This is a genomic window from Heyndrickxia shackletonii (assembly GCF_001420715.1).
In the GTDB taxonomy this organism is placed as follows: Bacteria; Bacillota; Bacilli; order Bacillales; family Bacillaceae_C; genus Margalitia; species Margalitia shackletonii.
Genome location: NZ_LJJC01000006.1, coordinates 251,890 through 482,575, shown reverse-complemented (window position 1 = coordinate 482,575; position 230,686 = coordinate 251,890). Strand labels below are relative to the sequence as shown.

The window sequence follows — 230,686 nt, the reverse complement described above, 5'->3', positions numbered from 1 at the left end:
TTTCCGAGGAGCTTTTTTTGTCTTTTTATTGAAAAGCTCTTCTTCAGTAATCACTGCAAGCCTCTGCATCGCAAGCTCAAATCCGGTGTTAAGGTTTCCTTGAATAACTTGAACATGGCCCGGTAATAGCTTGTTAGAATCTTCTACTACTGCCGCTTCGATCTCATAATCCTCTAACACACTATGTAACTTTGAAATGCGTCCTTCATCTGTTGCTAGAAAGACGACGGTAAAGTTCCCCTTCCTCCAGCGCTCCATTTCAGTCTTTAACACATGCATTTGACCATGAAAGTTTTGCATTTGCTTACAAGTTATATTCACAATGTTTTGCGGATTTGTATTCGGAATATGTCGTAAAAACAAGGATAAGTATAGTCTTGGCAAGTTTGCTTGAATTAATAGCTTTGTTAAATTGTGGGATACTTCCAATCCGTGCACAATTTGACCTTCCTCTAAAAGGGAAGTAAACCATTCCGCCTCCTCATTCTCTAAGCGGTCATTCATTTCCTGAATACGACTATATTCATCTAGTATGACAAGTCCTTTTCCATCTAAATAATCTAGTAAACTTGCAGGTTTCATGTATGCTAATGAGAGAAATTTAAAGAATTGTTCAGGTTTTTGTGCATTTTTTAAGGTTTCAATTGCATATCCAATATTTTGTGTTAAAAGCTCCTTTGAATTTGCACTTTTCACCTTTTTGAGAGTTTTAGAGAGCTCCTTTTCCAGTCGGTCTGCCATTATTACTAATGTATCCGAGTCAATAGGCGTTTCTGTTGCAGGTCCAATTAAAATATCATTCCTTTTCTCAATAGACCGCTGATCTTCTACAGAAAAAGTCCTTATCGAATCCACTTCGGTATCAAATAATTCAATACGAATTGGGTTTTGCTCTGTTAAAGGATAGATATCTAAAATACCCCCGCGTAAGCTAAAATCCCCCGGGGCACCAACCATATCATTCCTATCATATCCCATTGCAATAAGAGATTCTAAAATAGATTCAAGGTCTATATCCTTTCCAACTTCAAAAGCTAGCTGATACTTTTTCCAAAGGTCTACTGAAGGCAGAACTTTCCGCAATCCTGCCATAGGAACAATAATAATCCCCTTTTTCTTCGATACAAGAAAATTTAGAGTTTCGATGCGCTGGGCCATTAATTCTGGGCTTGCTATTCCTATTTCTGCAGCAATGAGTTCATTTGCGGCATATAAATATACGAGATCTTCATCGACTAATTGTGATAAATCATCATATAATTTCTGAGCTTGCAAAAGATTATATGTCACAATTACAATGGATTGATTCGACTTTTCAAAGATAGATGAAATAAAGACGGTCCTGGAGGATCCGGACAAACCCGCTACCAGTTGTTCCTTTAAATTCCCTTCAATACCAGTAATGACCGATTGAACTTCATCCTGTTGCAAAATAATTTGCTTTAATCCCTTCAATCAATAGCCCTCCTTTCTTAAATAACTATTATGGACTATATGAAACAATTACTTTTTTTATAAAGAATGTTTTGATATAAGTGCAGAAGCATCTTTTTACAAAACTCGATATTAATTTAGATTTACTATACTATTAAAAACAACATAGTTTATGCCAGGAACCCTATAAAAACAAGAAACAGAAAAATGCTTTGGATTCTCTTCCAAAGCGGACTAGTGAATCAAATAATCATATGCATGTAATTCAGGATTACTTGTAAGTGCTTCTTGGCAATCCTCACAAATCGATTTTATATGAATGTTACCATTTGATTCATAGGAAATCATGTCTTGGCGTTCCTCATTTGTTAATGTATTTAAACCAAGATGGTCTGCATGGATGGACAAATTATCTAAGATCCCCATGTTGGTTCCACAATGACGGCAAAAATAATGTATCGCCATTCTTTTGCCTCCTTATCATAGCTTTTTTAATAGTATGAACCGGTTGATAAGGAGTTATTCGTGCGAAATTAATTATTGCTGTTTTCTCATTAATTATTGCTTTACGTCATCTGTAATAAATCCTAATCAGGCTTGGCTTTGGGGCATCTTTTCTTATAAGTTTTAATTCCAACCAAAATAAAGTTGTAACTGCGTGCTTTCGTATACAAAAGCAACAGGTTAAAATCAGCTATTGGATTTTATACAAAGTTTAAGAAAAGAGCCTTAATTAAATTGATTCATTACTTCTATAAATGGTTTTTCCAGCCATTGTTCACATGCATCTGCTGATTTTTCAATAGCTATTTGAAGGGTCGGCCATTCCTCTTTTTTAAATTTACTTAACACATAATCCGGAACGGACATTCCATTTTCTGGACGACTTATTCCAATACGTATACGATTAAAGGTTTGAGTGCCAACATGTGCAATAGTAGACTTAATTCCGTTATGGCCTCCGGCACTTCCTTTTTGACGTAAGCGGATTTTTCCAGCAGGAAGATCAAGATCATCGTAGATAACCAATAAATCTTCAAGATCAATATCGTAATAATCCATTATCGGTCTAATACATTCTCCCGATAAGTTCATATAAGTTAACGGTTTTAATAGCATAAATTTTTGACCATTTTTATGGATGATGGTATACAGTCCATTAAATTTCGATTGATTTAAGGTGGCACCATACCGATTAGATAATTCATCAATTACCTCAAAGCCAATATTATGCTTTGTTTTATCAAATTGTGACCCGGGATTACCTAAGCCTACGATTAATTTCATTATTTACACCTCAAATTAAATATAACATAAAAAGGACCCTTGCCTTTTTACGTTTAGATTTCATATTTAATATTATACATGGGGATATTTTTTGGAACAAATTTGAAAAGCGAAAGCACCAGTAACACTGGCGTACATGATTTCGTAGTCTTTATCCGAGATAAAGGAAACCATGCTGACGTAGTTCAGGAGCTTGTAAAGTTGGCACTGTAATTAGACAGAGAAACAGGTTCGAAAAGTAAAAGGATTATCCCCACTTATGAAGATAATCCCTTTATGAATGCTATTCGCCTTCCGTTTCCGTTGTTTCTCTTCCTTCAAGGTTTTCCGGCATACCGGATTCCTGCTGTTCTCCAGTACTAATTTCCTCTTCTTGTCTTGGTGGCAAGATGGAGGCGATGGTTTCCTCATCTTCATGATTAATACTAAATGGATAATTACCTCTTATATCAGCAACGGTAATCGTTTCTCCAACTTGAAGGTTGGCCACATCCACTCTTATTGCATCAGGTATATCATTGGGCTTAGCGGTTACCGAAAGTTCGTGAACAGGTTGCTGCAGAACACCGCCATCCTTAACACCAGCACTTTCTCCCACTATTTCAATCCGGACATTTGCTTCTATTTCAGCAGATAAATCGACTGCCAGAAAATCAATATGAACAATGTTTTTCTTTAAGGAATCTTCCTGATACTCGTTTAAAATAACATTTTGCTTCTGTCCCTCGAGATTTAACGATATAACTCCATTTCTTCCTGCTTCTCTAATAGTCTTTGTAAATTCAGCCTCATTAACATAAATAGGTGTATTCTCTATCTTATAGCCATACACAACAGCAGGAATATTACCATTATTTCGAAGCTGCTGAAGCTCTGAATGTTGTTTATTATTTCTTTTTTTTGCTTCCAATACCGCGACCATCCTCTATTCCTCCTATTCTTATGTAAAGAAATCTCCTTATATAAATTCCCTAAATAAATGAAATCTAAACATAGAAATGCAAAAAGCACCTGCCCATCGACGTACTTCCCCTCAAGCTCGACGCAACATTTAGGAAATGCAGCAAGGCAGTTCACGAGCCGGTGAATTTGGCACTTTAACCCTTTAAAACAAGAAGAGAGCCCGCATTTTTTGCAGGCTCTCTAATATTATATTAATCAAATAATGTACTTACAGATTGATTTTCATGAACGCGAATAATCGCTTCACCAAGTAGAGGTGCAACCGATAATTCGACTACTTTATCAATCTTCTTTTCTTCTGGAAGGGTGATGGAATTTGTCACCACTAATTCTTTAATTTTTGAATTTTCAATTCTTTCTATAGCAGGTCCAGATAATACCGGATGTGTACAGCTTGCATACACTTCTTTGGCGCCATTTTCAATTAAAGCATTTGCTGCTAGTGTAATGGTTCCCGCTGTATCAATAATATCGTCGATTAAAATAGCAATTTTTCCTTCAATATTCCCTACGATATTCATTACTTCTGCAACATTTGGACGCGGACGTCGCTTATCAATTATAGCAATCGGTGCTTTTAAACGATCTGCCATTTTACGGGCACGTGTAACACCGCCGTGATCTGGAGAAACAATGACAATCTCATCGTTGAATTTTTTACTCTTGAAATAGTCAGCTAAAATCGGAACACCCATTAAATGATCAATTGGAATGTCGAAGAAGCCTTGAATTTGCGGAGCATGTAAATCTAAAGTAATTACCCTTGTAGCACCAGCTGTTTCAATTAAATTTGCAACTAATTTCGCCGTAATTGGTTCCCGTGCACGAGCTTTTCGATCCTGACGGGCATATCCGTAATAAGGCATTACAATATTAATCGTCTTAGCTGATGCACGTTTAAGAGCATCGATCATAATTAGAAGTTCCATCAATCTTTCGTTAACAGGTGAGCTAGTTGCCTGCACAACATATACATCACACCCGCGAATACTTTCTTCAATGTTAATTTGAATCTCACCATCACTAAAACGGGTTACGGAACATTTACCAAGTTCCACACCGACTACTTGTGCAATTTCTTCCGCCAACTGGACATTTGAGTTTAATGTAAAAATCTTAAGATTTGGGTCAAGATATTGGTTAGACATGATGGACCTCCAATTATTGATTGTGTTTTAGTTTGCTTACATAATTTTCTTTATTTACTTGTCTTGCACGCGCAATAGATAAGCTTTCAGCCGGAATATCATCTGTTATGGTGGAACCTGCTGCAATATAGGCATTTTTCCCAATTGTTACAGGTGCTACCAAGTTCGAATTACAGCCAACAAATACACCATCTTCAATTTTTGTCAAAAATTTATTTTTGCCGTCGTAATTTACAGTGATAGATCCACAGCCAATGTTTACATCGGCACCGACTTCAGCATTCCCAATATAGCTTAAATGAGAGGCTTTGCTTCCTTTACCGAATTTGGCCTTTTTAATCTCCACAAAATTACCTATTTTTACATTTTCCTCTATTAAAGATTCCGGACGAATATGTGCGAATGGACCAATGTTAACATGAGACCCAATTGAACTTTGTTGAGCCACTGATTGTTTAATATTTGAACCATTTCCAACTTCGCAATCCTTAATCTCTGAATTCGGTCCTATAATACAGTCCTCACCAATAACCGTTTTTCCGGAAAGAATACTCCCAGGCTGTATAATAGTATCCGCGCCAATTACCACATCCGATTCAATATATGTGTTATCAGGATCAATAATGGTAACACCATTACGCATATGAGTTTCATTGATTCTTCTTCTCATTATCCGCTCCGCACTGGCTAATGCAATACGATCATTTACTCCTAATGTTTCATCCATATCATCGGTTTGGTAAGCAGATACTATTTCACCTTGTGATTTTAAGATTTCAATCACGTCCGGTAAATAATATTCATTTTGAGCATTATCGTTTTTTACTTGTTTTAATGCTTCAAAAAGTTTTTGATTGTCAAAGCAAAATACGCCCGTATTTATTTCTTTCACTTTCCGCTCTTCATCGGATGCATCCTTATGCTCAACAATTTTCTCTACATATCCTGCATCATTTCTTATGATGCGTCCATAACCGTCTGGTTTTTCTGTATATGCTGTTAAAATGGTAGCCTTTGCATTTTGCTCCTCATGATGCTTTAATAAAGCCTCAATCGTTTCCGCTTTGATAAGCGGAGTATCTCCACAAACTACAACAGTTGTTCCATTTTCTTTAGATAAATCTTGTTCCGCTTGCATAACAGCATGGGCAGTACCCAATTGTTCTTCTTGAAGGGCATAAAGTGTTTTACCATCTAGCTTTGACTTTACCAAATCTGCTCCATGTCCAATAATGGTGACCATTTTATTAACATTTAGCTTTGATATTTGGTCAACAACATGTTCCACCATTGGTTTTCCGCAGACAGGGTGAAGTACCTTATAAAGCTTCGATTTCATTCTCGTCCCTTGTCCTGCCGCTAAAATAACAGCAAATCGATTTGTCATATTTGGTCCCCCAATAAACCTATTTATCCATAAAAAATATATCTTAAAAAGGAGCGTATTTCAAGGAATCTTCGTGAAGTACATATTATTGTTAAAAAATGAGGAAAGTGGAATCTCAAGATTTGATATTTGAGAATAGAGGCTAGACTTGAGGAAAGGATTGCCGATACCATAATTTTTTCTATTTAATTCTAACAAAAATATATAATAGGCAGAAAAAGAGCCTTACTATTTATTAAGTAGGCTCTAGTTGCTTTATTTCAATTTAAGAAGCACCTGCTTCTTCGAATTCAACTTCCTCTAACTCACCCAATCTATTGTACTCCGTTAATACAGCTTCTTGAATTTTACTGCGCGTATTGGAGTTAATTGGATGTGCAATATCACGAAATTCTCCATCTGGAGTACGTTTGCTTGGCATTGCTACAAACAAACCGTTATTTCCATCAATGACACGGATATCATGAACAACAAATTCATTGTCCAGAGTAATAGAGGCAATCGCTCTCATTCTTCCTTCCGTATTAACCCGGCGCAATCTAACGTCTGTTACTTCCATCCTGTTCACCACCTTTTTCCCTAGATAGAATCTAGTTAATGTATTCAACAGATTTTAGAAAACTCCTTCTTTAATTGTATAATTTTTTAAAAAATTTCATGAGTTCCAGTTTTGTAAAAAAACTAATAGCTTATTGTCCAACATACTAGGACAATATGGACAACAAACTTATAATTTATACGAAAGTTTTCCTTAAAAGTTTCAAAAAGATAGAAAAGCGTAAGCGCAGCAGCTCTTAGCTTACAGATATCGGAATCTCCGACGGAAGATTTAAGAAACACGGCGAGGTAGTTCATGAGTCAATGCCCGCTTATCGTTGGGTGAAAACGTAGAAATCCGTTCGGCGATAGACAAAGATCAAACTTGTGAAATAATTTATGTGATACAAACCTTTTAAATTGTTTATACCAAAAAAAAACAAACCGAATACGGTTTGTTTCAGATTGTAGACAAAAGGGGTTCGGAATGGTCACATTCCGAACCCCTTTTGATTTTGTTCTTACTTTTTTACCTTTTTGGGTGTATGCTGACCTCTCTCATCCTCATCTACTAGGCCATTTCCGGACCTTTCCATATCCAGTTGGCCATTTTCTTCAAATTCATGGCAGCGAAAGTAAGCATCGCCTGCATCGACAATTTTTTAAGTCCCCTTAACGTTGTCCAACGCATACCATGCTTTTCTTTTGCGTCTGCAAATACACGCTCAATCGTTTCTTTGCGTTTCGCATATATCGTTTTTACCTCTTTGTGATGACGAAGATGATCTGCTTCCTCAAGGTACTCTTGCCAAATATGACGAGTCACTACTTTTTGATGATCCTTACTCTCCGTACATTGCGATAAAAATGGACAATTAGCGCAAATATGCTTAGAAGATTTGTATTCACGATACCCTTCTTTTGTCGTGGTAGAGTAATTCAATATCTCCCCTGATGGGCATATGTAACAATCATAGTATTCATCATATACGTACTCGTGTTTTCGGAAGAAACCTTCTTTTGTACGTGGTCTTGTATAAGGTAAAGCAGGTGTCATTTCGTTTTCGATTAAGTATTTCGTGATGGCCGGTGTTTTATAAGCTGCATCTGCCGCAACGGCATCGGGCTTTCCTACAATATCCATTACTTGTTCTACTAATGGTTCTAGGATTACGCTATCGTGGGTATTTCCTGGTGTCACCATATTTCCTAAAACAAATCCTTTGCGGTCAGAAGCTGCATGAAAAGAATAGGCGAACTGTTTAGTCCGTTCGTCTTTCACATAGTAACCACTCTCAGGATCTGTGGTACTTTCTTTTATTTCTTTTGTATCTTCTTTTTCAAATTTATCTGGTGGAAATGGCTTTTTTCCATGATCTTCCCGGTCTTGATTGATTTCTTCTTGGAGCTGTTCTTGATAGGCACGTGTTTCTTTTCGGACCACCTTTTTTTCGAATTTACGTTTATTCGCACTCGCTTTTACATGAGTGGAGTCGATAAAAACATGTTCTGCACTTATCAAATTCTTTTCCGCTGCTGTTTTTAGAATTCGATAGAAAATCTGTTCAAACAAATCGGTATCTTTAAAACGACGCTCATAGTTTTTTCCAAAGGTAGAGAAATGAGGGACTCTATCATAGAAACCATAACCAAGAAACCAGCGATAGGCCATATTCGTTTTTAATTCTTCAATCGTTTGACGCATCGAACGAATGCCAAATGTATATTGAATAAAGGTAAGTTTAATCAAGATCACGGGATCAATACTTGGGCGTCCAACTGCGGAATATGTTTCTTCCACTAAATCATAAATGAAAGATAAATCAATCGCTGCCTCCATTTTTCGGACTAAATGATTTTCGGGAACCAACTGGTCTAAAGCGATCATTTCTACTTGATCACGTTGAATGGAATTATGTTTTGAAAGCATCTTCATCACCCCAAGTATTATTTCTATTTATATTTTAAAACAAAAAAGACTGTAGGCAAGCTCGATCTTCATCGAGTTTGTCTACAGTCTGAAACAAACCGAATACGGTTTGTTTTCCTGGAATTTATTTAACTAGTGCTACTACTTCGATCTCTATTAAAGCATCTTTCGGCAATCTAGCAACCTCTACACATGAACGCGCAGGCTTATGTTCGGAAAAATATTCTCCATATATTTCATTTATGGCCGCGAAATCATCCATATTTTTAATAAAAACGGTTGCTTTTACAACTGTTTCTAAAGAAGCTCCTGCTTCTTTTAATACTGCTTGAAGATTGCGAAATACTTGATGTGTTTGTTCTTTAATATCACTCGATATCATTACACCTTCAGTAGTTAACGGAATTTGTCCAGAGCTAAAAAATAGATTATTAACAACAATTCCTTGTGAATATGGACCTATAGCCGCTGGTGCTTCATTGGTAGCAATTACCTTCATTCTATTTCCCCCTCAAAAATAGTTTACTTTAAAGTTCCTGAAGTATTGTTTTCGTATACAGATACAATAAAGTATAAGAAAAGAACTTTAAGTAAAATAATTTCCCTCAACAACTTTAATTCTTTTCTCTTTCATGTCTACATCCATAAGCTTTACTAGAGAAACATAGTCGTCCACTAATCTTTCCTGTGCATCCTCGGATTCAACCAAAACAGCAATTCCTGCAACGAAAGCCTTGAACTCTTCTAAGAGATTCATCATCCCCGTAATCGTTCCTCCTGCTTTCATAAAATCATCTACGATTAATACTTTTGCACCTTCATTCAAGCTTCTCTTGGAAAGAACCATCGTTTGGATACGTTTTGTAGATCCTGAAACATAGTTAATGCTGACTGTAGACCCTTCCGTTACCTTACTATCCCCTCTGACAATAACGAACGGTACATTTAAGTGCTCTGAAATCGCATGGGCAATTGGAATTCCCTTTGTTGCTACCGTCATAATAACATCAATGTCGGTATCAGCAAAAGCGGAAGCTAGCAGTTTTCCTACTTTGTTCATAATTTGCGGCGTCCCTAACAAATCAGTCAAATACAGATAGCCTCCAGGAAGCAGGCGGTCAGCGCTGGCAATAAGTTCACAAAGCTCGCCAATAAATTCCTTTGCTTCTTTTGTACTCGCTTTTGAAATATATTTTACCCCGCCGGCAGCACCCGGTACAGTTTGAAGGGTCCCGATTCCTTGCTTTTCAAACGTTTCTTTGATAATGGCAAGATCTTCGCTTATAGAAGATTTGGCAGAGCCATATCTTTCCGAAAAGAATGTCAATGAAACAAGTTCCTTCGGCCGTTCTAATAAATAATGCGTCATATCGATTAGGCGCTCACTACGACGAAACTTCATATAACAAGCCTCCGTTAAAATCCGAATAATATAGGTTAAATATAGCACCAATATACGGAATTTGTCTATAACTGTTAATGATTAATTATTTAGGCTGCTTTCGTATAAATTATTATTTTTCATAAGCTGGGATTAAACCTAATCTAAACTTAGTTTAGGACAGCTTTACTTATTTCCCTTTTTTCATTGAAATTTGGAAATAAAAAAGATATTTAAATATAGAAAAGCGAAAAGAGCCATTATTAAGAAGGAAAACGCTCGCCTAACAACCTTACCGCAAACACTTGATCACAAAATCCACGTAGCCCATTATAAATTCTTTGAAGCCGTGAATCGTATTGTACAAGACCAAATACAGTTGGTCCGCTCCCGCTCATTAGCACAGTATCCGCTCCAAACCTCTCCATTTGTTCTTTGATTTGATATACCTCTGGATGGAGCTTCAAAGTTACGCTTTCTAGTACATTTCCAGTCTCCCTGCATACACCTTCATAATTCTTTTGCTGGATGGCATGAATCATTGCCGCTGTATTAGGATGTTTAACGCTGGATAGATCCAAATTATTATACACATCTGCTGTCGATACACCTATAGAAGGCTTGGCCAAAATGACCCAGCAATTTGGCGGTGCAGGCAATTCCAATATCTTTTCTCCACGGCCTTTTGCCAATGCGGTTCCTCCATACACACAAAAAGACACATCCGACCCAATCTCTGCACCTATTTCAGCAAGCTGATCTATCGATAATCCAAGATTCCAAAGCTGATTTAATCCTCTTAATGTTGCAGCAGCATCACTGCTTCCACCTGCAAGCCCCGCTGCAACAGGAATCATTTTATCAATAGCAATCGAAACGCCTTGTTTGATTTGAAATTTTTCCTTCAAAAGCTTTGCCGCCTGATAGGCTAAATTGCGCTGATCATCTGGTACGAAACGGCTTTGTGAAATAATAAATATCTCACTATCTGTTCTCTCTGAAAGTTCGATACGATCTGATAAATCAATGGTAGTCATTACCATTTCAACTTCATGATAACCATCTTCACGTTTTTTTAAGACATCTAATGATAAATTTATCTTGGCCGGAGCTTTTACTAAAAGCTTCACTATATACACCTACTTTAAATCCTGCTTAACAAACATTTTCCGATTTCAATTAAACAAAAGCTTATTTGTCCTATTTTAACATAAATAGATATGTACATGACAATCTCCACAAATACTGTATTTTATCATGATTAAACAAAAGTCGAAAGTATTATTTTTTTATTGTATAATCGTTATCCTTATTTGTGGACAAAATAGCGTTCTCTTAATCAATTTGGGGGATATGCATCGTTAATTTCAACAATTAAAGTAGTCAGCCAGACTGTATTTTTCTCACACAAAAAGACCGAGTTAAACTCGGTCAGACGGTATGTTCTAGTTATTCGCTTTGTGAGCTTCATTTGTATTCATTATATTTGATTCTTATTAGCTAGTTGTTGTTGTGCAATTTCAATGGCTTTTTTCACCATATTACCTGCATCCCTTGCCTTAATGCCGCCCCATCCTTCTTGTTGGACAACATCATAAAAGCCCAACTCCTTGGCCAACTCTTGCTTCATCTCATCAGACATAATGCCTCTTCTTCTGCCCATTACGATTTCCCCCTTTAACATACCGCATTATTAGTATATACTTGGGGGCCGCAAATATTTTGGATGAAATTTACAACATTATTATTTCAGAAAAAAGCCTTATTTATCATTTTTCTACTTTCCAATGAAGAATTAGTTTTCAAAGGAAGGAATAATGTTGAAATTTGTCTATTATTATATGCAGCTCTAATTAATTCCCATTAAAAAGACCTTATCTAGAAGAACGCTCAAAGACAAAATAAAAAGCAGTAAACATAATGTCTACTGCTAGCTATTTTATATTTCTTGATGTTTTTCAAAGAAGGTAAGTTGTACTGTTTCAGTAAGTACATCTGCATAGCTATAGGAAACACGCTCAAAAGCATTTTCCTCTTGATCTAATTCGATGACAAAAACTGATGGATAAGTTTCTGCCAAAACACCAGAACGTTCAATCGTTTTTCTTCGACCGCCATTAGCTTTTAACATTAATCGTTTACCCAGATTAGAATCAAGGGATTTTTTAATGTCAGTTAATGTTTTTGGCATTTTGCTCCACCTCACTATGTATTAGTGTAACACAGCTTCAAAAAAAGGTCAAACATAAATTATTTATTTTATCAATGAAACAAAGTCAATGTCAATATTTTTTCATCAACAAAATGATTGTTTTTTTTACATTTACTAGTATTTCCAACTTAAAGTTTATTATGTAAAAATAATAATTAATAAGAAAAGCGCAAGTACTTTAGCTCAATCCTGGGGACTTCAACACAAGATTTAGGAAACACAGTGAAGGACAGTTGGTGTTAAACATGGGGAGAAAATGTAGAGATTTGCTAGCAAATAATTGAATGATAATAAACCTATATTTACTTATTCCTTCAAAAAAAAACAAAAGCTCTAATAATTTCATTAGCGGCTTTTGTTTTAGTCTTCAATTGGTTTGTATGGCATCCCCGTCCGCAGTACTCCTTTTGTTTCTACTCCACCAATCCCCTTTTCACCTGTCAAGGTATTACGTAAAACATCCCATACATTAATTTGTTCCATGAATGGTGTATAACAAATTTTGGCTACGATATAAACCGGGTCTAGCGCATGAATATTTACTCTTAACGGAGAACTTGCAAAATTCGCACCGGCATAAATGAGTGATTCAAAGTGCGATTGGCATGCACCCGCAAAAATAACTAATTGATCCAAGTGGGGAACCTTTCTTCTAGCCTCACTTACTGTTTTAACAAAGTATTTAGAATGACGATAAGCATTAATATCCGATTTCTTCCCTTTTGCTTTAGAGTAGGCATCGTGCCCTGTAATAACAAGAATATCCGGACGGTATTGATCAATTAAATGAGATATTTGATTTGGCATTTCCTTCTCATTGCAATGTACACCGTAAACCGTTAGTCCTATCTTTTCATATAAATCTAAACATTTTTGCAAATAGGAGGGGTCTCCATCAATATGAAGAACACGTCCGGGAATTTGAAAGAAATTAAAATCGTGATTATAGCTATTTGTTACTCGGTATTCTTGCCTCTGTCTTAGTAACTCCATTTCCTGCTGAAATAATTTAAAGGATTGAGCTTCAAGGTTTCGATATTCCCGAGATATTTTTGAACGTTCATCCGAATTGATTGAAATTAAATCGTCCACGGGAGCATCTGCAATTAATCGAAAGTCTTCTCCATAAAGAATAGCCGTTTTCTTACCATTGATTTCTTTTATATCAATTACTTTAAAAAGAAGATCACATTCATAAGACAGACGCCCAACAATTGAATTTACCTGAACATTCACCATTTTCAACTCCACTGGTCAGATTACTCATTGATACTTCTTTTATAGGCTATGCGAAGATGAAAAAGGTGTGATAAGAAAAACGAAAGCGCCGCAAGTCTAGCGTAAGGATGAGTGAAATTCGAAGTGTAATTAGCTTTTCAAAATTTCACCTTCGTAGTCTTCGACGCAAGATTCAGGAAACACGGCGAAGACGTAGAAGTCCGCTAGCCTATAGGCGCAGGAGCTAGACAATAATTATACTTGTCAAATAGTTATTTATTTAAGTTAGGAAGGGTTCTCAGTAAAACATCGCTTAATGCAGCAAATTCCTGAATAGACAATGTTTCTCCTCGTCTGGAAGGATCAATGTTTGCCTTTTCAAGTGAGGATAAAATCAAGTCTTTATTTTCCTTTCCGTTTGGTAATGCACTTGTTAGGTTATTTAAAATGGTTTTTCTTCGCTGTGCAAAGGAAGCACGAGTAATTTGAAAGAAAAATGCTTCGTCTTCCACCTCTACAATTGGCTTATCTCGCTTCATTAAACGGATAACTGCCGAATCAACATTAGGCTGCGGGTTAAATACCGTCTTCGGAACAATCATAACGGTTTCTGCCTTTGTATAATACTGTATAGCAATCGATAATGAGCCATATTCTTTTGTTCCGGGATTTGCAGAGACACGGTCTGCCACTTCCTTCTGTAGCATGACAACGATTCCCTTAAGAGGCAGCTGCTCCGTCAATAATTTTAATAATATTGGAGTAGTAACATAATACGGAAGGTTTGCAACTACCATAATATCTTTGATTCCGCTGAATTCCTTTTCTATAACATCTTGTACATTTGCTTTTAAAATATCTTGATGAATAATTTGTATATTATCGTATGGTGATAAAGTGTCTTCTAAGATTGGCAAAAGGCGCTGATCAATTTCAAACGCAACCACCTTTTTACTTGTTCTTGCTAAATGCTCGGTTAACGCACCAATACCAGGGCCAATTTCAATAACGCCTGTTTCCTTTGTTAAATCTGCAAACTCAGTTATTTTTCTTAATATATTGGTGTCTACAAGAAAATTTTGTCCTAAGCTCTTTTTAAAAGAAAAACCATACTTATGTAGAATTTCTTTCGTTCTTAATGGAGTAGCAATATCCTTATGCATCCTCTTCCTCCTGCAATACTATTGTTAAAGCATCTGCAAACGCCTCTTTTGTGATTTGGAACATCATCAGCCGCTTATGCAGTTGCTTGCCGTTCGTATAACCAATTTTCAAAAGTTCACCCAAGCGTTCTCTTCTTCTTTTGGACTTTTGTCCTCCTATTAGCCCTGCAGTAAGCAAGTCCTCCTGGGTAATCCATTCCACCATTTCTGTTTCCATTGTATGAGCTTCCATCAGTGCTTCTCTTATTGCTTCCGGGCTTGCATATTCAACACCAATTCCCCTGCCTGAAGAAGGCTTTGCATCCTGTTTTTTCAGAAACGCATGCTTACAGTCAGGGATTTTACTTGCAATGGTTTTTCTGATTTTTTCTCCTGGAAAATCGGGATCCGTGAAAATAATAACGCCTCTTTTTTCTTGAGCCAATCGAATTTTTTCTATTGTTTCCTCAGAAATAGCAGAGCCATTTGTCTCAATCGTATCAGCATCAATCGCCCGTCTAATGGCCGTTGTATCATCACGGCCTTCTACCACAATAATTTCTTTAATCTTCATTTTTCCTCCAAAATAATGAAACATTTTTGAAACAATTTCGTCTAATTATATAAAAGCAGTTTCGTATAGATTGTTGCTTTTCGTAAGCGATCGTAAATCCTAATATTGTCTTAATTTCGGGACATCTTTTCTTAAAAAGACTATTCGTTCTTATCCTTAAGAATAATTAATCAGTTATCGTCTACAAAAGCAACAAAGTTTTAGCAAAGAGCCTTAATAAATATACTTTTCATATTATATAACATGTTTTCAATAAAAGAAAAAACAGAGGGCAATCCCTCTGTTTGCATTACTTCAGTATGCGAATTTTCACATAGCGTCTGCCCCATCGATAAGCATCGGATGTACTTGAAAAGTATACGTCAATCATGTTTCCTCTAATGGCACCGCCGGTATCACCAGCGATTGCATATCCATAACCTTCTACATAAACCTTTGAACCAAGTGGAATAACTCGCGGATCCACTGCTATCAGCTTAATACCTGGATTTGCATTTAGATTAATACCTGTTGCAGTGCGGCTGGAGCAGCCGTTGCAATTTGCCGTATATGCAGTAGAGTTTACATATAGCTCCCGTGCTGTATCCATGTTTCCTCTTGATACTTGATTCGTAAGGCTTTTGGAACCAACCGCAACAACTTTTGATTTACTATCTTTTAAGATATTTTTTCTAACAAGACTTCTGCTTACTTCTTTACCATTTTCTTTTATTACTTCGTACAATTTTTGAACAAGACCGTTTTGACCATGCTGGATAACCTTCTTTTCTCCCATTGATAGATTAGAATCCTTTTGGGTTACTACAGCGTATTCAAGTGGTTCTTCCACTACATCGGTGACCTTTTTAACTCGAATCACTTTTATTACATCATTTGGCTTTACTTTTTGATTTGTCTCGGGATTTGTGCGATCCAATTCTTCTAGTACAATACCCTGCTGCTTTAAAAAGTCACCGACAGTAGTCGAAGTAGACCATACCTTTTTCTTCTTTCCTCCGTTATTAAGAGTAACTGGGAAAGCCTTCTTTATGACAATATTCATATCTTTATAGATTTTAGTGTCTTTATTAGGTTCAACTTGATCATATTGATGAAGACCGAAATCCCCTTCCTTTACAAATTCCTGAATCGTACCGGCTGTGGTCCAGACCTCTTCTTTCTTCCCATCCACTGTCACCGTTACCTTTTTAGCAGGCATCCACTCAACCGTTAATTGATCCTTTACTTTGGTTTCAACAGGTAAAGATAGATAGTCATGATTGTGTAGGTTTATATTCATGTCTGCTAGTATTTCCCCTACTGTATCGGCATGTGTCTTAATTACCTTTCGTTTCCCATCAATCGTCATAGCCACTGTTTTTTTAGTTGTTTCGAAAGTAATAAAGCAAATGGCAGCTGCAAAGACTAGGAAACTAGCAATAAAAATAGTCCACCTTTTCTTACTCATAGTCCTGGATAACAGGTTTTTCATGTTATTCACTAGCATGAAAATAACTCGCCTCCTTCTCATTGGTGAGATTACATAGACTATTACGCCGCTGTTCGCCCTTCGATGTTTTACGTAAATTAGTTTCTATTATGCAAAACTATATTATTTTTTGAAAGGGAGACTTATCGACATGAATATCCTATGTAGGAGGAGAGACATGTAGAACCATTAAGAATTTTAAAATATCTGGACAAGCTCCCTTATCATTCGACACATTTTACTATCAATTTATGCCGAATAATCTTTTGGCATTTTGATAAGTTTGTGCAACCACTTCTTCGTAGGTTATCTCTTTTATTTCGGCAATTTGTTCTGCAACTAGCTTTACATAAGCGGGTTCATTTCTTTTTCCTCTGTATGGATGCGGGGCTAAATAAGGACAATCTGTTTCAATTAATAAATGGTTTAATGGAATTTCTTTTGCAACTTCCTTTGGTTTTTTTGCATTTTTAAATGTAACAGGTCCTCCTAGTGAAATAAAAAAGTTCATGTTTATGCATTCCTTAGCGGTATCAACGCTTCCACTAAAACAATGCATAATCCCCCCTACTTCACTTGCCTTCTCTTCTTTTAAAATTTCTACTATGTCTTGGGTAGCTTCACGATTATGTATAATGATTGGAAGGTTTACCTTTTTAGCTAAACGGATTTGTTTACGGAAAACTTCCTTCTGAATATCCTTTGGTGATTTGTCCCAGTGGTAATCTAATCCCATTTCACCTAATGCAACTACCTTTGGATGAGAAGATAATTCTTCAATCCATTGCAAATCATTTTCCGTCATATCAATTGCATCAACTGGATGCCAACCAATACTTGCGTATAAAAAATCATACTCTTCGATCAAGGCCATTGCCTTTGTTATGGTCGGCCGGTCAAAACCGACTACAACCATTTTTTCAACACCAGTATTTAAAGCATTTTGTATAACTTCCTTTAAGTCTTGATCATATTGTTCATCGTTCAGATGAACATGTGTATCAAATAACATCTTGATTCTCCTTATCCATCTATAGTTTAATATAAAAATCCTACACAAGCTTTGCATTCACTTAACATTTACTTTACACATAAAATAGGTCATAAATAGCTCAAAACTGGAAATTTACAGTATATATTTTACTCTATAATTCCTGCCTTATTTCGACATCATCAAAATAGCATTTTTCCTAAAAATGATAAAAGTAATAAAACAGTCAATATTTAAAAAGCAAAGCGCATATAAAAATAGCATAGAGAATCACGTCGAAAAATGTTCCACGTGAAACATTCTATGCTATTTTTCTTTTAATGATTGGAAAAAGTAACTAAAAGAATATTACAATTACTTTACAAGAGCTCCATTTGGAAGACTTTGGTCTACACTAGCCAGTGAAAGCACACCGTCTTTTTTACCTGCTAAAATCATTCCTTGTGAAAGCTCCCCTCTGAGTTTTACAGGTTTCAGGTTTGCAACACAGATCAATTTTCGGCCAATTAATTCCTCTGGTTTATAAAACTCAGCGATTCCAGATACAACCTGTCTCTTTTCATAACCTAAATCCAATTGTAGCTTCAGTAGTTTATCCGCCTTTTTCACCGGTTCCGCATGAAGCACCTGTGCTACACGAAGTTCAACTTTCATAAAATCATCAATTGTGATTTCTTGCTTTTGATCAACTATTTCTTCCTTTTTATCCGATGGTTCTTCTACTTTCGGAGCAGAGCTGCCCATCTTTTCTTTGATAAAGTTTACTTCCTCTTCCATTTCTAGTCTCGGAAATATAGGATCGCCTTTTTCCACTACTTTAGTCCCTTCTGGGATGTTTCCAAATGACTCAAGGCTTTCCCAAGTTTTCAAATCATTATTTAGAAGAGCTAGTTGTTCAAAAATCTTTTCTGGTGTTTTAGTTAAAAATGGTTGCAATAACACGGCAATTCTTCGCAGTGATTCCGCTAAGTGAACCATTACATTAGCGAGTTCCTCTCTTTTTGAATCGTCTTTAGCCAAGTTCCAAGGTGTTGTTTCATCAATATATTTATTAGAACGGCTAATCAGCTCCCAAATAGCCGATAAGGCAACAGAGAATTCCATCTTTTCCATTGCATCTTCATACTTTTTCACTGCCGCTTCATTTACTTGGATTAATTGTTGATCAAACTCACTAATAGAACCTTTATATGCTGGAATTTTACCATCAAAATACTTATTAATCATAGCAATGGTTCTATTTAATAAGTTCCCTAAATCATTTGCCAAGTCAAAATTGATTCTTTCCACAAATCCTTCCGGCGTAAAAACTCCGTCAGCTCCAAACGGTACCTCGCGCAATAAATAGTATCTGAGTGAATCTAATCCATAACGATCTATTAATGTTACAGGATCTACAACGTTTCCTTTTGATTTGGACATTTTCCCATCTTTCATTAATAACCAGCCGTGTGCAAAAACTTTTTTCGGAAGTGGAAGATCCAACGCCATTAACATGATTGGCCAATAAATAGTATGGAATCGAACAATTTCCTTTCCTACTAAATGTACATCCGCAGGCCAATACTTTTGGTATCTCGAGTCATCGTCTGTTCCATATCCTAAAGCTGTAATATAGTTGGAAAGTGCATCGATCCAAACATAAATAACATGTTTTGGATCTCCTGGAACCTTTACCCCCCAGTCAAAGGTCGTACGCGATACTGCTAAATCTTCAAGCCCAGGCTTAATAAAATTGTTAATCATTTCGTTCTTTCGTGATTCAGGCTGGATAAAGTCAGGGTTCTCTTCATAATATTGAAGAAGACGGTCGACATATTTCCCCATTTTAAAGAAATAAGACTCTTCTTTTACCCATTCTACTGGATGACCGCTATCCGGGCTCTTGCCCCCTACTACTTTTCCATTCTCTGTAATTGGATCTACAAGTTGGTGTTCTGTGTAGAAGGTTTCATCCGGAACGGAGTACCAGCCCTCGTATTGATCTAAGTAAATATCACCTTGATCTAAAAGTCTTTTAAAAATTTTTTCAACCACTTTTTTATGTCTTTCTTCTGTAGTACGAATAAAATCGTTATAAGAAATATCCAATTTATCCCAAAGAACACGTATCCCGCTTACAATATCGTCCACGTATTGTTGCGGTGTAACCTTTTTTTCTTCCGCCTTTCGTTGTATTTTCTGGCCATGTTCATCTGTTCCAGTTAAATACATAACATCAAAACCGCGCATTCTCTTATAACGCGCCATTGCATCACCTGCTACCGTGGTATAGGCATGTCCAATATGTAAATTTCCGCTTGGATAATAAATAGGTGTCGTAATGTAAAATGTTTTCGACCTTTCGCTCAACTTAAGTTCCCACCTTTTTATAAAGTAATATTCTTATACAAATACGATCAAATGCGTACGCCGATGGCGCTGTAGATAGACGTAAACTATTTTTAAAAGGTTTCCACAGGATTATCCTAATCGACAAAAAACTCTCACCCAAAGGACGAGAGCTCTTTAATGCCATTTTGGGGCAATTCTTAGATACCTTTTATATTTCATATACATCATAACCTCTTATATCATCAAAATATACATAAAAAGTATGCATCCTGCAACTTTTGACTGTCTTTTTTCTATTATTTCTTACTCTTTATTTTAATGAATTCAACAGATTTTGTCGAAAAATATTTGTGAATTAATTTTACATTTTTTTACGATTATGATACTTTTTATACAATTTCACATCATTATTATACAATCATTACCTTAATAATTACCTTTATATCAATGTTTTTACGAGTTTTTTAAATTCCTATTTTATACAAAATAATTATTGACGGATATGGGAATGCTTGGTATGATATAAACAGTTATAAAAAATATGTCGAAAATCGTCGACAAAATAACCGGAGAAAATGAGAGGAGAAACAAAATGAAATCTACTGGTATTGTACGTAAGGTTGATGAATTAGGTCGTGTAGTTATTCCTATTGAGCTTCGCCGTACACTTGGAATTGCAGAAAAAGATGCATTAGAAATTTACGTAGATGATGAAAAAATTATCCTTAAAAAATATAAACCTAGCATGACTTGCCATATTACTGGTGAAGTTTCTGATAATAATGTTCAATTAGCAGGCGGAAAATTAGTTCTTAGCCGTGAAGGTGCCGAATTATTATTACAAGAAATTCAAAACGCATTTCAATCTGCGAAGTAATAAGAGATCCGACAGGCATGAGCTTGACATAAAAAAGGATGACTGTATAAATAACAGTCATCCTTTTTCTTATTCAACATGATACTCTTGATAAACATCCCTTTTAGGGATTCCCCGATCCTTAGCTGTCTGTTTGATAGCATCCTTTGAACTTAATCTTTCTTGATTAATATAGGTATTTACATGTTCGATAACGGAAAGGGATTCCCACCATTTTTGTTCTTCATCTAACTCTTCACTTTCATTTCCTTGAACAATAATACAAAATTCACCGCGTATATCATTCTGCTCAGACCATTCCAATATTTCCTCTATTGTGCCTCGAATAAATTCCTCAAACTTCTTTGTTAATTCTCTGCACAACGTTATATTCCTGTTTCCTAATACACTATTCATTGCTATTAGCGTATCTTTCAAACGATGTGGAGCTTCATATAAAATAAAAGTGGATGTTTGTTTTTTTAAAATCTCCAATTCCTCGATTCTTTCTTTCTTCCCTCTAGGAAGGAACCCATAAAAATAAAAAGGCTGCGGTTTTAACCCGGAGGCAATTAATGCTGTTAATGCAGCATTGGCCCCTGGTAAAGGAACAACAGAAATCTGTTCCTCAATGGCCGCTACTACTAGCTCATAGCCTGGGTCTGAAATGGATGGCATTCCCGCATCACTAACAAGTGCCACCTTTTCTCCGTCTAACAACCGTGAAATTAATAGTTTAGAGCTTGTCTCTTTATTATGCTCGTGATAGCTAGTAATAGGAGTGGATATATCAAAGTAGTTACACAGCTTTTTTGTGTTTCTTGTGTCTTCTGCAGCAATAATAGATGCCTCTTTCAATATTCTAATCGCCCTAAATGTCATATCTTCTAAATTTCCAATCGGAGTTGGCACAAGGTATAATATTCCTTTATTTTCTTCATTCATAAAACTTTTTTGTTGCTGCATTTGATCGACCAGCCTTTTCAAAAATTGTTCTCTCTCGGTCTAGTGAGTTTTTTAAAAGTATGTTCAGGACGCATAGCTTCCTAATATGTAACAAACTCCTCATCATATAATAATCTAACCAGATTCCTAAATTTTATATACTTTGCACCTTTTCGTGTTGCTTATGCTCCTTCAAACTTCTAGTTAAATTAGTTATATAAACGCTATAAAATATGCTTATTCCGCTTTTCCATATAATATTTCTTCAATCTCATCTGTATATTGGTTATTATCTTTATACACAATCTGTGGTGGAAGGACTTTTAAATCTCGATTGCCGTCTTTTATTCCTTCAATTAGAATAGTATTCGCCTCTTTCCCTAATTTCGGATATACAAATTGAAGGCGCTTTGGCTCTAGTCGATATTTTTGCATCAAGGTTAATATATCCACCAATCTTCCTGGCCTATGGACAAAAGCTGCCTTCCCGCCTTGTTTTAATAATAAGCTGCTTGTTTTTACGACATCCTCTAGCGTACACATTATTTCATGTCTTGCAATCGCTAAATGTTCATTTTCATTAATAATCCCTTTAGGCGGAGTAACAAAATACGGAGGGTTACAGGTAACAACATCAAATTTACCTATTCCCAATTCCTTTGGCATATCCTTTAAATCGCCATTTATCATATGTATTTGATTTGTTAATTGGTTGTACTCTACACTTCTTACCGCCATACTATAAAGTCTTTCTTGAATTTCTACCCCTGTAATCATCCCTTTTGTGCGTGTACTTAATAATAGCGGGATTACGCCATTTCCCGTACACAAATCGATGATGTTTCCCTTTTGGATTGGAAGATAGGCAAATCTGGCTAATAGTACAGCATCTAGAGAGAAAGAAAATACAGATGGGCTCTGAATAATTCTTAAATTTTCTGCAAGTAAATAATCCAGTCTTTCATCGCCTATTAGCAAGCTAGTCAACCTCCGTTAAAAAGGAGGTTGTCCCAAAAGCAAATTGACCGCCACTTATGGAACAACCTCTATATACATTTTATTTCTTATTTAAAAACGACAGACAAAATAAACAATCTTCATCTTTTCGAGGACTTCCAAAATGAACATTACAAATGTGAAATCCTTCTTGATACAATCTCGCAAGATTATCGTAGCCTTCACCAATATCTATTTCTTTATCGGCTTTATCAGGGTAATCTTTTCTATCCCTACCGGAAAATGAAATACTCTCGTTGTTTATGGATTTTCCTCTGTTATCCAGCCGCCTTCGTAAATGTTCATTTTCTATTCTTAATGCATTATTTTCTTCTATCATCTTGGCTAAATACTTTTTTAATTCACCCAGCTGCTGATACAAATCACCAATTTGTATTTCCATGTTGCTGACTGAATCGAAGAATTCGTTTTTATCCATAAACTCCACCTCATTATTCCGTGGCTTGGATTGATATGGCATCTTCATTCAGGATTTCATCCATCGTAAATTCCAATATCCGTTCTTGCCCAGCTAATTCTATTTGTAAAACTCTCTCCAAAATATTTAATCCAATAACTTTACCCATTCCATTAGGTGTCTGTATCATTTCACCGATATCGGGTAAGCTTTCCTTCGCTGCTTCGTATTCATCATTTTCATATTTTAAGCAGCACATTAAACGTCCGCATAAGCCAGAAATCTTAGTAGGATTCAGCGATAAATTCTGATCCTTGGCCATTTTGATGGAAACTGGCTCGAAATCTCCCAAAAAGGTAGAGCAACAAAGCATTCGTCCACATGGGCCAATTCCGCCTAGCATCTTCGCTTCATCTCTCACACCAATTTGCCTTAATTCAATCCTGGTTCGGAAAATAGCTGCCAAATCTTTTACAAGCTCACGAAAATCGACACGGCCATCAGCGGTAAAATAAAAAATTACTTTATTTCGGTCAAAGGTATACTCCACATCCACTAGCTTCATATCAAGCTGATGCTCTGCAACCTTTTCACAACAAACCTCATATGCTTCCTTTGCTGCATCTTTATTTTCGCTAACTATCAATTGATCCTTTTCATTTGCAATTCGAATGACCTTTTTTAATGGCAAGACAACATCGTTTTCATCGACTGACTTACGATCTGTTACCACTTTACCAAATTCTATTCCCCGAACTGTTTCTACAATTACAGAGTCATTTTTTTGAATAAAGAGATCACCCGGATCAAAGTAATATATTTTTCCGGCCTTTTTAAATCTAACTCCTACAACATCAAACAAAGGTAGATCCCCCCTGCAATTTTAAAACAAGTTGTTCCATTAATAATTGAGGATTCATATTCGCGTTTAACTTACGTTTTGCCTCTAAAATGGAAGTCATTTTATCTGTTAAAGAACGAGTGGATAATTGTAATGCATCAGCCTCGAATGAACCACGATAATTTGGATATAGAAGATGTTTATCCTTACCTATCCGTAATGAAATAAGATCTTTATATACAAAAAGCAATAGATCCAGCCCGCGATCTATTTGACTTTTTTCTTTGAAATGAGAAAACCAGTCCTCTTGGAGTGCAACCATAGCAGAGGCTGCACTTTTCTTAAGGGCCTCATATAATTTTAACACTAATTTTCTAGCTTGTGCAAACCACTCATCATTATTTAACTCAAGAGCCTCTTGAATATTATTGGTAATACTAGCTAATATGAATGCATTAGAAGGAGAAACACCCATTTCTAATAATTTATTGACTAAGATATCAGTTGGGAATGTTCTAAATGTAATAACCTGACATCTTGAAATGATGGTAGGCAAAATTTGTTGAATTTGCTCCGTAATTAATATTGCAGTAGTACCTTCATTCGGCTCCTCCAGAAACTTTAGCAAACTATTAGCCGCATTTACCGTCATCTTATCCGCATGGACAATCGTATATAATTTCCTCTTAGACTCTACACCTGATTTGCTAAACTCTTGCTGTAAATTCTTAATTTGGTCCTTTTTAATAGACAGACCATCAGGTTCAACTAAATGAACATCAGGATGACTTCCGTTATTTATTCTCTTGCAATTAATACATTCTTCACAAGGTTTAAATTGATCTTGTAAATCCAGACAAAGCAATGTCTTTGCAATTAAAAAGCTTGCATCCTTTTTGCCTGTTCCACGCTCTCCCTCAAGCAGATATGCGTGCGCAATTCTATTTTTTTGGATACTATTTTTTAATATCTTTGCCGCAAGAGGTTGAACCTTTTCTAGTTCATCCCATGTTACTGCCAAACTGCATCACTCTCTTACGTATATAAATTAATTAATAATCCTTTTATTTCGCCAATTTTCCCTAATATATCAATGGATGGTCTTTCTTTTTTTATATAATCATTGGTAAGCTCTACAAGCTGCTTATCTACTGTTTCAATGATATTCAGCTTTCTGCCTTCTCCGAATTGATTCCAAGTATGTGATTGCTTTAAATTCATTCCAAAATCAACGGTTTCACGTATAAATCGCTTCACCAACGTTTTATATTTTGCTAAGTCCTTAAAAGTGCGGGATTTAGCAAGCTTTTCTCCAGCGCTTTCAATTTCAGATAATAATTTGTTTAGTTGGTCCATCTGAAGCTTTTCATCTTGTTTTTGAACAATAGCGGAAAACTTTGTTCCACTATTCGTGACTTGTTTCGAATCCTGACGGGATTTTTCAAGACCAACTCTTATATCTTGATTAATTTTCACTTTATTCTCCTCTTTAAAGGCCGTTTCGTTTTTTCGTTCTTTTTCAAAATAATGTATTGTTTAACTTTGAGGAATTTTTTCCTTCAAAAATAACATAGTGTAACTTTATGAGAGTTAAGAATTGTTACTGATTAAAAATGATGAAATTGCTCAACTGGAAGTACAAATACCGTTGCTCCTCCAACTTCTACTTCTACAGGATATGGAATATATGAATCTGCATTTCCACCCATTGGTGATACTGGTGCCATTAGCTGTTCACGTGACTTACAATTATCCTTGATTACTTGAAGGGCTTTCTCCACTCTGATGTCTTCTGTTCCAATCATAAATGTCGTGTTACCAGACTTTAAAAAACCACCTGTACTTGCAAGTTTTGTAACCCTAAAATTATGATCGACCATCGCATTCATTAATCGAGCACTATCCTGATCTTGTACAACCGCTAATATAAGTTTCATAATACTCCCCTCCTAAAATATTGTTTGATAGATTATCTATTCATTCCGCGTTAAAACTTTTTTCTATTATACCATTTATTATTATATATGTATTTGCGTTCATACCGTAATAATCCTCTTTATTCACAAAAAACCTTGAAGAAATAATTTCCTCCAAGGTCACTTTTGCAAAAATTCACTTCATTTCCATTGTGTAAATTTGCATTACTTTTTCCTTCACCATTTGATATACCTCATTTATTTCTTTACTTGCATCAATTTCATGAAATCTTTTTGGGAATCTTTCCTTCAATAATGTAAACCCTTCATGAACCCTTTTATGAAAATCAAGCTCCTCCAGGTCTAATCTATTTACTTCTCTCCCCTTATTATCTTGAATTCTTTTCAGACCAATTTCCACTGGTACATCAAAATAAATAGTGGCATCCGGCATTACATCCTCAATAGCAAATTGATTAATGGAAAACACTTCGTCAATCCCTATGCCTCTTGCAAAACCTTGATACGCAAGGGAGCTATCAATAAAACGATCACAAAGCACGATGGACCCCTTTTTTAAAGCGGGCAATACTCTTTCCACTAAATGCTGTCTTCTGGCAGCAGCATATAATAATGCTTCTGTGCGGGAATCCATTTCGGTATTATTTTTATTTAAAATAACTTCACGAATTTGTTCCGCAATCCTGATACCGCCTGGTTCCCTAGTCATGACAATATCTAGACCATTTTGCTGCAGTTCCTTTCCTAATTTTTGCAGAATGGTTGTTTTTCCAGCCCCCTCAGGCCCCTCAAATGTGATAAATAAACCTTTCATAAGATGTCCTCCGATATTCGACAGAATATAGCTTTTCTACAATTACCTATCTTTAAATACAGATATGTTTCCTTTATATAAAGGAGAAATATCACCTTGAAATTTAGCGTTCAATGCAAGTAACTGCTCTAGTCTTTCAATCTGCTCTTTTTTTATTTTTTCGCCAGGTAGTAGTAATGGTATTCCTGGCGGATAAGGAGTAACCATTTTTGCAGCAACACGATTAATTGCATTCTTTATTTCTACATACTCCACTTCATTATGTTCCATTTCTTCATATGTCATGGACAATGAGGTAAGCTCCCCCTTATTTTTATACAGCATTTTTTCCACTTGTATAGAGGGAGTCCATTTTTCAAGCGAAGTCTTTATTCTTTTCACAGTGTCACCATACGGGTATGTGAAACCTTGCTTGAGTAACGGAAGAACGAAAACAACATGGTATTGATCTGCTAATTCGGTAAAAATGGCTTGTTCCTCTAAAATTTCCTGCAGCTCAAACCCTGAATAACCTTCATAAGAAACAATCACCTTAAGTGGATCCTGCTCTTTTCTTGTTTTTACAGATAACCCGTCAATTAGTGACAACTGTGAAATAAATCGATTTCGATGTGACAGAGTGAATTCCAAATCCTCTTTTGTAAAGTTCGCTAAGTAATGACGAGCAATATCCAAGGAAACCATTATTGGATAAGATGGACTACTTGATTGAAGCATCCCCAGATAATATTTAATCCGTTCATTCGAAACACGTTCACTGTTTATATGTAAATAAGAACCCATCGTCATAGCCGGGAGCATTTTATGTGCGGAATGAATGACTATATCAGCTCCTAATGTGACCCCCGAATCTGGAAAGGGACTACCTATTAGAAAATGTGGTCCATGTGCTTCATCGACGATTACCAAACCATTGTTTTGATGTACAATTTCAATAATATCTTTTAAATTGTACGTAAAACCATAATAATTAGGATACGTCAGGATGCATCCTTTAAGATTAGGGTAGCGTTTAAAAGCATCCCTTACCAGTGACGGTTCTATTTCCATCGGTATACATAATTCATTATCCACTTTTGGGGAAAGAAATATTGGATTTACATTCGCCATAAAAAGTGCATTTAGAACAGACTTATGGCAATTTCGCTGGACAAGGACATAGTCCCCCTTTGTAAAAGATGCTAAAATGCTTGCCACGTTCCCTACGGTACTCCCATTTACAAGAAAATAACTGTTTCTTGACCCATACAATGAACTCAGTAATTTTTGTGCATCAAATATTGGTCCTTCTGGTGCATGTAAATCATCCAGACCTCTTAGCTCTGTTACATCATATTGAAGAAATTTTGCCCACTCAGGGTTTACTTCCTTATATACAAGTCCGTTTTTATGTCCTGGGACATGATAGGATATAGGATGTTTTTCTTTAAAATTATTTAAAGCCTCATATAAGGGAATTCTTTTTTGATTCACTTTTAATGATTACCTTTCCTTCTTTAGCTTATCTTATTGTACTATACGTATCCATAAAGGGGAAACCTTCATATGAAATGATTGAATGACGCTCAAAAAAATAAAAACCAAGCTCCGTTTATATGGCTTGGTTAGGAAATATTTTGTTTGTACGTAATCATTTTTAGTCGTTCAATATAATACTTGTATTTGGGATCATTTGTATCCGTTAAAACCATATCTTTTTCACAATCTTCACAAATAAAGGAAGTATATAGATGGATCCCTTTTTCTTTATTCTGTTCACAAACGATACACGTTTCCCCTGTCTTTCCTATTGCTGAAGAGCTCATGCCTCTCCACCTCCATACCATTCATTATTCCCAACAATTATTTTAATATACAATATTCTAAATATTAGTTCAGGGAATATGAGTACATTTACTATTGTATGTTTTTTAGGTATTCCTTGTGTATGTCTATAACATTATTCCTTTTTTGTTTTGTTAAAGTAAATACTCTCGTGATACATTAGCATAATCTCGCGAAAATGGCACTTAATCTCGTCAATTTAGCAGTTAATCGCGCAAATCGGGACTATAGAACTATTTTTACCATACAAAAAAGCCACAGACCAATATCTGTGACTTTCTCCGATTGCCTGGCAACGTCCTACTCTTGCAGGGGGAGAGCCCCCAACTACCATCGGCGCTGAGAAGCTTAACTTCCGTGTTCGGGATGGGAACGGGTGTGACCTTCTCGCCATAATTACCAGACCTTAGTTTTTTGCCAAAGGCAAAATAACTTTTTTTGTTGTGAGGTTTGTTCCCTCAAAACTAAATACTGTAGAAGAAGAAGTAAAGAGAATCGCTCTATTTTGGTTAAGTCCTCGATCGATTAGTATTCGTCAGCTCCATGTGTCGCCACACTTCCACCTCGAACCTATCAACCTGATCATCTTTCAGGGATCTTACTAGCTTGCGCTATGGGAAATCTCATCTTGAGGGGGGCTTCATGCTTAGATGCTTTCAGCACTTATCCCTTCCGCACATAGCTACCCAGCGATGCCTTTGGCAAGACAACTGGTACACCAGCGGTGCGTCCATCCCGGTCCTCTCGTACTAAGGACAGCTCCTCTCAAATTTCCTACGCCCACGACGGATAGGGACCGAACTGTCTCACGACGTTCTGAACCCAGCTCGCGTACCGCTTTAATGGGCGAACAGCCCAACCCTTGGGACCGACTACAGCCCCAGGATGCGATGAGCCGACATCGAGGTGCCAAACCTCCCCGTCGATGTGGACTCTTGGGGGAGATAAGCCTGTTATCCCCGGGGTAGCTTTTATCCGTTGAGCGATGGCCCTTCCATGCGGAACCACCGGATCACTAAGCCCGACTTTCGTCCCTGCTCGACTTGTAGGTCTCGCAGTCAAGCTCCCTTGTGCCTTTACACTCTACGAATGATTTCCAACCATTCTGAGGGAACCTTTGGGCGCCTCCGTTACTCTTTAGGAGGCGACCGCCCCAGTCAAACTGCCTGCCTGACACTGTCTCCCACCCCGATCAGGGGTGCGGGTTAGAATTTCAATACAGCCAGGGTAGTATCCCACCGACGCCTCCACCGAAGCTGGCGCTCCGGCTTCAAAGGCTCCTACCTATCCTGTACAAGCTGTACCAAAATTCAATATCAGGCTGCAGTAAAGCTCCACGGGGTCTTTCCGTCCTGTCGCGGGTAACCTGCATCTTCACAGGTACTATAATTTCACCGAGTCTCTCGTTGAGACAGTGCCCAGATCGTTACGCCTTTCGTGCGGGTCAGAACTTACCTGACAAGGAATTTCGCTACCTTAGGACCGTTATAGTTACGGCCGCCGTTTACTGGGGCTTCAATTCAGAGCTTCGCTTACGCTAACCCCTCCTCTTAACCTTCCAGCACCGGGCAGGCGTCAGCCCCTATACTTCGCCTTGCGGCTTCGCAGAGACCTGTGTTTTTGCTAAACAGTCGCCTGGGCCTATTCACTGCGGCTCTCTCGGGCTTGCACCCTACCAGAGCACCCCTTCTCCCGAAGTTACGGGGTCATTTTGCCGAGTTCCTTAACGAGAGTTCTCTCGCTCACCTTAGGATTCTCTCCTCGCCTACCTGTGTCGGTTTGCGGTACGGGCACCTTTCACCTCACTAGAGGATTTTCTTGGCAGTGTGGAATCAGGAACTTCGGTACTATATTTCCCTCGCTATCACAGCTCCGCCTTCACGGTTACGGGATTTGCCTCGTAACCAGCCTAACTGCTTAGACGCACATAACCAGCAGTGCGCTTACCCTATCCTCCTGCGTCCCCCCATCGTTCAAACGGTGAAGAGGTGGTACAGGAATATCAACCTGTTGTCCATCGCCTACGCCTTTCGGCCTCGGCTTAGGTCCCGACTAACCCTGAGCGGACGAGCCTTCCTCAGGAAACCTTAGGCATTCGGTGGAAGGGATTCTCACCCTTCTTTCGCTACTCATACCGGCATTCTCACTTCTAAGCGCTCCACTAGTCCTTCCGGTCTAGCTTCACCGCCCTTAGAACGCTCTCCTACCACGGACACCTGTCAGGTGTCCATCCACAGCTTCGGTGATACGTTTAGCCCCGGTACATTTTCGGCGCAGAGTCACTCGACCAGTGAGCTATTACGCACTCTTTAAATGGTGGCTGCTTCTAAGCCAACATCCTGGTTGTCTAAGCAACTCCACATCCTTTTCCACTTAACGTATACTTTGGGACCTTAGCTGGTGGTCTGGGCTGTTTCCCTTTTGACTACGGATCTTATCACTCGCAGTCTGACTCCCAAGCATAAGTATTTGGCATTCGGAGTTTGTCTGAATTCGGTAACCCGATGAGGGCCCCTAGTCCAAACAGTGCTCTACCTCCAATACTCTTCATCTTGAGGCTAGCCCTAAAGCTATTTCGGAGAGAACCAGCTATCTCCAAGTTCGATTGGAATTTCTCCGCTACCCACACCTCATCCCCGCACTTTTCAACGTGCGTGGGTTCGGGCCTCCAGTAAGTGTTACCTTACCTTCACCCTGGACATGGGTAGATCACCTGGTTTCGGGTCTACGACCTCATACTTATTCGCCCTATTCAGACTCGCTTTCGCTGCGGCTCCGCTTCATCAGCTTAACCTTGCATGAAATCGTAACTCGCCGGTTCATTCTACAAAAGGCACGCTATCACCCATTAACGGGCTCTAACTACTTGTAGGCACACGGTTTCAGGTTCTCTTTCACTCCCCTCCCGGGGTGCTTTTCACCTTTCCCTCACGGTACTGGTTCACTATCGGTCACTAGGGAGTATTTAGCCTTGGGAGATGGTCCTCCCTGCTTCCGACGGGATTTCACGTGTCCCGCCGTACTCAGGATCCACTCTGGAGGGAACGAAGTTTCAACTACAGGGTTGTTACCTTCTTTGACGGGCCTTTCCAGACCTCTTCATCTACTCCGTTCCTTTGTAACTCCGTATAGAGTGTCCTACAACCCCAAGAGGCAAGCCTCTTGGTTTGGGCTTCTTCCGTTTCGCTCGCCGCTACTCAGGAAATCGCGTTTGCTTTCTCTTCCTCCGGGTACTTAGATGTTTCAGTTCCCCGGGTCTGCCTTCATTACCCTATGTATTCAGGTAAAGATACTGCTCCATTACGAGCAGTGGGTTCCCCCATTCGGAAATCTCCGGATCAAAGCTTGCTTACAGCTCCCCGAAGCATATCGGTGTTAGTCCCGTCCTTCATCGGCTCCTAGTGCCAAGGCATCCACCGTGCGCCCTTACTAACTTAACCTATAAGGTTATTACTACTTTAAAATGGATGAAATCCATAAAGTGGCGATTCTCGGTTTTACTTGGTTTCTTCTATCAGTATCTAGTTTTCAAGGAACAAAAATTGGTGGAGCCTAGCGGGATCGAACCGCTGACCTCCTGCGTGCAAAGCAGGCGCTCTCCCAGCTGAGCTAAGGCCCCATAATGAAATATGCAATTATAATGGTGGGCCTAAATGGACTCGAACCATCGACCTCACGCTTATCAGGCGTGCGCTCTAACCAGCTGAGCTATAGGCCCATCTTTCTTTCTCATAGAAAGATTGCTCTTTCAAAACTAAACAGAACGAAAACGTCTCTTCGTAACCACGAAAGTGGTTTTCCATTATCCTTAGAAAGGAGGTGATCCAGCCGCACCTTCCGATACGGCTACCTTGTTACGACTTCACCCCAATCATCTGTCCCACCTTCGGCGGCTGGCTCCAAAAGGTTACCTCACCGACTTCGGGTGTTACAAACTCTCGTGGTGTGACGGGCGGTGTGTACAAGGCCCGGGAACGTATTCACCGCGGCATGCTGATCCGCGATTACTAGCGATTCCGGCTTCATGCAGGCGAGTTGCAGCCTGCAATCCGAACTGAGAATGGTTTTATGGGATTGGCTTAACCTCGCGGTCTCGCAGCCCTTTGTACCATCCATTGTAGCACGTGTGTAGCCCAGGTCATAAGGGGCATGATGATTTGACGTCATCCCCACCTTCCTCCGGTTTGTCACCGGCAGTCACCTTAGAGTGCCCAACTGAATGCTGGCAACTAAGGTCAAGGGTTGCGCTCGTTGCGGGACTTAACCCAACATCTCACGACACGAGCTGACGACAACCATGCACCACCTGTCACTCTGTCCCCCGAAGGGGAACGCCCTATCTCTAGGGTTGTCAGAGGATGTCAAGACCTGGTAAGGTTCTTCGCGTTGCTTCGAATTAAACCACATGCTCCACCGCTTGTGCGGGCCCCCGTCAATTCCTTTGAGTTTCAGCCTTGCGGCCGTACTCCCCAGGCGGAGTGCTTAATGCGTTAGCTGCAGCACTAAAGGGCGGAAACCCTCTAACACTTAGCACTCATCGTTTACGGCGTGGACTACCAGGGTATCTAATCCTGTTCGCTCCCCACGCTTTCGCGCCTCAGCGTCAGTTACAGACCAGAGAGTCGCCTTCGCCACTGGTGTTCCTCCACATCTCTACGCATTTCACCGCTACACGTGGAATTCCACTCTCCTCTTCTGCACTCAAGTCTCCCAGTTTCCAATGACCCTCCACGGTTGAGCCGTGGGCTTTCACATCAGACTTAAGAAACCGCCTGCGCGCGCTTTACGCCCAATAATTCCGGACAACGCTTGCCACCTACGTATTACCGCGGCTGCTGGCACGTAGTTAGCCGTGGCTTTCTGGTTAGGTACCGTCAAGGTACCGCCCTATTCGAACGATACTTGTTCTTCCCTAACAACAGAGTTTTACGATCCGAAAACCTTCATCACTCACGCGGCGTTGCTCCGTCAGACTTTCGTCCATTGCGGAAGATTCCCTACTGCTGCCTCCCGTAGGAGTCTGGGCCGTGTCTCAGTCCCAGTGTGGCCGATCACCCTCTCAGGTCGGCTACGCATCGTTGCCTTGGTGAGCCGTTACCTCACCAACTAGCTAATGCGCCGCGGGTCCATCTGTAAGTGATAGCCGAAGCCATCTTTCAATCTTTCCTCATGCGAGGAAAGAAGTTATCCGGTATTAGCCCCGGTTTCCCGGAGTTATCCCAGTCTTACAGGCAGGTTACCCACGTGTTACTCACCCGTCCGCCGCTAACTTTTAAAAGCAAGCTTTTAAAAGTCCGCTCGACTTGCATGTATTAGGCACGCCGCCAGCGTTCGTCCTGAGCCAGGATCAAACTCTCCAAAAAAGTGTTTGATGTAGCTCATTATTTAAAACATTGACGTTTTGTTCTGTTTAGTTTTCAAAGATCAATCATTGTTGCTTTTTTAATGAAGCAACTTTTATATAATATCACTTTTAAATCCCTTTGTCAAATGTTTTTTTCTTATTATTTGACTGAAGTATTTCAGCGACGTTTTATATATTATCATCTATTATATCCAAAGTCAATAAAAACATTAAAAATTCCTCAAAAGAGGAATTTTTAATGAAGAATCCAAGTTTGAATAATGGTTAAACCTATTACACCGGGGATTCCTAACAAACCTGATATGGCAGTTGTTATGAAATTAATTGGAACATGAAGACCATAGTGACTTCCTATAGTATTTAAAAAGAACAAAAATACGGCTCCTATTATAAACTTTATAAGCAATTGACCAAACCATTTCACTGGTTTTCCCAATGTCCCTGCAGCTAACAATAGTAAAATCAAAACAATAATAATGGATACTATGATAACTGGGCTCAATTTCTCCACTCCTTATTTCTGCATATTTACTATCCATTTTATGAACAGATTGTCCAAAAAGAACTTTTATGCAGAAATAATCAATGGATTCTATACTTTTATTCTTAAATTTCGTTTTTTAGCTTCTCTGAAGAGAAAGAAATATTTCGCTTCAGCCGTCATTTTATAATAATTAAGCTCTTCATCATATTCAAAACTCATATCAACCAAGGATTTTTGATGTATCCAATCTTTTCTTGCGGTTGTCATTAGATTGATCAGCTTTTGATCATATTCTTCTCGCAGCTTTTGTTTTCGTCCAAACAAGAGAGTTCACCCCGCTTATACTTCTCTTCTTCCCTCAAGTGCCTTGGATAAAGTAACTTCATCCGCATATTCTAAATCTCCACCAACAGGTAAACCATGAGCAATACGAGTAATTTTGATACCAGATGGTTTCAATAATCTAGAGATATACATTGCGGTTGCTTCTCCTTCAATATTCGGATTCGTGGCTAATATTACTTCTTGAACTGTTTCATCCTGAAGCCTTTTTAATAAATCGGGTACATTAATATCCTCCGGGCCAATCCCATCCATCGGAGAAATCGCCCCATGTAGAACGTGATATAATCCATTAAATTCCTTCATTTTTTCCATTGCTATAACATCCTTAGGATCTTGCACTACACAAATGACACTTCTGTCTCTTCTTTGATCAGTACAAATATAGCAAGGATCTTGATCGGTTATATGACCGCAAACCGAACAATAGCCTAGATTTCGTTTTGCATCTACAAGTGCTTTTGCAAAGTCAAGCACTATGTCTTCTTTCATGGTTAACACAAAAAACGCCAGTCTTGAAGCCGTCTTTGGGCCAATCCCTGGCAGTTTCATAAAGCTATCCATGAGCTTTGTAATCGGTTCAGGATAATGCATTCTTTATTTCCCCTTAAAAACCTGGTAGATTTAGTCCTTTTGTAAATTGTCCCATTGTTTGGTTCGTTAGTTCATCTGCCTTTTTCAATGCATCATTTGTAGCAGCCAAAACAAGATCTTGAAGCATTTCAATATCTTCAGGATCTACAACCTCTTCTTTAATATTTACTTCTAACACTTCTTTATGCCCGGAAACAATTACTGATACCATTCCTCCGCCGGCAGTACCTTCAATACGTTGTTCCCCCAATTGTTCCTGTGCTTCTGCCATTTTTTTTTGCATTTTTTGCATTTGTTTCATCATATTTTGCATATTACCCATGCCACGCATTTTCATCATCCTCCAAATTCATTAATCCTGTATTTCAATTAAATCTATACCAACTAATTTCTTAGCTTCTGCAATAATTGGATCATCCTCAGCTTCTTCTTGCGCATCCCCAGATGAATCCATATTATTTTTCAAAAAATCTTCCCTAACTTCATTCCATTGATTCTCCGGAATGCCAACAGCTTGATAATGGATTCCTGTTATCTCCTGAAGAATAGAAGAAATAGCTTCTAGAAATTTATTATTTTCCATGGCCATTTGGCAATGAATTTCATATTTAAACTTCAATACAAACGCATTGTTCGAGGCCGCAACAGGCTCTGCCTCATTCAGTAATGCCGCCTGGGATCGCATTTGGCGATTATTTAGCATCTCCAGCATATCGCCCCATCGGCTTTTAATGAGTTGTAAATCCTGTTTGGTTGCCCCTTTTAATATATCATGAATTCTTCCCGTTTGTACCTTATATCCTTTCCCAGTTCGAGGAGCTCTTTTAGCAGCTTGAGGCTTTTCCTCTTGAGAAACGGTTACACCATTTTCTTTAAGAGCTTGTATTTCCTTTTCAAGCCTTTCTATTTTACCAAGCAAATTTTGAACATCGTCACTATGATGTACAGTTGCCACCTTTGTTTCACATAAACGTATTAAGGCAACTTCGATATACATTTTTGCTATATTGGAAAATTTCATTTCTTGCTGTGTCCTATTTAATATATCAATGTATTCATAAATTTGCTCGTTGGTTATAGTTTGCGCAAGGTTTTGGAAATCTGTGTCAACCATAACGCGCTCAATAGACTCCTCAAGATTTGGTGCCGTTTTATATAACAGCATATCCCGAAAATAAAGAATCAAATCCTCGATAAACCTTGTTTCGTCTTTTCCCTGATATAACAGATCCTCCAACGTTTTCAATGCGAGAGCTACATTATTTTCCTTTATCGATAAAGCCAATTGATTTAAATACTCTTGAGAAATAGCACCTGTTACAGTTAGTGCATCATTCACTGTAACGACTTCATCACTAAATGAAACAGCTTGATCGAGTAAGCTTAAAGCATCCCGAAGTCCGCCCTCTGCCGCACGTGCAATTATTTCAAAAGCTTTTTCCTCGAATTGTATCCCAGACCCATTTGCAATATGCACCATTCTTTTCATAATATCTTTTGCTGTGATCCTTTTAAAATCAAAGCGCTGGCACCTAGAAATAATGGTTAACGGTATTTTATGAGGTTCTGTCGTCGCCAAAATGAAGATGACATGTTGAGGAGGCTCCTCCAATGTTTTTAAAAGCGCATTAAATGCCCCAATGGAAAGCATATGAACTTCATCAATAATATAGACCTTATACGGTACAGCATTTGGCGCAAATTTCACTTTATCACGGATATCCCTAATTTCCTCAACGCCATTATTGGAGGCTGCATCAATTTCAATAACATCTGGAATAGATCCGTCGGTTATACCTCGACACGCTGCACATTCATTGCATGGTTCTGCTACTGGGGCTTTTTCACAATTTATTGCTTTAGCCAAAATTTTTGCAGCACTTGTTTTACCAGTTCCTCTTGGCCCGGAAAATAAATAAGCATGTGAAATCTTTTGCTGCAGGAGGGCATTCTGAAGTGTCTTCGTTACATGCTCTTGTCCCGCAACATCTTCAAATGATTGCGGTCGCCACACTCTATATAATGCTTGATATGCCATGTCCCTCCCACCTTCTTTATAAAATATTTTATATCCATTTAAGTTCTAATAATATTGCTTTTCCCTATTATACATTATACAGTCGCAATTTCCCATTTATAAAGGGGAAACTATTTTAATTTCAAATAATGCAAAAAACCCATCCAAATTGGATGAGTTAGTATGTAGAAGTAACTGCCGTGCACCTTCCCTCGACTAGCTCCCATAAGCGTTACTTAAGCAGTTAGCTCGGCTCAGGCTGCCCTGCGGCACATGGAAGAGTCCACTTAATGCTGCTTCCTTCCGGACCTGACATGGTTCATGGATTTCCATTGCGCAGGACCCAAGCGTCAACACCACTTACTTAAGGCAGACCCTACAGGAAACTAGCCTCAAGAAGGGATTCAGTCCCGCTAGAGCGGATTGCGGGTACAGGGCACCGCTACCTCCCCACCTAGCACGGCAAAGTTGATACCATATTAAGTTGCGTTTAATTAACGCTAAACATAGTATACTAGTGTTTGAACAAAAAATCAATGAATAGTGCGTTGTTAATTATTGGCCGCATTGCCACTCAACTTTTCCTGCTTTTTTTTATGGCGAATTTCCCGAAAAAATGTACTTAACATTTCTCCACATTCTTTTCCTAAAACATCACTGGTTACTTCACATTGATGGTTGAACCTTTCATCTTCTAATAAATTCATCAAACTGCCTGCGCAACCTGCTTTAGGATCATACGCACCAAATACAACTCTCTTTATTCTTGAAAGAATAATTGCCCCGCTGCACATAGGGCAAGGCTCTAAAGTGACATAAAGAACAGCATTCTCCAGCCGCCATGAACCAATACGATTACATGCTTCTTGAATCGCTAGTATTTCTGCATGTGTTGTAGCATTTTGAGTTGTTTCTCGTAGGTTGTGGGCAGATGCCACTACTTCGTTGTCCAAAACAATAACAGCCCCAATCGGAACCTCATTTATTTCCGCAGCCTTTTTAGCCTCTTCCAAAGCCAGACTCATAAAATGTCTATCATCTAAACCTGTATCTAATGTCATCATTATAACCTCTGTTTATTAAGTACGAATTTCTTCGCCTATTATAACCAATTAGTAAATGAATTTATAGGATTTATCGTCATTACTCAAAACATAACATTTTTTTTCATAGGAGACATAGAATGTTTAAGAGTTATATTTGCTTTTTATCACATATACATTTTATTTTAAATAGAGGAGGGTTTGCATTGCAAATACATGTGGTTAAACCAAATGAAACAGTTGCGGGGATAGCAAGATTGTACCAAGTTTCAGCAAATGAGCTTACGTCCGCTAATGAACTTCCAAACCCAGATCATTTAGTGGAAGGGCAAGCCTTAGTAATCCCCATTATCGGAAGCTTTTATTGGGTGCAACGCGGTGACAGTCTAACCTCCATTGCCCGTAAATTCCATACCACTCCAGCTGAACTCGCGAGGATCAATGGTATTTCAATCAACCAACCATTACATGTAGGAATGAAATTATATATATCCCAACAAAGAAAAGTGAATGCTGAATTTAATGCTTATGTAGAACCGTTTGGAAATACTGTATCTACCGCTTTAGAAAACAGTTCTCGTGAGGCGGCACCATACTTAACTTACTTATCTCCCTTTGCATTTCGAGTAAATCGTGATGGATCATTAATAGCCCCCCCTTTAGGAAACCTGCCTGAGATTGCAAGAAGAAACAAAAACGTCTTAGTTATGGCTATAAATAACCAAGAGCAAGGGCAATTTAGCGATGAATTAGGAAGAATTTTATTAACGGATCAAGCCATCCAAAACACATTTTTAAATAATATTGTTTCCACTGCTAAAAGGTACGGTTTCCGTGATATTCATATTGATTTTGAGTATTTACGTCCGCAAGATAAAGATGCCTATAATCAATTTTTACGAAAAGCAAAAAATCTCTTTTCGAAGGAAGGTTGGTTTTTGTCCACTGCTTTAGCACCAAAAATAAGCTCAACACAGAAAGGTCGCTGGTATGAAGCTCATGATTATAAAGCTCATGGTGAAATTGTAGATTTTGTCGTTATTATGACATATGAATGGGGCTATAGCGGCGGGCCACCAATGGCCGTATCTCCCATTAATCAAGTTAGGAAAGTGTTAGAATACGCTGTAAAGGAAATACCTTCCAAGAAAATTTTGATGGGACAGAATCTCTATGGGTATGACTGGACACTTCCTTTTACTCCCGGAAAAGATATTGCCAAAGCAATAAGCCCCCAACAAGCTATTAAAATTGCTGCCAATCACAATGTCCCTATTAAATATGATTCCGCGGCTCAAGCTCCAAATATTGACTATGTTGACGATTCCGGTAAAAAACATAAGGTTTGGTTTGAAGATGCAAGATCGATTCAAGCGAAATTTAATCTTCTCAAAGAACTAAATTTACGTGGTATGAGCTATTGGAAATTAGGTTTATCTTTTCCGCAAAATTGGCTGTTAATTGTAGAAAATTTCAATGTAGAAAAAAAGTGATTCAAAATTTCCCCTTTTACGCATAAAGGGGGATTTTTGATTTAAAAACATATAATATCTGACTAACGCAGTGCCTATCGGCTAGCGGATTTCTCCGTCTCCTCCCCACGATAATTGACATCAAGCAAAATTTGAAGTACAAATTTCACTCATCCGTACGCCGATGAGCAAGGCGCCTAACGCTTCCCTTTTTAGAATTATATTCCGTACCACACCTTTTTAACATGTGCTAAAATATGTATTAGTGTGCTTTTTACGACGTTTTATTCATTTTCCATATGGAAAGATGACTACTTGAGGAGGACAGTAAATGGAAACTCTACCGTTTATAACGGTTGAAGGGCCAATTGGTATAGGCAAAACCTCTCTCGCAAAGGCAATTTCTTCCCACTTACACTATCATCTGTTAAAAGAAATTGTAGACGAGAACCCATTTCTTGAAAAATTCTACGATAATATTGAGGAATGGAGTTTTCAACTAGAGATGTTTTTCCTTTGTAATCGCTACAAACAACTAGAGGATATTAACACTGACTATCTCCTAAAAAACAAGCCAGTTGTGTCTGATTATCATATTTTTAAAAACTTAATATTTGCCAGGAGAACGTTAAAAACAGACCAATATCAAAAATACCTGCAAATATACAACATTTTAATAAAAGATATGCCTCAGCCTAATTTAGTTATTTACTTAAATGCTAGTTTAGATACTGTCATGAAAAGAATCAAAATGAGAGGCAGAGATTTTGAAAAGAATATAAGTGCGGATTATTTAAAACAATTATCAGCAGACTATGACCTTTTTATGGATAATTTTGAACGTACTCATCCAAGCATCCCTGTATTGCGATTTAATGGAGACGACCTTGATTTTATCCAATACGAAGGTGATCTTCAATATATTTTGGATCAATTATCCTTAACTTTACAAAAAGGGGCACAGTGCTATGGAACTTCGCAATAAATACGGTATCCCCAACAATACAGTTATCACAATTGCCGGAACTGTTGGAGTGGGAAAATCCACGATGACGAAAACATTAGCTAAAGCGTTAAATTTTCGTACATCCTTTGAAAAAGTAGATTCCAATCCATATTTGGACAAGTTTTATAATGACTTTAAAAGATGGAGTTTTCATTTACAAATCTATTTTTTAGGGGAACGCTTTAAAGAACAAAAGAGAATTTTCGAGTATGGTGGAGGATTCATTCAAGATCGATCGATTTACGAAGATACTGGGATTTTTGCCAAAATGCATTATGAAAAAGGGAACATGTCTGAAGTAGATTATGAGACATATAAAAATTTATTTGATGCTATGGTAATGACACCTTATTTCCCTCATCCGGACTTATTGATTTATTTAGATGGATCTATCGAAGATATTTTGGAAAGAATTCAAAAGCGCGGCAGACCTATGGAACAAAAGACGCCTATTGAATACTGGATTGAGATGCATAAACGCTATGAGGATTGGATTAATTCTTTCAATGCTTGTCCTGTTCTCCGTTTGAATATTAACGATTATGATTTATTAAATGATGAAGAAAGCATTGAACCAATTATTGAAAGAATAAGCTATTTTCTTAAACAAACACAATTGTTAAGAAATAAATAAGATATACTCTAGTTCCAACTTCACCCTCAATCTCAGGCGGGACCAGAGGTAATTCACGAGCTAGTGAAAAGTAGTTCGAATTTCACCTTTATATCACAAACTTCCTTATCATATTAAAAGAAGTCGCCTAAAAAGCGGCTTCTTTTATTTCCTCTATAAAACAAAAGATTCGTTACAAAAAGTAACGAATCTCAAATCTCCAATATTTTATGCGTGTTATTATTCAATATGGCGGAGGAAGAGGGATTCGAACCCCCGCGCGGTTTAACCCGCCTGTCGGTTTTCAAGACCGATCCCTTCAGCCGGACTTGGGTATTCCTCCGTATCGACAAGTAATAATATAACAAACAAAAAACAGCTTGTCAACACTATTTATAAGTTATTTTTTATCTTCTTTTTCCCGATTGATATTTGTGTTTATTATTAACTTTTGCCTAATGCGTACACGTGTACAGTTATATCGAGAGAAAACCTAGTAAACATGTACGCATAAAGGCATTTAGATTACATAAATTTATTTTGCTTTAATAACATCCACATTTCTCATATATGGACGCAACACTTCTGGAATTATTACACTGCCATCTTCTTGTTGGTAGTTCTCCAAAATAGCAGCGACTGTACGTCCGATTGCCAAGCCTGAACCATTTAGTGTATGAACATGTTCTGGCTTCCCATTAAGTTCGCGGCGGAAACGAATATTTGCCCTGCGTGCTTGAAATGCCTCAAAGTTACTGCAAGAAGAAATCTCGCGATAAGCATTATAGCTTGGGATCCATACTTCGATATCGTATTTTTTAGCAGCTGTAAATCCTAAATCTGCTGTACACATACTTAAAACACGGTATGGCAATCCAAGTAATTGAAGTACTTTTTCTGCATGACCTGTTAATTTTTCAAGCTCCTCATAAGAATCTTCCGGTTTCACAAACTTCACCAGCTCTACCTTGTTAAATTGATGTTGGCGAATGAGTCCCCTAGTATCACGACCTGCAGAACCTGCCTCAGAACGGAAACATGCACTAAATGCTGCATAATTGATAGGAAGCTGATCCCCGTCTAAAATTTCATCTCGGTGTAAATTTGTCACCGGTACTTCTGCTGTAGGGATTAAGAAGTAATCTTCACTCTCTACTAAAAATGCATCTTCCTCGAACTTAGGCAGCTGGCCAGTACCTGTCATACTTGCACGATTCACTAAATATGGCGGTAATACTTCTTCATAACCATGCTCTTCTACATGCAGGTCTAACATAAAGTTAAATAAAGCCCGTTCTAGCCTGGCACCTAACCCTTTGTAAAATACAAAACGGCTTCCTGTTACTTTCGCTGCGCGTTCAAAATCTAATATACTTAAATTTGTCGCAATATCCCAATGCGGCTTAGCTTCAAAATCAAACTCTCTTACCTCTCCCCATTTACGGATTTCGACATTATCATCTTCTGATTCTCCAATTGGAGTACTTTCATGAGGAATATTAGGAATAGACATGAGGATGCGATCCAATGTTTCTTCCACCTGACGCAATTCATCGTCATATAGTTTTATTTTTTCTCCAACTTCACGCATTTCGGTGATCAAGTTGTCAGCATCTTGCTTTTCCCTTTTCAATTGCGCTATTTTTTGACTTACTTCATTGCGTTTGCTTTTTAAATCTTCTGTAACAACAATAAGTTCCCGTCTTTTTATATCCAATTCCTCAAACTTTTCAAAGTCGGTCAAATCTTCCCCGCGATGCTGCAATTTTTCCTTTACTTTATCGAAGTTTGCTCTTAAATATTTAATATCAAGCATGCTATTTTCCTCCTTATTCTTAATAAAAACAAAAAACTCCCGTCCCCTATAAAGGGACGAGAGTTACCCGCGTTGCCACCCAGATTGAAAGCAAATTAGATTTGCTTTCCACTTTAATCGATAACGGTTTTACCCGAAAGTACTTACTAGTTTAAAAAACATTCGGTACTTCGCTCAAGGATGGATTCGCAAATTTCCTTTATCGGTTTACACCGGCCACCGACTCTCTAAAAAAGAATAACTTGCTACTATTTCCTGTCAATGCTTTAAATTGATATTAAAAAATAATTTACTACAATTTTTACCTAAATGCAACTGCTTTTATGCATTTTCTTTTGATTTTTTGACCATATCCACAAAATATTCTGTTAGTCTGCTGTCATCTGTTAATTCCGGATGGAAGGAGCAGCCTAAAAACTGTCCTTCTCGAGCTGCTACTATTCTTCCATTATGTTTGGCAAGTACTTCAACGTTCTCGCCAGCTTCAACGATATGTGGCGCACGTATAAATACTGCCGGAAAATGGTCAGCTACACCAGCTATATCTAAATCAGTTTCAAAGCTTTCCTTTTGTCGACCAAATGAATTTCTTTCAACCTTTACATCTAACACTCCAATATGCGGTTGATCATATCCTACAATCGATTTAGCCAGTAATATTAAGCCAGCACAAGTGCCGAACATCGGCTTACCTTGTTTTCCAAAGTTCTTAAGCTCATCTAAAAAGTCATACTTATCTATGAGCTTCCTCATTGTTGTGCTCTCACCACCGGGTAGAATCAACCCATCCAGCTCATTTAATTGCTCCTTGTGCTTTACTACAACTGCATTAGCACCACATTTCTCTATTGCATTAACATGTTCTCTTACAGCCCCTTGAAGGCCTAGTACACCGATTTTAACCATTAGACGATACTCCTTACCAGCCTCGTTCTTGCATACGAGATTCTGGTGATAATGAAGATATTTCAATTCCTTTCATTGCTGTTCCTAGGTTTTTGGAAATATGAGCAATAAGCTCATAGTCTTGATAATGTGTTGTTGCTTCTACAATAGCTTTAGCAAATTTTGCAGGGTTTTCTGATTTGAATATACCCGAACCAACAAAAACACCATCTGCTCCTAATTGCATCATAAGTGCTGCATCAGCTGGAGTTGCAACCCCACCAGCAGCAAAGTTAACGACTGGCAAACCGCCATGCCTTTTAATTTCAAGCAATACTTCGTATGGCGCCCCTAGAATTTTGGCTTCAGTCATTAATTCATCTTCATTCATGCTGATGACTTTTCTTACCTGTGCATTTACTTTTCGTATATGTCTAACTGCTTCTACAATATTTCCTGTACCTGGTTCACCTTTTGTGCGCAGCATTGAAGCACCTTCACCGATTCGGCGTGCTGCCTCCCCTAAATCACGACAGCCACAAACAAATGGAACAGTATATTCCTTTTTATTTAAATGGTATTCTTCATCAGCTGGAGTTAATACTTCACTTTCATCAATATAATCTACTCCCATTGCCTCAAGAACACGTGCCTCAACAATATGGCCAATTCTTGCTTTAGCCATTACAGGGATTGTCACAGCATTCATCACTTCTTCCACAATACGTGGATCAGCCATTCTTGCTACACCACCAGCTTTTCGTATATCTGAAGGTACGCGTTCTAATGCCATAACAGCAACTGCTCCAGCATCTTCTGCAATTTTTGCTTGTTCCGCATTTATAACGTCCATAATTACCCCGCCTTTTTGCATTTCTGCCATGCCGCGCTTAACTCTATCAGTTCCTGTTTTCACGAACACTACCCCTTTTTTCTGAAAATATTTAATTCCCATAAAGTTCCTAAGATTAATAAACAGCAAAAAAGACACCTTGTCAAGAAGGTGCCTTTAAAATGCTTTATTTGTATAGTATTAATTTTAGAACCAACCTTTAACTGTAGATGTTATTCCGCCCCAAATATTAGCAAAAAAGTGGCCCACGCCTCTCATCATAAGAACAAACCAATTTGCCTTATCGACATTATTTGCAGTTACAACATAAACACTAGCAGATTTTTGGCCATATAAATATCCATAATCCTTTGAACCTTTATATTCTGCTACAAGTTTTCCCACTGCTTCGTTCTTTTTCACAGGTGCTAAAAGATTGCCATCTTTGTCGAGCTTTTTCTTATCTAACACTAAAACAGGTTTAAAAGCTTTATCCTCACCATTTTTTACAACTAAACGAAGAGGCTCTTTTGTGGAAATCTTTACATTTTTTTCTTTCCCTTTTAACACTGGAAGAGTTTTATGTTTACTAATTTCATAGTTTTTAGGATAAACCTCTTTAACGGAAAAATTACTGAACGCATAATCCATCATTTTTTTCGTTTCATCAAATCGTGCGCTGTATCCGCCTTGACCTTTTGCATTTGTTGCATTTAATACAACCGTAATAACCCGCATTCCATTTCGTTGAGCAGTACCCGTAAAGCAATAGCCTGCAAAATCTGTAGTACCTGTTTTCAAACCATCCACACCATTATCCTTTGAACCATAGACTAATGATGGCAGCATCCAATTCCAGTTTTCCATTTTAACATCTTCATCTGGAGTAAAGCCTGCATGAAACACCATTTTTGGAATACTTGATGTTTTCAACATTTCAGGATAGTCATTTACTAAGTGGTAGGCAAGTTTTGCCGTTGCTCTTGCTGACATTATATTTTCATCATCAGGTCCTCCAAATTTCTTTGGATACATACCTTGTAAATCTGAGTTGTTTAAACCCGTACAGTTTACAAATTTGTAATCTTTTAACCCGAGTTTCTTTGCTTCTTCATTCATCATCTTTACGAAATTTGTTTCCGAACCTGCAATCGTTTCAGCAATCGCAATTGTCGCTGCATTTGCTGAATATATTGCCATAGCATGATATAAATCAATAATTTTGTATTTCTTATCTTTTCTCAATGGAACATTTGAAAGTTTTGTATTATGAGAGATTTTATAAACATAATCACTAGGCGTATATTCCTGATCCCATTTTACTTTTCCCTTTTTAACGGACTCCAATAAAATATACTCTGTCATCATTTTTGACATGGATGCAACACCCAGTGCAGTGTCTGCATTTTTTTCATAAAGCACTTTTCCAGTACTTGCTTCGATTGCAATAGCCCCATCAGCATGCACATCTAAAATATCATCGGCCGCAAATGCATTTTTTGGTAATTGCAACAAACTCACTATTAATATAAATGCCAGTGCACTGGCAAGACACTTCTTTAACTTATTTTTAGCTTTCACTCATAACCCTCCATCACGATGAACTACACTTTCGTTATTGTATCATAGTTCGAATCTATTGAGTAGACGGAGGATATACCTAAGTAAAACAAAAAATGGTAGAATTCTGTATCATAGATACGGAATTCTACCATTTTTTTATAAAATATTTCCTAAATTGTGAACACCTTATGACAATGAGTAATTTGGTGCCTCTTTGGTTATTTGAACATCATGCGGATGGCTTTCTTTTAATCCGGCTCCAGTCATACGAATAAATTGTGCCTCTTCACGTAGAGCTTGTAAATCCTTCGATCCACAATACCCCATTCCAGATCGCAATCCACCTAATAATTGGTAAATAACTTCTTCTACTGAGCCTTTATATGGAATTCTTCCTTCAATACCTTCTGGAACAAATTTTTTCGCATCTTCCTGAAAATATCGGTCTTTTGATCCTTGTTCCATTGCCGCAACAGAACCCATTCCACGATATACTTTAAAACGGCGACCTTGGAAAATTTCTGTTTCTCCAGGACTTTCAGTTGTACCTGCTAATAAACTTCCAAGCATAACAGCATGACCACCAGCAGCCAATGCTTTTACGATATCACCAGAATACTTAATTCCACCATCTGCAATAATGGCTTTACCTTGTTTTCGTGCTTCAGTAGCACAATCATATATAGCGGTAATTTGAGGAACACCAACTCCTGCAACAACCCGTGTAGTACAAATGGAACCTGGTCCAATTCCTACTTTTACCACATCTGCACCGGCATTAAATAATTCGCGCGTTGCTTCTGCTGTCGCAACATTTCCAGCAATAATATTTAAGTTTGGATATGCAGCCCTAATTTCACGTACAGTATTTAAAACGCCATAAGAATGCCCATGGGCTGTATCAATAACAATCGCATCAACATTGGCTTTTACAAGCTGTTCTACCCGTTTTAAGGTATCTTTTGTTACCCCGACTGCTGCTCCGACCAAAAGTCTACCATGTATATCTTTTGAAGAATTTGGAAATTCAATAACTTTTTCAATATCTTTTATAGTAATTAGCCCTTTAAGAACTCCGTTATTATCAACTAAAGGAAGCTTTTCAATTTTACGCCTTTGAAGAATTTGTTCAGCTTCTTTTAATGTAGTGCCTACTGGAGCAGTTACTAAATTTTCTTTTGTCATTACATCTGAAATGGGAATAGAGAAGTCCTGAATAAAACGAAGATCACGATTTGTAATAATACCGACTAATTTTTGTTCTTCTTCATTGTTTACAATAGGTACACCAGAAATTCGATACTTACCCATTAAATGTTCTGCGGAAAATACTTGATGCTCAGGAGTTAAAAAGAAAGGATCTGTAATAACGCCGCTTTCTGAGCGTTTTACTTTATCAACTTGTTCTGCCTGTTGTTCAATACTCATATTCTTATGAATGATTCCAAGTCCACCTTGACGTGCCATCGAAATCGCCATTTCTGCTTCTGTTACAGTATCCATGCCAGCACTAATAATCGGCATATTTAATTTCAGCGTTTCTGTTAATGATACACTTAAGCTTACATCCTTAGGTAATACGTCCGATTTTGCTGGAATTAATAAGACATCATCAAAGGTTAGTCCTTCTTTAACAAATTTTGTTTCCCACATAATTTTCCCTCCTGCACCCAAAAAAATATTATTAGTAGGTTATCAATTGGATAAACTACTGTCAAGTACATACAAATATGTTCCACTTTTCTAACAATTTGGAGGTTCTACTTTTGAAGAAAATATGGGAGCAATTAGATTATTTTCAATCTGCAGTCTACACGCAAGAATATTTAAAAGAGTGTTATAAAAAATTATCACCTGATATAGATTCTAGTAAACTGGGGTATGATAATTGCTTTTCCTTTATGTATTATTTGGATCACGGGAAATTATATTATACTCAGGCGGAGATTACTCCGCTTGCAATTAAACCAGTTCTTCTCTTTTATGGCCTGGTTCATTTAATTAAGGCATGTATTTTAACGGTTGATCCGAATTATCCAGAAACAACTTCCGTGTTGGCGCATGGCGTTACATCGCGTAAAAAGAAAAAACAGCAATATCAATTTATTCATGATGAGGTCAAAGTCCAAAAGCTCGGTTTATTCACTCATTTTTCTAAGCATATGTTTCACGTGGAACATTTAGATGGAGAGAAATTTGTCATGAAGGATCTTTTAACCCAATTGCCGGAGCTTGATGATTGCCTTGATTTTTTTAAAATCTCAAATTTTTATCCTGTATATCAAAATGACAATACATATAGTTTACCAATTAGAGTTTTGGATTATTATCATAAAACTTTTGATTCATTCAAGGAGTATATTAATGCAAAAAGCAATTCCGAAATTCTATGGGAGAAACCCACAAAAGATAATATTTATTTTACTTGTGATAGTACACTCCCTCTTCCTTTTCGCTACCATATTGATAAAAACATCTATTGTCTTCCCCTTGAGAAGAATAGATTAGGAATGATTCCAGAATTAATTATTTATTATTTGCTTTTATATAATCTAAGTATGATAGCAAGATATGAAACAGAATGGTGGTCAGAACTATTAAAAACAACACCTACAAATGACTATCCTATAATTACTAACTTTTTATCAATATCTATGTATAAGACAACTTATTTAGTTCTTCAATATCTTTTGAATAAATAAGAACAACATGGATGCTGCAAGGCAGATTATTGGTATAAACGATTATGTCTTCAAAAGAGAGTTTTGAAGAAAAAAGTAAGGCAAACGATACTGCCAATATTCCGAGGCAAAAAATTAATCTCGTGATTCTTTAGCATAATCTCGTGATTTATTACAATAATCTCGCGAAAATGGCACTTAATCTCGTCAATTTAGCAGTTAATCGCGCAAATCGGGACTATAGAACTATTTTTACCATACAAAAAAGCCACAGACCAATATCTGTGACTTTCTCCGATTGCCTGGCAACGTCCTACTCTTGCAGGGGGAGAGCCCCCAACTACCATCGGCGCTGAGAAGCTTAACTTCCGTGTTCGGGATGGGAACGGGTGTGACCTTCTCGCCATAATTACCAGACAATATGAGGTTATTCCCTCAAAACTAAATACTTGTAGAAGAAGAAGTAAAGAGAATCGCTCTATCTTGGTTAAGTCCTCGATCGATTAGTATTCGTCAGCTCCATGTGTCGCCACACTTCCACCTCGAACCTATCAACCTGATCATCTTTCAGGGATCTTACTAGCTTGCGCTATGGGAAATCTCATCTTGAGGGGGGCTTCATGCTTAGATGCTTTCAGCACTTATCCCTTCCGCACATAGCTACCCAGCGATGCCTTTGGCAAGACAACTGGTACACCAGCGGTGCGTCCATCCCGGTCCTCTCGTACTAAGGACAGCTCCTCTCAAATTTCCTACGCCCACGACGGATAGGGACCGAACTGTCTCACGACGTTCTGAACCCAGCTCGCGTACCGCTTTAATGGGCGAACAGCCCAACCCTTGGGACCGACTACAGCCCCAGGATGCGATGAGCCGACATCGAGGTGCCAAACCTCCCCGTCGATGTGGACTCTTGGGGGAGATAAGCCTGTTATCCCCGGGGTAGCTTTTATCCGTTGAGCGATGGCCCTTCCATGCGGAACCACCGGATCACTAAGCCCGACTTTCGTCCCTGCTCGACTTGTAGGTCTCGCAGTCAAGCTCCCTTGTGCCTTTACACTCTACGAATGATTTCCAACCATTCTGAGGGAACCTTTGGGCGCCTCCGTTACTCTTTAGGAGGCGACCGCCCCAGTCAAACTGCCTGCCTGACACTGTCTCCCACCCCGATCAGGGGTGCGGGTTAGAATTTCAATACAGCCAGGGTAGTATCCCACCGACGCCTCCACCGAAGCTGGCGCTCCGGCTTCAAAGGCTCCTACCTATCCTGTACAAGCTGTACCAAAATTCAATATCAGGCTGCAGTAAAGCTCCACGGGGTCTTTCCGTCCTGTCGCGGGTAACCTGCATCTTCACAGGTACTATAATTTCACCGAGTCTCTCGTTGAGACAGTGCCCAGATCGTTACGCCTTTCGTGCGGGTCAGAACTTACCTGACAAGGAATTTCGCTACCTTAGGACCGTTATAGTTACGGCCGCCGTTTACTGGGGCTTCAATTCAGAGCTTCGCTTACGCTAACCCCTCCTCTTAACCTTCCAGCACCGGGCAGGCGTCAGCCCCTATACTTCGCCTTGCGGCTTCGCAGAGACCTGTGTTTTTGCTAAACAGTCGCCTGGGCCTATTCACTGCGGCTCTCTCGGGCTTGCACCCTACCAGAGCACCCCTTCTCCCGAAGTTACGGGGTCATTTTGCCGAGTTCCTTAACGAGAGTTCTCTCGCTCACCTTAGGATTCTCTCCTCGCCTACCTGTGTCGGTTTGCGGTACGGGCACCTTTCACCTCACTAGAGGATTTTCTTGGCAGTGTGGAATCAGGAACTTCGGTACTATATTTCCCTCGCTATCACAGCTCCGCCTTCACGGTTACGGGATTTGCCTCGTAACCAGCCTAACTGCTTAGACGCACATAACCAGCAGTGCGCTTACCCTATCCTCCTGCGTCCCCCCATCGTTCAAACGGTGAAGAGGTGGTACAGGAATATCAACCTGTTGTCCATCGCCTACGCCTTTCGGCCTCGGCTTAGGTCCCGACTAACCCTGAGCGGACGAGCCTTCCTCAGGAAACCTTAGGCATTCGGTGGAAGGGATTCTCACCCTTCTTTCGCTACTCATACCGGCATTCTCACTTCTAAGCGCTCCACTAGTCCTTCCGGTCTAGCTTCACCGCCCTTAGAACGCTCTCCTACCACGGACACCTGTCAGGTGTCCATCCACAGCTTCGGTGATACGTTTAGCCCCGGTACATTTTCGGCGCAGAGTCACTCGACCAGTGAGCTATTACGCACTCTTTAAATGGTGGCTGCTTCTAAGCCAACATCCTGGTTGTCTAAGCAACTCCACATCCTTTTCCACTTAACGTATACTTTGGGACCTTAGCTGGTGGTCTGGGCTGTTTCCCTTTTGACTACGGATCTTATCACTCGCAGTCTGACTCCCAAGCATAAGTATTTGGCATTCGGAGTTTGTCTGAATTCGGTAACCCGATGAGGGCCCCTAGTCCAAACAGTGCTCTACCTCCAATACTCTTCATCTTGAGGCTAGCCCTAAAGCTATTTCGGAGAGAACCAGCTATCTCCAAGTTCGATTGGAATTTCTCCGCTACCCACACCTCATCCCCGCACTTTTCAACGTGCGTGGGTTCGGGCCTCCAGTAAGTGTTACCTTACCTTCACCCTGGACATGGGTAGATCACCTGGTTTCGGGTCTACGACCTCATACTTATTCGCCCTATTCAGACTCGCTTTCGCTGCGGCTCCGCTTCATCAGCTTAACCTTGCATGAAATCGTAACTCGCCGGTTCATTCTACAAAAGGCACGCTATCACCCATTAACGGGCTCTAACTACTTGTAGGCACACGGTTTCAGGTTCTCTTTCACTCCCCTCCCGGGGTGCTTTTCACCTTTCCCTCACGGTACTGGTTCACTATCGGTCACTAGGGAGTATTTAGCCTTGGGAGATGGTCCTCCCTGCTTCCGACGGGATTTCACGTGTCCCGCCGTACTCAGGATCCACTCTGGAGGGAACGAAGTTTCAACTACAGGGTTGTTACCTTCTTTGACGGGCCTTTCCAGACCTCTTCATCTACTCCGTTCCTTTGTAACTCCGTATAGAGTGTCCTACAACCCCAAGAGGCAAGCCTCTTGGTTTGGGCTTCTTCCGTTTCGCTCGCCGCTACTCAGGAAATCGCGTTTGCTTTCTCTTCCTCCGGGTACTTAGATGTTTCAGTTCCCCGGGTCTGCCTTCATTACCCTATGTATTCAGGTAAAGATACTGCTCCATTACGAGCAGTGGGTTCCCCCATTCGGAAATCTCCGGATCAAAGCTTGCTTACAGCTCCCCGAAGCATATCGGTGTTAGTCCCGTCCTTCATCGGCTCCTAGTGCCAAGGCATCCACCGTGCGCCCTTACTAACTTAACCTATAAGGTTATTACTACTTTAAAATGGATGAAATCCATAAAGTGGCGATTCTCGGTTTTACTTGGTTTCTTCTATCAGTATCTAGTTTTCAAGGAACAAGGCTACTGACTTCAATCACATCATGATTAAACGTCAGAGAATTTGCTACATGCTGACTTGCTCCGAGGTGAACCTAATCATCCTCGAATACGCTTTGCCGCAGGAGCAAAATACTTCGTTAGAATTAGAAAAAGTTTCTTAATAATTTCTAATAATAACAATATATTTGAAAGGATTGACCTTTCAAAACTGAACAGAACTTATAAACGTCTTCTTATAACCACGTAAGTGGTTTTCCATTATCCTTAGAAAGGAGGTGATCCAGCCGCACCTTCCGATACGGCTACCTTGTTACGACTTCACCCCAATCATCTGTCCCACCTTCGGCGGCTGGCTCCAAAAGGTTACCTCACCGACTTCGGGTGTTACAAACTCTCGTGGTGTGACGGGCGGTGTGTACAAGGCCCGGGAACGTATTCACCGCGGCATGCTGATCCGCGATTACTAGCGATTCCGGCTTCATGCAGGCGAGTTGCAGCCTGCAATCCGAACTGAGAATGGTTTTATGGGATTGGCTTAACCTCGCGGTCTCGCAGCCCTTTGTACCATCCATTGTAGCACGTGTGTAGCCCAGGTCATAAGGGGCATGATGATTTGACGTCATCCCCACCTTCCTCCGGTTTGTCACCGGCAGTCACCTTAGAGTGCCCAACTGAATGCTGGCAACTAAGGTCAAGGGTTGCGCTCGTTGCGGGACTTAACCCAACATCTCACGACACGAGCTGACGACAACCATGCACCACCTGTCACTCTGTCCCCCGAAGGGGAACGCCCTATCTCTAGGGTTGTCAGAGGATGTCAAGACCTGGTAAGGTTCTTCGCGTTGCTTCGAATTAAACCACATGCTCCACCGCTTGTGCGGGCCCCCGTCAATTCCTTTGAGTTTCAGCCTTGCGGCCGTACTCCCCAGGCGGAGTGCTTAATGCGTTAGCTGCAGCACTAAAGGGCGGAAACCCTCTAACACTTAGCACTCATCGTTTACGGCGTGGACTACCAGGGTATCTAATCCTGTTCGCTCCCCACGCTTTCGCGCCTCAGCGTCAGTTACAGACCAGAGAGTCGCCTTCGCCACTGGTGTTCCTCCACATCTCTACGCATTTCACCGCTACACGTGGAATTCCACTCTCCTCTTCTGCACTCAAGTCTCCCAGTTTCCAATGACCCTCCACGGTTGAGCCGTGGGCTTTCACATCAGACTTAAGAAACCGCCTGCGCGCGCTTTACGCCCAATAATTCCGGACAACGCTTGCCACCTACGTATTACCGCGGCTGCTGGCACGTAGTTAGCCGTGGCTTTCTGGTTAGGTACCGTCAAGGTACCGCCCTATTCGAACGATACTTGTTCTTCCCTAACAACAGAGTTTTACGATCCGAAAACCTTCATCACTCACGCGGCGTTGCTCCGTCAGACTTTCGTCCATTGCGGAAGATTCCCTACTGCTGCCTCCCGTAGGAGTCTGGGCCGTGTCTCAGTCCCAGTGTGGCCGATCACCCTCTCAGGTCGGCTACGCATCGTTGCCTTGGTGAGCCGTTACCTCACCAACTAGCTAATGCGCCGCGGGTCCATCTGTAAGTGATAGCCGAAGCCATCTTTCAATCTTTCCTCATGCGAGGAAAGAAGTTATCCGGTATTAGCCCCGGTTTCCCGGAGTTATCCCAGTCTTACAGGCAGGTTACCCACGTGTTACTCACCCGTCCGCCGCTAACTTTTAAAAGCAAGCTTTTAAAAGTCCGCTCGACTTGCATGTATTAGGCACGCCGCCAGCGTTCGTCCTGAGCCAGGATCAAACTCTCCAAAAAAGTGTTTGATATAGCTCATCATTTAAAACATTGACGTTTTGTTCTGTTTAGTTTTCAAAGACCAATCATCTTAACGACTTTAATAGTTTATCACAGATAATCTATTTAGTCAAATGTTTTTAAAATATTATTTTTGAAGCATTTTGTTGTTTTTTTAAACCAACGAATATTATTCTATCAACTTTTTCTATGAAATGCAATACTTTTTTAGAATAAAAAAGGAGATAATTAAACTATCTCCTCAATACAGATATCTCTTCTTTTCTCCAAATCAATAATATCACTGCTGTTTAACATTTTTATTAACGGTCTTGTTAAAGCTGAACTTTTTGTAAACATAATTTCGCCTAATTGATTATTCGATAATTTCACCTTTGTTCCGATAACTAAATGAACGGAAATCATATTTAGTAAAACATTTATTACAGATATGTCAAATTGTCCAAAGCAATCAGAGATTAATATTTCAATCGCCTTAAATACTGATACATTTTCATGGTATAACCGATCACTTATAAGAGCATGAAATACATCTGCAACTGCCACAATTCTGGATAGGGAATGAATTTTATTTCCTTTCAATTTCAGCGGATAGCCGGATCCATCCAGACGTTCATGATGTTGAAAAATGGCCAGCTTCGTTTCAGATTTCAATAAAGGAGTATTTTGCACCATTTTAAGGCTTTGAACAACATGCTCCTGCACCTCATTCATCTCGCCACTTATCAGAGTGCTTTTTTTCTTAATAATATATGGTGAAACCTTTGACATACCAGCATTAGCCAAGCAACCAGCTAATGCTGCCTGAAAATATTCCCCTTTGGAATAGTTCATTTTTTTAGCTATTATCCCGCTGAGAATTCCTACAGCTATAGAATGATGATAAATATAATCTTCTTTATTAGAATAATGATGGAGCGATAAAATCTGTCTATTCACATCATCCTCTATTTTTTCAAGCAAAGGATATAAATATTCTTTTACATTTGCAACATTAATCACTGCTCCTGATTGCCAATTTTTAAAATCAGTTTTATATTTTAGGACCGCTTCATTATATTGTTCTTGAAAGGAAGATTTGAGTTTATTTTTCACTGTACTCTCTGTTGATAGTTTCTGTTCACTATTTTGTGTCTTCAAACTCGTTCCATCAGCCATTTTATTTTCAACATTCACTTCATTTATTTTAAAGGCTAATAAAATATTAATATAATTTTTGTCTATTATTGTTTTCTTCGGAATAATAGGGAAGCTAGTCATTCCCATAACATCTTCCTCAAGGATACAACCTTCTCTTAGACTTTCTACCTTTATTTTCATAACCTTCCCCCTGGTGCAAATGTCAGAACTTTCCCTAATTATATATTTTACCAAAAAAGAGACATCAAAACGATGCCTCTTTTAAAATTATTCATTGCTATCTTCCAGTTTTTCTTCCGGTTCTTCTGTTTCTTCTTCTGATTCTTTTTCTACTTTTGCAACCGTTGCAACATATTCATCTTCTCCAAGTTTTATTAACTTGACACCTTGTGTATTTCTTCCAAGAAGAGAAATATCACTAACAGCCATTCTGATTAAGACCCCGCCAGCCGTAATAAGCATTAAATCTTCTTCACCAGTAACTGTTTTAACTGAGACAAGTGAGCCGTTCTTCTCGGTAATATTACATGTTTTAATTCCTTTTCCGCCACGGCTTTGGATGCGATATTCAGACGCAGGTGTACGCTTTCCATATCCGTTTAAGGTTACAATGAGAACCTCATTATTTTCATCTAAGATTTCCATTCCAACGACATCATCTTCACCAGACAATGTAATACCTTTTACCCCAGTTGCAGTTCTTCCCATTGAACGTACATCCGTTTCCGGAAAGCGAATAAGCATACCATTTTTTGTACCGATAATAATATCTTTATTTCCATCTGTTAGTTTAACAGAAATTAACTCATCTTCTTCGCGTAGATGAATCGCAATTAAGCCATTGGTTCGAATATTAGCAAAATCAGATAATGGTGTACGTTTTGATATTCCCTTTTTCGTTGTAAAGAATAAATATGAATCCTCTACGAATTCTTCTACTCGAATGATTGTATTGATCCATTCATCCTTCTCAATTCCCAATAGGTTAATGATTGGTAGTCCCTTCGCTGTACGGCTATACTCAGGAATTTCGTAGCCTTTGGCTCTATAGACCTTCCCTTTATTGGTGAAGAATAGAATCGTATCGTGAGTAGAAGTAGTTAGAAGATGTTCAACAAAGTCATCTTCATTTGTTCCCATCCCTTGTACACCTCTGCCGCCTCGTTTTTGGCTGCGATATGTTGAAATTGGCAAACGTTTAATATAGCCATTATGAGTTAATGTCACTACTATATTTTCTTGAGGAATCAAATCTTCATCTTCAATTTGCTCAATTCCGCCGGAAACAATTTCCGTTCTTCTTGTATCATTAAATCGTTCTTTAATTTCCAGCAACTCTTCACGGATAATATGAAGAACCTTTTCCTCATCCGCTAAGATTGCTTTCAATTCAGCAATTAGTTTAATTAATTCTTGATATTCTTCTTCTATTTTTTCACGTTCTAATCCTGTTAAACGTTGGAGTCGCATATCAAGAATTGCTTGTGCTTGCTTTTCAGATAATGAAAATTGCTCCATTAAACCATTTCTTGCTATATCCGTTGTTTGTGATGAACGAATTAAGCTAATAATTTCATCTATATGATCTAAAGCAATTCTTAATCCTTCTAAAATATGGGCGCGTGCTTCCGCTTTTTTTAATTCAAATTCTGTTCTGCGTCGAATGATAACCTTTTGATGCTCTAAATAATGATATAGACATTCTTTTAAATTTAATACTTTAGGCTGACCCTTAACTAGTGCTAGAAGGTTAATTCCAAAAGTAGTTTGTAACGCAGTATGCTTAAATAAATTATTTAGCAGTACATTTGCGTTTGCATCTTTACGAACTTCAATTACAACGCGCATCCCTGTCCGATCGGATTCGTCACGTAAATCTGTAATCCCATCAATTTTCTTATCTCTTACTAACTCAGCAATTCTTTCTACTAATTTAGCTTTATTAACTTGATAAGGAATTTCCTTAACGATGATCATTTCTTTTCCGCTTGCTTTTTGCTCAATTTCAACGCGGGCTCTTAACGTGATCGAACCTTTTCCTGTTTCATAGGCTCTGCGTATACCGCTTCTTCCTACAATTAATCCGGCTGTAGGAAAATCTGGACCTGGGATATATTCCATTAGCTCCTGAATAGTGATATCAGGTTCCTTACTTAATGCAAGTACACCATCAATGACCTCACCAAGTTGATGAGGTGGGATATTTGTTGCCATCCCTACGGCGATACCAGATGTACCATTGACTAATAAATTTGGAAATCTAGAAGGCAAGACTACTGGCTCTTTTTCTGAACCATCATAGTTATCCTGATAATCTATTGTGTCTTTATTAATATCACGGAGCAGTTCCATAGATATTTTTGACATACGGGCTTCTGTATAACGCATCGCTGCTGCGGAGTCTCCGTCTACAGAACCGAAGTTGCCGTGTCCATCAACAAGCATATAACGATAGCTAAAATCTTGGGCCATACGAACCATTGTTTCATAAACAGCAGAATCACCATGTGGATGATACTTTCCGATTACTTCACCAACGATACGGGCTGACTTTTTATAAGCCTTATCGGATGTCATTCCTAAATCATTCATTGCATAAAGAATTCTGCGATGCACAGGCTTTAATCCGTCACGTACGTCTGGAAGTGCACGAGCAACAATAACACTCATCGCATAATCTAGGAAGGAAGTACGCATTTCTTTACTTATATTTACTTCTTTTATATTTGCATTCGGTGTTTCAGCCAAGCTAGAGAACCTCCTTTAAGAGAATCAAGCAATCAGCATTAACTGATTGCTTTATTTAAAATAATAAGAAGTATAATTTTATTTCGTGAGATTCGCCTTTGACTAGCCCCATTGCCTATCGGATAGGAAATAACCAAGGCGCTTGCAAATTTCTTATTATCAAAATTAGATGTCTAGATTTTTTACATAGATGGCATTTTCTTCGATAAAATTTCGACGTGGTTCTACCTTATCTCCCATAAGCATTTCAAATGTTTCATCCGCTTCAATAGCATCTTCGAGATTTACTTGCAATAAAGTTCGATTGGAAGGATCCATCGTTGTTTCCCAAAGCTGTTCTGGATTCATTTCTCCGAGACCTTTGTATCTTTGAATTCCCGGCTTAGGCTGCTGAGGCATTTGGCTTAAGGCAACCTCAAGCTCACGATCGCTGTATACATATTCCACTCTTTTTCCTTGGGAAATTTTATATAAAGGCGGTTGGGCAATATAAACATATCCCGCTTCTAAAATTTGTCTCATATAACGATAGAAAAAGGTTAATAATAAGGTTCTTATATGTGCGCCGTCCACATCGGCATCAGTCATGATAACCACTTTATGATAACGTGCCTTTGAAATTTCAAAATCTTCACTAATGCCTGTACCCAGTGCCGTAATGATGGTACGAATTTCATTATTGGATAAAATTTTATCTAAACGAGCCTTTTCAACGTTTAAAATTTTACCTCTTAACGGCAAAATCGCCTGAAAATGTCTATCCCTGCCTTGTTTTGCAGACCCGCCTGCAGAATCACCCTCTACTATAAATAACTCACTAATTTGTGGGTCCCTAGATGAACAGTCAGCTAGTTTACCTGGCAAACTTGAAACCTCTAGTGCGCTTTTACGACGGGTTAATTCACGGGCTTTTTTGGCAGCCAATCGTGCTCGGGCAGCCATTAATCCTTTTTCAACAATTTTTCTTGCAACGGTAGGGTTTTCAAGCATGAATTTTTCAAAGTGCTCAGAGAATACTGCATCTGTAATAGTTCTTGCTTCCGAGTTTCCAAGCTTTGTTTTCGTTTGACCTTCAAACTGCGGGTCAGGATGTTTGATGGAAACAATCGCAGTTAATCCTTCACGAACATCTTCACCTGAAAGATTAGAATCGTTTTCCTTTATCAAACCATTTTTTCTGGCATAGTCATTTATCACCCTTGTTAAAGCAGTTTTAAATCCAAATTCATGTGTACCGCCTTCATAAGTATGGATATTATTTGTGAAGGAGTAAATATTCCCTGTGAAGCCATCGTTGTATTGAATGGAAACTTCTACTAAAACTCCATCCTTTTCCCCTTCAACATAAATTGGATCCTCGTGAAGGACTTCCTTCGATCTATTTAAATGTTCAACGTAAGATTTAATACCGCCTTCATAATGGAATTCTTGTTTCTTAGGCGGTTCTACCCTCATATCCTCAATGGTAATTTTGATTCCTCTATTTAAAAACGCTAGTTCGCGTATACGTGTAGCTAAAATGTCATATTCATACTCAGTTGTTTCTGTAAATATTTCCGGATCTGGCTTAAAACGAGTTGTGGTTCCGGTATGATCGGTTTCCCCTACAATTTTCAAATCAAAGCAAGGTACTCCACGTTCATACTTCTGGTAATGGATTTTCCCATCGCGATGAACATAGACTTCCATTTCGCTTGATAGGGCATTCACTACCGAAGCACCAACCCCATGTAAACCTCCGGAAACCTTATATCCGCCGCCGCCAAATTTACCGCCTGCATGCAGGACTGTATGGATAACCTCAACGGCTGGACGGCCCATTTTCTCATGGATCCCAACAGGAATACCACGTCCATTATCAATTACTTTGATACTATTGTCTTTCTCGATAATAACATCAATTTGATCACAAAAACCGGCTAAAGCCTCGTCAATACTATTATCCACAATTTCCCATACAAGATGATGAAGCCCTTTTGAACTCGTTGATCCAATATACATACCAGGGCGTTTTCTAACTGCTTCTAATCCCTCAAGAACTTGTATCTGATTCTCATCATATGATTGATTTTGCAATTGTTCTTGTTCCATTGGCAATGAATTTCACCTACACTTCCTAATAAATAAACTGCTAAAAGGTCAATAAAAAATCTATTTATAAGTCCGCACTATAATTCAATTAAAAAAAGATGAATAAAATATATAATGTATTTTTAAGAAATCTGCTGATTCTCGTATTTTGTACGTTTATTAAGCGTACTTGAGGCTAATGGTGAGAGATATACTTGATGACAGGTAATAATAATAGATTTGAATTCACCCTTTGATAAATTGATAATTTCCTTCGTTCTTGTTTGCAAAAATTCTTGCGTAATGGGGGAATCTTGTACCGATTCTTTATCAAGGATAGCAATTATTTCATTGCTCCCGACCAACACATCTTCACCTATATGAATATACACATTTCCACCTCATTTTCCGCTGGAAATACAACCCTCTGTAACAAAAAAGGTTGATGCTTCTTTTAAAGTTTGATGATCAATTCCCTCAATGCTTGTTGTTGTAACAAACGTTTGGACCCTTCCTTGAATCGTGTTTAACAAATGAGATTGTCTGTAATCATCTAATTCAGAAAGTACATCATCTAAAAGAAGAATAGGATATTCACCAATCTCAGAGTGAATTAACTCTATTTCAGCCAGTTTTAAAGATAACGCAGTTGTACGCTGTTGACCTTGAGAGCCAAATGTTTGTACATCGCGATCGTTTACATTAAAGGTCATATCATCCCTGTGAGGCCCAACTAAGGTTACACCACGTTCAATCTCCCTATTTCGGATTGAGGAAAATTTTTCCTCATATATCTTTATCATGGTTGACGAATCCAGCTCTTCTGATACATCTAATGAGGGTTTATAGTTAATTTTTAGCGATTCTAGTCCTCTAGAAATACCAGTGTGAATAGGACTTGCCCATTCCTGCAGCATTTTAATAAAGTCAAACCTTTTTATAATAATTTTTACAGCAATTTGAATGAATTGTTCTGTTAGAACATCCAACATCGTTTCGTCCGTTTGTTTTTTTATTTGAAGTTGTTTCAAATAATGGTTTCGCTGCTGTAATATTTTTTGATATTGGCCAATATCGTGTAAATAAACAGGAGAAACCTGACCAATTTCCATATCAATAAAACGCCGCCTTACTTGAGGGCTCCCTTTTACAAGATTTAAATCCTCAGGAGCAAACATGACGACATTCATATTTCCTATATATTGACTTAGCTTCCGTTGCTCAATATGGTTAAACTTTGCCTTTTTTCCCTTTTTGGAAATAATCAGCTCTAACGGAAAAGAACCGCTTCCTTTTTTTATCCTCCCATTTATTTTAGCATATTCCGCGTCCCAACGTATCAAATCTTTATCATTTGTTGTCCGGTGGGATTTGGCCATTGCTAAAACATAAAGGGATTCCATTACATTCGTTTTCCCTTGAGCATTTTCCCCGAGAATGACATTTACTTTATCTTGAAACTCAATTGAAAGCTTTTCATAATTGCGATAATTACGTAACTCCAGTTCCTCTATATACATTTCGTAACATCCTTTATTCCATGTACGGATAATAATATGGACGATCAGAACTTGGCCTATTTTATTTAGTTATCATAAACTGGCCAATTCCCGGTATCTCTACCTTATCACCTTCGACCAGCTTTTTTCCTCTTCTTTGGTCCTGTATTCCGTTCACATATACTTCGTATTCACTTAAAAACCATTTCGCCATTCCACCACTTTGAATAACATCGGCTAATTTAAGAAATTGCCCTAAAGTAATGAATTCCGTTTCAATTTTTACATTTTTATCCAAATTATTCAACATCCTCATCTAAGTATCTAATTTATAATTTTACTAAATATTTTTAATGAATACAAAGCATCTTTACATGTAAGAATTTTCATATTCGAAAAAATAGACGTTATCCACATGTTAATAACTTTTTTCAAAAGAACTTTTACCTAAAGGAGCCTATTTACGGGTGAAAAATGGACGGAGGGGGAGTAAAAAATAAATCGGTGAGCTTAAATGTTCACCGATTTATCCTTTATTAAATTTAATACGTTCTTACTGGCAGGATAAGCTGTATAATGGATTCGTCATTCATCGGATGGATGATAAACGGACGCATTGCACCTGTAAAATTAATTTTTATTTCAAGTCCTTCAAGCGCTTTAAGTGCATCCATCATATATTTAGCACTAAAGGAAATTTTCAAATCTTCTCCCTCGATTGAATTACTTTGAACTTGTTCCACTACTTTACCAACTTCAGGAGTATTGGAAGATATTTCAATAACACCTGAGGAAAGGGTAGAAAGTTTAACCACATTAGGGTTACGGCCCTCTCTGGCAAGCAATGAAGCACGATCAATTGCTTGTAAAAATTCTTTTGTGTTAATAATTAATTCCGTCTTACTTTCAGAAGGAATTAATCGGGAAGTATCTGGATAATTTCCTTCCAATAATCGTGAAAAGAACAATAGATGTTTTGCTTTAAATAAGATTTGATTTTGAGTAATAACAATTTCAACCGGTTCATTTGTATCATCTAAAATCTTACTTAATTCATTTAAACTTTTTCCAGGAATAACGATGTTGTATTGTAAATCACCAGTTGTTTCTACCTCTGCGCTTCGTTTTGCCAACCGATGACTATCTGTTGCAATACAAGAAATTTTATTACCTTCTAGTTGCCAGTTTACACCTGTCAAGATTGGGCGTGTTTCTGAAGCAGACACAGCAAATACAGTTTGGCGTATAACATTTTTTAATATATCGGTTGGAATTCTAATAATATTTTCTTCAGATATTTGCGGTAAGTGTGGATATTCCTCTGGATCCAGTCCATTTAAGTTGAATTCTGCTTTACCTGAACGAATAACTGTTTGAAATTGATTAATAACTTCCATTTCGACAGTATCCATTGGCAGTTTTTTGACAATTTCACCGAAAAACTTTGCCTGCAAAACAATTCCACCAGTAGAATGAATCTCTACTAATTCATCTCCATCTTCTTCTTTCGGTATAAAAGATTCGATGGAAACATCTGAATCACTTCCTGTTAAAGTTACACCTTCATTTGTTGCCACAATTTTTATACCAGTCAAAATTGGAATAGTAGTTCTTGTACTAATTGCTTTCATAACGTCTTGTACACTTTGAATAAGACGATCTCGTTGAATTGAAAATTTCATTATTCAGCCCCCGGATTATTATTAATAATTCTTTTAAAAAACCGTAGTAATAGTAATAGGGGATGTGGATTTGTGGATAACGTCAAATTTGAAAGGAAAGAAAGTCTATCCACATGTGGATAGACTGTGTATATCTTTAGTAATGTTATTCACAATATCCCCTAAAGAAAAAACATTAGCTTTTTAGGATACTTTGAATTTCTTCAATTTTTTTCTGTAATTGTCCGTCACTTTGGATCATTTTAGATATTTTTTCGTGAGCATGGATTACAGTAGTATGGTCTCTGCCTCCAAATTCCTCTCCGATTTTAGGAAGAGAAAAATCTGTTAGTTCTCTGGCCAAATACATTGCAATTTGCCGAGGGAATGCTACAGATTGTGTTCGTTTTTTCGCTTTGAAATCTTCCAGCTTTACATTATACTGTTCCCCGACCTTTTTTTGAATATCTAGTATCGTAATAACCTTTGGTTTGGAGCTAGGAATAATATCCTTTAATGCTTCAGCTGCTAAATCTGCATTGATATCCTTATTAATTAAAGAGGAATAAGCAACAACGCGTATTAATGCACCTTCAAGCTCACGAATATTGGAATCAATTTGATTAGCTATATAGAGCATTACTTCATTTGGAATATCAAGACCATCTGCTTTCGCTTTTTTACGAAGGATGGCAATTCTTGTCTCTAAATCAGGCGGTGTAATATCTGTAATTAGACCCCATTCAAATCGTGATCTAAGGCGATCCTCAAGTGTCGGTATTTCCTTTGGAGGTCTATCACTGGAAATCACAATTTGCTTGCTTTCCTCATGTAATGCATTAAAAGTATGGAAAAATTCCTCTTGAGTTGATTCTTTTCCTGCAAGGAATTGAATATCATCTATTAATAGAATATCAACGTTACGGTATTTATTCCGGAAATACTCTGCCTTGTTATCTCGAATAGAATTAATAAATTCATTTGTAAACTTTTCAGATGAGAGATACACAACCTTCGCTGTAGGATTATGTTCAATAACATAATGGCCAATAGCGTGCATTAAATGGGTTTTCCCTAATCCTACACCACCATAAATAAAAAAAGGATTATATGCTTTTGCCGGAGCTTCAGCAACTGCTAAAGAGGCAGCATGTGCAAAACGATTTCCGGATCCAATGACAAATGTGTCAAATGTATACTTTGGATTCAGCATATTTTGGTTTGATTCAGTGGGTTCTTCATTTATTAATTTCTTTTGCTTAGAAATAGGAATTTGGAAATCTTGATCCTCTTGGTTTTGCGGAATAATAAATTTTACAGAAAGCTCTTCACCAGTAATATCATATAGAACTCCTGAAATTAGAGGTACATATCTTCCTTCAAGCCAATCCCTGGCAAAGTCATTTGGTACAGAGACAATAAATGTATCACCCTTTAATGAATGAGCCTTCGTTGATTTTAGCCAAGTTTCAAAACTAGGCTTACTGATCTTTTCTTCAATAATCGACAATGCTTTATTCCAAAGATCAGTTATATTTTCCAACACCATACCCTCCCTTAACTACTAATTTTGTTATTACAATGCTTGCATGGCCTGTCTCATGTAAATCTACTTTTCTTATTTCTTATCGAACGTAACACTGTTTTATTATAAAAATAATAGATTAATAATTATGCAACTGTATTCATTGTGGAAAAACATATAATAAGGAAAGAAAAACAGATTTCGACATTATTCACTGTTTGTGGACAAGTTTATTCAAGCGTTGTATATAAACTATCCACAAGTTATTCACATCTGTGGATAAATGTATTTTAATAAAAGATGTATTCAGAGTAAAAACACATTTATCATATCAAATAATGATTGATGGCGCAATGCTATTTGTAAATTATCCACAACACCAAGACTATGTGGAAAAAATTTATTAACAAGAAAATAATTTGTTCAAAACATGTCAATAAATGTTGTGGATAAGAAAAAATGTCGAAAATTTTATCCACAACACTATTGTTTTACGAAAAAAGGGATAAAATTTGGTAATGGAACAACCAGTTGACAATTGCTCTACTTCATCTTTATAATTGTAAGGACTGTCTTTTACTGAAATAAATGTTATCCTCGAAGGAGGTGTCATAGAATGAAAAGAACATATCAACCAAATGCACGTAAAAGAAGCAAAGTTCACGGATTCCGTGCACGAATGAGCTCAAAAAATGGACGTAAAGTCTTAGCTAGCCGTCGTCGTAAAGGAAGAAAAGTATTATCAGCTTAGACCACTGAAACGTCTCAGTGGTTTTTTTTTAAATAAAAAACGAAAAGCGGAAGCGCCTTGATCATCGACGTACAAACTGTAGGGCTTCTACTGAGATAAAGGAAACACAGGGAGGTAGTCCACGAGCTGATGTTGACTTATCGTAGGGAGGAGACCGGAAGTTTGCAAGTCGATAGGCGCTGAAGCTAGACAAAACGAAAAGCGGAAGTGTAATTTCCTTTGAAATGCAGGTGATGAAAATGAACAAAGCGCATCGGATAAAAAAGAACATAGAGTTTCAATATGTGTTTAAAAAAGGAAAATCATTTGCTAATAGGCAATTTGTTATTTACATATTAAAGAAGGAAAATCAAAAAAACTTCCGAATAGGTTTATCAGTAAGTAAAAAAATTGGCAAGGCAGTAAAACGAGTTGAAATAAAGAGATATATTCGCCAGGCATTTCACGAGATGTACCCATACATAGAGAGCGAATATGATTATGTGATTATCGCTAGGAAACCAGCGGCCGAAATGAATTTCCATGAAGTGAAAAAAAGCTTAGAACATGTACTAAAAATAGCAAAAGTAATTAAGGGAGAATATTTTAAGAAAAATAGGGGGGAACTGTTGGATTGAAGAAGAAATTATTCCTTGCAGCTTTACTTATCGGGTTAATTTCAGTTTTAGCAGGGTGTACAGAATTTAATAAGGATATCACTCCAGAGAGTAAGGGGCTCTGGAATGAGTATATTGTTTATCCGTTATCCCTGCTTATTATAAAGGTAGCCCATTTATTTGGAAATAGCTTTGGATTATCGATTATTGTTGTTACTATTTTAATTCGTCTTGTTATTTTACCTTTAATGATTAAGCAAACGAAAAGCTCTAAAGCAATGCAAATTCTTCAACCAGAATTACAGGAATTAAGAAAAAAGTATAGTTCAAAGGATGCCACAACACAACAAAAGCTCCAGCAAGAAACCATGCAGCTTTTTCAAAAGTATAAGGTCAACCCTTTAGCTGGATGTCTGCCATTGGTTATTCAAATGCCTATTTTATACGGATTTTATCATGCTATTAATCGTACACCTGATATTAGGGATTCTTCTTTCCTTTGGTTTGATTTAGGAGCAAATGATTATGTATTGGCTATTCTGGCAGGTATCACCACTTTTATTCAGCAAAAGATCATGATGGCCGGACCGCAAACTCAAAATCCTCAAATGGCGGTTATGTTGTGGGTAATGCCTGTCATGATTATTGTAATAGCTTGGAATCTTCCATCGGCATTGCCATTGTATTGGATTGTCGGGAACATTTTTATGATCATTCAGACCTATTTTATAAAAGGTCCAGAAATGAAAAAGGAAGTAGCGACTATTGGGAAATCGGGGGGAGCTAAAAGGTGAAAGAAGTTACTGCTACAGGACAAAGTGTCGAAGAAGCAGTCGAGTCAGCTCTTAGAGAATTAAACACAACAAAAGATCGCATTCATGTCCGTGTCATTGATGAAGGAAAAAAAGGGTTATTTGGATTATTTGGTGCAAAACCGGCTACTGTACATGTTCAAGTGAAACCGGATCCGATTGAAGAGGCAAAAAAATATTTGCTTGCTGTAACAAAGGAATTAGGAGTCCATCCAAAGATAGAGGTTGTACAAGATGGACGATTAGTTGAATTTAAATTATCTGGAGAGAAAATGGCCTTGCTTATTGGAAAAAGGGGGCAGACATTAAATTCTCTTCAATATTTAACCCAGCTTGTTTCAAACCGATATACAAATCAATATTTTACGATTACCTTAAATGTGGAGGATTATCGTGAAAGGCGCGAACAGGCACTTATTCAACTGGCCGGGAAGTTATCTTACAAAGCGCTTCGTACAAAACGCCCAATAAAATTAGAACCAATGCCTTCATTTGAAAGGAAAATTATTCATAGCCATTTAGCAAATAATGATCAAATAGAAACCTATTCTGAAGGTGTTGAGCCGAACAGATATCTGGTTATATCTCCAAAGTAAAAAGCTCTTTGCTGCTTGGGCAGCATAGAGCTTTTTTTTGTACCATAAAACTGGTAGGTTTCTACATCTTGCGTCGAAGCCCTCCTGTTTGTACGTCGATGAACAGACGTTTCCGCTTTTCGTATAGATTTATTGTTATTCACATGTGGATAAGTTAAAATAGAAATCATTGAATTCTTTTTTTGTGGATAAATACGAACGCACTCCATTCTTTAAATATATAGGTATAAAATTCTTTTGAAATGAGGTGAAGGTGAATGGAGCTAGATACAATTACAGCTATATCGACTCCGATGGGAGAAGGAGCTATTGCAATTGTTCGGTTAAGCGGTGATGATGCCATCATGATCGCTGATAAAGTATTTAGAGGTGTTAACGGAAAAAGGCTTAAGGATGTTCCTTCCCATACTATCCATTACGGTCACATAGTGGATTCGAGAACAGATGAAGTAATTGAAGAAGTCATGGTCAGTGTGATGCGGGCACCAAAAACCTTTACAAGGGAAAATGTAGTGGAAATTAATTGTCATGGCGGCCTTGTGTCTGTAAATCGGGTTTTACAACTAATATTATATTCTGGTGCAAGACTTGCAGAACCAGGTGAGTTTACGAAGAGAGCCTTTTTAAATGGACGGATTGATTTATCACAGGCTGAGGCAGTAATGGACTTAATAAGAGCGAAGACCGATCGGGCAATGAATGTGGCCATTGGGCAAATGGAAGGAAGATTATCAAAGCTCATTAAAAAGCTGCGTCAAGAAATATTAGAAGTAGTCGCACATGTAGAGGTTAATATCGACTATCCGGAGTATGATGATGTAGAAGAAATGACACACAAAATGTTAAAGGAAAAAGCACATTATATTCGGGACGAGTTAAAAAAATTATTACAAACTTCCCATCAGGGGAAAATATTGCGAGAAGGGCTTTCTACTGTTATTATTGGTAGGCCAAATGTAGGGAAGTCATCCTTATTAAATAGTTTTGTTCAGGAAAATAAAGCAATTGTAACGGATATTCCCGGTACAACACGTGATGTGATAGAAGAGTATGTAAATGTACGTGGTGTCCCGCTCCGATTAGTGGATACAGCTGGAATTCGCGAAACAGAGGATATTGTAGAGCGAATTGGTGTAGAGCGATCCAGAAAAGTGTTAAAAGAGGCCGATTTAATTCTCCTCGTCTTAAATTTCGCGGATGAATTAACAAAAGAGGATGAGCAGCTTTTTGAAGCCGTTCAAGGGATGGACGTTATTGTTATTATTAATAAGACAGATTTAGAGCAAAAGATAGATATGGAAAAGGTAAAGGAACTTGCAAAGGACCATAGGATTGTTACTACATCCTTATTAGAGGATAAGGGTGTGGATGAGCTGGAAGAGGCAATTGCTGCTATGTATTTTCAAGGATCTATCGAAGCACAGGATATGACCTATGTTTCTAACAGTCGTCACATTGCGTTAATTAGCCAGGCACTACAAGCTATTGAAGATGTAATCAATGGAATCGAAATCGGAACTCCAATTGATATTATTCAAATTGATTTAACACGTACATGGGATTTACTTGGTGAAATAATAGGCGATAGTGTTCAAGATGGCTTAATAAATCAGCTTTTTTCACAATTTTGTTTAGGAAAATAGAGATGGATGATGTAAGGAGGGAAATCCATTATGCAACAGTATGAAGCAGGACAATATGATGTCATTGTCGTCGGTGCCGGACATGCAGGATGTGAAGCGGGATTAGCATCTGCAAGAATTGGCGCCAAAACATTAATGATTACGATTAATCTTGACATGGTTGCCTATATGCCTTGTAACCCATCGATTGGCGGACCTGCCAAAGGTGTCGTCGTAAGAGAAATCGATGCATTAGGCGGCGAAATGGGAAGAAATATTGATAAAACATATATTCAAATGAGAATGTTAAATACAGGTAAAGGCCCAGCGGTTCAAGCATTACGCGCCCAAGCGGATAAGCATCAATATCAACACGAAATGAAAAAAACATTAGAGAATGAACCAAATCTAACATTAATGCAAGGTATGGTTGAAGAATTAGTGGTGGAAGATGGTGCTTGTAAAGGGGTTATCACCAAAACTGGTGCTGTATACCGTTCTAACACTGTTGTTCTTACAACTGGTACATTCTTACGCGGTGAGATTATTATCGGCGACTTGAAATATTCCAGTGGTCCAAATAATCAACAACCTTCGATAAAATTATCGGAAAACCTTGAAAGCCTAGGATTTGATCTTGTTCGTTTTAAAACTGGAACACCTCCAAGGGTTAACAGCCATACGATTGATTATAGTAAAACAGAGATTCAACCTGGTGATGAGGAACCTAGAGCGTTCAGCTATGAAACAACAAAGTATATAACAGATCAATTGCCTTGCTGGCTGACCTATACGAATGAACATACCCATCAAATTATAGATGCAAATCTTCATCGCTCTCCGATGTTTTCAGGTATGGTGAAAGGTACAGGTGCACGCTATTGTCCATCCATTGAAGATAAAGTTGTCCGTTTTAGCGATAAACCAAGGCATCAAATTTTCCTAGAACCGGAAGGCCGTAATACAGAGGAAGTATATGTCCAAGGCTTATCAACTAGTTTACCGGAAGAGGTTCAACATAAAATCTTGGCAACTGTTCCAGGGCTTGAAAATGCACAAATGATGAGAGCGGGATATGCGATTGAGTACGATGCAGTTATTCCATCACAACTATGGCCAACTTTAGAAACAAAAGCTGTTCAAAATCTTTTTACTGCAGGTCAAATCAACGGTACATCAGGATATGAAGAAGCGGCTGGTCAAGGAATAATGGCTGGAATTAATGCGGCAAGGAAGGCATTAGGAAAAGAAGGAATTATTTTAAGCAGATCAGATGCTTATATTGGGGTATTATTAGACGATTTAGTAACAAAAGGCACAAATGAACCATATCGATTATTAACATCGAGGGCCGAGTATCGATTACTGCTTCGTCATGATAATGCAGATTTGCGATTAACGGAAATTGGATATAAAGTAGGACTCATTTCCGAGGAAAGATATCAAAAATTCTTGGCGAAAAAAGAGGCGATTGAGGAAGAAAAAGAACGCCTTCGCTCGATTATTATCAAACCAAATGAAGAGACACAAAGCCTTATCCGTGAAGTGGGAGGCAGCGAATTAAAGGACGGTATTCGTGCATCAGACCTTCTGAAGCGCCCGGAAATGAATTATCAGCATATAAAAATGCTCGTTCCTTCTGAAAAAGAGTTACCGAAGGAAATAGAGGAACAAGTAGAAATTCAAATCAAGTATGAAGGTTATATTGAGAAATCATTACAGCAAGTGGAACGCTTGAAGAAGCTGGAGGATAAGAAAATACCGGAAAATATTGATTATGATGATATCAATGGTATTGCTACAGAAGCACGTCAAAAGCTCAATAAAATACGACCAATCTCCATTGCACAGGCTTCCAGAATATCCGGAGTGAACCCTTCTGATATTTCTATTTTATTGGTTTATATCGAACACGGAAAAATTGCAAAGGTATCAGGAGATAACGAATAAGGAATGATTCATACATGAATGTGGAACAATTTGTTCAAAAACTAGAGGAAAAGGGGATTTCCCTTTCCTCCAATCAATTACACCAATTTGAACGTTATTTTGAGTTATTAGTGGAATGGAACGAAAAAATGAATTTAACGGCTATTACAGATAAGGAAGATGTATATTTAAAACATTTTTTCGATTCTATTTCTGCTGCCTTTTTTGTCAATCTAAATCAGCCCATTCATCTATGTGATGTAGGTGCTGGAGCAGGTTTCCCGAGTATTCCTTTAAAAATTTGCTTCCCGGATTTAAAGGTTTCTATTGTAGATTCTTTACAAAAGCGAATTACGTTTTTAGACAATCTAGCAAAGGAATTAAAACTAGAGCATACCTTTTTTTATCATGACAGGGCTGAAACCTTTGCAAAAAATAAGGAACATCGTGAAAAATATGATATGGTTACTGCAAGAGCAGTTGCCAGAATGTCGGTTCTCTGTGAACTATGTTTACCTTTGGTTAAGGTAGGTGGAACATTTGTTGCGATGAAAGCAGCAAATGCTAAGGAGGAACTGGAGACTGCACAGAAAGGCATTAAAATTCTTGGCGGAAAGCTGCAAGAGGTCCATTCCTTTACGTTACCGTTCGAGGAAAGTGAGCGGAACATTATTATCGTAAAAAAAGATAAATCGACACCAACAAAGTATCCTCGTAAACCAGGGACACCTAATAAACTTCCCTTGGAATAATAGTGGTGGGTACATAGTACGATAGAAGTTTCATATTATGTTGGAAAAACTCGAAAAATATCCCGCGAAAATGCAGGAACTTGTCTTATAATAGAGAATAAGTAGGTAGGGAGTTTCTTAAAGGTGGTGTAGGAAAATGAAGCATCCTTTTTCTCGTTTTTTTGGTGTAAGCGAAAAGGAAGAAGAAGTAGAGATAGAATTTGAGACGGAAATAGAAAATGATAAAGAGGAAGTTCGAAAAATTCCTATCTCAAATATTGTTCCTAATCGATTCCAGCCAAGGACGATTTTTAACGAGGAAAAAATTCAGGAATTAGCACGTACCATTCATACTCATGGCATTATTCAACCGATAGTTGTACGTGAATACGAGCCTGAGCAATTCGAAATTATTGCTGGTGAGCGCAGATTCAGAGCAATGCAATTGCTTGAATGGGATACAGTTCCAGCAATCGTAAAAAATTTGAATGATACCGAAACAGCTTCCGTTGCTTTAATCGAAAATTTACAACGCGAAGAACTTTCGCCGATTGAAGAAGCAATCGCATATGGGAAGCTTTTGGATCTACATAATCTAACTCAGGAAGCATTAGCGCAAAGACTTGGCAAAGGGCAATCGACAGTTGCCAATAAGCTGCGTCTATTAAAGCTCCCACAAGAAATTCAAGATGCATTATTACAAAAGTTAATTACAGAAAGACATGCAAGAGCACTTATTCCTTTAAAAGACCCAGAAAAACAAATACGGGTATTAAACGATATTATTGCCAAAAATTTAAATGTAAAGCAAACGGAGGATGCTGTCGTAAGGCTACTAAATAAGCCAGAGAAAAAACCAAAGCCGAGAAGACAAGCCTTCAGTAAAGATATGAGAATTGCAGTTAATACCATTCGTCAATCATTATCAATGGTGACTGATAACGGAATAAAGCTTGATTCAGAAGAAGAAGAGTTTGATGAATTTTATCAAATAACCATAAAGATCCCAAAAAGTAATAAATAAATTTATCAGATTAGTAGAAGCTTATGATGTAAGTTTCTCTTTTTTTTTACATGAATATTAGGTCTATTTATCTCCGCAAACACGTACCTTTAGGGTCTAATTCTTAAATAATTTTAAAAATATGAATTTGGAAATATATTTTTTTCACGAAAAACGAACTATTAGAGGAAATTTTGTTAAAATAGATAATATGATTGTAATTTAATAGGAAGTTGAAGGTAGGTGACATCCGTTGGGCAAAATTATTTCCGTTGCCAACCAAAAAGGTGGCGTTGGTAAGACGACTACCTCTGTCAACCTAGGTGCCTGCTTAGCATACATCGGGAAGAAAGTATTACTTGTAGATACAGATCCACAAGGCAATGCAACGAGTGGGGCAGGTATTGATAAGGGTGATGTCCAGCAATGTATTTATGATGTTCTAGTGGACGATGTTGAAATAAAAGACGTAGTAAAACCGACAGCAGTAGAAGGATTGTTTTCTGTGCCTGCAACTATTCAATTAGCCGGTGCGGAAATTGAATTAGTTCCGACCATTTCAAGAGAAGTTCGCTTAAAACGTGCCTTAGCAGAGGTAAAAGATGATTATGATTTCATCATTATTGATTGTCCTCCATCATTAGGTCTATTAACAATAAACGCTTTAACAGCCTCTGATACTGTTTTGATTCCTGTTCAATGTGAATATTATGCACTTGAAGGTTTAAGCCAGCTTTTAAGTACAGTACGCCTTGTACAAAAGCATTTAAATCACGATTTAATGATTGAAGGTGTGCTTCTAACAATGTTAGATGCCAGAACTAACTTAGGAATTCAAGTAATAGAAGAGGTTAAAAAATATTTTCAAGATAAAGTTTATCGAACTATAATTCCTCGTAATGTTCGTTTAAGTGAAGCACCTAGCCATGGTGAACCAATTATAGTGTATGATCCTAAATCAAGGGGAGCAGAAGTCTACTTAGATTTGGCAAAGGAAGTGGCGATGAATGGCTAAAGGACTTGGAAAAGGAATTAATGCATTATTTGCGAATGTTAATGTCGAAAATGATGATGCTGTTCAAGAAGTAAAATTGAAAGAGCTAAGGCCAAATCCGTATCAGCCTCGAAAAATATTTCAGCCGGAGGCAATTGAAGAATTAAAAGAATCGATTCTACAACATGGAATTTTACAGCCAATCATCGTAAGAAAAAGCATTAAGGGCTATGAAATTGTTGTAGGTGAAAGACGGTACCGTGCTGCAAAAGAAGCAAAATTGGATAAAGTTCCAGTTGTCGTACGTGATCTCGATGAACAACAAATGATGGAACTTGCTGTTTTGGAGAATTTACAGCGGGAGGATTTGACTCCAATTGAAGAAGCAACTGCCTATCATACACTAATGGAGCGTCTAAATCTTACACAAGAGCAATTAGCAAAACGTCTTGGTAAAAGCAGACCTCATATTGCGAATCACTTAAGGCTGTTAGTTCTCCCTAAGAAGATACAAGATCTTATTTCAAATGGCGAGATATCGATGGGGCATGGCCGAGCTCTTCTAGGATTAAAGAATAAGGACAAGCTTCATGCAGTAGTAGAAGAAGTTATAAAGAACGGATTAAATGTTCGCCAGCTAGAAAAATTGGTACAGCAGATAAATGAAAATGTTTCACGTGAAACAAAGAAACCAAAGGCAGAAAAAAACATTTTCATTCGGGAACAAGAAACATTTTTAAGAGAAAGATTTGGAACAACTGTTACCATTAAACAGTCAAAGAAAAAGGGCAAAATTGAAATTGAATTTTTTTCACAAGATGACCTGCAAAGAATTCTAGATTTATTAGACAACTCAAATGAAAAAGAAACCATCTAACGGATGGTTTCTTTCTGTATCAAAGGCTCTTTTCTAAAACATTGTTGCTTTTGTCAAAAAATCTTATAAACTTCTTCAGTCGTCTTAAGAATGGGTATCCTTTTTAAGAAAAGGTGCCCCGAAACTAATCTAATTTAAGATTTAAAATAAATTAAACAATTTATATGAAAGCAGCCATGCAGAAGAGGGTGAGGGTATGGTATTATTAGGAACCATTGTGAATGGGGTTTGCATAATCGTCGGATCGTTGTTAGGTAAGCTATTACATAGAATCCCGGAAAAATTAAAAGGGACTGTCCTGCATGCAATTGGTTTAGCGGTAATGGTATTAGGTTTACAAATGGGATTTAAAAGCGGAAATTTTTTAATCGTAATCTTAAGTCTAGTATTTGGTGCTGTTATAGGAGAATTATTGGCGTTGGAGGATAAATTAAATCAACTTGGAAAATGGCTGGAAAGGAAAATAGGCTCCAGTAACCAGGGAAGTATTGCAGATGGATTTGTCAATGCAACTTTAATATTTGTTATTGGTGCAATGGCGATTATTGGTGCATTAGATAGCGGCATTCGCGGCGATCATGATGTTTTATATACTAAGGCAATCATTGATGGTTTTACTGCGCTTATTCTTACGACCACTTTAGGAATAGGTGTTATTTTTTCCGTAATCCCAGTTGTTATATATGAGGGAATTATTGCACTTTTCGCTACTCAAATAGATCACTTTGTTCCAAAGGAAATAATGGACTCATTTATTAAAGAGATGACGGCAACTGGTGGAATTATGATTTTTGCCATCGGGTTGAATATCACGGGAATTACGAAAATCCGCGTAGCAAATTTATTGCCCGGAATCCTTGTAGTAGCAATTATTGTAACTATTATCCATTTTTATCATTTATTTTTTTAAAGGGGGAATTTTTTTCTCCCCTTTTTTATATTGTCTAGCGCAAGCAGCCATCAGGTAGCGGATTTTCTACTTCTTCTCCCTATCATCAGTCAGCATCCTTATTTTCCTGAATTTGGCGTCCAAAACTGCTAAGGTGAAATTGCAATGCTAATTTTCACTCATTCGTACACCGATGAGCTTTTATCTATTCGGAGTTATTAAATTCACTGACAATGAATGAGAGCCACCGGAATCCACCTTTCCAGAGAAATATTGTGCTGTATTTTTATATTAATATTTTTATAGTTTATTTTCTATTGGAAATTTTACAAAAAAAGAAGATGGATTAAATTAAATAAACCATCTTCTAAGTATCTTTTTATAGATAAAAATCAAATAGTATTTTCTTGATTTTCACTCCATTTTAACTTTAATAAGGAATGTTGATATCGATAGGAAAGACTGGCTCGGTAAATTCCGTCCGCGATGGTTTTAGCCATGTTTAAAACCAAATGTAAGCGGGTATTCTGTAGTACAAAAAATTCCATGAACCCACTCACATTCACAATGCCAGTGATATGCATGTTTCCAACAAAAGGTAATTCCTTTTTTACGCCTGCACCGGGTTTCACCGGTCCATCACCAATTTGAATCATACCAACGCTTTTTAGCTTTCCTAAACATGCATCAATCCCAATAATAAAAGGGTGATCATATGTATTATTAATGGTCTGAAGTTTTTCTTCTAAATTAACGGCATGAATGGGGTCCTCAAGTGTACCATATATATGAAATGGAAACTTTCCTTTTTCCTTAAGAAATGTACCAATAAGTGGTCCTAAAGAATCTCCTGTTGAACGGTCGGTTCCAATGCAAACAATAATTATTGGAACATCTATTTCTTCCGGCAGCATGGATAATAAATGCCTGGCAACAGTTCCTTTGGCAGTAATATCATCATATGGAATTTTTACTTCTTCTATTTTTCGATCAAATAGGCCTTTGCCAATATTCATACTATCCACCCCTTGTTAATGGTAGGCTGTTTTCGAATAAATTGTTGCTTTTCGGAAGGATTTTAAGTCTAAAAACAGATTGGTGACGTGTTCTTTTCCGAATTTAAAAAGCCTTAGACAAAAATACCAGCGATAAAATTTAACCATAAAAAACAACAAAGTTTACGAAAAGAGCCTAATGGTATTAACAGTATACGGAGGAAAGTATTTTTCTATACATAGAGTATGGGAAATATGGAAAAATAATATATTTATACGTATTGTTAGTAATGAGATATTTGAGTTTAATGAGTAAAGAAATCTACTTTTATATCACAATAATAATATGTAGTTGGATAAATAAGTCTCTTCCATACAAAAATAAGTGAAATGCTGATAAAATAATAATATTTGGAGAGTAAACAGGAGGATGTGGTCTCTTGAATTATTTTGAAAAAGTGTTAACTAGCGCTACAGCTAAATTGCTTAATCAGGATTTATGGGTCCACATAGGAGAAACTATTTTAAAAATCATCATCGTTCTTGTAGTTGCCCAGATTTTCATTAAAATTGCAAAGGCAGCAATACGGAATATTTTTAGAGTACGATCAAAATCGCCTCTCCGTATTTCAGAGAGAAGAGAAAATACCCTGCATAAACTACTTGAAAATATAGTAACCTATGTCGTTTATTTCGTAGCATTAATTACCATTCTTTCATTATTAACAATTGATGTAAAAGGATTATTGGCTGGGGCAGGTATCGTAGGATTGGCAGTTGGATTTGGGGCACAAAGTCTTGTGCGCGATATTATTTCCGGCTTCTTTATTATTTTTGAAGATCAATTTTCTGTAGGAGATTATGTTGGAATTGGAAAATACGTTGGAACTGTTGAAGAAATTGGGCTGCGAATAACGAAGATTAAAAGCTGGACCGGGGAATTGCATATTCTACCTAATGGAAGAATTACAGAGGTTACTAACTACTCCATTCATAATAGTATTGCGGTAGTAGATATAAATATCCCATATGATGGCAATATTGAAAAAGCCGAAAAAGTCATAGAGGATTTATTGCCAATTATGTCAAATAAGTATGAGGAAATAGTTAATCCACCTGAATTGTTAGGTGTTCAACAATTAGGCACTTCCGATATAATGTTAAGAGTTATTGCAGAAACGGAGCCAATGAGACATTGGTATATTGCAAGAATGCTGCGGAAGGAAATAAAGATGGCATTGGATAATAACGGAATTAAAGCGCCTTTTCCAAAGCTTGTTATGTATTCTCGAAATGAAGATGCTGACCATTATAATCATCGGGTTCATAGGGGGGAATAGAATATGGAGCAAAAAGAATTTGGGCTGAATGATATAGTCGAGATGAAAAAACAACACCCATGTGGAACAAATCGCTGGAAAATCATTCGAATGGGGATGGACATCCGGATCAAATGTGAAGGCTGTGGTCATAGTGTCATGATCCCACGTAAGGAATTCTCTAGAAAAATGAAGAAAGTTTTAGTAAAGCATGAAGAGTGATTCATGCTTTTTATTATTTTGGAAGGGATGAAATGAAAAATAGTCAACGTCTAGCTACTGCGCTTATCGGCTAGTGGATTTCTCCTTTTCCTCCCTTAGATAAGTCAACATCGACTCGTCCCTCGCCGTGTTTCCTAAATCTTGTGTCAAAGACTACGAAATCCATACGTTGATGGACAAGGCGCTTGCGCTTTTCTTCTATTATCCATATAATTGTGAAAGGTTTATTTTTCGAAGAGACTAGAGGAATGTATGAACTAATAAATAGATTTTAGGGGAGTGACCAAGTATGGCGCTTACAGCGGGTATTGTAGGGTTACCGAATGTTGGAAAGTCTACATTATTTAATGCAATTACAAAAGCTGGGGCAGAATCTGCAAACTATCCATTTTGTACGATTGATCCTAATGTTGGAATTGTTGAGGTTCCAGATGAACGTTTAAATAAATTAACAGAGCTTGTTCAACCGAAAAAGACGGTCCCAACTGCATTTGAATTTACAGATATTGCAGGAATTGTAAAGGGAGCAAGCAAAGGGGAAGGGTTAGGAAACAAATTCCTTTCCCATATTCGCCAAGTAGATGCTATTTGTCATGTAGTACGTTGTTTTGCTGATGGAAATATTACTCACGTGTCAGGAAAAGTTGACCCAATTGATGATATTACAACGATTAATCTTGAATTAATTCTTGCTGATCTTGAATCTGTGGAAAAAAGAATCGGCAGGGTAGAGAAGTTAGCAAAACAAAAAGACAAAGATGCAGTAGCAGAATATGAAATTTTAGTGAAATTGAAAGAAGCATTTGAGGCTGATAAACCAGCACGTTCGGTAGAATTTACGGAAGAGCAATTGAAACTTGTAAAAGGATTGCATCTTTTAACAAGTAAACCTGTATTATATGTTGCGAACGTTGGGGAAGATGAAGTTGCGGATCCGACAAATAATGAATATGTTCAAAGGGTAAAAGAATTTGCTAAAGAGGAAAATGCTGAAGTAATCGTTATTTGTGCAAAAATCGAAGAGGAAATCGCTGAGCTTGAGGATGATGAAAAAGCTATGTTTTTAGCGGAACTAGGCATTGAGGAATCAGGTCTGGATCAGTTAATTAAAGCGGCTTACAGCTTACTTGGACTAGCTACTTATTTTACGGCAGGGGTTCAGGAAGTCCGTGCTTGGACATTCAGAAAAGGGATGAAAGCACCACAATGTGCCGGAATAATTCATTCCGATTTTGAAAAAGGATTTATTCGAGCAGAAACTGTTTCTTATGATGATTTAATGGCGGCAGGGTCTATGACAGCTGCTAAAGAAGCCGGGAAAGTTCGCCTCGAAGGAAAAGAGTACTTCGTACAAGACGGAGATGTTATGCATTTTAGGTTTAATGTTTAATGGAATGGGCAGTGCAATTGCACTGCCTTTTTATAGTTTTCGCATAAAGCAGTTCATTAGGGGACTGGAATCCTCGAAACCAAGTTATTATCAAAATACATAAGTTGTAAATAAATATTGGGAAAATTCAATAAATAATATTTACAAGAACATGTGTTTGTTATAAAATAAAGACATGTACAAAGATAATAATTCTTATCCAAGAGTGAGAGCGGAACAATCATTGCATTTAGGTCATTGTTATGCTATAATTTGTACTTGTGAGTAATGAACGTATAAATACATTGCTCCTTGCCCTTTTAAAAAGGGCCGCATAGTCCATAAGGAGGTGACAGAAAGATGAAAAAGTACGAAATTATGTACATTATCCGTCCAAATATTGAGGATGAAGCAAAAAAGGCTTTAGTTGAGCGTTTTGATAACGTATTGACAACTCAAGGTGCGGAAATCATCGAATCTAAAGACTGGGGCAAGCGCCGTCTTGCATACGAAATTGAGGACTTCCGTGATGGTTTCTACCGTCTAGTGAAAGTAAACTCAAACCCAGAAGCGGTTCAAGAATTTGACCGTCTTGCTAAGATTAGCGGAGATATTATCCGCCACATCGTTGTTAAAGAAGAAGAATAATTTTAGTTGAAATTTTATATAAAAGACTTTTGTTTCACGTGAAACAGGAGCTAAAGGGAAGGGGTTGATTCTGATGATGAACCGCGTAGTTTTAGTGGGTCGATTAACTAAAGACCCTGATTTACGATACACTCCAAGTGGAGTACCAGTTGCCACATTTACACTTGCTGTAAATCGCACTTTTACGAATCAGCAAGGTGAAAGGGAAGCAGATTTTATTAATTGTGTAGTTTGGCGAAAACCAGCGGAAAATGTAGCTAACTTTCTTAAAAAAGGTAGTCTAGCTGGCGTTGATGGTCGTTTGCAAACACGTAATTATGAAGGACAAGATGGCAAACGTGTGTATGTCACAGAGGTAGTGGCAGAAAGTGTTCAATTCTTAGAGCCTAGAAATGCATCGCCTGAACGTGGTGGCAACAATGATTTTTATGGCGGTGGCCAAAGAAATCAAGGCAACTCATTTGGTAATCAGAATCAACAGCGTAACCAAGGCTATACTCGCGTGGATGAAGATCCATTCTCCAATGATGGTCAACCGATTGACATCTCTGATGATGATCTTCCATTCTAATATGAACTTTCTTAGATAAAAGGAGGGAAATAAAATGGCAGCAGGTGGACGCAGAGGCGGACGTAAACGCCGTAAAGTGTGCTATTTCACAGCAAATGGAATTACACACATCGATTATAAAGATGTAGATTTACTAAAAAAATTCATCTCTGAACGTGGAAAAATTCTTCCTCGTCGTGTAACTGGTACAAGCGCTAAATACCAACGTAAATTAACGATTGCTATTAAACGTGCTCGTACAATGGCATTACTACCATATGTTTCAGGTGAATAATTTTTAAATATAAACACAACAAGCTTTAAAACTTGTTGTGTTTTTTATTGTTTTTTAATTTAATTTTAAGGTTTGCTTGTTATATTAAGGATGTAAGGACAATGTATAGCAGTAGGCAAACAGCATAGCCTTTCTTTTTTACCCCCTTTTATATAGTTACCCGGCGATGAGCCGGGTACTTTTTATTTTCACTATAACTATTTGATAGTGTCTGGAGAATTTACAAAATTTGAAATGCATTACAACATTTTATTGCTTTTTTCGGTAAGAATAAAAAGAAAAGTAGATAATGTTTTGAATAAAACTTGAGCTTTTTATTAATCCACTATCTTATGGTAAAATATAGCCAAGCTTGTCGGTTTATAGGTAATTTGAAAGGGGTAAGTAGGGAAAAAGTGAAAAATGTCAGAGTAATAACGGAAGGGGCTCTGCTCCTTGCAGTATATACGGTCCTGTTTTTAATTTATTTGTATATTCCTGTCTTATTCATAATAGCTACAATGTTTCTTGTCCTTCCATTTCTTCTATATAGTGCAAAACATCCTTTAAAATATTCCATTGTCTTTTTTATTGCCAGTATCTTGATTTCTGCGCTAATGGGTACGGTATTATCGATTCCTAAAGCAATTATCTTTGGAGCGACTGGAATCGTTATGGGATACCTTGTACAGATGAATAAATCGAAATTTATTATTTATATTGCTTCGAGCTTAACCTTTTTATTATTTAATATCCTAGGCTATATTGTGTCGGTAAAACTTTTCAATATTAACTATTTGCAACAAATATCTGAACAGCTTCAGGAGTCATTTCATCGATCTGCCGATATATTAAAGGCTATTGGTCAAGGACAAACTGACCAAACATTAGAAAATATACAAAATGCAATATCTTTATTAACAACTTTATTTCCTGCTATGCTAGTTATCATCTCATTTATGATGGTATGGCTATTTATTATTATTAACTTCCCTATTGCCAAACGATTTCGTGTAAATGTACCTAAATGGGAGCCCTTTCATAAAATACAACTACCAAAAAGTGTGTTGTGGTATTATTTAATTACCATGCTTTTATCTTTAGTTATTCACCCTAAAACGGGTAGTTATGTAGCAACAGCATTGATGAATTTAGCAGTTATTTTTCAAATTTTTATGTTGATTCAAGGTTTTTCTTTGGTATTTTATTTCGGGCATCTGCAAAAATGGTCAAAAGGTATATATACCTTGATTGTAATCTTTTCGTTCTTTTTTCCGCCAGCTATGTTTGTTATCCTGATATTAGGTATAATCGATTTAGGTATGGACATAAGAAGTAAACTAAAAGGATTATGATTCACTTAAAGGAGCTGATTACATGCCTTCATATTTTAGTAAGCGAATGGTTCGATATCCGTTATATGGCTTAATCGCGATATCATTAGCCCTTTTAGGTGTTGTAGCGATTTTCTATTGGTGGATTTCTGTAATTGCAATTATTTTATTAGGAATTTTATTTTATTTTGCTTTTCTATTTGAACAAAAATCCCATGAGGATATTGAAGAATATATTTCCACTCTCTCCTACCGGGTTAAGCGAGTCGGGGAAGAGGCTTTAATGGAAATGCCGATAGGGATTATGCTGATAAATGATGATTATTTTATTGAATGGACAAATCAATTCATGGCTTCCTGCTTTAATGAGGATACGCTTGTAGGTAGGTCACTTTATGATGTGGCAGAAACATTGGTTCCTTTGATTAAACAGGAAATGGATTCTGAGACGGTTACCATTAATGATCGCAAGTATCAGGTGATTCTAAAATTAGAAGAAAAGCTCTTATACTTCTTTGATGTTACAGAGCAAATGGAAATTGAGAAACACTATTTGGATGAACGTTCTGTTATATCCATAATCTTTTTAGATAACTATGATGAACTGACACAAGGCATGGATGATCAAACTCGCAGCAGTCTAAATAGTTTAGTCACCTCGATTCTTAATAAATGGGCAACCGTGTATGGCATCTTTTTAAAAAGGATTTCCTCTGAACGGTTTATCGCTATTTTTAATGAAAAAATATTACGGGAGTTAGAAAAGGATAAATTCTCCATTTTAGATGAGGTTCGGGAAACAACAGCAAAACAAAATGTCCCACTAACATTAAGTATTGGGATTGGTTCCGGAATTTCCATATTACCTGATCTAGGCGCACTTGCCCAGTCGAGCTTAGATATTGCTCTGGGGCGTGGTGGGGATCAGGTAGCGATGAAGCAACTAAATGGCAAAGTAAAATTTTATGGCGGTAAAACAAACCCTGTAGAAAAGCGAACAAGGGTGAGGGCACGCGTCATTTCGCATGCATTAAGGGAATTAATGCTGGAAAGTGATAAAGTTATTGTAATGGGTCATAAGTATCCGGACATGGATGCGGTTGGGGCAGCAATTGGAATACGTAAAGTGGCCCAGATGAACCAAAAGGAAGCATATATTGTTATTAATGAATCTGAAATTGACACAGGGGTCAAACGGTTAATTGAAGAAGTAAAACAGCATCCAGATACGCTTACTCGTTTTATATCTCCTGAAGAGGCTTTAGAAATGGCCACAGAGGAATCATTATTAGTAATCGTCGATACGCATAAGCCATCTTTTGTCATTGAAGAAAAATTAATCAAAAAGATTGAAAATATTGTGGTGATCGACCACCATCGCAGAGGGGAAGATTTTATAAAAAATCCTTTGCTGGTTTATATGGAGCCATATGCTTCTTCCACCTCAGAATTAGTAACGGAACTGCTTGAGTATCAGCCTAAAAATGAAAAGGTAAATATGTTGGAAGCGACTGCACTTCTTGCGGGAATTATTGTAGATACGAAAAGCTTTACATTAAGAACCGGTTCGAGAACCTTTGATGCAGCATCCTATTTAAGAGCTTTAGGTGCGGATACTGTCTTAGTTCAAAAGTTTTTGAAGGAAGATATTAATACGTATGTAAAAAGAGCAAAGCTTATTGAAACGGTAAAATTTTATTCAAAAGGTATTGCGATAGCAAAAGGTGACAATGAACAAAAAACGGATCCCGTTGTTACTGCACAAGCTGCGGATACATTATTAACGATGGACGGAGTAACTGCCTCGTTTGTGATTACAAAGAGAGCAGAAAATGAAATAGGAATCAGTGCACGTTCCTTGGGAAATGTGAATGTTCAAGTTATAATGGAAGCATTAGGGGGTGGCGGCCATTTATCCAATGCTGCTACCCAATTAAAAGATGTGACAATTGAAGAAGCCGAGCAAATGTTAAAGACGGCAATTGATGAATATATAGAAGGGAGCACCAAATCATGAAAGTAATCTTTTTAAAAGATGTAAAAGGCAAAGGAAAAAAAGGTGAAACAAAAAATGTAGCAGATGGCTATGCTCACAATTTCCTGATAAAGCAAGGACTAGCTGTTGAAGCTACAAATGCTAATTTAAAGGGATTGGAAGCACAAAAGAAGAAAGAACAACAACTGGCAAAAGAAGAATTAGAAGAAGCCAAAAAACTAAAAGAGGTTTTAGAAAAAATTACAGTTGAACTTAAAGCAAAATCCGGTAATGGCGGAAGATTATTCGGTTCCATCACAAGTAAGCAAATTTCAGAAGAGCTTAAGAAAACGCATAAAATACAAATTGATAAGCGTAAAATGGAATTAAATGATGCCATTCGTGCGTTGGGATACACAAAAGTACCTGTAAAATTGCATTCCGATGTAACAGCTACATTAAATGTGCATGTTACAGAAGAAAGTTAAAATTGCCAGCTACAAAAATATCAGTTCATGATAAAATAGAATAGTCGTATGAATGGAAGAACCATTCAACATGTGATTTTTATAAATGTGGTCTTGTTATTTGATCACATTTTTTTGTTTAGTGTGTGCAGGGCTTTTTTATTATAAAATTATCTAACAAATATAGATTCTGTCTAGCTCCAGCGCCTATCGGCGTACGGATTTCTACGTCTCCTCCCTAAGATAAGTCAACATCAGCTGGTGAACTACCTCAGCGCGGTTTCCTTTATCTCGAGGGGAGCGACTACGAAATCCGTACGCCGATGGGCAAGGCGCTTGCGCTTTTATTATTCCGTAGATGATTAGGGGGTTAGGATATATGAGTGATTTATTTGCGGATCGTATGCCGCCTCAGAATATTGAAGCGGAACAAGCAGTTTTAGGTGCTGTATTTCTTGAACCATCTTCACTTATTACAGCTTCGGAAATTTTAATTCCAGAGGACTTTTATCGAAATGCCCATCAAATAATTTTCAACATTTTCTTAAAGCTTAATGATGCGGGGAAAGCAGTTGACTTAGTAACGGTTGCGGAAGAATTAGCCGCGTCCAAACAACTGGAGGATGTCGGGGGTATCAGTTATTTAAGTGAATTAGCAGGTTCTGTTCCTACGGCTGCAAATATTGAGTATTATGCTAGAATCGTAGGGGAAAAATCACTACTAAGAAGATTAATTAGGACAGCAACAACCATTGCTACAGATGGCTATACTAGAGAAGATGAAGTAGATGAATTGCTCAGTGAAGCCGAAAGAAGCATTATGGAGGTTGCTAACCGCAAAAATGCCGGAGCATTCCATAATATTAAAGATGTTCTTGTCCGTACTTATGATAATATTGAGCTTCTTCATAATCGAAAGGGCGATATTACCGGTATTCCAACTGGGTTTACAGAGCTTGATAGCATGACTGCTGGTTTTCAGCGAAATGATTTGATCATTGTGGCAGCCCGTCCATCTGTGGGGAAAACAGCCTTTGCTTTAAATATTGCTCAAAATGTAGGAACAAAGGCTGGAGAAAATGTAGCGATTTTTAGTCTCGAGATGGGTGCAGAGCAGCTCGTGATGCGTATGCTTTGTGCAGAAGGAAATATAAATGCCCAAAATTTAAGAACTGGTTCCTTAACAGATGAGGATTGGCGGAAACTAACCATGGCAATGGGAAGTTTATCTAACTCAGGTATTTTTATCGATGATACGCCGGGGATCCGAATAAATGAAATACGTTCTAAATGCCGCAGATTGAAGCAAGAACATGGTCTGGGAATGATTTTGATTGATTATTTGCAATTAATTCAAGGAAGCGGAAGATCAAATGAAAACCGGCAACAAGAGGTTTCCGAAATATCCCGTTCTTTAAAAGCTTTGGCACGTGAATTAGAAGTACCTGTTATTGCATTGTCACAGTTATCTCGTGGTGTAGAACAGCGTCAAGATAAACGTCCAATGATGTCTGATATTCGTGAATCGGGAAGTATCGAGCAGGATGCGGATATCGTTGCCTTCCTATATCGTGATGATTACTATGATAAAGAATCGGAGAATAAAAATATCATAGAAATTATTATTGCGAAGCAACGTAACGGCCCGGTTGGAACAGTTTCTTTAGCGTTTGTGAAGGAATATAATAAATTTGTTAATTTAGAAAGAAGATTTGATGATGCAGGAATTCCTGCTGGTGCATAAGAGGAAATTGGTATATTGCCAGTTTCCTTTTTTTATAGGCAAATTTCAACAAATATACGAATAAATTTAGAATATTAATCTATTATTGTTCGTGTTTTGGTTGACTTTTTTATTGTAATTGATAAAATAGGTATGTTGTTACATGAAGACCGTGAATAATTAAATTTTCGGAGGTGTTCAAGAATGTCTTCAGTAGTTGTAGTAGGTAGTCAATGGGGAGATGAAGGAAAAGGAAAAATTACCGATTTCCTTTCTGAGAATGCAGAGGTTATTGCCCGTTATCAAGGTGGTAATAATGCTGGACATACTATTCGTTTCGATGGCGAAACCTATAAGCTTCATCTAATTCCATCTGGAATTTTTTATAAAGAAAAAATAAGTGTGATTGGAAATGGAATGGTTGTCGATCCAAAAGCACTTGTAGAAGAATTAAAGTACCTACATGATAGAGGCATCGCGACAGATAACCTTCGTATAAGTAATCGTGCACATGTCATTCTTCCTTATCATTTGAAACTGGATGAGGTTGATGAAGAACGTAAAGGTGCAAATAAAATCGGCACAACGAAAAAGGGTATTGGACCTGCTTACATGGATAAAGCTGCAAGAGTTGGTATCCGTATTGCTGATTTATTAGATCGTGAAGTATTTGAAGAAAAGCTTGCACGTAATCTAGAGGAAAAAAACCGTTTACTTGAACGAATTTATGAAACAGAAGGATTTAAATTAGAAGATATATTAGATGAGTATTATGAATATGGCCAACAATTTAAGCAGTATGTTTGTGATACATCTGTAGTTTTAAATGATGCATTAGATGATGCGAAAAGAGTGCTATTTGAAGGGGCACAAGGTGTAATGCTTGATATTGATCAAGGGACATATCCTTTTGTTACTTCTTCCAACCCAATTGCGGGCGGTGTTACAATCGGCTCAGGTGTTGGGCCAACTAAAATAACACATGTTGTTGGTGTAGCAAAAGCTTATACTTCTCGTGTGGGAGACGGACCTTTTCCAACGGAATTAAAGGATGAGATAGGTAATCAAATCCGTGAGGTAGGACGTGAATATGGAACAACAACGGGACGTCCACGCCGTGTAGGCTGGTTTGATAGCGTTGTTGTAAGACATGCTAGAAGAGTGAGCGGCCTCACTGATCTTTCCTTGAACTCTATAGATGTTTTAACAGGTCTTGAGACGGTGAAAATCTGTGTCGCTTATAAATATAATGGAGAAGTTTTAGAAGAATTTCCAGCAAGCCTAAAAGTCTTAGAGCAATGTGAACCAGTATATGAAGAACTTCCAGGTTGGACAGAGGATATCACTGGCTGCAAAACATTAGATGAGCTTCCTGCAAATGCACGTCATTACTTAGAGCGTGTTTCTCAACTAACAGGTATCCCATTATCCATTTTCTCTGTAGGTCCTGATCGTTCCCAGACAAATGTAATTTATAGTGTGTGGAGATAATAGAAATCCACAAGTTGATTATTGCATTACTGGATAAATAAAGAGCTGATTTCCAAGTGAAATCAGCTCTAAAATTTTTTTGAAAAAATTTTGTCGAAATGTGTTGCCATAAATGAAATCTATATGGTAATATAGAACATGTTGTTGCGATAAATGAAAACAAAGTAATACGAGCCATTAGCTCAGTCGGTAGAGCACGATGAATAATCTTCGAAGCGAAACATCCAGCGTACAGCTTGAGCCACAACTTGAATAAGCTTACTGAAAGCTGGACGAAGCGAACGCAATCTTGTAATAGAATGAAGAACAAGTACGGCTTTCATCAGCGTACCAATCGAGCTGCTACTTGAATAATCTTTCTGAGATTGGGACGTCGTAGATGCGCTCAGGAAGAAAGCATCATGAAATCTTTTTTTCTACAATCTTAATTACGAGCCATTAGCTCAGTCGGTAGAGCATCTGACTTTTAATCAGAGGGTCGAAGGTTCGAGTCCTTCATGGCTCACCATTTAAAATATTTATTTTCAAGTAAACTTGAAAACTATGGTCCGGTAGTTCAGCTGGTTAGAATGCCTGCCTGTCACGCAGGAGGTCGCGGGTTCGAGTCCCGTCCGGACCGCCATTTATACTACATAAATTCTGAATAGTTTGTAATGGAATCTGCTACTTGTAAGAGCTTTCCGAAAGTGACCTCAAACTATATTTAGGAACTTAATATTATTACGGCTCGGTAGCTCAGTCGGTAGAGCAAAGGACTGAAAATCCTTGTGTCGGCGGTTCGATTCCGTCCCGAGCCATCTACCAAAAAGCACTGCGATGACAAAGACTCTCGCGGTGCTTTTTTATTTCTTTTCTGCTTGTAATCATTTTGTAATATTGTTAGTAATATTTTACTATAATAAATCCTCTGTATACCATATGAAATCCTCCCGTTCATCCCTTGATATATCTCCTTTTTTCGACAAAATAATCCAAAGTTATATTTTTATTGTCAAAAAAGTTAGGTTTATTTTGTAACTATTTATACAATTATGTTACATTGTGAGAAAAATACCCTATAAATATATGATTTTATGATATCTTATAAAAGTGCAAAAATATTTGAATATTTTTACCTAGTATAAAAGATGGAAAGGTATCATATATAGGAGGGTTACCAATGGATTGGAAAAGGAGAAATCTAAGATTTACTTCCAATTTTCCAAAACTAAATAAAGCAAAAGCCAAGAATCTATTTAAGATAGCAGCGATAGCATCACTATTTATTTTAACTCTATCCTTCACGAATATTCCTACGAATGCGGAAACAGAAATTAAAACTGTTTATCATGTCTATATAAATCAACAATACATTGGTACGGTTTCAGATAAAGAAATCATTGAAAAATTAGCAGATGAGAAAATACATAATGCTCAAAATCAATATGGAAATGACCAAATAGATATCAGTAATGATATTACATACATTCCAGAACAAGTCTTTCGTCCTGTAACTGATAATAATGATGCTGTACAAAAGGCATTAGATATACTTACTGTAAAAGCGGAAGCTGCTGGTATCTTTATAAATGATAAGCCGATTGTGTATGTTCAAAATGAACAGGATGCTAACAATGTAATCGAGAATTTAAAGCTGCACTATGTATCGAGAAAAGATCTTGCTGCAATCAAATTACAACAGCCGTTACCACCATTGAAAAAGAACCAATCACGTATTTTAGACGTTTCTCTTGGTGAAAAAGTTTCAATTCAAAATGAAGAAGTCGATCCGAATGAAATTTTAACCGTAGATCAAGCAGTGGATTACTTATTAAAAGGTACTCTAATGGAAAAAAAATATACGGTTAAAGATGGTGATGTATTAGGGCAGATTGCGGAAGATCATCATTTAAAACAAAAGCAGTTATTAAAGATGAATCCCGGCATTAAAGAGGATTCATTAAAAATTGGCCAGAAATTAAAAGTGACAGCATATAATCCTTTAGTCCATGTCATCGTACAAAGAGAATCCTACAAGGTCGAAAAAGTTCCATATAAAAAGGAAGTAATCCAAGATAAATCAATGTTTAAGGGCGATACAAAGGTTAAACAAAAAGGGCATAACGGAAAAAGTGCCATTACTTATGTTGTAACCGAAGAAAATGGAAATGTTACTAAGAAAGATGTTAAGAAGGAAGATGTCATTCAAAAACCCGTAACAAATATTGTAGTAAAAGGAACAAAAGTAGTTCCTTCCCGAGGATCTGGCACTTTTGCTTGGCCAACCAATGGGGGATACATTTCCAGTACAATGGGGTACCGTTGGGGTCAGCTCCATAAAGGAATTGATATTGCCAGGCCGAGTGACCGTACTATTAAAGCTGCAGATAACGGAGTAGTCGTGTCTGCAGGATGGGATAATGGCGGTTATGGAAATATGATAGAGATTGATCATCGTAACGGGTATGTTACTATATATGGCCATCTAAGCTCGATTAATGTCTCTGTTGGACAAACAGTTTCAAAGGGAGCCAATATTGGGGTTATGGGTGCCACTGGGGATTCTACTGGGATTCATCTTCACTTTGAAGTTCATAAAAATGGAAGCTTAAAAAATCCCCTTGATTATTTAAGGTAAATGTATTGATACCTCTAGGTTATCTAGGGGTATTTTTATTACTCGTTTTTTTAGCAAAAATCCTCTGGTGAATTTTAAAGTCGTCTATTAATTTTAGAAATGACCCTCAACTTGGTTATACACTTTCCGTATTTTATATAATGTGCGCTATACATGTTACAATGTGCCTATTCTTTTTATATGGTCCTGATTCTACGATAGAAAGTGCCCTCTACACAATTCTTTTTACACTTCATCCAAGTGATGGGTTAACTGGAAAAAGCATTTATAGCGAAATAGATGAATAAAAGATGATAACATGATACATTAAAATAGAGGAATTGTAGCAAAAATATAGAAAGAATATTGTTAGGCAGATAAATTTTGAATTAAAGATTTTTTCGGGAAGGAATTTCATGGATAAAGATTTCTTCCAGCGAGTTGGATATATAGATTACGTTTATTATTTTATCTTGAGGAGAGTACGAAAATGGAAAAGACGATATTAGTGGTTGACGATGAAAAGCCGATTGCAGATATATTGCAATTTAATCTTCAAAAGGAAGGATACACAATTTATTGTGCATATGACGGAGAAGAAGCATTAAGGATGGTAGAAGAGGTTCAGCCAGATCTTCTTATCCTGGATATCATGCTTCCTAAACGCGATGGTATGGAAGTATGTAGAGAGGTTAGAAAGAAATATGAAATGCCGATTATTATGTTAACGGCGAAGGATTCTGAAATTGATAAGGTTTTAGGATTGGAATTAGGTGCAGATGACTATGTAACAAAGCCCTTTAGTACTAGAGAATTAATTGCTCGTGTTAAGGCAAATCTACGCCGTCATCAAGCAGTTGCTTCTTCAGAGGACGAGGAAGAAAATAGTGAAATCACTATTGGGTCCCTTGTTATTCATCCAGATGCATATGTCGTATCTAAACGCGGTGAAACCATCGAATTGACCCACCGTGAATTTGAACTTCTATATTATTTAGCTAAGCATATTGGTCAAGTAATGACACGTGAACATTTGCTTCAAACAGTTTGGGGCTATGACTATTATGGCGATGTCAGAACAGTGGATGTAACGGTGCGACGTCTTCGCGAAAAAGTGGAGGATAATCCGAGCCATCCAGCGTGGATCGTAACAAGAAGGGGAGTAGGTTACTACTTGCGCAATCCTGAACAGGAGTAATGTAATGAAAAAAGTAAGCTTTTTGCAGTCTATTCATGTAAAGTTTGTATTGATTTATCTATTATTAATCTTATTTGCGATGGAAATTATCGGTGTTTACTTCGTAAATAAACTCGAGGACAAGCTTGTAAAAAACTTTAAAGATTCAATTGAGCTTCGTACCAAAACGATGCAGTACAGTCTTTTAGAAGTATTAATGGATAAGGAAGATCAAGAAACCCCATTAAAGATAAAAAAGGTTTTATCTGGATATAACAGCAGTGATATTGCTGAGGTAAGATTGGTTAATAATCGCAGTGTCATTTTAGGTACTTCGGATTCGGATAACCAAGGATTAGTTGGGCAAAAAATGACCAATGACTTGGTGAAACTATCCATTAATACAGAGGAACTACAGGATAAGGTTTATTTTGACCCTTCCACACATAAAAGAATATATGTGCTTGCGTCTCCGCTTAAAAATAATGGAAAGATTTATGGTTATCTATATTTAGTGACAAAAATTGAATCGGTATACAATCAGTTAGATGAAATTAATAATATCTTTACAACTGGTACCGCTATTGCGATGGTACTGACAGCTATACTTGGGATTGTTTTGGCTCAGACAATAACAAGGCCAATTGCAGACATGAGAAGGCAAGCATTGGCGATGGCAAAAGGAAACTTCTCCCGAAAGGTTAAAGTATATGGGAATGATGAAATTGGACAGTTGGCTTATTCGTTCAACCATATGACCAAAAAACTACAAGAAGCCCAAGCAACGACAGAAGGGGAACGAAGGAAATTAACTTCTGTTTTATCCAATATGACGGATGGAGTTATTGCAACGGACCGTAGGGGAAGGGTTATCCTGATTAATGATGCAGCTACAGAAATGATCGATGTTTCACGTGAAACAATTCTCTCACAAAACATTGTAACAGCTTTAGGAATTGAAAGAGATCATTCCTTTAATGACTTATTAAATGAAAAGGAATCGATTATTCTCGATTTTAGCACGGACGAGGAACCGTATATTTTAAGAGGAAATATCTCTGTTATTCAAGGTGAAACTGGTTTTGTTAGCGGCCTTATTATTGTTCTGCATGATATTACAGAGCAAGAAAAGATTGAAATGGAGCGGCGGGAATTTGTAGCAAATGTCTCTCATGAATTACGGACCCCATTGACAACAATGAGAAGCTACCTGGAAGCTTTAGCGGATGGTGCATGGCAGGACAAAGAAATAGCACCACGGTTTTTAAGTGTTACTCAAAATGAAACTGAGCGAATGATTCGTATGGTAAATGACTTATTTAAGCTATCCAAAATGGATAGAGCGGATGATCCGTTAAATAAAGATTGGATAAACTTTATCGAATTCTTCCATCATATTATTGATCGTTTTGAAATGACAAAGCCGGAATATATTTCTTTTAAACGTAAACTTCCTAATGAAGCACTGTTTGTTGAAGTTGATGAAGATAAAATGACTCAAATCCTGGATAATATCATTTCAAATGCGATTAAGTATTCACCGGAGGGCGGTCAAATTACCTTTAGGGTAAAAGCACAAGAAGATTCGATAGAAGTAAGTATTTCTGATCAAGGGCTAGGTATACCGAAGGATAAATTGAAGAAGATATTTGAACGATTCTATCGTGTTGACAAGGCACGTACCCGTCAAATGGGTGGAACAGGTTTAGGACTTGCTATTGCCAAGGAAATGGTGGAAGCGCATGGTGGTACCATTTCTGCAAAAAGTGTTGAAGGAAAAGGGACGACTATTAGTATATCCCTTCCATTCGACCGTTCACTAGAGGATGATTGGTCATGAAGTTTGAAACAATAAAAACCATTATTCTAACACTATTAGTCGCGGGCAGTATTTATTTAACATGGTCTGTTTGGACATACAAACCTAGCTACCATGAACTCAATCAGGATGTAACTAATACGCCAATTTCAGCTGCTAAGAAAATTCCAGATTTGATAAAGCCTAATAAAATTGTGCTCCATCAAAATCATACCCATTTGGGAACAGTGGAAGTGACGGAAATAGACCGTGTAATCAACGAAATGCAAGAATGGCATTTCTTTGATATAGGAACCCAAAAAACATTAACGGATAACGAACTTCGTTATTTTATTCAAGAAAATAATCATATGGAGATTGATTTTCCTAGCAGAGTCCCATTTGAAGTCTATAAAGGAATTCTGCAAATCAATAAAAAACAAACATCAAATATATACTTTGACAAAATTGTAATTGATTTTGAAAAAGGGGCGCAGAAAGAAAAAAATATTTATTTTATCGATACAGAGAACCGTAAAATGGCAAGTTCATCTGTAAGTAATAATGAAATTCAAGCCTTTTTAAATAGAACGAAGCAAAAACAAAAAAGTGTATATTCCCCATATGAGTTTGTTGAGCTAGGGAACAATCACTACACATTTTTGCCAAAGTCTACTACCTCTATTTCGCAATATGAATATACAATTAAGGATAAAGATGAATTGGAAAGCTTTAAAAAGATATTATTTAATGATCCTAATTCTATACAAAAAAGTGAATCAAAAGATAAAATTGAATACTTCAGCAGTACCAGCTTGATGAAAATTGATTTAAAGAATAATATGTTATCGTTTGTCAACCCTGCGGAGAATCTAAGTTATAAATCTGATCCAAGAACTTTATTAAATCAAAGTATAAATTTTGTGAATGAACATGGTGGCTGGACAGGTGAATATCGATTTTTTAATTTAGATAATAATAGTCACCAGGTTATTTTTCGATTATTTATGGATGGATATCCTGTTTTTAACTCAAATGATATGGCGGAAATTCAGCAAATTTGGGGAGAAAATGATGAGATTTACGAATATCGACGTCCATATGTAGCTTTAGAAACGCAATGGAACTATTCTAAAAAGACCCTTCCATCTGGAAAGCAGGTCTTAAAAGACCTATTAGCAAACCCACATATTCAAAAGAATAGTATTCAGGATCTCGAAATCGGTTATACCATGCAAATGGATCCGGATACTTCAGAAGCTTTTTCTTTTGAACCAAAATGGTATTGCTTATATGAAGGTACTTGGTCCCCAGCGTTAGAAATAGGGAGGGGTCAAAATGGAATGGAGTAAGACAAAAACCATGTTTATTATTGTATTCCTGATCCTGGACTTATTTTTGGCAACACAGCTTTTCAATAAATATTCCAAGGGCCAAATAGATGTCATTCAAAACACTTCTGATGAAGAAAGGTTAAAAGCGGATGAAATAACGTACGATCAACTCCCAAGTGATAACACTACCAGTCAGTATGTGAAGGGAAAATCTAAAATATTTACAAATAAAGATATAAAGAGTATTGGGAAAAACCAATCCGCCTTAATTACGAAGGATGGGACAGGTATTACTTCGTATTTTAACAAACCTATTGTAGTTTCAGGACAAATAAATCAGGATTCGATGGAACAGGTGGTCAAGAAAAATATTCTCTATGGAGACCAGTATACCTTTTGGAAATATGATAAAGATATGAAACAAATTATATATAGCCAAACATATAAAGGTAAAAAAATATATCAAAATATTAATGGTCAAATTATCTTTTATTTGAATGATAAAAATGAAATCGTTTCGTATGATCAAACATTACTGAAATTTGGTGAAGATAGCGAATTAAAAGAGGGGGATGTTCTGGCACCAATTAAGGCGATTGATACCCTTCATAATAAAGGGATGCTAAAACGCAAAAGTCATATAAAGACACCAGATTTAGGCTACTATACAAGGATCCAATCCTCTGACTTGCAATTATTAGTGCCAACTTGGCATTTTACTGTTGTTCATGACGGCAAAACCGAGGATTTTTTCGTAAATGCATTTGAGGGTGAAGTCTTCAATATGAATAATAGTAGTAGTATAAATGATCCAAATTCAAATTCAAAAAATGATTCACCAATACAGGATAAATTGGACTTAAAAGAAAAACAAAAAGAACCAGGAGATTATTAATACAGGAGTGAACGTAATGTCCTTGCATTTTAGTGTGCTTGCAAGTGGAAGCACAGGAAATGCGATATATGTTGAAACAGATGAACATTCATTTTTAGTAGATGCTGGTTTTAGCGGGCGTCAAATGGAAGCCTTGTTTCAAAAAATTGATCGCAAAATAGAAAATTTAAACGGAATACTTGTTACACATGAGCATAGCGACCATATTAAAGGGGTAGGGGTTTTAGCAAGAAAATATGATTTGCCTGTCTATGCAAATCAGAAAACCTGGTCTGCAATGGAAGGATTAATTGGCGAAATTCCTACAGAGCAAAAGTTTACCTTTGATATGGAAACCGTTAAGTCGTTTGGCGGGTTAAGCATTGAATCATTTGGTGTTTCCCATGATGCTGCGGAACCAATGTTTTACGTTTTCCATCAAGATAATAAGAAGATTGTTTTAATTACAGATACAGGATATGTAAGCGACCGCATGAAGGGCATTATTTCGAATGCAAATGTATATATATTTGAGAGTAATCACGACGTGCAAATGCTTAGGATGGGTCGATATCCTTGGAATATAAAACGACGTATATTAAGTGATGTCGGCCATGTTTCCAATGAGGATGCAGCAGTTGCGATGAGCGATGTGATAGGAGATCAGACAAAGAGAATCTATTTAGCTCACTTAAGTCTGGACAATAATTTAAAAGACTTAGCTCGAATGAGTGTCACGCAAACATTACAATCAAGAGGCTTGATAGTTGGAGAATCTTTTGATCTTTATGATACAGATCCGAAGATTCCCACCCCATTAACAGCAGTTTAGAAAAATAGGTTTACAAGAATAGTAGTTTCGGGAATAAAAGTGGAGACAGGAAAACATCGTTTTTTTTGCTCCACTTTTTTTAATAAAAATGGTTACAACGATGAGAAATAACCTTCCGTAGAACAATAAATACGCACACCTGTCAAGAGCTTAGCTTATTATGTATTAAATATTAAAAAAAATTAAAAATGGTAATTCTTATGAGGTTTTAATTAATTTTTAATAAATGCTGATTATAATAATAGCATATATAGGCAAAATAATATGAGCTTACCTTTTGAGAAAGGAATGATTGCTATGGGTTATTATGATCAAGATGATCAAGGACAAAGCCGTTATCGAAAAGAAAAAGGAAAAGGTGGGTATCTACTATCAAGTTTAGTTGGTGTAATCATTGGTGCTCTTATCGTATTGCTAGTTGTCCCGAATATTGGTGGTATTTTATCCAAAAACACAACACAAGATAAACAAGAAACAGCTACTGCTATTCCTAATAAAAATAATGTGCAAGGGAAAAATGTTTCTCTTAATGTAACAACAGATGTTACGAATGCAGTAAGTAAAGCAGAAAAAGCAGTTGTGGGGATTGCAAACATACAATCTCAAGGCTTTTGGTCACAGGATGGCATAAGCGGCAGCCAAGGAAAAGGTCGATCAACTGAACAAGAAACAGGGTCAGGTTCAGGAGTTATTTATAAGAAAGCTAACGGAAAAGCCTATATAGTAACCAATAACCACGTGGTAGAAGGTGCAGATCAGCTAGAAGTAACTTTATCGAACGGCACAAAACTTCCAGCAAAATTATTAGGCAGTGATATATGGACAGACTTAGCAGTAGTGGAAGTGGACGGTTCGAAAGTATCAACGATCGCACAATTTGGAGATTCTAGTAAATTGAAGCTGGGTGAACCCGTTATTGCAATTGGTAACCCACTAGGCGAACAGTTTGCTGGATCTGTAACACAGGGTATTGTTTCTGGTATCAATCGTACTGTACCAGTGGACATTAATAACGATGGTGTAGAGGATTGGCAAGCGGAAGTAATTCAAACCGATGCTGCTATCAATCCTGGTAATAGTGGTGGAGCACTCATTAATATTGACGGTCAAGTAGTTGGTATAAATTCCATGAAAATTGCTCAAGAAGCCGTTGAGGGAATTGGATTTTCTATCCCAATTAATTATGTAGAACCAATTATTACAAAGCTTGAGAAGTTCGGAAAGATTACAAGACCATCTATGGGTGTAACTTTACAGAATGTTAGTGACATACCGGCATATCACCAACAAGAAACATTACACTTACCAAAGGATGTTACAGACGGTGTTATGATTGAATCTGTTGACCCTAAATCACCAGCTGAAAATGCAGGTTTAAAAGAACTTGATGTAATTATAAAATTAGATGGACATAAAGTTAGCGATGTCCTTGAATTAAGAAAGTATTTATACGATAAGAAAAAACCTGGTGATACAATGAAGGTTACATTCTATCGTAATGGTAACTTAAAAGAAGTTACTGTAAAATTGTCTAATGAGTCAAGAATGTAATCACATGTGAATAAAAAAAATGCAGGGGATAAATGACCCCTGTATTTTTTTTGTGGATAAAAAACTATGGTATGATGGAATGTGGATAATATGGAATACAATCAAATTTTTAGGTAAAAAGCAGGAAAATTATTATGCAAATATGACCGTTGATTGGGTCTTAAGCACTTATCCACAAGTGTGAATAGAATAATATATATTGTGGAGAACAAATATTCCTATACAAAATGTGGATAGATAATGTGGATATGTGGATAAGTTCTGTGGATATCTTGTTTGTAATCTGTTTGTAAAGTGGGGATGAATTGTGAATATCTCAATTATCGCAGTTGGAAAACTAAAAGAAAAATACTTAAAACAAGGAATAGACGAATATTTAAAAAGATTAACCGCCTATGCAAAAGTAGAAATCATCGAAGTGCCAGACGAAAAAGCACCGGAAATTCTAAGCGAAACCGAAATGGAACAAGTCAAACAAAAAGAAGGAGAACGAATCCTAGCGAAAATCAGCCAGGATACACATGTGATCGCTCTGGCAATTGAGGGTAAAATGAAAACTTCAGAAGAACTTGCAGATGGATTAGACAAGCTCGCGACATATGGGAAAAGTAAAATTGCATTTGTGATTGGTGGCTCGCTTGGATTAAGCTCGGAAGTTATGCAGCGAGCGAATGAAAGTTTATCCTTTTCGAAGATGACGTTTCCGCATCAGCTGATGAGATTGGTGTTGGTGGAGCAGGTGTATCGGGCGTTTCGGATTATTCGGGGGGAACCGTATCATAAGTAAATGAGGTTTTAGAAAACGGGGGAATTTCATCATTTTATTAATAAAAGTAGTTTAATAGGTGAAGTCCAGTTAGCTTAGTTATATAAATATATCGCAGATAAAGGTAGTTTTTTATTGGGTCATTGTAAAATTTTCTCTGAATAAGAGTTTAAATGGATTTTTAAGTATGTGGTTGACAAAGTAATGAACTACTACTAAAATTAAAAATTATTTAGCAATAATTAATAGAATTTAATCATTAGCAGGCTATGATTGCTATGGATCACACTATAGCAGGAGCAGCTTCTGGAGAGATCGCAAGAATTTTGCGGCGCCGAAGGGTTCACAATCTCAGGCAAAAGGACAGAAGAGTACTGAATATTTATTTTTTGTGCTGATTATATTTAGCATAACAAATATTATTTATTATTCTTTTGGAAAAGAGATTGGATATCCTCCAATCTCTTTTTTTATTGGTTTAACTAAAATATTTAATTAGGGGGAGTCAGGATTGGCACAACAAGAATTAAAGAGGGGTTTATCAAATCGTCATGTTCAACTAATCGCAATTGGCGGCACCATTGGTACGGGATTATTCTTAGGATCCGGTAAAGCCATACAATTGGCAGGCCCTTCTATCATCCTTGCTTATTTAATCGTAGGAATCGCCGTTTTTTTTGTTATGAGGGCGCTTGGAGAACTCCTGTTGTCTAAAGCGGGATATCAATCGATTACAGACATTGCTGAAGACTATCTTGGACCTCGGTTTGCGTTTGTAACCGGATGGACCTATTGGTTTTGTTGGATTATGACTGCTATGGGTGATGTGATAGCAGTAGGTGTTTATGTACAATATTGGTTCCATATTCCGCAATGGATACCAGCGCTCGTCAGTTTGATGATTTTACTGGGACTCAATCTACTAACTGTAAAGATTTTTGGAGAATTGGAGTTTTGGTTTGCTTTAATAAAGGTAATCACGATTCTTGTATTAATTGTCATTGGGATTATATTACTGGTGATGGGATTCAAGACAACTCAAGGCATGGTTACGTTTAAAAATATTTGGGAACATGGGGGACTTTTTCCAAACGGAATCACGGGTTTCTTACTTTCGTTCCAAATGGTTGTATTTGCATTTGTCGGTGTGGAATTAGTAGGTGTATCGGCAGCGGAAACATCCAATCCAGAAAAAAATATTCCATCGGCTATAAATAAAATTCCTTTAAGGATTCTATTTTTCTACGTTGGCGCGCTTATTGTCCTTTTATGTATTAACCCATGGACGGAATTAAATGCAGCAGAAAGTCCTTTTGTTAAAACGTTTAGTTTAGTCGGGGTACCGATTGCAGCAGGAATCATTAATTTTGTCGTATTGACTTCAGCCGCTTCTGCTTGTAATAGCGGAATGTTTTCAACAAGCCGTATCCTATATAGTTTAAGCAATCATAACCAGGGGCCATCTAATTTTGCAAAACTAAATAAAAATCATGTCCCAGGTAACGCGTTATGGATCTCTACGCTTGTTCTATCGGTGGGAGCTATTTTGACCAAACTTATTCCGGAACAAGCTTTTGGAATCGTGACAACCATTAGTGCTATTTGTTTTATTTGGGTTTGGGGCGTCATTCTAGTTTGTCATTTAAGATATAAGAAAAAACGTTCAGAATTACAGGCAAAATCAAATTTTAAAGCGCCATTAACACCATTTATTAACTACGTTGTCCTAATCTTGTTTGCCATCATTCTTATTATTATGCTGTTTGCTGAAGCTACACGGTCTGCCCTTTTGTTAACACCTCTATGGTTTATACTATTATTTATTTGGTATTCATATAGAAGAAAGAAGAAAAAAATATTACATTATCAGCATAGAATCAACCATTAAATTATATCTGAGCCCTTATATAGTAATGCTTACGGGATGCAGAACCGTACCATAAGTAAATCAGGTTTTTGAGATAAAAGTAGCAGCACCTCTAATTTGGTGGAGAGGTGCTTACTTCTAAAACTAAAACGAGTCACCTAAAATAAATTAATGAAAGTCTCCTTAAAGTTTTGTGCAGTTTTGGACAAGAATTGATTTTCTATCCATATAAGTGCAGTATCGGATTTAATTTTAGGTATGATTTCCGCATATGATAATGATTCTTTCAGTCCTAATTGCACCGCTATTTTAGGAACAATGGCGATTCCTATCCCTGAATCCGCTAATTTCATTAGTGTTGTTACATCTGGGCTTTCGCAAATAATCTTTGGATTAAATTCGTGGATGTTACATGTCTCAACAAACTTATGAAAAACACTATAATCGCCTTGCCCATGCAGTACCAAAAGAGGATATTTCTCTAATTCTTCAATTGAAATGGTTTTTCCCTTAAAGATATTCCAATTAGCTGGTTGGATGGCTACAAGTGGGTCGGATTGCAACGGATAGATGGAAATGTTATTAACATTTTGGGACTGTAAAGGTAATCTTATAATCCCTAGTTCAATTTCTTTACTTTGCAGAAGATCCTCTACTCTTTGGGAATCTTCCTCAAAAAGTTGAAAAGAAACGTCAGGATACTTTTCTTGGAAAACTTTTAAAACCGGAGGAAGGTAAGGTACACAAGACATAACAGTCCCAATAGATAATTTTCCTCTAATACCTGCTTGCTCCTCCTTTACCTCTGTTACCATTTCATTAATAGAATTTAAAACCTCTTTAGCTCTTTTATAAAAAGTCAGTCCAGCAGGTGTTAATTCAAATGCAAATCCCCCTTTATCGCGTTTAATTAATATGACACCCAATTCTTCCTCTAAAGATTTCAACTGCATACTTAGAGGAGGTTGAGCAATATGTAAGCGCTTCGCAGCACGAGTGATTTGTCCTTCTTCAGCAATTGTAACGAAATAGACAAGCTTTTTTAAGTCCATTATTTTAGCACCTTTTTCAATTATATATTTTATATATATTTACCTATTATTATATATATTTTACATACATTCAAACCTAGCAATAAAATAAATAGGTGAAGATAATGAGCGAAAATTATTTAAGGAGGGAAATATTTATGAAGCCAATTAAAAGTTTTCGGGAGTATGTGCAAATTTTAAAGGAATACAACGAGGTAGTTGCTATTAATCAAGAAGTAGATTGGAATTTAGAAATGAGTGCTATCATTCGTCGCGCTTATGAATTACCTGCTCCAGCACCACTTTTCAAAAGTATTAAAGATAGTACACTCGGCTTTGAAGTGTTAGGAGCACCAGTAGGAATGAGCCCCAATAAGGAACATCCATTTATACGAGTAGCTCTCTCCCTGGGATTACCAATAAATACTCCTGCCCCTGAGTTAGTTGAAGCATGGTCTCATCTTCCCGATGTTACTCCCATTTCACCCCGCTTAGTTACAGATGGTGAGTGTAAGGAAAATAAATTGTTTGATGATGAGATTGACCTTACTAAATTGCCTACACCATATATTCATGTTGGAGATGGAGGACGTTATATTAATACTTACGGTATTCTTATCGTCCGTACACCTGATGGCTCTTGGGTGAACTGGTCCATTTCACGTGTTATGCTCGAGGGACCCCGTACAATGGCTGGTGTTGTTATCGCATCACAGCATCTTGGGAAAATATATAAAGAATGGAAAGCAATCGGTAAGGAGATGCCGTTTGCCCTGTGTCTAGGTGTAGATCCTGGTATTGCGATGATAGCAGGATATCCGCTTCCTGATAATGTGAATGAAGGTGAAATGATAGGAGGATGGTATGGTGAACCAATTGATGTTGTCAAATGCGAGACAAGTGATTTAGAGGTACCTGCTACAAGTGAGATTGTGATTGAAGGAACCGCCTCCTTAGAAGAGATGATTCCTGAAGGTCCAATGGGTGAATATGCTGGTTATACATGGGTTGGACATGAAAAACCAGTACCACGCTTTCACGTAACCGCCATGACACATCGAAATAATCCAATCATGCCAGTATGTGCAGCAGGTATTCCACCTGAAGAAAATCACACCAATTGGGGAGTGGCTATTGCAGCAAGCATTCAAAATGAGCTGCGAAAAAAAGGATTACCTATTAAGGAATGCTTTATTCCATTAGAATCAGCTGTGCATTGGCTTGTAGTCACTGTAGATCGTCGTCAACAAAGAGATGATAATGAAGAATTGGCTCATGAAATTGGTAAAACCGTTTTTGCTACTAGAGGTGGTTCTTACGTCCCTAAAGTAATTGTTGTAGATGACGACATTGATCCAAGTGACATTAATCAAGTAGTGTGGGCTTTAGCTACTCGCCATCATCCAGATAAAAGAAAAGCTATGAAGGATCAAAATGTCTTACCTCTTGTTGCTTACCTAGATGCAAAGGAAAAAAGAGGAGGGCAAACAACAAAGATCGTTTATAACTGTTTATTGCCTTTAAAAAAATGGACTGATAAGAGCCCTCTTGAGGCATCGTTTAGGGGTTACCCCGAAGAATTACGTAATCACATCATTGAAAACTGGGAAAAGTACGGGTATTAATTCCGTTTCATAGAAAAGCATTTATACCTTCATAGGAATTAGAATTTTTTTAGTAAGTGGAAGAAGGGATATATAAGGATGAAGTTAATTTTAGGAATAACCGGTGCAACAGGAGCCATGTTTGGTGTTCGTCTTTTACAGTTTCTCAAGGATACGAGTATTGAAACACATCTCATTATGTCTTCATGGGCTACTGTAACCATCCAGGATGAAACTCCTTATACCGCGAAAGAAGTTTCACAGCTGGCAGATTACTCGTACTCAAATAAAGATTTAGCGGCCAAGATTTCCAGTGGTTCATTTCAAGTTGATGGTATGATCATTGCCCCTTGCACAATGAAAACATTAGCTTCCATTCGTGTAGGTCTTGGTGATAATTTAATTACTCGCGCAGCAGATGTCATTTTAAAAGAACGCAAAAAGTTGGTATTGGTGACACGGGAAACACCGCTCAATGATATTCATCTTGAGAATATGTTAGCTTTATCTCGTATGGGAACCGTTATACTCCCTCCAATGCCAGCATTTTATAACCACCCTGAATCGCTAGATGACATAATTAACCATATTGTATTTCGAACACTTGATCAGTTCAACATACATCTGCCCGAAGCGGAAGAAAAACGTTGGAATGGTTTTATCAAAAAAGAGAATAGCAATGATCAAGGAAACACTTTTTGATTAAAGAAGTAAATAAGTCTATTGTTCATGAATTGCTTCTTAACTGAGGACAGTACCACAATAGTGGTAAAGCGTGTAGTGGATGAAATGGTTACTCTGAAAGATTGTGTTAAGTAAATAAAATCAAAACGACCGGAAAAGTGTTCCCCGGTCATTTTTTTTGAGATGCCTTTAAGTTGGTTAAATAGAATGACCGACAAATGTCTGCATTCTTGCAAGAACCCTTTTTTCACCCATTACTTTCATAATATCGTACAAATCAGGTGTAGTAGTTCTGTTAGTTAGAGCGACCCTAATTACCATCGCTACATCACCAACATGCCCTTTGTAATGGTTAGGGTTAGCTTTAAATTGCTTCATATCCTTTGCAAATCCGAGTTTCCCAGCAAGTTCTTTTATTTCATGGAACCAAGCATCCTTTTCATTATTAAACCTATAAGTTTTGCTGAAACCTAGTACAATTTCTTTCGCAACATTAAAACTTACATTTGTAGGTAACTTATAGTCGCCCAATACATCCTTTTCAAACCATTCGTCATAAAAGTAAGCAATCATTGGCTTCACATCGGACCACTTTGCATAATCTTTTCTTGGTTTCTTCATTGTTCGGCCTATATCTAGAATGTTTACAGTATATTCCTTATTCTTGTCAATTAAACTATAAAGCTCAGAATCAAATTCCTTTGACCAAGTATATAAATGGTCAAATACTTGCTTACTGGTGAGCTTAGAGATAACATCCTTGCTGATGTCATTTAGTTTATTCATGTCTAATAAAGCACCACTGACATTCATTTTATCCGTATGGATAAAAAAGTCTCTAAATGATTGATGGGAGTTTGCCATCCTCCATTCTTCAAAGTCAGAGTTGATGAGATTCATGAAGTATTCACTTATAGCCAATCCTGGGTATCCTTGTTCTTTGTAATACTCAGCGGTGCCATCAAGATCCTTCCGTTTACTAAATTTCCGTTTAGAAGCTCCGACTTGCTTCATGATTGGAGCGATATGTCCGTATTCTGGTATTTTAAAACCTAAGGTTTCAAACAACTGAATATGGATAGGCACGGAAGAAAGCCATTCATCGCCTCTAATGACATGGGTTGTACCCATCAGATGATCATCTATGGCATGAGCAAAGTGATAGGTTGGTAAACCATCCGTTTTCATAATAACAATATCTTGGTCATTTTCCGGTAACTCTATCGGACCTTTCACCAAATCATGGTATGTTATTCTCCTATCTGCTGACCCTAAAGATTTAAGTCTAATAACAAACGGTTTGCCATTTAAAATCTCTTCCTTGGCTTGTTGAAAAGAAATATCTCGATGTTTAGCCCACTTGCCATAATAACCTGTTCTTATTTTTAAGTTCTGCTGACGTATTCTTATCTTTTGTAAATCGTCCGCATCACAGAAGCAAGGATAAGCTAATCCATTTCGGACTAAATGCTTAATAAATACCTTATAAATTTGTATTCGTGAGCTTTGTTTATAGGGTCTATAGGTCCCCTTTTCGTCACCTGAAAGGAGAGGTCCCTCATCGAAATCAATCCCGAAGTATGACAATGAGTGGATAATATTTCCGATGCTGCCTGTTACTTCACGTTTTTTATCTGTGTCTTCAATACGCAGGAAAAAGACTCCGTTGCTTTGGTGAGCTAATCTTTCCGAAATTAAAGTTGCGTAAAGTCCGCCAATATTCAATGAACCCGTTGGGCTCGGCGCAAAACGTGTTACCAAAGCAGACGAAGACAAATTTCTTGGCGGATATAGTGAATAAATATCAGCCGGTATCTGCCTAACATCCGGAAATAACAGTTCTGCCATGTTCTCATTTGACATAATAATATCCCCCTATACGTTCAAAATAAAAAAAGCCCTTCGTCCTATTAAAGGACGAAAGGCTTGCTTCCGCGTTACCACCTAAATTGGTTAAAACCCGCTCATAATGCAGCAATTCATTATTCTGCTGCACATTTCTTTAACGGGAAATCCCCGGTAGACTTACTCCAATTTTTTAGTCACTGCTCCAAGGCTTCTTTCATTAAGCTCGAATACCCAATTTCACCGGCATGGGCTCTCTAAGATTCGAGTGATTAATTACTCTTCCTCTTCATTACATTTTACAATTGTGGATATAATTAGTGATACGATAATACATTATAACCAAACTGTCAACAATCAAATTTGGACTTTAAGGATGATAGTCTATTAGCTGGCGCCCTTTGCTCGTTAAAGTCGGGACTAACGGGACTAAAAGAAATGAGTGAAGAGAGGAGAACCGTTTCAGAAGTAAATGAGGTTGTTAGATGATCAATAGAAACTACACTTTGTTTTTTTCAATAAAACTTAGAATTTCACGGAGAGATTGATTATGCTTTTCTGTTGTTAACGTCTTAAACAAATCCCCTTTTTCCTCTATCCTTCTCCTTATATTTAAAATAGTAAATTCTGTAGGTTGTATACCTCCTTCTAATTCAGACCAGGTCAGCGGGGTCGCAACGGTTGCATGTCTTTTGGCTCTTGGCGAGTATACGACTGGCATGGTTCTTCCTCTCCATAACTGTAAGTAATCAAAATATAGTTTGTTTCCTCTTTTTGAAACTACTCTTTCAATGGTAATCTGCTTCGGCATTTGTTCTTGAAAATAATTTGCGATAAAGGTCGTTATTCTTCTTGTTTGTTCGAATGTATAAATGGGTTCAATTGGTACAAATACTTGAAGCCCTGATGAACCTGATGTTCTTGGTACAGATAGCAGACCGAGGGATTGAAGAAGTTCCTTCAGTTTCAAAGCCACTTCTACTACCAAATGAAAGCTTGTATCATTTGGAGGATCTAAATCAAATACCATTTCCATAGGGAAATCGGGCTTATCATGGCAATCAAACGGAACGTGAAATTCAATTGCACCGTAGTTTGCAGCCCAAGCCAGTGTCGCAGTGTCATTTAATAGCATTCGCTCTTTGTTTTTATAGAAAATTCGGCTGATCCATTCTGGTGCAGACTCAGGAACCGACCTTTTTTCGATTTTCTTGCCAGCTATTCCATGCGGGTAAAGCCAAACCATTAATAGTCTGTCCTTTGCATGTTCAATCAGATAGTGCGATACATTTATTAAATAGTGAATATAGTCGATCTTTGTTATCCCTTGCGACTCCCAAATCATTTTGTCCGGGTGTGTAATTTCAATCCGTCTGCCATCAACAACAATTTCCTCCACCAGAAAGGCCTCCTGCTTTTTCTCTATATTTTCAATCCATGTTGTTAAAACTATGTACTATTAAAGGCTCTTTTCTTAAACTTAATTGCTTTTTGTGATGAAAACCTTATATCCATCCTTACTTTGGTTAAGAATCCATCATCATCTTAAGAAAAGATGCCCCGAAACCAAGTCTATATTAGGATGGGGGACAATAAACGAAAAACAACAATATATGTAAAATAGCCTATCTAAAAATTGGAGTGATAAATCTGGAACCTATTTTACCGATGGAGCCGGTTCCTAGTAGTACCATCCCAACGGGAGAGGAATGGATTGCTCAAGTGAAATGGGATGGTGTCCGGGTTCTTACCTATGCAGATAATGGCGGAGTACGGCTGTATAATCGTAAAAAAAATGAGCGGACAATGCACTATCCTGAGATTACAAACATTAGTGAATATTGCACCAGTCGTTCCATCATTTTAGATGGGGAAGTGATTTCTTTAGGTGAAAACGGTAAGCCTTCTTTTCAACGGGTGATGAGGCGAGATGGTTTGAGAAATATGGATCGTATAAAGATAGCAGCTGAAACTGTACCGATTATCTATATGATTTTTGACATTGTCTATTTAAATGGAATGTGGATTAATGACAGGCCCTTTCATGAAAGAAACGAGATGCTGTCTCATATCATTACACCTAATAAACATATACAGCTGGTTCCATTAGTAAGCCAAACCCAAGGCTTATTTGACGCAGTTAAGGAACAAGAGATGGAAGGCATTGTGCTTAAAAGGGTGAACTCCCCCTATGCAATTGGGAAGAAAAGGGAAGATTGGCTCAAGGTGAAAAATTTCCAGGATATCATCGCCGTCATTGGGGGCTTTACTCTAAGACATAACACTGTTACTTCCATTTTGCTCGGGTTATATGATTCTGAAAGAAGACTGCATTATGTGGGACACACAGGGACGGGGAAAATGACAGTAAACGACTGGAGAGAGCTAACCAAAGAATTAAAAGAGATTGTAACCGAGCATCCCCCTTTCCATAAGATACCGCAACGCCATGCGGATGCCGTTTGGGTACGGCCAGAAAAGACAGTAAAGATAAAATTTGCCGAATGGACAGAAGGTGGAGCACTGAGGCAGCCTAGTATTGAGGGATTCATTGAAATTCCACCGGAAGAGTGTTTGCTTGAAGGAATCTAAGAAGAAACTAAATGTCCTACCATGTAAAAGAATATCCCAATGTAAAAAGAAGACAATAAAAACGGAAAGGAGGGAAAAATAAATGAAGAGCCAAAGAATTCCGGAACATAAACTTAATACTACTACCACTGCAGGACAGATGATTGAGGAGATGGCAAATAAAGAATCATCGATGCCAAGTCCATCTGGCTCGATTGAAACAAAGGAAACCCATACAAACGAGGCGAAGTAAGTTCTTTCGAAATACCTGAACCCACGCTAATTTTTTGGTTTTATTAATCATGGTCCTTACAAAAAACAGCAATAAAATAACGCTATTAAACATAGCTAAAAAATGGATGATCCATTGGAGCAGCAGGTCATTCAACAGCAGAATAAAACAAAAGAATACAGCTTATTAGGGTTTAATTGTCCTCATCATTAAAGGCTTTCAGCAACTGGGCTGAGGGTCTTTTTACTTTTTCGATATATTTACAAATCTATAAAAATAGATATAATGTTGTTATGGAACCTTCACTAATCTATAAAGCATTATCAAATGAAACGAGACAACAAATTCTATTATGGTTAAAGAATCCAGAAAAATATTTTGATGAAGAGCCTTATTTACAACAAGGGATTAGTTTTCAAGTTGGGGTATGTGTAGGGGAGATTCAATTGAAAACTGGACTGGCACAGTCTGTTATTTCTAGTTATTTATTGACGATGAAAAAGGCTGGATTATTAGAATCCGAACGAATTGGAAAATGGACGTATTATCGTCGAAATGAAAAAACAATACAAGAATTCGCCGAGTACGTTCAAAAGGAATTATAAATAGAGAGGAGGATTTCTTTTTTTTAAACAACATATCTACTTATATAGATATCTGATATTATATGTACATAAAAAGTACGATGCGACTATTTTTTGTCACGTGAAATATTTAGACTTTTAAAATCACTATAAGAATGGAGATTTCATAAATGAAAAAAGTAAGCCCTCTGCTTATTATTATACTGGCATTAGGTGTATTTGGAATTATTACAACAGAAATGAGTATTGTCGGGGTATTACCACAAATAGCGCAAAAATTTGCGATTTCAACTTCACAAGCGGGCTTATTAGTAAGTATATTTGCTCTTGTTGTTGCTATCTCTGGACCATTTTTAATATTACTAGTAACTGGGATAAATCGTAAGCTACTTTTATTAACAGCAATATTTATGTTTGTTATTTCAAATATTATTTATGCTTTTACAACGCATTTTGAGGTTATGCTTATTTTTCGTATTCTTCCTGCAGCGCTTCACCCGCTCTTCTTTTCAATAGCGCTTGTAACTGCAGCTTCATTTGTACCGCCAGAGAAAAGCGGTCAAGCAGTTACGAAGGTTTTCATGGGAATTACAGTTGGATTTGCTTTAGGTGTACCATTGACTTCTTATCTTGCAGAACGATTTTCATTAGAAATTGCTTTCTTGTTTGGAGCGATTGTAAATGCTATTGCCTTTATAGGAATATTTATTTTGCTTCCTTCAATGCCCGTTAAAGAAAGAATGACCTTTGGTAAGCAAATTAGTATATTACGTAAACCAGGATTATGGCTAAATATTGCAACGGTAGTGTTTATTTTTGCAGCTATGTTTTCGGTATATAGTTACTTTGCTGAGTACCTTGCAAAAGTAACCTCCATGAATGGCTCTCTCATCAGTGTCATGTTACTAATATTTGGTGTAATTATGATCGTAGGAAATAATTTGTTTGGAGTGTTTTTACAGAAAAGCATTGTAAAAACCATAATATCATTTCTAATTTTATATTTAATCGTTTATTTGTTGGTATATTATTTAGGCTTTTATTTCGTTCCAATGATTTTTATGGTATTTATTTGGGGAATTGTACATTCCGGTGGATTAATAGTTAGTCAGGCGTGGTTAATAAGTGAGGCAAAAGAAGCTCCTGAATTTGGCAATAGCTTATTCGTCTCGTTCTCAAATCTTGGAATTACTTTAGGAACCTCTATTGGCGGCTTGTTTATTTCGCAATTAGGAATTCACCAACTTATCTGGAGTGGCTTTCTATTCACACTGCTTTCTTTTTTATTGATCATAATAAAAATCAAATTTTTTAAATCTAGTACTCATCCATCGCCATTAAATTAACATTACTTATATCTAAAACTAGAGAAGGTTTATAAAGAAATACTTAAACCTCATTTAGTTTTACGACGGAAAATCGAATCGTTAAATAAATGAGGTTTTCGTATATCAGCAAATATTAATAGTAGAGATTTCCACGTTTTTGTAAAATCCTAGCTAAAAGAATTAAATAGAAACTACAATTTCTTTTCTAACTTCCAGTTTTCTATATACAAGCGCAAGTACCATCGCTGGAATCGTACAAACAATCATTCCAATAAAGGCATATCTTGGCTCAATTTCGTATAAGTAGCCGCCGAAAATCGTAAATACGGCAGTGCTCCAGCTAAGAGCCAATGCTGAATATATTCCTTGTGCTTTCGGAATCTGAGCAGGTGAAATGTTTTTGATTAGGTATTTCATAAAGGCATAATGTCCCATAGCAAATGAGCATGCATGCAAGGTTTGCGCAATACAGAAAATGATTACATTAGGAAAGGCAAATACTAGTATCCAACGTACAGTTGATCCAAGTGCTGCCAGTGCCAGCAAGGAGCCTGCTGAAAACTTATGAAATTTCCGATCTGCTATTGAAAAGAAGATGATTTCTGCGACCACAGCAATATTAATAATGGCACCTATTAAATATTTTGGTGCATGGATTTCTTGTAAAAAGAGATAACCATAATTGTAATAGGAAGCATGTGCTGCTTGCAGTAAGATTACGATAATGAGTACCAAACTAAAGTGTTTGATATGGAATAATTTTAATATACCTCCTTTTTGTATTTTATCTGCTGGTGGCTTTTTAGATAAAATAACAGGTGCACGCATGAAACCAAGACATACTAATACCACTGTACCAAGTAAAAACGCCCATAAAATCACTTTATCTCCAAGCATTCCTGTAAAGACAGATAGAATCATGCCGGCCAAGATGAAACCAATGGATCCCCACTGACGGCTTTTCCCATAATGTCTTAATTCGTTACTTTGTACGAGGACGCCAGCAGCGCTGTCCAAGGTAGGCATCAATGCTGGGTAAAAAAAGTGAAATACTAATGTGACTATAAGTAAGCTGTTAAAGGAACCTGACGGAATATAAAACAAAATAGCAATTAACGTACCAATTCCCGCTCCATTTAATAAGGTTTTACTACTAAATTTCCCTGATAAATATGGGAAGGCAAATAATGTGGAAAGGCCCCTTGCAACTAAGCCAAGGCTCATAATCAAGCTTGCTTGTGGAACCGTAATCCCTTTAGCATGAATAATCCATCCTGTCCAATAAGGCAGAAAAATACCCCATGTCATAAAAAAACTAAAAAATTGCATACTCATCCATCGATGTGTGTTCATTTTATTTCCCTCCATTGTTTGCATGTTATCATGGAGATACGAGAAAATAATATGAGATATCTCATATTTTTGAGGTGGATGATGGAAATCTACAAAGGTGAGAAAAAGCGACTGCAGATGGAGAAGAACTCTATTGCGCATTTATTTTCTTTTCCAGTGGAAGAGTTTATGGAAGTGCACGAGTATCAACGGGATGAATGGATTATCCAAGAAGGCACAAGAACCAACTTTCTATTTTATGTTATTGAAGGAAAGGCAAAAATTTATGTAACACATCAAAATGGGAAGGTTTCTTTAATTAATTTTATCAACGCAAATGATTACATCGGGGAAATGGAATTATTAAATGAGGTGTACTATACGAAAGGAATTCAAGCTTTAACAAAGACCATTTGTTTCGCACTTCCTATTCATCGTTGTCGTACACAATTGATGGAGGATGCAAAATTCTTACGTGAATTAACCAAGTTTTTAAGCATAAAGGCAACACTTATGGCTGCAAAGTATTCACAAAGCCTTGCCTTTCCGCTTGAAAACCGGCTTGCGGATTTTATCTTGCAAACAGCTGATGAAGGAATTTATAAGGAGAAGCACGTAACGGTTTGTGATTATTTAGGCGTATCCTACCGTCACTTATTGCATGTACTAACACAATTTTGTGATAAAGGGTACTTACAGAAGGCAGGACGGTATTATCATATTAAACAATACCACTCTTTATATGACCTTGCAGAGATGTTGAAGAATAGGTAACTGTTTAGGATAGAAGAACGTTCTAATGTTACCAAATGTAGTGGAGGGAACCCTGTTGAAATCAATGTCAAAAAAGAATAAGATACTTATTTTATTATTCATAATAATACTTTTATGTATTGCTGGTCTATTCGATATTAAATATAAAGGCTTTTTCTATCGATTATTACCTAATTCCATTCAATCCTATTTAGCTGATATCTTTTAATTATATGACCTCTTGTCTTTTCTCGAACGATCACACTATTTATTTCACATAAATTATCCTGGACAGTTATAAATTGATTAATAGGTTAACTTGATGGCAGGAAATGGTTAAGTATTCCAGCATAGACTCGCTATCGATAACCCATTGATTTGTACGCAGGATTTCGTAAATGAAAGGGTGTGATAGTAATGAGCAAAGGGAAGAAGCCAATCCGTGGAGAAAAAGAACCTGAACTAACTGGCCGCATTGTTGTTCCTGGTGACAAGGAATATAATGCAGCTCGAAGGGAATTTAACACTTTTTTTAATAAATTTCCTCTGGTCATCGTTTTTGCCCAGAATACTCAAGATGTATCCAATGCGGTGCACTGGGCCCGATACCATGATGTTCCGATTCGTATACGATCAGGCCGTCATAGTTACGAGGGGTTATCAGTGGTTAACGCAGGCATTGTAATCGATGTTAGTGAGATGAACCGGATAGATATTGATCACAAACGCGGAACCGTCACTGTGCAGACTGGCTTAAGGGATATTGTTATATATGAAACTCTTGGATCTGAAGGATTAATGGTACCAGGGGGTCTTTGCCCTACCACCGGCATCGCTGGGCTCACTCTTGGTGGTGGCCAGAGTATTGCAGCCCGTACGCTCGGGCTTACTTGTGATAGCCTGCTTGAGTTGGAGATGGTCAATGCTAATGGGGAAGTTCTCCATGCCAATGCTGATCACAATGCTGATCTTTATTGGGCATCGCGTGGTGGAGGTGGCGGTAATTTTGGGATCTGTACCTCTTTTCGCTTCCGTACTTATAAGATTGAAACAGTCGCGTATGCTAATATTAGCTGGGATTTGCGGTACCTGAAGCCTGTACTGCGAATTTGGCAGGAATATACAGAGCCCGGAGTTGATGAAAGACTTACACCACTACTTACCATCGCCTCAGGATTACAGTCAACTCTGCTTATGCAGGGGGTGTTCTTTGGTTCGGCCGAAAAACTCCGCAAGTTGTTGCAGCCGCTGCTTATAGCTGGTCCTCCGCAACAGGTGTTCATCGAAGAGATTCCATGGCTTCAAGCGGTGGAACGAATAGCAGCCACCCAGCCAGGATCTCCCGAGCCCTTTAAGAGTGTAGGTCCCTTCGTAGAACGATTGCTCCCAGAGGAAGCAATCGACTTAATATCTAACTTTATTAATGAACCACCAACTTCTTCGGTCTCAGTCTTTTTTCATGGTCTTAACGGAGCTGTCTCTAAAGTATCGAGTAGGGCAACAGCATATTACTATCGCAAGGCTCTTTCAAACATGTCGATATTTGCCACATGGAACAAAAAAGCTGGGGCGGCTTTGGGTATACGTTGGGTAGAGGACTTCTATAAAGCGATGCGCCCATTTACCCGAGGCGTATATGTTAATACCCCTGACTTATCAATTGAAAACTGGCCTAAGGCTTACTATGGAAGTAACTTTGAACGTCTTACTAGGGTTAAGGCTAAATATGATCCAGATAATGTTTTCAATTTTCCTCAGAGCATTCCGCCTGCCCGCTAATAGAGTAAACAATTTTTCTGCTTTTTTGCTGATCTTTCGCCATAAAACTAATCATGTTTACTAGTGTTATACCAGATCCTTAAGTTTATAGAGGTAAAGTAGAAGCAGGACAATGTTCTCCTGCTTCCTTTTTCCGTTGAGTCTGAAGAAGAGAGGCATCACATGTTTCATTGCTTTCCGAAAAGATAAAAGTTAAACTTTCTTGTATATTATGATGTTGAGCAGGTGCGAAAGGATGAATAGTAGGCATAAGGATTTATTGAAGATTTTGCTCGTTCATGAGGATGGGGCATTACATATAAAGGATTTGGCACGGGAAGTAAATTGTTCGGAGAAAACTGTACGGTTTTTGGTTCCAATCATGTTATATATTTTTTAAATGAAATCTATCGTTTTCAATTAAAACTACCTTACAATGCTCCGGAATAAATTAGAGTAGCATTTAATTGATATTTTACCATTTTTATATTAACCAAATATCACCCAAAATTTATTTTTTGGTAGTATAATGAAAGCGGTATATAATCTTTGTTAAGGAAAAATTCCCAACATTGATTTACGAATTAATCTATCAATCCGGGAATATTGGTTACAACATGAAAGGTCACTTGATTCAGCAGAATTTGACCTCTTATTGTAAACTAGTAACAAGGATAAGGGAGTTAGCTATAACTGTCTTATTATGGATGATGCCTATTTATGAGCATTGCCTTAGGAAAAGGTGACAAAAATGCATAAAGGAGAAAAACAATGGCTTTTAATAATTTGGTAGCACGTGTCGAATTAAAAAATATTTCATTTGGTGAAGTTGCCTCTGTTATAGGAAAAGCAGGAGGAGATATTATATCCATTGATGTTATTAGTTCCAGTGGGGAATCTTCCGTACGTGACATCACAATTGAAGTAAGTGATAAGCACGAGGAACAAGTTCTTGAACATCTAAGATCTACCTCAGGTGTAAAAATAATTAACGTATCAGATCGGACATTTCTTGCGCATTTAGGTGGAAAAATCTCGATTAAATCAAAGATACCTATCAAAAATAGAGATGATTTATCAAGGGTTTATACTCCAGGAGTTGCTCGTGTTTGTTCCGCTATTCATGAAGATCCGAAGAAAGCTTACTCTTTGACGATTAAACGAAATACTGTCGCAGTAATTTCAGATGGCAGTGCTGTACTCGGTCTTGGAGATATAGGACCGCTTGCATCGGCACCTGTTATGGAAGGTAAGGCGATGTTATTTAAGCAATTAGCGGATGTTGATGCCTTTCCAATCTGCTTGGATACACAGGATACAGAAGAGATCATTCAAACAATAAAAAATATAGCACCTATTTTTGGCGGGATTAATTTAGAAGATATTAGTTCACCACGTTGTTTCGAAATTGAAAAGCGTTTGACGGAAGAATTAGATATTCCAGTTTTTCATGATGATCAACATGGAACCGCAGTGGTTGTCGTTGCAGGTCTTTTAAATGCCTTAAAAGTTGTGGGTAAAAAGATGGAAGACGTTCGTGTGGTTGTGAATGGAATCGGAGCTGCCGGAGTAGCCATTTGTAAAATGCTTATTAATGCGGGTGTAAAACGTCTCGTTCCTGTGGACCGTGATGGGGCAATCGTAAATGGTGGAACCTATCCTTATCCAATGTGGCAATGGCTAGCGGAACAAGATCAAGTTGAAAAGCAAGAAGGAACGTTGAAAGACGTTATTAAGGATGCGGATGTTTTTATTGGCGTATCAAGAGGCGGTATTTTATCAGCTGCAGATGTTCAGAAAATGGCTGAAGATCCAATCGTTTTTGCGATGGCTAACCCTAATCCTGAAATTTCACCTGAGGAAGCTCAGGATCATGTAAGAGTATTTGCTACAGGACGCAGTGACTACCCTAACCAAATCAATAATGTGTTAGCGTTTCCTGGTATATATCGTGGAGCTCTCGACTGTCGGGCAACTTTAATTAATGAGCCAATGAAGCTTGCTGCTGCTCGGGCGATCGCATCGGTTGTTACGGAAAAAGAACTGAACGAGCAATATATAATTCCTAGTATTTTTAACGAACATGTCGTTTCGAAAGTACGTCAAGCTGTTGTACAAGCAGCAATCTTAACAGGAGTGAACCGTCGAATTCCTAAGGATTTTAGATAGTAAGAAAAGCGGAAGCGCCGCAGCTCTAGCGTACGGATTTCGTAGTCTTCGACCGATATAAAGGAAACCGTGCTGAGGTAATTCACTCGCTATTGAAAAATAGCTCTTCCATTTTTACCTGATGTTGACTTATCGACCGGAGGAGACGGAGAAATCCGCTAGCTGCTTGCGCTAGACAGTGTCTATTTTTTATTTTTCTTTAATATGGACAGCTATTGGACTTTACTAAATAGGAGAGCGAAAAATATGTCAATCACACAAAGTCAAATGCGTACTGAAAAGGATTTTTTAGGATCAAAGGAAGTTCCTGCTGAAGCTTATTATGGGATTCAGACACTCCGGGCAGTTGAGAATTTTCCAATCACTGGGTATCATATCCATGGAGAATTAATAAAGGGTATGGCAATCGTGAAAAAGGCAGCTGCACTTGCAAATATGGATGTTAAGCGTCTCTACTCCGAACTTGGAGAAGCAATTGTTAAGGCAGCAGATGAAATGATAGAAGGCAAATGGCATGATCAAATAATAGTTGACCCGATTCAAGGCGGAGCAGGAACATCGATTAACATGAATGTGAATGAAGTCCTTGCCAACCGTGCTCTCGAATTGCTTGGGAAAGAAAAAGGGGACTATTTCCATTGCAGCCCCAATACTCATGTTAATATGTCCCAATCCACAAATGATGCATTTCCTTCGGCGATTCATATTGCCGTGTTAAATCTTTTGGAAAACTTATTGGCTACCATGGAAGAAATGCGTGCAGTTTTTGAGGAGAAGGCTCAGGAATTTAACCATGTCATTAAAATGGGGCGCACACACCTTCAGGATGCTGTGCCGATTCGGCTTGGACAGGAATTTGAAGCTTATAGCCGCGTTATCGGTCGCGATATCAAACGAATTCAACAATCACGTCAGCATTTATATGAATTGAACATGGGGGCAACAGCAGTTGGAACCGGATTAAATGCTTATCCGCGGTACATTGAATTGGTAGTAAAACATCTGGCAGAGATTAGCGGCTTACCGTTAATCGGTGCTGAGCATCTTGTTGATGCCACCCAAAATACAGATGCTTACACAGAAGTATCAGCAGCATTGAAGGTTTGTATGATGAATATGTCAAAAATCGCCAATGACTTGCGTTTAATGGCGTCAGGACCAAGAGCCGGATTAGGTGAAATCACACTGCCTGCAAGACAGCCGGGTTCTTCCATTATGCCTGGTAAAGTAAATCCTGTGATGGCAGAAGTAATTAATCAGGTGGCATTCCAAGTTATTGGCAATGACCATACAATCTGTCTGGCATCCGAAGCAGGCCAGCTTGAGTTAAATGTTATGGAGCCTGTTCTTGTATTTAATTTGCTGCAATCCATCAGCATCATGAATAATGCTTTCCGCACTTTTACTGACAATTGCTTAAAAGGCATACAAGCTAATGAAGAAAGAATGAAAGAGTATGTTGAGAAGAGTGCAGGACTCATTACTGCAGTAAATCCCCATATTGGGTATGAAGCGGCAGCTCGTATTGCCCGCGAGGCAATCTTAAGCGGTGCACCAATCCGGGATCTATGTTTGAAATATGATGTATTAACAGAAGAAGAGCTAAATTTGATATTAGATCCGTATGAAATGACACATCCAGGAATTGCTGGTGCTGAATTACTCGAACGAGATTAATACTTTAATAGGGAATTCCTAAATAAAAATTTGGATTTTTTAGGTGTCTTAGTTCATTAACTTGTCCTTCAACTTGGGTCCATTTAAGGCTGGATAATTTATAACTTTTTAATTACAGCCTCTTAAGTTGATATAAGAAACTGCAAACCAAAGCCTCAACCTTTTCGAGAAACTGTTAAGGCTTTGGTTTTTGTGTGCGCAAACGTATGGGTGCAAATACCCACTTTTTACTAGATTTTCAAATAGCTTATAATTATCAAATAATCCTAGTTATTTTAAACTAGAAATAATAGTGATATAATATAAGAAGGAAAAAATTGATGCAGAAATGGTGTGACTAGGTCGCGCCATGGCTTGCTGTGACGCTTTAGCAGGATAGCCTACATCCTTTCTGCAAATATAGGGAATAAGGATGAAAAAAATGAGCAACCGTGATACTAGAACAGACGTTATTTTAATTGGTGCCGGAATCATGAGTGCGACTTTGGGAACACTCTTGAAAGAACTAGTTCCGGATTGGAATATTACTGTTTTTGAGAAGCTCGAATGGGCAGGAGAGGAAAGCTCTAACGAATGGAATAATGCGGGAACAGGGCATTCTGCACTTTGTGAGCTTAACTACACCGTAGAAAAACCGGATGGATCCATAGATATTAGTAAAGCGATAAATATTAATGAACAGTTCCAGGTTTCAAGACAATTTTGGTCTTATCTTGTAAACAGTAATTTAATCAGTAATCCTCATGACTTTATTATGCCATTGCCTCATATGAGTTTAGTACAAGGGGAAAAAAATGTAGAGTTCTTGAAAAAACGTTTTGAAGCGCTTTCGAACAATCCTCTTTTCCAAGGGATGGAATTTTCTGATGATCCGGAAACATTGAAGGAATGGATTCCGCTTATTATGGATGGCCGTACATCGAAGGAACCTATAGCTGCAACCAAAATTGACACAGGAACGGATGTCAACTTTGGTGCTTTAACACGCATGTTGTTCGACCACTTAGAGAGTAAAAACGTTCATATCAAATTTAAACATAAGGTTAATGATATTAAACGTACTGCCGATGGCGCTTGGGAATTAAAAGTAAGGAACGATAGAGGCATTGTCGAACGCCATACTGCAAAATTCGTCTTTATTGGTGCCGGTGGCGGAAGCTTGCATTTACTACAAAAAACAGGTATTCCTGAAAGTAAACATATTGGAGGATTCCCAGTAAGCGGATTATTCCTAGTATGTAACAATCAAGAGGTTGTAGAGCAACATCATGCAAAAGTATACGGAAAAGCTGCAGTTGGTGCTCCTCCAATGTCTGTGCCGCATCTTGATACACGATATATCGACAACAAAAAATCATTGCTATTCGGACCGTTTGCCGGCTTCTCACCAAAATTCTTAAAAACGGGTTCTAATATGGATTTAATCGCATCTGTAAAACCGAATAATGTCTTTACGATGTTAGCAGCAGGTGCAAAAAACATTCCTTTAACAAAATATCTCGTTCAACAACTTATGTTATCGAAGGAACAACGTATCGAAGAGCTACGAGAATTTGTTCCTAACGCTAAAATTGAAGATTGGGATATCGTGGTAGCAGGCCAACGTGTTCAAGTTATTAAAGATACGGAGGCTGGAGGCAAAGGAACGCTTCAATTTGGTACGGAAGTTATTACAGGTGCTAATGGCACCATCGCTGCATTGCTTGGCGCTTCTCCAGGTGCTTCTACCGCTGTTCAGGTTATGCTTGATGTAATAAACAAATGCTTCCCGCAACATATGAAGGAATGGGAACCGAAAATTAAAGAAATGATTCCTTCTTATGGCTTGTCACTAAGGGAGCATCCAGAGCTTATCGAGGAGATTCATACTTCAACAGCACAGGCGCTTGGCTTAAACGAAAACGTTCAGTTACAGGATTCAAACAAGTCAGGTAACGTAGAGAGAGATACTGCAACTGTTTAATATTGTTAGAAAAGCATTTTTAAATTAAGTAGTGCTGATACTGTGGTGAAATTTAGAAATCACAGTAACATAAGCAATAGAAATAGTGCACATAAACGCATGGATATGGTGGTTACCCCTAAAAGTTAGAGTTTTATTATGCAGCTGATTGGCTGGATTGAGTTCGGTATTCAACTGGCCTCATTCCAGCCAATTTTTCTTTTGAACGTTCATTGTTATACCAGTAGATATATTCTTCTATTCTTCTTTTTAATTCTTCATAGCTTACTAGAATCTCCCCATAATACATTTCTTGTTTTAAAATGCCGAAGAAATTCTCCATCGAAGCGTTGTCTGCGCAGGTTGCTTTACGTGACATGCTTTGGAATATTTTATTTTCTTTTAACGTTCTGACCCATTGGTTGTGTTGATAATGCCAGCCTTGATCGGAATGGATAGTGGTGCGATAGGTCGCATGATTCTTTAATATCTCTATTGTTTCTTTTAAAGGTTTCATGACAAGATCTAACGTTGGACGTTTCCTAATTTCAAACGCAACAATTTCTACGTTATAAAGGTCAAGAATCGGATTTAAATATAACTTCTCATCGCCTAGACATTTGAATTCTGTAATGTCTGTTACTAATTTTTGAAGAGGGATAGGTGTGGAAAAACGCCGGGATAAACGGTTTTTCGCTACCTTCCCAACCTTCCCCTTATAGGAATTGTATTTACGGGATTTCCGCATAAATTTTACACATTTCAATCCTATTTCTCGCATAAGTCGATACACTTTTTTATGGTTAACACGATGTCCTAACTTCTTTAATTCCTTTGTGATGCGTTTATAACCGTAACGTTCATGGAACTTCTTAAACAGGTCGGTAATGAGTTCTTTTAGCTCTCTATTCGTATCTTTATTCCCAAAGTTTTTTACATGATAGTGATAGGTTGCCTCAGGAATACCGACCACAAGGAAAATATCCTTTAATCGGAATCCTTCTTCTTTGAGTTCGAATGCCAATTTAGCTTGTGCTTTTCGAGGAAGGCATTCTGATTTGCCCGAAAAGCTCTCAGCTTTTTTAGGTACGCATTTTCTAGCTTTAGTAGTTCATTCTCACGTTCCAACTCTTCTTCACGTGTTAACTTTTTTTCTTCCTTATTCTTTTGTTTATTGGGTTTCTTAGACACAGAAGACCGCCCCTTTGGTTTTGGAATCAGGCCTTCTACTCCTTGTTCATAAAATTCTTTCGTCCAGCGAATAATCAAGGAAGGGTTGTTCAAATTAAAATGAACAGCAGTTTCTAAATAAGAAGCACCTGTGTTTAACATAAATTGTATCGTATCCATTTTAAATTGAACAGAATACTCCTTTTTCGTTTTCCTACGATTTAACCCATCCATCCCTTGAGACTTATATACATTCACCCATTCACGTATTGAGGTCTGGCTGCCCATATTATATTTTTTTGCCAATGATCCATACCCAATATTGCCCTCTAAATACTCGGTGACAAGCCTTATTTTGAATTCTTCACTATATTTTGCCATAAAAACACCCCCGAAAGTTAGATTTATTACTCTAACTTTCGGGGGTCGGTACCTATTAGCCAAATCCATGCGTTTTTAGTTAATTTGTCTTTTAACCCCTTACCGGACACTGAGTACGTTATTTTCATAAATAATGCTATTTTTGAGGAATTACCGGACACTGAGTACGCTATTTGCCAAAAAACATGTAAAAATGATGGCTTTTTGGCTAAAGAGCGGAACGTATGTCCGATAAAAACACGGAATTACCATTTTTGCCATAGATAACGGAACGTATGTCCTCACAATTCCACGTATCGATTCACAAGAAGCAATTGTCCCGTCCAGATATGCAAGCGTTAGATTAGGGTCACTATTATTTTAAGCTTCCCGTATAATCGGTAGAGTGCAACAACGAAAGGATCCGCCGGATTTAATGATTTCTGTGATATCCACTTCAATAACTTGAAAGCCATGGTCACGAAGTTGCTGGTTTACCTTTTTGTTGACAGGCAAACTCAATAATCGCTTGTTTCCAATACTTAACACATTTGTACCCAATTGAAATTGTTCTTCTTCCGACACTTCAATTAACTCATAGCGAGAAGCAAAATAATCGATGTATTTTTTCGTTAATGCATTTGGATAGATAAGTGCAATATCAGGTGAAACGACATTAAATATACAATCCAAATGTAAGTATTTATCTTTAAATGGGATGGGAACCACATTAAATTGATTCAGAAGGCGCTGTAACTGATCTGCTGCTTTTTGATCTGTGCGGTTGCTCAGCCCCACATAAATGGTTTCCTGGTCAATCACAACATCTCCGCCTTCGATTCGTTCCTCGACTAAATTATAATAAGAAATTTCTTCCTCCTCCAACCATTGCTTTAAAACGTCTTCCTCTCCTGCACGGACTTCTGTCGCCATCTTAGCAACAAAGATGGTTTGTCCCAGTGTAAAACCAATATCCCTAGTAAAGACTTGTTCAGGATATTTTTTATGATAAGGCAATAAAATAACCTCGATGTCATTATCCTTTAGTGTTTTGACCAATTCCCCGTGCTGCTCGAGCGCTCGTTCAATATGGATACCTTCATTCTTAAAATGCTCCTGGGTTTCATTAATAACTTCGCGGATTGTCATATATTGAGGCTGACAAAGGATTACTCGTTTTAATATGTCATACTCACTCATGCAAAAAGTCTTGCTGTTTGTCGTAGGGCTTTTTGCCATTTAATTGCCCTCCAGTCTACCTTTTTACATTAGGATTTCCTAAACTAACGTTATTATTTAGAAAATCTCATCCAAGTCGCTTTAATGAAAGAAACAAAAAGTAAAGGAGAGCAATGAACGTAATCAGCTCTCCTTTTCTTATATATTCATGTTATATTTAATTTCGAATGAGATAATCAAATGCGCCTAAAGCGGCAGTAGCACCTGAACCCATCGAAATAATGATTTGTTTATACGCGCTATCTGTACAGTCACCTGCAGCAAATACGCCTGGGATGCTTGTCGCTCCATGCTTATCTACAATGATTTCACCAAAGCGAGTGCGCTCAAGAGTTCCCTCTAACCAGTCGGTATTTGGCACAAGACCAATTTGAACAAAGACACCTTGCAATTCAATATGATGTTCTTCGCCTGTTTCACGGTCAACGTACGAAATACCGTTTACTTTGTCGGTACCCGTAATTTCTTTTGTTTGCGCGTTCTTGATGACTGTTACATTTGGAAGGCTGTATAGACGATCTTGTAATACAGAATCTGCCTTAAGCTCTGGTGCAAACTCAAGAACTGTTACATGTTTTACAATTCCTGCAAGGTCAATAGCCGCTTCAATACCGGAATTACCACCGCCGATAACAGCAACGTCTTTTCCCTCAAATAATGGACCATCACAATGTGGACAGTAGGCTACGCCTTTGTTTTTAAACTCAGCTTCACCTGGGACTCCAATATTGCGCCAGCGTGCACCAGTTGAAAGGATAACCGTTTTACCCTTTAGAACAGCTCCATTTTCTAACTCCACTTCAATGAAGTCTTTCTTTTCTAGACGTTTAGCACGTTGTACATTTATCACATCAACATCATAATGTTTTACATGTTCCTCTAGACTTGCTGCGAGTTTAGGGCCTTCTGTGTATTTTACGCTGATAAAGTTCTCGATGCCTAGTGTATCCATAATTTGGCCGCCGAAGCGTTCAGCGACAATACCTGTTCGAATGCCTTTACGGGCTGCATAGATTGCTGCACTGGCTCCGGCAGGGCCACCGCCAACTACAAGCACGTCATATGGTTCTTTATCAGAAAGATCGGAGGCATCTGTAGTATTTCCCATCTTAGCAAGAATTTCTTCCAGTGTCATACGGCCACTGCCAAATGATTCTCCATTTAGGAAAACAGTTGGTACAGCCATAATGCCTTTGCTTTCTACTTCTTCCTTGAAAGCTGCGCCATCAATCATGGTGTGACTAATACCTGGATTAAGAACACTCATGATGTTCAGTGCCTGCACAACATCAGGACAGTTGTGGCAGGTTAGACTTACGTAAGTTACAAAGTGATATTCACCTGAAATGCTTTTTATTTGATCGATTACTTTTTGTTCGATCTTTGGTGGTCTGCCGCTCACCTGAAGCAGAGCCAGCACGAAAGAAGTAAACTCATGTCCAAGAGGAATTCCAGCAAAAGAGATTCCTGAATCCTCCCCGACACGGTTTACACTAAAGCTTGGTGTTCTCTCCAATGTTGTTTTTTCTACTTTAATTTTAGATGACATGGTCGCTAGCTCATCCATTAGAGCTAGCATGTCACCGGATAATGAATCGGAGCCTGCACTGACTTTAAGCAGCACATCGTTCTCCAATAATTGAAGGTATTGATTTAGTTGTGCCTTAATATCTGCATCAAGTATCATTTGAAGCACTCTCCTTAAATTTTGCCTACAAGGTCTAGGCTTGGCTTAAGTGTTTCAGCGCCTTCTTTCCATTTTGCTGGGCAAACTTCACCTGGATTGTTGCGAACATATTGTGCTGCTTTAATTTTGTTAATAAGGGTGCTTGCGTCACGGCCAATGCCATCTGCGTTAATTTCAATAGCTTGAATAATACCATCAGGGTCAATAATGAAAGTACCGCGGTCAGCTTGTCCTAATTCTTCAATGAACACATCAAAGTTGCGGGAAAGAACATGTGCAGGGTCACCTATCATTGTATAAGTAATTTTACCAATTGCTTCTGATGTATCGTGCCATGCTTTATGTGTAAAATGAGAATCTCTTGAAACAGAGAATACTTCAACGCCAAGTTCTTGAAGGGCAGGGTATTGATCTTGAAGATCCTCAAGCTCTGTTGGGCAAACAAATGTAAAGTCTGCTGGGTAGAAGCAAACAACACTCCAGTGACCTTTCATATCTTGTTCAGTTACTTCTAAAAATTCACCGTTTCTGTAAGCTTGTGCTGTGAATGGTAGTACTTCTTTTCCGATTAAAGACATAATGTATATTCCTCCTAATATTTTGATGATTTATTAGTAATAACGAATAATAATTTGCTTTTAATTATGATTCGTTATTTATAATAATTTTAATACAAAAACTATTATTATATACTTTTTGTTGTTTTGTCAAGAAGAATGATTCTTATTCGAAATAACTATTTTTTGTTATGGTTGCTTTATTTACATAAATAAATGAGATTACGGCACATTTTCAATTGATATTCCAATTTCTCAATTAAAAGGTATATTAGGATAAATAATTGAGGTTCAACTAAATATATTGATAATAAACAAGAGGTTATCCATTATAGATAAGCCTATTAAGATGAACTACGGGGTATTTTGGATAAATTAGGGTAAAAAAGCTGCATCCATAATAGGTACGATAACATTTATGTCAGACGGTTTCTAAGCAGAAATTCGATTTTGTTCTGCTGCCTTTTTGGTACGTCCGATTGCCCATCCCTACGTAAGATCGTTTCCTGATCAAATACAAAATAACCGCCTACCATTCGTTTCTCGACTAAGTAATAGATATAAATGGGGAAATATTTAAAAACAAGAGGTGCTGTCAATTGATGCACCTCTTGTTTTTAAATATATATCATTCTGAAATGATTAGATTTGTCGGAGACTTTTTAAATTGATTGATCAAAACTTGATTTATGTTTTGATCTGTAATAATATAATCAATTTTTTCAAGTGGAGCTATTCCAATGGTAACATTCTTCCCAAATTTTGAACTATCAGATGCAACATAGATTTCATTAGATAATTCAATCATTTTCTTTCGAGTAATGGCTTCTTCAATATTGTAGTCAGAAATCCCTTTTTCGATTGTAATGCCACTGGCACAAATAAACGCCTTTTGAATGTTTAATTGATTAAAATTAAATAAATATTCATAGGTGACGACGGATTGTTCGTTTTTTCTTATTTTTCCACCTATGATAATCAGTTCGACATCACTATTCATTAGTTCAAGAATGATCGGGATGGAATTGGTTATTACTGTAAGGTTCTTTTTATTTTTAATATATTTTGCAATTTGAAAGGTAGTGGAGCCGCTATCTAGATAAATACAATCCCCATCGTTGATATATTCACTGCATTTTTGTGCGATGCTATTCTTTTCCTCTAGATGGCTGATCATGCGTTCATCTATAGTAGATTCTCCAAATTGCGATTCTATTAATTTAATTCCACCATAAATTTTCTTGATTTTCCCTTCCTTCGTAAGCTGGTTTATGTCTCTGCGCAATGTATCAACAGACACTTCCAATTCTTTCGTTAACTCCGTTATCTTCAATACTTTTTTTATTGTTAATAGATCCATAATTTTTTTTTGTCTTTCAAGAGGAAACATCTTCTTCACCCATTTTTAGTTAGCATTTTAATTTAAAGTGTACTGATTACTCATTCTGTTTTCAATATATTTACAAAAACAACATTAAATATTTAGCATATGTTAAATAAAATTTAGTCATAAATTGCGCATGATTTACTTAAAATTTATGCACAATTTACATACTATTTACATAATCATTAATTGAAATTTACATATAGTTTTTATACTTAAAATGTACTCAAGGAGGTGAACAGTTTGCTGAAATTGCAATACATAGGCAAACAATACAATCAAAAGGTCATTTTAGAAAATATCAATCTTGAAATTAACACAGGAGAAATCGTTTCACTATTAGGGCCAAGTGGCAGCGGTAAAACGACGTTATTAAATATTATCCTGGGCTTAACTAAAATGGATCAGGGGAAAATCATTTTTAATGATACGGATTTGAGTAATGTACCAATGAAGAAGCGAGGATTCAATATTGTCTTTCAAGATTATGCCCTTTTTCCTCACTTAAATGCATATGAAAATATTGTATATGGCTTAAGAAATAAAAAGGGATTAGTGTCAGAGAGAGAAATTCAGGAATATATCGAGTTTCTAGAGTTAGAACCTCATTTGAAAAAGAAAATAGGGGAATTATCAGGCGGTCAGAAACAAAGGGTTGCGCTTGCAAGAACATTAGTGACAAAACCGAAAATATTATTGTTAGATGAGCCTTTAAGTGCATTGGATGGGGTCATTAAAGAATCGATTAAGGAACGTATTAAGTCTATTGCGAAGGAATTTAAGCTTACAACTATTATTGTCACACATGACCCAGAGGAAGCATTAACATTATCAGATAAAATTCTCATTATTAATAATGGGAGCATTTCGCAGTTTGGAACACCTTATGAAATTATGAATCAACCAAGTAATGATTTTGTGAAGGAATTTATTCTCAAGCAATTACAGATTAAAAGACAAAACATTTATAACTTATTTGGTGAAAAGTATGCTTAATGTAAAACATGAAATGCGGATCTTTTTTTTCATTGTAATATGTGTATTTGCGGCCTTTCTTGTATTGCCTTTAATCAGTTTATTTGTTCGTTCCTTTGAAACAAATCACGGATTTGGAATCTCAAATTATGTTTCTATTATGTCTAACAAAGAACTAATAGAGTCGATTGGAAACAGCATAAAAATTTCTAGTATTACTGCTGTAATTACTACTATTTTAGCATTTGTTTTAGCCTATACCATCCATTGCACGAGAATCTACCGTCCGTTAAAAGCTGTCATTAAAACGGGTATTCTTATCCCTATGTTGCTGCCAACAATTACATATGGATTTGCTATAATGTATTCTTTTGGAAACCAGGGATTAATCACCAAACTTTTCGGGAGAAATTTATTTGAGATTTACGGATTTAAAGGGTTATTAATCGGCTACGTGATTTATACATTACCGCCTGTGTTTCTGCTTATTAATAATTCCTTTACGTATATGGATAAAAAATTCTTTATCGTATCAAAGCTGATGGGGGATGGAGCGGTAAGAAGTTTTAGGAATACAATCATTCGTCCATTATTGGGAACTATAGGTGGAGCCTTCATTCTCTCCTTTATCTTGAGCTTTACGGATTTTGGGATACCTGCTTCAGTTGGGGGAATATATAATGTTGTTGCAACAGAGCTTTACCAAGTTATGCTCGGTTCTATTCCAGATTTTAATAATGGTGCAGCCATAGCGGTACTGATGTTATTTCCAGCTATGTTTGGGGTTTTACTGTTAACTTATCTTGATAGATATAATTTTCATTACGATAAATTTGCTGATATAGAGTTAGTTCAGAATAAAAGTAGAGACATTTTCTTAGGATTGATATCTTCTCTTATGTTAATTGGAATGGTTGCTATTTTTGTCGTCATGTTTGTAGCACCGTTGGTAGTTAGTTATCCATACAATCTTATTTTTACATGGAAGCATTTTTCTGATGTTTTTCAATCGAGCGATTTAGTAAATGTTTATAAAAATTCATTATTAGTAGCGGTCTGTACTGCCATATTTGGTACGGTTATTGCCTATTGTTCAGCTCTTTTGAATGTACGCACAACTATTAAAGGTAAATCAGTAATGGATATTATTTCAATGATTACAAATACAGTACCGGGTATGGTATTAGGCTTATCTTATTTATTTCTTTTTAATAACAGCAGTTTAAAAGGGACATTTTTCATCATTATCCTATGTACCATTGTTCACTACTTTACGACGCCTTATTTAATGGCGAAAAATTCCCTAGCTAAAATGAATCCATCTTGGGAAACGACTGGAGAACTATTGGGTGATAGCTGGTTATCAACAATCCTACGTGTCATCATTCCCAATTCGGTATTAACCGTAATCGAGATGTTTAGATACTATTTTATCAATGCAATGGTAACCATCAGTGGAATTATCTTTTTGGTTACAGCCCAAACTTCAGTAGTAGCAAGCAAAATTAAGGAATTGCAGCATTTTGCTAAATTCAATGAAATCTTTGTTTTATCTATACTCATCTTTTGTACAAATTTATTGGTTAAATTGCTTTGTGATTTTTTTCAAAAACGACAATTAGTGGATCGTTAATGAGTGATTTTTTAATAAAAAAATTAAAAGTGAGGGATAGTGTATGTTTAAAAAGCTTAAGGGAATATTGCTGTTTCTTGTTGTAGTAGGTTTAGTAATTTCATTAGTTGGCTGTAATAATTCAACAGATGCAGCAAATGCTGAAGTAAAGAAAGTGGTTATTTTAACGAATGGTGATGACGAAGCAGTTGCAGCGATGGAAAATGCATTAAAAGGAGCAGGGTATGAAGGAAAATATGTAGTTCAATCTTTGGGTACTTCTGAATTAGGAGGAAAGCTAATGGCAGAGGGAGATAAGATTGATGCTAATTTAGTTACCATGAGCTCTTATTTTGTACAAAGTGCTCAAGAAAAGCACAATATGTTTAAAGATTTATCATTCACAACCAATGCGTTAGAAAAATATCCGTCTTATTATACGCCGATTTTAGCTAATACCGGTTCCATTTTCATCAATACAGAAGTCATCAAAGAAAAGGGATTACCAATGCCAACTTCTATTAAGGATTTAACGAAACCGGAATTTAAAGGCCTAGTGTCAATTCCAAATATTATGGACTCTTCAACAGGTTGGTTATTAGTCCAAGCCATTATTACTCAATATGGAGAAAAAGCAGGGAAGACCATTCTACATAAATTAATTGCAAATGTTGGTCCACATCTTGAAAGCTCTGGTTCAGGTCCTATTAAGAAAGTACAAGCAGGAGAAGTTGCCGCAGGTTTTGGACTTCGTCATCAAGCGGTATTAGCGAAGGAACAAGGTGCACCAATTGATTATATTGATCCAAGGGAAGGTAATTTCTCTCTTACGGAATCCATTGCAGTTGTGAAAAAAGATGATGCAACTACAAAACTAGCAATGAAAATGGCCGAGGTTATCATTAAAAATGGCAGAAAAGAGCTATTAGACTATTATCCAGTTGCCTTGTATAAGGGAGAAACAATTAGTGACGTTCATAAGCCTGCTCATACTAAAAAATTTGAAAAGCCATTAACCGTTGATCTATTACAGCAGCACCAACAGTTTTTTAATTCAGCAAAATAAAGGGATGAAGGAGCGTAGGGAACATGAATAACTATAAACTTTTGACACCAGGTCCATTGACTACTACTAAATCTGTTAAAGAGGAGATGCTTTTTGATCGTTGTACTTGGGATCAAGACTATAAAGATATTACGCAAAAAATAAGATCACAACTTCTTGCACTTGCAGGTGCTACGAACGAAGAGTATACCGTTGTATTAATGCAAGGAAGTGGTACCTTCGCCGTTGAATCTGTAATGAATACTGCTATAACGGATCATGACAAGTCATTAATCATTACAAACGGTGCATATGGTGAACGAATTGTAAAAATGGCGAAATACATTGGTCTTACATTCAGAGAGTATAGTATTCCATATAATGAATATCCAAATGAAGCGGAATTAAGGAGTATTTTAGATGAAGACCAAGAAATTACACATATAATTATGGTTCATTGTGAAACAACGACAGGGATATTAAATCCGATTGAAGTGGTTGCAAACCTGTCCAAGAGTTATGGTAAAACACTAATCATTGATGCAATGAGCAGTTTCGGTGGAATGGAAATCAATGTTCCTGCCCTTGGAATTGATTATTTAATAAGCAGTGCCAATAAATGTATTCAAGGTGTGCCAGGATTTGGTTTTGTCATTGCAAAACTGGAGAAACTATTAACTTGTGAAGGGAATTCTCGAAGTTTATCACTAGATTTATATGATCAATGGAAGGAAATGGAGAACGACGGGAAATGGAGGTACACTTCACCAACACATGTAGTTGCGGCTTTTTCAAAAGCAATGGATGAATTAATAGAAGAGGGCGGCATTCCAGCTAGACATGCGCGCTACCAAAATAATAATCGAATTTTAAGAGAAAGACTTGAAAAAGTAGGAATTCATGCCTATATCGCGGAAGAAAAACAATCACCGATTATCACTACCTTTCTTTTTCCAAACGAACAATTCAATTTTGAAGACTTTTATTCCTATGTAAAAGAGAGAGGTTTTGTCCTCTACCCAGGAAAGTTAACGGATGTAGATACATTCCGTATTGGGAATATTGGTGAAATTCATGAGGAAGATATACAAACATTATGTAATATTATTGAAGAATATATGGGAGTGATGGCCAAATGATTAAGATTGAAGGAGTCATTTTGGATTGGGCAGGGACAACAGTTGATTTTGGTTGTTTTGCACCTGTAAATGTTTTTATGGATATATTTAAAAAAGCAGGTATTGATGTAACAATGGAGGAAGCAAGAGCACCCATGGGAATGCTTAAGATAGACCATATTCGCGCCATGTTGTCGATGCCTAGAATTTCTGCTTTATGGAGTGAAAAATTTGGAAGAGAGTTCAATGAAAAAGATGTTGAGAACTTATATGCTGAATTCGAACCTTCACTCATGTCTTCTTTAATAGATTATACAGATCCAATTCCAGAGGTTATAGAGACTGTACAAACATTAAGAAGCCAAGGTTTGAAAATCGGTTCAACAACAGGATATACACAAACGATGATGGATGTTGTTGTTCCAAATGCATGGAAAAAAGGTTATAGTCCAGATTTTTATATTACTCCTGATGAAACAAATTCTCTAGGTAGACCATATCCATATATGATTTATCGAAACATAGAAGCATTGAATTTATCGGCATCATGGAAGGTAGTAAAAGTCGGAGATACAATCTCAGATATAAAAGAGGCGGTTAATGCAGGAGTTTGGTCAGTAGGTGTTATTATTGGCAGCTCCGAAATGGGACTAAGCATAGATGAATTTAATGCTCTATCCGAATCAGCTCAAGAGAAAGTCATCTTGAAAACGGAACAAACCTTTTTACAAAATGGGGCTGATTTTACAATCAGGTCAATGAGCGAACTGCCTCCATTAATTGAAAGAATTAATCGCCTTATTTCAGAAGGTAAGTGGCCATATGTTAAAATGATGTAAATAAAGCTTTATGTGGTATAGAAGCTTTATCTTTTCGTTGATATTCGAAATACTCACTTCTATAATGAAATGGTTAACCATTATAGAAACGAGTGTGGAATGGCGATGGCTATTTTAAAAAATGATTGGGCACCTTTACTTGAAGAAGAGTTTGAGAAACCGTATTATCAACATTTAAGGAAGCATTTGCACGAAGAATATCAAACGAGAGTGATTTATCCGGACCGTTATGATATATTTAACGCGCTTCATTTAACTTCGTATAACGATACGAAAGTCGTCATTATTGGCCAAGATCCTTATCATGGTCCGGGACAGGCCCACGGATTAAGTTTTTCTGTTAAACCTGGAGTTAAAATTCCTCCATCATTACAAAATATTTATAAGGAACTGCATACTGATTTGGGATGCTATATCCCCAATAATGGTTACCTTGTAAAGTGGGCCGAGCAAGGAGTTTTAATGCTTAATGCAGTTTTAACCGTCCGGGCGGGAACCCCAAACTCTCATAAAGGTCTTGGTTGGGACATTTTTACTGACAAAGTTATTGAAACATTGAATCAAAGGGAGACACCAGTTGTGTTTATCCTTTGGGGGAATTTTGCTCAGGCAAAACAACAATTGATTACTTCATCCAGGCATTTCATTATTAAGTCTCCTCATCCAAGCCCGTTTTCAGTCAATCGAGGATTTTTTGGCAGCAGACCATTTTCCCGGACAAATGCTATTTTACGGGAAATTGGGATGGAGGAGATTGATTGGCAAATACCAAATTTATAGATTGTTGTTTTTTGAGCAGGTAGATTCCTGATAAATGAAAAAATAATTCCCATGCTTACAACAAGTAAGGGAATTATTTTTTTTCATCTATTTATTAACATTAACGGTTTTTAACAGGCTCTGCGTATATGATATATAGCCATGGAGCATTCCCTACAAACAAAAAGGGATAACAAGTTGCAAGCAATAAACTATCCTCTTAACATCAAGTTTAATAATCGAATGTTGATTTTATCGTTTTATCTTCAAAATGTACCATAATTCATCTTCATTTATTTCCTATCCATTTAATTACCTGTTTATTTCTATCTTCGAATTTATTATAAATATTTTAAAAGATTTTACTCATTACTAATTTACAAATGTAGGAGATAAATATTATCCTTTCTACTATGTGTCCCTATATTATTGTGAGGGAAAATTAATGAAGGCAAAAATAGGGGCAACCGGTGTGACCTAATTTCTACTTGTTTCGTTTACAGATAAGATTAATGGAAAGTTTTTGAAAAAGATGCAAGAAATTGTAGATTATTGTATAGCATAATTAATTTGTAGGATATAAACCGTGAAACAAGATAGACAATAGAAACAAAAATATGAAATAGTAATCTAGTTATTGCTAACTAAAGAAAAAAAATTTCTATTTGAGGGTAAGTTACAAAAGGAGAAGCAGAGGGAGATTATTTTATTGAAATAATGTTTAGTTACACTAATTTGGATACATTTGGTTTGTAATATTTTTATGGATTGGAATACCCTTCTATCTGGATTGAAAACTTTGACAATGCATCAAGTATATGAAAAACTGATTATCTTAAAGGAGTGGAAAACAATCATCATGGAAGGAAGTTATAACATTTATATCGTTATACTATCTATAGTTATTGCGATATTAGCATCGTTTTCAGCTTTAAATATAGCGGCAAAAATTTCGCATGCAAATGGGAAGAGCCGATGGTTTTGGCTTATAGCAGGTGCGTTGGTTATGGGAAGCGGCGTTTGGTCCATGCATTTTGTTGGAATGCTAGCTTTCCATTTAAATGCTCCTGTAAAATATGACGTTGGATTTACTTTGCTCTCTATGTTAGCAAGTGTCATTTCCTCTTTTATTGCATTTTATATCACTATGCCAAAAGACATTAACAGGTATCAACTGGTTATTGGCGGATTTATTATGGGAAGCGGTATCGTAACGATGCATTATGTAGGAATGAAAGCAATGATTATGCCAATGGGGCTTAGTTATGATAAAACTTTGTGGATATTATCGGCAATAATCGCTTTTGTTGCTTCTTATGCTGCGCTATTTTTATTTCTTCGATTTCGAAATCAATCCTCATCCAGCTGGCTGAAGTGGTTGTCTGCCGTCGTTATGGGCTTTGCTATTTGTGGTATGCACTATACTGGAATGAAGGCTGCAAGATTTCATCATATTTCGGGTATGATGATGGAACAAAACCATTCAATGGATTTTTTTCTTTTATATGGCGTTACAGTAATGATTTTTCTTATTTTATTCATTTCATGGGGTGCAATGTTTTTTGATCGGCATGTGCTGGAGAAGCTCGCTTATCAAGATTCCATTACAGGCTTGCCCAATCGTAATGAAATGAACCGCTTTTTTAATACATATGTCGGAACGGAAACGATTGGCGTTTTGTTTTTGGATTTGGATCAGTTCAAAGCTATTAACGATACACTTGGTCATGATGTTGGAGATTTACTTGTACATGAAGTAGGGAATCGCTTGCGGAAATTCATTCGAAGGGATCAGCAAGCATTTCGCATTGGAGGGGATGAATTCTTAATTATTTTAAAAGATTGTAGTTTGGAAAAAGCCGAAAAGCTGGCAAAACAGGTGTTGCAAAGTATTAAAGAGGTTTATCGGATTAACGGAAATGAGTTATATGTGACGGGGAGTATCGGCATAAGCATCGGTTCGATTCAGGAATTAAATCGTTCAGAATTGTTAAAATCAGCTGACACAGCCATGTATAAGGCAAAGGGATTAGGAAAGAACCAGTATTGTGTTTATACCAATGAAATGGGGATTCAAGAAGTCAGGAAAATGGAATTAGAAAAGGATTTGCAAAATGCACTCGAGCATAACCAATTCTACATCGTTTATCAACCGAAATGGAACGTCAAAACCAATAAGTTATTTGGATTTGAAGCGTTAATCCGGTGGAATCATCCTAGATTGGGAGTCGTTTCACCTGGAGAATTTATTCCGATTGCGGAAGAGACCGGACAAATTATTCCAATTACTAGGTGGATAATAGAAGAGGCCTGTATGCAATGCAAATCTTGGCAATCTCAAGGACTAGTACAGCCTGTTTCTGTCAATTTGTCCGTTCGTCTTTTTGAAACGGATCAATTAACAGAATTAATCGGGAATTTATTAGAAAAGGTAGACTTGGACCCGCATTTTCTTGAACTTGAAATCACGGAATCTATGGTTTTTTACGACATAAATGATATTATTCGACAACTGGAAATTATTCGTGATATGGGAGTTAAAGTATCAATGGATGACTTCGGAACAGGATATTCTTCAATCGGATTATTAGATAAGATACCTATGGATGCCATTAAATTAGATCGGTTATTTACATTTGATTTAGACAATCCAAGCAAACGCGCGATCATCCAAGCGATTATCTTGATGGCTGAAAATCTTCACTTAGAAGTAATTGCAGAAGGTGTTGAACAGCAGGAACATATTGATTTGTTGACTCAGCTTGGATGTTACGTTATGCAAGGTTTTTTCTATGGAAGACCGATGGAGAATAAAGAGATTTCAAAATATGTGAAAAGAGATGTTACGGTTTAAGTAACACCTCTTTTTTTAAATTAGAGTTTACCTATATAAGTTAATGATTTTAAATCCGCAGAATCAGCCCCACCATCTAATATTTTGCGAACATCATTTAAGGTAGTATTAATATCTACTGATTCTCCTTTTATTCCGGAGTAAGTTTCTGCTACATAAAAAGGCTGGGTAAAATATGCTTCTAATCGTTCTCCTCTATGGTAGGTTTCTTTTTCAGCTGTTGGAATTGCCTCAAGTCCTCTTACATTCACTAACGAGCGTAGTTCTCGGTAGCGACGCAACAGTTTTTGTGCTCTTTGTTGAATAAAAAGATGGTTTTGGTCCAGATGTGCCCCCTCCAAAACGGATGATGTGGAGTAAATTGGGTTTATGGCCGGGAAACTATGTCGGGCTGCGAGGTCTGCGTCAAAATACAATAATGTTTCCAAAGGACCATAAGGAAGATCTTCATCAACCACCGCCCCTTTTAAATCAAGCAGAAATGTGGTTACTGTTTGAATATTTGCAGTATGTAATTGGTCTTGGAGATTAAATATTTCCCCTGTCAGTACATGAGAGCGATCCGCGGTAAAAATAATATCTTGATTTGCACCTAAGGTGATGATTTGCTCATAAGCTTTTTCGATAGAGTCCACTACGACATCCGCATATTCCGTAATATCATTTAATTCAGGATGGTTTTCTTCGGGTTTTAGTAAAATAACGGAATACCCATCGTTCTTGAGTCTATAGAATAATTCTCCAAGTAATACCAGCTGTCCCATGCCAGGACGAGCTACTAATCCGACTGTTCCTCCCTTGGCAATAGGTGCAAATAAATCTAATGTTTTAATTTTAGTTTCAATCATCTCGACAGACTCTCCTCTTAATATCAACTCATCTAAACTGCATTGGGCTAATGATGCGAGGGCAACTAATGTCCGTACTTCAGCACGTTCAATTGGAATTTTCCCGGTACACAGATTGGATACAGTGGCTGGACGTAAGCCCATTGATTTAGCTGCACTCGTAAGGTTTGGAACTCTCCTTCGCAATAATGAAACGTTTAACCTTAAATTATCCAATATTTACACCTTTTTACTTTATATGGTAATATATATTACTCTGAGGAGCAACAAATTGTTACTTTATAGAGTAACTTTTTTTACTGTAAATAAGATTGTTTAAAAATGAAGTCGTAAGTGTAATAAAAAACGGGACAGAATTCTGTCCCGTTAGCAATGTGGATTAAAGTGCTCCTTTAATCACCTTTTTATAATAGAGAACTGATAGTACCCCGAAAATGGAGTATAAGACAGTGTATAGAAGCATGACCGCAATCATTGGTGTCCAGAGTTCGGTGCCAAATAGGAACCAGCCGGATTTTACAGCAAAATAACTATGGAGAAGTCCGATGGCTAAAGGGATACCAAAATTAAAGATTTGCTTTGCTTGAATACCTTTTAATAAATCTCCTTGAGTGAAACCAAGTTTTCTCAGAATGGTATAGTTTGGCCTTTCGTCTTCACTTTCATCCATTTGTTTAAAATAAAGAATGCATCCAGATGTGATTAAAAAGGTTAATCCAAGGAAACCAACGATAAACATAGCGAGTCCCATGATTTGTTTCTGGCTGTTGCTTATTTCATAACGAGATAGATTATCGGACTTCTCATTGAGGCGCAACTTATTGAAAATGTTATCTGCCTTTTCAATATTGTCTCTATCCTTTATATCAATTCCAATATAAAGAGATTTTTTTTGAATCTTAGGATTAAGATCTGTCTTTAATTGCTCAAAAACGGTTTTGTCTACAACGGCTACTGGTAAACTTCCACTCGTGAAATTGTATGGAAGAATCGATTCGTCTATTATTCCTGAATATTTCAGAGTATAGGTCTGGCTTTTTCCACGTAGTTTAATATGTCCGGAATCTTTGAAGGATATCACTTTTCCAAGTACACCGCTATTCCCCATAAAGATGGATTCATCCTTTGACAAATGGAGGTTGGATACCGCTTCGTCACTGATGACAGCTAGAGTCATAACATTCGGATCAAAGTTAAGTTCTTTTAAACTTGTCTCCATGATATCCTTAACATTAATATCAGCATAAAGGACAGGGATCCTTTTTTCATTATAAGGAATATTCTTTGCCGATAAAGCGTCCTCGAACTGTTTAGCATCCTTGCTGGTTGTCATGGAAAAATTGGCCGGAGCATTGTTTTTGGCGCTTTTCTCTGCTGAATAGTAAGAAATATAGCTTAATGATAAAAGACCAATGGCAAGCGCAGACACGGTTGTAATAATTGTTAATAATAAGGCGTTTGATTTCATCCGAAACATAATGGATGATAACGATAATACCTCATTAATATTTAAATAACCACCTTTACTTTTCCTAACCATATTGGTGATGAATGTAACAGAGCCTTTATAAAATAGATAGGTACCAATAATAACGGAACCAAGAATAAAAATCATGGCGATAAATAATTCATTTATAGTTGTAAAGTTACCGCCGAATAATTTCGATGAGACATAATAGCCCGAAACGATGAAAACAATGCCGATTACCCCGATAATCATTTGAAAAACGCTTATCTTTTTAACTTTTCCTTCTGTTGAGGAAATTACCCTGAATAAGGACAGGATTGTTTGTCTTTTAATATAAACATAGTTTATCAACAAGATAACCAAGTAAATGACACTGAAGACGATAAGAGTTTGAATCATTGCCTCAATGGAAAAATGAAGGGTTGCATTCGTTCTTACACCCGTAATTTTAAATAATATCATCATGACTAATTTCGAACAGGAAAACCCTATAAAAGTTCCAATTATTAGGGAGCCGTAATAAAGAAGGAAGTTTTCGGCACTCATAAGGCGGAATATTCCAGTCTTTGTCATTCCAATCAACTGAAATAAACCAATTTCTTTGCTGCGGCGTTTCATAAAAAGCTTATTTGCATATAAAAGAAAGATAGCAACAATTGCAACTAGCAGAATGGATGCTGCTTTCAATGCTGCAGCTCCTTTAACCGAACCTTTTGCTTCATCCATAGATGGATCATATTGCAGTGTGACAAATGCGAAATACAGGGCGACACTAAAAATTAAAGCAAAGACATAGAGATAATAATTCTTAACATTCTTTTTTAGGTTGCGAAGCATGAGCTGATTAATACTCATTTTGTACACCACCTAATACAGCCTGTGTTTTCATGATGTCATTAAAGAATTGTTGTCTAGTTTCTTCCCCTTTATTTAGCTGTGTGAAGATTTTTCCATCTTTAATAAAAATAACTCTGCTGCAATAGCTCGCCGCGACTGGATCGTGTGTAACCATGAGAATCGTAGCTTTACGCTTCTCATTTAAGCTACTAAGCTTATTTAATAAGTCAGAAGCAGATTTTGAATCGAGTGCACCGGTTGGTTCGTCCGCAAAAATAATGCTTGGTTCATGAATAAACGATCTAGCAGCAGAGGTGCGTTGTTTCTGACCGCCGGAAATTTCGTTTGGATATTTATCTTTGATTTCATAAATACCGAGATCAGTCGCTACCTCTTTAAATTTTTGTTCTGCTTCTTTTTTCGGTACCTTTGTAATGGATAAAGGTAAAAGGATATTTTCTTTGACGGTCAGAGTATCTAGTAAATTATAATCTTGAAAGATAAAGCCCAAATGATTTTTTCTGAATCCGGCTAATTGTTTTTCTTTCATCTGAGTCATATCTTTTCCTTCAATTCTAATGGTTCCATTACTCACTCGATCGATGGAGGAAAGGACATTAAGTAAGGTAGTTTTTCCAGAACCGGACGGGCCCATGATACTGACAAACTCCCCTTTGTATACACTAATATCGATACCCTTTAATACTTCCTGTTTATTGAATTTATTTCCGTAGATTTTATATATGTTCGTTGCATCTAATATTTTCATATTGACTCGCTCCTTGGATTTGATAGTTCTATTATAAAAGAGCCTTTATTTTGTTATCCTTCGATTGAACGAACAAATGAGAAAAGCATGTGACATTTTTGTCACATGCATGAAATTTGGTGAAACTCATTTTTTCTTGGGAAGGCTAATATAAAAGTCGTTCCTGTTCCTGGTTTTGACTCCACATTTATAGAAATGGACAGGGATTTCGCCGCTTTTTTTGCTAAATAGAGTCCCATGCCTGTTGCAGCATGATCTTGATGGTCAGTAGTGGAGGTAAAGCCTTTTTCAAATATCCGCGGTAAGTCCTTTGGGTCAATGCCGCGTCCAAAATCTTCGACCTCCAGATATACCTGTTTATTAATTTCATAGGTTTTAATGTAAATATCGGATGCATCGCTGTATTTTATAGCATTTGTTAATAGTTGTCTAATGATAAAGGCTACCCATTTTCCATCACTAATCACTTCGGGAACTTTTAAATCCATATCAAATCCAATGCCTTTTTGCATACACCATGATTGCAATGTTTTTATTTCCTTAACCAATATTGAGTGTAAATCCACTTTTTCGATATATAAATCGTTCTTCATAAATGGAATACGCTTTTGATGAAGCTGAGTGTCAAGCAGCAAATGGATACGCAGCCATTCATGGGTTAATTGCGCTTTTAGCTTTTCATCTTCTATTCGATCTATAATTAAATTCATTGCGGTTAAGGGTGTTTTTACTTCGTGAATCCAAGATAATAATTCATCTTTTTCTTTTTCCAATGACATTAGATGCAGGGAGGCATTCTTTTTCAGCTGTTCGGTTTGGTTTGTCATACTATCTTCGATTATTTTTTCAAAGGGGCTTTCTGCTGCGGTTATTCTAGATAGATCGAGATCAGCCTCCCACTCATCCATGCTCTTATAGAACTTCGTTTCCTTTTGGTAGCGCATGACAATGAATAGGATAAAAATGATAAAAGATAAAAAGACCATATATAGAATGGACGTTAGCGGGATTGCCGAATCAATAAAAGCGACAAAGACAAATAGTAATTGCAAAAAGAGAAAGAGAGAAATCCAGCTCCATCTTTCGATTAAATATTTTCTAAGCATATGAAATTCCCTCTTCAATTGCTATATAGCCTTGACCAACCTTTGTTTCAATATAGCGTCCTAAGCCAAGCTCATCTAATTTTTTCCGCAAACGGTTTACATTCACTGTTAAAGTATTATCACTAACAAAACGCTCATCTTCCCATAAGCTTTTTATTAGTGCCTCTCTGCTAACAATTTTATTTTTTTGTTCAATCAACTGTTTTAATATGAATATTTCATTCTTTGTCAGCTCTATAGATCCCAGTTCATTGGCGACTAAGTTTTTTTCGTAATCAATCGCAGCCCCGCACCAGGTTTTAAGGGAAACCTCTTCTGTATTGTAATTATATACACGACGGAGGATTGCCTGGATTTTTGCAATGAGTACATCAAAATGGAAAGGTTTTTGGATAAAATCATCCGCTCCGAGCTGCATAGACATGACCATATCAGTAGGATGATCACGTGAAGATAAAAAAACGATGGGAACCTTCGAATGGGCACGAATCATTCGGCACCAATGAAAGCCGTCAAATTTGGGCAATTGGATATCAATAATGACTAAATCCGGTTTTATTGCTGTAAATTCCTGCATAACATTACTAAAATCCATTATTCCATATACTTCATAAGACCAACTGGATAATCGATCTTTGATTTCCTGAAAAAGAGTAGCATCATCTTCAATTAGTAAAAGTTTAAACACTAATATCACCACACGATTTGTATTTCTTTAAAAATATTGTATAGTAAATCCTAATTTGGTGCTATTAGGGTTTTCATTAATGTCGTTAGTAGGAGGCATGTGAAGAGATCGATGTTCCATACAGCAATTGTAAAGGAAGAAAGGTGAGTGATAAAAAAAGTCAAATTCTATTTGGAAGCGTAATGCAATGAAGGACAATTAAATGTCTTTGATGAAGAGAAATGTCCTTCATAGAGTGAATGAAGGACAGTCTGATGGTTTAAAGGAAAGTATTTGTCATTCATAAAGCATATGAAGGACATTTTGCGGAATTAAAAAGAAGTATTTGTCCTTCATAAGTCCGATGAAAGACGTCCCAAAGATTTATAAGCAAATTTTGTCATTCATAACTTGTTAAAGTTAGCCTGTTTACAAGTTAATTGAGCTCCAGCTACTCCTGGAAAAGTCTTTATTTCACAGTCTCCCTCTATTAGCAATAGCAACAATATCAATTCCTCTCATTTCACACCATTCCCGCACTTCTCCCGTAATAACAAGAGGGAAAGCACATAATTCCTCCATGTTTCGGGCTCCTAACATCGTACAAATCGTTTTCATCTGTTCATGCCAGTTGATTAGTTCCTCTATTGCTCGTTCCGTCCCCTCATTTTGAAGAACACGTAAGATTGGACTTGCTAAGCCGATTGCTTTTGCCCCGAGAGATAAGCATTTTACCGCATCTAACGGGTTTCGGATCCCGCCTGATGCGAATATCATCATATCATTCATATATTCTTGAGCTTCTAATAAAGAAATAGGAGTCGTCTGCCCCCATCCTCTTAAATAGTCATATTCCTGTTTTTCTCTCCGACGATTTTCAATTCCAATAAAATTCGTTCCTCCGCGCCCGCTTATGTCCACATATTGAACACCAATCTCTTTTAACAATCGAAGTGTATTTCTACTCATCCCAAATCCGACTTCTTTTACGATAACAGGGATTTTTACGTGTTTTATGATTTTCTCAATTTGAGAAAGCCAGCCTGTAAAATCACGTTCTCCTTCCGGCATGATCAGTTCTTGCGGCGCATTCAAATGAATTTGTAAAGCGTTGGCTTCTAACATCTCAATAGCATTCAAGGCAAAGTCAAGTAAGACATCGGCCCCAACATTAGCAAAAATAGTTCCTTCAGGGTTATTCCTGCGTACAATTCGATAGGTGTCTGCAAGTGATTCATTACGTAAGCCTGCATGCTGAGAACCAACACCCATCGCTATACCTGTTGCTTTAGCTATTATTGCAAGCTCGGCATTGATTTTCCCTGTTTTTTCACTACCACCTGTCATTGCATTTATATATAGAGGACTTTTCAAATCCAAGTCAGGTAAGACTACATGAAGATTAATATCGCTCCATCCTATATTGGGAAGGGAATGGTGAACAAAGGTAAGATGGTCAAAATGTGAAGGTGGGAGGCGGTCATCTAATAGAGCAAGCTGCACATGTTCATCTTTTCTTTTTTCACGTTCCTTATTCTCATCAAATTCCATTAACAATGTCCTCCTTTGTTCCAGTAGCATACTATTAGTATGGGATAAGGAAAAACACCTTACCCATTTTTTCTAGTTAGAAAAGGACAGAGGTTATGATAGTAACATACATTTTTACAAAAAAACAAATAAAACTGCGACAAATATGCCGCAGCTTTATACGTTTAAGCTGATTTATTTTTTGCAAGAAGCTCAGCTTCAATATGAGAGTTCTTGGATGATTCACTCATCCGCCAATATGTGATTAGACTTATGAAGATACATGCTGCAACATAGTAGAAGAAGACAGATTCGACTCCTGCATTCTTCAACCACAATGCAACGAACTCGGCAGTTCCGCCAAATATTGCAACAGTAAGGGAATAAGGAAAACCTACACCAAGCGCACGTATTTCAGTAGGAAATAACTCTGCTTTTACAATGGCATTAATCGAAGTATAACCGGTTACAATAGCAAGACCGATCATCATTAGAATAAAAGCAAAGATTGGGTTTTGTGTTTGTTTCATTAGTAAAAATAATGGGACGGTAAGTAATGTTCCCAGGATGCCAAAGCCCAGTAATAGCGGCTTACGGCCAATCTTGTCTGATAGTTTTCCTGCCAGTGGTTGAAGAATAACAAATATAAGTAATGCAATAAAGTTAATCCAGCTGACTGATTCTTTATCAATTCCAACTGTATTAATCATAAATTTTTGTAAATAGGTTGTATAAGTATAAAATGCAACGGTTCCTCCAAGTGTTAAACCAACAACGGTTAGAACTGCTTTTGGATATTTCATTAAGACTTTAATTGTCCCGGCATTTTTACGAGTTTCTTTATTCATTTCAGAAAATTGATCAGATTCGTCCATTGTTCGACGTAACCATAGGACAACTAAAGCTCCAATTGCTCCAATGACAAAAGGGATTCTCCAGCCCCAGGAAATCATTTCATTTTCATTCAATACTTGTTGTAGAATAATTTGAACCCCAAGAGCTAATAATTGTCCAGCCACAAGTGTAACGTATTGGAAACTAGAGTAGAATCCGCGCTTTCCACTGCTGGACATTTCGGATAAATAAGTAGCGGAAGTTCCATACTCTCCACCTAACGAGATTCCCTGAATCAGCCTGGCGACAATTAAAATAATAGGTGAGATAGCTCCAATGCTATTGTATCCAGGAGTACAGGCAATAACTAAGGAACCTAGGGCCATAATGGTGACAGAAAGTGTTAATGCGGCTCGGCGGCCGTATCGGTCAGCATAGCGTCCCATTATCAGGCTTCCTATTGGGCGCATAAGGAATCCAATAGCGAAAACGCCCGCTGTGTTTAATAACTGAATAGTAGGATTTCCTTTTGGAAAAAACTCAGCTGAAAAATAAACGGCAAATGCGGAATAAACGTACCAATCATACCATTCAATCAGGTTCCCAAGCGATCCTTTAAAAATGTTGGTCGTAATGCGTTTTGTTGCAGCACGATCATTGGCTTGCTTCATTTTAATTCCCCCTTTTATTTAAGTGATCATTTTACCTTTTGATTGTTTATCCAACCCTTTGTTGGTTGTAAACGGATTCAAAATAAAGAATGCTAAGTATTTTCACTCGTATGTATTCTTTATGCAAGTTTCGTGCCAAGTCATTGTTTTAAAGTTTATAAGGATTGTGTAGGGATGAAAATAAAAGAAACCGGCAAAAATATCCGTATTGTAACGGAAACTTTTGCCGGTTAACCTTTCTGGAAATCTACTTATCATACAATTCCTCAAAGTATTTTTTTGCTCCCGGATGGAGAGGAACAACAAGACCTTTCCCTGCGTCGATTCTATTAATACTGTTCGCTGCTTGATGTGCCATTTGCAATACATCCAGATTTTCAAAGAAAATTTTCGTCATTTTATAGACTTGATTCTTTGATAAATCGGATCGCACCAAGAGTATGTTACGGATGGCAACTGTTGGAATGGGATGTTTATTTTGATAGACGCCAGCAGGTATCTCTGACTTCTCAAAAAAAGGGAATTGTTTCGTTAGATGATTGATATCAGAAGACTTGATAGGCACAATCATGACTTCTTTTGAGCTTTGCAACTTTAAAACCGCATTATTAGGAAGACCAGATGTAACAAACGCTGCATCGATTTTTTTGCTTTTTAATTGTTCAATTGCTTCTTCATAAGAAAGATATTCAGGTTTTATATCATTATAGGTGATTCCTTGTTCATTTAGAATGATGCGTGCGTTTGCTTCTACTCCACTATTGGGGGCGCCAACGCCGACTCGCTTTCCTTTTAAATCAGACACGGATTTAATCTTATTAGCGCTCAGTGTTACAATTTGCACATAGTTGGGATATAGCCCTGCCATTGCTTTAAAGCCTTGAGTGGATCCATCTTTCAATTTGCCCAGTTCATTAAGTACGGAAGAAGCTGCATCAGACATGACAAATGCCAAGTCTGCCTTGTGATTTTCCAATAGCTTTATATTTTCAACGGATCCATCTGTTGATTGAATCGCGGTTTTGTAGTGAAGTTTCTTTTTATATACTTTCGCCAGTGCCTCGCCGATAGTGAAATAGGGGCCGGAAGTATCACCAGTTGCAATGGTTATGAATTTTTGTTCGGGATTAGGAGTGCTTACTCCTTTGTTCGAGGCTTTCGTACAACCAGCTGTCCCTAAAATTAAGAGTAGTATTATCATAAGTGAAAGGATCTTTTTCATTTTGATTCCCTCAAATACTGCTTTAGTTTTTCACGTAATCCTCGTTCACTTATGGCTAATTGCTTGGCGGTATTGGTTCGATGGCCGTTGTTTTTTTCTAAAGTATAAAGGATATACTCCTTATTAACCTCCGCAAGTGTTCGTCCTTCCGCTATAAATAGACCGCTTTCTTTTGCAGGTGCAAAAGTAAATTCCTTGTTAAAGACCTCATTGGGAAGATCTGATGCTTCTATGATATCCATATCTGAAAGTGCCATTGCATATTCTAAAATGTTCGATAGTTCCCGTACATTACCTGGATATGGATATTGATATAAAGTTTTTTTGGCTTCCATACTGCATTTTTTGGGCGGAATGTTCATGCTTGCAGAATATAGATTCAAAAAATGCTGGATCAGCAGAGGTATATCCTCCTTTCGTTCACGTAAAGGGGGAACGTGGATAGGAATCACGTTTAGACGATAATAAAGATCTTCACGGAAATTTCCTTTTGCTACTTCTTCTAAAAGATTTCGATGGGTAGCGGAAATGATTCGAACATCCACTTTCTTTGTCTGGTCAGAACCAAGCGGAGTAACCACTTTTTCCTGAATAACCCTTAAAATCTTAGCTTGGAGGGTTAACGGCATCTCTCCAATTTCATCAAGGAAAATTGTTCCACCATTAGAACGTTCAAAGAGTCCTTGTTTTCGTTCGAATGCGCCGGTGAATGCACCCTTTTCATGCCCAAACAGTTCACTTTCAAGCAATGTTTCAGGAATCGCAGCACAATTGATGACAGAAAACGCACTTTTTTGGCGATTTCCTTGAAAATGAATGGCACGGGCCACCAGTTCTTTTCCAGTTCCGCTTTCTCCCATAATCAGAATATTGGAGGGAATATCCTTTACCTTTTCAATCAATTGGAATACCTTCTGCATGCTCTCACATTTACCAATTAAACCTGCATAGGTTTCTTGCTGACGAACTGCTTGACTTAACACTTGGACTTGATGGTGCAGGTGTTGAAAAGTAAGAGCTTTTGTTAAAAGGAGTTTTACCTCCTCGAGATTCAGCGGTTTGGTCAGATAATGATAGGCACCTGCTTTAACTGCCTCAACAGTAGATTCAATCGTTCCATAAGCGGTCATGATAATCACAACTGTTTCTGGCTTCTTTTCTTTTATGTTTTTGAGGAGGTCAATTCCATTTGTCTTACCTAGATTAAGATCTAGTAAAATACCATCTATATTCTCGGTTTCTAGTATTTTTAAACCCTTTTCAGGATCCGTTTCAGTCCAAATCCTGTATTCATCCTCAAGAGCGAATGAAAGAGAGGAACATATTGCCTTTTCATCATCAATGATAAGAATATTCTTCATGATGCATCTCCTCCGTTAATAAAAAATAGGGTAAAAGTGGTACCTTTATATTTCGTACTATTTACTTTTATATGTCCGCCATGCTCTTGCATAATTTTTTGACATATATATAGACCTAAACCAATCCCTTGACTCTTTGTGGTATAAAATGGTTGGAATAAATGGGGAATGTCCTGTTCTTTTATTCCAACTCCAGAATCAGTAATATCAACCTGAATTAATTGTTTATTTATTGCTGCATGAAATCTCAATTGCTTTTTCTTCGATTCTTTCATTGCCTGGGTGGCATTTAGAACCAGATTGATAAGAACTTGTTTGATACGATTTGGATCCATTAACACATTTATGGTCGTAGGGATATGAATCTCTGTCTCTATCCCTTCATTATGGAACTGCTTCTTAAACAGCCCTGTAATGGATTGAACCAACTCGTTAAGATTTATCCATTCCAGATTCATAGATTTTTCCCTTGAATAATCCAGTAAATCCTCGATAATTCGGTTCATCCTCTCCACTTCCTCAGGTACATGCTGGACAAGCTCAGACTGGAAGCGTGGGTCATTAATTTTTCTTGGAAGCATTTCCGTAAAGGTTTTTATAGCAGTAAGCGGATTGCGGATTTCATGGGCAATACCGGCGACAAGTTGGCCGAGTGCCCGCATTTTTTCCTGTGCAATTAGCCGCGCCTGCAAGTGTTTTTGTTCCGTTCGGTCTTGTATGCAAAGTATGCCTCCCACTATTTCTCCAATTCCGTTTTGTAAGGAAGCAATATAATATTGAAGAATACGATCTGTACCATCATCAAGATGAATCTCTCCATGAAGCATACGCTGTTCACCTATTTCCATCACCTTTTGCAGAGGGAGCTGAGGCAGAAAATCAAAGATGTTTGTTTCCGAAGGGTTTCCTCTAATTCCTAACAGGTTACTGGCAATATGATTGATTAGGATAATACTACCTCTAGGATTAAAGGAAAGAATTCCATTATCTACACTATCTAACACCTTTGATTGAAAAGCATAACTATCTGCCAATGCAGCTGTCTGCCTGTTAACTTCCTTTTTTAAACGTTTATTCCAATAAAAAATTCCTACTAGAATAGCAAAAATCACTCCTGTTAGGATAAGCAATATGTAGACTAATTTTCGCCACCAGCCAATTTCCAACGCACCGTATGGCTCTAGATATTGGGAATATAAGCGTTCATAAGTACCGTTACGATGAAGCGCTGCCAATCCATTATTTAAATCTTTTAATAGTTTATAATTTCCTTCACGTACAGCAAAGGCATAATCCGATGGCGGGATTAATCCTGTACGAACTCTATAATTCATTCGGTTTTTGGTGTGCTGAAGGATATACTCAACTGTCGGGCGGTTTCCTAAAAATACATCTGCTCTACCTAGAAACAGCATGTCCATTGCGTCCAATTGGTTAAAGGACTCCAGCATTTCACTTCCTCTAATATTCTCGAGTTGGGAAATAACAGTGTCATCTCGCTGAACCGCTACAACTTTGCCCTTCAAATCATTTACACTTGAAATGTCCCGAATAGAGGATGGGATGACCACTGTTTTTGGTATTGTCAGGTAAGTGTCACTGAAATCAAAAAACGTGTCGCGAGTACTTGTATATTCTAATCCGGCTATTAAATCAAGTTTTCCTTCTTTTAACATTTCGATGGCATCATCCAATTCAAGGGGAAAAAACTTAATCTTGTATCCTTGTTGCGTGGCAATATTCTGAATAAGTTCGATTTCGAATCCCGATGCTTCCCCTTTTGGGCCTAAGTAGGAAAGGGGAGGAGCATCCTTGTCAAAGCCGACACGAATAACATGAACCTCTTTTGCTTTTGCATCGAGAGAAAAGCTTGGGAAAAGAAGTACTGTAATAAAAAGCAAAATTAAACATAAATATCGCAAAAAAGGGACCTCCCATTTCAAATGGAAAACCTATTGAAAATACTATAAATTTATATTTTTAGAATAGTCATACCCTATATTTTAACATGCTTCTCGGAAATCAAACAGGGTTGGGACGGTAGGGTAAACGGAGGTGACATTCATGTTTACCTAAAAAACAACTTAATTGGAAAATACGCCCACCCCTAAATGGGTTTGTGTGCATCTAATATTAAGAAGAATGATGGAGTGGAGTTGAGGATGATGACACGCAAGCTCGAAAAATTTGTTGATCAGCTTCCTGCTATTAATACAATTAAGCCTTTAGAGGTGAAAAATAAAAGAGCTTTTTATGAGATTAAAATGGAGGAATTTACGCAGAAGCTTCATAGGGACCTGGAACCGACTCGTTTATGGGGATATAATCGTCAATTTCCGGGCCCGATGTTTGATGTTAACAAAGGAGAACCAATAGACGTAAAATGGATGAATAACCTTCCAGGAAAACATTTGCTTCCGCTTGATGAATCAATTATCCACCATGAGCCGGAGGTAAGAACGGTGACTCATCTGCATGGAAGTGAGACAAGGTCGGACAGTGATGGTTATCCGGAGGCTTGGTTTACGAAGGATTTTAAGCAAGTGGGTCCATTTTTTAAAAGAGAAATTTACCATTATCCCAATCGACAGCGTGCTGCAACTTTATGGTATCACGATCATGCTATGGGGATTACACGCCTCAACGTATATGCCGGACTTGTTGGGATGTATATTATTCGCGATCAGGAGGAGCGGAGACTAAAGCTGCCAACAGGGGATTATGAAATTCCACTCATTATTGCCGATCGCTCTTTTAATGAGGATGGTTCCTTATTTTACCCTAGTCAGCCCAATAATCCTTCAAGGAATCTGCCAAATCCGTCGATCGTTCCATTTTTTTTGGGAGACACCATTTTAGTAAACGGTAAAGTATGGCCATATATGGAAGTGGAACCTAAAAAGTATCGGTTTCGTGTCTTGAACGCGTCTAATACAAGAGGATATCAATTATACCTTGATTCAGGTCAATCCTTTTATCAGATTGGAACAGACGGAGGATTATTGCCTAGGACGGTAAAATTAGACAAATTGGTAATGGAACCGGCGGAACGAGCGGATTTAATTATTGATTTCTCGAAATATGAAGGAAAATCAATTATATTAAAAAATGATCTAGGATCTAATCCAGATCCGAATGATGAAACGTTTGATGTTATGCAGTTTCGAGTTACTAAAACACTCACCAAGGAAGATACAAGTAAAATTCCTAAACGATTGAGTACAATTCCTTCATTAAAAACGGGCATGGTAGCGGGGTACCGGAATTTAAAACTGATTGAATCTAATGATCCATTAGGGCGTCCTATGCCATTATTAAATAATAAAAAATGGGAAGATCCTGTGACGGAAAAACCTAGGTTAGGTACAACAGAAATTTGGTCTTTCATTAATACCATGCCATTTACTCATCCCATTCATATTCATTTAATCCAGTTTCAAATATTAGACCGGCGTCCATTTGATTTGGATTTTTATAATAAAACAGGACAGATCCGATATACAGGTCCTGCAAGACCGCCGGAACCAAATGAAAGAGGGCTAAAAGATACAGTGGCTGCACCAGCCGGGGAAGTGACCCGTGTAATAGTCCGTTTCGGTCCTTATTCAGGCCAATATGTTTGGCATTGTCACATTTTAGAGCATGAAGATCACGATATGATGCGTCCGTTTATTGTTAGGGAATAGGGGATAGGTCTTCTCCCACTTTAGTGGGAAATGGGACCTGTCCCTCTGTTTGTTTTTTCTAAATTATCTTAACTTTATAGTTGGTTTTTGTTATGATTAAATCGTAAGTAGTAAGTAATAAGTAGTTAGTAAAATTTAATCCAGGAGGGTCAAGTTATGAAGGAACTTAGTTTTGCTCAAAACTTTTCTTTGATAGCACTTAACGCTCAGGAAAGTACCCGTTTAACTAATTCAAAGAAGGTGTCCTTGCGTTGTATGGCTGCTGCTGCATTATTAGAAATTTATTTGGATAAGGGTCTAAGTGAAAAGGGAGAAAACCTTACTTTTGAATTAGAGACCTTGAATAATACTTCGATGCCTTTATATCAACAAACTGTCCTTAAAATCTTGCTTAGCAGAGATAAATCCTTATGTGAGACACTCCCGAAATATCTATTAAAGGTTCTTAAATTTTCTAGCAAACAATTAAAGGAAGTGGAGGATGCTTTTGCCTTTACATTAACAAGGGAAAATGTAATGGAGGAAATTCCTGCTCTCTTAAACAGTGATTTGGAGTTTGTCACAGCAGGTATTGAAATGAGAGAATACCGCAGTAATGCAGAAATATTCACAAGACTGACGGAAAGTATTCGTGCTGAGATTTTAGAAGATGGGCCAATAACAGATGAGGCCATCATTATGATTTGGTTATTGAGGGAAAGCGGTTGTATATACGACCTTTTCTCAAAAGAAGAGTTAAAACATGTAGCTGCTCGCATTTATGAATTATATGATAATACCTCTTTAGGAAGAGTAATTTTCCCAATTAATATTCATAAAACAGTCGAATATGCAGTGAAAAATTTCCTAAAGATGAAAAAGGAAATGATGTCTACTCCATCAGGATCAGGAATTAACTTTGTTTTTCCGATTATCGAGAGATCCCAGTCCATTTTTATCGATACGGAGTCCTACTTTTCTAACAAGGAGGACCGTTTACGTGATGTAAAGCAGAGACTGGAAAGTAATGGCCACAACATTACAGTCATTCGTGAGGGAGAAATTCCGCTTATTAAAATAGATAATGTTCTATACGAAGCGGTCCCTCATGCAAAGCAGTATAGATTTCCTGTTCATGGTGTTCGTTTGATAAAATATCCATTATCTTTATAGTAAGGAGGAAAGGAATTGTCCCGTCAACGTTCTATGGATAAAATACGTGCATCTGATTTCGTATCGATTGGGGAATTGGTACGTCTAACTGGATCCCGTTATAGTACTCTAAAATTCTATACAGAAGAAGGGATGCTTCCTTTTGAGCAAGAGGAGGAAAATAGAACAAGGAGATTTCCCAGAGAAAAGGCGATTTCCAGAATAAATGAAATAAAGGACTTGAAAAAACAGGGGCTTAGCATTCCAGAAATAAAAGAAAGATTAACTAGCAAGGATTGAAATTAGGGAACAAACCCCTTGTCCCACTTTAGTAGGATAAGGGATCTGTTCCTTTGTGCCATTTTTAAAAGCTGTTTTTAATATTTTCTGCGCTATTTGCGGTATCTTGAATATAGGCAGCGATGGAGTGATTATCCTCGGTCATGCTTTCTATAGAGGCACTGACTTGTTGTATGCTGGCAGTTGCTTCTTCGATAATTGCAGCAAATTCCGTTGTGGAGGATTCTACATTTACGCTGTTTTTTCCAACTTCATTAGAGTGATCTTCAAATTTCTTGAATTGAGTATTTAACTTTTTCAGCATAATATCAAGTTGGGTAAAGTAAGAATGCACTTCTTTTGTCGTATTAACACTTTGATCTAAACTATCACTGCTTGTTTGCATATTAGCTTGTGCTAATTCATTGGAAGTATTTACTTGACTTAAGTTGTCCGTAATTTTCGTTGTGATATCTTTAGTTAGATCAGCTAATTTTCTAATTTCCTCTGCCACAACGGAGAATCCTTTGCCTGCTTCACCAGCACGAGCAGCTTCAATAGAGGCGTTTAAAGCTAGTAGATTGGTCTGCTCTGTAATTTGTTTAATATCATTAGCAAACTGATTTGTTTCTTCAATTTTTTGCGTTAAGACGGTAAAGTTTTCATTGAGCTTCGCAATCACATTTTGAAGGTGGTCCATTTCATTCGTAAGGTCCATTGCCTTCGCTTGCCCTTCGCTTGCAAGAGAACTAGACTTTATGGAATCCTCTATTAATTCCTTCGTTATTTTATTCATCTCATTTATTACAAGTAAATTTCTTTGTGCATTTTCAGCAATTCCAGATATTTGTTCACTTTGCACTTGACTCCCTGCCGAGACTTCACTCATGGCTATTTTCATTTCCTCTTGTGAAGTAAGGCTAAATTGTACTTTTTCGCTAATTTTCGTAATACTCTCGGCAATATTGGCTATTTCCATTTCAAGGCGATTCTTTTGCTTTTCTTTTGTTTTATTATCCTCTTCCGCAAGATGGATATATTCTTGCAGTTTTTTATATTGCTTTTGATTCAAAAATATAAGCATCCCTAATATAACGCCAGAGAATAAGTAGATAATAACAAAGGAACTTAGCTCTTCTGTTAAATATGCGTATCCTTTTGCCGGATATAGATTATTCATAATAAGAGTTATAAAGCCTAAAACATAACCAATGCCAAATATTCTTCCATTAAACTGTACGGCAGAAAAAACAGAAAAGAAAAAAATAGTCATAGCCGTGGATAATGAACCACCGTCTTTCCATAATAAACTTAAGTTAAATAGATTCATTACAATGACTATTGTATATGGGAAGATAATTTCTTTTTTATACTTATGTGCTAAAAAGAATACTAAAGGGTAGAAAATGATTTGAAAGATGTAGAAATAAATACTCCAGGTATTTTGCCCAGAGGTTAGTAAGCTGATGGAACCTAAAATAGTCGTAATTAAATACATAATAAGCATTAGTTTATTTCTGTTTCTCATATCTAAAACTTTTAATTGCTGAATTGCCGTCATGGTGTCCTCCTATAGTCATTAGTTTTTACTATTTATATCGGTAGAAATAATTGATTTTTAAAATTTTTTGAAAAAACGTTCTTAGTTATTTATATCTAGTAAACTGGCAGCTTGACAGGTCTATTAACCTATGGTAAAAAGAAAGTAATCGTTTACATGAATGGATTGTTACTGCTCGGCAGGCAAAACCTAAATTTGTAAAGGGAGTATCTTATGGTATTCTATGTACAAATTTAGGTTTTTTTATTTGGTTTTAGGAAGATTTACAAAATACTTCAATCAAGGGCGAGTGGAAATGGAGATTAAAAAGATATTAAACAATAATGTTGTCGTATCAACAAATGAATTAAATCAGGAAATAGTTGTAATGGGGAGAGGGCTTGCTTTTCAAAAGAAGGTCGGCGAGTCCATTGATGAATCTAAGATTGAGAAAACCTTTGTGCTAGAGACCCGTGGAATATCTGAAAAGCTTGCAAAATTATTAAGAGATACTTCCGAGGTATATTTGAACATTTCCGCCAAAATTTTGGATTATGCACAAACCCATCTGCCATTTAAATTAGATGAATATCTTTATGTCGCATTAACAGATCACATCAGTTTTGCGATTAGCAGGCATAAGCAGGGTATCCATTTAACAAATCCACTATTATGGGAGATCAGGAAATATTATAAGCAGGAATTTCAAGTTGCCCTCAAGGCTCTTGCCATTATTGAAAAGGAAACAGGAATCGCCCTTGGGGAGGATGAAGCAGCCTCCATTGCATTGCATCTAGTAAATAGCCAGATTTCCGGCGAGAATATGGCAGCTGCTGTGCAAATCACAGAGATGGTAAATACTATTTTGAATATAGTTAAATACCATTTTAAAATGGAGTTGGATGAGAACTCAGTTAATTACGAAAGGTTTCTAACACATCTTCGTTTTTTTGCTGTCCGCTTTGTTCGCAAGGAAAAACTAGAGGAAACGGTGGATCAGTTTTTTATTGAACAGATTCAGCTAAAGTATCCTGAGGCATATTCATGTACCCAAAAGATTGCAACTTATTTAGAAAATCAATTTAATTGGGGTGTGACAAAGGACGAGGAAATATATTTAACTGTCCATATCCATCGCGTTACAAATCGCCATAAAATGAAGTAATTTTTGCAAAAAATCCCATTAAGAAAGCGTTGACAATTCATGAAAGCGCATGCTAAAGTAAAAATACAAAATTCAATATTGAATTCATTAGGATTGTTACTGATTACTCAGGCAAAACCTAAATTGTATTGTCAAACTTCTTGGCATGCAGTTTAGGTTTTTTTGTTTTTATAAGGAATTAAATAGGATTGTGAAGGAATGTTACCTTTTTGGGCATAACCTGAACTGATCTGTACGAGGCTCTATTTTTACCTGTACAGATTGGCTCAGGTTTTTTTATTACAAAAATAAATAAAGGAAAGAAGGGGTAAGGGTATGAAGTACGAACAGCTCGCAAAAGACATTATTAAAAATGTTGGTGGCAAGGAAAACGTTAACAGTGTTGTACATTGTATTACTCGCTTACGCTTTAAGCTAAAAGACGAGAGCAAGGCTAATACCGATGTATTAAAAAATATGGATGGTGTCGTAACCGTTATGAAAAGCGGGGGTCAGTACCAAGTGGTTATCGGTAACCATGTGCCTGATGTCTATAAAGATGTAGTGACAATTGGTGGGTTTCAATCCGAATCACCTGTAGACGAAGAAGAAGACGGAAAAAAACAAAATTTATTTAATAGATTCATTGATATGATTTCCGGTATTTTTGCGCCGACACTTGGTGTATTAGCCGCAACAGGTATGATTAAAGGCTTTAACGCCTTATTTATGGCATTAGGCTGGTATTCAGATAAAACCGGGACTTATCAAATCTTAAATGCTATAGGGGACTGCTTGTTCTATTTCTTCCCAATCTTTTTAGGGTTCACAGCTGCTAAGAAATTTAAAGGAAATCAATTTATAGGAATGGCTATTGGTGCTGCATTAGTGTATCCAACACTATCCGGTTTAACGGCAGGTAAGCCGCTATATACCTTATTTGCAGGAACAATGTTTGAATCGCCTGTCCATATTACCTTTTTGGGAATTCCAGTAATATTAATGACCTATTCTTCATCGGTTATTCCAATTGTGATTGCCGCATGGGTTGGTGCGAAATTAGAAAAATGGTTTACAAAAGTAATTCCAGATGTAGTGAAGACATTCTTAGTTCCATTCTTTACATTGCTTGTTACTGTGCCACTTACATTTATTGTAATTGGACCGATTGCTACATGGGCAGGACAGCTTTTAGGACAACTAACTCTTTGGTTAATCAGTTTAAGTCCGATCGTTGCTGGTATCTTCCTTGGCGCGTTATGGCAAGTCTTTGTTATCTTCGGGCTGCACTGGGGGCTTATTCCGATTGCGATTAATAATATTGTCGTGATGCATTCAGACCCAATTCTAGCACTGATTTTTGCCGCATCTTTTGCCCAAACAGGTGCCGTGCTTGGTGTTTGGCTTAAAACGAAAGACAAAAAGTTAAAATCATTAAGTATTCCAGCGTTTATATCCGGTATTTTCGGGGTTACTGAGCCGGCCATTTACGGGATTACCCTTCCGAAGAAAAAACCATTTATTATCAGCTGTATTGCAGCTGCAATTGGCGGAGGCCTTCTCGGTGTATTCGGTTCAAAAATTTATATGATGGGGGGACTTGGCGTTTTTGGTTTCCCAAGCATGATTGATCCAAAGGCCGGAATAAATATAGGGTTCTGGGGCGCAATCATCGCTGTTGTCACTGCTTTCATCCTTGGCTTTATCTTAACTTATTTATTTGGCGGAGCAGGAAAAGAGAATAAGAATGCAGATGCATCTGAGACTAAAATTCCGGAACAAAAGCAAACGGATGTGAATGTAAAAAGCGAAGTTATTTCAAGCCCATTTACAGGGGAAATAAAGTCTTTATCCGAATTGAAAGATGCCGCGTTTGCATCCGGTGCACTTGGCAAGGGTGTGGCAATTGAGCCATCAGAAGGAAAGCTTTATTCTCCGGTGTCAGGGACTGTTTCTGCATTATTCCCAACACATCATGCTATTGGGATTACATCTGATCAAGGTGCTGAAATATTAATCCATATTGGTATGGACACAGTTCAGTTAGAGGGTAACTATTTCTCTGCTCATACAACACAAGGTGCACGCGTAGAAAAAGGGCAGTTATTAATAGAATTTAATATAGAAGGAATTAAATCAGCTGGTTATGTGGTGACAACACCAGTGGTTGTAACAAATCATGAGAAATATACACTCGTTCCAACAGAAGAACAAAATATCCAAGCGGTCGAGCGTTTAATCGAGTTACAAGTTAAATCAAATTCAGTGGCTGTTTAAATTAATCTAAAGAATGTTGAAGAAGGGAATCCAATATTTTTCCTTCTTCAACTACATTAGAAAGGGAGAGGTTAATATGAAGAAGTTTTCATTTCCTGAAGGTTTTTTATGGGGTGGCGCTATTGCTGCCAACCAATCAGAAGGTGCATATTTAGAAGGTGGAAAAGGATTAACAACGGTAGACTTAATGCCAACTGGTAAAAATAGATGGGATATAGCGACAGGGACAGTTGATTCCTTTAAACCAAAGGAAGAAGAATTTTATCCATCCCACGAGGCAATAGATTTTTATCATCGTTATAAAGAGGATATTGCTCTATTTGCGGAGATGGGGTTTAAAGCACTGCGTATTTCAATTTCTTGGGCGAGGATATTCCCTAATGGGGATGACGAACAACCGAATGAGGCAGGGTTAAAGTTTTACGACGATTTATTTGATGAGCTTTTAAAACATGGGATTCAGCCGGTAGTGACCATTGCCCATTTTGATGTTCCTGTACATTTGGTTGAAAAGTATGGAAGCTGGAGAAACCGCAAACTTGTACACTTTTTTGAAACCTATGCAAAAACGATTTTCAAACGTTACAAAGATAAAGTCAAATATTGGATGACGTTTAATGAAATCAATATGCTTTTACACCTGCCGTTTGTAGGTGCTGGTCTTGTTTTTAAAGAAGGGGAAAATAAGCTGCAAATTCAGTATCAAGCAGCACATCATCAGCTTGTTGCAAGTGCATTGGCAGTAAAAGCATGCCATGAGATTATTCCTGATGCAAAAATTGGCTGTATGTTGGCAGCTGGTATGACCTATCCTTATACGTGCAATCCGGATGATGTTTATAAAGCAATGGAAAAAGATCGTGAATCGTTCTTCTTTATCGATGTGCAGTCACGAGGAGCATATCCGGGGTATGCAATTCGATTCTTTAAAGACAATCAATTATCCATCGACATGGAAGACGGCGATGAGGAACTTTTGAAAAATGGAACTGTTGATTATATCGGTTTCAGCTATTATGGCAGCCGGGCGACAAGTACCGATCCTGAAATATTAAAGCAAATTGGAAGCGGAAATGTATTTGCTTCTGTTGAGAATCCATATTTAGAGAAATCTGAATGGGGCTGGCCAATTGATGCCAAGGGCTTCCGAATTACTGCTAATCAGCTGTATGACCGTTATCAAAAACCATTGTTTGTTGTGGAAAATGGGCTTGGTGCAGTGGACGAGGTTACTCCTGAAGGGGAGATTAACGACGACTACCGAATTGATTACCTCAGAAAACATGTCGCTGCAATGGGAGAAGCCATTCAAGATGGTGTAGAAATTCTCGGCTATACAAGCTGGGGGCCAATCGATATTATTAGCGCCTCTACAGGTGAGATGAAAAAACGATATGGTTATATTTATGTTGATAAAGATAACGAAGGACATGGAACACTGAGCAGAATGAAAAAGAAAAGTTTTTACTGGTATAAGGAAGTGATTGCGTCAAATGGGGGAAACCTTGACTAGTAGAGCGATGGTATCCAAAACATGATCAGATAGAAATAGTTAATAGATGGAGATGGATGAAATGAAAAAGCTTCTGGCTGCATGTGTATCCTTAATGGTTATCCTATCATTGGCAGCTTGTAATCAATCAAAAACTTCTAGCGAAACAACCGTGAACAAGGGTAAGGATAAGACAGTTACCTTTTATATAACACGACACGGGAAAACAATTTTTAATACCAATGACCGAGTTCAAGGCTGGTCTGATACACCATTGACAGAGGATGGGGTTAAGGTAGCCGAGAATTTAGGTAAAGGTTTAAAAACAGACAAGGTAAAATTTAATGCTGCATATAGCAGTGATAGTGGAAGAGCAATTGAAACGGCAAATCTAGTATTAAAAAATAGTGGTCAACAAAATCTAGTGCTAAATCAAGATAAAAATTTGCGGGAAGTGTACTTTGGCAAATTTGAAGGCGATTTAAATGAAAATATGTGGGGCCAAGTAATGAAATCATTGAACATGAATTCAATGGATAACCTAATGAAATTGGGGCTGCCGAAATTAATAGATACCATTTCCAGTATTGATAATACTAAACAAGCGGAAAATTGGGACCAAGTTTCTAACCGTGTTAAATCTGCAATAGATAAAATTGCAAAAAAACAAGCAAAACAAGGAGGCAATGTTCTCATTGTAAGTCATGGCATGACAATTGACGCCTTTCTTTCCATCATTGCACCGGATCAGCCACTGGTTCAATTAGATAATGCAAGTGTTACTAAGGTAGAGTACCGTGACGGGAAATATAAAGTAAAATCAGTGAATGACTTGAGCTATGTTAAAAAAGGGGAAAAAGAAGATTAAGCTTTTTTCCGTGTCTTACTTACTCGAAAAATCTTTGGCGGTTATTTTTATAACTGCCATTTACTTTTAATAAATTTTTACGGAGGTAATCTGAATGGCAAACACAAGTAAAAGATTCCCACAAGGCTTTTTATGGGGAGGGGCTACGGCTGCGAACCAATTAGAAGGCGGTTTTCATGAAGGAAATAAAGGATTAAACATTGCCGATGTTCTGCCTGGAGGAAAAGAACGTCTGAAAATTTTACAATCACCAGGCTTTGATTTTGAAATTCACGAAGATAAATATACTTATCCTAATCATGAAGCAATTGATTTTTATCATCGCTATAAGGAAGATATCGCCTTATTTGCAGAAATGGGTTTCAAGTGCTACCGTATGTCCATCGCTTGGACAAGGATTTTTCCTAACGGAGATGAGTTGGAACCAAATGAAGAAGGTTTAGCATTTTATGATAGAGTGTTCGATGAATTGCATAAGCATGGAATTGAACCGGTAGTTACGATTTCTCATTATGAAATGCCCGTATACCTTGTAAAAAATTATGGTGGTTGGAGAAGCCGCGAGGTAGTTGCATTCTTTGAAAAATACGTAAAAGCGATTTTTTCACGCTATAAGGATAAAGTGAAATATTGGTTAACTTTCAATGAAATTAATTCTGGTCTTGCCATGCCAATTATGGGTCTTGGTTTTTCCATTTATAATGAGGAAGATAAATACCAAGGGACATTCCAGGCATACCATCATCAATTTATTGCAAGCAGTTTAGCGGTGAAAGCTTGCCACGAAATGATTCCTGATGCAAAAATCGGCTGTATGATTCTTTATGCACCAACCTATTCTTATGATTGTAACCCTGAAAATGTCATGTATGCCCTTCAAGAGGGACGTATTTTTAATAATTTCTGCGCGGATGTTCAAGTAAGAGGGGAATATCCTACCTTCATTAAGCGTTATTTTAAAGAACATAATATTAATCTTGATATTCAACCGGGTGATTTAGAATTGATTAAACAGTATCCGGTCGATTTTATCAGCTTTAGTTACTACATGTCCCGTACTGAAAAGAAACACAAAACAGCGGCTGAGCAAGGGGACGGAAATATTATTGGAGGAATAAAAAATCCATTCCTTAAAGCAAGTGAATGGGGATGGGAAATTGATCCTATCGGTTTAAGAATTACATTAAACGAATTCTATGATCGCTACCGTAAACCACTTTTTATTGTGGAGAATGGTTTAGGAGCGAAGGATACGGTAGAAGCAGATGGCTCCATTAACGATGATTATCGAATTGAATATTTACGTGAGCATATAGAACAAATGCGCGAAGCTATTGAAGATGGCGTTGAATTGATGGGTTATACGCCTTGGGGATGCATCGACTTAGTTAGTGCGTCCACAGGAGAAATGTCGAAGCGCTACGGATTCATTTACGTTGATAAACATGACGATGGCAGCGGAACGTTAGAACGGAAGAAGAAAAAATCCTTCTATTGGTATAAAGAAGTAATTGCTACAAATGGAGAAAAATTATAAATAAAAATAGGGAACATGATCCTTTTCATCATGAGACAAGAGACATTGCGATTATCGGGCAATGTCTCTTAATTTTTAGTAGAAAAGCGGAAGGATTTCCTAAATCAGGTAAATTTCATTGAAACTTTTTGGAACTTTCACTTATAAATCCTCTAATTAGCAATAAATAATAGATTTCCATATTTAAATATAGTCCAACAATTAAAATAGTTTAATAGATTGGCTATTGAATAGTATATACAAAATGGTATATACTATTTTTAATTTCAGAATAAAGGGGAGTTAGTATGGATGAGATGAACTTATTTGCCTTTCAACTTATTTCCAAGGCAGGAGATAGTTTTTCTATGATGATGGAGGGGCTAGAAAATGCAAAGGCCGGAAATATTGTAGAGGCTAAAAAATTGATGAAAGATGCAAAAGATACTTTAAATGAAGCTCATAAAATTCATACTGAATTATTAGTGAAAGAAGCTCAAGGTGAAACTATTACATACTCACCAATTCTGGTACACGCTCAAGATCATATGACAAAAGCATCTTTGGCGGATATTTTTATAAATGAGCAGATCAATCTTTATCAAATAATATTTGAAATGAAGGAGGGAAAAGTCGTTTGAAGTGGGGAATCATTGCAACTTGGCGTATGGCATATGAAGGAATAATGGGTGCAGCCGAAGACTTAAGCCAAGGCTTAAGTGCAAAGGATGCATTAGAGAATACAATCAAAGCGGTAGAAGATTACCCTTTTTATAAGTCGGTCGGATATGGCGGATTGCCAAATGAGCAAGGAATTGTGGAATTAGATGCAGCTTATATGGACGGTGATAATTTTAATATTGGCGCAGTCGCAGGAATACAAGATGTGAAAAATCCAATTTCAGTTGCCCGAAAATTAAGCAACAATCGTTTTAATAGTTTCCTTGTTGGAAGTGGAGCTACTGCATATGCGCAAAAAAACAATTTTGAAAGAATCAATATGCTTACGGAGCGTGCCAAAAAGATTTGGGAGAACCGTTTAGAGGAAATGAAAAATAGCAATTTAAGCCCTTATGATGGACATGATACAGTTGGAGCTGTTTGCTTAGACAAGAATAAATCGATGGTTGCTGGTACATCGAGCTCAGGTTTATTTATGAAAAAGCAAGGACGTGTTGGTGACTCACCATTATCCGGTTCCGGCTTTTATGTAGACAGTGAAATCGGTGGTGCTACAGCAACCGGATTAGGTGAAGATTTGATGAAAGGCTGTTTGAGCTATGAAATTGTTCGTCTAATGGGTGAAGGGCTGTCACCGCAAGCCGCTGCTGACAAAGCGGTTTATGAGTTCCATGATAAATTAGCGAAACGCAAAGGAAAAGCAGGAGCATTTTCATTGGTCTGTATGAATAATAAAGGGGAATGGGGCGTTGCAACAAATGTAGAATTTTCTTTTGTTGTAGCTACTGATAAGGAATCACCAAAGATTTATTTAGCGAATAAAGGCGAAGGCCATACAACAATTATAGAAGAAGCATCACAAGAATGGCTTGATGCATATGAAGAAAGAATTAAAAGACCCATTCAATAATAATAAGGTCTTTAAAACTAGGAGAGAAAAGAGATGACGATGCCGAAAGCAGTTTATTTAGAAGTGGCAGAACGTTTAATAGAAGAAATTGAAAAAGGAAAGTATGGTGTGCATCAAAAATTGCCGTCTGAATATGAGCTTGCCAAGAAATATGATGTAAGCCGGCTTACTGTTCGAAAATCAATTGATCATCTGGCTCAATTAAATTATGTCGTAAAGCAAAAAAATAAGGGTACCTATGTCATGGCTAAAGCGAAAATCTTAAGCGGTGGATCAGGATTGGTTGGTTTTTCCGAGGCTGCAAAACTTTATGGTATGCAAACCAAGACAAAGGTAATTGACCTGACGGAAACCAGCAATTATTCAGATGCTGTAAGAAGTTCCCTGCATTTAGAAAAAGATGCACCAATACACCATATAGAGCGGATTCGCTATGCAGATAATGAGCCGATGACGTATGAAGAAATTTATTTGAATAAATCAGTTGTCAGTGAAATAACAAAAGAAGAAGTGGAAACATCTTTATTTGAGGCGATAGAAAAACATATAAAAATTGGCTATTCTCATCAGGATATCGAGGCAGTTCTTATTGATGAAAGGTTGAGTGAACTGTTACAGGTACCTATTGGCAACCCTGTTTTTTTAGTTCATTCTGTTACCTTCTCTATTGATGGGTATCCAATATTATTTGACACCTCTTATTATCGAGCAGACAAATACAAATTTAAAAATATCTTAAATCGTAATCAATAATAAGATTGCACTTATAAGTGAAAAGCCCTTTTTAAAGGTTTTCCTGTATAAATAATTAACAGAAACTTTCCAAATGATTAAAAATATGAATGCACCTGAAATGGAGGAAGCAAAAATGGGAAAAAAGAAAATCTATTTGTTTTGTGATGCAGGGATGTCAACTAGCATAATGGTAAATCAAATGCAGGGAATAGCAGACAAGCACAATATGCCGCTTGAGATATCCGCTTATCCGATTGCTAGAGCACAAGAAACGGTAGAAAAAGAGAAACCAATCTGTATCTTACTTGGGCCACAGGTCAAATTCTTGTTGAAATCAACACAGGAAACATTCGAGCCGATGGGTATCCCAGTTGCGGCAATTGCACCGGAAATCTATGGAGCTATGGATGGGGAAAAGGCATTAAAAGAGGCGTTAAAATTAATCAAAAATAAAAAATAGGTTAATGGACAGCAGGAAGGGAGAAACGATCAACGTGAAAAAATTCATGAGCCTAATGGAAAAATTCTTAATGCCGCTTGCTAAGGCGATTGGGGAAAATAAATATTTAATTGCCATCAGAGATGGCTTTTTAATCTCAACACCAATGTTGATAATAGGTTCTACTTTTCTATTAATTGCAAACTTCCCAATTCCAATTTGGAATACGTGGATGACTCATCTTTTAGGTGATGATTGGGCGACCAAAATGAGTATGCCTGCCTCAGCAAGCTTTGATGTCATGACAATACTTGCTGTTGTAGGGATAGCCTATAGCTTAGGAAGGCTATTAGAAATTGACGCAATAGCAGCAGGGGTTATGTCGCTTGTGTTATTTTTTATCGTGACACCATTAACGATTGATTTCACACCGGAAGGAACAGATAAACTCTATCATGTTGCCGGACTGCCAATGCAGTGGATGGGATCAAGAGGTTTATTTTTAGGAATTATTGTAGCTCTTTTAGGGACAAGACTTTTCGCTATTTTTGTAAAAAAGGGTTGGGTTATCAAAATGCCTGCGGGAGTTCCGCCAACTGTAGTGAAATCCTTTGAATCTCTTATTCCGGGATTCTTAGTGATTACGATTTTCTTTATCATCAGCTGGCTCTTTTCCATTACTCCATTTGGCAGTGTACAAGAATTTATTTATCAATTTTTGCAATATCCATTAGTAAAACTGGGAAATACTCTTGGAGCTATGATCGTAGCTTATTTATTCTTACACTTTTTCTGGTTTTTTGGTATCAACGGATCCAGTGTAGTAGGGGCTGTATTTAACCCAGTTCTCCGAGCTCTATCATTGGAAAATTTAGATGCTTTTAAACATGGGGAAAAACTGCCAAATATCATTACCGGTGATTTTCAAGATATGTTTGCAACATTTGGCGGTGCGGGTTCTACTCTTTCCCTTATTGTTGTAATGCTAATTGTTTGCAAGAGTCAAAGAACAAAAAAATTATCTCAGCTCTCTTTAGTTCCTGGAATATTTGGTATTAATGAACCGATTATTTTCGGTCTGCCAATTGTATTAAATCCAATTATTTTAATACCTTTTGTCATTGTTCCGACCATCAATATTATTATTACTTATTTTGCCATGGATTGGGGTCTTGTTCCGTTTACAAATGGCATTCAGCTACCTTGGACAACGCCAATAATTATTTCAGGTCTTCTCGTCAGCGGTTGGCAAGGAGCGGTTTTACAAGCAATCTTATTTGTTTTAGGAATGTTCATTTATTATCCATTTATAAAGGTGCTTGATAAACAATATTTAGAAGAAGAGAAAAAAGCAAACGAAAAAGAGGATGAAGATATTTCCTTTGATGATATCGATTTTGAAAGCCTATAGGAGATGGGGTAATGAGAAAGATTATATTAGTTCTAAATCATGTACAAGCAGGCTTTGGCAGTGATGAGAACGCGATGCTGCAACCGGGTGGAAAAAAGTCGGCAATTGGTCCTGGAAAAACACTAGAACCATTTCTTGCAGAGCTGGACGCAAAAATAATTGCAACACTCTATTGCGGTGATCAATATTTTGCTTCCAGTCCTTTAGAAGTCCAAAAGAAATTTGTTGGTTTTGCGAAAAAGTTCGAAGCAGATGCTGTTCTTTGCGGTCCAGCCATGCACTATCCTCTATTTGGAGAAATGTGCGGTAGCTTAGCAAAAGCATTTAATGAACAAGGAATCCCGGCTATCGCAGCAATGTCCTTGGAAAATCCGGCAACGGAAAAATACAGCAAAGATTTTCCGGTTGAGAAAATGCCAAAAAAAGGTGGAATTGGATTGAACGATTCCCTTCAGAATATGGCAAAATTAGTAGTTGAGAAAGCAAATGACCATGATACAAAAGAGCTGGAAGAAAAAATATGCTTCTAAATAAGCGGGGTGTTCCTTCATGCATGAAAAGATAATAGATGCAGTTAAGGCAAATAAAGAGATTTTCCTGTCTGGACTTCGACAAATCATGCAGATTGAAAGTGTGGAAGAAAAGCCAAAGCCAGAAGCCCCATTCGGTGAAGGGCCAAAGCAGGCACTGAACCAAGTATTATTGCTCGCTGAAAATATGGGCTTTCAAACAGGAGTAGTAAATCATGCAGTTGGTTATGCGCAGCTTGGTGAGAACAATCAAGACTATATCGGTGTACTGGGACATCTGGATGTTGTTCCGGCAGGTGACGGTTGGAATTATCCGCCCTTCGATTTAACGTTTGAAAATGGAAACCTATATGGTCGTGGCATATTAGACAATAAAGGTCCAATCATCAGTTGTTTGTATGCGCTTTATACATTGAAAATGCTAAATATTCCACTTTCAAAAACGATACGGGTTATGTTTGGAACAAATGAGGAAAGCGGATGCCATGATATTCCCCTTTATCTTGAAAAGGAACATCCGCCTTTATATGGTTTTACACCTGACTGCAAATATCCAGCTGTATATGGGGAACGAGGCTTAATCGATGTTACAATCAAAACGTGCATAACAGATGGTTCACATGCTTCAATTGAAAAAATCGAAGCGGATTTTACAAAAAGCAGTGTACCGGATCATATGAAGATACAATTTTCAGATGGTCAATGGAAAGAACTATTCGGTAAAAGATCTCCAAGCAATGCACCTGAATTAGGGGAAAATGTCATTACAATATTTGCTAGAGAAGCAGGAGTATTTAATGGCCAATTTGCCTATTATCTAAACTGGCTGGAACAAGGATTTCATCTTAAGCATAATGGTGAAGGGCTGAATTTGGAGTACGCTGATGAAGCTTCGGGCAAGCTATTGCTTACCCCCTATAAATTGGAGATAGAAGACGAAGCGGTGCTCCTATCTGTTTCCATGAGGTATCCGATTTCCATAAAAGAAGAAACGATCCTACAAACACTAAAAGCAAATCTGCCTGATAACAGTAAGATTATTATTAATCGAAGAATGCCATCTACCCAATTTGATTTAAATCATCCTATGTTATCGGTGATGAAGAATATTTATGAAAAATGTACTGGAATGGACGGTACCCCTGTTACAACAACAGGAGCCACATATGCCCGGTTTATGCCAAATACGATTGCATTTGGACCGTCATTTCCTGGACAAAAGGGGATTGCCCATAATAAGGACGAGTATATGTCTCTTAGTGATTTAATGAAAAATATGGAGATTTATGCTCTTACCATATATGAGCTTGCCAAATAAAGTCCCTTCAAAAATGGTAAACTTGTAATAAATGGTCAGTGAGTATAGTAAGATTTTCTCACTGATCCTTTTTTGTTAGGAGGATAGAAGATGATTAAAGAGGTTTGCGTAGAAAATTTTACGGTTGTTCCCGAGGCCATTGCAAGAGGGGCTAATCGCATTGAGTTGTGTGACAATCTGTCAGTCGGGGGAACCACAGTCAGTCATGGTGTTCTTGTTAAAACGATTATATATTGCAAAAGCAAAAACGTAAAAGTAATGACTATTATTAGACCTCGTGGAGGAAACTTTATCTACAATCAAGAAGAATTGGATATGATGTACGAGGACATCATCCATTGCAAACAATTAGGAGGAGATGGGGTTGTAATCGGATGTTTAGATGAGAATGGCTGGATAGATGAGATTGCAATGAAACTCCTACTAGATGCGGCAAAAGGTATGGACATTACCTTCCATATGGCATTTGACCACATAAAAAGTGAATCCCAATTTCGTGCTATTGATTGGTTGGCAAAGCATAATGTTCATCGTATTTTGACACATGGAGGACCGAGTCATACATCAATTGAAGGCAATTTAAATAGGTTAAAAGAATACGTTGATTATGCTGGAAATCGAATTATTATTCTGCCTGGCGGTGGAATCACGGATCAAAACTCTGCCTTCATCTCAAGCACATTAGGTGTAAAGGAAGTACACGGAACCAAAATAGTGGGAAGTTTTGAACGGGTATAACATAATGAGGGGATAGTTTCCTTTTCCCACTTAAGTGAAAAGGAACTTGTCCCCCCGCCCATTTTAATATACTTTATCCCCATTAAATATAGAGTTTTTTACAATGACATAATCCACATTACGAATCGCATCTAATTTATTGCCGCCTGCGTAAGAAATAGAGGATTGAAGGTCTTGCTCCATTTCGATTAAGGTATCGATTAAATGGCCTTTGTGCTCTACAAGCATTTTTTTGCCTTCTACATTTTTTCTTTCCCCTTTTTGAAATTCAGAAGCGGAACCGAAATATTCTTTAAATAGCTTTCCATCCCTTTCAATCGTTTCCCCAGGTGATTCTTCATGTCCGGCAAATAAGGATCCAATCATGACCATTGTTGCACCAAATCGAATTGATTTTGCGATATCACCATGTGTGCGAATGCCACCATCGGCAATGATTGGCTTGCTTGCGGCTTTAGCACACCAGCGAAGAGCAGCTAGCTGCCAACCGCCTGTCCCAAATCCAGTTTTAATTTTCGTGATACATACTTTTCCTGGTCCGATACCGACCTTTGTTGCATCTGCACCGGCATTTTCTAATTCTCTTACAGCCTCAGGAGTACCAACGTTTCCTGCAATAACAAAGCTTTTAGGTAAATGCTTTTTAATATGCTGAATCATGTTGATTACTGCATTAGAATGACCGTGTGCAATATCAATCGTAATAAATTCCGGTACTAGATTTTGTTGCGCCAATTCCTCAATGAATTGATACTCTTCCTCTTTCACGCCAACGCTGATGGATGCAATTAATCCTCGGGACTTCATATCCTTAATAAAGGCAATTCGCTTCTCTGGTTGGAAACGGTGCATAATATAAAAGTAACCGTTTTCTGCTAGGAAAATGGAGTTTTTCTCATCCATAATGGTCTGCATATTTGCGGGTACAACAGGCAATTTAAAAGTGTGCCCTCCCAAAGTTACAGTTGTATCACATTCAGAACGGCTATTAACAATACATTTATTAGGAATTAATTGAATATCTTCGTAATCAAATACATTTTCCATGGATTTCACCTCAAAACACGAATATTTAGCGTGTGTTATTTTTAAACGTTCGTATATTGTTAATTTACCTTATTTTATTCATTATGTCAAAGTTTTAAAAAATTTATGTGAAGCACAAAAATCCATGGTTCATGTAGTAAACGAATTATTTACCAAAAAAGCCTTTCCAGAATACATTCAATATATTTGTAGCTGTTTCCTCGGCAGTTGCAAAAAAACGAGTTCCATCCGATTGTTTATAATTCCCCACTTTAACTAATGCAATGTAAGAATGAGCGGCGAATTTTGCGTTAATACTGGGTATCTCTTTAGCTTTTCCAGCAGCTATAAATGCATCTTCAATGCTGCTATACATTTTTTCTTCGGCTATTTTCATTGCCTGTATTTGTTCATCGGATAAAGAAGATCTGGATTCTCTCATAAATCCATCTAAATCAAAGGAGGTTGTCGCTTGTAAATGGGCGATGGTAACATCAAATAGCCTTTCATATAATGGTTTATCTATGCTAAGTATTTGAATTATTCGTTCGCGTATTCTACCCATCAGTGAAACGATCGTTTCTTTAAAAAGCTCTGCTTTTGTATCGAAGTAGTAGTAAACAGTTGCCTTTGTCATTCCAGCCTCAGAGGCAATATCGTCAACAGATACCTTTTGAAATCCATTTTCAAAAAATAGACGTGTCGCTGCTTGTAAAATAACGTCCCTTGTGGGTAATGTTTTGCCTTTACTTTTTGGTCTGCCAAGTGTTCGACCTTGTTTTTGCTCTGCCATCTGTATCTTCTCCCTGTTAAAAGTTCAAAATAATTTCTTTTGAAAATTAACTAACCAGTATATATAATTAATTTTATTGTATATATATTTTAAATCAAAGTTGGTATGTATTTTCAAGGGGGGAGAGCAATGAAGTTTCTCGTTCGTTTTATAGAAGCAACCTCAAGCCGAAAAGGGAGATGGATAACACTTCTTATATGGGTTGTTTTAGTCGGCCTTCTTTCTTCTATTTTCCCAAACGTAAATAAAATGGCGGATAATGGGGCAACTAATTTGCCTAAGAATACAATGTCCGTCCAGGCAGAACAAGTGGCGAAAAAACAGTTTCCGAATAATTCAGGAACACCGTTGCTGTTAGTTTGGTTTCGAGAGGATGGTTTGACAAACCAGGATTTACAACAAGTAACAAAATTATATAAGCATTTAAAAACTAGCCCTTTGCCGGAACAAAGCTTTATTCCTCCTTTGGGAAATCTTCCGGCAGAAGCTTTAAAGTCTTCTGTTTCAGAAGACGGCACATCCCTTGTAACACCGATCTTTTTGGATGAAAAGGCTAGTTCCGACGATATAGCAGAAAATTTATCAAAGCTTAAAAGTTATATGGGTAAAGAAATATCGAAGGATCTTTTGGATAAAAAGATTAATGAATCCGGATTACATGTGCGTTTTACCGGACCAGCGGGAATTTCAACGGATGCTGCCGCGCTATTTAGTAAAGCAGATATTACATTGTTAATTTCGACGATTCTTTTGGTGTTAATTTTGTTAATCGTGTTATACCGTTCACCGATTCTCGCAATTGTGCCCCTTATCGGCGTTGGATTTGCGTACGGGTTAACAGGACCTATTCTTGGATTTTTAGCGAAGAAAGGCATTATCACCGTAGATTCTCAAGCTATCTCGATTATGACTGTATTGTTATTTGGTGCAGGAACCGATTATTGTTTATTTTTAGTCTCTAAATACAGGGAGTACTTATTAGAAGAGCCCGATAAATTCACGGCATTGAAAAAAGCGGTGAAGCATTCTGGAGGGGCAATATTCGTAAGTGCCATTACCGTTGTTTTGAGTTTAAGCACATTGTTATTAGCACATTACGGATCTTTTCAGCGGTTTGCCATCCCTTTTAGTTTAGTTATTCTTATTATGGGAATCGCTGCATTAACCTTGCTTCCAGCATTACTTGCGATTTTCGGGAGGATATCATTCTTTCCATTTGTCCCTAGAACAGAGGAAATGGTAAAAGAATTAGAATGGAAAAAGGGAAAGAAAATTCGCCGGCCATCTGGAAATTGGAGCAAAAGGTTTGGCAATTTTGTAGTTGGAAAACCCTGGACTGTCATTATATTAAGTGTTGTTTTACTAGTCGGGCTAGCAGCCTTTTCACCTCGAATCCAATATACACAAAATTTAATTGATTCGTTTCCAAAGGATATGCCATCACGAGAAGGATTTACGATAATGGCAGATCATTTCTCAGCGGGTGAACTTGCACCTATGAAATTGATAGTAAACAGTGAAGGAAAGGATCTTCCAATAAAAGAGCAATTAAGTAAACGCTCTTTTGTAGAAAGTGTTTCAGAACCAACAAAAGGGAAGAATGAAAACTATTTATCATATAATGTTATTTTAAAAGGAAATCCATACAGCACCCAATCAGTAGAATCAGTACCTAAAGTTACCAAAGAAGTTTCCGGAATTTTACATGACGCAGGGATTAAAGCAAAGGGGCATTATTGGATTGGCGGGGAAACCTCGAAGCTTTATGATACGGAAAATATAACGGATCGTGATACCAAAGTAATTGTTCCAGTAGTGATAGCAATTATAGCAGCACTTTTACTTTTATATTTACGTTCCATTGTAGCTACTATTTATCTAATCATAACAGTGTTGCTTTCCTATTTTTCTGCTTTAGGCGCAAGCTGGCTTCTGATTCATTACGGAATGGATATTCCGGCGATTTCCGGATTGATTCCGTTATATTCCTTTGTTTTCTTAGTGGCCCTCGGTGAGGATTATAATATCTTTATGATCTCAAGCATTTGGAAAAACAGGCGAACCCAGCCGCACCGTCTTGCAATCGCAAATGGAGTTAGTGAAACGAGCAGTGTTATCACCTCTGCAGGTCTTATATTAGCGGGTACATTTGCAGTATTAGCTACCTTGCCGATTCAAGTATTATTACAGTTCGGTATTGTTACAGCAATAGGTGTTTTACTAGATACATTTATCGTTCGGCCACTATTGGTTCCTGCAATCACTACTGTGCTTGGCCGCTATGCCTTTTGGCCGGGGAAATTGTGGAAGACAGATAAATGGGAAAAGGAAAAGATAGACTCATAGGTTTAATCAGAAGACCAAATCATATTTTTGATTTGGTCTTCAAATATATCAAATTGTTGGAACTTGGCGGACACTAAATCCGTTATTTGTGACAAAATGGGCTTTTTCCTCTTTTTTGCGGACTGAGGTTCCGCTATTTTGTATATAAGTTGTGATTTCCACCTATTTTTTCATAAATAACGGAATAAGTGTCCGTTAAACTCTTAAATTAGGGGCATTTTATAGAAATAACGGATCCTAGGTCCGCTTAAATTGATTGTCTTGTGAAAGCAGCCCCCGGCTAGCCTAGTGAATATCCATATCATAAATAGGCATCATACTTCACTGTTCTTCCTAAATCTTGCGTCGAAGTCATGAAACCCGTACGTTAGAGCTTCGTCACTTGCGCTTTTCTAAATTATTCAACCTTCACACGTATACAATCCGCTGCATTATATCCATACCCCTTTCGATTCCAAAAAGGGCTCATTGGCTGAGTTTGGTGATACGAATCGGTAGCCTTTGACATAATGGTATATTCACCTTTTTCCGATACAACCCATTCATAGGACCAAGAAACCCATTCATACTGGGACCGGTGATCACTTTTGATAGTAGCATAAGACCATGTTTGCCCATTATCTGTACTAATTTCAACCCTCTGTATTGTACCCTTTCCAGTCCAGGCAATTCCTTTAATAGTATGTCTTCCTGCATTTAGAATTTGCATATTATTTGGTTTTTGGATGGTTGAGTTCACGTTTATGTTGGTGACAGGAAAAGAATCATTATTGTTATCTTTATGTGGGTAATAAACATAATCAATAGACTGAAATGGACCATTGAAATGCGAATCAATTACGGTTATTTGTCTAACCCATTTTACTGATGCCATAGCATACCAACCCGGAACAATCAGTCTTAAAGGATACCCATGCTTAAACGGAATCGGTTGATGATTATATTCATAGGCAATAATGGTATCAGGATGGAGTGCTTTTTCAAGCGGGAGGCTTCTGGCAAACCTATGGATACCATCGATACCAGGTTGTTTGCCATAGTCGTAACCTTCTACTATAACCTCCTTTGCATCATCCTTTAATCCGGTTTGTTCAAGTAGTGCTTTTAAAGGTACACCCTTCCAATAACCTTGACTTATTCCACCATTACCCCACTGTTCTCCATATACTTTTGGCTCAAAAAAGCTTCGTTTATCTCCTGCACATTCAAGGACTACTTTTAACTTCTTTGCAGGAAACTGAATGAGTTCCTGCATCGAAAAGAGTTTAGGCTCTTTGACAGCGCCATTTATAGGGAGCCAATAGAAGGAGGAAGAGAGCATTGGATAGGGAAAATGATTGCGTCTATAAAATAATGGATTTTCCACAATATCTTTTTTTATAAAAGCTATAGGTGTTTCCTGATTTTCAGGCATTAAACTATGTGTTTTCAAGTATGGCTTTATATCAGGGAATCGTTGATTGTACATAATTACCTCCTATAACAAAGTAGGTAATAATAAATATGTTCATGAAAGTTCGATTAGAAATATTGTTGAACGGTTATTTTTGATGTATATTTATAAAATATAATAAATATTTAACAATTTGTATAAAAATACAGGAGGATCATGAAAATGAAGGACCTTTTAAAAACATATGTACAATCGATACAAAGCAAGCTTTGGGAGATGAGCGATTATTTATACCATCATCCAGAGTTAGGTGACCAAGAATATAATTCTATGAAACTATTAGTGGAGTTTTTGGAAGAACATGATTTTACGGTCGAAACAGGGATTGTCGGCAGACCTACTGCATTTAAGGCAGTATACGATAGTAAAAAGCCTGGACCGACCATTGCATATTTATCCGAGTATGATGCATTGCCGGGAATCGGGCATGGATGCGGCCATAATATGATCGGTACAATGGGCGCTGGAGCAGGGGTATTGTTAAGTAAAGTGCTGGATGAAATTGGCGGCCGAGTTGTCGTGCTGGGAACACCAGCAGAAGAAACCAATGGTGCAAAGGTTCCGATGGCAGAGCAAGGTATTTTTGAAGATATTGATGCTGCGATGATTTTGCATCCTTCTGATGAATCCTATGAAAGCGGTGAATCATTAGCAATGGATGCGATTCAGTTTGACTTTAGAGGTAAATCCAGCCATGCCGCTGCTTCTCCTGAAAAAGGCATTAACGCACTGGATACAGCAATTCAGCTATTCAATGGGATTAACGCTCTCCGTCAGCATGTTACTTCTGACGTTCGCATTCACGGGATTATTAAAGAAGGCGGGCTAGCCGCTAATATTGTGCCTGATAAAGCAGTTGCGCAATTTTATGTGCGTGCAAAGGACCGCAATAATTTAAATGAGGTAGTGGAAAAGGTAAAAAATATTGCAAAAGGTGCGGCATTAATGACAGGTGCGCAAATTTATATCGATAATTATGAACTAAGCTATGATAATATGGTCACTAATCAAACATTATCAAATCTTTTCACGAATAATCTTTTATCGACTGGTATAGCGGAAATTAAAAAATCAAAAGAATCCTATGGTTCAATTGATATGGGGAATGTAAGTCATGTTGTCCCTGCCATTCATCCATATATTGGCCTTGATTCCCCTGGTTTAACCGCCCATACACAGGAATTTGCAGATACCACTATTACGGAAAACTCTCATAATATCCTGGCAAAAGGTGCTTTGGCTCTTGCTCAAACTGGTTATGATTTAATTACGAATAAAGAAGTCTTTGAAAAAATGAAAGAAGAATTTTATGAAAAAGTAAATGCTTAATATCCAGAGGAAGCACCCCTTATTCATAGGGGTGTTTCTTTATGAATGTATAAAAATGCTTTTTTAAAGGTGAAAAATTAATAAAAATACACTTTGCAAGATTAATTATATGTGTTAAAATGCATTATGTTGAATAAAAATACAAATCTATTAATAATAATGAATTCAAATATACAACAAATGGAGGCAAAGACATGAAGAAATACATGTTATTATTTGTAGTTATTATCACAGCAGTATTTATGGGAGCTTGTGGCCAAAGCAAAGCGAATGGAAGCAATGGCGATGACTCCAAAAAAGGGAAAGTTTTAATCATGGGGACCTCAGCTGACTTTCCGCCATTTGAAACAAGAGATACAGCAGGGAATGTAGTAGGATTTGATGTTGATCTCGGTAATTATATTGCGAAAAAGCTAGGGTATAAGCTTGAGATAAAAGATATGAAGTTTGATGGATTAATAGGTGCTTTACAATCCAAACGTGTCGATATGGTGCTTTCCGGAATGTCCGCTACAGAAGAAAGAAAGAAGAACGTAGACTTTTCTACTCCATATCATCATTCAGGTGAAATGTTTGTTACAAAAAAAGGTTCTTCGATTAATACGGTTGATGATTTAAAAGGCAAAACAATAGGTGTTCAACTAGGTTCGATTCAAGAAGAAGGGGCCAAAAACCTTCAAAAAACGGTTAAATTTGATACAAAGGCGATGGATGACTCCACAACGCTGATTCAAGAACTATTATCTAGTCGGATTCAGGCAGCATATTTAGATAAATCCGTAGCAGAAGGCTATATTAAAAATCAAGGATTAACAGGCTTTGATGATCCAACAACTAGCTCTCCGGGAATGGGAATCGCGTTCCCTAAAGGTAGCAATCTTGTAGACAAAGTCGACAAAATTTTAAAAGAAATGCAAGATAACGGAAAAATGGATGAATTGAAGGCAAAGTGGATTAAAAAATAATGAATGTATATGTAATGAAGAATTACCTTCCAAGATAATTATTGAAAAGAGGTGTAAGGCATGAATTTGGACTTTAGCCAAATTGTGCCTTATATTCCTTTTATAATAAAAGGAATATGGGCTACGTTAAAATTTGTTATTGTTTCTATTATTTTTGGGTTTGCATTAGGTACATGTTTAGCATTATTTAAGATTTCCAGAATAAAAGTTTTAAAATGGTTTGCAGATTTTTATACGTCTATTTTTCGTGGGACCCCATTAATATTGCAATTAATGATTATTTATTTTGCAGTTCCACAATTAACAGGATATGATATCTCCACATTTTTATCGGCAATTTTAGCCTTTGGCTTAAACTCTTCTGCATATGTTTCAGAGATTATTAGAGCAGGAATTCAAGCGGTTGATAAAGGACAAACAGAGGCGGCTCAAGCATTAGGCATCCCGTATCGTTTAATGATGAAGGATCTTATCATGCCCCAAGCCCTTAAAAATATATTACCCGCATTAATGAATGAGTTCATTTCTTTAACGAAAGAATCTGCTATCGTATCAACCATTGGATATTTAGATCTAATGCGCCGAGCTACGGTAGTTGGTTCAAAAATCTACCGAAATTTTGAACCGTTAATTTTCGTTGGTTTAATCTATTGGGCAATGGTTTTAATTTTAACGCTGCTAGGTAAGCTGCTAGAAAGGAGAATGAAATACAGTGATTAAAGTAGAAAACCTTTCTAAAACATTTGGGAAAAACGAGGTATTGAAAAATATTTCTACGAGTATTAATACTGGAGAAGTAGTCTCTATCATTGGGCCATCCGGATCGGGAAAGTCTACTTTACTTCGCTGTATTAATCTTTTAGAAAAGCCGACAAAAGGCAGAGTTCTTGTATATGATCAGGATATAACGGATCCTAAGACAAATATAAATAAAGTCCGTGAGCAAATCGGAATGGTTTTTCAGCATTTTCATTTATTCCCGCATATGACGGTATTGGATAACTTAACCTATGCACCGATGAAAGTAAAAGGTGAATCTCGTCAAGTTGCAGAAAAGAAGGCTAGGGAATTACTGTCGCGAGTAGGTTTAACAGAAAAAGAGAATGCCTATCCCAATAATCTTTCGGGTGGCCAGAAACAGCGTGTTGCCATCGCTCGCGCTCTGGCGATGGAACCGAAGCTAATGCTGTTTGATGAACCGACATCAGCACTGGACCCGGAGATGGTCAAGGAAGTACTGAATGTTATGAAGGATCTCGCCCAATCTGGGATGACGATGGCGATTGTGACACATGAAATGGGATTTGCGAAGGAAGTGGCGGATCGCGTTCTGTTTCTCGATGATGGGGTACTTCTGGAAGAAGGAAAACCAGAGGAATTTTTTAATTCCCCTCGGACAAGCAGAGCGAAAGACTTTTTGGAGAAGGTTTTATAGAGATAAATATGATGAGTGTGTGCACAAAGTCCTGATTCGCGAGATTAAGGATAAAATTGACGAGATTAAGTTCGATTTTCGCGTGATTAAGCACAAAATTGACGAGATTATGCTTCATTTTTTCGATGTTAAAAACCGCAGGATTATAAATCTGAAATAAATAACAAAAAACAGTGGTTTGGAAGCTCCAAGCCACTGTTTTTAACCCGCATCAATTTGTTTTTGTATATCATTTAAAATACTTTCCAGTGAATAGACAACCCCTTTATCATCTTTATACATAATATTTTTTGGTGAGAAATGAACAGGTGATTCCAGTCCTGCAGCTGCTGAAATTCGGAACAATCCTTTTCTTAATGTGATTAGATAGTTTGCTACTCGATATTTTTTCTCATCAATTACTAGGGCTTTTTGTAAAGCAGGATCGGTCGTAGCAACCCCAACAGGACATGTATTGGATTGACATTTTAACGTTTGGATGCACCCGACTGATATCATGAATCCTCGTGCGATATTAATAAGATCTGCCCCCATTGCCAGTGCAATTGCTACCCGATCTGGAGTGAACAGCTTTCCGGAGGCAATAATTTTAACCCGATCACGGACTCCATATTTTTTTAGGGTAGACACAAGGATGGGAAGCCCGGACCTTATCGGCAATCCGACACTGTCCATTAATTCTTGGTAGGAAGCACCGGTTCCGCCTTCACCTCCATCTACCGTAATAAAGTCTGGACCTTTACCGGTTTCTTTCATGTACTTTGCCAATTCCTCCGCACTGTCATTGCCTCCAACCACCATCTTCAATCCAACTGGTTTGCCGGTAGCTTCCCGAATTTTCTCCATAAATTCACACATTGCAGGCACATCACTGAATTGTTTAAAACGGTTTGGGCTGTCTACTGATTTATATGGTTCCACCTTACGAATTTCTGCGATTTCCGGATTAACCTTTTCCGCATCAATATGACCACCGCGTGCTTTTGCACCTTGGGCAAGTTTGATTTCGAACGCTTTTATTTGAGGAATTTCGCTTTTCCTTTTTAGCTCGTCCCAATCGACGTCCCCTTCTTTATTGCGAATTCCAAATAAGGCAGGACCGATTTGCATAATAATATCCACTCCACCCTCTAAATGGTAAGGGGAAAGCCCGCCTTCTCCTGTATTCATCCATGTTCCTTTTGCTATACCTAATCCTTTCGATAATGCGGTAATCGCATTTTTTCCTAGTGCACCATAACTCATGGCGGACATTCCAATCAGTCCTTTTAGAACGAAGGGATGTCTTGTATTTGGTCCAATCACAATGGCATCGTCATCGTGAAGCAAGTAGGCAGATGACTCATCCTCTTCGAGTTTTTCTTCTCTTTGGGAAAAAAGCGGATCCTTAATAAGTAAGTATCTTTGAGTTAACGCCATTGTTTCCATGTCAACTTTCAACTCTTCTGTTAGCTTTGGAAACATATCATTACGGACATAGTACCCTTCCCCTTCGAAATCACGTTTTGAACCAAAGCCAATAACATCACGTTTATATTTGGCGCTTCTTACAATATGTTCGTAATCATCCCTTGAAAAAGGTTTTCCTTCTGTATCGCTATTAAACCAATATTGACGCATTTCTGGCCCGATTTTTTCAAAGAAGTAACGGACCCTTCCAAGAGCAGGATAATTTCGCAAAATAGAATGCATCTTTTGGTTACGGTCAAAAATTAATAGATAAATGATGAAAATAGCAAGGATGATGATTACTAATGCGATGAAAATAAACCCGATGATGATTAAGAGATTTGCGGCAAAATTCATGGCTTTCCTCCTATTAAAAAAGCGTAAGCTCCTTGCTCATCCGCTAGCCTAAGGCTGCTTGCGCTAATCATGGTTTAACTTTTATTTGATGCGAAACTTATAAATCCTTATATAAAAATTGTCTACGGATAATATAAGCAGACTAATACAAATTTATACAGTAGTCATGGTTAGTCTCCAATTTATACATAATTTCCTTTTGCATCGGAAAACTAGAACGAGCAAAGCAAACAAAGATCATCTAAATAAAAGAGATATGTATAAAGGAGGGAATAGTTTCTTGAAAGCTTCTGATTTATTCGTGCAATGTTTGGAAAATGAGGGAGTGGAATATATATTTGGTATTCCCGGTGAGGAAAATACAGATTTAATTGATTCCTTAATCGGCTCCAAAATTGAATTTGTATTAGTTCATCACGAACAAGCAGCTGCATTCATGGCAGATGTGTATGGTCGATTAACGGGGAAACCCGGAGTCTGTCTTGCTACTCTTGGCCCAGGAGCAACTAATTTATTGACCGGAATTGGTGATGCCTACTTAGATCGTTCCCCAGTTGTAGCGATAACTGGGCAGGCGGGGCTTGATAGAATTCATAAGGAGTCTCATCAATATGTAGATATTATCGGCGTGTTTGAGAAAGTTACAAAATGGAACCAGCAAATACGAGTGCCGAAAACCATTCCGGAAATAATAAGGAAGGCTTTTAAAGTAGCTGTTTCCGAGAAACCGGGTGCTGTTCATATTGAGCTTCCAGAAGATATTGCGATGGCAGATACAGAAGGGAAGCCATTACAAGTGACACCTATCCCGCTTTCATGTCCGGACGAAGCGGAAATCAAAAAAGCGGCTGAGATTATTAATCGTGCTTCTAAACCAATTATTTTAGCAGGAAATGGAGTTATACGTGATAAGGCGAGTGAAAGCTTACGCAAATTTGCGGAAGAGAAGAATATTCCGGTTGTGAACACATTTATGTCAAAGGGTGTATTGCCTTCCGACCATCCATTAACCCTTTTCACGGTTGGCATGCAGGCAAAAGACTATGTTTTATGTGGATTTGATCAAGCGGATCTCATTATAACAATTGGGTACGATTTTGTAGAGTATCTGCCTAAATACTGGAATGATGAAGCAATGAATCTAATTGTTCATATTGATAGTCTTTCAGCGGAAGTGGATGAATATTATCCGCTTGCGGCTGAATTAGTCGGAAATGTTGGAAGGGCAGTTGAACTCCTTAGTCCTCATGTGGAGAAGAAAGAGCTTTGGCCGGGAGTAAAAAAATTAAAAGCCCAGTTAGATGAAAAACTGCATGCAGACGATGAAGTTTCTGGAAGCCCGGTCAAGCCGCAGCACATATTAGCGGATATAAAAAAGGCAGGGAAAGAGGAAGCGATTATCATTTCAGATGTTGGGGCCCATAAAGTCTGGGTCGCCCGCATGTATCAGCCTGATCAGCCGAACCATACCATCATTTCAAATGGATGGGCATCAATGGGAATTGCCGTTCCAGGTGCCATTGCAGCAAAGCTTGCCCATCCAGATAAACCGGTTATAGCAGTAACTGGTGATGGAGGATTTCTGATGAATGGAGTGGAATTAGCAACGGCGAAACGATTAGGACTTGCCTTTGTTGTTGTGATTTTCCATGATTCTAAATTCGGTTTAATTGAGTGGAAACAGTTAAATAAATTTAATCGAACAAATGATATTCAATTCAAGGACCCTGATTTTATGGAATTTGCCGAAAGCTTTGGAGCTAAAGGGGTAAAGGTAAAGCATTCCGACGAATTGTTGCCTGCATTGAAAGATGCCCTTAATAGCAAAGAGATTGTCCTCATTGATGTGGATGTCGATTATTCAGAAAATGTAAAGCTTTCTAAAACGCTAGGCGATTATATTTGTAAATTATAATACATTAGGAGGAGCGATAATGAAGAAAAAGTGGCAATTATGGATTGGCGGGAAGTGGAGAGAGGCTAAAACTTATGAGCCTTTGTATAATCCGCATACAGAGGAGGAAATAGCTCAAATCGGACAAGCAGAGCCCGAGGATGCGGTGGAGGCAGTTGTGGAAGCCCATGCTGCATTCCAAAAGTTTCGCCATTATCCGGCACATGCCCGTGCCAAAATATTAGCTCGTGTTGCTACGATTATGGAGGAGCGTGGAGAGGAATGCGCCATGATAATGGCAACGGAAGCAGCCAAATCCATAAGGAATGCTCGGGAAGAGGTAAGTCGTACGGTTCAAACCTACCGTTTTGCAGCAGAAGCAGCAAAAAGTAATTATGGTACACAAATCCCAATGGATGCAGCAGAAGGAGGAGAAAAACGTTTTGGTTTTACCGTTCGTAGCCCGATCGGGGTAGTTACGGCCATCACTCCTTTTAATTTTCCTTTTAATCTTGTTGCGCATAAGGTTGGCCCTGCAATCGCTGCCGGAAATTCAATCGTGTTAAAACCGGCAGAACAAACACCGTTAAGCTCACTCTTTTTAGCGGAGGTTTTTAAAGAGGCCGGACTTCCGGATGGGGTCTTAAATATTATTCCCGGCAAAGGAGATGTCTTGAGCGAGGTTTTAACAACTCACCCACATGTGAAAAAGGTTACCTTTACTGGAAGTGTGGAGGTAGGGCATATTATTCAGCAGCAGGCAGGTTTTCGTAAGCTGACGCTCGAGCTCGGCTCGAATTCTCCTTTCATTATAGATGAAGGAGTAGATATTGATAAAGTGATTGACCGGAGTGTACAAGGTGCGTTTTCTTACAATGGGCAAATATGTATTTCCATTCAGCGTATTTATGTACATAAATCCCTCTATGAGCAATTTTTAGCACGATTTGTTACACGGACTAATCAGTTGGTCATCGGCTCACCTTTTGATGAAAAAACGAATATTACAGCGGTAATTAACAAGAAATCCTTGGAACGGATCAAAAGCTGGATTGATGAGGCGGTTCAAGAGGGAGCTAAGATTGAGTGCGGCGGTAAGGTAGAGGGAAATGTGTTAACACCGACCGTATTAACGAATGTAAATCGAGAATCTAAGGTATTCCGTTTCGAGATTTTCGGGCCAGTTGTTTGTATTTTTCCATTTGATACATTAGACAACGCCATTAAAGATGCAAATGATTCCCGATATGGATTAAATTCCGGAATTATAACCCCAAGCCTGGAGCGGGCATTCTATGCTTCGGAGCGTCTAGAAACGGGTGGCGTTATTGTCAACGATATCCCAACCTTCCGAATTGACAATATGCCTTATGGCGGATGGAAAGATAGCGGTGTAGGCAGGGAAGGGGTTAAATATGCAATGGATGAAATGATGGAGCAGAAGTTTATTAGCTTTAAGATTGGAGATGAGTAAATGAGAAAGGTGCCAGGCAAATTCCTGGCACCTTTTTTAAGAATTAAAAGGTCTGTCTAGTGCAAGCGGCTGCCTTCTCCTGATTAATTAAGGCGTTTGGGATATTATTACTGTGGGAGTTGGACATGTCTGGCACAGGAGGATGTAGGTAAAAAGAACTGAATCATGCCGTTCATAGGCAGTTTCGTGCGATTGACCCTCTATTTTGTGCCATTTATTCAAAAAGTCGTGCTGTTCACCTTATATTTCGTGCGGTTTAGCAAATTTAGCTTTGAAAAAATTCTTCCCTTTTCATTTAACATGAAACTTTGGGAGAATCTTATCGTAAGTATAGATATAAATACCAAAGGGGGAAAACCGATGAAGCGAACAGCCGAGATTACATTAACGATTATTGGAGTTATTATTAATGCACTTGTAGGGGGCAGTGTGCTATTAATAGCCTCATTATTTAAGAATGAGACTTTTCAAGAACAAGTAAAAAATGAACTTGCCAACGACCAAAAGTTAAATACAGTGGATCCATCAGAGGTTTTAAATGCTATTGGTAATGGAAGCTGGTGGGTTGTTATAGCTTCATTGATTGGACTAGTATTAGGAATTATCGCAGCTGTTTGCCTTAAAGGAAATAACAAACCGAAGCTTGCAGGTATTTTATTAATCATTGCAGCGGTTGTATCCGTTCTATTATCAGTGGGTGTTGACTGGCTGCCAGGTATATTGTTCTTGGTTGCAGGTATTTTAAGCTTGGCTCGTAAACCTAAAAAAGAAATAATGGATTGATAGGGACTTGTCTTATTGGCAAGTCTTTTTATATTTCTAAAATTAGTGGAGAGATAAAAACGCTGTAATAAAATAACCATTTAGCGAATATTTTTCTTTGATATATTCGCTGTTTTTAAGAAAAAATAACCATTTATGTATTGACAACTGAAAAAATCGTTGTATGATACAATCATAAGGTTGTATTATGCAATTAATTTTTTGAGGAGGGAAGACTGCTTTAAAAGTAAGAAATTTATGGGGGGCTGAATTTGCAAGCGTATGAAATCATGATTAACCAAGTTTATAAGGTGAAAGAAAATGACACTGTCCGTTCCGTTATTGAAAAGTTTATCGAACATGGTATTAGCGGTCTCCCGGTGGTAAACGACAGAAATGAAATTGTCGCTTATATCAGTGATGGAGATATCATGCGTTATATTGGCAAGACAAAGGACATAGTGGTGGATTCCTTTTATTATATCAATGTGATAAAAGGAGAAGAATTTGAAGAAAGAGTAGAGCAAATTCTTGACTTGAATGTTATGAAGATTTCGAAAAATAAAGTAATAAAAGTCGCTTGGAATGCAGAAATTGAAAAAATTGCAGGGATATTAGGAAAGAAACAAATTAAAAAGCTGCCGGTAGAACGAAATGGTGTTTTAGTTGGAATCATTAGCCGCGGAGATGTAATTCGAAATATATTTAAATCCATTCTTTAATTTGCTTCCTGAAATTGCACTTATATTAGATTCATATTCTCCCTCGAAAAGAAAATCAAAAACAACAGAATAGGAGTTTTGCATAAAATGTCATCTGTATCACAAAAAGCAGTATCCGTTAGCGCCCCTTCACTACAGCCGGAACCTAGTCTTCTTAAACAGCCAAAGGCAGTTTGGGCAGTCTTTTTCGCGTGTATTATTGCCTTCATGGGGCTTGGTCTTGTTGACCCAATTTTGCCGGCTATTGCTAAAAATATGAATGCTACACCCAGTCAAGTAACATTGCTTTTTACAAGCTATAATGCCGTAATGGCCATAGCCATGCTCATAACGGGGTCCATATCCTCCAGACTTGGAATTAAGTGGACATTATTATTAGGTATTGTCGTAATTGCTGTATTTTCAGCGTTAGGTGGAGCTTCAAATAATATTTGGGCACTTGTTGGTTTACGAGGTGGCTGGGGGCTTGGAAATGCATTGTTTGTAGCCACAGCATTAGCTGCTATTGTATCCCTTTCAAATAGCGGCACAGCAAAAGCAATTATTCTATATGAAGCTGCCATAGGTCTTGGAATTTCGGTAGGACCATTACTTGGAGGATGGTTAGGCGGTATGTCATGGAGAGGTCCATTCTTTGGTGTTGCTACCTTGATGGTAGTAGCCTTTATTGGTCTAATATCTTTAATGCCTAAACAACATTCAGGTGGTCAAACAAAAGGTAAGAAAAAAACATCCTTATTAGATCCATTCCGGGCGTTGAAACACTATTCTCTTTTAGTTTTCGGTATTGCTGCCGCTCTATATAACTTTGGATTTTTTACCTTATTGGCATATGCTCCTTTCGTTATGGGATTAGACGAACATGGATTAGGGTTTGTCTTCTTAGGCTGGGGGATTCTTCTTGCCATTACTTCCGTTTTCATGGCTCCAAAGCTTCAACAATCGTTTGGTACCGTTAAATCAATGTGCTTGATGTTATTCTTGTTTGCCATTGTACTATTAGCGATGGGAATTTGGACATCAACACAATGGGTGATTATTGCAGCTGTTATTTTCGCAGGTGCATTACTTGGAAACAACAATACATTGATCACAACAGCTGTCATGAATGCAACAAATGTAGAACGATCAACAGCTTCTGCTGCTTATAGCTTTTTACGCTTCTTAGGAGGAGCAATAGCACCATATATGGCTGGTAAGCTTGCAGAATTATATAATCCACATGTTCCATTTATAGTAGGGGCAGGATTTGTTCTAGTTTCTGTATTGTTTATTTTGGCTAATGCAAAGCATGTGAAGCATGTTGACGATGTAGAAGCAGGGCATTAAGAAGATAGAAATTAATATAGACTGTACTAACTTAATTGTAAAAGGTTAGTACAGTCTTTTTTCATTTCCTCATTATTTTACTGTCAAAAAGCAATATAAAACCGTTTTAATATCCTAAATTTCCCCTTGCTCCTATAGTTTTTCCTGCTATTTCAATAGAGTTAAAGTGCGTTTTTTGTTTCTTTGTGTCGAGCAGTTTAGCCATTTTTGTAGAAATTTCCCGAGAAATAGATTTGTAGTGATTTAAAAAAATAATTCTATAACTCTAATTAATGATTACTAAGCTATTGGTGGAGATCCTTAAATAGAAAAGTAGGGTGGAACTGGTTCATTAGGAAGTACAGAAAATTATTTAGTGTTTTTTCACAAATGTTATGATGTAATCTAATTTCAATAAAGTACTCTAAATTTCTTATATCCCTTTAACACATCTTTCACTTCAATATGAAGGTCTTTTATTTTTACAAAAGGATTTAATTCCTTTTTCAAGCTTTGGATAAAAATATTTAATTGCTCACTTGTACCCTCCGCCTCTATTTCTACGGAGCCATCTTCCAGATTTTTGACCCAACCGGTAATTTCAAAGGATATCGCTTTTTGCTGGACGGTAAAGCGAAACCCGACTCCTTGCACTTTACCAGTGGCAATTATATGCGCAATCATTATGTAGCCTCCATTTGCATAAATACAATAATAAGTTTGTTTATTCCATCATACAACATATTGATATGTTATACTATTCTGAAAAGGGGAGGGGATTTAATGGAAGAAATAGTAGTGAAGGCTATTCAGGATGATTATCCTGATGATTTTGCATGGTGTTATGGATGTGGTCGTCTCAATGAGGAGGGCCATCACTTTCGAACAGGCTGGAATGGAGAAAATACACTAACGGTTTACACACCACGACCAGAGCATACAGCTTTACCGGGATTTGTGTATGGTGGTTTGATTGCCTCCTTAATTGATTGCCATGGAACCGGTTCGGCTGCATTAGCATTACATCGAAAAAATGGGAATGTGCCAGGTGAAGGGGCTGAGCCTCCGCGTTTTGTTACGGGCTCTTTAAAAGTAGATTTTATAAAGCCTACTCCTCATGGGGTTCCGTTAAAAGCAGTTGGAAAAGTCGAAGAAATTCACCCTAAAAAATGGAAGGTAGATACTGAAGTGTATGCTGGCGATACACTTTGTGCTCGCGGTGAAGTGATAGCCGTTGTGATGCCAAGTACATTCTTGAAAAAAGAATAGATTCTAGAAAAAGCAGGGGAGGCTCCTGCTTTTTTTATAGGGGATTTTTAAGGGTAGCAGCTCTTGTATACAATTTGTATTCAATTGTTTACAAAAACGTACACATGTTTACAAAAATGTATACATGTGTACAAATGCGTGTACTTACTTATTTAGCAGTGTTTATCTACAATGTCCAGCTCCAGCGCCTATCGGCTAGCGGATTTCGTTATTGTTTACGGATTTGTATACAGGATTACAAATTCATGTCTATTGATAAGTATTCATGAAAGATTCCTTAACTCCATTGACCAAGCCTTGTGGTTTCTATAACCTTTTACACATCAATAGTGAAAGGGATGATTTTTTTTGACAAACTCACGTATTGCAGCAATTGATGTAGGTAATGACTCCCTTAAAGGGATTTTTGGAGAAATGGAATACGACATGAATATTCCAAATGTCATTGCCAGAGATATAGAAGACCGTCCTATCATAGGATTAGAGGAATTAAATCAACAAAATCCAATTGACGGCATACATATTCGGGTTCATTCCCCTATATTAAAAGATAATAATTCTATTTACCGTGTAGGTCATTTAGCAACCAAAAGTACTAATTCGACCGAATTAGATCCAGGTAGCAGCAAGTCTGAGGAAGACCAGACTCTTATCATGTTATTTGCAAGCTTGGCCTTAGATGCAGTAAGAGACGAAAATAAGCAAATGTTTAAACGTTCTAATAACGTAATAGAAGCAACCTATACATTAGGAACAGGCCTCCCGCTAAGAGAAGTAAAGGAAGGCAAGGATGTTGGCTTCCGTTCGAGATTGCTTGGATCCGTTCATCAAGTAGAGTTTTTAGTAACACCAAAATATCAGGGTCAAAAGGTAAACATTCGATTTGATGAGGTAAAAGTGTATCCCGAGGGCTTCGCAGCATTCATTAACTTAGTCATGGATAAGAATTTAAATATCATCAATAAAGAATTAATCGATAAACGCATTATTATCCAAGATATCGGCGGTTTATCAACAGATATTGCAGTCATCAAGAATCGTAAAGTAGATGATGACAAGGCACAAGGATTTAACCTGGGTGTTTCAGAGTCCCTTGAAAATATAAGAGAAGAAATTCGCTCCAAGCATGGAGTGGAGCTAGATAGTAGACGCGATGTGGTGGAAATTATTACGAAGAAAAATGATCGTAATCATATTATGGTAAAAGGAAGTAGGACAAGCGTTCACGATATTGTAGATAGAACTCTATTTGAGCTGGCAAAAAAACAATATCGAATTCTTCGTAATATTTGGCAGAAGAACTCGCAAACGGAGATTTGTTATTTTATCGGCGGCGGTTCGATTATTTTAAAGGATTATCTTAAAACAATGAATAATAACCTTGATGGATTCAATATTGACTTCTTTGAGGATGAGAGAGAAAGTATCTGGATGATGGTTAATGCTTACTATAAATTGATAACTGATTTTAACAGAAGGAATAAGAAAGATAAGCAAATAGAAGAGCAAAAACTGGTTAAAAACAAATAAGGTGATTAGATGGAAAAATCAGAGATAAATAGGGGAAAACCCATTACATTTCGCATTCCTTCGGATACCCCTGATCATATTTTGCAATATTTAGGAAAGCTGAAGGAAACAGAAAGGCGAAATTTTTCCAGCAAAATTGCCGAATATGTCATAAATGGTGTTGGACAATCTATATCCAAGAAACGGGAAACTCTAACGATTCCTCTTCCAAAAGGATTGGATAAAACGCAGCGAAATTGGCTTAAACATGAGCAATCACTAGCTTTATTAGGGAGCATTGTCTATCAATTATTAACAGACCCTGTTAAAACAGCTTCCCTTATAGCCTCTTTGAATACAAGTATGGTAGATGTGGAGGATTATCCGTATCCGTTGGAGGAGCCAACCCAAGATGATAATGTAGACTTGATTTATCCTGATACTGACCCAATAAAAGAGGATGAAAGTCACAATACAAGAACAGATCAAGTTGATGATCTTGATAACTTCGATTGGGAGTTGCCTATTCCAGATGAAAATTCCGATGATGAGAAAGAAGAAAGTATGGAGGATCTATTAGGAGATTTTCTGGCACAGATGAATAAGTGATTATAATAAGGATACCCTTGCTTGCAAAGGTATCCTTACATTTCTATTACACTACTACTTCACTCATCAGACTAAGGATGTTGTCCTCCGTGTCTTTGAAAAACACCATCCAAGTTTCTACCTGTCCCATTTTTGCTACTACATGGGGCTCATCAATAAATTGTACTCCTTTGTCGAGGAGTTGGTTATAATGTTCCTTAATATCCTCGACCTGATAATAAATCACAGAACTTGTCTTCGCGAACTCTTCCGATTCAGGCAGGCTAAGCAGGAGTCTAACTCCATTACAATCAAAAAATGCTAATGAATCTGTATTAAATAATAGTGGTAATTCTAAAACATCCTTATAAAATTGTACCGCTCTCTCGAAATCTTTTGCATTTACCCCAATTTGCCCAATTTTTTGGATTCCCATCACGTATCACTCCACTCCAAATGTTTCAATTACAATTATTATACATATATTTCTAAAGATTTTGGTATTTATATAGAAAAATATCAGAATAGGGGGAGAACTGACAGTTTTTTTCAGCTTAAACATTTCAAAATAAAAAGCCATGATTTATAGAAAATCATGACTGAATTACGTATTAATTATGCTGGTTATTTGGAAGTTGTTTATCAGGGTGTCCTTTGCCTTGCTTCTCTTTATTCTCTTTATCCTTCTTTTGTGTATCGTGAAGCTTTTCTACAAATTCATGTGTGTTTTCCAATCTGTTTCCTCCTTGTAATGGGACTTCGGTTGTACTTTTTCCATTCAAGAAAGAAATAATACATTAAAAACTAGGCACTTCGAAAAGATCTATCCAATTTTCTTGCTTGCTGCAATATCATTTTTTTCGTTTGGCACTTTTATGAGAATAATCGCGCCAATAATAAATAGAAGGATAAGACTAAATACTCCGCTGTTTGATTTCCCAGTAATTTGTGCAGTAACTCCTACTAAAAGAGGTCCCATGATGGAGGCAAAATTGCCAAATATATTGTAGAATCCAAAAAATTCGTTGGCATTTTGTTTCGGAACAAGCTTTGCGAAATAGGATCGACTTAATGCTTGAATTCCCCCTTGGGACGATGCAACAAGCATAGCTAATATCCAGAAATCTAAGGTTGTTTTTAAAAAGTAGGCATACGTACAAACAATCATATAGACAATAATGCCGACAAACAGCATCGTTTTACCTGAGAATTTCTCTGCCAATTTCCCATATAAAATAGCAAACGGTGCTGCGACTACTTGGGTGACAAACAAAATAATTAATAGACTTTGAGAGCTTATGCCTAAATCTGTTCCATAGGCAGTCGACATTGTTATAACAGTGCCAACCCCGTCGATATAGAAAAAATAAGCCAGCAGGAATAGGAACAATGAGCGGTATTTACGAATTTCTTTTATCGTCTTTCCTAAACGCCTAAAGCTATTCACAACGGGATTTGGTTCACGTTCAATATAATAACGTTGAAAAACGTTTCGAAACATTGGGATGGAAAAGGATGCCCACCAAATTGCGGTGATTAGGAATGCGATCTTGCTTGCAAGTGTTACAGAGATAGGCAGGATCTCTTTCTGGGCTAAAATAATGATCGCAATACTGATGATAAAGGGAATCGTGCTGCCGATGTATCCAAAGCCGAAGCCGCGAGCGGAAACCTGATTCATTCGTTTTTCTGTTGTGACATCTACGATAAAGGCATCATAAAATACGTTTGCCCCTGAGGCTCCAACGGCAGCAATCGTATAAGCAATTAATAAAAGCAGCCACTGATCACTGGGGATGAATGCCAGAAGCGCAGTAAAGGATACCCCGATAGTAAAAAAGAAAGTAAAAAAGCGTTTTTTAAATCCTTGATAATCGGCAATGGTTCCTAAGACAGGACCGAGTATGGCTAAAATAAATGTAGCAATGGCGACCGTATACCCTAGATAGGCGGTAGAGTTAGCGGCACTTATACCGGCTTTTGTTGCTGCGGCTTTATAAAATAGCGGAAAAACGGCAGTCGAAATAATAATAGAGTATGCAGAATTAGCCCAATCATAAAAAACCCAACTATTCTCTTCCTTCGTAAAACGTTTCATTCTCTAAAACCCCCCTTTTGTAATTTTAATCAAATTAACATTTCTCGTATGATTCTGCCGTCTGTATCTCCAAGATCTAGACCGAGCAATCTTGCAAATGTCGGTCCTTCATCGACAAGATGCATGGACGGGATTATTGCGTTTGAACGAATTCCTTTTCCGGAGGCGATTAGAACAGTGGTGTAATTCTTTTTGTCCGGAGAGTAGCCGTGTGAGGCAACCGTGTATTTTTTGGATTTGACATCCTTGGCTGTAATGGTATCTATTAGTTCTCCATTTAATCCCTCGGTAAAGTAATAACCTTGGTGAGCTTCCACCATGAGGTAGGCATTGGGGTCTGCCCCCTTAGGACAAAGTTCTTCGTTTGTTAACAGCTTCTCAATGCCATTTCGGTCATCCTTTGTTAACTCGTCGAGAAGCTTTTTTAAAATGGACTTGGTTTCGTGGTCATTATCATTCTTTACATAAAGATAAGCGGAGCCGTCACAGCTTTTACAATATGCCTTCCAATCAACTACCTTTCCACGTTTATTTACTTTTATCAACCCAGTTTTTCGAAGTAACACATTTAACTTGATGGCTTTGGACTCATCCAAGGCGCTATGGTCACCTAATACAATAACGGTGGAGTTATTATATATTCCACTCTGTTTTAAAGCTCCGATGATCCGACCAAGACGTTCATCATGCCGCCGTAGTGCCTCATGTGCTTGCACTGATGAGAATCCGTAGAGGTGGCGTTGTGTATCAAGATCCGTAAAATGGACAAGCAATAGGTTAGGCTTTTTCGATTGTATCGTTTGAACGGTGGATTCCAGCACGAAGTCATCTAGCTCGGGCTGGCTTAACCCTTTCCGAATGTTGCCAAAACGGCGATTCATGTCTAATTGATAAAGAGGACTGCCGCTTAGTAAAGAGACGGTAACTTGATTTTGCCAAGGGCGATTTGCAAAAATCTCGGGCATGTTGTAATCGATATTTGCTTTAGCGGTAACCGGCCATAATAATGCAGCTGTAGTTAAGTTGGCTTTTTTTGCTTCATCATAAAGGGTAGTTCCTTTTACATAACGACGGTACCAATACCAATCCGGTGATGGATTCCCGGGCTGCAACAATGTATTATTAATAACACCATGCCGATTTGGAAGTTTTCCGGTTACAATGGTTGCATGGCATGGGTATGTTACGGACGGATAAATCGTTTTAACATTTTTACAATAAGCTTTATGGTTCAAGAGCTCTTGAAAATGCGGAAGCTCCACAAGTGTGGGAAAATCCAGTGAAGATAAACAGTCAAATGATATGACAATTAAGTGGTCTGTCAAGCGTTCCATAACGACCTCCTTTAAATGAGCCGTATAGTATTAAATATAATGGAAAATTTAGAATTTAGGAACATTTATTTACATTAGTAAATGGTAGTTTTATGTAAAAGGAAAAGACAGGTATATCATCAAATATACCTGTCTCTTTTAAAGGATATGAAAGTAAAATAAATTATTTATCCGTTATAGTTCTGTCTAGCTCCTGCGCATATCGGATTTCTTATTAGGACTGGCTTCGCAGGAAATTCCTTATATCACGATTTCCAATGAATTTTTTTGACTGCTCATCCCATAGCTTGAAGGTCAAGGATTTTAAACTTGTCCAAAGTGTTAAGGTTGGAACTTCTTGAAGGCGTATATCACTTTTATGTGCCTTTTCAAGTTGATAATTTGGAACATTGGAATTTAAGTGATGAACATGGTGATACCCAATATTACCGGAAAACCATTGCAATATCTTCGGAAGCTTATAGAAAGAACTTCCTTTTAATGCAGCTTCAACATAATTCCAGTTGTCGCCATTTTCAAAATAACCATCTTCAAACTGATGTTGTACATAAAATAACCAAACACCAGACAATGCGGCAATATAGAAGAGGGGTAATTCAACTAAAAGAAATGCCTTCCAGCCAAGGGTGAATCCTAATAATAAAACGATGGAAGTTAATATAATATTCGTCATCCAAACATGTCTTTTTTCTTTTTTTGTAGCATTTTTTCTATTAAAACGATAAGAAATTAAGAAAATATATAATGGTCCAAATATAAACATGACTATCGGATTTCTGTATGTCCGGTATAATAATCGTTTGATCCAAGAGGCTTGTGCGTATTCCTGCAAAGTTAACGTCCAAATATCACCATCACCGCGTTTTTCTAAATTTCCGTTTGTTGCATGGTGGAGATTATGTTCATTTTTCCACTGTTCATAGGAACAAAAGGTAAGAATTCCCGTAATCATACCGACAATCTTATTGGCTTTTCTGTTTTTGAAAAAGGAATGGTGTGTACAATCATGGAAAATAATAAATGTCCTTACTAAAAATCCGGCAGCAGGTATGACGCATAATAATGTTAACCAAAAGGAGACTCGAAGACTAAAATAAGCTAAAACCCATAATAGTAAAAATGGTCCTACGGAATTAATAAGCTGTCTTACACTAGCTGAGATACGTGGTTTTTCAAATGTTTTTAATTTTTCTTTCCACTCGCGAATACTATTTTTGGATTGTTTTTCCATTGTACCTTCACCTCGTTTTGATTTTAACGGACGATTCTTTTCTTTTAAAATAGTAATAATACATGCTTAAGGGCCACCATAATACTGCAAAAATGGGGTACACTGCCCAAATTTCGTTTGGGGAAGACACCATGTTTACAATGATAAAAAATACACTTATAAACAAGCTTGATGAGATTGAAAATTGAAAAAACTTTTTATGTTTTGCATGATATAAAGCCAAAGGCCACCATAACACTATAAAAGCAGGGTATATTGCCCAAGGATAGCCGGACGAAATAACTAAGTTCAAAATGGAATAATACACAATCGTGATGAAACTCCCTATGAGACCTAAGGAAATGGTTTTTCTAGCATTCTCAAATATCACCATAATTGGCCACCAAATGATTGGGTAGAATGCGTATAATGCCCAAGGATGGCTAGGGGAGTATAGAAAATTTGTTAAAAACAGGTACAAGATTATGATGATACTAATACAGAGAGAATGAATTTTATACTCCCTTTTTTTTATAAAATAAACGCTAACCGGCCATAAAAGGAGAAAAAAGACTGGATAGATAAACCAAATATGACTAGGACTTGTTAAGTAATTTACAAGAATAAAGAATAGTATGCTAATAAGGCTACCTATGGAGGCAAAAATCAGATCATACTTATGCATAGAAATCCTCCTTTATTTTTGACGTATACGCAGCCATCTGTAGAACATGCATAGAGGCCACCATAATACACCAAAGGTTGGATATACGAACCAAATAATGTGAGGGGTGTAGTAAAAATTAATAAACACTACTAATGCAATGATTAAGGCACTGCCCCAAATGGAAAAGCCTAAATCTATTTTTGACATATTTTTCTTCTTAGGTGAAGGCAGTTTTACTCCAAGTTCTTTTTCTATCTCATCAATATCCCCAAAATCGACAATTGCTTTATTAATTGCATCCTCTTCTTCTTTTCCTTGTGCCATTAAATCAAAGACCTTTTCCTCGAGATTTTCTACAATCTCTTGCTTAATCTGTTCCTTTTGTTCGCTGTCTGGAACATTTTTAAATAAGTCATCTACATGGTTTTTAATCTTCTTCATTCTAATTCCTCCATAAATAGATCAATTATTTCTTTTGTTTCTTTCCATTCTTTTACGGTTTCCTTTAAGTAAGCTTTTCCCAAGGTAGTGATTCTGTAGTATTTTCTTTTCCCACCATGAGAAATTTCTCCAAAATAGGATTCAATCAATTCCTTTTTCTCCAGCCTCTGAAAGACTGCATAAAGGGTAGCTTCTTTTATCTGAAACCGATTATCTGTCCGCAAGCTAATTTGTTTCGAAATTTCGTATCCATATTGATCCTTATCCAGTATCAATCGCAGAATAATCGAATCTAAATGCCCGCGGATAATATCACTTCTTATCATGGATTCACCTTCCATAACCGATTATTCTATCTGATAGAGTAATATTAACGCAGATTACTCTATCTGTCAAAGTAATTTTTTGATTTTATTTGTTTTGCCTGAATTTTTGTGTGAAATGCCTGAATTATTTTCTAATTTGCCTGAATTAAATTGTGATGACGAAAATGTAAGGTGTTTTGTGGAGAGAACCACCGACAAATTCAAAAGAACCAAAAAAAACGAACCCGAAAATCTCGGATTCGTTCATTTTCCACCGTATTAAGCTCTTTCCTCAAACAATTTTACAATTTCAATCACAACATTTGTTGCCTTGATCATATTATCCACGGAAATGTATTCGTATTTACCATGGAAGTTTTCTCCGCCTGTAAAGATGTTTGGAGTCGGCAGTCCCATGTAAGAAAGCTGAGAACCGTCTGTACCGCCGCGAATTGGGGCGATGATTGGTTCAATGTCTAAGTTTTTCATTGCTTGATATGCGATATCGACAATTTCTTTAACGGGCTCGATTTTTTCCTTCATGTTGTAATATTGATCGTTCATTTCTAGAATTATGTTGTCTTTGCCATATTTGTCTTGTAATTCATGAACGATTTTTTCAAGATTAACCTTTTTGGCATTAAATTTTTCTCTGTCATGATCTCTGATGATATAGGCAAGCTTTGTAAGCTCAACATCCCCATTCATGGAGAGAAGATGGTAGAAGCCATCATAGCCATCTGTATATTCAGGAGCTTCCTCAGCTGGAAGTTTCCCTTGTAATTCCATCGCAATTTTCAAAGAATTAATCATTTTGCCTTTTGCTGAGCCTGGATGAATATTGTTTCCTTTTATAGTGATTTTTGCGCCGGCAGCGTTAAAGCTTTCGTATTCTAATTCGCCAAGCGGTCCGCCATCTACTGTATAAGCGAATTTTGCATTAAACGCAGAAACATCAAATTTATGAGGGCCTCTGCCGATTTCCTCATCAGGAGTGAAGGCAACTCTTACTTTTCCATGCTTAATTTCCGGATGTTTGATTAAATATGCCATTGCTGTCATGATTTCTGTAACACCGGCTTTGTTATCAGCCCCAAGAAGAGTGGTACCGTCTGTAGTTACTAAGGTATGTCCTTTATATTGCTCAAGGCTTGGGAAATCCTTTGGTGATAATACAATATGTAAGGCATCATTCAATACAATATCGCTTCCATCATAGTTCTCTACGATTTGCGGTTTTACGTTTTTGCCTGTAAAATCAGTAGCTGTATCAACGTGAGCTAAAAATCCAATAGTTGGTACATCCTTATCTGTGTTGGAAGGAAGGCTGGCCATAACATATCCATTTTCATCGATTGTTACTTCTTCCATTCCGATAGACTTTAATTCCTCTACGAGCATGTTGAGAAGTGTCATCTGACCAGGTGTAGAAGGACATGTGTTGCTTTCCTCATTTGATTGAGTATCCACCTTGACATAAGAAGTAAATCTTTCAATGATTTCATTTTTCATGAATTCCAACTCCTTTTTTATATTTATCATACCATTAAAAAAAGACTCCCACACGTTTTAAGAATGGGAGTCTAAGAAAATCCTACGCACTGATTCTTACTTTTCCTAATCGTTCCCAAGGCTTTGTCGTCCAGCGTTTAAGTGCGAAACAGCCGCGCAGCCATTCATCCGCACCTTGGGCTATCCATACACCTAATAAGCCAAGCTCAAAATGAACACCAAGTAAATAGCTGAGGGATACGGCAACTCCCCACATCGAAATAATTCCGATGATGACAGGGAAACGGACATCTCCTGCAGATTTTAGGGAACTCATTAAAACTATATTCATTGCTCTACCGGGTTCGATAAATACGATGGCCCAAAGCACAGGCAACCCGATTGCTATAATACTAGGATCATTGGTGAATATTTTTAAAATAGGGGAGCCGACTAAAGCAATGATTAACGATGTAATAAAGGAAGCACACATCGATATTTTAAGTGTTCGAATGCCGCGATGTAGTGCTCGGTCATACTGTTTGCCGCCAATATAACGCGCGACAAGCAACTGTGTTCCTTGTGCAATAGCAAGCGTAAACAAATAACAAATCATATTTATATTTAAAATATAGACTCTTGCTGCTAAGGCGGAAACGCCGATCGTTGCTATAAAACCTGTAATGATAAGCTGTGAAAATTGATAGGACAGGTTTTCGCCGGCTGACGGTATTCCGATGGACAATAGTCCGCGAATATCGTCTCTTTTTAGTTTAAATATATCGCTTATTTTTAATTTCAATGAAAGTCTATGATAGACTAACAGCAATAGTGCCGAGACGCTGAATACACGAGCAACAACCATTGCCCATGATACTCCTGTTACCCCTGTAATCGGCAAACCGAAGATGCCGGAAATGGCAATCACATTTCCTCCGACACTAATAATATCCATAATAATGGTTACAACCATTGACTCCTTTGTATATCCGTGGCTGCGCAGGACAGCACTTAAGGCGAGTGCAATGGACTCTAGAAATAGAGATATTCCGCATATATGAACATAGGTAAGGCCGTAACGAAATACATCTCCATGAATGTCAAACATGCCTAGAAGATATTTTCCGAATAAAGCAATGAAAAGGGCTATTCCGACCCCAAACCAAAAGTTTAATCCGAAAGCCGAACGGGCAAGCTGCCTTGCATGTTTAAATTGGCCGGCACCAAGCTTCTGACCAATTAAAATAGTTGCACCAACAGAGGTGACATTGAAAATTAAAATAAACATGTTTAACAATTGATTGGCGACGCCAACTCCTGCAGCTGCATCATCAGAATAATGACTGAGCATAAGAGTTGCAATAATCCCCATTCCCATATGCAGAGCCAGCTCGATAAAAAGCGGCCATGATATATTAAAAAGCGTTTGCTCCTGATATTTATTTGTATTTGTGTCCACGAAAATATCCCCTTCATAAAAATAATACAAATTCCATTGTAAACCTATGCGAATGAGAAAGAAATTAGAAATTCCTTCACGACATGAATTATTTTGTTAATAGTTCTCCATAAAAAAAGGAGCAAGCTATATATGCTTACTCTAAAATAGAATGAAGGATGCTGATAATTTTTTTTACACAAAATTTAATGATGACAAATGTCCGTTTTATTTTCCAATCAATCGTTTACGTATTGAATTTCAATCTATACACTTTAAACAACTGGGGATGTTTATGGAATTTTATCTGGGAAGAAAATAAATAAGCAATTTACTAAAATAAAAAAACCCAAGTTAAAGATCAAACGATCATTAACGTTTGGGTTTGAGGAATTAAGGTTGATAAAAAAGTACGTACTTTCCTGGACCGATCATTGCTACACCGATTGTTACTGCTATCAATACAAAACAATATTCAAATCCATTTTTCTCAACCCAATATCCATTTTTAATATGTACAGAAAAAATAGCATCAATCATAATAATGACGATTAAACCGGCTCCGATTGGAGTAAAAACACCTGCTGCGAAAAGCAGTCCTCCAACCAATTCAAATAATCCCGCACAAATTGCCCATATTTTACCGCCTGGGCGTATTCCAATGGATTCAAGCCATTCTCCAAAATTACTTGCACCTGGACCGCCAAACCATCCAAATAATTTTTGGGCGCCATGTCCGATAAAGGTAAGGCCAATTACAAGCCGGATAATTAATAGCCCAAGGTCTGCCAACATTTGTATCCCTACTCTCGCAAAAGTAAATCGCATAGATAAGCTTAGTATAAGCTTATGTACATATTTTATACCTCTTACCGCTTTCTACCTATAGTAAAAATGGATTATTATAGCATTAAAAAACACCCGATATGGGTGCTTTTGGATTACATATTGACGGATTCTGGAATTTTAGAGGCGGTAGTTCTTCCAGTTAGAGCAATAAGAACCTCCACTACAAACAGAATTACCACTATATATGGGCCTATTGAAAGAACAAAACTTTTCGTATTCACAAAATGCGTTAAGATGCCTTGTTTGGGTAAATGCATAGAAAAGGCTAGAAGCATTCCAAACGTAAAGTTTCTTGCCCATTGACTGGTATCATAAATCCACATGCCCTCTTTCCAGCCATATCTTTTAATTCTTTGCATGGATCTCGCTATTTCGATACCTTCCACAATACAAAATGCTATCATAACCCAAATCCACACCATAACAAGTATAGCAGGTGAAACCACATCCATTGTTGCACCAACTAAACCGCTGATTGACATGGCTCCATGGATGATGCAATTTGTATTCTTCCAATTTTGCGCAAGATTTCTATCTTCAGAACGAATATATCGATTTAGGATTAGAACAAAACCCAGACCATATAAAAGACATCCAGTCCACCATAGCCATGTTCCAAATACGGCAACAAAAGGTTTTCCAAATACTGATTGGCCGGCTGCAATAATGGATTGGATGGCAACAGATGCCAATAACAGGATTCCATGGACTTTTTTTCGAAGCCGTGACCCATTTGATTTAAATAAAAGTATATAATTACGAACAATGATTGCTATATAACTAATTGTCAGTATACAGTTCAAAAGAAATAGAATGAGTGCAATTGGTCTTAAGAATAGCGCAAAGTTCATGATCACCAATATGGAGACGGATGTTGCCGCAATCCAGGTTCCAACTCCGAAACTTGATATTGGATCACAAAAATGACGTTCCCACATGACACCAAGAATCATATCGCGCACGAAAGCTATATATACAATAAATAATAATAAGAGTACTAGTGTAGTAGAAATAATTGCTAATTCTTTATGCTGAAAAACAACCTTTTGCATAGCACCTAAGAGTAATATACCGGTTGCCATTACAATAGCGCCTGCAGAGGTTGGTACTTGTTGTTTAAGAACACGTGACAGCATTGTAATCCCTTCTTTATACTTTCTTCATACTATCCGAGTATAAAATTAATGATAGTTGAAGTAAACCAAAAGTTATTTCCTGTTTTATGGTATATGTATTTGAAAAGGGGAAAGCATTGCTTCTCATCAATGGTAATGGATAATTCCAATTGAAAATGCGTGGTAGGAATAGGTAGAAATTGACGGCTGCAATCCCCTCGTTTTTTCTAAATAATGTAACAATTCGCTTGATAAAAATATCCATTCACCATATAATCCAATTATATTTTCAGGTAGGTTGTTTTCGCGATAAGTATTGCTTTTCGTCATGGACTATAATTCTAGGGGGTTATTCACTTTTAACCCAAATAAGCTTTTTATTTCGTATTCAAAAGCAACAAAGTTCAAGAAAAGAGCCTTCAGATAAGGAGTTTTTTATGATTCGACGTTTTTTTTCTTACTATGTTCCACATAAAAGGCTATTTATGATGGACTTTAGCAGTGCGGTTGTAGTTGCCATTTTAGAATTAGCTTTTCCGCTTGCAGTTCAGTGGTTTATTGATTCGTTATTGCCAACCAAAAACTGGTCCTCTATCGTGTCAGTCAGCATTGGATTATTATGTCTTTATTTGATAAGTACATTTTTGCAATACATTGTAAACTATTGGGGACATAAACTTGGGATTAATATTGAAACGGATATGCGCCAGCAACTGTTCCAGCATGTGCAAAAGCAATCGTTTCGTTTTTTTGACAATACGAAAACAGGCCATGTTATGAGTCGCATCACGAATGATTTATTTGATATTGGGGAGCTTGCCCATCATGGACCGGAAGATTTATTCATTGCAGTGATGACATTTTTCGGAGCATTCCTAATTATGTTTACGGTTAATATAAAATTAGCCCTTCTTACCATAGTGATCGTTCCATTTTTAATTTGGTTAATTATTGTTTGTAATTTAAAAATGAATCGAGCATGGAAACAGATGTATAGTGATATTGCAGATGTAAATGCCCGTGTAGAGGATAGTGTCTCCGGTGTAAGGGTAGTTCAATCCTTTACAAATGAAGAATATGAGATTAATAGATTCAGAACGAATAATCGAAAATTCAGATCTGCAAAGCTTGGCGGATACAAGGTCATGTCCTTTAGTAATTCAGGAATTTATATGATGACCCGTTTTATTACCCTGGCTGTTCTGATTTACGGTGCTTGGCTATGCTTTAATAATCAGCTTACAAACGGTGAGCTTGTTGGATTCGTACTTTATATCAATGTGTTGTTTAAGCCGATTGATAAAATTAGTGCGTTAATGGAGCTTTATCCGAAAGGGATGGCCGGTTTCAAAAGATTTACGGAACTAATCGATACAGCACCAGATGTTGTGGATGTAGAGGATGCGGTAGAGGTTCCCTTCCTGAAAGGAGACATCCAATTTAAGAATGTTACTTTCGGATACGACGAGCATAAGTTAGTGCTAGAAGATGTTGACTTAAAAATTAAAGCTGGAGAAACAGTAGCGTTTGTTGGTCCTTCCGGTGCGGGTAAAACCACTATTTGCTCCTTGATTCCAAGGTTTTATGATGTGGATAGCGGAAGTATTACGATCGATGGCATAGATATTCGGCAAATGACCAAGAGCTCCCTAAGATCCCAAATTGGAATTGTGCAACAGGATGTCTTTCTTTTTACGGGAACATTGCGGGAAAATATTGCATATGGGAATCTCCATGCGACAGAGGAAGAAATACAAGAAGCTGCTAAACGGGCTCATCTTGAAGATTTTATTGCTTCACTCCCTTTTGGATACGAAACACAAATTGGGGAAAGGGGCTTGAAGCTTTCCGGAGGACAAAAACAAAGGATCGCTATTGCGAGAATGTTCCTTAAAAATCCGCCGATTTTAATTTTGGATGAAGCGACTTCTGCATTAGATACAGAAACAGAAATGATCATTCAACATGCATTGTCGGAGCTTGCGAAAGACCGAACAACCTTAATTATTGCCCACCGCTTAGCAACGATTCGTAATGCAGATCGAATTGTTGTTGTAAATGAAACCGGGATAGCAGAAGAAGGAAAGCATGATGAATTGCTGCAAAAAGACGGTATCTTTGCGAGACTGCATCGCGTTCAATACCAAAGATGAAACAACTTGGCGGACACGAGTTCCGTTATTTGTGACAAAATGGCTTAATTTCCTATGTTTGCGGACAGAGGATCCGTTATCTTGCAAAAAAGCAGTGATTTCCTAGTGCTTTTGCGTGAATAACGGATCCTGTGTCCGCTTAGTCCTTAAATTAAGGTCGTTTAATCAAAATAACGGATTCTCTGTCCGCTTAGGATATGAATTTTTATTTTCCCCCGCTTAATCCAACCCTATATTCCGATTTCAACATCGAATAAACCACGGTATCATAAAACCTTTCGCCATCAAAATCTGTCTCACGAAGAACTCCATCTTTATGAAAACCAAACTTCTCCATTAACCTTTTCGAACCTTCATTATCTGCAAAAATATCGCCAACGATGCGATTTAATCCAAGGGTGTTAAATCCGAATTCCAGTATTTCCGGTAAAATTTCCGTCATTACTCCTTTTTTCTGAAAATCCTTATGGATGACGACACCCATTTCCACTTTTTGGTGCCATGTATGTAATTTGTGAAATCGAAACATCCCTACAACTTGGTTATTTTGCTTATGAACAATAGACCAGGGAATCTCCTTTTTTTGTTTGAAATTCTCCAAGTTCCTTAATATAGACGCTTCCAATTCCTTAATGGTTCTCACTGGATGAGGAGTAATATACTTCATGGTTTCATGGTCACTCATGAAAGGAAACATATTTGCTGCATCTTCCAATGTCAATCCCCGGAGGTAATAATTATCTGTTTCAATGACAGGAATCTCCGTAAGTTCTAATACATTACTCATTTTTTTCACCTCTGCGAAAGGTATTCGCGCCAACCCGAATAAAACCCTTTAGAAAATATTTAGGAAAGCGAAAAAAATAGTGACTATTTTGAATATGGATAGTATCTTTGAATTAGTAAATTCGCATTGCGAAATAAATGTCAAGGATGGAAATTAGGATGAGCTTCTTAAAAAAATACGCGAAAAAATACTGGCTGCCTTTTTTAATAGGGGTTATATTTGTCGCCATTGAAGCGATTTGCGACCTTATGCAGCCTACCATTATGTCCAAAATAGTGGATATTGGGGTAGCTAATAAAGACATGAATTATGTTATGCAAAAAGGGGGGCTAATGCTTCTTATTACAGCCTTCGGGGCGATAGCCGCCTCCACTCGGAATATTGTATCCAGCATGGTATCGCAAAACTTCGGTGCGGAGCTTAGGTCTGACTTATTTAAAAAAATTCAGGGTTTAACCTTTGAGAAAATTGATAAGTTTGATCGTGCGTCCTTAATTACCCGGTTAACGAACGATGTCACACAAGTTCAGACGTTTATGAACGGGTTAATGAGAATATTTGCGAAGGCGCCAATTCTGTGTGTCGGCGGTCTAATTATGGCTACACGCTTAAATCTTCACTTAGCCGTTGTACTAGCCGTTGTGGTGCCAATGGTGGCGATTTTAATCGTGATGAACATGAAGTTCGGCTTCCCTTTATTCATTAAAGTACAAAAAGCGCTTGACCGTGTGAATGGGGTAATGAGGGAATATTTATCCGGAGTTCGGGTTGTTAAGGCATTTAATCGGTTTGATTATGAGATGACGAAATTTAATGTCGCTAACGAGGAGTTCCAGGCTAAATCAATGTCTGCCATAAGGTTAATGTCCGTTTTCAGCCCTGCAATTATGCTGACCGTTAATTTAGGTATTATCGCGGTGCTTTGGTTAGGGGGAAATGGGGTTGAATCAGGAAATATTCAAGTCGGCCATGTAATTGCATTTATCAATTATATGACGCAAATCCTTTTTTCCTTAATGACGATTTCCATGGTTTTTAATATGTTTGTAAGGGCTCGTGCTTCCGCGGGTCGTATAGGGGAAGTATTTGCAGAAGAGAACGAAGTCACTTGGAAAGAGGGTGCAGTGGGAGACGCCAATATAAAAGGAAGAATTGACTTCGAAAATGTTTGTTTTTCCTATAAAGGAGCATCCGGAGAGCCTGTTTTGAAAAATATTAATCTTACATGTCTACCTGGAGAAACAGTAGGGATCATTGGATCAACAGGTTCGGGAAAAAGCAGTCTTGTTGGACTGATCCCGCGCTTTTATGAAGTCACATCAGGCTGTATAAAAGTAGACGGTGAGGACATTCGTAATATTGATCCAAAAAAGTTAAGAGAGAAAATCGCGATTGTCCCGCAAAAAACAACTCTATTTACCGGTACAGTGGTGGAAAATATTCGTTGGGGAAAAGAGGATGCGACCATTGAAGAGATCGAAAAATCAGCGACAATGGCAGGGGCACATGACTTTATATCAGCTTCACCGGAAGGATACTATACCCGTATAGGGCAGGGCGGAGTGAATTTTTCCGGGGGTCAAAAACAACGTGTTTCCATCGCAAGGGCGTTGGTGAAGAACCCAGAAATCCTTATTTTAGATGATAGTACAAGTGCTGTTGACGTGGGGACGGAAGCTAGAATTAAAGAATCACTGAAAAAGTATGCAAAAGGCTTAACATGTCTTTTAATCGCACAAAGAATTACGTCCATTATGGATGCTGATAAAATTATTGTTTTAGACAATGGGGAAATAGCGGGAATTGGCAAGCATGAGGAATTAATGAAAACATGCAGGGTCTACCAAGAAATCTTCCAATCGCAAGTGGGCAAGGAGGTGCGTTAGAATGTCGCAGGAAAGAAATGAAAATAGAGGACAGCAGGCACCGCCTCTTAGGCCGGGAGGAAATTTCAGACGCGGGAGAGGAGCACCGGTAGTAAAGCCGAAGAATTTTAAAGGAACCCTGAAAAGATTATGGTTTTATATTGGGAAGGAACGAAAACTATTATCAACGGTATTTCTGTTTATTATTATTGATTCCGCCCTTACACTGTCGGCTCCGTATCTGCTTGGAAAATCAATTGATGCTATGTCCGCAAAAGGTGGTAAGGTTGATTTTGGACTGCTGGAGATTATGATTCTCGTTCTATTGGTTACGTATATTGCAGATGGTGTTCTTACCTTTTTGCAAAGCTGGCTAATGGCCGGGGTGTCCCAACGAATTGTAAAAGGCTTAAGGAGATCTTTATTTGAAAAACTGCAGAAACTCCCAGTTGCGTTTTTTGATAATCGTACGCATGGGGAATTAATGAGCAGACTCTCGAATGATATAGATAATGTAAGCAATACCATTTCTCAGTCAACAACTCAATTAATGTCCGGTTCCATTGTTATTTTGGGTTCTTTCATTATGATGCTTGTATTGAGTCCCATTTTGACAATAGCCAGTCTTATTACCGTGCCATTAGTCTATTTATTAACCAGGTCTATTGCTAAAAGGACAAGTATCTTGTTTAAAAATCAGCAAGCACAGCTTGGAAAATTAAACGGTCATATAGAAGAAACTATTTCCGGTATTCAAGTAGTAAAAGCATTTAACCATGAAGAAAAGGCAATAGAGGAATTCGAGGAAGTAAATACAGCGTTACGAAAAGTTGGTCTGAAGGCACAAATTTTTTCGGGATTTTTAATGCCAATCATGAACGTAATTAATAATATTGGATTTGCTGCGGTTGCCATTGTCGGCGGTATTTTAGCGGTGAAAAGCATGATCACAGTAGGGGTAATTGCCAGCTTCTTAAGCTATTCCAGACAGTTTGTCAGACCGCTTAATGATCTTGCTAATATTTTTAACGTGTTGCAATCAGGTGTTGCCGGCGCAGAACGAGTTTTTGAAATTTTAGATGAACAAGAGGAACCGGAGGATTTACCGAATGCAGTCGAATTAAAAAATCCAAAGGGTCATGTTGTATTTAAGGATGTCAGCTTCGGTTACAGACCTGATGTGCCTATTCTAAAAAATATTAATTTCGAGTCCCAAGTGGGCACTAGCACCGCGTTAGTTGGCCCAACTGGAGCCGGTAAAACCACCGTTATAAATCTTTTAACCAGATTTTACGATGTGACGAGCGGGAGTATTTACATTGATGGCCGTGATATAAGGGAGTACACAAGAGACAGTTTAAGAAGATGCTTTGGTATTGTTCTCCAGGATACGTACTTGTTTTCAGGAACGATTAAAGAAAATATTATGTATGGAAACCCGGATGCTACCGATGAGGAAGTGGAAAGGGCAGCAGCAATGGCGAATGCCGATCTTTTTATTAACAGGCTACCATTGAAGTATGACACGATGTTATCAGAGAATGGGGGAAATTTAAGCCAAGGTCAGCGGCAGCTGCTCGCGATTGCAAGGGTTATTTTATCTAAACCTTCATTGCTTATTTTAGATGAAGCGACAAGCAGTATTGATACTCGGACAGAGCTCCATATTCAAGAGGCATTATTGAATATCATGCAGGGTCGTACGAGCTTCATTATCGCCCATCGTTTGAATACGATTAGGGATGCGGACACCATTATGGTCGTGGATCATGGGGAAATTATGGAGAAAGGAAACCATGATCAGCTGATGGAGAAGCAAGGAAGATATTATAGTATGTTTTTTAATCAATTTAAAAATATGGAGAATGCGATCGAATCATAAAATATAATCTCCTGGAAAGGGTGCAATATTACTTTCCGGGAGATTTTTTTGTTTTGAGGCGCTTCATTAAAATGAGTAGTTTTTAGGCATTCTACAAAACTTTCTAGCGAAAAGGGACCTTTTACTTATGCCTAACAGGACCTTGGAATGAGATTGATAGAAATAGGTCAAATACTATCGAATCATTTTCTTCTTGTGACAAAATTCGATGAAGGATTTTTTCTCATAAATTCTGAATTGTATAACATATAAAAATTATTTTTTGACGGAGCATTGGAGGGATGTTCAGATCCGTCTGGGACGATTATTTTTAGAGTTAAAAAAGTATAAGTTTTTTATTTCAAAGATCATTTAACAAGTCTAGACTCTGTCTAGCTTCAGCGCCTATCGGCTAGCGGATTTCTCCGTCTCCTCCCTACGATAAGTCAACATCAGCTCGTGAACTACCTCGCTGTGTTTCCTTTATCTCAGTCGAAGACTACGAAATCCGTACGCCGATGAGCAAGGCGCTTGCGCTTTTATTATTATCATGATGGGGGGAAGTAGTTTTGGGAGACTGGAAGAAGAAATTAAGTGTTCCATTGTTATCAGCAGGGCTTGTAATTAGTTCATTTGCTGTAGGAATCCATGCGGAAAAGGCAGCAGCACCAAATGTAAAAAGTTCTGTGGCTAGTGATGTAGCGCCGATTGATTTAGGAGTTGCCAATAGTGATCGTCTAATTGAGATGCTAAAGAAAAATGGCACTATTGCAAAGGATGCATCACCTGCGGAAGAAGATAAGGCACTGCAGAAGTATTTGCATAATATGGCGTTAGCTGCAGGTTCTTCGAAGGAAACAAATTCGTTTGCCAGAAATGCTGCAGCTGTTAAAGAAGCAATGAAGCAAAAAATGGATAGTAATGGGATTTATAAAGGGAAGGGAAATAAAAACGGGCAGGCAAAACAATCGGTTGTAGCACCTGTTCAACCAGAAAAATGGGACGGGAAAGAAAGAAAGGATGAAGTTCTCGTTCTATTAATCGATTTTCCTGATTTACCGCATGGGCAATTAACGCCGGAAGAAACGGATATGTATTATAGCGGGCAGGATGCATATTCGCATCAGCATTATCAGGATATGATATTCGGCGACAATGGTTATGTAGGACCAGATGGTAAAACGAAAATTTCTATGAAGCAATTTTATGAGCAGCAATCAGGCGGCAGCTATACGGTGGATGGAGCGGTTGCAGGTTGGTATACTGCGAAATATCCAGCAGCTTACTATGGCAAACATAGCGCATCTGGTGGTAATGATGCTAATCCTAGGGCTTTAATTAGAGAAGCATTAGCTGCAGCTGCAAAAGATCCTGCAATAGGTGATTTGAGCAAATTCGATAAAGAAGATCCATATGATCTAGATGGTGATGGGAACACAAGAGAGCCAGATGGTATTATTGATCACTTAATGGTCATTCACTCTGGTGTTGGGGAAGAAGCCGGCGGAGGGAAAATTGGTGGAGATGCGATTTGGTCTCATAGCTGGGATCTAGGCGGTGTTTCTCCGATTCCAAATACAAAAACGGATGTGCCATATTGGGGCGGACAATTAGCTGGATATGCCTATACTGTGCAACCGGAAGATGGGGCAGCAGGCGTTTTCGCTCATGAATTCGGACATAACCTAGGCTTACCGGATGAATATGATACTTTATACAGCGGTTCGGGTGAGCCTGTCAGCAACTGGTCTATCATGTCAAGCGGAAGCTGGACCGGTGCAATTCCAGGTACAGAGCCTTCAGGATTTAGCCCGTATGATAAGGAATATTTACAGACTTCCATGACAACTCCTGATTTTACGCCAAACTGGCAAACAGGAACAGAGATGGATTTCAAAGATGTAACTTCAAAAGGTACGGAGCTTCTTCTCGATGAAGCAAGTTCAAAAGGTACAAATAACGATGTAGTGAAGATTAATCTGCCTGATAAAAAGCAAGCGATTAACAAACCTACAAGCGGAGCAGCGGAGTATTTTGGTGGAAGTGATAATAATCTGGATACGAAGATGACCGCAACAGTTGATTTAACCAATGCCAAAAGTGCCGAATTATCCTTTAAAACATGGTACTCTATTGAACAGGATTTTGATTATGCCTATGTAGAAGTGAACGGAAAGGGTGTAGAGGTTCCTTCCATTTCAACAAAGTCTAACCCTAATGGGGCAAATCTAGGCAATGGAATTACTGGTGATTCTAACGGATGGAAAGATGCGAAAGTCGATTTAACTTCTTATGTCGGACAAAAAGTTCAAATAAGCTTCCATTATAAATCCGATCAATATGTAGCTGAACCAGGGTTTTTTGAGGATGATATCAATGTTACGGCGGACGGGAAAAATATATTATCAGATGATGCTGAAGGAACACCGAAATTTGATTTAAGTGGCGGCTTTAAAAAGTCAGACGGTAATAAATATACGAAACATTATTATTTGCTTGAGTGGAGAACACATAACGGTTCCGACTCCGGTCTTGCACATATTAACAAACGAGGAACCATGCTTTCGTTTGATCCAGGTTTAGTGGTTTGGTATGTAGATAATGCATTCGATAACAACTGGACAGGACCGGGTTACCATCCTGGCGATGGATTCCTTGGTGTTGTAGATGCCGATCAGCATAATAACGTGTGGCATGATAAATTGGGGACAGTTTGCGACGCGAATAAATGCTTAGCTTCCAATAGCTATCAGGTTCATGACGCAGCATTTAATACAGAGAAGGGAACTGATGTGACAATTGGTGATAAATCATTCTATCTAAAGGACAACTTCACTCAAAAGAATGCTATATTTGATGACAGTCAAAATTATTCGAATCCGGAAAATCCTGATGTTGGACGAAATATTACAAGCTATGGCTTGAAGGTCCGTGTTACGGGGCAAAGTTCGGATGGAACTGTTGGTAAGATATTAGTTTATAAATAAGATTTTTAACCCTCCTCAGTGCCTGATGAGGGTTTTTGTCTGATAAAGGAATAATCCTTCTTCTGTAATGAGAGGATAATACCTAGAAAAGGAGGCTTAATTAAAATGAATAGACAACGTGCTCAAGAAATAGCAAGTTCCCCCGTGATGGCAAATGTTACATATAATGGAACCCCAGTCTATATCCAAAATGTCGATGAAAAGGGGGAAACCGCCCGAATTTATCCCCTCGATCAGCCTGAGAATGAACAAGAGGTTTCTGTAAATGAATTAATAGAGCATTAGAAAGGAAGAGGATCAGTTCTTTTTTAAGAGCTGATCTTTTTTCTTTAATAAATTCGAACAGATAAATGTTACTATATAGTAAATAAGTTTTGTTAGGCAAGTATTGAACTATGTGGAGTCTTGCCAATGACGATGCGGGGATCGTTTACAAAACGAATGCACTTTTATCTAAAAAGGTAAGGATTGTTACGACTGTTTGCAGGAATCGTGAAAAATATTAAGCATTATGAACAAGTTTGACTATCTATAAGAATCTGGAAGTGTTGAGAAAATATAGGTTTAAAGGATTGTAGAGAATGGTCCATGATTTTTGGTCACCAGTTAAAGTATCCATTGAGGTAGCAATTATATCTGGAATCATCGTCCTTATAGTTGGAGTATGCTTGGGAGCTATGATGGCGGGTAAAAAGTTCAAGGGGAAGAGTGTGGTGGAAACGTTGTTTTTGCTGCCGCTAGTTTTACCGCCATCCGTAGTGGGATTTTTATTAATTGTCACTTTTGGCAAAAATAGTCCTATCGGAAAGCTTTATGAGTGGGTTTTTCACCAGTCTCTTATATTCACATTCAGTGCGGCAGTGATTGCAGCAGCGGTTGTGGCGTTTCCGCTCATGTATCAATCCGCTAAAACGGGATTTGAAGCAATTGATTCGGACATTGTGGGAGCCGCGAAAGTAGATGGGGCAAATAGAAGAGTTATTTTTTTGTTTGTTTTGCTTCCGCTTGCATTTAAATCCATTATTTCCGGAGGAATTCTTAGCTTCGCACGCGCACTTGGAGAGTTCGGAGCTACCTTAATGTTTGCTGGGAATATTCCCGGCAAAACCCAAACGCTTCCAACGGCAGTTTATCTTGCTATTGATGCGGGGAATATGAAGCTTGCCTGGGCATGGGTTGGATGTATAATCGTGATTTCCTTTTTTATGTTAATGATCATTAATATAAATAGGAAATCGGAAAAATAATGTTGTAGATTGGACGGTTTTCATGAATAGAGAGGTAAGCGTACAAGTAAAAGCAAAATATGTAAATCAATATAAAAAAGGATATCCGCTCATTATAAAAGATTCATTGGCAAATATTAGTGGATTAGATAACGAAGGGATTATCATTAAACTGGTAGATGAGCGCAAACAGTTTATTGCGAAGGGGTATGTTGGACGGCAGAACAAAGGATATGGATGGGTACTAACGCAAAAAGAAAAAGAGGAAATAAACGAGAGTTTTTTTGAGAAGAAATTAAGTGCCGCATTTAAGAAAAGGGAGCATTTCTTCGAAGATTCCGAGACGACTGCATTCCGAGTCTTTAATGGCGAGGGCGATGGAATAGGCGGTCTGATTATCGATTATTACGATGGCTATTATGTGATTAATTGGTATAGTAAAGGAATCTATCATTTTAAGACATTCGTTCTACAGGTATTGGAGAAACTTGTTGAATTTAAAGGTGTTTATGAAAAAAAGCGCTTTGACACAAAAGGTCAATACATAGAAGATGATGATTTTGTCATGGGGGAACGGGGCAATTTTCCAATCTTAGTAAAAGAAAATGGGGTCAACTTTGCGATCTATTTGAACGAGGGTGCAATGGTTGGGGTATTTTTGGATCAGCGTGAGGTTCGAAAAACCATTCGTGATCAATATGCTAAGAATAGGACGGTCCTTAATCTCTTTTCCTATACAGGAGCATTTTCTGTGTTTGCTGCTGTGGGCGGTGCTTCAAAAACAACTAGTGTTGATGTTGCGAATCGAAGTAAAGCGAAAACCACTGAGCAGTTTACAATAAACGGAATCGATGCTGAAAAGCAAGATATTATAGTGGAAGATGTTTTTCATTATTTTAAGTATGCGGTTAGGAAAGGATTGCAATTTGATATGGTAATCCTTGACCCTCCAAGCTTCGCTAAATCAAAAAAACATACATTTAGTGCCGCAAAGGATTACAAAAATCTATTAAAAGATGCGATTTCGATTACAGAAGACAAGGGAATCATTGTGGCATCAACGAATTGCAGTACGTTTGATATGAGGAAATTTAAGGGATTTATCGATGCAGCTTTCAAGGAATCTGGTGTGAAATATAAGTTGAGAGAGGAATTCTCTTTGCCGGAAGATTTTCGGACAATACCGGAGTTTAAAGAGGGTAACTATTTGAAAGTTGTATTTATAGAAAAGTTAGGATAAAGTAAAACCCCTTATGTTAGAATAATTCAACGTAAGGGGTTTATCATTTGGTTCAGTTTTTCATTATTCGTATAGGTATATAGTCCTGTTTCGGTCCATTCGAGGGTAATTTCGGTCCGTTCGAGCAACATTTCGGGCTATTCCGATAAAAATTCGGTCCATTCAGGAAAAAACACTGCTCTAAGCTCGTTCGAATCCCTCTTCATGTAAGTATTCTGCTGCCTCCCCATAGGAATTAAACGTCCCATCAAGGTTCAACCCCGCATAGACATTCCACATATCATCCTCATTTACGAGGATTAATGTATGTCCTTCATCATTTTTCCACTTTTCTTCAGGATAATCCTCCACAATCGCAGCTTCCTCGAGCGTTCTGGACAAGGACAAAATGGACTTTTCAATGATAGTCCGCAGCTCATCTTCGGAAAAATCTCGAATATTAACCATTCCTCGTTCATCAGTGTCATATTCGCTTAAAAATTCCCCATATACAAATCCATTTCCGTTTGGATGAAGATGATAGACAACATTTTTCTTATCGGAAACACTTTCTTCATAGTGAAAATTCACTCGTCCCAAGGACACGTTCTTTCTTTGTAATTCTGGAAATGATTCCGCAATCGCTAGTTTTTCTTCAAAAGTTAACATTATTCCTCCATCTTTTTTAGGCAAATTTGTAAAATACATTGTATCATATAATCAATGAAGAATTCATTTCGTGAAAAGTTAAGGAGAATTTAAATGGATACGTATTCAACTTATGATGGATTAGGATTAGCAAATTTAATAAAAACTAAACAAGTTTCTCCACAGGAATTAATAGATGCGGCATTTAAACGCTTGGAAGAGGTGAACCCGACATTAAATAGTGTGATTCGTACGAGGAAAGAAAAAGTAATGAAAGAGGCGGAAACCGTTTCAATTGAAGATCAGCCTTTTGCTGGGGTGCCAATCGTACTCAAAGATATCTCTCAAGCAATCGAAGGAGAACCTTTAACAGCAGGCGCAAAGCTCTTAATGCAAAATATCGCAAAACGTGATTCCAATTTTGTATCACGTCTCCGTAAAGCAGGATTCTTATTTATTGGACAAACCAACACACCAGAGTACGGGCTTAAAAATATTACAGAGCCGGCTGTATATGGACCAACAAGAAATCCTTGGAATACGGATTACTCTGCGGGTGGCTCGAGCGGCGGCTCAGCGGCAAGTGTAGCGTCAGGGGTAGTTCCAATAGCAGGTGCAAGTGATGGAGGTGGCTCTATCCGAATACCGGCATCCTTCACAAGCCTTTTCGGATTGAAGCCTACGAGAGGCCGAACTCCGGTCGGCCCGGGTGTAGGCCGACAATGGCAAGGGGCATCCATTGATTTTTGCTTATCAAGAACGGTCAGGGACAGTGCGGCGATGCTCGACCTTTTACAAACAATCCAGCCGGAAGCTGCCTTTCAGGTGCCATTGTTTCCGGGAAGCTATCTGGAAGAAATACAAAAAAATCATAATCGAAAATTCAAGATTGCATTTACGACGGAATCTCCTGTCGGCACACCGGTGAGCGATGAAGCGATGCAGGCTGTCCACAATGTTGCAAAATGGCTTGAAGAACAAGGGCACGCTGTCGTGGAACAATCCAATTCAGTGGACGGCATCCGCTTAATGGAAAACTATTATTTAATGAACAACGGAGAAATCTCCGCTATGGTTATTGATATGGAAAAAGCTCTTGGCAGACCGATTACAGCAAATGACATGGAAATTGTCTCATGGGTTATTAATGTTGCAGGTAAATCTGTCACTGCAGCGGAATTTACTAATAGTTTAGCAGAATGGGATATTGCAGCTGCCCAGATGGCTAAGTTCCATGAAAACTATGATTTTTATATAACACCAGCAACAGCGTTTCCTGCTCCAAAAGTGGGTGAGCTTACTCAAAATCAGCAAGAAATAGAAGAGCTAATGAAAGTTACAGACCTTATCAAAACAGAACAGCAAAAACTTGTTTATGATATGTTTTTACCAAGCTTAACTTATACACCGTTTACGCAATTAGCTAATTTAACCGGGCAGCCGGCTATAAGTGTGCCAACGCATCTTACTTCTAATGGTCTTCCTCTTGGTGTGCAATTTATCGCGCCTAAAGGGAGGGAGGATTGGCTACTCTGGATGGCAGCACAATTAGAACAGTCTGATTTGTGGGTAGGTATGGAAGGGAATCCATTGTTTAAATAATAAGTTAAACTTAAAAAAGTAACAAAGGATGTGTAACCTTGAAAAAAATCGGATATATTTTTATTGCCTTTTTCCTTTGTTTTGCCGGAGTCGCTGGATGTTCGAACAAAACAAGTGAAGAAAAGCCACAAAAAGAGTCCGGAATTGTTGTATTAGATAAAGATACAATAAACCAATTTAAAATGGGTACAATTAAAGGAATCCCCTTTAAACAAGACGACCGCACTCCTATTGATGAAATAACAAAAAATTGGGGAAAGCCAGATAAAATTATCGACAACGAAGACATCAAAGATTACGTGTATGTTAAAAAAGGACAAAAAATCACCTTTGTCGTAGATGAAACCAATATCGCCTATATCACTTTGGTTGAATTAAATATGTCTATAAAAGAAGCGAATAAAAGGCTGGGCAATCTTCACAAGGTAAAAATGACGACGAAGATTCTCCAATATCCAGAGGGTAACTATATCGTTCAAATTGAGTCCCTATCTAATAACAAAATTTGGCTAAGCTTGCGAAAAAAATAAAGGGAAAACCGTTTCTATTGGCAATATCATTAGAAACGGTTTTTTTTTGCAACTATTTCCTATTATGAAAGTCGTCTTAGTGGTTATCATTTGGGCAGTCAACTAATACTCTTTAATAAAATATGATAAAAAATTAGCACAAAAATACCTTTCTGGAGGGAAATACAATGGAAAGCCTCAAGGTAATGGATATTATAACACCTACTAATAAGGGATATAATGTTAAAAAGGTAATAAGTAGAGGTGCTGCTATGGATCGTGATGAACGTTACAATAAATCTGACAATTTATTTTCTGATGAATTATTTGTTGCATCTAACAGAAAAAAAGAACCTGAAGTCCATGATTGCATCGTTGTTGGCGGCGGAATTGCGGGACTGCAAGCGGCTATTCAATTGGGAAGGTATTGTCACAATGTGCTTGTGATTGATTCCAATTACGGACGGTCCAATCTGTGCCATGCTTATCACAATATTTTAGGTTGGCCAGATGGTGTAAGCGGACGAATTCTTAGAGAAACAGGAAAATCACAGGCGGAACAGTTAGACGTTCAATTCATCGAAGAAGAAGTTGTAGAGATTGAAAAACAGGGCGGGCAATTTATTCTTTACTCTAAAGCTAGCAAACCCTTTTATGGAAAGAGAGTATTGATCGCAACAGGAGTAATGGACAGGCTGCCGCCATTTCCAAATTTGTATCCTTGTCTTGGAATCAGTGTCTATGTATGCCCGGATTGCGATGGTTATGAAGTGAAGAATAAGCGTGCACTTGTCCTGGGTTCGGGAAATGTAGGAGCAAACATGGCGCTAACGCTAACCTATTGGACAGACGAACTCATCTATATTAATCATGAAAAGAAAGCAATAGATGCAAATATATTGCAACAATTAAAGGATAAGAAAATTGAATTATATCAAGAAGAAATAAAAGAAATCATTGCAGATGGTTCCGCCATACAAGGAGTTCATTTAGAAAATGGTAAAAAAATAGCGGCAAATCGGGCGTTTGTTGCATTCGGAGGTAATGCAGTCCATTCTTCTATTGCAGAAAAATTAGGTGTGGAGCTTCACAAAAACAAGCATATTCTAGTTGACCCTAGAACGAAAATGACGAATATTGAACATGTATGGGCGGCTGGTGACGTGGTGGCGCACTCTGAGCAAGTAACGATTGCAATGGGGGAAGGCCTGCAAGCGGCGATTTGGATACATAAGAGTCTATTAAAGGATAAGGGAATTTAGAAGAGCTATAAGGCTCTTCTTTTTTTGACATAAATTCTTAGACCATAACAGCAAGAATGAGGACGAAATGAATGTAAATTCCTTGTTAAAATGGGGTACAACAAAAGTATGGGGCAATCCCTTATAACAATAGGATGAAGTATAATGGAAAAAGAACATTTGCCTTGAAATGAGGTCAGAAAGGAGTTTGGATAGTGGAAACCATCAATCTTTCTTTTGATGAAATGTGGGAAAAAATCATGGAATGTGATTATAAATACGATGGATTATTTTTTACCGCGGTTAAGACAACGAAAATATACTGCAGACCATCTTGTCGATCAAGAAAGCCGAAAAAAGTGAATGTGGAATTCTATCAAAACATCGAGGATGTTGAGAAAGCTGGGTTCCGGGCTTGCAAGCGATGCCAGCCAGAAGTGGAACATTCCCCGCATATCGGCCTTGTCAGAAATGTTATATCTTTCTTGATTAATCACTATAAGCAAAAAATCTTGCTGCAGGATATTGCAGACCATGTTGGGGTTAGCCCGTATTATCTTGAGCGTCTCTTTAAACAGGAAACATCAGAAACCCCACGAACGTATCTAGAAAAGATAAGAGTAGATAAAGCAGCACATTTACTAAAAAATACGAAGCTCACAAATCTTGAGATTTGTTATGAAGTTGGATTTCAAAGCCCATCTAATTTTTACAAGGTGTTCCGTAATGTAAAGCAATGTTCACCTAGTGAGTATCGAAATAGGGAGCTTCAATATGAGATGGGTTGATCAAGAAACTCACCTCGATATTTTCCCTCCTAAGGAATTTAACTATGAGGAGTGTCTAGTGTTTTTGGGGAGATCGGAACAAGAAGTGCTGCATCAAATACAGGGTCAGCATGTTTTTAAGCTACTCAAGATAGAGGAAGAACTGATTTTGTTTAAAATAGGTGGCAACTCGCGCTCACTCCGAATTGAATTTCCTAATGGAGTTCCTTCTAAAAATATCCGTGAACAAGTTGCCATATTCGTATGGGAATGGTTTGATTTAGATAAAGATCTAACGCACTTTTATAAAATGTCACAAACAGATAAAATTCTAGAGCCGATTGTTCAGAAGTATAGCGGTTTGCGTATTATGGGCATACCAGACTTATTTGAAGCATTAGTTTGGGCTATTATCGGACAGCAAATCAATCTAACCTTTGCCTATACATTAAAGAAACGATTTGTGGAGCAGTTTGGAGAAAGCATTATCTTTGAAGGGGAGACCTTCTGGGTCCATCCACCTTTTCAAAAAATTGCTTCTTTAGAAGTAGAGGATCTTAGAAAACTGCAGTTCACCATGAGAAAAGCAGAATATGTAATTGGTATTGCCGAAGCGATGGCCAGTGATGAATTGAGCAAGGAAGCATTGCTTAAGGAGCAGGATTTTCAAGAAATGCACAAATCTTTAACAGCGATTCGCGGAGTGGGTGCATGGACGGCAGATTATGTTATTATGAAATGTCTGCATCATCCAGCTGCCTTTCCAATCGCAGATGTTGGGCTTCATAATGCATTAAAACTTCAATTAGGATTAGATCGGAAACCATCCATTGAGGAAATCAAAGAATTGGCAGTAAACTGGGAAGGCTGGCAAGCGTATGCCACTTTCTATTTATGGAGGTCTTTATATGAACAAGCTATATAAATTGGAGTATCCTTCACCCCTTGGAGTCCTTGAAATAGCAGGAACGGAAGAAGCTATTTATTCGATTTTATTTCTGGAACAAGATAATGTTGTTCATAAACTTCAAGAAGACACACCAGAATTATTAAAGGAATGTTATACACAGCTTGATGAATATTTTAAAGGGACACGTCAGGAATTCAATATTCCATATATCTTTGAAGGAACGGATTTTCAAAAAACAGTTTGGAATGCTTTAACGCAAATCCCTTTTGCAAAAACAGGTTCTTATAAGGATATCGCTGTTTCAATAGGGAATGAAAAGGCAGTTCGAGCAGTAGGCAGTGCAAACGGAAAAAATAAGTTAAGTATTATTGTTCCTTGCCACCGGATTGTCGGGTCAAATGGTACTTTAACTGGCTATGCGGGCGGATTATGGCGTAAAGAGTGGCTTTTAAAGCATGAAAAAGCTTTAGAAAATAAATAGATGTAATGAAGAGGCCATTTTTTTGAGGAATGGTCTTTCGTTTTGTATAAGTCAAATTGCGAAACGGCTTGACTTCTGCGACCAACGGCCCGAAATCAACAAAAACGACCTGTTTTAGGTAAAAATACCTATATGAATGTAAATACCACTCTCCCCAAAGTGTCATATTTCTCTCATCATCCTTTAATCATCCTATGATAAAATTTTTAACAAGACTAAAAATAAAAGGAACTTCCGCATAATTGCACGAATGTATTAAACAGGTATCGTATACCCTTTTAAAAAGGCTATTTTAGCAGTGAATTTTGCTTTCCGTAATTGTTGTAAAACCTAAGCAGACTTGGTTTAGGGGCATATTTTCTTACTAATTAAAGCAACAAGTTTTAGAAAAGAGCCTTTGAAAGAGACAGAAATTTTAACTAGAAAGGAACGTACAATGAACAAATCCCTAAAAAGAAAATCAACACTTGCGTTTTTTATCATTATTATCGTACTTATTATTGGTTTATTTATTCCAACGCCATATTACTTAGAGCAACCTGGCTCTGTTGAGAAATTGTCTCCGCGGGTAACTGTTCAGGATGGGCATAAGGATGAGAAAGGAAATCTATATTTAACTACTGTTCTTTCCACAAAGGCAACAAATGTATATATCTATTTATATGGACTAATGGCTCCTCATACGCAAATGGAAAAAGCACAGGATGTAAAAGGCGATATGAGTGATGCCGAATATGATCGTTTATTAGAGCATATGATGAGTTCATCTCAACAAAATGCCATTACTTCAGGCCTAAAAGCAGCTGGCCAAAAGGTGAACGTTCAGAATAACGGGGTATTCGTATATGCGGTGCTTCCAGACTCGAAAGCAAAAGGAACTATAAAGGTCGGAGATATCATTCATTCAGTAGATGGGCACCCAGTCAAAAAATCCGTGGACTTCATTCATTATTTGTCTAACAAAAAAGCTGGAGATACAGTCCAACTGGGATGGACACATGACGGGAAGAATGAAACAACAACCATTCCACTAGTAACACTTGATAAGAAAACAAAGAGAGCTGGAATAGGGATTGTCCCAGAAGACGAATTTACCATTCAGCCATCGAAAAAAATCAATATTAATGCATCAGATATTGGCGGTCCATCTGCCGGTCTTATGTTTTCATTAGAGATTTATAACCAAATAGTTCCTGGGGACTTGACGAAAGGATATCAAATTGCGGGAACAGGAACGATAGATCAGAATGGAAATGTAGGGCAAATTGGAGGTATCCGCGATAAAATTGTCGCCGCACACAAAGCGGGTATTGATATCTTCTTCTGTCCGGCAGATATACAAAAAGGCGATACAAATGAGAAGGATATTAAGGATGAAGCGCATAAGCTGGGATATAAAATTAAGATTGTACCAGTAAAAACAATGAAGGATGCCATTCATTACTTAGAAAAATTACCTCCAAAAAAATAAGAGAAGCAAAAAGGGCCTCGGGGCCCTTTTTGATTTGTAAATTTATGTAGTTCATATTCAGTTCACATAAAAATCATATACTCAATATACAGAAAAAACGTAAAGGGTGTATTGATAATGAAAAAAGGTGAAAAGGAAAAGAGGGTCGATTGGAGACCATTTATACAACTTATTTCTCAGGCTAAACCATCAAAGATAGTTCTCTTCATTGCATTATTATTAAGTGTCAGCACAACGGTTGCAGGATTGGTTGTGCCGCTTTTTACAAAAAATTTGATCAATCATTTTTCCTTCCATTCAATGGGAACCGGAAAAATAGCTTTGCTTGTTGGAGCCATTATTGTTCAGGCTATAGCCGGCGGAGTTTCAGTCTACTTATTAAATCATGTTGGTCAAACCGTTGTTGCAGGAATAAGGGAAAGACTATGGAAAAAACTTCTCGTTCTTCCGGTTTCTTATTACGATGAGCACCAGTCAGGGGATACGGTAAGCAGAATGACCAATGATACTGCGGTTGTGAAAAGTTTGATTACAGACCATCTAACTGGTTTTTTGACTGGGATTATTTCTATTGTAGGTTCCATGATCGTGTTATTTCTTTTGGATTGGAGAATGACATTGCTTATTTTCATTGCTGTTCCTCTGGCGCTTGCAGTATTAATGCCTCTTGGAGGGAAAATGCATAAGATTTCTAAAGGAATGCAGGATGAAACGGCTCGTTTTACGTCCATATTAAATCAAGTTTTATCCGAGGTTCGACTTGTAAAAGCCTCAAATGCTGAAAATAAAGAATATAAAAGTGGAAAAAAGGGGATTGTCCAATTGCTTCAATTTGGACTTAAAGAAGCCAAAATCCAAGCATTGATTACACCGCTTGTTTCCTTAGTGGTTATGGTTTTACTTGTTGTCATACTTGGTTATGGGGGCATGAGAGTATCATCAGGTGCATTAACGGCAGGGGATTTGGTTGCCTTTATTATGTATCTTTTTCAAATTGTCATGCCAATGGGACAATTAACCATGTTCTTTACCCAATTTCAAAAAGCATTGGGGGCGACTGAACGGATTATCTCTATTTTAAACGAAGAAGAGGAAGAAGATGTATCCAGCCAAACAGTGCAAAATGTGGATCAATCAATTAAAGTAAACAATATACAGTTTTCTTATAAAGAAGGGGAAGAAGTTTTAAAAGATATAACGTTTGAAGTAGAGGCCGGGAAAGTCACAGCGATAGTAGGACCTAGCGGAAGCGGGAAAACAACGCTGTTTTCGTTATTAGAAAGATTTTATCGGCCACAAAAGGGGTCGATAACACTTGGAAACCAATCTATTAATGATTTTTCGCTGCAATCATGGCGGAGTCAAATCGGCTATGTTTCACAGGAAAGTTCACTTATTTCAGGAACAATTCGCGACAATATATGTTACGGATTAGGTAGAGAAGTCAGTGAGGAAGAATTAAAAAATGCTGCAAGAATGGCCTATGCAGATCAATTTATAGAAGAACTACCAGCCGGATTTGATACCGAGGTAGGAGAAAGAGGAATCAAGCTATCGGGAGGTCAGCGGCAAAGAATCGCGATTGCGAGAGCACTTCTCCGTAACCCCAATATACTAATGCTGGATGAGGCAACCTCAAGCTTGGATAGCAAATCAGAAATTGTGGTTCAAAAGGCTTTGCAAAATTTAATGAGCGGCAGAACTACGCTTATTATTGCGCATCGTCTTTCAACAGTAGTCGATGCAGATAAAATATTGTTTTTTGAAAAAGGTAGAATCACGGGCAGCGGTACTCATGATGAACTTTTCAGGACTCATAATATGTATCGTGAATTTGCCAAACAGCAATTGAGAATTCATGAACCCAGTGTAAATATCTAAAAGGGGAGGGATATAGATAAAATGGCGAAGATAATGGTAGTAGATGACGACTCACATATTCGTGAATTAGTAGCGTTATTTTTAAAAAAAGAAGGCTTGGAAATCTATGAAGCTTCGGATGGATTGGAAGCTCTCAAAATCCTAGAAACGGTGAAAATCGAATTAGTAGTTCTGGATATCATGATGCCCAATATGGATGGCTGGCAGGTATGTAGGGAGCTTCGAGAATTTTATGATATCCCTGTTCTGATGTTAACAGCAAAAGGTGAGACCACCCAAAAGGTGAAGGGCTTTGACCTTGGAGCGGATGATTATTTAGTGAAGCCGTTCGAGCCGATAGAGCTGGTAGCAAGGGTGAAAGCATTGCTTAAACGTTACCACATCTCATTATCGCAAACAATTGAAATAGGTAACTTGAAATTAAACCGAAAAACTTATGAAGCAATAGTTGACGAAAACAGCTTAACATTGCCGCTTAAGGAGTTTGATCTTCTTTTCAAATTAGCAAGCTACCCTGGTAAAACATTTTCCAGAGAACAGCTAATTGAAGAAATATGGGGATATGATTATGAAGGGGATGAACGTACGGTAGATGTTCATATTAAAAGATTACGCGAAAAGTTTCCAGAAAATCAAAATGGATTTAAAATCAAAACCATTCGCGGCCTTGGTTATCGCTTAGAGGTTCAATCATGAGACAACCGAGAGTGTGGGAAATTATATTATTTATTCTCGGTATGTTTGCAATGGTAATGGTCATGAATTCGGCTGCCTATTTCATCACTTTATATTTTTTTCGTATGCAGCATATTCGGCCATCCGGATATTTGTTCCAATTGGTAACCGATATAATAGGTATTGTACTGTTTACGATAACAGTGTATATCATTTCAAGAGCGACGAGAAAAAGACATCTTGTCTTATGGGAAGCAATTATTGATGCATTGAGAAAAATTGCAAGGGGAGAATTTAACATCCATTTAAATTTTGAAAAAGGAGATCATCAATTTTTAAGCCTCGTTGAAAATATAAATCATATGGCAAAGCAGCTCCAACAAATGGAAGAGATGCGTCAGGAATTTATTTCGAATGTCTCCCACGAGATCCAGTCACCGCTAACGTCCATTAGTGGCTTTGCCCGTGCTTTGCAGGAGGAAGATTTAACCCGGGCAGAACGACTTCATTATTTAGAGATTATCGAAGGGGAGAGTAATCGGCTTTCTAAAATAAGTGATAATTTATTGAAGTTAACCTCATTGGAATCGCAGAATCATCCCTTTGAACAGAGAAACTTTCGACTGGATAAACAAATTAGAAAGATAGTACTAGCCAGTGAACCGCAATGGACAGAAAAAGAATTGGAAATGGACGTCTCATTAGAGGAAGTTACTATCTTTGCGGATGAGGATCTGCTAAGCCAAGTATGGATTAACTTAATTCATAACAGTATCAAGTTTACACCTTCAAAGGGTAAGATTCGTATTCAGTTAACTAAAAAGCAGGACCATCTCTTTGTTCATATTTCAGATTCGGGTATTGGTATTTCTGCCGAAGACCAAATGCATATCTTTGAACGTTTTTATAAAGCGGATAAATCAAGAACAAGAACGGCGGGTGGCAGCGGGCTTGGACTTTCCATTGTCAAAAAAATAATTGAGCTCCATAAAGGGGAAATATCAGTTAAAAGCCAAGTTGGGAAAGGAACTACTTTTACCGTCACATTTCCTGTATTAAAAGATAAAACATAAGTGTCCGAGGTAATCGGGCATTTTTTATTGCACATAAATACAAAAACAAAATCTTAATCATTCATAAATATTTCCTTAATATTGATAGTTTTAAATAGATTGTAATAGTTCAAAAGACACATAATGAGATCGTGAATTTATGATGAGAGAGTGAATCGGGATGAGAAAACAAAGGGGTTTTGATTTGAAAAATATGAAACTGCGATCCATTTTAATTTTACCAATTATAGCAGTCATTATTTTGTCTTCCTCTGTTATTGCATTCGTAAGCTATGAAAAAAACAAACAATTAAAACAGCAAGCAATCGAGCGGCAATTGATTTCATCTGCAGAGGTCATGACGGAAAAAGTGACCATGTTAAAAGCAACGGTACCGAAGGGGGATTTTGATCGAAAGCTTGCTTATGCCTTAACATTAACACGAAATAATTATAAAGATAGCGATCTAACACCTATTCAATTTAAACTTACAAATACGGATGAGGTAGAAAATTTCAGTGGCTTTAAAAACGATATTCCCAAACTTCCTGAAATGGTTAAAAAGCAAATACATAAGCAAGGAAAAGGAATATATCATTATAAGGGTTTAACATTAGCTATTGCGAATCAAGTGGAATTAGATGATGCAATATATATCATTGCTTTAAAAGATAAAGAGTATTTACAGCCGGTTACTCAGTACAGGAATTTGTTATTCGTCATTACCTTTATTACCATTTTTCTTGCCAGTACTGTTGGATTTTTTACCATTCGAAATGTCACAAATCCCATCATTAAATTAAAAGAAACAATGGAGGATGTATCAAAAGGAAATTTGCATATTAGGTTGGAAAAAACACCTATAAGCAAAGAGCTACAAGCACTCACCTATGGTTTTAATCAAATGATTCATAGTGTGAATACATTAATTGCACATATTGAAGAGAGTGCTAAGCATATCACTCTTTCTTCTGAAAAATTAAGTGTCACATCCTTATCGACTAAAGATGCTTCCGAACAAATTACATTAGCCATTAGTCAGGTAGCTAGCGGTACTGATGTACAGGTGGAAGCTGCTTCTCAGGCATCTACGAACGTTTTAAGGATATCGGAAGGGATGGAGATGGTAGGGAGGTCCATTGAAAAAGTAGAAAAATCCTTGGATAGGGCTAGTGAAAAGGCAAAGACAGGAAATGAATGGATAGAGGAAACTGTTGCACAAATGGGGCTCGTACAGAAATCAATTGGTGAAACATCCGAAAGAATTGATGCATTAGATCAAATTTCTAAACATATCGACCAAATCGTAAATATGATTAGCGAGATTGCTCATCACACGAATTTACTATCCTTAAACGCTACTATTGAGGCTGCCCACGCTGGCGAACATGGGAAAGGATTTGCTGTTGTGGCGGGTGAGATTAGGAAATTGGCTGATCAGTCAGGAAATGCGGCAATGAGCATTAAAGAACATACCGACGAGATTCGAAAAGTAATCATTCAAGCAATTGATTCTATGACAAATGGAGGAATTGTATTAAAGGAAGGTATGTTAAAGGTTCAAGAAACGGAAAATGCTTTTGCGGAAATTGTACATGCAATTTCAGATGTATTTAATGAGTCTAAAGGGGTATCAGACATTGCAATAGACGTAAGAGAGCAGATGAAAACGATGATTGAAAACATGAATCAAATTTCAGATACCTCCGAACAATTTGCTGCAAGCATGCAACATATTAAGGCGGCCGCTGAGCATCAGAAAATTTCAATGGATGATGTGGCGATGGAAGCAGAAGCATTTCATAATCTAGCGATGGATTTGGTGAAGGTCATAAAAATGGTAAAGGTATAATATTAAGGAGCTTATTAGATTCAAAGCTCCTTTTCTACTCTATCAATGTGAAGACAATACTATACAAGACGTTTCAGAACACTTAACATTTCTGAAAGATTTCCTACAATAACATCTGCATCAGAAGGTTTGCTAATTTCATGAGGATCAATCAAAAGAGTTTTACAACCTAACTCTTGTGCTGGAAGTATTTCATTAATCGCATTATCCCCTATACATAAAATATTTTCGTAACCTAATTTATATTTTTCTTGTATTTGCTGGATATGCTGTTTGGTTTGAATAGGCTTTTGACCATTGAAAATTTTATCGGTGAAAAAATGGGAACAACCTAGTTTCGTTAGAATAACTTCGCTGTCCTTTTTGGGAGAATTGGTTAACAGCACCAGCTTTTTATTTAGAGATAATTCTTCCAGTGTCTCCTTAAAACCATTTAATTCATCCAATTTATATTCTGGAGTCATCATGTATTCACGTGTTTCGAGAAAAGATTGCTCTGCCATTTCATTAGATAATCCATAATGTCTCGCAACCGCAGCAGGCACCCACCAAAGATCTCCGATATGAAGGAGAGAATGGAAATCATCTTGAAGGGAATGGTTGTTTTGGTTAGCTAGCTTCGTGCCGTCCCATTGGTATGTTTCTATTATTTTTCCATCACGGTGCTTTAAAATCACATCATTCACAACATCATAAGCCATTCCCATTTTCAAAGGATGTTCTCCATTTAATATTGCTTTATAATCGGCTGTAAATGCTTCTTGTTTATATGATGGCAATTTCTCGCAAAGTTTTGTTGCGTAAAAATCAAAATGATGAGTATCCTCATAGAGTGTACCATCGAGGTCAAAAATAAGTACTTCTATATCCTTATACAATACAAAAATCCCTTTCTATTTAACTATTATTTAAAATCTGGTACAAGGGACCCGTCCCCCAAGCCTTTCATGATAGCCTTTTCTTTATACATTTCCTTATCAGCATAATTGATTATTTCCTGGAGGGAAATGCTTTGGGCAGAGTTGTAATAGAACAATCCATGGCTGACAGAAATACTATATGGCTTTATTTTCTTAGAGTTTTCCTCTTCTAATAATGCTACTATTTCACTCCAAATTCTTTCTGCATGATTCGTGTGTTTATCTAAAAAGGCGATAATAAATTCGTCACCGCCATATCGAAAAATAATGTCTTGGTTATCTAATCTGGACTTAATTACATGGCACACTGTTTTAACAAGATAGTCTCCTTCTGGATGTCCATAGTGGTCATTAACCTGTTTTAAGTTATTAATATCGATAAATAATAATACGAATGGAATGGTCGATGTTTCTGTGATTTCCTGTAAAATTTCCATGCCTTTTCTTCTATTTAAAACGCCCGTTAACATATCGGTCGTTGCATACATTTCAAGCTCCGCTTCAATTTTTTTAAGATCCGTTATATCGGTTGTCCCTGTAAGGACGCATTTTTGATCCATATAATCTATCAATTTATAATTAACCAGGACCCACTTTTTCGAACCATCAGATGTTTTTTGTTCCAATACATAGTTATCTAAATGTCCGTGCGTTCTTAATTCCTCCATAATGGAAGTCCTTTCTTCCTTATTTGTATAAAAATGATTTACGTCCAATGAGGCCACATTCTCTGTTGTAACATGATAAAATTCAAGTGCTTTATTATTAGCCAGTAATATTTTTCCGTTATCTAAACTAGTCAGAATAAGAGGATATGGATTGACATTAAAGAGATGAAGCAGATTTTGCTCACTATTTTTTATTATTAGCTGATTTCGAAAGTCTCTTTTTCGAAAAGAATATAAAACGAAACAAATGATAAAGGAAATAACTGCTGTCCCTGTAGAGTTAATCTGATTAGAAATGAAATCATACTTATTACCATCGCTAAAATAATATAGTCCGACAAGAAAAATAATGTGGGTAAAGAAAAGAATAAAAAAGAAATGCCTTGGGCGCACAGGGAAAAGAGAAACTACACCAATTAGAATGACGATGTATGCATAAATATTACCGTTTAACTGTTGGCTATTTATGGATGCCAATGCACCACCCATAACATAGGTGAAAATATAAAAGTTAATGGTAACCGTTGGCCATACGGTATGATAAATGGTGTCATGTTTAAACAACTTATGTATAAATAAAAAGGCGATAGAGGCAGTGAAACCAAGTAAATGGATGCACGTTAAAATGAGTCGATAGCTGTTTTCCGGTATGCCTTTATATAAATAAAAATCTGCATAAAAACAATAAATATAGAGGAAAAGTAAAATGATAGAAGCATACCTTATTCTAGTCAGTAAAAGAATGTTATTGGACGTGGTGAATTCAATATTATTATTATTAACATGTATATTTAATATCTCTCGAAAATTACTCCACAAAAATTTCCCCAACTACGTTCCATCCCTTATCTTTTTATCAAATGTAGTTCATGTTGTCCCAAGCATAGTATATGTAACTGTTTTTGGAAAAGCAATTTATTTAATAGTGAGTAAACCATGGAGTTTTTTTCATTTTACAATATTTCTGAAATAGGAAAATGAAAAATTTTTAAGTCCATGAATATTGCAAGAAGCCACGCTTTGAGGCATTAATCTGGGAAGAGGGGCCTTTCCTCTCTACCCACTAATGTACATTTTGTGACAAAAGTTTAATTTTAAAAAATATATCTTAATTTATTCTTAAAATGAATGAACTTTTTTAATGATTTTTTCATCCTTTTTTCATGAAACTATTTTATGATGAATTACGTCTAAAAGATGTTGTAAAAAAACTGTAATACAAAATTACAGTTACTTACAAATTTATTTGACACTTATCTGGATATCATAAATAATGATTTATCTAGGTTGGGTATATTAAGCACGAAAGGGTGCCTTTTTATGAAAAAGCAAGACAAGAAGATAAAAAATCCAGTGGCATGGTGGAGTCTTCGTACTTTTTATTATTTGCTCATTCTGATTTTGCTAGTATTAATTTACGGATTTCATGATATGAGTGCAGGGCCATTTATTTATAGTGAGTTTTAATGATCAGGAGGAGTAATCATGAATTTAATAAAATCAATGGAACAGTTGGCTGCAAACGATCCAAATCGAGTTTCCTTTAAAAATCGTGATGATTCCATCACATATGGGGATTTATGGAGCCAGTCCAATCGGTTAGCATCCTATATTGAAAATAATTCAGAGAAGCAGCACTCTCCTATTATCGTTTATGGTCATATGGCTCCTGAAATGGTTGTTTCTTTTTTAGGAAGTGTAAAAGCAGGGCATCCATATATCCCAGTGGATGTTTCGATTCCAATAGATCGTATTAAAAGAATTATAGAGAGTTCGAAAGCGGAATTTTTCTTTGCGACTGAGGAAATGGATGTTAGCCATTTTGAAAACTACCCAATCAAAATGGTTCAAAGTGAAGAGCTTTATCATATTCGAAGCTCCCATGAAGATGTAGCCTCTGAAGAAAAGTGGGTAAAGGAGGAGGATACCTTCTACATTATCTATACTTCGGGTAGTACAGGAAATCCAAAAGGCGTGCAGATTACAGCAAATAATCTTCAAAGCTATGTGAGTTGGATGCTTTCGGATTTTCCAATTGAGAAACAACAGATCTTCTTAAATCAAGCGCCTTTTTCGTTTGATTTATCTGTAATGGATCTTTATCCATCCCTCTGTACAGGTGGGACTTTGTTTGCCATTACAAAGGATATGATTGCGAATCCAAAAATGCTTTTTGCGGAATTAAGTGAATCTAATATTCAAGTTTGGACATCGACCCCATCATTTGCGCAAATGTGTTTAATGGAACCGTCCTTTTCGAAGGAAATGCTTCCTAATCTTGAAGTATTCCTGTTTTGCGGGGAAGTGCTTTCTGCCGATGTAGCTCGTCAGTTAAAGGAACGGTTTCCGGGTGCAAGAGTATTTAATTTGTACGGACCAACAGAAGCAACTGTTGCGATCACGATGGTTGAGGTTACAAATGAACTATTAGCAGCACATTCTATTTTGCCAATTGGATATTGTAAAGATGATACACAGTTATTAATTGTGGATGAAAATGGTAATCAACTTCCGGATGGAGAAAAAGGGGAGATGATAATCGTTGGACCAAGTGTAAGTAAAGGGTATTTAGGAGAAAAAGAGCTAACGGATAAGTCTTTCTTTGTAAAAGATGGAGAAAGAGCCTATCGAACAGGTGATGCAGGATATAGGAAAAATGGATTGCTGTACTATCAGGGTCGCCTTGATTTCCAAGTAAAGGTACACGGATACCGGATGGAACTTGAGGAGATTGAGTACAACATTGCAAAGTCCCAATACGTGGATGCATGTGTGGTTGTACCTGTCTATAAAGATGGGAAAATCGATTATTTATCTGCGTTCATTGTGCCGGCTAAGCATTCCTTTGAAAAACAGTATCAATTAACAGGTGCGATAAAGAAAGAACTATCGGAACTTCTGCCATCCTATATGATTCCAAGGAAGTTTTCCTATACTGAAACTCTGCCTATGACACCTAATGGTAAGGTTGATCGTAAGAGATTATCTGCTGAGGTAATGGCATGATACCGTACGAAAAATTTATCTTTTTCTTGATTATAGCTATTCTTTTACTACCTACGATTATTCTTGGACTTAGAGGCAGACTATCGAAAACCTATAATATGATTATTACGGTAATCATGTTAGCCATTATTTTTGCCCACAGCATTATGGGAGTTGTCTCCCTCATTGTATTTACAATATGGCAGTTACTATTAGTCAAAGGCTATGCAATATATAGGCAAAAAGAAAATAAAACATCCATCTTTGTATGGGCTGTGGTAGCATCCATCCTACCACTAGCCCTTGTTAAAATTTTCCCCTTTTTAGGGATTAATCATTTGATTGGTTTCTTAGGAATTTCTTATTTAACCTTTAAAGCAGTTCAAATGATTATGGAGACTAGAGACGGACTTATAAAAAACGATATCCCAATAATAGAATTTCTCTACTTTCTATTATTCTTTCCAACCATCTCATCTGGTCCAATTGATCGCTGGCGCAGATTTGAAAAGGATAGTAACGTTGTTCCAACAAAGGAGCAATATGTGGAGTATTTATATTTAGGGATAAATAAGATATTTAAAGGATTCCTATATAAATTTATTATTGCTTATTTACTTCACCATTACTTTATTGCGTATTTGCCAAGAAATCCTTATGTGTATATACCACCTTCCTTGGCAAATTTAATGTATATGTATTCTTACAGTTTGTACCTGTTCTTTGATTTTGCAGGATACAGTGCATTTGCAATTGGAGTAAGTTATTTTATGGGAATCAAAACTCCGGAAAACTTTAATGCTCCATTCATAAGTCGAAATATAAAGGATTTCTGGAATCGTTGGCATATGACATTGTCGTTTTGGTTTAGGGATTATATTTACATGCGTTTTGTTTTATGGATGACTAA

General features: G+C 37.5%; 196 protein-coding genes, 6 tRNA genes, 6 rRNA genes, 1 other RNA gene, 1 pseudogene, 1 riboswitch and 2 other annotated features (2 of these 213 running past the window's edge). Of the genes and pseudogenes, 109 read left to right on the top strand and 101 right to left on the bottom strand.

Going from position 1 to position 230,686, the window contains the following annotated elements:
• The 19 genes from mfd to metG form a co-directional block, all read right to left on the bottom strand.
• Positions 1-1,455: the beginning of a transcription-repair coupling factor gene (mfd, locus tag AN964_RS20615; RefSeq protein WP_055741685.1), read on the bottom strand. It extends 2,079 nt beyond the left edge of the window; only the first 1,455 of its 3,534 coding nucleotides appear in the window; its start codon is at positions 1,453-1,455; its stop codon lies beyond the left edge, outside the window.
• A 213-nt stretch (positions 1,456-1,668) separates the two neighbouring features.
• A complete protein-coding gene (gene fin, locus AN964_RS20610) occupies positions 1,669-1,899 on the bottom strand; it encodes an anti-sigma-F factor Fin (protein ID WP_055741684.1) in 231 nt (76 codons plus the stop codon).
• A gap of 264 nt (positions 1,900-2,163) precedes the next feature.
• Positions 2,164-2,721: an aminoacyl-tRNA hydrolase gene (pth, locus tag AN964_RS20605; protein WP_055741683.1), complete on the bottom strand. Its 558-nt coding sequence runs from the start codon at positions 2,719-2,721 to the stop codon at positions 2,164-2,166.
• A 283-nt stretch (positions 2,722-3,004) separates the two neighbouring features.
• Positions 3,005-3,643, bottom strand: a complete 639-nt coding sequence (locus AN964_RS20600) for a 50S ribosomal protein L25/general stress protein Ctc (RefSeq protein ID WP_055741682.1) — start codon at positions 3,641-3,643, stop codon at positions 3,005-3,007.
• A gap of 232 nt (positions 3,644-3,875) precedes the next feature.
• Positions 3,876-4,832 carry a ribose-phosphate diphosphokinase gene (locus tag AN964_RS20595; protein WP_055741681.1) on the bottom strand — a complete coding sequence of 319 codons (957 nt, stop codon included), beginning with the start codon at positions 4,830-4,832 and terminating at the stop codon, positions 3,876-3,878.
• Positions 4,833-4,845: 13 nt separating this feature from the next.
• A complete protein-coding gene (gene glmU, locus AN964_RS20590) occupies positions 4,846-6,219 on the bottom strand; it encodes a bifunctional UDP-N-acetylglucosamine diphosphorylase/glucosamine-1-phosphate N-acetyltransferase GlmU (RefSeq protein WP_055741680.1) in 1,374 nt (457 codons plus the stop codon).
• Positions 6,220-6,484: 265 nt separating this feature from the next.
• Entirely contained in the window at positions 6,485-6,778 is a 294-nt protein-coding gene (gene spoVG / locus AN964_RS20585; protein ID WP_055741679.1) for a septation regulator SpoVG, read from the bottom strand.
• A 549-nt stretch (positions 6,779-7,327) separates the two neighbouring features.
• Positions 7,328-8,686, bottom strand: a complete 1,359-nt coding sequence (locus AN964_RS20580; RefSeq protein WP_055741678.1) for an IS1182 family transposase — start codon at positions 8,684-8,686, stop codon at positions 7,328-7,330.
• A gap of 124 nt (positions 8,687-8,810) precedes the next feature.
• Positions 8,811-9,185 (bottom strand): RidA family protein, encoded by a 375-nt coding sequence (locus tag AN964_RS20575; protein WP_055741677.1) that lies wholly within the window; start codon positions 9,183-9,185, stop codon positions 8,811-8,813.
• Positions 9,186-9,272: 87 nt separating this feature from the next.
• A complete protein-coding gene (gene purR / locus AN964_RS20570; protein WP_055741676.1) occupies positions 9,273-10,088 on the bottom strand; it encodes a pur operon repressor in 816 nt (271 codons plus the stop codon).
• A gap of 242 nt (positions 10,089-10,330) precedes the next feature.
• Positions 10,331-11,197: a 4-(cytidine 5'-diphospho)-2-C-methyl-D-erythritol kinase gene (ispE, locus tag AN964_RS20565; protein ID WP_055741675.1), complete on the bottom strand. Its 867-nt coding sequence runs from the start codon at positions 11,195-11,197 to the stop codon at positions 10,331-10,333.
• A 350-nt stretch (positions 11,198-11,547) separates the two neighbouring features.
• Positions 11,548-11,730 carry a small, acid-soluble spore protein, alpha/beta type gene (locus AN964_RS20560; protein WP_055741674.1) on the bottom strand — a complete coding sequence of 61 codons (183 nt, stop codon included), beginning with the start codon at positions 11,728-11,730 and terminating at the stop codon, positions 11,548-11,550.
• 276 nt (positions 11,731-12,006) lie between these two features.
• Complete coding sequence (gene veg, locus AN964_RS20555; protein ID WP_055741673.1) at positions 12,007-12,258, bottom strand: biofilm formation stimulator Veg; 252 nt, start codon at positions 12,256-12,258, stop codon at positions 12,007-12,009.
• A 381-nt stretch (positions 12,259-12,639) separates the two neighbouring features.
• Positions 12,640-13,518, bottom strand: a complete 879-nt coding sequence (gene yabG, locus AN964_RS20550; protein WP_055741672.1) for a sporulation peptidase YabG — start codon at positions 13,516-13,518, stop codon at positions 12,640-12,642.
• A gap of 251 nt (positions 13,519-13,769) precedes the next feature.
• Positions 13,770-14,660, bottom strand: a complete 891-nt coding sequence (gene rsmA / locus AN964_RS20545) for a 16S rRNA (adenine(1518)-N(6)/adenine(1519)-N(6))-dimethyltransferase RsmA (protein WP_055741671.1) — start codon at positions 14,658-14,660, stop codon at positions 13,770-13,772.
• A complete protein-coding gene (gene rnmV, locus AN964_RS20540) occupies positions 14,653-15,213 on the bottom strand; it encodes a ribonuclease M5 (protein WP_055741670.1) in 561 nt (186 codons plus the stop codon). The genes rsmA and rnmV overlap by 8 nt, the downstream gene beginning before the upstream one ends.
• Positions 15,214-15,502: 289 nt before the next feature.
• Positions 15,503-16,699: a G5 and 3D domain-containing protein gene (locus AN964_RS20535; RefSeq protein WP_235950818.1), complete on the bottom strand. Its 1,197-nt coding sequence runs from the start codon at positions 16,697-16,699 to the stop codon at positions 15,503-15,505.
• Positions 16,700-16,925: 226 nt separating this feature from the next.
• Complete coding sequence (locus tag AN964_RS20530) at positions 16,926-17,693, bottom strand: TatD family hydrolase (RefSeq protein WP_055741669.1); 768 nt, start codon at positions 17,691-17,693, stop codon at positions 16,926-16,928.
• A 333-nt stretch (positions 17,694-18,026) separates the two neighbouring features.
• Positions 18,027-20,024 carry a methionine--tRNA ligase gene (metG, locus tag AN964_RS20525; RefSeq protein WP_055741668.1) on the bottom strand — a complete coding sequence of 666 codons (1,998 nt, stop codon included), beginning with the start codon at positions 20,022-20,024 and terminating at the stop codon, positions 18,027-18,029.
• A gap of 574 nt (positions 20,025-20,598) precedes the next feature.
• Here metG and abrB point away from each other — a divergent pair.
• Complete coding sequence (gene abrB, locus AN964_RS20520) at positions 20,599-20,883, top strand: transition state genes transcriptional regulator AbrB (protein WP_055741667.1); 285 nt, start codon at positions 20,599-20,601, stop codon at positions 20,881-20,883.
• 69 nt (positions 20,884-20,952) lie between these two features.
• On the opposite strand, the gene rsmI is transcribed toward abrB, so the two are convergent.
• The 22 genes from rsmI to tadA all read right to left on the bottom strand — a co-directional run bounded on the left by rsmI (position 20,953) and on the right by tadA (position 38,500).
• Entirely contained in the window at positions 20,953-21,828 is an 876-nt protein-coding gene (gene rsmI / locus AN964_RS20515; RefSeq protein WP_055741888.1) for a 16S rRNA (cytidine(1402)-2'-O)-methyltransferase, read from the bottom strand.
• A gap of 216 nt (positions 21,829-22,044) precedes the next feature.
• Positions 22,045-22,785, bottom strand: a complete 741-nt coding sequence (locus AN964_RS20510; protein WP_055741666.1) for a tRNA1(Val) (adenine(37)-N6)-methyltransferase — start codon at positions 22,783-22,785, stop codon at positions 22,045-22,047.
• 79 nt (positions 22,786-22,864) lie between these two features.
• Positions 22,865-23,242, bottom strand: a complete 378-nt coding sequence (gene yabA / locus AN964_RS20505; protein ID WP_055741665.1) for a DNA replication initiation control protein YabA — start codon at positions 23,240-23,242, stop codon at positions 22,865-22,867.
• A gap of 13 nt (positions 23,243-23,255) precedes the next feature.
• Positions 23,256-24,083 (bottom strand): PSP1 domain-containing protein, encoded by an 828-nt coding sequence (locus tag AN964_RS20500; RefSeq protein ID WP_055741664.1) that lies wholly within the window; start codon positions 24,081-24,083, stop codon positions 23,256-23,258.
• Positions 24,076-25,083, bottom strand: a complete 1,008-nt coding sequence (holB, locus tag AN964_RS20495; protein ID WP_055741663.1) for a DNA polymerase III subunit delta' — start codon at positions 25,081-25,083, stop codon at positions 24,076-24,078. Before holB ends, AN964_RS20500 begins: the two co-directional genes overlap by 8 nt.
• A 14-nt stretch (positions 25,084-25,097) precedes the next feature.
• Positions 25,098-25,538: a YaaR family protein gene (locus AN964_RS20490; protein WP_055741662.1), complete on the bottom strand. Its 441-nt coding sequence runs from the start codon at positions 25,536-25,538 to the stop codon at positions 25,098-25,100.
• 131 nt (positions 25,539-25,669) lie between these two features.
• The gene (darA, locus tag AN964_RS20485) at positions 25,670-25,999 is read right to left on the bottom strand and encodes a cyclic di-AMP receptor DarA (protein ID WP_055741661.1); all 330 of its coding nucleotides are present in this window, start codon (positions 25,997-25,999) and stop codon (positions 25,670-25,672) included.
• A gap of 175 nt (positions 26,000-26,174) precedes the next feature.
• Positions 26,175-26,813, bottom strand: coding sequence for a dTMP kinase (gene tmk, locus AN964_RS20480; protein WP_055741660.1), 639 nt, complete (start codon positions 26,811-26,813; stop codon positions 26,175-26,177).
• Positions 26,814-26,855: 42 nt separating this feature from the next.
• Entirely contained in the window at positions 26,856-28,286 is a 1,431-nt protein-coding gene (locus AN964_RS20475) for an aminotransferase class I/II-fold pyridoxal phosphate-dependent enzyme (protein ID WP_055741659.1), read from the bottom strand.
• A 131-nt stretch (positions 28,287-28,417) separates the two neighbouring features.
• Positions 28,418-28,618, bottom strand: a complete 201-nt coding sequence (locus AN964_RS20470; protein ID WP_055741658.1) for a sigma factor G inhibitor Gin — start codon at positions 28,616-28,618, stop codon at positions 28,418-28,420.
• Between the two features lie 306 nt (positions 28,619-28,924).
• Positions 28,925-29,041, bottom strand: a 5S ribosomal RNA gene (rrf, locus tag AN964_RS20465).
• Positions 29,042-29,142: 101 nt separating this feature from the next.
• Positions 29,143-32,077: ribosomal RNA gene (locus tag AN964_RS20460) — 23S ribosomal RNA — on the bottom strand.
• 103 nt (positions 32,078-32,180) lie between these two features.
• Positions 32,181-32,256: transfer RNA gene (locus tag AN964_RS20455), tRNA-Ala, on the bottom strand.
• Between the two features lie 22 nt (positions 32,257-32,278).
• Positions 32,279-32,355, bottom strand: a tRNA-Ile gene (locus AN964_RS20450).
• Between the two features lie 94 nt (positions 32,356-32,449).
• A 16S ribosomal RNA gene (locus AN964_RS20445) occupies positions 32,450-34,000 on the bottom strand.
• Together the 16S, 23S and 5S rRNA genes with 2 tRNA genes alongside form the textbook arrangement of a ribosomal RNA operon.
• Positions 34,001-34,237: 237 nt before the next feature.
• Complete coding sequence (locus AN964_RS20440; RefSeq protein WP_055741657.1) at positions 34,238-34,504, bottom strand: pro-sigmaK processing inhibitor BofA family protein; 267 nt, start codon at positions 34,502-34,504, stop codon at positions 34,238-34,240.
• A 90-nt stretch (positions 34,505-34,594) separates the two neighbouring features.
• Positions 34,595-34,810 carry a YaaL family protein gene (locus AN964_RS20435; protein WP_055741656.1) on the bottom strand — a complete coding sequence of 72 codons (216 nt, stop codon included), beginning with the start codon at positions 34,808-34,810 and terminating at the stop codon, positions 34,595-34,597.
• A gap of 15 nt (positions 34,811-34,825) precedes the next feature.
• The gene (recR, locus tag AN964_RS20430) at positions 34,826-35,422 is read right to left on the bottom strand and encodes a recombination mediator RecR (RefSeq protein WP_055741655.1); all 597 of its coding nucleotides are present in this window, start codon (positions 35,420-35,422) and stop codon (positions 34,826-34,828) included.
• A 13-nt stretch (positions 35,423-35,435) separates the two neighbouring features.
• A complete protein-coding gene (locus tag AN964_RS20425; RefSeq protein WP_055741654.1) occupies positions 35,436-35,753 on the bottom strand; it encodes a YbaB/EbfC family nucleoid-associated protein in 318 nt (105 codons plus the stop codon).
• A 21-nt stretch (positions 35,754-35,774) separates the two neighbouring features.
• Positions 35,775-37,460, bottom strand: coding sequence for a DNA polymerase III subunit gamma/tau (gene dnaX, locus AN964_RS20420; protein ID WP_055741653.1), 1,686 nt, complete (start codon positions 37,458-37,460; stop codon positions 35,775-35,777).
• A gap of 177 nt (positions 37,461-37,637) precedes the next feature.
• Positions 37,638-37,902: signal recognition particle sRNA large type (gene ffs / locus AN964_RS25765), an RNA gene on the bottom strand.
• A gap of 88 nt (positions 37,903-37,990) precedes the next feature.
• Positions 37,991-38,500 (bottom strand): tRNA adenosine(34) deaminase TadA, encoded by a 510-nt coding sequence (tadA, locus tag AN964_RS20415; protein ID WP_055741652.1) that lies wholly within the window; start codon positions 38,498-38,500, stop codon positions 37,991-37,993.
• Between the two features lie 188 nt (positions 38,501-38,688).
• On the opposite strand from tadA, the gene AN964_RS20410 reads away from it, so the two are divergent.
• The 3 genes from AN964_RS20410 to AN964_RS20400 all read left to right on the top strand — a co-directional run bounded on the left by AN964_RS20410 (position 38,689) and on the right by AN964_RS20400 (position 41,594).
• On the top strand, positions 38,689-39,975 hold the full coding sequence (locus tag AN964_RS20410; RefSeq protein WP_055741651.1) for a glycosyl hydrolase family 18 protein: 1,287 nt from the start codon (positions 38,689-38,691) through the stop codon (positions 39,973-39,975).
• Positions 39,976-40,285: 310 nt separating this feature from the next.
• The gene (locus AN964_RS20405) at positions 40,286-40,939 is read left to right on the top strand and encodes a deoxynucleoside kinase (RefSeq protein ID WP_055741650.1); all 654 of its coding nucleotides are present in this window, start codon (positions 40,286-40,288) and stop codon (positions 40,937-40,939) included.
• Positions 40,923-41,594 carry a deoxynucleoside kinase gene (locus tag AN964_RS20400; protein WP_055741649.1) on the top strand — a complete coding sequence of 224 codons (672 nt, stop codon included), beginning with the start codon at positions 40,923-40,925 and terminating at the stop codon, positions 41,592-41,594. The genes AN964_RS20405 and AN964_RS20400 overlap by 17 nt, the downstream gene beginning before the upstream one ends.
• Positions 41,595-41,823: 229 nt before the next feature.
• On the opposite strand, the gene AN964_RS20395 is transcribed toward AN964_RS20400, so the two are convergent.
• The 6 genes from AN964_RS20395 to guaB form a co-directional block, all read right to left on the bottom strand.
• Positions 41,824-41,916, bottom strand: a tRNA-Ser gene (locus AN964_RS20395).
• Positions 41,917-42,108: 192 nt separating this feature from the next.
• Positions 42,109-43,389: a serine--tRNA ligase gene (gene serS / locus AN964_RS20390; protein WP_055741648.1), complete on the bottom strand. Its 1,281-nt coding sequence runs from the start codon at positions 43,387-43,389 to the stop codon at positions 42,109-42,111.
• Between the two features lie 49 nt (positions 43,390-43,438).
• Positions 43,439-43,660: a binding site (T-box leader), on the bottom strand.
• A gap of 50 nt (positions 43,661-43,710) precedes the next feature.
• Complete coding sequence (pdxT, locus tag AN964_RS20385) at positions 43,711-44,295, bottom strand: pyridoxal 5'-phosphate synthase glutaminase subunit PdxT (protein ID WP_055741647.1); 585 nt, start codon at positions 44,293-44,295, stop codon at positions 43,711-43,713.
• A 13-nt stretch (positions 44,296-44,308) separates the two neighbouring features.
• Positions 44,309-45,229, bottom strand: coding sequence for a pyridoxal 5'-phosphate synthase lyase subunit PdxS (gene pdxS / locus AN964_RS20380; protein WP_183102096.1), 921 nt, complete (start codon positions 45,227-45,229; stop codon positions 44,309-44,311).
• A gap of 84 nt (positions 45,230-45,313) precedes the next feature.
• The gene (locus AN964_RS20375; RefSeq protein ID WP_055741645.1) at positions 45,314-46,687 is read right to left on the bottom strand and encodes a serine hydrolase; all 1,374 of its coding nucleotides are present in this window, start codon (positions 46,685-46,687) and stop codon (positions 45,314-45,316) included.
• A 168-nt stretch (positions 46,688-46,855) separates the two neighbouring features.
• On the bottom strand, positions 46,856-48,322 hold the full coding sequence (gene guaB / locus AN964_RS20370; protein ID WP_055741644.1) for an IMP dehydrogenase: 1,467 nt from the start codon (positions 48,320-48,322) through the stop codon (positions 46,856-46,858).
• Positions 48,323-48,435: 113 nt separating this feature from the next.
• On the opposite strand from guaB, the gene AN964_RS20365 reads away from it, so the two are divergent.
• Complete coding sequence (locus AN964_RS20365) at positions 48,436-49,371, top strand: YaaC family protein (RefSeq protein ID WP_235950824.1); 936 nt, start codon at positions 48,436-48,438, stop codon at positions 49,369-49,371.
• A gap of 279 nt (positions 49,372-49,650) precedes the next feature.
• On the opposite strand, the gene rrf (AN964_RS20360) is transcribed toward AN964_RS20365, so the two are convergent.
• The 11 genes from rrf (AN964_RS20360) to dnaA form a co-directional block, all read right to left on the bottom strand.
• Positions 49,651-49,767: ribosomal RNA gene (gene rrf, locus AN964_RS20360) — 5S ribosomal RNA — on the bottom strand.
• Positions 49,768-49,833: 66 nt separating this feature from the next.
• A 23S ribosomal RNA gene (locus AN964_RS20355) occupies positions 49,834-52,768 on the bottom strand.
• Positions 52,769-53,116: 348 nt separating this feature from the next.
• Positions 53,117-54,667: ribosomal RNA gene (locus AN964_RS20350) — 16S ribosomal RNA — on the bottom strand.
• 228 nt (positions 54,668-54,895) lie between these two features.
• Positions 54,896-55,987, bottom strand: coding sequence for an HD-GYP domain-containing protein (locus AN964_RS20345; protein WP_055741642.1), 1,092 nt, complete (start codon positions 55,985-55,987; stop codon positions 54,896-54,898).
• A gap of 87 nt (positions 55,988-56,074) precedes the next feature.
• Complete coding sequence (gyrA, locus tag AN964_RS20340) at positions 56,075-58,555, bottom strand: DNA gyrase subunit A (RefSeq protein ID WP_055741641.1); 2,481 nt, start codon at positions 58,553-58,555, stop codon at positions 56,075-56,077.
• A 165-nt stretch (positions 58,556-58,720) separates the two neighbouring features.
• Positions 58,721-60,646: a DNA topoisomerase (ATP-hydrolyzing) subunit B gene (gyrB, locus tag AN964_RS20335; RefSeq protein WP_055741887.1), complete on the bottom strand. Its 1,926-nt coding sequence runs from the start codon at positions 60,644-60,646 to the stop codon at positions 58,721-58,723.
• 122 nt (positions 60,647-60,768) lie between these two features.
• The gene (gene remB / locus AN964_RS20330) at positions 60,769-61,017 is read right to left on the bottom strand and encodes an extracellular matrix regulator RemB (protein WP_055741640.1); all 249 of its coding nucleotides are present in this window, start codon (positions 61,015-61,017) and stop codon (positions 60,769-60,771) included.
• Between the two features lie 9 nt (positions 61,018-61,026).
• Positions 61,027-62,145, bottom strand: coding sequence for a DNA replication/repair protein RecF (gene recF / locus AN964_RS20325; protein ID WP_055741639.1), 1,119 nt, complete (start codon positions 62,143-62,145; stop codon positions 61,027-61,029).
• Between the two features lie 61 nt (positions 62,146-62,206).
• Positions 62,207-62,434: a S4 domain-containing protein YaaA gene (yaaA, locus tag AN964_RS20320; protein WP_437177121.1), complete on the bottom strand. Its 228-nt coding sequence runs from the start codon at positions 62,432-62,434 to the stop codon at positions 62,207-62,209.
• 232 nt (positions 62,435-62,666) lie between these two features.
• Positions 62,667-63,806 carry a DNA polymerase III subunit beta gene (gene dnaN / locus AN964_RS20315; protein ID WP_055741637.1) on the bottom strand — a complete coding sequence of 380 codons (1,140 nt, stop codon included), beginning with the start codon at positions 63,804-63,806 and terminating at the stop codon, positions 62,667-62,669.
• Positions 63,807-63,981: 175 nt separating this feature from the next.
• Positions 63,982-65,328, bottom strand: a complete 1,347-nt coding sequence (gene dnaA / locus AN964_RS20310; protein ID WP_055741636.1) for a chromosomal replication initiator protein DnaA — start codon at positions 65,326-65,328, stop codon at positions 63,982-63,984.
• Between the two features lie 598 nt (positions 65,329-65,926).
• On the opposite strand from dnaA, the gene rpmH reads away from it, so the two are divergent.
• The 11 genes from rpmH (at position 65,927) to AN964_RS20255 (ending at position 76,131) form a co-directional block, all read left to right on the top strand.
• Complete coding sequence (gene rpmH / locus AN964_RS20305; RefSeq protein ID WP_055741635.1) at positions 65,927-66,061, top strand: 50S ribosomal protein L34; 135 nt, start codon at positions 65,927-65,929, stop codon at positions 66,059-66,061.
• 239 nt (positions 66,062-66,300) lie between these two features.
• Positions 66,301-66,678 (top strand): ribonuclease P protein component, encoded by a 378-nt coding sequence (rnpA, locus tag AN964_RS20300; protein ID WP_055741634.1) that lies wholly within the window; start codon positions 66,301-66,303, stop codon positions 66,676-66,678.
• The gene (gene spoIIIJ / locus AN964_RS20295; RefSeq protein ID WP_055741633.1) at positions 66,675-67,451 is read left to right on the top strand and encodes a YidC family membrane integrase SpoIIIJ; all 777 of its coding nucleotides are present in this window, start codon (positions 66,675-66,677) and stop codon (positions 67,449-67,451) included. Before rnpA ends, spoIIIJ begins: the two co-directional genes overlap by 4 nt.
• Positions 67,448-68,065, top strand: a complete 618-nt coding sequence (gene jag / locus AN964_RS20290; RefSeq protein WP_055741632.1) for an RNA-binding cell elongation regulator Jag/EloR — start codon at positions 67,448-67,450, stop codon at positions 68,063-68,065. Before spoIIIJ ends, jag begins: the two co-directional genes overlap by 4 nt.
• 257 nt (positions 68,066-68,322) lie before the next feature.
• Positions 68,323-69,708, top strand: a complete 1,386-nt coding sequence (mnmE, locus tag AN964_RS20285; protein ID WP_055741631.1) for a tRNA uridine-5-carboxymethylaminomethyl(34) synthesis GTPase MnmE — start codon at positions 68,323-68,325, stop codon at positions 69,706-69,708.
• A 30-nt stretch (positions 69,709-69,738) separates the two neighbouring features.
• Positions 69,739-71,637 carry a tRNA uridine-5-carboxymethylaminomethyl(34) synthesis enzyme MnmG gene (gene mnmG / locus AN964_RS20280; RefSeq protein ID WP_055741630.1) on the top strand — a complete coding sequence of 633 codons (1,899 nt, stop codon included), beginning with the start codon at positions 69,739-69,741 and terminating at the stop codon, positions 71,635-71,637.
• A gap of 14 nt (positions 71,638-71,651) precedes the next feature.
• Positions 71,652-72,368, top strand: coding sequence for a 16S rRNA (guanine(527)-N(7))-methyltransferase RsmG (gene rsmG, locus AN964_RS20275; protein ID WP_055741629.1), 717 nt, complete (start codon positions 71,652-71,654; stop codon positions 72,366-72,368).
• Positions 72,369-72,504: 136 nt separating this feature from the next.
• A complete protein-coding gene (noc, locus tag AN964_RS20270) occupies positions 72,505-73,371 on the top strand; it encodes a nucleoid occlusion protein (protein WP_055741628.1) in 867 nt (288 codons plus the stop codon).
• Positions 73,372-73,603: 232 nt separating this feature from the next.
• Positions 73,604-74,365 (top strand): ParA family protein, encoded by a 762-nt coding sequence (locus tag AN964_RS20265; RefSeq protein ID WP_055741627.1) that lies wholly within the window; start codon positions 73,604-73,606, stop codon positions 74,363-74,365.
• Complete coding sequence (locus tag AN964_RS20260; protein WP_055741626.1) at positions 74,358-75,221, top strand: ParB/RepB/Spo0J family partition protein; 864 nt, start codon at positions 74,358-74,360, stop codon at positions 75,219-75,221. The genes AN964_RS20265 and AN964_RS20260 overlap by 8 nt, the downstream gene beginning before the upstream one ends.
• 196 nt (positions 75,222-75,417) lie before the next feature.
• Positions 75,418-76,131 (top strand): DUF554 domain-containing protein, encoded by a 714-nt coding sequence (locus AN964_RS20255; protein WP_055741625.1) that lies wholly within the window; start codon positions 75,418-75,420, stop codon positions 76,129-76,131.
• A 371-nt stretch (positions 76,132-76,502) separates the two neighbouring features.
• Here the strand turns inward: AN964_RS20255 and yyaC are convergent, their stop codons facing one another.
• Positions 76,503-77,126 carry a spore protease YyaC gene (yyaC, locus tag AN964_RS20250; RefSeq protein WP_055741624.1) on the bottom strand — a complete coding sequence of 208 codons (624 nt, stop codon included), beginning with the start codon at positions 77,124-77,126 and terminating at the stop codon, positions 76,503-76,505.
• Between the two features lie 419 nt (positions 77,127-77,545).
• Here yyaC and AN964_RS20245 point away from each other — a divergent pair, with 419 nt between their 5' ends.
• From AN964_RS20245 to AN964_RS20135, 23 genes are all read left to right on the top strand, one after another.
• Positions 77,546-78,445, top strand: coding sequence for a mechanosensitive ion channel family protein (locus AN964_RS20245; protein ID WP_055741623.1), 900 nt, complete (start codon positions 77,546-77,548; stop codon positions 78,443-78,445).
• Positions 78,446-78,448: 3 nt separating this feature from the next.
• Positions 78,449-78,646, top strand: a complete 198-nt coding sequence (locus tag AN964_RS20240; RefSeq protein ID WP_055741622.1) for a DUF951 domain-containing protein — start codon at positions 78,449-78,451, stop codon at positions 78,644-78,646.
• Positions 78,647-78,935: 289 nt separating this feature from the next.
• A complete protein-coding gene (ychF, locus tag AN964_RS20235) occupies positions 78,936-80,036 on the top strand; it encodes a redox-regulated ATPase YchF (protein ID WP_055741621.1) in 1,101 nt (366 codons plus the stop codon).
• 339 nt (positions 80,037-80,375) lie between these two features.
• Positions 80,376-80,663 (top strand): 30S ribosomal protein S6, encoded by a 288-nt coding sequence (gene rpsF / locus AN964_RS20230; protein ID WP_055741620.1) that lies wholly within the window; start codon positions 80,376-80,378, stop codon positions 80,661-80,663.
• Positions 80,664-80,736: 73 nt separating this feature from the next.
• Positions 80,737-81,234, top strand: coding sequence for a single-stranded DNA-binding protein (gene ssb / locus AN964_RS20225; RefSeq protein WP_055741619.1), 498 nt, complete (start codon positions 80,737-80,739; stop codon positions 81,232-81,234).
• 34 nt (positions 81,235-81,268) lie between these two features.
• Positions 81,269-81,508 carry a 30S ribosomal protein S18 gene (gene rpsR, locus AN964_RS20220; protein ID WP_055741618.1) on the top strand — a complete coding sequence of 80 codons (240 nt, stop codon included), beginning with the start codon at positions 81,269-81,271 and terminating at the stop codon, positions 81,506-81,508.
• A 395-nt stretch (positions 81,509-81,903) separates the two neighbouring features.
• On the top strand, positions 81,904-82,842 hold the full coding sequence (locus tag AN964_RS20215) for a YybS family protein (RefSeq protein WP_055741617.1): 939 nt from the start codon (positions 81,904-81,906) through the stop codon (positions 82,840-82,842).
• A gap of 22 nt (positions 82,843-82,864) precedes the next feature.
• A complete protein-coding gene (locus AN964_RS20210; RefSeq protein WP_055741616.1) occupies positions 82,865-84,838 on the top strand; it encodes a DHH family phosphoesterase in 1,974 nt (657 codons plus the stop codon).
• Positions 84,835-85,284: a 50S ribosomal protein L9 gene (gene rplI, locus AN964_RS20205; protein WP_055741615.1), complete on the top strand. Its 450-nt coding sequence runs from the start codon at positions 84,835-84,837 to the stop codon at positions 85,282-85,284. Before AN964_RS20210 ends, rplI begins: the two co-directional genes overlap by 4 nt.
• Positions 85,285-85,642: 358 nt before the next feature.
• Positions 85,643-87,007: a replicative DNA helicase gene (gene dnaB / locus AN964_RS20200; RefSeq protein ID WP_055741614.1), complete on the top strand. Its 1,365-nt coding sequence runs from the start codon at positions 85,643-85,645 to the stop codon at positions 87,005-87,007.
• A 183-nt stretch (positions 87,008-87,190) separates the two neighbouring features.
• Complete coding sequence (locus AN964_RS20195) at positions 87,191-88,477, top strand: adenylosuccinate synthase (RefSeq protein WP_055741613.1); 1,287 nt, start codon at positions 87,191-87,193, stop codon at positions 88,475-88,477.
• A gap of 432 nt (positions 88,478-88,909) precedes the next feature.
• A tRNA-Lys gene (locus AN964_RS20190) sits at positions 88,910-88,985 on the top strand.
• 37 nt (positions 88,986-89,022) lie between these two features.
• Positions 89,023-89,099: transfer RNA gene (locus tag AN964_RS20185), tRNA-Asp, on the top strand.
• A gap of 102 nt (positions 89,100-89,201) precedes the next feature.
• Positions 89,202-89,274 (top strand) — tRNA-Phe (locus AN964_RS20180).
• 362 nt (positions 89,275-89,636) lie between these two features.
• Positions 89,637-91,094 (top strand): LysM peptidoglycan-binding domain-containing M23 family metallopeptidase, encoded by a 1,458-nt coding sequence (locus tag AN964_RS20175; RefSeq protein ID WP_055741612.1) that lies wholly within the window; start codon positions 89,637-89,639, stop codon positions 91,092-91,094.
• A gap of 469 nt (positions 91,095-91,563) precedes the next feature.
• Positions 91,564-92,271 (top strand): response regulator YycF, encoded by a 708-nt coding sequence (gene yycF / locus AN964_RS20170; RefSeq protein WP_055741611.1) that lies wholly within the window; start codon positions 91,564-91,566, stop codon positions 92,269-92,271.
• 4 nt (positions 92,272-92,275) lie between these two features.
• Positions 92,276-94,090 (top strand): cell wall metabolism sensor histidine kinase WalK, encoded by a 1,815-nt coding sequence (gene walK, locus AN964_RS20165; RefSeq protein ID WP_055741610.1) that lies wholly within the window; start codon positions 92,276-92,278, stop codon positions 94,088-94,090.
• A complete protein-coding gene (locus AN964_RS20160; RefSeq protein WP_055741609.1) occupies positions 94,087-95,400 on the top strand; it encodes a YycH family regulatory protein in 1,314 nt (437 codons plus the stop codon). The genes walK and AN964_RS20160 overlap by 4 nt, the downstream gene beginning before the upstream one ends.
• Positions 95,387-96,277, top strand: coding sequence for a two-component system regulatory protein YycI (locus AN964_RS20155; protein WP_055741608.1), 891 nt, complete (start codon positions 95,387-95,389; stop codon positions 96,275-96,277). The genes AN964_RS20160 and AN964_RS20155 overlap by 14 nt, the downstream gene beginning before the upstream one ends.
• 16 nt (positions 96,278-96,293) lie before the next feature.
• On the top strand, positions 96,294-97,088 hold the full coding sequence (locus AN964_RS20150; protein ID WP_055741607.1) for an exodeoxyribonuclease YycJ: 795 nt from the start codon (positions 96,294-96,296) through the stop codon (positions 97,086-97,088).
• Between the two features lie 297 nt (positions 97,089-97,385).
• On the top strand, positions 97,386-98,639 hold the full coding sequence (locus tag AN964_RS20145; RefSeq protein WP_055741606.1) for a S1C family serine protease: 1,254 nt from the start codon (positions 97,386-97,388) through the stop codon (positions 98,637-98,639).
• Positions 98,640-98,946: 307 nt separating this feature from the next.
• On the top strand, positions 98,947-99,426 hold the full coding sequence (gene rlmH / locus AN964_RS20140) for a 23S rRNA (pseudouridine(1915)-N(3))-methyltransferase RlmH (RefSeq protein WP_055741605.1): 480 nt from the start codon (positions 98,947-98,949) through the stop codon (positions 99,424-99,426).
• Between the two features lie 275 nt (positions 99,427-99,701).
• Positions 99,702-99,782: riboswitch (glycine riboswitch) on the top strand.
• Between the two features lie 134 nt (positions 99,783-99,916).
• Positions 99,917-101,293, top strand: a complete 1,377-nt coding sequence (locus tag AN964_RS20135; RefSeq protein ID WP_055741604.1) for an amino acid permease — start codon at positions 99,917-99,919, stop codon at positions 101,291-101,293.
• 137 nt (positions 101,294-101,430) lie between these two features.
• Here the strand turns inward: AN964_RS20135 and AN964_RS20130 are convergent, their stop codons facing one another.
• Positions 101,431-102,324 carry a LysR family transcriptional regulator gene (locus AN964_RS20130; RefSeq protein ID WP_055741603.1) on the bottom strand — a complete coding sequence of 298 codons (894 nt, stop codon included), beginning with the start codon at positions 102,322-102,324 and terminating at the stop codon, positions 101,431-101,433.
• 137 nt (positions 102,325-102,461) lie between these two features.
• On the opposite strand from AN964_RS20130, the gene AN964_RS20125 reads away from it, so the two are divergent.
• Together AN964_RS20125 and AN964_RS20120 are read left to right on the top strand one after the other, a co-directional pair.
• Positions 102,462-103,928 carry a UbiD family decarboxylase gene (locus AN964_RS20125; protein ID WP_055741602.1) on the top strand — a complete coding sequence of 489 codons (1,467 nt, stop codon included), beginning with the start codon at positions 102,462-102,464 and terminating at the stop codon, positions 103,926-103,928.
• 78 nt (positions 103,929-104,006) lie between these two features.
• Positions 104,007-104,609 (top strand): UbiX family flavin prenyltransferase, encoded by a 603-nt coding sequence (locus AN964_RS20120; RefSeq protein WP_055741601.1) that lies wholly within the window; start codon positions 104,007-104,009, stop codon positions 104,607-104,609.
• 180 nt (positions 104,610-104,789) lie between these two features.
• Here the strand turns inward: AN964_RS20120 and gltX are convergent, their stop codons facing one another.
• Together gltX and ligD (AN964_RS20110) are read right to left on the bottom strand one after the other, a co-directional pair.
• Complete coding sequence (gene gltX / locus AN964_RS20115; protein ID WP_055741600.1) at positions 104,790-106,454, bottom strand: glutamate--tRNA ligase; 1,665 nt, start codon at positions 106,452-106,454, stop codon at positions 104,790-104,792.
• A 47-nt stretch (positions 106,455-106,501) separates the two neighbouring features.
• Positions 106,502-106,738: a binding site (T-box leader), on the bottom strand.
• Positions 106,739-106,935: 197 nt separating this feature from the next.
• Positions 106,936-107,835: a non-homologous end-joining DNA ligase gene (gene ligD / locus AN964_RS20110; protein WP_244885896.1), complete on the bottom strand. Its 900-nt coding sequence runs from the start codon at positions 107,833-107,835 to the stop codon at positions 106,936-106,938.
• A 269-nt stretch (positions 107,836-108,104) separates the two neighbouring features.
• On the opposite strand from ligD (AN964_RS20110), the gene ligD (AN964_RS20105) reads away from it, so the two are divergent.
• The 4 genes from ligD (AN964_RS20105) (at position 108,105) to AN964_RS20095 (ending at position 111,169) form a co-directional block, all read left to right on the top strand.
• Positions 108,105-109,028 (top strand): non-homologous end-joining DNA ligase, encoded by a 924-nt coding sequence (gene ligD, locus AN964_RS20105; RefSeq protein WP_235950760.1) that lies wholly within the window; start codon positions 108,105-108,107, stop codon positions 109,026-109,028.
• A gap of 82 nt (positions 109,029-109,110) precedes the next feature.
• Positions 109,111-109,260 carry a hypothetical protein gene (locus AN964_RS26520; protein ID WP_161809297.1) on the top strand — a complete coding sequence of 50 codons (150 nt, stop codon included), beginning with the start codon at positions 109,111-109,113 and terminating at the stop codon, positions 109,258-109,260.
• Between the two features lie 272 nt (positions 109,261-109,532).
• A complete protein-coding gene (locus tag AN964_RS20100; protein WP_055741885.1) occupies positions 109,533-109,844 on the top strand; it encodes an ArsR/SmtB family transcription factor in 312 nt (103 codons plus the stop codon).
• Positions 109,845-109,993: 149 nt separating this feature from the next.
• Positions 109,994-111,169 (top strand): MFS transporter, encoded by a 1,176-nt coding sequence (locus tag AN964_RS20095; RefSeq protein WP_055741598.1) that lies wholly within the window; start codon positions 109,994-109,996, stop codon positions 111,167-111,169.
• Positions 111,170-111,331: 162 nt separating this feature from the next.
• On the opposite strand, the gene AN964_RS20090 is transcribed toward AN964_RS20095, so the two are convergent.
• A complete protein-coding gene (locus AN964_RS20090; protein WP_055741597.1) occupies positions 111,332-112,504 on the bottom strand; it encodes an MFS transporter in 1,173 nt (390 codons plus the stop codon).
• A gap of 81 nt (positions 112,505-112,585) precedes the next feature.
• Between AN964_RS20090 and yeiL the strand changes: the two genes are divergently transcribed.
• The 6 genes from yeiL (at position 112,586) to AN964_RS20065 (ending at position 120,803) form a co-directional block, all read left to right on the top strand.
• Entirely contained in the window at positions 112,586-113,257 is a 672-nt protein-coding gene (gene yeiL / locus AN964_RS20085; RefSeq protein WP_055741596.1) for a transcriptional regulator YeiL, read from the top strand.
• Between the two features lie 55 nt (positions 113,258-113,312).
• Positions 113,313-113,465, top strand: a complete 153-nt coding sequence (locus AN964_RS26795; protein WP_163258604.1) for a hypothetical protein — start codon at positions 113,313-113,315, stop codon at positions 113,463-113,465.
• A 188-nt stretch (positions 113,466-113,653) separates the two neighbouring features.
• A complete protein-coding gene (locus AN964_RS20080) occupies positions 113,654-115,015 on the top strand; it encodes an FAD-binding oxidoreductase (protein WP_055741595.1) in 1,362 nt (453 codons plus the stop codon).
• Positions 115,016-115,765: 750 nt separating this feature from the next.
• A complete protein-coding gene (locus AN964_RS20075; protein WP_055741594.1) occupies positions 115,766-117,163 on the top strand; it encodes an NAD-dependent malic enzyme in 1,398 nt (465 codons plus the stop codon).
• A 246-nt stretch (positions 117,164-117,409) separates the two neighbouring features.
• Entirely contained in the window at positions 117,410-118,840 is a 1,431-nt protein-coding gene (aspA, locus tag AN964_RS20070) for an aspartate ammonia-lyase (protein WP_055741593.1), read from the top strand.
• Positions 118,841-119,261: 421 nt separating this feature from the next.
• Positions 119,262-120,803, top strand: a complete 1,542-nt coding sequence (locus tag AN964_RS20065) for a malate:quinone oxidoreductase (protein WP_055741592.1) — start codon at positions 119,262-119,264, stop codon at positions 120,801-120,803.
• Between the two features lie 136 nt (positions 120,804-120,939).
• Here AN964_RS20065 and AN964_RS20060 read toward each other — a convergent pair whose 3' ends face one another.
• The 7 genes from AN964_RS20060 to AN964_RS20030 all read right to left on the bottom strand — a co-directional run bounded on the left by AN964_RS20060 (position 120,940) and on the right by AN964_RS20030 (position 127,185).
• Positions 120,940-121,806: an IS3 family transposase gene (locus tag AN964_RS20060; RefSeq protein ID WP_083489487.1), complete on the bottom strand. Its 867-nt coding sequence runs from the start codon at positions 121,804-121,806 to the stop codon at positions 120,940-120,942.
• Positions 121,770-122,333: a helix-turn-helix domain-containing protein gene (locus AN964_RS20055; protein ID WP_055741590.1), complete on the bottom strand. Its 564-nt coding sequence runs from the start codon at positions 122,331-122,333 to the stop codon at positions 121,770-121,772. Before AN964_RS20055 ends, AN964_RS20060 begins: the two co-directional genes overlap by 37 nt.
• A gap of 360 nt (positions 122,334-122,693) precedes the next feature.
• Entirely contained in the window at positions 122,694-123,551 is an 858-nt protein-coding gene (locus tag AN964_RS20050) for a dimethylarginine dimethylaminohydrolase family protein (RefSeq protein WP_055741589.1), read from the bottom strand.
• Between the two features lie 157 nt (positions 123,552-123,708).
• Positions 123,709-125,238 carry an alkyl hydroperoxide reductase subunit F gene (gene ahpF, locus AN964_RS20045; RefSeq protein WP_055741588.1) on the bottom strand — a complete coding sequence of 510 codons (1,530 nt, stop codon included), beginning with the start codon at positions 125,236-125,238 and terminating at the stop codon, positions 123,709-123,711.
• Positions 125,239-125,252: 14 nt separating this feature from the next.
• Positions 125,253-125,816: an alkyl hydroperoxide reductase subunit C gene (ahpC, locus tag AN964_RS20040; RefSeq protein WP_055741587.1), complete on the bottom strand. Its 564-nt coding sequence runs from the start codon at positions 125,814-125,816 to the stop codon at positions 125,253-125,255.
• A gap of 395 nt (positions 125,817-126,211) precedes the next feature.
• Positions 126,212-126,394: a hypothetical protein gene (locus AN964_RS20035; RefSeq protein WP_055741586.1), complete on the bottom strand. Its 183-nt coding sequence runs from the start codon at positions 126,392-126,394 to the stop codon at positions 126,212-126,214.
• A 29-nt stretch (positions 126,395-126,423) separates the two neighbouring features.
• Positions 126,424-127,185, bottom strand: coding sequence for a DeoR/GlpR family DNA-binding transcription regulator (locus tag AN964_RS20030; RefSeq protein ID WP_055741585.1), 762 nt, complete (start codon positions 127,183-127,185; stop codon positions 126,424-126,426).
• A 237-nt stretch (positions 127,186-127,422) separates the two neighbouring features.
• Between AN964_RS20030 and AN964_RS20025 the strand changes: the two genes are divergently transcribed.
• From AN964_RS20025 to AN964_RS19995, 7 genes are all read left to right on the top strand, one after another.
• Positions 127,423-128,175, top strand: a complete 753-nt coding sequence (locus AN964_RS20025) for an ABC transporter ATP-binding protein (RefSeq protein WP_055741584.1) — start codon at positions 127,423-127,425, stop codon at positions 128,173-128,175.
• Positions 128,168-129,787 carry an ABC transporter permease subunit gene (locus AN964_RS20020; protein WP_055741583.1) on the top strand — a complete coding sequence of 540 codons (1,620 nt, stop codon included), beginning with the start codon at positions 128,168-128,170 and terminating at the stop codon, positions 129,785-129,787. The genes AN964_RS20025 and AN964_RS20020 overlap by 8 nt, the downstream gene beginning before the upstream one ends.
• 43 nt (positions 129,788-129,830) lie before the next feature.
• Complete coding sequence (locus AN964_RS20015; RefSeq protein ID WP_055741582.1) at positions 129,831-130,832, top strand: extracellular solute-binding protein; 1,002 nt, start codon at positions 129,831-129,833, stop codon at positions 130,830-130,832.
• A 23-nt stretch (positions 130,833-130,855) separates the two neighbouring features.
• On the top strand, positions 130,856-131,950 hold the full coding sequence (phnW, locus tag AN964_RS20010) for a 2-aminoethylphosphonate--pyruvate transaminase (protein ID WP_055741581.1): 1,095 nt from the start codon (positions 130,856-130,858) through the stop codon (positions 131,948-131,950).
• Positions 131,947-132,768, top strand: coding sequence for a phosphonoacetaldehyde hydrolase (gene phnX, locus AN964_RS20005; RefSeq protein ID WP_055741580.1), 822 nt, complete (start codon positions 131,947-131,949; stop codon positions 132,766-132,768). Before phnW ends, phnX begins: the two co-directional genes overlap by 4 nt.
• A 105-nt stretch (positions 132,769-132,873) precedes the next feature.
• Positions 132,874-133,548: a uracil-DNA glycosylase gene (locus AN964_RS20000; RefSeq protein ID WP_055741579.1), complete on the top strand. Its 675-nt coding sequence runs from the start codon at positions 132,874-132,876 to the stop codon at positions 133,546-133,548.
• Between the two features lie 838 nt (positions 133,549-134,386).
• On the top strand, positions 134,387-136,381 hold the full coding sequence (locus AN964_RS19995) for a bifunctional diguanylate cyclase/phosphodiesterase (protein ID WP_055741884.1): 1,995 nt from the start codon (positions 134,387-134,389) through the stop codon (positions 136,379-136,381).
• A 20-nt stretch (positions 136,382-136,401) separates the two neighbouring features.
• On the opposite strand, the gene AN964_RS19990 is transcribed toward AN964_RS19995, so the two are convergent.
• The 10 genes from AN964_RS19990 to AN964_RS19945 form a co-directional block, all read right to left on the bottom strand.
• Positions 136,402-137,445: a F0F1 ATP synthase subunit beta gene (locus AN964_RS19990; RefSeq protein ID WP_055741578.1), complete on the bottom strand. Its 1,044-nt coding sequence runs from the start codon at positions 137,443-137,445 to the stop codon at positions 136,402-136,404.
• 163 nt (positions 137,446-137,608) lie between these two features.
• On the bottom strand, positions 137,609-139,552 hold the full coding sequence (locus tag AN964_RS19985; RefSeq protein ID WP_055741577.1) for an ABC transporter permease: 1,944 nt from the start codon (positions 139,550-139,552) through the stop codon (positions 137,609-137,611).
• Entirely contained in the window at positions 139,542-140,303 is a 762-nt protein-coding gene (locus AN964_RS19980) for an ABC transporter ATP-binding protein (RefSeq protein WP_055741576.1), read from the bottom strand. Before AN964_RS19980 ends, AN964_RS19985 begins: the two co-directional genes overlap by 11 nt.
• A gap of 101 nt (positions 140,304-140,404) precedes the next feature.
• Positions 140,405-141,409, bottom strand: a complete 1,005-nt coding sequence (locus AN964_RS19975) for a sensor histidine kinase (RefSeq protein WP_055741575.1) — start codon at positions 141,407-141,409, stop codon at positions 140,405-140,407.
• The gene (locus tag AN964_RS19970) at positions 141,402-142,097 is read right to left on the bottom strand and encodes a response regulator transcription factor (protein WP_055741574.1); all 696 of its coding nucleotides are present in this window, start codon (positions 142,095-142,097) and stop codon (positions 141,402-141,404) included. The genes AN964_RS19975 and AN964_RS19970 overlap by 8 nt, the downstream gene beginning before the upstream one ends.
• Before the next feature lie 453 nt (positions 142,098-142,550).
• The gene (gene fni, locus AN964_RS19965; protein ID WP_055741573.1) at positions 142,551-143,627 is read right to left on the bottom strand and encodes a type 2 isopentenyl-diphosphate Delta-isomerase; all 1,077 of its coding nucleotides are present in this window, start codon (positions 143,625-143,627) and stop codon (positions 142,551-142,553) included.
• 164 nt (positions 143,628-143,791) lie between these two features.
• On the bottom strand, positions 143,792-145,111 hold the full coding sequence (locus AN964_RS19960; RefSeq protein WP_055741572.1) for an MFS transporter: 1,320 nt from the start codon (positions 145,109-145,111) through the stop codon (positions 143,792-143,794).
• Positions 145,112-145,358: 247 nt separating this feature from the next.
• Positions 145,359-146,333: a TAXI family TRAP transporter solute-binding subunit gene (locus tag AN964_RS19955; protein ID WP_055741571.1), complete on the bottom strand. Its 975-nt coding sequence runs from the start codon at positions 146,331-146,333 to the stop codon at positions 145,359-145,361.
• Complete coding sequence (locus AN964_RS19950) at positions 146,330-147,694, bottom strand: sigma-54-dependent transcriptional regulator (protein WP_055741570.1); 1,365 nt, start codon at positions 147,692-147,694, stop codon at positions 146,330-146,332. Before AN964_RS19950 ends, AN964_RS19955 begins: the two co-directional genes overlap by 4 nt.
• The gene (locus AN964_RS19945; protein ID WP_055741569.1) at positions 147,691-149,616 is read right to left on the bottom strand and encodes a transporter substrate-binding domain-containing protein; all 1,926 of its coding nucleotides are present in this window, start codon (positions 149,614-149,616) and stop codon (positions 147,691-147,693) included. Before AN964_RS19945 ends, AN964_RS19950 begins: the two co-directional genes overlap by 4 nt.
• Positions 149,617-149,859: 243 nt before the next feature.
• On the opposite strand from AN964_RS19945, the gene AN964_RS19940 reads away from it, so the two are divergent.
• The 3 genes from AN964_RS19940 to AN964_RS19930 all read left to right on the top strand — a co-directional run bounded on the left by AN964_RS19940 (position 149,860) and on the right by AN964_RS19930 (position 152,811).
• On the top strand, positions 149,860-151,380 hold the full coding sequence (locus AN964_RS19940) for a multicopper oxidase family protein (protein WP_055741568.1): 1,521 nt from the start codon (positions 149,860-149,862) through the stop codon (positions 151,378-151,380).
• A 156-nt stretch (positions 151,381-151,536) separates the two neighbouring features.
• Positions 151,537-152,532: a hypothetical protein gene (locus AN964_RS19935; protein WP_055741567.1), complete on the top strand. Its 996-nt coding sequence runs from the start codon at positions 151,537-151,539 to the stop codon at positions 152,530-152,532.
• A gap of 15 nt (positions 152,533-152,547) precedes the next feature.
• The gene (locus AN964_RS19930) at positions 152,548-152,811 is read left to right on the top strand and encodes a helix-turn-helix domain-containing protein (protein ID WP_055741566.1); all 264 of its coding nucleotides are present in this window, start codon (positions 152,548-152,550) and stop codon (positions 152,809-152,811) included.
• A gap of 64 nt (positions 152,812-152,875) precedes the next feature.
• Here the strand turns inward: AN964_RS19930 and AN964_RS19925 are convergent, their stop codons facing one another.
• Entirely contained in the window at positions 152,876-154,351 is a 1,476-nt protein-coding gene (locus AN964_RS19925; protein ID WP_055741565.1) for a methyl-accepting chemotaxis protein, read from the bottom strand.
• Positions 154,352-154,646: 295 nt separating this feature from the next.
• Here AN964_RS19925 and licT point away from each other — a divergent pair, with 295 nt between their 5' ends.
• From licT to AN964_RS19860, 13 genes are all read left to right on the top strand, one after another.
• Positions 154,647-155,495, top strand: a complete 849-nt coding sequence (gene licT / locus AN964_RS19920; protein ID WP_055741883.1) for a BglG family transcription antiterminator LicT — start codon at positions 154,647-154,649, stop codon at positions 155,493-155,495.
• A gap of 315 nt (positions 155,496-155,810) precedes the next feature.
• Positions 155,811-157,751 (top strand): beta-glucoside-specific PTS transporter subunit IIABC, encoded by a 1,941-nt coding sequence (locus AN964_RS19915; RefSeq protein WP_055741564.1) that lies wholly within the window; start codon positions 155,811-155,813, stop codon positions 157,749-157,751.
• A 76-nt stretch (positions 157,752-157,827) separates the two neighbouring features.
• Positions 157,828-159,264 carry a 6-phospho-beta-glucosidase gene (gene ascB, locus AN964_RS19910; RefSeq protein ID WP_055741563.1) on the top strand — a complete coding sequence of 479 codons (1,437 nt, stop codon included), beginning with the start codon at positions 157,828-157,830 and terminating at the stop codon, positions 159,262-159,264.
• A gap of 61 nt (positions 159,265-159,325) precedes the next feature.
• Positions 159,326-160,111, top strand: a complete 786-nt coding sequence (locus tag AN964_RS19905; protein WP_163258577.1) for a histidine phosphatase family protein — start codon at positions 159,326-159,328, stop codon at positions 160,109-160,111.
• Between the two features lie 94 nt (positions 160,112-160,205).
• A complete protein-coding gene (locus AN964_RS19900) occupies positions 160,206-161,648 on the top strand; it encodes a glycoside hydrolase family 1 protein (protein ID WP_055741562.1) in 1,443 nt (480 codons plus the stop codon).
• A gap of 287 nt (positions 161,649-161,935) precedes the next feature.
• A complete protein-coding gene (locus tag AN964_RS19895; protein WP_055741561.1) occupies positions 161,936-162,268 on the top strand; it encodes a PTS sugar transporter subunit IIA in 333 nt (110 codons plus the stop codon).
• A complete protein-coding gene (locus AN964_RS19890) occupies positions 162,265-163,218 on the top strand; it encodes a glycosylasparaginase (RefSeq protein WP_055741560.1) in 954 nt (317 codons plus the stop codon). Before AN964_RS19895 ends, AN964_RS19890 begins: the two co-directional genes overlap by 4 nt.
• Before the next feature lie 33 nt (positions 163,219-163,251).
• A complete protein-coding gene (locus tag AN964_RS19885; protein WP_200915632.1) occupies positions 163,252-163,971 on the top strand; it encodes a GntR family transcriptional regulator, LSA1692 subfamily in 720 nt (239 codons plus the stop codon).
• A gap of 115 nt (positions 163,972-164,086) precedes the next feature.
• Positions 164,087-164,413, top strand: coding sequence for a PTS sugar transporter subunit IIB (locus AN964_RS19880; protein WP_055741880.1), 327 nt, complete (start codon positions 164,087-164,089; stop codon positions 164,411-164,413).
• 34 nt (positions 164,414-164,447) lie between these two features.
• Positions 164,448-165,803 carry a PTS cellobiose transporter subunit IIC gene (celB, locus tag AN964_RS19875; protein WP_055741559.1) on the top strand — a complete coding sequence of 452 codons (1,356 nt, stop codon included), beginning with the start codon at positions 164,448-164,450 and terminating at the stop codon, positions 165,801-165,803.
• Positions 165,804-165,814: 11 nt separating this feature from the next.
• Positions 165,815-166,333, top strand: coding sequence for a GrdB-related putative oxidoreductase (locus AN964_RS19870; RefSeq protein WP_055741558.1), 519 nt, complete (start codon positions 165,815-165,817; stop codon positions 166,331-166,333).
• 19 nt (positions 166,334-166,352) lie between these two features.
• On the top strand, positions 166,353-167,651 hold the full coding sequence (locus AN964_RS19865) for a Sapep family Mn(2+)-dependent dipeptidase (protein ID WP_055741557.1): 1,299 nt from the start codon (positions 166,353-166,355) through the stop codon (positions 167,649-167,651).
• Between the two features lie 90 nt (positions 167,652-167,741).
• Positions 167,742-168,389 carry a copper homeostasis protein CutC gene (locus tag AN964_RS19860; protein ID WP_055741556.1) on the top strand — a complete coding sequence of 216 codons (648 nt, stop codon included), beginning with the start codon at positions 167,742-167,744 and terminating at the stop codon, positions 168,387-168,389.
• Between the two features lie 63 nt (positions 168,390-168,452).
• On the opposite strand, the gene guaC is transcribed toward AN964_RS19860, so the two are convergent.
• Both guaC and AN964_RS19850 read right to left on the bottom strand, forming a co-directional pair.
• A complete protein-coding gene (guaC, locus tag AN964_RS19855) occupies positions 168,453-169,436 on the bottom strand; it encodes a GMP reductase (RefSeq protein ID WP_055741555.1) in 984 nt (327 codons plus the stop codon).
• A 145-nt stretch (positions 169,437-169,581) separates the two neighbouring features.
• The gene (locus tag AN964_RS19850; protein ID WP_055741554.1) at positions 169,582-170,208 is read right to left on the bottom strand and encodes a TetR/AcrR family transcriptional regulator; all 627 of its coding nucleotides are present in this window, start codon (positions 170,206-170,208) and stop codon (positions 169,582-169,584) included.
• A gap of 129 nt (positions 170,209-170,337) precedes the next feature.
• Here AN964_RS19850 and AN964_RS19845 point away from each other — a divergent pair, with 129 nt between their 5' ends.
• On the top strand, positions 170,338-172,554 hold the full coding sequence (locus AN964_RS19845) for an MMPL family transporter (RefSeq protein ID WP_055741553.1): 2,217 nt from the start codon (positions 170,338-170,340) through the stop codon (positions 172,552-172,554).
• 397 nt (positions 172,555-172,951) lie between these two features.
• On the opposite strand, the gene AN964_RS19840 is transcribed toward AN964_RS19845, so the two are convergent.
• Positions 172,952-174,022, bottom strand: coding sequence for a sulfite oxidase (locus AN964_RS19840; RefSeq protein WP_055741552.1), 1,071 nt, complete (start codon positions 174,020-174,022; stop codon positions 172,952-172,954).
• Positions 174,023-174,169: 147 nt separating this feature from the next.
• On the opposite strand from AN964_RS19840, the gene AN964_RS19835 reads away from it, so the two are divergent.
• The 4 genes from AN964_RS19835 (at position 174,170) to AN964_RS19820 (ending at position 177,736) form a co-directional block, all read left to right on the top strand.
• A complete protein-coding gene (locus AN964_RS19835; RefSeq protein ID WP_055741551.1) occupies positions 174,170-175,336 on the top strand; it encodes a M20 family metallopeptidase in 1,167 nt (388 codons plus the stop codon).
• A 194-nt stretch (positions 175,337-175,530) separates the two neighbouring features.
• Entirely contained in the window at positions 175,531-176,301 is a 771-nt protein-coding gene (locus AN964_RS19830; RefSeq protein ID WP_055741550.1) for a basic amino acid ABC transporter substrate-binding protein, read from the top strand.
• Between the two features lie 60 nt (positions 176,302-176,361).
• Positions 176,362-177,021 carry an amino acid ABC transporter permease gene (locus AN964_RS19825; protein WP_055741549.1) on the top strand — a complete coding sequence of 220 codons (660 nt, stop codon included), beginning with the start codon at positions 176,362-176,364 and terminating at the stop codon, positions 177,019-177,021.
• Positions 177,014-177,736 (top strand): amino acid ABC transporter ATP-binding protein, encoded by a 723-nt coding sequence (locus AN964_RS19820; RefSeq protein WP_055741548.1) that lies wholly within the window; start codon positions 177,014-177,016, stop codon positions 177,734-177,736. The genes AN964_RS19825 and AN964_RS19820 overlap by 8 nt, the downstream gene beginning before the upstream one ends.
• 201 nt (positions 177,737-177,937) lie before the next feature.
• Here AN964_RS19820 and AN964_RS19815 read toward each other — a convergent pair whose 3' ends face one another.
• Positions 177,938-179,542, bottom strand: coding sequence for an FMN-binding glutamate synthase family protein (locus AN964_RS19815; RefSeq protein ID WP_055741547.1), 1,605 nt, complete (start codon positions 179,540-179,542; stop codon positions 177,938-177,940).
• Positions 179,543-179,822: 280 nt separating this feature from the next.
• Between AN964_RS19815 and AN964_RS19810 the strand changes: the two genes are divergently transcribed.
• The 5 genes from AN964_RS19810 (at position 179,823) to AN964_RS19790 (ending at position 185,723) form a co-directional block, all read left to right on the top strand.
• Positions 179,823-181,457 (top strand): acetolactate synthase large subunit, encoded by a 1,635-nt coding sequence (locus AN964_RS19810; RefSeq protein WP_152982437.1) that lies wholly within the window; start codon positions 179,823-179,825, stop codon positions 181,455-181,457.
• 19 nt (positions 181,458-181,476) lie between these two features.
• Positions 181,477-182,910, top strand: coding sequence for an aldehyde dehydrogenase family protein (locus tag AN964_RS19805; RefSeq protein ID WP_055741545.1), 1,434 nt, complete (start codon positions 181,477-181,479; stop codon positions 182,908-182,910).
• Positions 182,911-183,270: 360 nt separating this feature from the next.
• The gene (locus tag AN964_RS19800; RefSeq protein ID WP_055741544.1) at positions 183,271-183,693 is read left to right on the top strand and encodes a DUF4064 domain-containing protein; all 423 of its coding nucleotides are present in this window, start codon (positions 183,271-183,273) and stop codon (positions 183,691-183,693) included.
• A 251-nt stretch (positions 183,694-183,944) separates the two neighbouring features.
• A complete protein-coding gene (locus AN964_RS19795) occupies positions 183,945-184,394 on the top strand; it encodes a CBS domain-containing protein (RefSeq protein ID WP_055741543.1) in 450 nt (149 codons plus the stop codon).
• Between the two features lie 87 nt (positions 184,395-184,481).
• Positions 184,482-185,723, top strand: a complete 1,242-nt coding sequence (locus tag AN964_RS19790) for an MFS transporter (protein WP_055741542.1) — start codon at positions 184,482-184,484, stop codon at positions 185,721-185,723.
• 390 nt (positions 185,724-186,113) lie between these two features.
• On the opposite strand, the gene AN964_RS19785 is transcribed toward AN964_RS19790, so the two are convergent.
• Positions 186,114-186,386: an acylphosphatase gene (locus AN964_RS19785; RefSeq protein WP_055741541.1), complete on the bottom strand. Its 273-nt coding sequence runs from the start codon at positions 186,384-186,386 to the stop codon at positions 186,114-186,116.
• A gap of 99 nt (positions 186,387-186,485) precedes the next feature.
• Here AN964_RS19785 and AN964_RS19780 point away from each other — a divergent pair, with 99 nt between their 5' ends.
• The 3 genes from AN964_RS19780 to AN964_RS19770 all read left to right on the top strand — a co-directional run bounded on the left by AN964_RS19780 (position 186,486) and on the right by AN964_RS19770 (position 189,089).
• Positions 186,486-186,971 (top strand): PaaI family thioesterase, encoded by a 486-nt coding sequence (locus AN964_RS19780; protein ID WP_055741540.1) that lies wholly within the window; start codon positions 186,486-186,488, stop codon positions 186,969-186,971.
• A 348-nt stretch (positions 186,972-187,319) separates the two neighbouring features.
• On the top strand, positions 187,320-188,501 hold the full coding sequence (locus AN964_RS19775) for a ParM/StbA family protein (protein ID WP_055741539.1): 1,182 nt from the start codon (positions 187,320-187,322) through the stop codon (positions 188,499-188,501).
• 9 nt (positions 188,502-188,510) lie between these two features.
• Positions 188,511-189,089, top strand: coding sequence for a hypothetical protein (locus tag AN964_RS19770; RefSeq protein ID WP_055741538.1), 579 nt, complete (start codon positions 188,511-188,513; stop codon positions 189,087-189,089).
• Positions 189,090-189,135: 46 nt separating this feature from the next.
• On the opposite strand, the gene AN964_RS19765 is transcribed toward AN964_RS19770, so the two are convergent.
• The 11 genes from AN964_RS19765 to AN964_RS19715 all read right to left on the bottom strand — a co-directional run bounded on the left by AN964_RS19765 (position 189,136) and on the right by AN964_RS19715 (position 200,037).
• The gene (locus tag AN964_RS19765) at positions 189,136-189,504 is read right to left on the bottom strand and encodes a VOC family protein (RefSeq protein WP_055741537.1); all 369 of its coding nucleotides are present in this window, start codon (positions 189,502-189,504) and stop codon (positions 189,136-189,138) included.
• Positions 189,505-189,679: 175 nt separating this feature from the next.
• Positions 189,680-189,802, bottom strand: a complete 123-nt coding sequence (locus tag AN964_RS25760; RefSeq protein ID WP_083489485.1) for a DUF4023 domain-containing protein — start codon at positions 189,800-189,802, stop codon at positions 189,680-189,682.
• A gap of 89 nt (positions 189,803-189,891) precedes the next feature.
• Positions 189,892-191,166 carry an MFS transporter gene (locus tag AN964_RS19760; RefSeq protein WP_055741536.1) on the bottom strand — a complete coding sequence of 425 codons (1,275 nt, stop codon included), beginning with the start codon at positions 191,164-191,166 and terminating at the stop codon, positions 189,892-189,894.
• 29 nt (positions 191,167-191,195) lie between these two features.
• On the bottom strand, positions 191,196-192,500 hold the full coding sequence (locus AN964_RS19755) for an alkaline phosphatase family protein (RefSeq protein WP_055741535.1): 1,305 nt from the start codon (positions 192,498-192,500) through the stop codon (positions 191,196-191,198).
• 214 nt (positions 192,501-192,714) lie between these two features.
• Positions 192,715-193,731: a Delta(5) desaturase DesA gene (gene desA / locus AN964_RS19750; RefSeq protein ID WP_055741534.1), complete on the bottom strand. Its 1,017-nt coding sequence runs from the start codon at positions 193,729-193,731 to the stop codon at positions 192,715-192,717.
• 676 nt (positions 193,732-194,407) lie between these two features.
• On the bottom strand, positions 194,408-194,818 hold the full coding sequence (locus tag AN964_RS19740; protein WP_055741532.1) for a permease prefix domain 1-containing protein: 411 nt from the start codon (positions 194,816-194,818) through the stop codon (positions 194,408-194,410).
• Positions 194,815-195,144, bottom strand: coding sequence for a PadR family transcriptional regulator (locus AN964_RS19735; protein WP_055741531.1), 330 nt, complete (start codon positions 195,142-195,144; stop codon positions 194,815-194,817). Before AN964_RS19735 ends, AN964_RS19740 begins: the two co-directional genes overlap by 4 nt.
• Before the next feature lie 258 nt (positions 195,145-195,402).
• On the bottom strand, positions 195,403-196,635 hold the full coding sequence (pepT, locus tag AN964_RS19730) for a peptidase T (RefSeq protein WP_055741530.1): 1,233 nt from the start codon (positions 196,633-196,635) through the stop codon (positions 195,403-195,405).
• An 82-nt stretch (positions 196,636-196,717) separates the two neighbouring features.
• Complete coding sequence (locus AN964_RS19725; protein ID WP_055741529.1) at positions 196,718-198,073, bottom strand: MATE family efflux transporter; 1,356 nt, start codon at positions 198,071-198,073, stop codon at positions 196,718-196,720.
• Positions 198,074-198,445: 372 nt separating this feature from the next.
• Complete coding sequence (locus AN964_RS19720; RefSeq protein ID WP_055741528.1) at positions 198,446-198,844, bottom strand: DoxX family protein; 399 nt, start codon at positions 198,842-198,844, stop codon at positions 198,446-198,448.
• Between the two features lie 149 nt (positions 198,845-198,993).
• Entirely contained in the window at positions 198,994-200,037 is a 1,044-nt protein-coding gene (locus tag AN964_RS19715) for a TDT family transporter (RefSeq protein ID WP_055741527.1), read from the bottom strand.
• A 416-nt stretch (positions 200,038-200,453) separates the two neighbouring features.
• Between AN964_RS19715 and AN964_RS19710 the strand changes: the two genes are divergently transcribed.
• The gene (locus AN964_RS19710) at positions 200,454-202,169 is read left to right on the top strand and encodes an ABC transporter ATP-binding protein (RefSeq protein WP_055741526.1); all 1,716 of its coding nucleotides are present in this window, start codon (positions 200,454-200,456) and stop codon (positions 202,167-202,169) included.
• Positions 202,170-202,374: 205 nt separating this feature from the next.
• Here the strand turns inward: AN964_RS19710 and AN964_RS19705 are convergent, their stop codons facing one another.
• Positions 202,375-202,956 (bottom strand): GNAT family N-acetyltransferase, encoded by a 582-nt coding sequence (locus AN964_RS19705; RefSeq protein ID WP_055741525.1) that lies wholly within the window; start codon positions 202,954-202,956, stop codon positions 202,375-202,377.
• 158 nt (positions 202,957-203,114) lie between these two features.
• Here AN964_RS19705 and AN964_RS19700 point away from each other — a divergent pair, with 158 nt between their 5' ends.
• The 7 genes and pseudogenes from AN964_RS19700 to AN964_RS19675 all read left to right on the top strand — a co-directional run bounded on the left by AN964_RS19700 (position 203,115) and on the right by AN964_RS19675 (position 212,135).
• Positions 203,115-204,842: an ABC transporter ATP-binding protein gene (locus AN964_RS19700; RefSeq protein WP_055741524.1), complete on the top strand. Its 1,728-nt coding sequence runs from the start codon at positions 203,115-203,117 to the stop codon at positions 204,840-204,842.
• 1 nt (position 204,843) lies between these two features.
• Positions 204,844-206,703: an ABC transporter ATP-binding protein gene (locus tag AN964_RS19695; RefSeq protein ID WP_055741523.1), complete on the top strand. Its 1,860-nt coding sequence runs from the start codon at positions 204,844-204,846 to the stop codon at positions 206,701-206,703.
• A gap of 548 nt (positions 206,704-207,251) precedes the next feature.
• Positions 207,252-209,669 (top strand): immune inhibitor A domain-containing protein, encoded by a 2,418-nt coding sequence (locus AN964_RS19690; RefSeq protein WP_055741522.1) that lies wholly within the window; start codon positions 207,252-207,254, stop codon positions 209,667-209,669.
• Positions 209,670-209,774: 105 nt separating this feature from the next.
• A complete protein-coding gene (locus AN964_RS19685) occupies positions 209,775-209,954 on the top strand; it encodes a small acid-soluble spore protein H (RefSeq protein WP_055741521.1) in 180 nt (59 codons plus the stop codon).
• A 91-nt stretch (positions 209,955-210,045) separates the two neighbouring features.
• Positions 210,046-210,142 (top strand): annotated as a pseudogene (locus tag AN964_RS27620) (molybdate ABC transporter substrate-binding protein); the annotation flags it as partial.
• Positions 210,143-210,250: 108 nt separating this feature from the next.
• Positions 210,251-210,916 (top strand): molybdate ABC transporter permease subunit, encoded by a 666-nt coding sequence (modB, locus tag AN964_RS19680; RefSeq protein ID WP_055741520.1) that lies wholly within the window; start codon positions 210,251-210,253, stop codon positions 210,914-210,916.
• Between the two features lie 22 nt (positions 210,917-210,938).
• The gene (locus tag AN964_RS19675) at positions 210,939-212,135 is read left to right on the top strand and encodes a class I SAM-dependent rRNA methyltransferase (RefSeq protein ID WP_055741519.1); all 1,197 of its coding nucleotides are present in this window, start codon (positions 210,939-210,941) and stop codon (positions 212,133-212,135) included.
• 180 nt (positions 212,136-212,315) lie between these two features.
• Here AN964_RS19675 and AN964_RS19670 read toward each other — a convergent pair whose 3' ends face one another.
• Positions 212,316-212,783, bottom strand: coding sequence for a hypothetical protein (locus AN964_RS19670; RefSeq protein ID WP_055741518.1), 468 nt, complete (start codon positions 212,781-212,783; stop codon positions 212,316-212,318).
• Positions 212,784-212,876: 93 nt separating this feature from the next.
• Between AN964_RS19670 and AN964_RS19665 the strand changes: the two genes are divergently transcribed.
• The 11 genes from AN964_RS19665 (at position 212,877) to AN964_RS19615 (ending at position 225,203) form a co-directional block, all read left to right on the top strand.
• Positions 212,877-214,364: an amidase gene (locus tag AN964_RS19665; RefSeq protein ID WP_055741517.1), complete on the top strand. Its 1,488-nt coding sequence runs from the start codon at positions 212,877-212,879 to the stop codon at positions 214,362-214,364.
• A gap of 38 nt (positions 214,365-214,402) precedes the next feature.
• The gene (locus AN964_RS19660; protein ID WP_055741516.1) at positions 214,403-214,894 is read left to right on the top strand and encodes a hypothetical protein; all 492 of its coding nucleotides are present in this window, start codon (positions 214,403-214,405) and stop codon (positions 214,892-214,894) included.
• Between the two features lie 167 nt (positions 214,895-215,061).
• Positions 215,062-216,135 carry an NAD(P)/FAD-dependent oxidoreductase gene (locus AN964_RS19655; protein WP_235950802.1) on the top strand — a complete coding sequence of 358 codons (1,074 nt, stop codon included), beginning with the start codon at positions 215,062-215,064 and terminating at the stop codon, positions 216,133-216,135.
• Positions 216,136-216,359: 224 nt separating this feature from the next.
• Positions 216,360-216,902: a bifunctional transcriptional activator/DNA repair enzyme AdaA gene (locus AN964_RS19650; RefSeq protein ID WP_055741878.1), complete on the top strand. Its 543-nt coding sequence runs from the start codon at positions 216,360-216,362 to the stop codon at positions 216,900-216,902.
• Positions 216,889-217,806 carry a DNA-3-methyladenine glycosylase family protein gene (locus tag AN964_RS19645; RefSeq protein WP_055741515.1) on the top strand — a complete coding sequence of 306 codons (918 nt, stop codon included), beginning with the start codon at positions 216,889-216,891 and terminating at the stop codon, positions 217,804-217,806. The genes AN964_RS19650 and AN964_RS19645 overlap by 14 nt, the downstream gene beginning before the upstream one ends.
• On the top strand, positions 217,790-218,272 hold the full coding sequence (locus AN964_RS19640) for a methylated-DNA--[protein]-cysteine S-methyltransferase (RefSeq protein WP_055741514.1): 483 nt from the start codon (positions 217,790-217,792) through the stop codon (positions 218,270-218,272). The genes AN964_RS19645 and AN964_RS19640 overlap by 17 nt, the downstream gene beginning before the upstream one ends.
• Positions 218,273-218,708: 436 nt before the next feature.
• A complete protein-coding gene (locus AN964_RS19635) occupies positions 218,709-219,743 on the top strand; it encodes a SepM family pheromone-processing serine protease (RefSeq protein ID WP_055741877.1) in 1,035 nt (344 codons plus the stop codon).
• Positions 219,744-219,860: 117 nt separating this feature from the next.
• Positions 219,861-221,624 carry an ABC transporter ATP-binding protein gene (locus tag AN964_RS19630; RefSeq protein WP_055741513.1) on the top strand — a complete coding sequence of 588 codons (1,764 nt, stop codon included), beginning with the start codon at positions 219,861-219,863 and terminating at the stop codon, positions 221,622-221,624.
• 21 nt (positions 221,625-221,645) lie between these two features.
• Complete coding sequence (locus AN964_RS19625) at positions 221,646-222,320, top strand: response regulator transcription factor (RefSeq protein ID WP_055741512.1); 675 nt, start codon at positions 221,646-221,648, stop codon at positions 222,318-222,320.
• Positions 222,317-223,372, top strand: coding sequence for a sensor histidine kinase (locus AN964_RS19620; protein ID WP_055741511.1), 1,056 nt, complete (start codon positions 222,317-222,319; stop codon positions 223,370-223,372). The genes AN964_RS19625 and AN964_RS19620 overlap by 4 nt, the downstream gene beginning before the upstream one ends.
• A gap of 160 nt (positions 223,373-223,532) precedes the next feature.
• Entirely contained in the window at positions 223,533-225,203 is a 1,671-nt protein-coding gene (locus tag AN964_RS19615) for a methyl-accepting chemotaxis protein (RefSeq protein ID WP_083489484.1), read from the top strand.
• 59 nt (positions 225,204-225,262) lie between these two features.
• Here AN964_RS19615 and AN964_RS19610 read toward each other — a convergent pair whose 3' ends face one another.
• Both AN964_RS19610 and AN964_RS19605 read right to left on the bottom strand, forming a co-directional pair.
• A complete protein-coding gene (locus tag AN964_RS19610; protein ID WP_055741509.1) occupies positions 225,263-226,081 on the bottom strand; it encodes an HAD family hydrolase in 819 nt (272 codons plus the stop codon).
• A gap of 26 nt (positions 226,082-226,107) precedes the next feature.
• On the bottom strand, positions 226,108-227,622 hold the full coding sequence (locus AN964_RS19605) for a sensor domain-containing diguanylate cyclase (RefSeq protein ID WP_055741508.1): 1,515 nt from the start codon (positions 227,620-227,622) through the stop codon (positions 226,108-226,110).
• 489 nt (positions 227,623-228,111) lie between these two features.
• On the opposite strand from AN964_RS19605, the gene dltX reads away from it, so the two are divergent.
• The 3 genes in view from dltX to dltB are tightly spaced (at most 18 nt apart) and all read left to right on the top strand, a layout consistent with a single transcriptional unit that may run on beyond the window.
• The gene (dltX, locus tag AN964_RS25755; protein WP_083489482.1) at positions 228,112-228,258 is read left to right on the top strand and encodes a teichoic acid D-Ala incorporation-associated protein DltX; all 147 of its coding nucleotides are present in this window, start codon (positions 228,112-228,114) and stop codon (positions 228,256-228,258) included.
• An 18-nt stretch (positions 228,259-228,276) separates the two neighbouring features.
• Positions 228,277-229,797: a D-alanine--poly(phosphoribitol) ligase subunit DltA gene (gene dltA, locus AN964_RS19600; RefSeq protein ID WP_055741507.1), complete on the top strand. Its 1,521-nt coding sequence runs from the start codon at positions 228,277-228,279 to the stop codon at positions 229,795-229,797.
• Positions 229,794-230,686: the 5' portion of a D-alanyl-lipoteichoic acid biosynthesis protein DltB gene (dltB, locus tag AN964_RS19595; protein ID WP_055741506.1), read on the top strand. The gene runs 274 nt beyond the window's last position; only the first 893 of its 1,167 coding nucleotides appear in the window; its start codon is at positions 229,794-229,796; the stop codon falls past the right edge of the window. Before dltA ends, dltB begins: the two co-directional genes overlap by 4 nt.

Bases quoted from the DNA above. Each gene is read 5' to 3' on its own strand.
- recR (WP_055741655.1), bottom strand. From the start codon at position 35,422: ATGCATTATCCTGAACCGATTACAAAGCTCATGGATAGCTTTATGAAA.
- pth (WP_055741683.1), bottom strand. From the start codon at position 2,721: ATGAAATTAATCGTAGGCTTAGGTAATCCCGGGTCACAATTTGATAAA.
- rplI (WP_055741615.1), top strand. From the start codon at position 84,835: ATGAAAGTAATCTTTTTAAAAGATGTAAAAGGCAAAGGAAAAAAAGGT.
- AN964_RS20345 (WP_055741642.1), bottom strand. From the start codon at position 55,987: ATGAAAATAAAGGTAGAAAGTCTAAGAGAAGGTTGTATCCTTGAGGAA.
- modB (WP_055741520.1), top strand. From the start codon at position 210,251: ATGGTCCATGATTTTTGGTCACCAGTTAAAGTATCCATTGAGGTAGCA.
- AN964_RS19630 (WP_055741513.1), top strand. From the start codon at position 219,861: ATGAAAAAAGGTGAAAAGGAAAAGAGGGTCGATTGGAGACCATTTATA.
- rnpA (WP_055741634.1), top strand. From the start codon at position 66,301: ATGAACAAAGCGCATCGGATAAAAAAGAACATAGAGTTTCAATATGTG.
- AN964_RS19835 (WP_055741551.1), top strand. From the start codon at position 174,170: ATGAAGGACCTTTTAAAAACATATGTACAATCGATACAAAGCAAGCTT.
- AN964_RS19815 (WP_055741547.1), bottom strand. From the start codon at position 179,542: ATGAATTTTGCCGCAAATCTCTTAATCATCATCGGGTTTATTTTCATC.
- AN964_RS20560 (WP_055741674.1), bottom strand. From the start codon at position 11,730: ATGGGCAGAAGAAGAGGCATTATGTCTGATGAGATGAAGCAAGAGTTG.
- AN964_RS19760 (WP_055741536.1), bottom strand. From the start codon at position 191,166: ATGAAACGTTTTACGAAGGAAGAGAATAGTTGGGTTTTTTATGATTGG.
- AN964_RS20535 (WP_235950818.1), bottom strand. From the start codon at position 16,699: ATGCTAGTGAATAACATGAAAAACCTGTTATCCAGGACTATGAGTAAG.
- AN964_RS19785 (WP_055741541.1), bottom strand. From the start codon at position 186,386: ATGATTGCGCATATAATTGCCACTGGTAAAGTGCAAGGAGTCGGGTTT.
- AN964_RS19885 (WP_200915632.1), top strand. From the start codon at position 163,252: ATGACGATGCCGAAAGCAGTTTATTTAGAAGTGGCAGAACGTTTAATA.
- rsmI (WP_055741888.1), bottom strand. From the start codon at position 21,828: ATGCAGCAACAAAAAAGTTTTATGAATGAAGAAAATAAAGGAATATTA.
- AN964_RS19625 (WP_055741512.1), top strand. From the start codon at position 221,646: ATGGCGAAGATAATGGTAGTAGATGACGACTCACATATTCGTGAATTA.
- rpsR (WP_055741618.1), top strand. From the start codon at position 81,269: ATGGCAGCAGGTGGACGCAGAGGCGGACGTAAACGCCGTAAAGTGTGC.
- AN964_RS19865 (WP_055741557.1), top strand. From the start codon at position 166,353: ATGCATGAAAAGATAATAGATGCAGTTAAGGCAAATAAAGAGATTTTC.
- AN964_RS19765 (WP_055741537.1), bottom strand. From the start codon at position 189,504: ATGGGAATCCAAAAAATTGGGCAAATTGGGGTAAATGCAAAAGATTTC.
- AN964_RS20255 (WP_055741625.1), top strand. From the start codon at position 75,418: ATGGTATTATTAGGAACCATTGTGAATGGGGTTTGCATAATCGTCGGA.
- recF (WP_055741639.1), bottom strand. From the start codon at position 62,145: ATGTATATAGAGGAACTGGAGTTACGTAATTATCGCAATTATGAAAAG.
- phnX (WP_055741580.1), top strand. From the start codon at position 131,947: ATGATTAAGATTGAAGGAGTCATTTTGGATTGGGCAGGGACAACAGTT.
- mnmG (WP_055741630.1), top strand. From the start codon at position 69,739: ATGCAACAGTATGAAGCAGGACAATATGATGTCATTGTCGTCGGTGCC.
- AN964_RS19980 (WP_055741576.1), bottom strand. From the start codon at position 140,303: ATGAAAATATTAGATGCAACGAACATATATAAAATCTACGGAAATAAA.
- ahpF (WP_055741588.1), bottom strand. From the start codon at position 125,238: ATGATACTTGATGCAGATATTAAGGCACAACTAAATCAATACCTTCAA.
- AN964_RS20030 (WP_055741585.1), bottom strand. From the start codon at position 127,185: ATGTTTCCTCTTGAAAGACAAAAAAAAATTATGGATCTATTAACAATA.
- AN964_RS19950 (WP_055741570.1), bottom strand. From the start codon at position 147,694: ATGAAGAATATTCTTATCATTGATGATGAAAAGGCAATATGTTCCTCT.
- rpmH (WP_055741635.1), top strand. From the start codon at position 65,927: ATGAAAAGAACATATCAACCAAATGCACGTAAAAGAAGCAAAGTTCAC.
- AN964_RS19940 (WP_055741568.1), top strand. From the start codon at position 149,860: ATGACACGCAAGCTCGAAAAATTTGTTGATCAGCTTCCTGCTATTAAT.
- licT (WP_055741883.1), top strand. From the start codon at position 154,647: ATGGAGATTAAAAAGATATTAAACAATAATGTTGTCGTATCAACAAAT.
- AN964_RS19675 (WP_055741519.1), top strand. From the start codon at position 210,939: ATGAATAGAGAGGTAAGCGTACAAGTAAAAGCAAAATATGTAAATCAA.
- AN964_RS19670 (WP_055741518.1), bottom strand. From the start codon at position 212,783: ATGTTAACTTTTGAAGAAAAACTAGCGATTGCGGAATCATTTCCAGAA.
- gyrB (WP_055741887.1), bottom strand. From the start codon at position 60,646: ATGGAACAAGAACAATTGCAAAATCAATCATATGATGAGAATCAGATA.
- AN964_RS20100 (WP_055741885.1), top strand. From the start codon at position 109,533: ATGGAACCTTCACTAATCTATAAAGCATTATCAAATGAAACGAGACAA.
- fni (WP_055741573.1), bottom strand. From the start codon at position 143,627: ATGGAATTTGATGAGAATAAGGAACGTGAAAAAAGAAAAGATGAACAT.
- AN964_RS20175 (WP_055741612.1), top strand. From the start codon at position 89,637: ATGGATTGGAAAAGGAGAAATCTAAGATTTACTTCCAATTTTCCAAAA.
- AN964_RS19845 (WP_055741553.1), top strand. From the start codon at position 170,338: ATGAAGTTTCTCGTTCGTTTTATAGAAGCAACCTCAAGCCGAAAAGGG.
- dnaB (WP_055741614.1), top strand. From the start codon at position 85,643: ATGAGTGATTTATTTGCGGATCGTATGCCGCCTCAGAATATTGAAGCG.
- AN964_RS20090 (WP_055741597.1), bottom strand. From the start codon at position 112,504: ATGAACACACATCGATGGATGAGTATGCAATTTTTTAGTTTTTTTATG.
- tadA (WP_055741652.1), bottom strand. From the start codon at position 38,500: ATGACATTAGATACAGGTTTAGATGATAGACATTTTATGAGTCTGGCT.
- AN964_RS20000 (WP_055741579.1), top strand. From the start codon at position 132,874: ATGGCTATTTTAAAAAATGATTGGGCACCTTTACTTGAAGAAGAGTTT.
- AN964_RS20580 (WP_055741678.1), bottom strand. From the start codon at position 8,686: ATGCTTTCAAAACATAATTCCATTCAACGTGATCAAGTAGAAATGATC.
- mnmE (WP_055741631.1), top strand. From the start codon at position 68,323: ATGGAGCTAGATACAATTACAGCTATATCGACTCCGATGGGAGAAGGA.
- gltX (WP_055741600.1), bottom strand. From the start codon at position 106,454: ATGTCAAATGAGAACATGGCAGAACTGTTATTTCCGGATGTTAGGCAG.
- AN964_RS19995 (WP_055741884.1), top strand. From the start codon at position 134,387: ATGGAAGGAAGTTATAACATTTATATCGTTATACTATCTATAGTTATT.
- ssb (WP_055741619.1), top strand. From the start codon at position 80,737: ATGATGAACCGCGTAGTTTTAGTGGGTCGATTAACTAAAGACCCTGAT.
- AN964_RS19870 (WP_055741558.1), top strand. From the start codon at position 165,815: ATGAGAAAGATTATATTAGTTCTAAATCATGTACAAGCAGGCTTTGGC.
- tmk (WP_055741660.1), bottom strand. From the start codon at position 26,813: ATGAAAGGTTTATTTATCACATTTGAGGGGCCTGAGGGGGCTGGAAAA.
- AN964_RS19665 (WP_055741517.1), top strand. From the start codon at position 212,877: ATGGATACGTATTCAACTTATGATGGATTAGGATTAGCAAATTTAATA.
- dltA (WP_055741507.1), top strand. From the start codon at position 228,277: ATGAATTTAATAAAATCAATGGAACAGTTGGCTGCAAACGATCCAAAT.
- veg (WP_055741673.1), bottom strand. From the start codon at position 12,258: ATGCCAAAAACATTAACTGACATTAAAAAATCCCTTGATTCTAATCTG.
- AN964_RS20130 (WP_055741603.1), bottom strand. From the start codon at position 102,324: ATGGACTTAAAAAAGCTTGTCTATTTCGTTACAATTGCTGAAGAAGGA.
- ychF (WP_055741621.1), top strand. From the start codon at position 78,936: ATGGCGCTTACAGCGGGTATTGTAGGGTTACCGAATGTTGGAAAGTCT.
- AN964_RS19805 (WP_055741545.1), top strand. From the start codon at position 181,477: ATGAAGAAAAAGTGGCAATTATGGATTGGCGGGAAGTGGAGAGAGGCT.
- AN964_RS19985 (WP_055741577.1), bottom strand. From the start codon at position 139,552: ATGAGTATTAATCAGCTCATGCTTCGCAACCTAAAAAAGAATGTTAAG.
- rsmA (WP_055741671.1), bottom strand. From the start codon at position 14,660: ATGCATAAGGATATTGCTACTCCATTAAGAACGAAAGAAATTCTACAT.
- AN964_RS19700 (WP_055741524.1), top strand. From the start codon at position 203,115: ATGAGCTTCTTAAAAAAATACGCGAAAAAATACTGGCTGCCTTTTTTA.
- AN964_RS20050 (WP_055741589.1), bottom strand. From the start codon at position 123,551: ATGGCAAAAAGCCCTACGACAAACAGCAAGACTTTTTGCATGAGTGAG.
- AN964_RS19615 (WP_083489484.1), top strand. From the start codon at position 223,533: ATGAGAAAACAAAGGGGTTTTGATTTGAAAAATATGAAACTGCGATCC.
- AN964_RS19655 (WP_235950802.1), top strand. From the start codon at position 215,062: ATGGAAAGCCTCAAGGTAATGGATATTATAACACCTACTAATAAGGGA.
- serS (WP_055741648.1), bottom strand. From the start codon at position 43,389: ATGCTTGATATTAAATATTTAAGAGCAAACTTCGATAAAGTAAAGGAA.
- darA (WP_055741661.1), bottom strand. From the start codon at position 25,999: ATGAAACTTATATTAGCGGTTGTACAAGATCAGGATAGTGCTCGATTA.
- AN964_RS19780 (WP_055741540.1), top strand. From the start codon at position 186,486: ATGGAAGAAATAGTAGTGAAGGCTATTCAGGATGATTATCCTGATGAT.
- pdxS (WP_183102096.1), bottom strand. From the start codon at position 45,229: ATGGGAATTAAATATTTTCAGAAAAAAGGGGTAGTGTTCGTGAAAACA.
- AN964_RS19925 (WP_055741565.1), bottom strand. From the start codon at position 154,351: ATGACGGCAATTCAGCAATTAAAAGTTTTAGATATGAGAAACAGAAAT.
- AN964_RS20055 (WP_055741590.1), bottom strand. From the start codon at position 122,333: ATGGCAAAATATAGTGAAGAATTCAAAATAAGGCTTGTCACCGAGTAT.
- AN964_RS19740 (WP_055741532.1), bottom strand. From the start codon at position 194,818: ATGAAGAAGATTAAAAACCATGTAGATGACTTATTTAAAAATGTTCCA.
- desA (WP_055741534.1), bottom strand. From the start codon at position 193,731: ATGGAAAAACAATCCAAAAATAGTATTCGCGAGTGGAAAGAAAAATTA.
- AN964_RS20145 (WP_055741606.1), top strand. From the start codon at position 97,386: ATGGGTTATTATGATCAAGATGATCAAGGACAAAGCCGTTATCGAAAA.
- AN964_RS26520 (WP_161809297.1), top strand. From the start codon at position 109,111: ATGAAGAGCCAAAGAATTCCGGAACATAAACTTAATACTACTACCACT.
- AN964_RS20470 (WP_055741658.1), bottom strand. From the start codon at position 28,618: ATGAGCTCTTCAGCAATAGGAAAGACAGGGGAAACGTGTATCGTTTGT.
- AN964_RS19840 (WP_055741552.1), bottom strand. From the start codon at position 174,022: ATGTACAATCAACGATTCCCTGATATAAAGCCATACTTGAAAACACAT.
- aspA (WP_055741593.1), top strand. From the start codon at position 117,410: ATGTCAATCACACAAAGTCAAATGCGTACTGAAAAGGATTTTTTAGGA.
- AN964_RS19935 (WP_055741567.1), top strand. From the start codon at position 151,537: ATGAAGGAACTTAGTTTTGCTCAAAACTTTTCTTTGATAGCACTTAAC.
- AN964_RS19645 (WP_055741515.1), top strand. From the start codon at position 216,889: ATGAGATGGGTTGATCAAGAAACTCACCTCGATATTTTCCCTCCTAAG.
- AN964_RS19975 (WP_055741575.1), bottom strand. From the start codon at position 141,409: ATGCTTAGAAAATATTTAATCGAAAGATGGAGCTGGATTTCTCTCTTT.
- AN964_RS19770 (WP_055741538.1), top strand. From the start codon at position 188,511: ATGGAAAAATCAGAGATAAATAGGGGAAAACCCATTACATTTCGCATT.
- AN964_RS19640 (WP_055741514.1), top strand. From the start codon at position 217,790: ATGAACAAGCTATATAAATTGGAGTATCCTTCACCCCTTGGAGTCCTT.
- yeiL (WP_055741596.1), top strand. From the start codon at position 112,586: ATGGAAATCTACAAAGGTGAGAAAAAGCGACTGCAGATGGAGAAGAAC.
- yabG (WP_055741672.1), bottom strand. From the start codon at position 13,518: ATGGTGAATGTTCAGGTAAATTCAATTGTTGGGCGTCTGTCTTATGAA.
- AN964_RS19635 (WP_055741877.1), top strand. From the start codon at position 218,709: ATGAACAAATCCCTAAAAAGAAAATCAACACTTGCGTTTTTTATCATT.
- rsmG (WP_055741629.1), top strand. From the start codon at position 71,652: ATGAATGTGGAACAATTTGTTCAAAAACTAGAGGAAAAGGGGATTTCC.
- AN964_RS19800 (WP_055741544.1), top strand. From the start codon at position 183,271: ATGAAGCGAACAGCCGAGATTACATTAACGATTATTGGAGTTATTATT.
- AN964_RS19880 (WP_055741880.1), top strand. From the start codon at position 164,087: ATGGGAAAAAAGAAAATCTATTTGTTTTGTGATGCAGGGATGTCAACT.
- guaC (WP_055741555.1), bottom strand. From the start codon at position 169,436: ATGGAAAATGTATTTGATTACGAAGATATTCAATTAATTCCTAATAAA.
- yycF (WP_055741611.1), top strand. From the start codon at position 91,564: ATGGAAAAGACGATATTAGTGGTTGACGATGAAAAGCCGATTGCAGAT.
- AN964_RS20150 (WP_055741607.1), top strand. From the start codon at position 96,294: ATGTCCTTGCATTTTAGTGTGCTTGCAAGTGGAAGCACAGGAAATGCG.
- AN964_RS19685 (WP_055741521.1), top strand. From the start codon at position 209,775: ATGAATAGACAACGTGCTCAAGAAATAGCAAGTTCCCCCGTGATGGCA.
- AN964_RS19650 (WP_055741878.1), top strand. From the start codon at position 216,360: ATGTGGGAAAAAATCATGGAATGTGATTATAAATACGATGGATTATTT.
- AN964_RS19715 (WP_055741527.1), bottom strand. From the start codon at position 200,037: ATGCTGTCACGTGTTCTTAAACAACAAGTACCAACCTCTGCAGGCGCT.
- AN964_RS19850 (WP_055741554.1), bottom strand. From the start codon at position 170,208: ATGGCAGAGCAAAAACAAGGTCGAACACTTGGCAGACCAAAAAGTAAA.
- guaB (WP_055741644.1), bottom strand. From the start codon at position 48,322: ATGTGGGAAACAAAATTTGTTAAAGAAGGACTAACCTTTGATGATGTC.
- AN964_RS19960 (WP_055741572.1), bottom strand. From the start codon at position 145,111: ATGAAGCAAGCCAATGATCGTGCTGCAACAAAACGCATTACGACCAAC.
- AN964_RS19705 (WP_055741525.1), bottom strand. From the start codon at position 202,956: ATGAGTAATGTATTAGAACTTACGGAGATTCCTGTCATTGAAACAGAT.
- AN964_RS20120 (WP_055741601.1), top strand. From the start codon at position 104,007: ATGAAGTTAATTTTAGGAATAACCGGTGCAACAGGAGCCATGTTTGGT.
- AN964_RS20155 (WP_055741608.1), top strand. From the start codon at position 95,387: ATGGAATGGAGTAAGACAAAAACCATGTTTATTATTGTATTCCTGATC.
- AN964_RS20260 (WP_055741626.1), top strand. From the start codon at position 74,358: ATGGCTAAAGGACTTGGAAAAGGAATTAATGCATTATTTGCGAATGTT.
- abrB (WP_055741667.1), top strand. From the start codon at position 20,599: ATGAAATCTACTGGTATTGTACGTAAGGTTGATGAATTAGGTCGTGTA.
- AN964_RS19620 (WP_055741511.1), top strand. From the start codon at position 222,317: ATGAGACAACCGAGAGTGTGGGAAATTATATTATTTATTCTCGGTATG.
- yyaC (WP_055741624.1), bottom strand. From the start codon at position 77,126: ATGAATATTGGCAAAGGCCTATTTGATCGAAAAATAGAAGAAGTAAAA.
- spoVG (WP_055741679.1), bottom strand. From the start codon at position 6,778: ATGGAAGTAACAGACGTTAGATTGCGCCGGGTTAATACGGAAGGAAGA.
- glmU (WP_055741680.1), bottom strand. From the start codon at position 6,219: ATGACAAATCGATTTGCTGTTATTTTAGCGGCAGGACAAGGGACGAGA.
- AN964_RS19955 (WP_055741571.1), bottom strand. From the start codon at position 146,333: ATGAAAAAGATCCTTTCACTTATGATAATACTACTCTTAATTTTAGGG.
- AN964_RS20405 (WP_055741650.1), top strand. From the start codon at position 40,286: ATGGAAACTCTACCGTTTATAACGGTTGAAGGGCCAATTGGTATAGGC.
- AN964_RS20080 (WP_055741595.1), top strand. From the start codon at position 113,654: ATGAGCAAAGGGAAGAAGCCAATCCGTGGAGAAAAAGAACCTGAACTA.
- dltX (WP_083489482.1), top strand. From the start codon at position 228,112: ATGAAAAAGCAAGACAAGAAGATAAAAAATCCAGTGGCATGGTGGAGT.
- rpsF (WP_055741620.1), top strand. From the start codon at position 80,376: ATGAAAAAGTACGAAATTATGTACATTATCCGTCCAAATATTGAGGAT.
- ahpC (WP_055741587.1), bottom strand. From the start codon at position 125,816: ATGTCTTTAATCGGAAAAGAAGTACTACCATTCACAGCACAAGCTTAC.
- AN964_RS19825 (WP_055741549.1), top strand. From the start codon at position 176,362: ATGAATTTGGACTTTAGCCAAATTGTGCCTTATATTCCTTTTATAATA.
- ascB (WP_055741563.1), top strand. From the start codon at position 157,828: ATGAAGAAGTTTTCATTTCCTGAAGGTTTTTTATGGGGTGGCGCTATT.
- AN964_RS19905 (WP_163258577.1), top strand. From the start codon at position 159,326: ATGAAAAAGCTTCTGGCTGCATGTGTATCCTTAATGGTTATCCTATCA.
- AN964_RS19735 (WP_055741531.1), bottom strand. From the start codon at position 195,144: ATGATAAGAAGTGATATTATCCGCGGGCATTTAGATTCGATTATTCTG.
- AN964_RS19830 (WP_055741550.1), top strand. From the start codon at position 175,531: ATGAAGAAATACATGTTATTATTTGTAGTTATTATCACAGCAGTATTT.
- dnaN (WP_055741637.1), bottom strand. From the start codon at position 63,806: ATGAAATTTTCAATTCAACGAGATCGTCTTATTCAAAGTGTACAAGAC.
- yaaA (WP_437177121.1), bottom strand. From the start codon at position 62,434: ATGTTGAATAATTTGGATAAAAATGTAAAAATTGAAACGGAATTCATT.
- AN964_RS19695 (WP_055741523.1), top strand. From the start codon at position 204,844: ATGTCGCAGGAAAGAAATGAAAATAGAGGACAGCAGGCACCGCCTCTT.
- AN964_RS19710 (WP_055741526.1), top strand. From the start codon at position 200,454: ATGATTCGACGTTTTTTTTCTTACTATGTTCCACATAAAAGGCTATTT.
- AN964_RS20530 (WP_055741669.1), bottom strand. From the start codon at position 17,693: ATGTTATTTGATACACATGTTCATCTGAACGATGAACAATATGATCAA.
- AN964_RS19755 (WP_055741535.1), bottom strand. From the start codon at position 192,500: ATGGAACGCTTGACAGACCACTTAATTGTCATATCATTTGACTGTTTA.
- purR (WP_055741676.1), bottom strand. From the start codon at position 10,088: ATGAAGTTTCGTCGTAGTGAGCGCCTAATCGATATGACGCATTATTTA.
- AN964_RS20075 (WP_055741594.1), top strand. From the start codon at position 115,766: ATGGCTTTTAATAATTTGGTAGCACGTGTCGAATTAAAAAATATTTCA.
- AN964_RS20195 (WP_055741613.1), top strand. From the start codon at position 87,191: ATGTCTTCAGTAGTTGTAGTAGGTAGTCAATGGGGAGATGAAGGAAAA.
- AN964_RS20210 (WP_055741616.1), top strand. From the start codon at position 82,865: ATGCCTTCATATTTTAGTAAGCGAATGGTTCGATATCCGTTATATGGC.
- AN964_RS20240 (WP_055741622.1), top strand. From the start codon at position 78,449: ATGGAGCAAAAAGAATTTGGGCTGAATGATATAGTCGAGATGAAAAAA.
- noc (WP_055741628.1), top strand. From the start codon at position 72,505: ATGAAGCATCCTTTTTCTCGTTTTTTTGGTGTAAGCGAAAAGGAAGAA.
- AN964_RS20065 (WP_055741592.1), top strand. From the start codon at position 119,262: ATGAGCAACCGTGATACTAGAACAGACGTTATTTTAATTGGTGCCGGA.
- rnmV (WP_055741670.1), bottom strand. From the start codon at position 15,213: ATGAAGATTAAAGAAATTATTGTGGTAGAAGGCCGTGATGATACAACG.
- AN964_RS19860 (WP_055741556.1), top strand. From the start codon at position 167,742: ATGATTAAAGAGGTTTGCGTAGAAAATTTTACGGTTGTTCCCGAGGCC.
- AN964_RS20400 (WP_055741649.1), top strand. From the start codon at position 40,923: ATGGAACTTCGCAATAAATACGGTATCCCCAACAATACAGTTATCACA.
- AN964_RS19895 (WP_055741561.1), top strand. From the start codon at position 161,936: ATGGATGAGATGAACTTATTTGCCTTTCAACTTATTTCCAAGGCAGGA.
- dnaX (WP_055741653.1), bottom strand. From the start codon at position 37,460: ATGGCATATCAAGCATTATATAGAGTGTGGCGACCGCAATCATTTGAA.
- AN964_RS19915 (WP_055741564.1), top strand. From the start codon at position 155,811: ATGAAGTACGAACAGCTCGCAAAAGACATTATTAAAAATGTTGGTGGC.
- AN964_RS20020 (WP_055741583.1), top strand. From the start codon at position 128,168: ATGCTTAATGTAAAACATGAAATGCGGATCTTTTTTTTCATTGTAATA.
- AN964_RS20595 (WP_055741681.1), bottom strand. From the start codon at position 4,832: ATGTCTAACCAATATCTTGACCCAAATCTTAAGATTTTTACATTAAAC.
- AN964_RS20125 (WP_055741602.1), top strand. From the start codon at position 102,462: ATGAAGCCAATTAAAAGTTTTCGGGAGTATGTGCAAATTTTAAAGGAA.
- yabA (WP_055741665.1), bottom strand. From the start codon at position 23,242: ATGGATAAAAACGAATTCTTCGATTCAGTCAGCAACATGGAAATACAA.
- pdxT (WP_055741647.1), bottom strand. From the start codon at position 44,295: ATGGTTAAAATCGGTGTACTAGGCCTTCAAGGGGCTGTAAGAGAACAT.
- ligD (WP_235950760.1), top strand. From the start codon at position 108,105: ATGGAGCCGGTTCCTAGTAGTACCATCCCAACGGGAGAGGAATGGATT.
- AN964_RS19790 (WP_055741542.1), top strand. From the start codon at position 184,482: ATGTCATCTGTATCACAAAAAGCAGTATCCGTTAGCGCCCCTTCACTA.
- AN964_RS20095 (WP_055741598.1), top strand. From the start codon at position 109,994: ATGAAAAAAGTAAGCCCTCTGCTTATTATTATACTGGCATTAGGTGTA.
- phnW (WP_055741581.1), top strand. From the start codon at position 130,856: ATGAATAACTATAAACTTTTGACACCAGGTCCATTGACTACTACTAAA.
- AN964_RS20425 (WP_055741654.1), bottom strand. From the start codon at position 35,753: ATGCGTGGCATGGGTAATATGCAAAATATGATGAAACAAATGCAAAAA.
- AN964_RS20160 (WP_055741609.1), top strand. From the start codon at position 94,087: ATGAAGTTTGAAACAATAAAAACCATTATTCTAACACTATTAGTCGCG.
- walK (WP_055741610.1), top strand. From the start codon at position 92,276: ATGAAAAAAGTAAGCTTTTTGCAGTCTATTCATGTAAAGTTTGTATTG.
- pepT (WP_055741530.1), bottom strand. From the start codon at position 196,635: ATGAAAAATGAAATCATTGAAAGATTTACTTCTTATGTCAAGGTGGAT.
- AN964_RS20015 (WP_055741582.1), top strand. From the start codon at position 129,831: ATGTTTAAAAAGCTTAAGGGAATATTGCTGTTTCTTGTTGTAGTAGGT.
- fin (WP_055741684.1), bottom strand. From the start codon at position 1,899: ATGGCGATACATTATTTTTGCCGTCATTGTGGAACCAACATGGGGATC.
- AN964_RS20575 (WP_055741677.1), bottom strand. From the start codon at position 9,185: ATGAAGGTAATTGCTACCAATGAAGCACCAGCGGCTATAGGTCCATAT.
- AN964_RS20600 (WP_055741682.1), bottom strand. From the start codon at position 3,643: ATGGTCGCGGTATTGGAAGCAAAAAAAAGAAATAATAAACAACATTCA.
- AN964_RS19900 (WP_055741562.1), top strand. From the start codon at position 160,206: ATGGCAAACACAAGTAAAAGATTCCCACAAGGCTTTTTATGGGGAGGG.